The sequence below is a fragment of the Thioalkalivibrio sp. ALD1 genome, from assembly GCF_000381245.1.
Classification (GTDB): Bacteria; Pseudomonadota; Gammaproteobacteria; order Ectothiorhodospirales; family Ectothiorhodospiraceae; genus Thioalkalivibrio.
This window is the reverse complement of record NZ_KB906242.1, coordinates 1-230,686: the sequence shown is the minus strand read 5'-3', so window position 1 is coordinate 230,686 and position 230,686 is coordinate 1. Positions and strand designations below refer to the sequence as shown.

Annotated in this window: 200 protein-coding genes, 7 tRNA genes, 3 other RNA genes, 3 pseudogenes and 2 riboswitches (1 of these 215 cut by a window edge); of the genes and pseudogenes, 70 read left to right on the top strand and 143 right to left on the bottom strand. The window is 65.0% G+C overall.

Annotated elements, in window-relative coordinates:
- The 9 genes from F623_RS0105720 to F623_RS0105680 form a co-directional block, all read right to left on the bottom strand.
- Positions 1 to 433: the 5' end (the start) of a DnaB-like helicase C-terminal domain-containing protein gene (locus F623_RS0105720; RefSeq protein WP_018868296.1), read on the bottom strand. Its footprint begins 1,181 nt before the window's first position; only the first 433 of its 1,614 coding nucleotides appear in the window; it begins with the start codon at positions 431 to 433; its stop codon lies beyond the left edge, outside the window.
- A gap of 1 nt (position 434) precedes the next feature.
- Positions 435 to 881 carry a helix-turn-helix domain-containing protein gene (locus F623_RS0105715; RefSeq protein WP_018868297.1) on the bottom strand — a complete coding sequence of 149 codons (447 nt, stop codon included), beginning with the start codon at positions 879 to 881 and terminating at the stop codon, positions 435 to 437.
- 94 nt (positions 882 to 975) lie between these two features.
- Positions 976 to 1,491, bottom strand: coding sequence for an N-acetylmuramoyl-L-alanine amidase (locus F623_RS0105710; protein WP_018868298.1), 516 nt, complete (start codon positions 1,489 to 1,491; stop codon positions 976 to 978).
- Entirely contained in the window at positions 1,488 to 1,937 is a 450-nt protein-coding gene (locus tag F623_RS0105705; RefSeq protein WP_018868299.1) for an endodeoxyribonuclease, read from the bottom strand. The genes F623_RS0105710 and F623_RS0105705 overlap by 4 nt, the downstream gene beginning before the upstream one ends.
- 2 nt (positions 1,938 to 1,939) lie before the next feature.
- A complete protein-coding gene (locus F623_RS0105700) occupies positions 1,940 to 2,623 on the bottom strand; it encodes a hypothetical protein (RefSeq protein ID WP_018868300.1) in 684 nt (227 codons plus the stop codon).
- A gap of 24 nt (positions 2,624 to 2,647) precedes the next feature.
- On the bottom strand, positions 2,648 to 2,773 hold the full coding sequence (locus F623_RS13585; protein ID WP_018868301.1) for a hypothetical protein: 126 nt from the start codon (positions 2,771 to 2,773) through the stop codon (positions 2,648 to 2,650).
- A 69-nt stretch (positions 2,774 to 2,842) separates the two neighbouring features.
- Positions 2,843 to 5,389 carry a DNA-directed RNA polymerase gene (locus F623_RS0105690; protein ID WP_018868302.1) on the bottom strand — a complete coding sequence of 849 codons (2,547 nt, stop codon included), beginning with the start codon at positions 5,387 to 5,389 and terminating at the stop codon, positions 2,843 to 2,845.
- A gap of 384 nt (positions 5,390 to 5,773) precedes the next feature.
- Positions 5,774 to 7,747: a M48 family metallopeptidase gene (locus tag F623_RS0105685; protein ID WP_018861265.1), complete on the bottom strand. Its 1,974-nt coding sequence runs from the start codon at positions 7,745 to 7,747 to the stop codon at positions 5,774 to 5,776.
- A gap of 9 nt (positions 7,748 to 7,756) precedes the next feature.
- Positions 7,757 to 8,341, bottom strand: coding sequence for a LemA family protein (locus F623_RS0105680; protein ID WP_018139689.1), 585 nt, complete (start codon positions 8,339 to 8,341; stop codon positions 7,757 to 7,759).
- Between the two features lie 189 nt (positions 8,342 to 8,530).
- Between F623_RS0105680 and F623_RS0105675 the strand changes: the two genes are divergently transcribed.
- The 5 genes from F623_RS0105675 (at position 8,531) to F623_RS0105655 (ending at position 14,188) form a co-directional block, all read left to right on the top strand.
- The gene (locus tag F623_RS0105675; RefSeq protein WP_018862375.1) at positions 8,531 to 9,448 is read left to right on the top strand and encodes an HPP family protein; all 918 of its coding nucleotides are present in this window, start codon (positions 8,531 to 8,533) and stop codon (positions 9,446 to 9,448) included.
- A gap of 63 nt (positions 9,449 to 9,511) precedes the next feature.
- A tRNA-Arg gene (locus tag F623_RS0105670) sits at positions 9,512 to 9,588 on the top strand.
- 181 nt (positions 9,589 to 9,769) lie between these two features.
- A riboswitch (cobalamin riboswitch) is annotated at positions 9,770 to 10,007 on the top strand.
- A gap of 186 nt (positions 10,008 to 10,193) precedes the next feature.
- Positions 10,194 to 12,323: a TonB-dependent siderophore receptor gene (locus F623_RS0105665; RefSeq protein WP_081618321.1), complete on the top strand. Its 2,130-nt coding sequence runs from the start codon at positions 10,194 to 10,196 to the stop codon at positions 12,321 to 12,323.
- Positions 12,323 to 13,798 (top strand): PepSY domain-containing protein, encoded by a 1,476-nt coding sequence (locus F623_RS0105660; protein WP_018868303.1) that lies wholly within the window; start codon positions 12,323 to 12,325, stop codon positions 13,796 to 13,798. Before F623_RS0105665 ends, F623_RS0105660 begins: the two co-directional genes overlap by 1 nt.
- Positions 13,799 to 13,858: 60 nt before the next feature.
- Positions 13,859 to 14,188, top strand: coding sequence for a hypothetical protein (locus F623_RS0105655; RefSeq protein ID WP_018862372.1), 330 nt, complete (start codon positions 13,859 to 13,861; stop codon positions 14,186 to 14,188).
- An 11-nt stretch (positions 14,189 to 14,199) separates the two neighbouring features.
- Here F623_RS0105655 and F623_RS0105650 read toward each other — a convergent pair whose 3' ends face one another.
- Positions 14,200 to 14,886 carry an arylesterase gene (locus tag F623_RS0105650; protein ID WP_026279358.1) on the bottom strand — a complete coding sequence of 229 codons (687 nt, stop codon included), beginning with the start codon at positions 14,884 to 14,886 and terminating at the stop codon, positions 14,200 to 14,202.
- Here F623_RS0105650 and F623_RS0105645 point away from each other — a divergent pair.
- Together F623_RS0105645 and F623_RS0105640 are read left to right on the top strand one after the other, a co-directional pair.
- Positions 14,885 to 15,595, top strand: coding sequence for an ABC transporter ATP-binding protein (locus tag F623_RS0105645; protein WP_026279359.1), 711 nt, complete (start codon positions 14,885 to 14,887; stop codon positions 15,593 to 15,595). The two genes, F623_RS0105650 and F623_RS0105645, sit on opposite strands and share 2 nt — an antisense overlap.
- Positions 15,592 to 18,114 carry an ABC transporter permease gene (locus F623_RS0105640; protein ID WP_018868305.1) on the top strand — a complete coding sequence of 841 codons (2,523 nt, stop codon included), beginning with the start codon at positions 15,592 to 15,594 and terminating at the stop codon, positions 18,112 to 18,114. Before F623_RS0105645 ends, F623_RS0105640 begins: the two co-directional genes overlap by 4 nt.
- Before the next feature lie 32 nt (positions 18,115 to 18,146).
- Here the strand turns inward: F623_RS0105640 and F623_RS0105635 are convergent, their stop codons facing one another.
- Positions 18,147 to 19,028, bottom strand: coding sequence for an undecaprenyl-diphosphate phosphatase (locus tag F623_RS0105635; protein ID WP_018862368.1), 882 nt, complete (start codon positions 19,026 to 19,028; stop codon positions 18,147 to 18,149).
- A gap of 258 nt (positions 19,029 to 19,286) precedes the next feature.
- Between F623_RS0105635 and F623_RS0105630 the strand changes: the two genes are divergently transcribed.
- Together F623_RS0105630 and F623_RS0105625 are read left to right on the top strand one after the other, a co-directional pair.
- Complete coding sequence (locus F623_RS0105630; RefSeq protein WP_018862367.1) at positions 19,287 to 19,718, top strand: Rrf2 family transcriptional regulator; 432 nt, start codon at positions 19,287 to 19,289, stop codon at positions 19,716 to 19,718.
- A gap of 24 nt (positions 19,719 to 19,742) precedes the next feature.
- Positions 19,743 to 21,410 carry an ExeM/NucH family extracellular endonuclease gene (locus tag F623_RS0105625; RefSeq protein ID WP_018868306.1) on the top strand — a complete coding sequence of 556 codons (1,668 nt, stop codon included), beginning with the start codon at positions 19,743 to 19,745 and terminating at the stop codon, positions 21,408 to 21,410.
- Here the strand turns inward: F623_RS0105625 and F623_RS0105620 are convergent.
- The 10 genes from F623_RS0105620 to F623_RS0105575 form a co-directional block, all read right to left on the bottom strand.
- Positions 21,407 to 22,345, bottom strand: coding sequence for a mechanosensitive ion channel family protein (locus tag F623_RS0105620; protein ID WP_018862365.1), 939 nt, complete (start codon positions 22,343 to 22,345; stop codon positions 21,407 to 21,409). The two genes, F623_RS0105625 and F623_RS0105620, sit on opposite strands and share 4 nt — an antisense overlap.
- Positions 22,346 to 22,354: 9 nt before the next feature.
- The gene (locus F623_RS0105615) at positions 22,355 to 23,161 is read right to left on the bottom strand and encodes a hypothetical protein (protein ID WP_018868307.1); all 807 of its coding nucleotides are present in this window, start codon (positions 23,159 to 23,161) and stop codon (positions 22,355 to 22,357) included.
- 67 nt (positions 23,162 to 23,228) lie between these two features.
- The gene (locus F623_RS0105610; RefSeq protein ID WP_018862363.1) at positions 23,229 to 24,314 is read right to left on the bottom strand and encodes a PA0069 family radical SAM protein; all 1,086 of its coding nucleotides are present in this window, start codon (positions 24,312 to 24,314) and stop codon (positions 23,229 to 23,231) included.
- 98 nt (positions 24,315 to 24,412) lie between these two features.
- A complete protein-coding gene (locus F623_RS0105605; RefSeq protein WP_018862362.1) occupies positions 24,413 to 24,904 on the bottom strand; it encodes an O-acetyl-ADP-ribose deacetylase in 492 nt (163 codons plus the stop codon).
- 7 nt (positions 24,905 to 24,911) lie between these two features.
- Complete coding sequence (locus F623_RS0105600) at positions 24,912 to 25,376, bottom strand: hypothetical protein (RefSeq protein ID WP_018862361.1); 465 nt, start codon at positions 25,374 to 25,376, stop codon at positions 24,912 to 24,914.
- 123 nt (positions 25,377 to 25,499) lie between these two features.
- Complete coding sequence (gene pyrC / locus F623_RS0105595; protein WP_018868308.1) at positions 25,500 to 26,537, bottom strand: dihydroorotase; 1,038 nt, start codon at positions 26,535 to 26,537, stop codon at positions 25,500 to 25,502.
- Between the two features lie 52 nt (positions 26,538 to 26,589).
- Positions 26,590 to 26,799 carry a DUF167 domain-containing protein gene (locus F623_RS0105590; RefSeq protein ID WP_018862359.1) on the bottom strand — a complete coding sequence of 70 codons (210 nt, stop codon included), beginning with the start codon at positions 26,797 to 26,799 and terminating at the stop codon, positions 26,590 to 26,592.
- 183 nt (positions 26,800 to 26,982) lie between these two features.
- On the bottom strand, positions 26,983 to 27,729 hold the full coding sequence (locus F623_RS0105585; protein ID WP_018868309.1) for a class I SAM-dependent methyltransferase: 747 nt from the start codon (positions 27,727 to 27,729) through the stop codon (positions 26,983 to 26,985).
- Between the two features lie 73 nt (positions 27,730 to 27,802).
- The gene (locus F623_RS0105580) at positions 27,803 to 28,696 is read right to left on the bottom strand and encodes a hypothetical protein (RefSeq protein ID WP_018862357.1); all 894 of its coding nucleotides are present in this window, start codon (positions 28,694 to 28,696) and stop codon (positions 27,803 to 27,805) included.
- Between the two features lie 164 nt (positions 28,697 to 28,860).
- Complete coding sequence (locus tag F623_RS0105575) at positions 28,861 to 29,721, bottom strand: alpha/beta hydrolase (RefSeq protein WP_018862356.1); 861 nt, start codon at positions 29,719 to 29,721, stop codon at positions 28,861 to 28,863.
- Positions 29,722 to 29,839: 118 nt separating this feature from the next.
- Here F623_RS0105575 and F623_RS0105570 point away from each other — a divergent pair, with 118 nt between their 5' ends.
- Positions 29,840 to 32,053: a bifunctional (p)ppGpp synthetase/guanosine-3',5'-bis(diphosphate) 3'-pyrophosphohydrolase gene (locus tag F623_RS0105570; protein WP_018862355.1), complete on the top strand. Its 2,214-nt coding sequence runs from the start codon at positions 29,840 to 29,842 to the stop codon at positions 32,051 to 32,053.
- 79 nt (positions 32,054 to 32,132) lie between these two features.
- Here the strand turns inward: F623_RS0105570 and F623_RS13605 are convergent, their stop codons facing one another.
- The 10 genes from F623_RS13605 to bluB all read right to left on the bottom strand — a co-directional run bounded on the left by F623_RS13605 (position 32,133) and on the right by bluB (position 42,151).
- A complete protein-coding gene (locus F623_RS13605) occupies positions 32,133 to 33,896 on the bottom strand; it encodes a flagellin (RefSeq protein ID WP_018868310.1) in 1,764 nt (587 codons plus the stop codon).
- Between the two features lie 312 nt (positions 33,897 to 34,208).
- The gene (locus F623_RS0105560; protein WP_018868311.1) at positions 34,209 to 34,838 is read right to left on the bottom strand and encodes a YIP1 family protein; all 630 of its coding nucleotides are present in this window, start codon (positions 34,836 to 34,838) and stop codon (positions 34,209 to 34,211) included.
- Positions 34,839 to 34,913: 75 nt separating this feature from the next.
- Positions 34,914 to 35,684, bottom strand: coding sequence for an adenosylcobinamide-GDP ribazoletransferase (cobS, locus tag F623_RS0105555; RefSeq protein ID WP_018868312.1), 771 nt, complete (start codon positions 35,682 to 35,684; stop codon positions 34,914 to 34,916).
- 109 nt (positions 35,685 to 35,793) lie between these two features.
- Positions 35,794 to 36,366: a histidine phosphatase family protein gene (locus tag F623_RS0105550; protein WP_018862351.1), complete on the bottom strand. Its 573-nt coding sequence runs from the start codon at positions 36,364 to 36,366 to the stop codon at positions 35,794 to 35,796.
- Entirely contained in the window at positions 36,363 to 37,424 is a 1,062-nt protein-coding gene (gene cobT, locus F623_RS0105545; RefSeq protein ID WP_018862350.1) for a nicotinate-nucleotide--dimethylbenzimidazole phosphoribosyltransferase, read from the bottom strand. The genes F623_RS0105550 and cobT overlap by 4 nt, the downstream gene beginning before the upstream one ends.
- 91 nt (positions 37,425 to 37,515) lie before the next feature.
- A complete protein-coding gene (gene cobU, locus F623_RS0105540) occupies positions 37,516 to 38,040 on the bottom strand; it encodes a bifunctional adenosylcobinamide kinase/adenosylcobinamide-phosphate guanylyltransferase (protein WP_018862349.1) in 525 nt (174 codons plus the stop codon).
- The gene (locus F623_RS0105535) at positions 38,037 to 39,524 is read right to left on the bottom strand and encodes a cobyric acid synthase (RefSeq protein ID WP_019572157.1); all 1,488 of its coding nucleotides are present in this window, start codon (positions 39,522 to 39,524) and stop codon (positions 38,037 to 38,039) included. The genes cobU and F623_RS0105535 overlap by 4 nt, the downstream gene beginning before the upstream one ends.
- On the bottom strand, positions 39,521 to 40,516 hold the full coding sequence (gene cobD / locus F623_RS0105530) for a threonine-phosphate decarboxylase CobD (protein ID WP_018868314.1): 996 nt from the start codon (positions 40,514 to 40,516) through the stop codon (positions 39,521 to 39,523). The genes F623_RS0105535 and cobD overlap by 4 nt, the downstream gene beginning before the upstream one ends.
- Before the next feature lie 16 nt (positions 40,517 to 40,532).
- Positions 40,533 to 41,435, bottom strand: a complete 903-nt coding sequence (gene cbiB, locus F623_RS0105525; protein WP_018868315.1) for an adenosylcobinamide-phosphate synthase CbiB — start codon at positions 41,433 to 41,435, stop codon at positions 40,533 to 40,535.
- Entirely contained in the window at positions 41,432 to 42,151 is a 720-nt protein-coding gene (bluB, locus tag F623_RS0105520; RefSeq protein ID WP_018862345.1) for a 5,6-dimethylbenzimidazole synthase, read from the bottom strand. The genes cbiB and bluB overlap by 4 nt, the downstream gene beginning before the upstream one ends.
- Before the next feature lie 94 nt (positions 42,152 to 42,245).
- Positions 42,246 to 42,448: riboswitch (cobalamin riboswitch) on the bottom strand.
- 146 nt (positions 42,449 to 42,594) lie between these two features.
- Between bluB and F623_RS0105515 the strand changes: the two genes are divergently transcribed.
- The 4 genes from F623_RS0105515 to F623_RS0105500 all read left to right on the top strand — a co-directional run bounded on the left by F623_RS0105515 (position 42,595) and on the right by F623_RS0105500 (position 46,449).
- The gene (locus tag F623_RS0105515) at positions 42,595 to 43,497 is read left to right on the top strand and encodes a cobalamin-binding protein (protein ID WP_018868316.1); all 903 of its coding nucleotides are present in this window, start codon (positions 42,595 to 42,597) and stop codon (positions 43,495 to 43,497) included.
- Positions 43,498 to 43,503: 6 nt separating this feature from the next.
- Positions 43,504 to 44,475, top strand: a complete 972-nt coding sequence (locus F623_RS0105510; RefSeq protein ID WP_018862343.1) for an iron ABC transporter permease — start codon at positions 43,504 to 43,506, stop codon at positions 44,473 to 44,475.
- Positions 44,475 to 45,329, top strand: coding sequence for an ABC transporter ATP-binding protein (locus F623_RS0105505; protein WP_018862342.1), 855 nt, complete (start codon positions 44,475 to 44,477; stop codon positions 45,327 to 45,329). The genes F623_RS0105510 and F623_RS0105505 overlap by 1 nt, the downstream gene beginning before the upstream one ends.
- Before the next feature lie 271 nt (positions 45,330 to 45,600).
- Positions 45,601 to 46,449, top strand: coding sequence for a pirin family protein (locus F623_RS0105500; protein ID WP_018862341.1), 849 nt, complete (start codon positions 45,601 to 45,603; stop codon positions 46,447 to 46,449).
- Positions 46,450 to 46,604: 155 nt separating this feature from the next.
- On the opposite strand, the gene glpK is transcribed toward F623_RS0105500, so the two are convergent.
- From glpK to rnhB, 17 genes are all read right to left on the bottom strand, one after another.
- A complete protein-coding gene (gene glpK / locus F623_RS0105495) occupies positions 46,605 to 48,122 on the bottom strand; it encodes a glycerol kinase GlpK (RefSeq protein WP_018862340.1) in 1,518 nt (505 codons plus the stop codon).
- A 49-nt stretch (positions 48,123 to 48,171) separates the two neighbouring features.
- Positions 48,172 to 48,558 carry a VOC family protein gene (locus F623_RS0105490; RefSeq protein ID WP_018862339.1) on the bottom strand — a complete coding sequence of 129 codons (387 nt, stop codon included), beginning with the start codon at positions 48,556 to 48,558 and terminating at the stop codon, positions 48,172 to 48,174.
- Positions 48,555 to 49,055, bottom strand: a complete 501-nt coding sequence (gene ispF / locus F623_RS0105485; protein WP_018862338.1) for a 2-C-methyl-D-erythritol 2,4-cyclodiphosphate synthase — start codon at positions 49,053 to 49,055, stop codon at positions 48,555 to 48,557. The genes F623_RS0105490 and ispF overlap by 4 nt, the downstream gene beginning before the upstream one ends.
- Positions 49,052 to 49,801: a 2-C-methyl-D-erythritol 4-phosphate cytidylyltransferase gene (ispD, locus tag F623_RS0105480; RefSeq protein ID WP_018862337.1), complete on the bottom strand. Its 750-nt coding sequence runs from the start codon at positions 49,799 to 49,801 to the stop codon at positions 49,052 to 49,054. Before ispD ends, ispF begins: the two co-directional genes overlap by 4 nt.
- Entirely contained in the window at positions 49,794 to 50,201 is a 408-nt protein-coding gene (gene ftsB, locus F623_RS0105475) for a cell division protein FtsB (RefSeq protein WP_018862336.1), read from the bottom strand. Before ftsB ends, ispD begins: the two co-directional genes overlap by 8 nt.
- 156 nt (positions 50,202 to 50,357) lie before the next feature.
- The gene (gene eno, locus F623_RS0105470) at positions 50,358 to 51,635 is read right to left on the bottom strand and encodes a phosphopyruvate hydratase (RefSeq protein WP_018862335.1); all 1,278 of its coding nucleotides are present in this window, start codon (positions 51,633 to 51,635) and stop codon (positions 50,358 to 50,360) included.
- Between the two features lie 83 nt (positions 51,636 to 51,718).
- Complete coding sequence (gene kdsA, locus F623_RS0105465) at positions 51,719 to 52,561, bottom strand: 3-deoxy-8-phosphooctulonate synthase (RefSeq protein ID WP_018862334.1); 843 nt, start codon at positions 52,559 to 52,561, stop codon at positions 51,719 to 51,721.
- Between the two features lie 51 nt (positions 52,562 to 52,612).
- Positions 52,613 to 54,280, bottom strand: coding sequence for a CTP synthase (locus F623_RS0105460; RefSeq protein WP_018862333.1), 1,668 nt, complete (start codon positions 54,278 to 54,280; stop codon positions 52,613 to 52,615).
- Positions 54,281 to 54,376: 96 nt separating this feature from the next.
- On the bottom strand, positions 54,377 to 56,053 hold the full coding sequence (locus F623_RS0105455) for a PP2C family protein-serine/threonine phosphatase (protein WP_018862332.1): 1,677 nt from the start codon (positions 56,051 to 56,053) through the stop codon (positions 54,377 to 54,379).
- On the bottom strand, positions 56,050 to 56,886 hold the full coding sequence (locus tag F623_RS0105450) for a GGDEF domain-containing protein (protein WP_018862331.1): 837 nt from the start codon (positions 56,884 to 56,886) through the stop codon (positions 56,050 to 56,052). The genes F623_RS0105455 and F623_RS0105450 overlap by 4 nt, the downstream gene beginning before the upstream one ends.
- 32 nt (positions 56,887 to 56,918) lie before the next feature.
- A complete protein-coding gene (locus F623_RS0105445; protein ID WP_018862330.1) occupies positions 56,919 to 57,311 on the bottom strand; it encodes a DUF1987 domain-containing protein in 393 nt (130 codons plus the stop codon).
- Positions 57,311 to 57,904, bottom strand: a complete 594-nt coding sequence (locus F623_RS0105440) for a SiaB family protein kinase (protein ID WP_018862329.1) — start codon at positions 57,902 to 57,904, stop codon at positions 57,311 to 57,313. The genes F623_RS0105445 and F623_RS0105440 overlap by 1 nt, the downstream gene beginning before the upstream one ends.
- Positions 57,897 to 58,592 (bottom strand): ABC transporter substrate-binding protein, encoded by a 696-nt coding sequence (locus F623_RS0105435; protein WP_026278755.1) that lies wholly within the window; start codon positions 58,590 to 58,592, stop codon positions 57,897 to 57,899. The genes F623_RS0105440 and F623_RS0105435 overlap by 8 nt, the downstream gene beginning before the upstream one ends.
- Positions 58,593 to 58,775: 183 nt before the next feature.
- Positions 58,776 to 60,005, bottom strand: coding sequence for a tRNA lysidine(34) synthetase TilS (gene tilS, locus F623_RS0105430; RefSeq protein WP_026278754.1), 1,230 nt, complete (start codon positions 60,003 to 60,005; stop codon positions 58,776 to 58,778).
- Between the two features lie 37 nt (positions 60,006 to 60,042).
- Positions 60,043 to 61,008: an acetyl-CoA carboxylase carboxyltransferase subunit alpha gene (locus F623_RS0105425; RefSeq protein WP_018862326.1), complete on the bottom strand. Its 966-nt coding sequence runs from the start codon at positions 61,006 to 61,008 to the stop codon at positions 60,043 to 60,045.
- A 158-nt stretch (positions 61,009 to 61,166) separates the two neighbouring features.
- Positions 61,167 to 64,646 carry a DNA polymerase III subunit alpha gene (gene dnaE, locus F623_RS0105420; RefSeq protein ID WP_018862325.1) on the bottom strand — a complete coding sequence of 1,160 codons (3,480 nt, stop codon included), beginning with the start codon at positions 64,644 to 64,646 and terminating at the stop codon, positions 61,167 to 61,169.
- Positions 64,643 to 65,248, bottom strand: coding sequence for a ribonuclease HII (gene rnhB, locus F623_RS0105415; protein ID WP_018862324.1), 606 nt, complete (start codon positions 65,246 to 65,248; stop codon positions 64,643 to 64,645). The genes dnaE and rnhB overlap by 4 nt, the downstream gene beginning before the upstream one ends.
- Before the next feature lie 155 nt (positions 65,249 to 65,403).
- Between rnhB and F623_RS0105410 the strand changes: the two genes are divergently transcribed.
- The 3 genes from F623_RS0105410 to lpxB are packed head-to-tail and all read left to right on the top strand — an operon-like array spanning position 65,404 to position 68,686.
- Positions 65,404 to 66,417: a Gfo/Idh/MocA family protein gene (locus F623_RS0105410; protein ID WP_018862323.1), complete on the top strand. Its 1,014-nt coding sequence runs from the start codon at positions 65,404 to 65,406 to the stop codon at positions 66,415 to 66,417.
- Positions 66,414 to 67,511: a DegT/DnrJ/EryC1/StrS aminotransferase family protein gene (locus F623_RS0105405; RefSeq protein ID WP_018862322.1), complete on the top strand. Its 1,098-nt coding sequence runs from the start codon at positions 66,414 to 66,416 to the stop codon at positions 67,509 to 67,511. The genes F623_RS0105410 and F623_RS0105405 overlap by 4 nt, the downstream gene beginning before the upstream one ends.
- Positions 67,512 to 67,531: 20 nt before the next feature.
- Complete coding sequence (gene lpxB, locus F623_RS0105400) at positions 67,532 to 68,686, top strand: lipid-A-disaccharide synthase (protein ID WP_018862321.1); 1,155 nt, start codon at positions 67,532 to 67,534, stop codon at positions 68,684 to 68,686.
- A gap of 20 nt (positions 68,687 to 68,706) precedes the next feature.
- Here the strand turns inward: lpxB and lpxA are convergent, their stop codons facing one another.
- From lpxA to rpsB, 13 genes are all read right to left on the bottom strand, one after another.
- Positions 68,707 to 69,489: an acyl-ACP--UDP-N-acetylglucosamine O-acyltransferase gene (lpxA, locus tag F623_RS0105395; protein WP_018862320.1), complete on the bottom strand. Its 783-nt coding sequence runs from the start codon at positions 69,487 to 69,489 to the stop codon at positions 68,707 to 68,709.
- Positions 69,486 to 69,944, bottom strand: a complete 459-nt coding sequence (gene fabZ, locus F623_RS0105390; RefSeq protein ID WP_018862319.1) for a 3-hydroxyacyl-ACP dehydratase FabZ — start codon at positions 69,942 to 69,944, stop codon at positions 69,486 to 69,488. Before fabZ ends, lpxA begins: the two co-directional genes overlap by 4 nt.
- A 66-nt stretch (positions 69,945 to 70,010) precedes the next feature.
- On the bottom strand, positions 70,011 to 71,012 hold the full coding sequence (lpxD, locus tag F623_RS0105385; RefSeq protein WP_018862318.1) for a UDP-3-O-(3-hydroxymyristoyl)glucosamine N-acyltransferase: 1,002 nt from the start codon (positions 71,010 to 71,012) through the stop codon (positions 70,011 to 70,013).
- Positions 71,013 to 71,016: 4 nt separating this feature from the next.
- The gene (locus F623_RS0105380; RefSeq protein ID WP_018862317.1) at positions 71,017 to 71,553 is read right to left on the bottom strand and encodes an OmpH family outer membrane protein; all 537 of its coding nucleotides are present in this window, start codon (positions 71,551 to 71,553) and stop codon (positions 71,017 to 71,019) included.
- Positions 71,554 to 71,572: 19 nt separating this feature from the next.
- The gene (gene bamA / locus F623_RS0105375) at positions 71,573 to 73,915 is read right to left on the bottom strand and encodes an outer membrane protein assembly factor BamA (protein WP_369771394.1); all 2,343 of its coding nucleotides are present in this window, start codon (positions 73,913 to 73,915) and stop codon (positions 71,573 to 71,575) included.
- A gap of 32 nt (positions 73,916 to 73,947) precedes the next feature.
- A complete protein-coding gene (gene rseP / locus F623_RS0105370; RefSeq protein WP_018862315.1) occupies positions 73,948 to 75,309 on the bottom strand; it encodes an RIP metalloprotease RseP in 1,362 nt (453 codons plus the stop codon).
- Positions 75,306 to 76,511 (bottom strand): 1-deoxy-D-xylulose-5-phosphate reductoisomerase, encoded by a 1,206-nt coding sequence (gene ispC / locus F623_RS0105365; RefSeq protein WP_018862314.1) that lies wholly within the window; start codon positions 76,509 to 76,511, stop codon positions 75,306 to 75,308. Before ispC ends, rseP begins: the two co-directional genes overlap by 4 nt.
- A 22-nt stretch (positions 76,512 to 76,533) precedes the next feature.
- Complete coding sequence (locus F623_RS0105360; RefSeq protein WP_018862313.1) at positions 76,534 to 77,367, bottom strand: phosphatidate cytidylyltransferase; 834 nt, start codon at positions 77,365 to 77,367, stop codon at positions 76,534 to 76,536.
- A complete protein-coding gene (gene uppS, locus F623_RS0105355) occupies positions 77,360 to 78,112 on the bottom strand; it encodes a polyprenyl diphosphate synthase (protein ID WP_018862312.1) in 753 nt (250 codons plus the stop codon). The genes F623_RS0105360 and uppS overlap by 8 nt, the downstream gene beginning before the upstream one ends.
- Positions 78,113 to 78,126: 14 nt before the next feature.
- Positions 78,127 to 78,684 (bottom strand): ribosome recycling factor, encoded by a 558-nt coding sequence (frr, locus tag F623_RS0105350; RefSeq protein WP_018862311.1) that lies wholly within the window; start codon positions 78,682 to 78,684, stop codon positions 78,127 to 78,129.
- Positions 78,677 to 79,414 (bottom strand): UMP kinase, encoded by a 738-nt coding sequence (gene pyrH / locus F623_RS0105345; RefSeq protein WP_018862310.1) that lies wholly within the window; start codon positions 79,412 to 79,414, stop codon positions 78,677 to 78,679. Before pyrH ends, frr begins: the two co-directional genes overlap by 8 nt.
- A 121-nt stretch (positions 79,415 to 79,535) precedes the next feature.
- Entirely contained in the window at positions 79,536 to 80,408 is an 873-nt protein-coding gene (tsf, locus tag F623_RS0105340) for a translation elongation factor Ts (protein ID WP_018862309.1), read from the bottom strand.
- A gap of 113 nt (positions 80,409 to 80,521) precedes the next feature.
- The gene (gene rpsB, locus F623_RS0105335; protein ID WP_018862308.1) at positions 80,522 to 81,304 is read right to left on the bottom strand and encodes a 30S ribosomal protein S2; all 783 of its coding nucleotides are present in this window, start codon (positions 81,302 to 81,304) and stop codon (positions 80,522 to 80,524) included.
- 292 nt (positions 81,305 to 81,596) lie between these two features.
- Here rpsB and map point away from each other — a divergent pair, with 292 nt between their 5' ends.
- On the top strand, positions 81,597 to 82,382 hold the full coding sequence (map, locus tag F623_RS0105330) for a type I methionyl aminopeptidase (protein WP_018862307.1): 786 nt from the start codon (positions 81,597 to 81,599) through the stop codon (positions 82,380 to 82,382).
- A 1-nt stretch (position 82,383) separates the two neighbouring features.
- Positions 82,384 to 85,065, top strand: coding sequence for a [protein-PII] uridylyltransferase (glnD, locus tag F623_RS0105325; protein ID WP_018862306.1), 2,682 nt, complete (start codon positions 82,384 to 82,386; stop codon positions 85,063 to 85,065).
- Positions 85,066 to 85,071: 6 nt separating this feature from the next.
- On the opposite strand, the gene F623_RS0105320 is transcribed toward glnD, so the two are convergent.
- Both F623_RS0105320 and F623_RS0105315 read right to left on the bottom strand, forming a co-directional pair.
- Entirely contained in the window at positions 85,072 to 85,824 is a 753-nt protein-coding gene (locus F623_RS0105320) for an OmpA family protein (RefSeq protein ID WP_018862305.1), read from the bottom strand.
- Entirely contained in the window at positions 85,821 to 86,924 is a 1,104-nt protein-coding gene (locus F623_RS0105315) for a hypothetical protein (RefSeq protein ID WP_026278753.1), read from the bottom strand. Before F623_RS0105315 ends, F623_RS0105320 begins: the two co-directional genes overlap by 4 nt.
- A gap of 292 nt (positions 86,925 to 87,216) precedes the next feature.
- On the opposite strand from F623_RS0105315, the gene F623_RS0105310 reads away from it, so the two are divergent.
- From F623_RS0105310 to hpnC, 9 genes are all read left to right on the top strand, one after another.
- Positions 87,217 to 87,888, top strand: a complete 672-nt coding sequence (locus F623_RS0105310) for a PhnD/SsuA/transferrin family substrate-binding protein (RefSeq protein ID WP_018862303.1) — start codon at positions 87,217 to 87,219, stop codon at positions 87,886 to 87,888.
- 468 nt (positions 87,889 to 88,356) lie between these two features.
- Positions 88,357 to 88,749: a DoxX family protein gene (locus F623_RS0105305; protein WP_018862302.1), complete on the top strand. Its 393-nt coding sequence runs from the start codon at positions 88,357 to 88,359 to the stop codon at positions 88,747 to 88,749.
- Positions 88,750 to 89,024: 275 nt separating this feature from the next.
- Positions 89,025 to 91,847: an EAL domain-containing protein gene (locus F623_RS0105300; protein ID WP_018862301.1), complete on the top strand. Its 2,823-nt coding sequence runs from the start codon at positions 89,025 to 89,027 to the stop codon at positions 91,845 to 91,847.
- Positions 91,848 to 91,923: 76 nt separating this feature from the next.
- Positions 91,924 to 92,544, top strand: a complete 621-nt coding sequence (gene wrbA / locus F623_RS0105295) for an NAD(P)H:quinone oxidoreductase (RefSeq protein ID WP_018862300.1) — start codon at positions 91,924 to 91,926, stop codon at positions 92,542 to 92,544.
- A 71-nt stretch (positions 92,545 to 92,615) separates the two neighbouring features.
- Positions 92,616 to 93,953, top strand: a complete 1,338-nt coding sequence (locus tag F623_RS0105290; protein WP_018868317.1) for a TRZ/ATZ family hydrolase — start codon at positions 92,616 to 92,618, stop codon at positions 93,951 to 93,953.
- Between the two features lie 11 nt (positions 93,954 to 93,964).
- The gene (ubiG, locus tag F623_RS0105285) at positions 93,965 to 94,708 is read left to right on the top strand and encodes a bifunctional 2-polyprenyl-6-hydroxyphenol methylase/3-demethylubiquinol 3-O-methyltransferase UbiG (RefSeq protein WP_026279360.1); all 744 of its coding nucleotides are present in this window, start codon (positions 93,965 to 93,967) and stop codon (positions 94,706 to 94,708) included.
- The gene (gene gph / locus F623_RS0105280; protein WP_018862297.1) at positions 94,705 to 95,391 is read left to right on the top strand and encodes a phosphoglycolate phosphatase; all 687 of its coding nucleotides are present in this window, start codon (positions 94,705 to 94,707) and stop codon (positions 95,389 to 95,391) included. The genes ubiG and gph overlap by 4 nt, the downstream gene beginning before the upstream one ends.
- Complete coding sequence (rmuC, locus tag F623_RS0105275; protein ID WP_018862296.1) at positions 95,376 to 96,725, top strand: DNA recombination protein RmuC; 1,350 nt, start codon at positions 95,376 to 95,378, stop codon at positions 96,723 to 96,725. Before gph ends, rmuC begins: the two co-directional genes overlap by 16 nt.
- Before the next feature lie 5 nt (positions 96,726 to 96,730).
- A complete protein-coding gene (gene hpnC / locus F623_RS0105270) occupies positions 96,731 to 97,600 on the top strand; it encodes a squalene synthase HpnC (RefSeq protein ID WP_018862295.1) in 870 nt (289 codons plus the stop codon).
- A 20-nt stretch (positions 97,601 to 97,620) separates the two neighbouring features.
- On the opposite strand, the gene F623_RS0105265 is transcribed toward hpnC, so the two are convergent.
- From F623_RS0105265 to hemN, 3 genes are all read right to left on the bottom strand, one after another.
- Positions 97,621 to 97,818 (bottom strand): DUF2283 domain-containing protein, encoded by a 198-nt coding sequence (locus F623_RS0105265; RefSeq protein ID WP_018862294.1) that lies wholly within the window; start codon positions 97,816 to 97,818, stop codon positions 97,621 to 97,623.
- A gap of 280 nt (positions 97,819 to 98,098) precedes the next feature.
- A complete protein-coding gene (locus tag F623_RS0105260) occupies positions 98,099 to 98,320 on the bottom strand; it encodes a hypothetical protein (protein ID WP_018862293.1) in 222 nt (73 codons plus the stop codon).
- Between the two features lie 69 nt (positions 98,321 to 98,389).
- Positions 98,390 to 99,775, bottom strand: coding sequence for an oxygen-independent coproporphyrinogen III oxidase (gene hemN, locus F623_RS0105255; protein ID WP_018862292.1), 1,386 nt, complete (start codon positions 99,773 to 99,775; stop codon positions 98,390 to 98,392).
- Between the two features lie 182 nt (positions 99,776 to 99,957).
- Between hemN and hpnD the strand changes: the two genes are divergently transcribed.
- The 3 genes from hpnD to F623_RS0105240 are packed head-to-tail and all read left to right on the top strand — an operon-like array spanning position 99,958 to position 102,969.
- A complete protein-coding gene (hpnD, locus tag F623_RS0105250) occupies positions 99,958 to 100,815 on the top strand; it encodes a presqualene diphosphate synthase HpnD (protein ID WP_018862291.1) in 858 nt (285 codons plus the stop codon).
- A gap of 13 nt (positions 100,816 to 100,828) precedes the next feature.
- Positions 100,829 to 102,163: a hydroxysqualene dehydroxylase HpnE gene (gene hpnE / locus F623_RS0105245; RefSeq protein WP_018862290.1), complete on the top strand. Its 1,335-nt coding sequence runs from the start codon at positions 100,829 to 100,831 to the stop codon at positions 102,161 to 102,163.
- Positions 102,160 to 102,969, top strand: a complete 810-nt coding sequence (locus tag F623_RS0105240; protein ID WP_018862289.1) for an SDR family NAD(P)-dependent oxidoreductase — start codon at positions 102,160 to 102,162, stop codon at positions 102,967 to 102,969. Before hpnE ends, F623_RS0105240 begins: the two co-directional genes overlap by 4 nt.
- A gap of 312 nt (positions 102,970 to 103,281) precedes the next feature.
- On the opposite strand, the gene F623_RS0105235 is transcribed toward F623_RS0105240, so the two are convergent.
- The 3 genes from F623_RS0105235 to F623_RS0105225 form a co-directional block, all read right to left on the bottom strand.
- Positions 103,282 to 105,558: a YgiQ family radical SAM protein gene (locus F623_RS0105235; RefSeq protein WP_018868319.1), complete on the bottom strand. Its 2,277-nt coding sequence runs from the start codon at positions 105,556 to 105,558 to the stop codon at positions 103,282 to 103,284.
- A 142-nt stretch (positions 105,559 to 105,700) separates the two neighbouring features.
- On the bottom strand, positions 105,701 to 106,129 hold the full coding sequence (locus tag F623_RS0105230; RefSeq protein ID WP_018868320.1) for a hypothetical protein: 429 nt from the start codon (positions 106,127 to 106,129) through the stop codon (positions 105,701 to 105,703).
- Between the two features lie 92 nt (positions 106,130 to 106,221).
- On the bottom strand, positions 106,222 to 107,778 hold the full coding sequence (locus tag F623_RS0105225; protein WP_018868321.1) for a glutamate synthase-related protein: 1,557 nt from the start codon (positions 107,776 to 107,778) through the stop codon (positions 106,222 to 106,224).
- 130 nt (positions 107,779 to 107,908) lie between these two features.
- On the opposite strand from F623_RS0105225, the gene pdxH reads away from it, so the two are divergent.
- The 10 genes from pdxH (at position 107,909) to F623_RS0105180 (ending at position 113,654) form a co-directional block, all read left to right on the top strand.
- Positions 107,909 to 108,553, top strand: coding sequence for a pyridoxamine 5'-phosphate oxidase (pdxH, locus tag F623_RS0105220; RefSeq protein WP_018868322.1), 645 nt, complete (start codon positions 107,909 to 107,911; stop codon positions 108,551 to 108,553).
- Between the two features lie 78 nt (positions 108,554 to 108,631).
- Positions 108,632 to 108,721, top strand: a tRNA-Ser gene (locus F623_RS0105215).
- A gap of 53 nt (positions 108,722 to 108,774) precedes the next feature.
- Positions 108,775 to 108,905, top strand: a non-coding RNA gene (locus F623_RS13130) — RtT sRNA.
- A gap of 221 nt (positions 108,906 to 109,126) precedes the next feature.
- A complete protein-coding gene (locus F623_RS0105210; protein ID WP_018862284.1) occupies positions 109,127 to 109,510 on the top strand; it encodes a VOC family protein in 384 nt (127 codons plus the stop codon).
- Positions 109,511 to 109,522: 12 nt separating this feature from the next.
- Positions 109,523 to 109,879, top strand: coding sequence for a YciI family protein (locus F623_RS0105205; protein ID WP_018862283.1), 357 nt, complete (start codon positions 109,523 to 109,525; stop codon positions 109,877 to 109,879).
- A 42-nt stretch (positions 109,880 to 109,921) separates the two neighbouring features.
- On the top strand, positions 109,922 to 110,377 hold the full coding sequence (locus tag F623_RS0105200; protein WP_018862282.1) for an SRPBCC family protein: 456 nt from the start codon (positions 109,922 to 109,924) through the stop codon (positions 110,375 to 110,377).
- On the top strand, positions 110,367 to 110,966 hold the full coding sequence (locus tag F623_RS0105195) for an AAC(3)-I family aminoglycoside N-acetyltransferase (protein WP_026278751.1): 600 nt from the start codon (positions 110,367 to 110,369) through the stop codon (positions 110,964 to 110,966). The genes F623_RS0105200 and F623_RS0105195 overlap by 11 nt, the downstream gene beginning before the upstream one ends.
- Complete coding sequence (locus F623_RS0105190) at positions 110,963 to 111,880, top strand: VOC family protein (protein ID WP_026278750.1); 918 nt, start codon at positions 110,963 to 110,965, stop codon at positions 111,878 to 111,880. Before F623_RS0105195 ends, F623_RS0105190 begins: the two co-directional genes overlap by 4 nt.
- Before the next feature lie 95 nt (positions 111,881 to 111,975).
- Complete coding sequence (locus F623_RS0105185; protein ID WP_012982914.1) at positions 111,976 to 112,341, top strand: DUF1428 domain-containing protein; 366 nt, start codon at positions 111,976 to 111,978, stop codon at positions 112,339 to 112,341.
- On the top strand, positions 112,338 to 113,654 hold the full coding sequence (locus F623_RS0105180) for an RNA polymerase sigma factor (RefSeq protein WP_018868323.1): 1,317 nt from the start codon (positions 112,338 to 112,340) through the stop codon (positions 113,652 to 113,654). Before F623_RS0105185 ends, F623_RS0105180 begins: the two co-directional genes overlap by 4 nt.
- A gap of 30 nt (positions 113,655 to 113,684) precedes the next feature.
- On the opposite strand, the gene F623_RS0105175 is transcribed toward F623_RS0105180, so the two are convergent.
- The 5 genes from F623_RS0105175 to glgC form a co-directional block, all read right to left on the bottom strand.
- Positions 113,685 to 113,759: transfer RNA gene (locus tag F623_RS0105175), tRNA-Val, on the bottom strand.
- Positions 113,760 to 113,980: 221 nt separating this feature from the next.
- Positions 113,981 to 114,070: transfer RNA gene (locus tag F623_RS0105170), tRNA-Ser, on the bottom strand.
- A gap of 56 nt (positions 114,071 to 114,126) precedes the next feature.
- A complete protein-coding gene (gene malQ / locus F623_RS0105165; RefSeq protein ID WP_018862262.1) occupies positions 114,127 to 115,596 on the bottom strand; it encodes a 4-alpha-glucanotransferase in 1,470 nt (489 codons plus the stop codon).
- Complete coding sequence (locus F623_RS0105160; protein WP_018868324.1) at positions 115,596 to 117,275, bottom strand: glycoside hydrolase family 57 protein; 1,680 nt, start codon at positions 117,273 to 117,275, stop codon at positions 115,596 to 115,598. The genes malQ and F623_RS0105160 overlap by 1 nt, the downstream gene beginning before the upstream one ends.
- A gap of 52 nt (positions 117,276 to 117,327) precedes the next feature.
- The gene (gene glgC / locus F623_RS0105155) at positions 117,328 to 118,593 is read right to left on the bottom strand and encodes a glucose-1-phosphate adenylyltransferase (RefSeq protein ID WP_019572156.1); all 1,266 of its coding nucleotides are present in this window, start codon (positions 118,591 to 118,593) and stop codon (positions 117,328 to 117,330) included.
- Positions 118,594 to 118,661: 68 nt separating this feature from the next.
- On the opposite strand from glgC, the gene glgB reads away from it, so the two are divergent.
- The 3 genes from glgB (at position 118,662) to F623_RS0105135 (ending at position 122,102) form a co-directional block, all read left to right on the top strand.
- Complete coding sequence (gene glgB / locus F623_RS0105150; protein WP_018868326.1) at positions 118,662 to 120,872, top strand: 1,4-alpha-glucan branching protein GlgB; 2,211 nt, start codon at positions 118,662 to 118,664, stop codon at positions 120,870 to 120,872.
- Positions 120,873 to 121,518: 646 nt separating this feature from the next.
- Positions 121,519 to 121,740 (top strand): CopG family transcriptional regulator, encoded by a 222-nt coding sequence (locus tag F623_RS0105140; protein WP_018862257.1) that lies wholly within the window; start codon positions 121,519 to 121,521, stop codon positions 121,738 to 121,740.
- Entirely contained in the window at positions 121,728 to 122,102 is a 375-nt protein-coding gene (locus tag F623_RS0105135) for a type II toxin-antitoxin system VapC family toxin (protein WP_018862256.1), read from the top strand. Before F623_RS0105140 ends, F623_RS0105135 begins: the two co-directional genes overlap by 13 nt.
- 76 nt (positions 122,103 to 122,178) lie before the next feature.
- On the opposite strand, the gene F623_RS0105130 is transcribed toward F623_RS0105135, so the two are convergent.
- From F623_RS0105130 to F623_RS0105025, 25 genes and pseudogenes are all read right to left on the bottom strand, one after another.
- Positions 122,179 to 122,610 (bottom strand): restriction endonuclease, encoded by a 432-nt coding sequence (locus tag F623_RS0105130; RefSeq protein ID WP_018862255.1) that lies wholly within the window; start codon positions 122,608 to 122,610, stop codon positions 122,179 to 122,181.
- Between the two features lie 261 nt (positions 122,611 to 122,871).
- Positions 122,872 to 123,140: pseudogene (locus tag F623_RS12830) on the bottom strand (type II toxin-antitoxin system RelE/ParE family toxin).
- A complete protein-coding gene (locus F623_RS0105120; RefSeq protein ID WP_018140871.1) occupies positions 123,124 to 123,348 on the bottom strand; it encodes a DUF6290 family protein in 225 nt (74 codons plus the stop codon). Before F623_RS0105120 ends, F623_RS12830 begins: the two are co-directional and overlap by 17 nt.
- Positions 123,349 to 123,589: 241 nt before the next feature.
- The gene (locus F623_RS0105115) at positions 123,590 to 123,997 is read right to left on the bottom strand and encodes a type II toxin-antitoxin system VapC family toxin (RefSeq protein ID WP_018862253.1); all 408 of its coding nucleotides are present in this window, start codon (positions 123,995 to 123,997) and stop codon (positions 123,590 to 123,592) included.
- 3 nt (positions 123,998 to 124,000) lie between these two features.
- Positions 124,001 to 124,237: an AbrB/MazE/SpoVT family DNA-binding domain-containing protein gene (locus tag F623_RS0105110; RefSeq protein ID WP_018862252.1), complete on the bottom strand. Its 237-nt coding sequence runs from the start codon at positions 124,235 to 124,237 to the stop codon at positions 124,001 to 124,003.
- 221 nt (positions 124,238 to 124,458) lie between these two features.
- Positions 124,459 to 124,584, bottom strand: a pseudogene (locus tag F623_RS13390) (NAD-dependent dehydratase); the annotation flags it as partial.
- Between the two features lie 279 nt (positions 124,585 to 124,863).
- Positions 124,864 to 126,273 carry a DUF234 domain-containing protein gene (locus F623_RS0105100; RefSeq protein WP_019572155.1) on the bottom strand — a complete coding sequence of 470 codons (1,410 nt, stop codon included), beginning with the start codon at positions 126,271 to 126,273 and terminating at the stop codon, positions 124,864 to 124,866.
- A 365-nt stretch (positions 126,274 to 126,638) separates the two neighbouring features.
- Positions 126,639 to 127,538 (bottom strand): DUF3800 domain-containing protein, encoded by a 900-nt coding sequence (locus F623_RS0105095; RefSeq protein ID WP_231367697.1) that lies wholly within the window; start codon positions 127,536 to 127,538, stop codon positions 126,639 to 126,641.
- Positions 127,539 to 127,989: 451 nt separating this feature from the next.
- Entirely contained in the window at positions 127,990 to 128,943 is a 954-nt protein-coding gene (locus F623_RS0105090; protein WP_155984193.1) for an NAD-dependent epimerase/dehydratase family protein, read from the bottom strand.
- A gap of 18 nt (positions 128,944 to 128,961) precedes the next feature.
- Positions 128,962 to 129,789: a glycosyltransferase gene (locus F623_RS0105085; RefSeq protein ID WP_231367691.1), complete on the bottom strand. Its 828-nt coding sequence runs from the start codon at positions 129,787 to 129,789 to the stop codon at positions 128,962 to 128,964.
- Positions 129,786 to 131,048 carry a glycosyl transferase gene (locus F623_RS0105080; protein ID WP_231367692.1) on the bottom strand — a complete coding sequence of 421 codons (1,263 nt, stop codon included), beginning with the start codon at positions 131,046 to 131,048 and terminating at the stop codon, positions 129,786 to 129,788. The genes F623_RS0105085 and F623_RS0105080 overlap by 4 nt, the downstream gene beginning before the upstream one ends.
- Positions 131,038 to 132,165: a glycosyltransferase gene (locus tag F623_RS0105075; RefSeq protein ID WP_231367693.1), complete on the bottom strand. Its 1,128-nt coding sequence runs from the start codon at positions 132,163 to 132,165 to the stop codon at positions 131,038 to 131,040. Before F623_RS0105075 ends, F623_RS0105080 begins: the two co-directional genes overlap by 11 nt.
- A 31-nt stretch (positions 132,166 to 132,196) precedes the next feature.
- Complete coding sequence (locus tag F623_RS13385; protein ID WP_155984192.1) at positions 132,197 to 132,880, bottom strand: hypothetical protein; 684 nt, start codon at positions 132,878 to 132,880, stop codon at positions 132,197 to 132,199.
- Complete coding sequence (locus F623_RS13120) at positions 132,877 to 133,938, bottom strand: O-antigen ligase (protein WP_196799763.1); 1,062 nt, start codon at positions 133,936 to 133,938, stop codon at positions 132,877 to 132,879. The genes F623_RS13385 and F623_RS13120 overlap by 4 nt, the downstream gene beginning before the upstream one ends.
- Before the next feature lie 229 nt (positions 133,939 to 134,167).
- Positions 134,168 to 135,307, bottom strand: coding sequence for a glycosyltransferase (locus F623_RS13620; RefSeq protein ID WP_081621885.1), 1,140 nt, complete (start codon positions 135,305 to 135,307; stop codon positions 134,168 to 134,170).
- Between the two features lie 186 nt (positions 135,308 to 135,493).
- Entirely contained in the window at positions 135,494 to 136,360 is an 867-nt protein-coding gene (locus F623_RS0105070; RefSeq protein WP_231367694.1) for an FkbM family methyltransferase, read from the bottom strand.
- Between the two features lie 749 nt (positions 136,361 to 137,109).
- Positions 137,110 to 138,909 (bottom strand): ABC transporter ATP-binding protein, encoded by a 1,800-nt coding sequence (locus F623_RS0105065; RefSeq protein WP_018868335.1) that lies wholly within the window; start codon positions 138,907 to 138,909, stop codon positions 137,110 to 137,112.
- A gap of 769 nt (positions 138,910 to 139,678) precedes the next feature.
- Positions 139,679 to 140,092: a PIN domain-containing protein gene (locus tag F623_RS0105060; protein WP_018868336.1), complete on the bottom strand. Its 414-nt coding sequence runs from the start codon at positions 140,090 to 140,092 to the stop codon at positions 139,679 to 139,681.
- On the bottom strand, positions 140,092 to 140,367 hold the full coding sequence (locus tag F623_RS0105055; RefSeq protein WP_018862229.1) for a type II toxin-antitoxin system Phd/YefM family antitoxin: 276 nt from the start codon (positions 140,365 to 140,367) through the stop codon (positions 140,092 to 140,094). The genes F623_RS0105060 and F623_RS0105055 overlap by 1 nt, the downstream gene beginning before the upstream one ends.
- 133 nt (positions 140,368 to 140,500) lie before the next feature.
- A complete protein-coding gene (locus F623_RS0105050; RefSeq protein ID WP_018862228.1) occupies positions 140,501 to 140,887 on the bottom strand; it encodes a type II toxin-antitoxin system VapC family toxin in 387 nt (128 codons plus the stop codon).
- Positions 140,871 to 141,131 (bottom strand): type II toxin-antitoxin system Phd/YefM family antitoxin, encoded by a 261-nt coding sequence (locus F623_RS0105045; RefSeq protein ID WP_018868337.1) that lies wholly within the window; start codon positions 141,129 to 141,131, stop codon positions 140,871 to 140,873. Before F623_RS0105045 ends, F623_RS0105050 begins: the two co-directional genes overlap by 17 nt.
- A gap of 387 nt (positions 141,132 to 141,518) precedes the next feature.
- A pseudogene (locus F623_RS0105040) lies at positions 141,519 to 141,951 on the bottom strand (transposase).
- Between the two features lie 227 nt (positions 141,952 to 142,178).
- Entirely contained in the window at positions 142,179 to 142,559 is a 381-nt protein-coding gene (locus F623_RS0105035) for a type II toxin-antitoxin system VapC family toxin (RefSeq protein ID WP_018862225.1), read from the bottom strand.
- Positions 142,556 to 142,762, bottom strand: coding sequence for an AbrB/MazE/SpoVT family DNA-binding domain-containing protein (locus F623_RS0105030; RefSeq protein ID WP_018862224.1), 207 nt, complete (start codon positions 142,760 to 142,762; stop codon positions 142,556 to 142,558). Before F623_RS0105030 ends, F623_RS0105035 begins: the two co-directional genes overlap by 4 nt.
- Before the next feature lie 113 nt (positions 142,763 to 142,875).
- On the bottom strand, positions 142,876 to 144,591 hold the full coding sequence (locus F623_RS0105025) for a bifunctional sulfate adenylyltransferase/adenylylsulfate kinase (protein WP_018868339.1): 1,716 nt from the start codon (positions 144,589 to 144,591) through the stop codon (positions 142,876 to 142,878).
- Between the two features lie 436 nt (positions 144,592 to 145,027).
- Between F623_RS0105025 and F623_RS0105020 the strand changes: the two genes are divergently transcribed.
- Entirely contained in the window at positions 145,028 to 146,125 is a 1,098-nt protein-coding gene (locus tag F623_RS0105020) for a Wzz/FepE/Etk N-terminal domain-containing protein (RefSeq protein WP_018868340.1), read from the top strand.
- A 211-nt stretch (positions 146,126 to 146,336) separates the two neighbouring features.
- Here the strand turns inward: F623_RS0105020 and F623_RS0105015 are convergent, their stop codons facing one another.
- From F623_RS0105015 to smc, 6 genes are all read right to left on the bottom strand, one after another.
- A complete protein-coding gene (locus F623_RS0105015; RefSeq protein WP_018868341.1) occupies positions 146,337 to 147,503 on the bottom strand; it encodes a nucleotide sugar dehydrogenase in 1,167 nt (388 codons plus the stop codon).
- Positions 147,504 to 147,899: 396 nt separating this feature from the next.
- Complete coding sequence (locus tag F623_RS0105010) at positions 147,900 to 148,232, bottom strand: MarR family EPS-associated transcriptional regulator (RefSeq protein ID WP_018862220.1); 333 nt, start codon at positions 148,230 to 148,232, stop codon at positions 147,900 to 147,902.
- A 120-nt stretch (positions 148,233 to 148,352) separates the two neighbouring features.
- Positions 148,353 to 150,269, bottom strand: a complete 1,917-nt coding sequence (locus F623_RS0105005) for a nucleoside-diphosphate sugar epimerase/dehydratase (RefSeq protein ID WP_018862219.1) — start codon at positions 150,267 to 150,269, stop codon at positions 148,353 to 148,355.
- A gap of 500 nt (positions 150,270 to 150,769) precedes the next feature.
- Positions 150,770 to 152,866 carry an NAD-dependent DNA ligase LigA gene (gene ligA / locus F623_RS0104995; protein WP_026279363.1) on the bottom strand — a complete coding sequence of 699 codons (2,097 nt, stop codon included), beginning with the start codon at positions 152,864 to 152,866 and terminating at the stop codon, positions 150,770 to 150,772.
- The gene (locus tag F623_RS0104990; protein WP_018862217.1) at positions 152,863 to 154,056 is read right to left on the bottom strand and encodes a cell division protein ZipA C-terminal FtsZ-binding domain-containing protein; all 1,194 of its coding nucleotides are present in this window, start codon (positions 154,054 to 154,056) and stop codon (positions 152,863 to 152,865) included. The genes ligA and F623_RS0104990 overlap by 4 nt, the downstream gene beginning before the upstream one ends.
- Positions 154,057 to 154,118: 62 nt before the next feature.
- Positions 154,119 to 157,613 (bottom strand): chromosome segregation protein SMC, encoded by a 3,495-nt coding sequence (gene smc, locus F623_RS0104985; protein ID WP_018868344.1) that lies wholly within the window; start codon positions 157,611 to 157,613, stop codon positions 154,119 to 154,121.
- 164 nt (positions 157,614 to 157,777) lie between these two features.
- On the opposite strand from smc, the gene queF reads away from it, so the two are divergent.
- From queF to cysZ, 4 genes are all read left to right on the top strand, one after another.
- Positions 157,778 to 158,200: a preQ(1) synthase gene (queF, locus tag F623_RS0104980; protein WP_018174047.1), complete on the top strand. Its 423-nt coding sequence runs from the start codon at positions 157,778 to 157,780 to the stop codon at positions 158,198 to 158,200.
- 9 nt (positions 158,201 to 158,209) lie between these two features.
- Entirely contained in the window at positions 158,210 to 159,508 is a 1,299-nt protein-coding gene (locus F623_RS0104975; RefSeq protein WP_018868345.1) for an FGGY-family carbohydrate kinase, read from the top strand.
- A 245-nt stretch (positions 159,509 to 159,753) separates the two neighbouring features.
- Entirely contained in the window at positions 159,754 to 159,963 is a 210-nt protein-coding gene (locus F623_RS0104970; protein ID WP_018862214.1) for a DUF3185 family protein, read from the top strand.
- A 56-nt stretch (positions 159,964 to 160,019) separates the two neighbouring features.
- Entirely contained in the window at positions 160,020 to 160,694 is a 675-nt protein-coding gene (cysZ, locus tag F623_RS0104965; RefSeq protein ID WP_081616595.1) for a sulfate transporter CysZ, read from the top strand.
- A gap of 18 nt (positions 160,695 to 160,712) precedes the next feature.
- Here cysZ and F623_RS0104960 read toward each other — a convergent pair whose 3' ends face one another.
- The gene (locus tag F623_RS0104960; RefSeq protein WP_018868346.1) at positions 160,713 to 162,938 is read right to left on the bottom strand and encodes a TRIC cation channel family protein; all 2,226 of its coding nucleotides are present in this window, start codon (positions 162,936 to 162,938) and stop codon (positions 160,713 to 160,715) included.
- Between the two features lie 130 nt (positions 162,939 to 163,068).
- Between F623_RS0104960 and F623_RS0104955 the strand changes: the two genes are divergently transcribed.
- Together F623_RS0104955 and F623_RS0104950 are read left to right on the top strand one after the other, a co-directional pair.
- Complete coding sequence (locus F623_RS0104955) at positions 163,069 to 164,136, top strand: ABC transporter substrate-binding protein (protein WP_018868347.1); 1,068 nt, start codon at positions 163,069 to 163,071, stop codon at positions 164,134 to 164,136.
- The gene (locus F623_RS0104950) at positions 164,123 to 166,096 is read left to right on the top strand and encodes a SpoIIE family protein phosphatase (protein WP_018862210.1); all 1,974 of its coding nucleotides are present in this window, start codon (positions 164,123 to 164,125) and stop codon (positions 166,094 to 166,096) included. Before F623_RS0104955 ends, F623_RS0104950 begins: the two co-directional genes overlap by 14 nt.
- Here F623_RS0104950 and F623_RS0104945 read toward each other — a convergent pair.
- From F623_RS0104945 to F623_RS0104935, 3 genes are all read right to left on the bottom strand, one after another.
- Entirely contained in the window at positions 166,093 to 168,195 is a 2,103-nt protein-coding gene (locus tag F623_RS0104945; RefSeq protein WP_018868348.1) for a DUF1631 family protein, read from the bottom strand. The two genes, F623_RS0104950 and F623_RS0104945, sit on opposite strands and share 4 nt — an antisense overlap.
- Before the next feature lie 446 nt (positions 168,196 to 168,641).
- A complete protein-coding gene (locus F623_RS0104940; RefSeq protein ID WP_018862208.1) occupies positions 168,642 to 168,968 on the bottom strand; it encodes a non-heme iron oxygenase ferredoxin subunit in 327 nt (108 codons plus the stop codon).
- Between the two features lie 57 nt (positions 168,969 to 169,025).
- Entirely contained in the window at positions 169,026 to 169,391 is a 366-nt protein-coding gene (locus F623_RS0104935; protein ID WP_018862207.1) for a hypothetical protein, read from the bottom strand.
- A gap of 97 nt (positions 169,392 to 169,488) precedes the next feature.
- On the opposite strand from F623_RS0104935, the gene F623_RS0104930 reads away from it, so the two are divergent.
- Complete coding sequence (locus F623_RS0104930) at positions 169,489 to 170,037, top strand: pyridoxamine 5'-phosphate oxidase family protein (RefSeq protein WP_018862206.1); 549 nt, start codon at positions 169,489 to 169,491, stop codon at positions 170,035 to 170,037.
- An 8-nt stretch (positions 170,038 to 170,045) separates the two neighbouring features.
- Here the strand turns inward: F623_RS0104930 and F623_RS0104925 are convergent, their stop codons facing one another.
- Positions 170,046 to 170,501: a YaiI/YqxD family protein gene (locus F623_RS0104925; RefSeq protein ID WP_018868349.1), complete on the bottom strand. Its 456-nt coding sequence runs from the start codon at positions 170,499 to 170,501 to the stop codon at positions 170,046 to 170,048.
- Between the two features lie 160 nt (positions 170,502 to 170,661).
- Here F623_RS0104925 and F623_RS13095 point away from each other — a divergent pair, with 160 nt between their 5' ends.
- Positions 170,662 to 170,838: a PLDc N-terminal domain-containing protein gene (locus F623_RS13095; protein ID WP_018862204.1), complete on the top strand. Its 177-nt coding sequence runs from the start codon at positions 170,662 to 170,664 to the stop codon at positions 170,836 to 170,838.
- Between the two features lie 30 nt (positions 170,839 to 170,868).
- On the opposite strand, the gene F623_RS0104915 is transcribed toward F623_RS13095, so the two are convergent.
- Positions 170,869 to 172,311 carry a P-loop NTPase gene (locus F623_RS0104915; RefSeq protein WP_018868350.1) on the bottom strand — a complete coding sequence of 481 codons (1,443 nt, stop codon included), beginning with the start codon at positions 172,309 to 172,311 and terminating at the stop codon, positions 170,869 to 170,871.
- Positions 172,312 to 172,506: 195 nt separating this feature from the next.
- Between F623_RS0104915 and F623_RS0104910 the strand changes: the two genes are divergently transcribed.
- A complete protein-coding gene (locus tag F623_RS0104910) occupies positions 172,507 to 174,633 on the top strand; it encodes an HDOD domain-containing protein (protein WP_018868351.1) in 2,127 nt (708 codons plus the stop codon).
- Positions 174,634 to 174,672: 39 nt separating this feature from the next.
- Positions 174,673 to 176,790: an EAL domain-containing protein gene (locus tag F623_RS0104905; RefSeq protein WP_019572154.1), complete on the top strand. Its 2,118-nt coding sequence runs from the start codon at positions 174,673 to 174,675 to the stop codon at positions 176,788 to 176,790.
- A gap of 35 nt (positions 176,791 to 176,825) precedes the next feature.
- Here the strand turns inward: F623_RS0104905 and F623_RS0104900 are convergent, their stop codons facing one another.
- The 13 genes from F623_RS0104900 to F623_RS0104840 all read right to left on the bottom strand — a co-directional run bounded on the left by F623_RS0104900 (position 176,826) and on the right by F623_RS0104840 (position 189,134).
- Positions 176,826 to 179,354 carry an EAL domain-containing protein gene (locus tag F623_RS0104900; RefSeq protein WP_018868353.1) on the bottom strand — a complete coding sequence of 843 codons (2,529 nt, stop codon included), beginning with the start codon at positions 179,352 to 179,354 and terminating at the stop codon, positions 176,826 to 176,828.
- 133 nt (positions 179,355 to 179,487) lie between these two features.
- The gene (locus tag F623_RS0104895; RefSeq protein ID WP_018868354.1) at positions 179,488 to 180,609 is read right to left on the bottom strand and encodes a glycerate kinase; all 1,122 of its coding nucleotides are present in this window, start codon (positions 180,607 to 180,609) and stop codon (positions 179,488 to 179,490) included.
- 13 nt (positions 180,610 to 180,622) lie between these two features.
- Positions 180,623 to 181,984: a GntP family permease gene (locus tag F623_RS0104890; RefSeq protein WP_018862199.1), complete on the bottom strand. Its 1,362-nt coding sequence runs from the start codon at positions 181,982 to 181,984 to the stop codon at positions 180,623 to 180,625.
- Positions 181,985 to 182,153: 169 nt separating this feature from the next.
- Positions 182,154 to 182,227: transfer RNA gene (locus F623_RS0104885), tRNA-Cys, on the bottom strand.
- 87 nt (positions 182,228 to 182,314) lie between these two features.
- A tRNA-Gly gene (locus F623_RS0104880) sits at positions 182,315 to 182,390 on the bottom strand.
- 73 nt (positions 182,391 to 182,463) lie between these two features.
- A complete protein-coding gene (pgsA, locus tag F623_RS0104875) occupies positions 182,464 to 183,015 on the bottom strand; it encodes a CDP-diacylglycerol--glycerol-3-phosphate 3-phosphatidyltransferase (RefSeq protein WP_018862198.1) in 552 nt (183 codons plus the stop codon).
- Between the two features lie 7 nt (positions 183,016 to 183,022).
- Positions 183,023 to 184,852 (bottom strand): excinuclease ABC subunit UvrC, encoded by a 1,830-nt coding sequence (gene uvrC, locus F623_RS0104870; protein ID WP_018868355.1) that lies wholly within the window; start codon positions 184,850 to 184,852, stop codon positions 183,023 to 183,025.
- A gap of 162 nt (positions 184,853 to 185,014) precedes the next feature.
- A complete protein-coding gene (locus tag F623_RS0104865) occupies positions 185,015 to 185,653 on the bottom strand; it encodes a uracil-DNA glycosylase (protein WP_018862196.1) in 639 nt (212 codons plus the stop codon).
- Complete coding sequence (locus F623_RS0104860; protein WP_018862195.1) at positions 185,643 to 186,119, bottom strand: CYTH domain-containing protein; 477 nt, start codon at positions 186,117 to 186,119, stop codon at positions 185,643 to 185,645. The genes F623_RS0104865 and F623_RS0104860 overlap by 11 nt, the downstream gene beginning before the upstream one ends.
- Positions 186,120 to 186,222: 103 nt before the next feature.
- Positions 186,223 to 187,185 carry a beta-ketoacyl-ACP synthase III gene (locus tag F623_RS0104855; RefSeq protein WP_018862194.1) on the bottom strand — a complete coding sequence of 321 codons (963 nt, stop codon included), beginning with the start codon at positions 187,183 to 187,185 and terminating at the stop codon, positions 186,223 to 186,225.
- Positions 187,182 to 188,210: a phosphate acyltransferase PlsX gene (gene plsX, locus F623_RS0104850; protein WP_018862193.1), complete on the bottom strand. Its 1,029-nt coding sequence runs from the start codon at positions 188,208 to 188,210 to the stop codon at positions 187,182 to 187,184. The genes F623_RS0104855 and plsX overlap by 4 nt, the downstream gene beginning before the upstream one ends.
- Positions 188,211 to 188,309: 99 nt before the next feature.
- Complete coding sequence (rpmF, locus tag F623_RS0104845; protein WP_012982981.1) at positions 188,310 to 188,507, bottom strand: 50S ribosomal protein L32; 198 nt, start codon at positions 188,505 to 188,507, stop codon at positions 188,310 to 188,312.
- 105 nt (positions 188,508 to 188,612) lie between these two features.
- On the bottom strand, positions 188,613 to 189,134 hold the full coding sequence (locus F623_RS0104840; protein ID WP_018862192.1) for a DUF177 domain-containing protein: 522 nt from the start codon (positions 189,132 to 189,134) through the stop codon (positions 188,613 to 188,615).
- A 131-nt stretch (positions 189,135 to 189,265) separates the two neighbouring features.
- Between F623_RS0104840 and F623_RS0104835 the strand changes: the two genes are divergently transcribed.
- From F623_RS0104835 to F623_RS0104825, 3 genes are read left to right on the top strand one after another with little or no spacing between them, the layout of a single operon-like run.
- Entirely contained in the window at positions 189,266 to 190,684 is a 1,419-nt protein-coding gene (locus F623_RS0104835) for an acetyl-CoA carboxylase biotin carboxylase subunit (protein ID WP_018862191.1), read from the top strand.
- A 33-nt stretch (positions 190,685 to 190,717) separates the two neighbouring features.
- Entirely contained in the window at positions 190,718 to 192,544 is a 1,827-nt protein-coding gene (gene oadA, locus F623_RS0104830) for a sodium-extruding oxaloacetate decarboxylase subunit alpha (protein ID WP_018868356.1), read from the top strand.
- Positions 192,545 to 192,548: 4 nt separating this feature from the next.
- Complete coding sequence (locus F623_RS0104825) at positions 192,549 to 193,142, top strand: nucleoside triphosphate pyrophosphatase (protein WP_018862189.1); 594 nt, start codon at positions 192,549 to 192,551, stop codon at positions 193,140 to 193,142.
- On the opposite strand, the gene F623_RS0104820 is transcribed toward F623_RS0104825, so the two are convergent.
- The 12 genes from F623_RS0104820 to F623_RS0104775 all read right to left on the bottom strand — a co-directional run bounded on the left by F623_RS0104820 (position 193,143) and on the right by F623_RS0104775 (position 201,810).
- Complete coding sequence (locus F623_RS0104820; RefSeq protein ID WP_018862188.1) at positions 193,143 to 193,517, bottom strand: metalloregulator ArsR/SmtB family transcription factor; 375 nt, start codon at positions 193,515 to 193,517, stop codon at positions 193,143 to 193,145.
- Positions 193,518 to 193,627: 110 nt separating this feature from the next.
- A complete protein-coding gene (locus F623_RS0104815) occupies positions 193,628 to 193,879 on the bottom strand; it encodes a twin-arginine translocation signal domain-containing protein (protein ID WP_018862187.1) in 252 nt (83 codons plus the stop codon).
- Between the two features lie 310 nt (positions 193,880 to 194,189).
- Positions 194,190 to 194,320, bottom strand: a non-coding RNA gene (locus tag F623_RS13090) — RtT sRNA.
- Positions 194,321 to 194,372: 52 nt separating this feature from the next.
- Positions 194,373 to 194,489: non-coding RNA, RtT sRNA (locus F623_RS13085), on the bottom strand.
- Between the two features lie 66 nt (positions 194,490 to 194,555).
- Positions 194,556 to 194,646: transfer RNA gene (locus tag F623_RS0104810), tRNA-Ser, on the bottom strand.
- Positions 194,647 to 194,730: 84 nt separating this feature from the next.
- Positions 194,731 to 194,979, bottom strand: a complete 249-nt coding sequence (gene csrA, locus F623_RS0104805) for a carbon storage regulator CsrA (RefSeq protein WP_018862186.1) — start codon at positions 194,977 to 194,979, stop codon at positions 194,731 to 194,733.
- A gap of 68 nt (positions 194,980 to 195,047) precedes the next feature.
- Entirely contained in the window at positions 195,048 to 196,292 is a 1,245-nt protein-coding gene (locus F623_RS0104800) for an aspartate kinase (RefSeq protein WP_018862185.1), read from the bottom strand.
- 155 nt (positions 196,293 to 196,447) lie between these two features.
- Positions 196,448 to 199,057, bottom strand: a complete 2,610-nt coding sequence (gene alaS, locus F623_RS0104795) for an alanine--tRNA ligase (protein ID WP_018862184.1) — start codon at positions 199,055 to 199,057, stop codon at positions 196,448 to 196,450.
- A gap of 259 nt (positions 199,058 to 199,316) precedes the next feature.
- Entirely contained in the window at positions 199,317 to 199,799 is a 483-nt protein-coding gene (locus tag F623_RS0104790; protein ID WP_026278739.1) for a regulatory protein RecX, read from the bottom strand.
- Complete coding sequence (gene recA, locus F623_RS0104785; RefSeq protein ID WP_018862182.1) at positions 199,774 to 200,820, bottom strand: recombinase RecA; 1,047 nt, start codon at positions 200,818 to 200,820, stop codon at positions 199,774 to 199,776. The genes F623_RS0104790 and recA overlap by 26 nt, the downstream gene beginning before the upstream one ends.
- Positions 200,821 to 200,972: 152 nt before the next feature.
- A complete protein-coding gene (locus F623_RS0104780; protein WP_018862181.1) occupies positions 200,973 to 201,503 on the bottom strand; it encodes a CinA family protein in 531 nt (176 codons plus the stop codon).
- A 7-nt stretch (positions 201,504 to 201,510) separates the two neighbouring features.
- A complete protein-coding gene (locus F623_RS0104775; RefSeq protein WP_018862180.1) occupies positions 201,511 to 201,810 on the bottom strand; it encodes a PilZ domain-containing protein in 300 nt (99 codons plus the stop codon).
- Between the two features lie 419 nt (positions 201,811 to 202,229).
- On the opposite strand from F623_RS0104775, the gene mutS reads away from it, so the two are divergent.
- Positions 202,230 to 204,875 carry a DNA mismatch repair protein MutS gene (gene mutS / locus F623_RS0104770; protein WP_018862179.1) on the top strand — a complete coding sequence of 882 codons (2,646 nt, stop codon included), beginning with the start codon at positions 202,230 to 202,232 and terminating at the stop codon, positions 204,873 to 204,875.
- Here the strand turns inward: mutS and recD are convergent.
- From recD to recC, 3 genes are read right to left on the bottom strand one after another with little or no spacing between them, the layout of a single operon-like run.
- A complete protein-coding gene (gene recD, locus F623_RS0104765) occupies positions 204,872 to 206,917 on the bottom strand; it encodes an exodeoxyribonuclease V subunit alpha (protein WP_018862178.1) in 2,046 nt (681 codons plus the stop codon). The genes mutS and recD overlap by 4 nt on opposite strands.
- Positions 206,914 to 210,621, bottom strand: coding sequence for an exodeoxyribonuclease V subunit beta (recB, locus tag F623_RS0104760; protein ID WP_018868357.1), 3,708 nt, complete (start codon positions 210,619 to 210,621; stop codon positions 206,914 to 206,916). Before recB ends, recD begins: the two co-directional genes overlap by 4 nt.
- The gene (gene recC / locus F623_RS0104755) at positions 210,618 to 214,109 is read right to left on the bottom strand and encodes an exodeoxyribonuclease V subunit gamma (protein ID WP_081618328.1); all 3,492 of its coding nucleotides are present in this window, start codon (positions 214,107 to 214,109) and stop codon (positions 210,618 to 210,620) included. Before recC ends, recB begins: the two co-directional genes overlap by 4 nt.
- Positions 214,110 to 214,285: 176 nt before the next feature.
- On the opposite strand from recC, the gene F623_RS0104750 reads away from it, so the two are divergent.
- The 7 genes from F623_RS0104750 (at position 214,286) to F623_RS0104710 (ending at position 222,686) form a co-directional block, all read left to right on the top strand.
- Entirely contained in the window at positions 214,286 to 215,539 is a 1,254-nt protein-coding gene (locus tag F623_RS0104750; RefSeq protein ID WP_018868359.1) for a NupC/NupG family nucleoside CNT transporter, read from the top strand.
- 164 nt (positions 215,540 to 215,703) lie between these two features.
- A complete protein-coding gene (gene modA / locus F623_RS0104745) occupies positions 215,704 to 216,462 on the top strand; it encodes a molybdate ABC transporter substrate-binding protein (RefSeq protein ID WP_018868360.1) in 759 nt (252 codons plus the stop codon).
- Positions 216,463 to 216,466: 4 nt separating this feature from the next.
- Positions 216,467 to 217,159, top strand: coding sequence for a molybdate ABC transporter permease subunit (gene modB / locus F623_RS0104740; RefSeq protein ID WP_018868361.1), 693 nt, complete (start codon positions 216,467 to 216,469; stop codon positions 217,157 to 217,159).
- The gene (gene modC / locus F623_RS0104735; protein ID WP_018868362.1) at positions 217,156 to 218,262 is read left to right on the top strand and encodes a molybdenum ABC transporter ATP-binding protein; all 1,107 of its coding nucleotides are present in this window, start codon (positions 217,156 to 217,158) and stop codon (positions 218,260 to 218,262) included. The genes modB and modC overlap by 4 nt, the downstream gene beginning before the upstream one ends.
- A 318-nt stretch (positions 218,263 to 218,580) precedes the next feature.
- The gene (locus tag F623_RS13075) at positions 218,581 to 219,471 is read left to right on the top strand and encodes a hypothetical protein (RefSeq protein ID WP_081618325.1); all 891 of its coding nucleotides are present in this window, start codon (positions 218,581 to 218,583) and stop codon (positions 219,469 to 219,471) included.
- Positions 219,471 to 219,947, top strand: coding sequence for a hypothetical protein (locus tag F623_RS0104730; RefSeq protein ID WP_018868363.1), 477 nt, complete (start codon positions 219,471 to 219,473; stop codon positions 219,945 to 219,947). The genes F623_RS13075 and F623_RS0104730 overlap by 1 nt, the downstream gene beginning before the upstream one ends.
- A 1,842-nt stretch (positions 219,948 to 221,789) precedes the next feature.
- Positions 221,790 to 222,686 (top strand): DUF2971 domain-containing protein, encoded by an 897-nt coding sequence (locus F623_RS0104710; RefSeq protein WP_018868365.1) that lies wholly within the window; start codon positions 221,790 to 221,792, stop codon positions 222,684 to 222,686.
- Positions 222,687 to 223,185: 499 nt separating this feature from the next.
- Here the strand turns inward: F623_RS0104710 and F623_RS0104705 are convergent, their stop codons facing one another.
- Both F623_RS0104705 and F623_RS0104700 read right to left on the bottom strand, forming a co-directional pair.
- Positions 223,186 to 223,695 (bottom strand): DsbC family protein, encoded by a 510-nt coding sequence (locus F623_RS0104705; protein ID WP_018868366.1) that lies wholly within the window; start codon positions 223,693 to 223,695, stop codon positions 223,186 to 223,188.
- A 368-nt stretch (positions 223,696 to 224,063) separates the two neighbouring features.
- Positions 224,064 to 224,531 (bottom strand): hypothetical protein, encoded by a 468-nt coding sequence (locus tag F623_RS0104700; RefSeq protein WP_018868367.1) that lies wholly within the window; start codon positions 224,529 to 224,531, stop codon positions 224,064 to 224,066.
- A 150-nt stretch (positions 224,532 to 224,681) separates the two neighbouring features.
- Here F623_RS0104700 and pyk point away from each other — a divergent pair, with 150 nt between their 5' ends.
- Positions 224,682 to 226,127 carry a pyruvate kinase gene (pyk, locus tag F623_RS0104695; protein WP_018868368.1) on the top strand — a complete coding sequence of 482 codons (1,446 nt, stop codon included), beginning with the start codon at positions 224,682 to 224,684 and terminating at the stop codon, positions 226,125 to 226,127.
- Positions 226,128 to 226,436: 309 nt separating this feature from the next.
- On the opposite strand, the gene F623_RS0104690 is transcribed toward pyk, so the two are convergent.
- Both F623_RS0104690 and F623_RS0104685 read right to left on the bottom strand, forming a co-directional pair.
- Positions 226,437 to 228,554 carry a S9 family peptidase gene (locus F623_RS0104690; RefSeq protein ID WP_026279365.1) on the bottom strand — a complete coding sequence of 706 codons (2,118 nt, stop codon included), beginning with the start codon at positions 228,552 to 228,554 and terminating at the stop codon, positions 226,437 to 226,439.
- 93 nt (positions 228,555 to 228,647) lie between these two features.
- A complete protein-coding gene (locus F623_RS0104685; RefSeq protein ID WP_018862164.1) occupies positions 228,648 to 229,055 on the bottom strand; it encodes a rhodanese-like domain-containing protein in 408 nt (135 codons plus the stop codon).
- A 237-nt stretch (positions 229,056 to 229,292) separates the two neighbouring features.
- Between F623_RS0104685 and F623_RS0104680 the strand changes: the two genes are divergently transcribed.
- The 3 genes from F623_RS0104680 (at position 229,293) to F623_RS0104670 (ending at position 230,536) form a co-directional block, all read left to right on the top strand.
- Entirely contained in the window at positions 229,293 to 229,706 is a 414-nt protein-coding gene (locus F623_RS0104680; RefSeq protein WP_018868370.1) for a GreA/GreB family elongation factor, read from the top strand.
- Positions 229,707 to 229,866: 160 nt separating this feature from the next.
- Positions 229,867 to 230,139: a hypothetical protein gene (locus F623_RS0104675; RefSeq protein ID WP_019572151.1), complete on the top strand. Its 273-nt coding sequence runs from the start codon at positions 229,867 to 229,869 to the stop codon at positions 230,137 to 230,139.
- A gap of 94 nt (positions 230,140 to 230,233) precedes the next feature.
- Positions 230,234 to 230,536 carry a DUF3817 domain-containing protein gene (locus F623_RS0104670; protein ID WP_018862161.1) on the top strand — a complete coding sequence of 101 codons (303 nt, stop codon included), beginning with the start codon at positions 230,234 to 230,236 and terminating at the stop codon, positions 230,534 to 230,536.
- The last annotated feature ends 150 nt before the right edge of the window (positions 230,537 to 230,686 follow it).

The window sequence follows — 230,686 nt, the reverse complement described above, 5'->3', positions numbered from 1 at the left end:
CCTCGGTAATCACGAGGATCTTCCCCGAGGTAGGCCACAAGTGCTGGCCGAAGAGAGCGACACCCTTGAAGTCTCCCGTGGTACGGAAGGACTTGTCCGGGTAGCGCACCTTCTGACCAACGATGATCCCCTCCTTGTTGCGGTAGGGAGCCACCTGCACGGACTTCTCGCGGTGCTGACCAATGAAGTAGCCGAACTTCTTGCAGGTCTCCTCGGTGATGCCTCGCTTGGTCAACGACCGGTACTCCCCAAAGGGGATCAGCGTCTTGTCCTTGGGTTTCTTCTGAGCCGTCTCGGGATCAGGGGCGTCCTCTCCATCCTTGAAGTTCTTGCCACAGGAGAAGCATTTGCCCCATCCCTCGTCGTTGATCGAGTAGGCATCAGACGAGATTCCACAGGGGCAAGGCAGATGAGTCTGTGCCCACTCGCTCATATCAAGCAGCCAGACCGTAGCGGGCGTAACGCTGGCCCGTCAGCTTGTTCTTCTCCATGACCGACGAGATGTTGAAGCCATGCTCCTTCAGGTCAGCGATGCGACGCGGCAGCGCGGCGATCCCGAAGTCCATCAGGGCGGAACGCTGGGTCAGGGTATTGCCCTTCTGCAGATGCTTGATGATGATCTTGCACTGCGGGGACAGACCCGCGATGGATGGTTGAGCCACTCCCATTTCCTCCAGATCAAAGAAGTCACCAACGTCCTGAGGGAACGCGTAGAAGTAACCAGTGAATTCACCTTCCTCATTCACCGTGCGAAACATCAGATCGCCATCAACATCGAAGCCCATGTACTTCACGGCGTAGCTGCGGGGAGCGAAGTGGTTATTGCCACGGGTGTGCAGCACGCGGTAGGTCTTGCCGGATACCAGATGGGAGTAATGCATGGTGTGAACCTCACAGTTGTCGTGGGTAGAAACGAAAAGACCCCCAGCAGCCGAAGCCACTGAGGGTCGTGGGTAGTCCATTAAGTCGTGGTAATCACTTCCCGATGAACTGAACTGCCTGTGCTACCTCGTGATCCGGGTAGCCATCGACGATCCCCTTGTACCAATCAGAGACCTCAAAGCAGGGGCAGTCCTTGGGAGGCGCACCCGTTACCTTGATGAGATCCCGGTGACCACCGATGTGGGTGATCGTCGGGTGCTGGTGAAGGATGAACATCACCAGTGCTTCCAGGGAGTCGTACTGCTCGGGCGTGAAGTTGTCCTCCGCCCTCTTCTTGTCATCGATACCACCAGCCATACATACAGCGATGGTGCGTCCGTTCCACCCAGGGCCACAGTCACCCACATGGGCACCTGCACGTTCCAGCGGACGACAGCGGTGACCTTCAGCGGCGGACTCAATGGTTCCATCACGGCGAATGACGTAGTGGTAACCACAGCCCCACCAACCGAGGGCACGATGCCAGCGATCGATGTCTTCAGCGCCGATGTCTTGAGAAGGACGGGTAGCCGAGCAATGGATGATCAGATGATCGACCATGCGATTCATTTTGCTTTCACTCTTGCAGACTCAAGAGCAGCGAGACGCTTCTGACAGACAGGCGCGTTGATCCACTCTTGAGGAATGCTCTTGTCTGCGTAGATGAAGCCGTGCTTCTCACACCACATGGCGTAAGAGGTCTTGCTGTTCTTTGAGATTTTGGTGTTGGAGTTCGAGAACACGAAACGGATATCGAGATCCGGGTGTTGCTCTTTGATGAGGATGTGCTTCTGCCTGTCCTCGACTACAAACCGACCTTTCGTTTCAACGATGATCCCGTTTGGGAGAGGAAAGTCGGGTGTGTACTTCGAGTTCCGGGCTGGCTTGGTGTAGGAGATTGTCTCGGATTCGTAGTGGATGGTTACCCCTAACGCCGCGAGTTCCTTAGCGACCTTCTCTTCAAGGCCAGACCGGAACCCATGGGCGTACCCAGGATTCCGTCTGAACTTGTTCACCTTTAGAAGTCACCACCGTTGTCGTCGTAGGCAGTCTCACCCTCGGACGAGAAGCCAGCACCTTCAGCTTCATCTTCCTCGGCCTCGAAGCCTTCTTCCTCACCGAATCCGTAGGCACTGGAGTCAGCACCCGCACCACCGGCTCGCAGTTCAATCACCTGCACAGCCTTCATGCGCAGCGAGACACCCGCAGCCTTGGTGGATTCCATGAAGTACTCGACCAGCTCGAAGCTGACCTTGATGAGGCTCCCGCCCCACAGCTTCTCCAGTTCAACCGGCTTGCCCTTGGCGTCGAACACTGCGGGCTTCTGGGTGAACGGACCATCCGGCCCCTTGCCGGTGGCATTCAGCTTGAACTTCGGGATGAACTTACCGTCGTCGTCGATGCGATACGGGGCGTCAGCCTCCTGCACCACGACAGCCTTACCCTTCTTGTCCTTCTTGCCCTTGTTGGCTTCGACAGCCTTCTTGTAGGCCTCTTCGTTGGCGGCGTTCAGCCAGTCCTCGAAGGAACCCAGGTTCTCACCCTTCGCGGTGGATACCGTGGTGTCGCCCGGCAGGATCAGTTCGGTCTGGTAGACACCCTCAGCGTTGTACTTGGTGTCGGGTTCGAGGATGTAGGGGAAGTAGGCAACCCCCACAGGGGTGACGAAGCGAGGCTTCGCCGGTCGTTTCTTTTCGGCCATTCAGTTTCTCTCTCGGTTGTCGAGTTAGTTGGTGTGTTCCGCTTCAAGGGCTTCAACGTCGTAGCCCTCTGCCATCAGGCGCATGGCGATATCGAGGGGAAGCGGTTCGCCCTCGCTCCAGTAGGTCTCAGCGATCTCCAGCAGGGTCATGTCGTCTCTCCGTGTGGTGTTCCATTAAGTCGTGGTAATCGACCCCGGTATCGTTCCGATGTCGGATAGTTATGCGAAGAAGAAAGCACTGTCGAGGACAAGAGACAGATCCAGGGTGCCCTTCGGGGGCACATCAGGGATTGCCTCTACGTCACCCAACTGCAGTGCCATCTGTCGGCGGAACTCTTCGAGAACATCCTCGGAGTACAGACCAACGAACTCCTCCCGCAGATACTTCGCGAGTGCCCAGGCATTCCCGGCATGGGTGCCATAGCTGTCATGCACCAGCCCGAACGAACGGACACCCTCACTCCAGCAGCGACGGACAGTGGCACGCATGTGGGCTGCATCCATGGAGTGGACCCAGTTCGGTGCGATGCCATTGGCCTGACGCTGCTTGTCCAGCTTCTTGGTGGGTGTCGTCGCGACACTCAGGGTGATGCGGCTGCTGCCGAAGGTCAGTTGGATCTGCTTCGAGTTCATCTTCGGGTAGGCCTGAAGCACCACCATCCCGTCACTGGTCTCCCAGCGCACGGGCAGTCCTTCCTTCGAGGCAGTCCTCGCGATCTCCTGCAGCCAGTCCATGGCGCTGCGAGCAGCCACCACCACCTGACCCACCGACTCCCAGATCAGACCGCCCATGTACGAGGCGGCATCCCAAGCGGAAGACCACGGGAACTCCTCGCCAGTGGTCGAGCAGTGGAACTTGTAAGGCTGCACCGTATCTTCGAGCACCTGCTGGCGGAACCCGAAGAGCTTGGCCCCATAGGTCAGGGTCATCACCGGACGCTTGCAGACCTTCCGAGTGATCCCGTGCTTCAACCAGCCACGAGCCAGGGGAGACACCTCGGGGTCACCCTTCTCAGCGTCCTCCTGCACACGCTGCAGCACCACGTCAGCCACCTGCTGGTAGATGTCCTGCGGCATGTCAGTCGGGGTCAGGTTCACGGCACGGCCACCAGTCTCATCCCGCAGCATCGCGGAGAAGTTCTGCAGACCGTTGCAGCTACCGTCCATCTGCACGGGCAGCGTGGAGAGATACCCAAAACCTTCACGCTTGAAGCCAGCCCACTCGAAGCAGAACGCGAGGAACTGGAACGGTTTGTCGGCATCGACCCAGAAGCGGTTGTCGTAGGGATCCTCAGCAGACGCCAGGATCTCCCGCTCGTGCTGCATGACCCAGGCCACGCGTCCTTCGAGGGAGTCCTTGTCGTAGCCGTAGACGTTGGCACCATGGATCGCCAGCCAGTCAGCACCCTCCTGATCGTCGATGGTCACACCGTTGGCAAAGGTCAGCAGACCCTTCGCAACGTCGGAACCCTGCGGGGTCAGGAACATCGGCACCGGGTAGGCACGACCACGGAAGTCGAACTGGTGCGGGAAGTAGATCTCCTCCTCCTCTTCGAGCATCTCCGCGACCATCAGGGTCTTCGCGAACTGCAGACGCAGAGACTTCAGCTTGGCGTTGGCCGTGTGGGTGTCCGTGGTCTGACGCTTCCAAGTCCTGAAGGCGGACAGTTGATCGTCGTTCCACTCCTCCTTCGGGAGTTCATCGATGAGGAACTGCGGCTTGACCGGCAGCGGGTAGTCCTCACCCGAGGGGATACCACCGAGTACCGACTGAGAGTTCCAGAGGGTACGCACCACGTCCAGCACCTCAAGGTTGATCGCCCACGCGGTGTGCTGCATCACGTTGATGGCGTCATAGACACCCGGCATGTGGTGTTCAGCCAGTTCGGTCAGATACTCCTTGGAGTGCGTCTTCACGAGGCTCAGACGGCGGACACGAGGGGTCCAGTAGCCACCATCAGTAGGACTGGTCCACGGACGGGGCGGGATGATGGTCGGCAGGTAGCTCGGGGACATGGCCTCGCTGCGGTGCATCTCTTCGTTCAACCAGTCCATGGCCTCCTTGGTTGCAACGATGTAGGTCTCCTTCTTGTTGACCTCTGGGGCACGGACCACCTTCTCCACCAGTCCGGTTGCCACGGCCATGATCTCGATCAGCTTGGTGCCGACGATCACCTGATCCCGATGGTTCCACTCCTCCCAATGGATGTCCCGGCCCTTGGCGTTGGCGTACAGGCTCTTGCGCTGGCGGCGGTAGCTGGCACCGTTGACTCGCTTCTCCCGACGCACCAGCCAGTTGAAAGCCTGGGGATCCTCCGCCATGAAGTGACGGAAGGCCAACTCGTCTTCGATCATCCCGGCGACAGTCCGAGCCAGGGGCACCAGTCGTTCACCCCGGATCACCCCGTCCAGCACCGAGCGGACAGTGATGAGGGCTGCAGCTTCGGATTCAATCTGCTGGATGAACTTCACGGCACCGTGCTTGCGGCCAGCCTTGCCGGACGAAGCCTCAGCGATGAAGGCATCGATAGCCTCCACCATCTGAGCCACGGCATGGTTCATCAGGCGGCGCACCGGAGCGATCTGAGTCTCCTGACCACGCTCGATGGATCGGGAGGTCTGCGACCAGAAGCGGTCCACTCCCATGCAACGCATCTTCTCTTCGAGTTCAGCCTGTCGAGGCATCTTCTCGTTCCACTCTGGATTGCTGTCGATCTCCTCGATGATCTGGTCTGTGATGGACGGAGCATGATTATTAATAAACATCCAGAGAACCTCTCTAGTTGGTCTTGGAGAGCAACTAGAGATGGACTGAAGACTTCATCTCCAAGACATCTAGAGATTCATCTCTGGTTTCATCCTTAGCTGCTCCATTAAGTCGTGGTAATTGGTCAGCACCCTCATCCGAGGGCGTCTGAAGGGGTGTGTCTGGGGGTGTGGCGTGCCACAAGAGGCCATCATGTGGATACGCGTCCGATACCTACTCGAGGTCGGATAGTGTCTGACAAAAGAAAAGCCCTAGCTCATAGGCCAGGGCTTCTCTATGTCGTATAGTTGAAATACTTGTCTTTTAAGTGCCTTGCGTCTACCCGTTCCGCCACGCCCCCGGAGACTCGCATCATACCGGCTAAGCCGGCCGGCTGTGGAGTGTCAGTCGGACGGCCCGTTCCCCTGTGAGACATCCGCCATCTCCGCGATGGGGAGCGGGATGTGCAGTGCAGCGGCCATGGCGCGCAGCAATTCGATCTCGGCCACCTGGACACCACCGCCACGCTGAACGGTCGCCAACATGGCCTCCACCAGCGTGCGCTTGTCCTTGACCCGCAGTTGATCGAGTCGTTCCAGGGCCTTGTCCAGCACCGTCGCCCAGGCACTGCCGGCGGTGGCCTGCTCCAGCTCGGGGGGAGTTTCGGACTCCAGAGGCATGATCCCCGTCAGCGCCGCCACGCCGGCATTGAACGCCGTAACCGCCGCTTCGGGATCTTCCGGGTGGCCGTGATGGGCCAGAACCGCGAGCACGTAGCGTGCCTGACCACTGTTGTCGGCCAGCCGACGGCGGCCGCCAGAACGGGCCTGCGAGGGACGTTCGATATCCCGTAGCTGACGCCGTACAAGCCGCCCGAGCGCATATTCGAAAGCCGACACCCGGCCATCGGCCTGGATCAGTTCGTCCACAAGCCCCGACAGGACCTCCCGTTCCTGTGGTGGGTGCCGGCGCAGCACGGGGAAGGCCATCTCGAGGAGTGGAATGCGCAGGTCCGGGCTGAGCTCCGGCACCTCCTGCAGCAGTTCGCGTACGCGCTTCTCGCTGTCTTCGCCGCGCGCCTCGAGGATGCGCATCAGCTGGGTATCCCGCACCTCGGTATCAGGGGAGATCAGCAGGTACAGAACCGCCTCGGCAGCCCAGCGGTCGGAGTGCACCGAGCGTTCCAGGACGCTCGGCACCGCGGCGACCAGGAACCCGGCCCCGAGGATATGCGCCAGTCCGGGATCGCCGATCGCGTCGAGCAGGGCCTCGGGGTGCAGCCCCAGCCCACCCCCGGCCTTCGGCTCGGCCTGTTCGCGGGCAGCTTCCGCCTCCTGCTCCTCGCGGCGGCGCCGCGCATCGTCCTGCATGCGCTTGTGCAGCGCCTTGAGTTCCGATGGATCGAAACCCGGCTCGATCTTGCGGATGCGATCCTCCAGCGGCGGATGGGTCGCGAACATCCGGCCCAGGCCGCCATTGACGAACAGCATGTGCCCGACCTCTTCGCTGTCCGCGTTGAGCCCGGAGTAGCTGGCCCCGATCTTCTTCAGCGCCCCGGCAATGCCTTCCGGCTGGCGCGTGAATTGCACCGCCGAGGCATCCGCCAGGTATTCACGCTGGCGCGAAACCGACGCCCGGATCCAGCGGCCGAAGAACAGACCGATGTAGCCGACGATCATCAGTACCAGGCCCGCGACCACGATTCCACCCGCGTTGCGGTTGTTACGGGACAAGCGCATCGCCAGCAGCACGCGCTGCCCGATCAGGGCCATTACCAGGATCCCGAACAGCATCCCGACCAGACGAATGTTCATGCGCATATCGCCATTGAGGATATGCCCGAACTCGTGGGCGACCACGCCCTGCAACTCGTCCCGGTTCAGGTGTTCCAGCGCGCCGCGCGTCACCGCGACCGCGGCATCGGACGGCGAATACCCGGCGGCAAAGGCGTTGATACCCGGTTCCTGCTCCAGCACGTAGACCTCGGGCACCGGCACACCCGAGGCAATCGCGACCTCTTCCACCACGTTCATCAGGCGTCGACGCAACGGGTCCCGGGTATCCCCTTCGACCCGCGTCCCCCCGAGCTCGCGCGCAACCGCCCCGCCGCCATCGCGCAGGCTCAGCATGCGATAGAGACTCCCCAGACCGATCAGGCCCACGGTGAACGCGCTGGTCCAGCCGACCACGTCCAGGTTGTCGCGGAGAAACTCCCGGGTCAGCCAGGGCTCGCCCGGTTCGGTTGCCTGGGCCTGGCCGAACAGCACCAGCGCGATCAGGTTCATCACCACCACAATCGCCAGCACGGCCAGCATGAACAGGCCCAGCAGCAAGCGCGTGCGCCGCTGGGCACGGTCCTGATGTTCAAAGAAATTCATGCCCTGTCCCTAGGAAAAGTTGACCTCGACCGGCTCGCGCTTCTGCGGGTCCTCGATCTCCAGCAATTGCGCCGGGCGGAAGGCGAAGTTGTTGGCGATCAGGGTATTCGGGAACATCTCGCGCAGGATGTTGTACTGCATCACGGCGTCGTTGTAGCCCTGACGCGCGAAGGCCACCCGGTTCTCGGTACTCGTCAGCTCCTCGGAGAGCTGCATCATGTTCTCGTTCGCCTTCAGGTCCGGGTAGTTCTCGGACAGGGCGAACAGCCGCCCCAACGCGCCGGACAGGCCCTGCTCGGCCCCGGAAAGCTGGCGCACGGCCTCGGTGTTCGTGGGGTCCCCGCCCACCTGCTTCAGGCGGTCCATCGCCTGATTGCGCGCCTGGATCACCGCCTCCAGCGTGTCGCGTTCATGGCTCATGTAGCGTTCCGCGACCTTCACCAGGTTGGGAATCAGGTCGTAGCGCCGCGTCAGCTGGACGTCGATCTGGGCAAACGCGTTCTTGTAGCGGTTGCGCGCTGTCACCAGCCGGTTGTACGTCCAGACCGCCCAGACCACGAGCAGCACCACAATCGCGATCAGCACCCATTCCATGCCGGCTTCTCCCTTGACAGGCAAACTGCTGAGTTTACGCACGATCAGCCCTGTCGGCGAACATCCCTACCGGCAAGGGCACGCGGAAGCAGGGAGCCAAATCCCTGACATTCGAACGTCCGCTTGACCGAAACGCCACACACAAAAAAAGCTACACGCAAAATTCAGCTTACAAGGCCCACCCTAGACATGCGCATCGGACGCGACCTCTTTCTCGGCGACTTTCTCGACACCACCAACCACAAGGACAAGCTGATCGCTCTGGTGGGCGCGGTGATCGGGCTGTACCTTTCACTGGAAGTCGCGGCTTCCGTTACCGAGAGCGGGATCAATGGCCTCATCCTGGCCTCTCTGGGGGCGACCGCGGTCCTGCTCTTCGCCGCACCTCGGGCCGCGCTTTCGCAACCCTGGAATGTGCTCGGTGGCCACGCGATTGCTGCCATGGTCGGGGTCGCCGTTCGACACGCGGTGGATCACCCGCTAGTGGCGGCCGCGCTCGCGGTCGGTCTCACTGTCTATGCGATGTACTACCTGCGCTGCCTGCACCCTCCCGGGGGTGCAACGGCGTTGTATGCCGTGATCGGCGGCGCCTCGGTCGAAGAACTGGGCCTACTGTTCATCCTGCACCCGGTCCTCTCCAGTGTGGCCGTCATGTTGCTGGTCGCGGTCGCGATCAACTACCCGTTTCCCTGGCGCCGCTATCCGGCCGCCCTGGCGCGACTGAGCGAGCCCTCGCCTACAGACCCATCCGGCGCACTGGAGCGCTCGGGCATGAGCCAGGCCGATCTGGAGCACGCGATGCGCGATCTCAATCTGTACCTCGACCTGACCGAAGACGACCTTGCGCGTCTGTATCTCCTGGCGCGGCGTCATCACGAGCACCCGGATGCCATCGAGCTCGACGACATTCAGTCCGGGCAGTGCTACAGCAATGGTGCGCAGGACGGCGCCTGGAGTGTACGCAAGGTCCTCGCACGGGACGATGGTCAGGTCACGTATCGCGTGATCAGCGGCGCAGGCGTACCCGAGGAAGGCCACTGCCCCGTCGCGGACTTTGTCGCCTGGGCACACCACCGCGTGGATGCACGCGAATGGCCGTCGCAGTAGCCACTTCGAGGCCCCGCCCCTTTGGCGCGAATCCTGCCGCGCGCTTATACTCGCGACGCGATTGTCTCCGTAGCTCAGCTGGATAGAGCAGCCCCCTCCTAAGGGGCAGGTCGCAGGTTCGAATCCTGCCGGGGACACCATTTTCTTGACCTTCCCCCCAACGTCGCATCTCGATCCCCCACTGCGTCGAGTCTTTTTTGTCATTCGACAAAACCCGATCGCAATGCCTGACGTCACGGCAAAATTACATGAACACAGCTCGCTCATTGTGTTTGGGGCTGCTCACGCCATTCTTTGAACCCGACACTGTATTGCACTAACATCCAAGCCTCGCTCTCGGGTGCCCCTTGGCCATTCAGGTCAAGGTGTTAAACGGGAACCCGGTGAGGTGGTTGTGTTTACAGCAAGCGCCAAACCCGGGACTGCCCCCGCAACGGTGAGCGTGTAGAGACAGGCCAATTAGTGCCACTGCGGTCCCAGCCCGTGGGAAGGCGGCCTGCCTGGGTGAACCTGCGCCCGCACGCGAGTCCGGATACCGGCCCGACGAGTAAGGCCTCGCCACACCTGTGGCTCGGCCGGCCGTCTGGTGGTGCGTGGGGCACAACCGACGAGGAACAGATGGACTCGGTCCAGGCCTTGTCACGTCCGCACGGTTCCGATTTATCGAGAACCCTGTGCTGTTTTGCGCTTCCTCGTATTGCTCCCGCTCAACTGGTCAATGAACCCGTGAAGGAGCACATGCAACATGAGCACGACGCATCTCGGCACTATCAAGCCGTGTCACCGCCTGAAATACATCACTTTCGCGATGACGGTGGGACTAGCTGGCGCCCCGCAGATGGCTCCCGCTGACGAAACTCGTTTGTCGACTGTGTTGGTCGAGGCGGCCCGATACAGTAGCGAACTGAACCTGGATGATTCTGCACCCACGGCAAGCCGTCTGGGTATCACGCTCGACGAACTCCCGGCCAGTGCAACGATCATAGACGCGGAAGAGCAACTTGCTCGTGGCGTCCGCAACACTCGAGAGGCTGTAGAAGCTGCAGGAGGTTTCTCTGGAGGAAACCCACCAGGTGCGCCGGCCTCATTCTCGAGCCGGGGATTCACCGGAAACGACATCACCATTCTGTACGACGGAGTGCGCGTCGCCGAACCAAGCATGTTCGCCCGCCCTGGTAGCAACTGGATGTACGACCGCGTCGAGGTCCTGCGCGGGCCGGCATCGGTCCTCCATGGTGAGGGGGCAATTGCCGGAGCCATAAACTACGTGCCGCGCCGGCCGGATCCGGACCGGACCTCCGGGGATCTGCTGCTGGGTGCCGGCTCGTTTGGCGAGAATCGGATTGGCGCTGGCATCGGTGGCCCGACCGATATCGACGGTCTCTCGTATCGTATCGATGGCAGCATCCTGACTCGCGATGGCGAGACCGACCGCACAGGGGAGCACTACGAGAACCTGAGTGCATCCCTGCGGTATGACGCGTCCGACCGACTGCAATTCACGCTTTCCGGTGAATGGATGCGCGATGACATTGAGGCTAATTTTGGTTTGCCTGTCATCGATGGCGGTATCGACGATCGAACAATCGGCAACAACTACAACGTCTCCGACGCCGAGATGGACATGGAAGGCTACTGGGTCCGCTTCGATACCGACTTTGCCGCTACCGACCGGCTTACTTTCCGCAATCAAGTCTACGTCCACGAGGCTAAACGCAACTGGAAGAACATCGAGGCCTATAGCTACGACCCCGAGAACGACGCCATTGAACGTTCAGTTCCGATCCAGATTGCTCATGATCAGGCCCTTGTGGGAAACCGCTTGGAAGCGATTCATGAACACACCCTCTTCGGTCTTCCTCACCGCGTCAGCGTAGGCGCCGAGGTGAGTCGAAATCGCTTCGAACACCACAACAACTCGCCCTACGCTGGACAGGACCGTGTAGACGTACACAATCCCGATCCGGGGCTGTATTTTTCGGACTCCCCGTTCGAACCTGGCATCCGTACGGTCAACCAGCGCTACGCAATCTTCGGCGAAAACCGGCTTGTGTTGGGCGGCGGCGTCAGCGTGATTGGGGGGCTGCGCCATGAACTGATCCGGCTGGATGGCGAGAACCTTCGCGAGAGCGAACGTACAGTTGAACATTACCGCCCGACCACCGGGCGTGTGGGGATTGTCTGGGACTTGCCAGCGGGTTTTACGGCATACGGCCAGTATGCAACCGGCGCCAAGCCCGTCGGCAGCACCGTGACCTTTTCCCCGGGGGCCGAAGGTAACCGCCTGGAGCGATCACGCTCTGTCGAAGCCGGACTTCGACAGAGGACCTGGGACGATCGTCTGGAGTGGAGCCTGGCTTTCTACGACATCGCCAAGCGCAATCTCACTACCGAAGTCGCTGGAAATCCGGACGAGCAACGCCAGATCGGGCGTCAAGAATCGCGAGGCGCAGAGCTAACGCTCGCCATCCGTCCGTCGCGGCACTGGCGTTTACAAGCTGACGGGACCGTGCTAAACGCCGAGTTTGCCGACTATCGAGCAGGTGGAGAAAGCTTCGACGGCAACACACCGCCCAACGTGCCGGAACGCCTGGCAAACCTGCGTGCAGAATGGTTCGCAACTGACCGCCTTACTCTGGAGACCAATGCCCGTTATGTCGGTCCGCGAACAGGTGATGACGCGAACACCATCGAAATACCCTCCTACACACTATTAGGAGCTGCTGCCACATGGCATTTTCGAGAGTTTGACCTGACTCTAAGAGGTCGCAATCTAACCAATGAGCAACATGTAACGTGGAGTTCTTTTGGTGGCTCTCAATGGATTCTCGGCGAATCTCGCAGTCTTGAGTTAACCCTTAGCATGCAGTTCTGATGTTCGCCCGGCGCAGTATCTACCTGGCGCATCGCTATCTGGGGATCGCTCTTGGTTTGCTTATGGCCATGTGGTTTGCCTCGGGCATGGTGCTCATGTACGTGGGCTACCCTTCACTTTCGCAGGACGAACGACTCTCCGGCTTGCCAAAACTAACGAAGCTTGATGATCTGCTCTCACCCGGTGAGGTGGTGGCCGGCCATGCTCCTATCGACGAGCTTCGCCTCAACAATGCGGGGGGGCGTCCCGTTTACCACATTCGCGACGGGAATGGACGGCATAGCATCGACGCGCGGACTGGCGACCCGGTGTTGATGTCTGAAGAAATCCTTAATAGAACGGTGCGGCACCATTTGGGCGACAGCGTTGTGGCTGCCACCCTAATATCCGTGGACCAATGGACTGTCCCCAACCGGTTCGACACGCACCGGCCATTGATCCGAGCAAAAACGGACGACGATGCAGGGACATGGATTTATGTCTCCTCTCGTACCGGGGAAGTAGTACAGTCCGCGACGCGCGCGGAGCGTCGATGGAACTGGGTGGGATCGGTGGTGCACTGGATCTACCCCTGGCAACTTCGTCAGCACCCCGAGATGTGGCGCCAGACTGTCATTTGGCTTTCCGTCCCCGCTTTGCTCCTGGTGGTCACGGGTGTTGTGGTCGGCATCTGGCGGCTTCGGCTGCGACGGCGCTACAAGAACAACTGGATAACACCCTATCAGGGCTGGCAACGCTGGCATCACCTGCTGGGCATTACCTGCGCATTGTTCGTCTTTACCTTTATGTTGAGTGGCTTGCTATCGATGAATCCGGGGCAGATTTTTTCCTCGGCCAACCCGACCAAGGAGCTGGAAAAGGCCTGGCAGGGCGGGAAAATCCTCGGCACCACCAAGCTGGCGGGCATGCCACCTGGCGAATTTCTGGACCGTGACGATGATGTTCGCGAAATCGAGTGGCGGCGTCATGCCGACACTCCCCTCATCTTGCTGCACACCACTAGCGAAACGCGAGCCTTGCGCGCCAATGGGAAACCGGCCACATTCACCGACGTAGGTCTGGAAGAACACGCCAACCAGGTTCTTCCCGGGGCATCTGTCCTAGAGGTTAAACGCCTTTCGGAACGCGACGCCTACTACTACGCCCGACGTAACGAACGGCCGTTTCCGGTGCTGCGCATTACCTTGGACGACGCCGATCGAACGGCGCTGTACGTCGATCCAGAAACTGGATCAATCGAATCCATTATCGATGACAAAGGACGATGGCGCCGGTGGTCATACAATGCCCTGCACAGCCTGGATATTCCTGTGTTGTGGGAAAACCGTCCTCTATGGGACATAACCATGCTGTCTCTTTCCCTGGCAGGTCTCGGCTTTAGTCTGACCGGCGTCGTGATTGGCTGGAGAAGACTCAACGGAGAGGAACGCACCAAGCGTCGGCCCAGAGGCAAGGACATCCGGGCCAAAAGTTAGAGAGACCGTTGTTTGCCCTACGGGCTGGCATCGTTCTGAAAAGCGCCGTAAGGTAAGCCAATGGCGACGCTCAGCACGGAACAGGCCGAACGACTGGTCGAGCTCCTGGCACCGTTGATCGGGGTGCAGGGGGAGGTGGACGGCCGCATGGTGGAACTGGTCGAGGTCCTCGACGAAGGCCCCCGCGGCGAGCCGGGTGTCGCGTTGATGGAGACCGGCCTGGACCGCCCAATTCAGGCCAATCAGTACGGCGACCCGCTGTCACGACATTCGCTCATCCGCACCCTGCCGCTGCTGTCCGAGGTCGAATCCGATGTCCATCCGGTGCTGCGCCAACTCCTCCCCGAGGATGTACTGGCGGATCTGCGCCGGGCGCTAGGGAAGCACTGATCGGTGTTTCCCTAGGAGACTGAAGCTGCGTCGTCCAGACAGGCCTCGATCCCGCGTATCATGGGCTCCAGGTGGGGCCACACGGCATCCAGCATGTAGGGCTGTGCCTCGGGCGTCGGATGGATTCCGTCATCCATGATCATGCCGTCGCGAAAGGCGACCTCGTGCAGAAAGAACGGCTCGAACACCAGTCCGCGTTCCCGTGCCAGATCCGCGAACACCGCCTCGAAGCGCTGGCTGTACTGGGGGCCATAATTCGGCGGGATACGGATCCCGAGCAACAGCGTCTGAGCACCCGTCGCGTCGATCGCCTCCAGCATCGCCTCCAGGTTCTCGCGCATGGCCCGTGGCGATAGCCCGCGCAGGCCGTCATTGCCGCCCAGGGCCAAAATCACGAGATCGGGACTCTCGCGCTCCAGGACCTCCGGCAGGCGCTCACGTCCCCCGGCCGTGGTCTCGCCACTAATCGAGGCATTCGCGATGCGCCAGGGGTGGTTGCGGTTGCCCAGACGCTCTTCCAGCAGCCCCACCCAGCCTTCGGCGTCGCTCATTCCATAGGCCGAACTCAGGGAGTCGCCGAACACCAGCATTTTCGCGTGCTCTTTCCCTGAATTTTCCGCGCTGATGGAATTCACAAGACCAAGCGGACTCCATAGCAACGCGAGCCACGCAAACACCATCAGGGAATAACGCCACATGGATGCATCCTCATCATCGGTTCTGGAAGCCCGAGACCTGCAACAGCGGATCGCCGGTCCCAGCGGTGTACTGGATATTCTGCAAGGAGTAACACTTGCGGTTCACGCCGGCGAGACGGTCGCCATACTCGGCGCATCGGGCTCGGGAAAATCGACGTTGCTTGGGCTTCTTGCAGGTCTGGACGCTCCAACGGCCGGAGAAGTTCGCCTGCTGGGGCAAACCATCAGCGAACTGGACGAGGACGACCGAGCGGCCCTGCGCGCCGGGCGCGTTGGCTTCGTGTTCCAGTCATTTCAGCTACTCCCGGCACTAACTGCGTTCGAGAACGTACTGTTGCCGCTGGAACTGAACCCCGAACATGAGAGGCGCTCGCAGGCCGATATCTCCGCCTGGGCCCGCGACGCCCTGCAACGCGTGGGACTGAGCGAACGCGAAGCCCACTACCCGTACCAGCTCTCGGGAGGTGAACAACAACGCGTCGCCATCGCCCGCGCGATCGTGGATCGTCCGGCGGTATTGTTCGCGGACGAGCCCACCGGCAACCTCGACGGACAGACCGGCGGTCGCATCATCGAGCTGCTGTTCAGCCTGGCCCGACAACCGGATGACCATGACCAGCGCACCGCACTGATCCTGGTGACACACGACGCCGATCTGGCGCAGCAATGCGACCGCATCCTCCATATCCAGGACGGCGTGCTGGCATGACGTGGCTTGCTGGACGCGGGAGTCCGCGCGAATGGATTCGCGGTACCTGGCGCGAGTGGCGCAGCGCCGAACTGCGCGTGCTGGCTGCGGCGCTGGTCGTCGCGGTGGCAGCGGTCGCGGCGGTCGGATTCTTTACCGACCGCGTGGATCGCGGCATGGCGCAGCAGGCGACGCTGTTGCTGGGTGGGGACATGGCCGTCGTCGGCGACCAGCCGATCCCGGAGGACTGGATCGCAGAGGCCCAACGCCGAGACCTGCAGACCGCACGCACGGCCGCCCTGCCCAGCGTGCTGTTTACCCCCGAGGACGACTCCCGCCTATCCGCGCTGCGGGCGGTGGATCGTGACTGGCCGCTTCTCGGAGAAGCCCTCGTCCGGAGCAACCCGGACGCAGAACCCCAGCCACGCACGCAGGGTCCTGAATCTGGTACGGCCTGGCTGGAAGGCGCCCTGCTGCAAGCCCTGGAGTTGGAGATCGGCGATACGGTCGAGGTCGGCGAACTGGAACTGGAAGTGGCCGGCGAGATCACCCGCGAGCCGGACCGCGGCAGCGCCCTGCTGGATATAGCGCCCCGGCTAATGCTTGCCTATGAAGACCTGGGGGTCAGTGGGCTGATTGGGCCCGGCAGCCGCGTGCGCTACGAACTCTTCGTGACCGGCCCGGCGGCCCAGATCGAAAACTACCGCGACTGGATCGAGGAACGCCTGGAGCCAGGCCAGCGCCTGCGCGGTCTCGATGACGCCAACCCGGAGCTGCAGGTCGCCATCGAGCGCGCCGAGCGCTTCCTCGGGCTGGCCTCTCTGATGGCGGTCCTGCTAGCCGGTGCGGCAATTGCGGTCGCCGCTCATCATTTCGCCCAGCGTCGCGCCGATTCCGCCGCCATAATGCGCGCGCTGGGGGCCAGCGGGCGCCGGGTGCTCAAACTGTATTTTGGCCATGTCCTGATGATTGCCCTGTTGGCAAGCGGCCTGGGCTTGGTCATCGGCTTTGCCGCGCAGTTCGTACTCTCCGCACTGCTCGGCGAGTGGCTGGCGGGCGACCTGCCTCCGCCGGGGTTGCGCCCGGTGGCCGCCGGGCTCGGCGTGGGTCTGATCACCGCGATCGGCTTCGCCCTGCCCGCGTTGCTACGCATCGGCCAGGTGTCGCCCCTGCGCGTACTGCGGCGTGATCTGGGGCTCCCGCCCGCGTCCGTCTGGCTGTCGGGGCTGCTGGCCCTGCTGGCCTTCGGTGCGCTGTTGTACTGGCAGGCGGCCGACCCACGCCTGGCCGCCTGGGTCCTGCTGGGGACTGCGGGCGCGCTGATCGTGCTCGGGGCACTGGGCCTGCTGTTGGTGCTCGCGTTGCGACCACTGCGCAACCACGGGGGCATGGCCATGCGCTTTGGTCTCGCCAACCTCTCCCGCCGCGGCGGCCTGAGCGCCGTGCAGCTGGTCGCCTTCAGCATCGGCATCCTCGCGCTTCTGCTGCTGGCGATCGTGCGCGTGGACCTGCTCTCGGCCTGGGATGCAAGCATCCCCGAAGATGCCCCGAACCAGTTCTTCGTCAATATCCAGCCCGGGCAGGAAGAGGCGTTCGCTGACCGGATCGAGGCCTCCGGGCTCGAACGCCCGCAAATGGATCCGATGATTCGCGGCCGCCTGATCGCGATCAACGACCAGCCGGTCCAGCCCGATGACTTTGAGGACGACCAGACCCGGCGCCTGGTGGACCGAGAGTTTAACCTCTCCTACGCGGAAGAACCGCCGGAGCATAACCGCGTGGTGGAAGGCCACTGGTTCCACCACGGCCCGACCGGCGAGGCCGCGGACGGTGCCTGGTCGGTCGAGGCCGGACTGATGGAGCGTTTTGGTCTGGAGATCGGCGACAGCCTGACCTTTCGGGTCGGCGGGCAGCCCGTGCGCGGTGTCATCGCCAACGTACGCGAGGTCGACTGGGACAGCTTCCGGGTCAACTTCTTTGTCATCGGCCCACCCGCCCTGCTGGGCGAGCAGCCGCGCACCTACATCACTGCACTGCATGTGCCCGAAGGTATGGGCGCAGAGCAGAACCGCTGGCTGCGGGAGTTTCCGGCCATCTCCGCGATTGATGTCGGCGCGATCCTCGAACAGGTCCGGGACGTGATGGATCAGGCCACGCGGGCTGTGGAGTATGTGTTCCTGTTTACGCTGCTCGCAGGCCTGACCGTGCTGTTCGCCGCCGTGCAAGCCACGCGCGACGTGAGGCGACGCGAAACCGCCCTGTTGCGCACGCTGGGGGCACGACGCCACCACATCCGTCGCGCGCTGCTGGCCGAGTTCGGGAGCCTGGGCTTTCTGGCCGGCCTGCTCGCGGCCATCATCGCCACCGCCGTGGGGGCCCTGCTGGCCTGGCAGGTGTTCGAATTCGACTACCGCATCAACCCGATGACATTCGTCTTCGGGATCGCCGGGGGCACCCTGGGAATCGCGCTTGCCGGCTGGCTGGGCACTCGCAGCGTTCTGCGACAGGCGCCACTCGAGGTCCTGCGTGGCCCCGAGTGATGCGCCAGACGGCCCAATTCAGGAAACCCCGATCAGTGACCGTACATGATGTCGACGTCGAGGAAGCCGAACAGCACCAGGGCCGCCAGCGCCCAGACATAGAAGGAAAAGACCTTCAGTCGCGCGCGATAGAGGAAGAACAGCACCATCTTCAGGGAGACCACCCCGACCACCGCGGAGACCACGAACCCCACGATCAGTGGCGTCCATCCGAGTTCACCCAATCCGTTTCCATTGGTCCAGACGTCCAGCGACTGGACGGCGGTTGCCGCCAGGATGGTCGGGATCGCGAGAAAGAAACTGTATTCCGCCGCCCAGCGCCGCTTGAGGCCCGAGAACAGGGCAAAGGTGATGGTCATGCCGCTGCGGCTCAGCCCGGGGACCAGTGCGAAGCCCTGGGCCACACCAATGACCGTGGCAATCTTCGGCCCCAGCTTGCGCAGACCCAACGGGCGGCGACTGAGACGGTCCGTCCACCACAACAGGATGCCCGTCAGCGTGAGTGTGCCGGCGATCAGCGTCGGGTTGGCGAACACGTGCTCGAAGCTCGCCTTCAGCGTAAAGCCGATCACGGCCGTCGCGAAAACCGACAGCCCGCAAAGCAATGCGAGGCGCAGGAACAGCATCTCGCGGCCCGCGCTTCCGCCCGCCGAGGCCCATTGCCAGCTCTCGCGGGCGATCCCGCCGCTCAGGCGCCAGAGACTCTGGCGGAATACATAGACAATCGACACCAGCGTGCCGACATGCACCACCAGGTCGAACAGAATCATCTCCGGGCTTTCCGGCGGCGGCAGCGGTTCGCCACTAAGGATCAGCCAGTGCTGGGTGAGCACCAGGTGCGCGGTCGAGCTGACCGGCAAGAACATGAAGATTCCCTGCACAACACCGAGCAGGGTGGCAACCCAAACTGTCATTCCGATTCCGGTTTTGTCCCAAAGGCGCGCGCAGTATACGGAAACGGCCCGGAAAACGTTGCTACGAGGTTCGCGGAGCGGGGCTCGGTTTCATGCACCCAGCCTGCTTGTTTTTCCACCAGCACGGCTTTATCGTGCCATTAGACATTCACATAGCCGTATATTTGGCAGCCGGCCAACCGAACCTGTTTGCGCGCACGCGCCCGCGGGACCTGGCGAGCGCCGATGAGGCCTGCAATCCGCCAACGAGCCACCTCAATGCAACTAACCCGCTTCACGGACTTCTCCCTGCGCGTCCTGATGTACCTGACAGTCAAACCCAACGACCAGCGTGTCACGGTAACCGAGATCTCCGAACGCTTTGGCATCCCGCGCAACCACCTCGTCAAGATCGTCCACCAGCTGGGCCAGAAAGGCTATCTGGTTACCCGCCGCGGCAAGGGTGGCGGCATCTCGCTCGCACGCGACCCCGAAGCAATCAACATCGGGGCGGTCATCCGTGACATGGAACCCAACCTCAACGTCGTCGATTGCGAAAACCCGATGTGCCCTATTCTGCCTGGCTGCCAGTTGCGCGGGGTACTGGACGACGCACGCGACGCCTTCCTCGCCGTGCTCGACCAGTACAGCATCCGCGACGTGACGCAGTCACCCGATCACTTGCGATCCCTGCTACGCTTTAGCGCCTGAGTCAGCCATCCCGAGGACGCCGCCATGGATCGGCACGTTCCGTCCCATCGCCGCGCACCGCTCTCCGCCGTGCCGGTGCTCTTCGCAACTCTTCTGGCCGCGCCCGTCGCTCAAGCGCTAGCCCCGACGTGTCCGTTCGATGCGGCCAGCCTGACGACCGAGGACTTGCTCGACGATCCACCATCAGACGGTACATCCGTCGTGCTGGAGGGTATCGTCACTGGCGTCTTCATGGACGCTGACGAGCTGGGCGGCTTTTATCTCCAGGATGACGAACCCGACACGCCGACCGGGCTGTTCGTCTACGCCCCGCACCACGACCCGGTAACGCCGGGCGATCGCCTGCGCGTCCAGGGCCGTTTTGGCCATCACCACGGTCGCCCCCAGCTGGCCCGTATCGACGGCATCGAGGCTTGCGGCAGCGGTCGGCTGCCCGAGGCGGTGACGCTCGAGCTCCCACGCGACGCCCAGCGACTTTCGGACTTCGAAGACGTACGCGTGCGCTTTGATCAGACGTTGACCGTAACCGGGCACCATGAGCTTGAGCGTTATGGCAGCCTGAAGCTCTCCGCCGACGGGCGCCTGTGGCACCCGGGGCAGACGGGCGCATTCGACGACCACGACCATGTCGAACGCCGCATCGTGCTGGACGATGGCAGCTACCGCGCCCGCCCGGACCCCATCCCCTATCTGGACGATGAGGGGACACGTCGCGTCGGGAGCCAGGTCACAGGCCTGACCGGCATCCTGACGCATGCCTTCGATGCCCACCGCCTGCACCCGACCGAACCGCCTCAGTGGGAGGGGGGCACTCGCCCAGACGTGCCCGAGCCGGTCACAGGCGGCGCACTGCGCATCGTTACTGCCAACATGGAGAACGACTTTGTCACGTTGGGCGAACGCGGCGCGGCCAGTCGTGCCGAGCGCGAGCGGCAGGAGGCCAAGCTGAATGCCGCCCTGCTTCCCCTGAAAGCAGACCTGATTACGACAATCGAACTGGAAAACCGACCCGCCGCCCGCGAACGCCTGATCGAGCGCCTGAATCAGCACGGCGACATCCCCTACGAGGCCATCCGGCATCCGGCGCCCGGTACCGACGCCATCAAGGTGGGCATTACCTACCGCCCCGATCGGCTGGAACTGCTGGATGTCGTCGCCGACGAAGACCGGGTCCACCACCGTCCGCCGCTACTCGCGTGGTTCGGCACACCGGACGGCGCCCCCCTGTTCGGGGTGGTAGCGGTACATTTCAAGGCCAAGGTCGGCTGTCCGTCCAGCGGCGACGTGGATCGTGGACAGGGCTGCTGGAACGAGCGGCGCACGGCCCAGGCCGAACGCCTGGCGCAGTGGATCGAGCGGGAGCGTCGTGACGGACTGCCCGTGATCATTGCCGGCGATCTGAACGCCTATGCCGCCGAGGATCCATTACGTGTATTGCGCGAGGCGGGCAAGCGCGATCTGGTTTATGCCGAGCCCGACCAGGCCTACAGCTATGTCTTTCGCGGACAGTCCGGCCAACTGGACTACCTGCTCGGCCCAGCGGGAATCGCCGAACGTATCAGGGACGCCGGCTCATGGGGGATCAACGCCGACGAGCCGGCCTTTCTGGGATTCGATGGGAGCCAACCCGCCGAGGGACCATGGCGCGCCTCCGACCACGACCCGGTCTGGCTAAACCTGTGGGTCGACTAGTCGCGCGTCGGGAGTTGCTCTGACGCTCCTGCGTCGGCCTCCGGCTCCGTGGCCTCCTCGTCGATCTTCTCGGCGGCCTCCGTCTCCTCGTCGCTCAGGTTGTCCTGGATCAGGCGCACGGGGATCGGCCCGCCATCGATATGGCTCAGGGTGCGCTGCGGGAACGGGATCTCGATACCGGCCTCGTCCAGTGCGGCCTTCACCTGCATGTGCATGCTGTTGCGCAGATCCAGGAATTTCTCCCGCCGTGCCCATACGGACAGTTGAATCTTCAGCGCGGAATCCCCGTATTCCAGGAAAATGAACAGCGGCTTGGGCTCCTCCAGGCAGACCGGGTTGCGGTCCGCCACGCCCATCAGGATGTCGCGCAGCGCCTTCAGGTCGGTGCGATAGGCGACCCCGATCTGCATGTCCAGGCGACGGATCGGGAAGCGCGTCATGTTGGTGATCTGCGACTTCACCAGGCTCTCGTTCGGCACCCGCACCAGCAGGTTGTCGAAGGTGCGCAGCTTCACCGACAGCAGATCGATGGACAGCACCTCGCCCGTCGCGTCCCCCACCTTGATGATGTCGCCGACCGAGAAGGGCCGCTCCCCGATCAGGAACAGCCCCGAGATCAGGTTGGACGCCGAGGTCTGCGAGGCAAAGCCCAAGGCCACCGTCAGGATACCCGCGGCCCCCAGCAACACGGTGAGATCGAAACCCAGCTCGCGCAGCCCGGATACAACTGCCAGGACGATGATGATGTAGAAGCTGATACGGCGCATCAGCATGATCTGCTGGGCATCCATGTGCCGCCCAAAGGCCCGCGTCAGATTGCGCGAAACCAGCCGCGCCAGAATCAAACCGACAATGATGTACAGCGAGGCCCGCAGCGCGGCGAGAAAACCGTCGCTGGTCAGGAAATCCATGGTGCCTTGCATCCAGCCGTCCATCCTGTGTTCCTATTGAAACAGGGCGCTGAACGCCCGCACCATCACATGCCGCCCGCCAACCTCGCGCGGCTCGGCGATCCGCTCCGCTCCCTCGGCCTCGGGGGGCGGGCCGGCGTCGACCTTCATCGCCGCCATGTCCTTGTCTTCCTCGCGCTCCATGCGTACCGCCGGGGTCCACAAGCGGTTGTGGCGATCGGCATATACCGGGAGGCGCGGCACAGGAAGATTCACACGCTCAAGGAACAGCGCATCCACCGCCTTGTTGTGAATCGTCAGTGGCGTGACCACGCGATGCGGGCGCTCGGGGACATCCTCCAGGGCCAGCCGCGCCTGGGTGCGCGTGGCATAGCACAGCTCCCCCTCGACCGTGTTGGGCCCAAACCAGGTGTCCGAGGGTGCGTAAACAGGGAATTCGTGGGCTCGCGCATCGCCCAGATAGAACTGGACCCAGGCGGGCGAACTGAGAAACAGCGTGACCCGGCCCTGGGCAGGCACGTAGAAGGGATTTTCGGGCCGGCTGACCATCGGTCGATCGGCCAGCGCAATGCGCAGCTCCGGCTGTGTGTCGCCGGTGGCACCGGCAAAGCGCAGACGCTCGGAGAGCGATTCGGGCCATTCGGCGTCGGTCGGTACCTCGATATCCAGCGTCGCATCGGCAGCATCTCGCGGCCGATCCAGGCCCAGGCGCCATTCCGCCGGTGTATGTTCAAGCCAGATATCCAGTGGCCCGACGGACCAGCGCCCGATACGTCCCTGTGGCAACGACCAGCTCCCCCACCAGGTCGGTCGCTTCCCTGTCTTGTCCTTGTCGGTCATCCCTGCGGGTGTCCTGTGTCCGGTACCGATGTGCTCCGTGCCCACTGTAGCGCACTCAAGCGTATTCCTAGAATAGGTCCAGCTGCGGACCGCGCTCGGTCTGTGGCGCGGCGGGCGGACGAAAGCGCGTGGTATCCAGATCCGCAAGGCGCCCGGCCAGACCCGCCCGGCGCCGGGCCATCCGAAAGCGCTGACGCAGCAATGCGGCATAGGGTCCGGCGCCCACCATGCGGTGCCCGAAAGTCGAGTCATACAGTCGGCCCCCATGCGCCTCGCGCAGGCGCTGCAGCACATGATCCGCTTTCAGCGGGTGGTGCGTGCGCAGCCAGTCCTCGAACAGCGGCGCCACCTCCCGCGGCAGACGCAGCAACACGTATCCGGCACTGGTTGCCCCGGCCTCGCGCGCCGCATCCAGCAACGACTCCACCTCCCCGTCGGTCAGCACCGGGATCAGGGGTGCGACCAGCACCGCCACCGGTATTCCGGCCTCGCTCAGCCGCCGAATGGTCTCCAGACGACGCTGAGGAGCGGCGGCACGCGGTTCCAGGTGGCGCGACAGTGCCCGGTCCAGCGTGGTCACGGAGATCGCCACCTGCACCAGCCCCTGCTCCGCCATGGGTCCCAGCAGATCCAGGTCCCGCTCCACCAGCGCGGACTTCGTCACGATGGAGACCGGATGACGCGCCTCTGCCAGCACCTCCAGGATCTCGCGGGTGATCCGCCACTCGCGCTCCACCGGCTGGTAGGCATCCGTATTAATACCCAGCGCCAGCGGCGTCACGCGATGCGCGGGTCGTGCCAGTTCGCGGCGCAGGCAGTCCGCCGCGCCGACCTTGGCGAACAGCCGGCTCTCGAAGTCCAGCCCCGGAGAGAGCCCGACATAGGCATGCGCCGGCCGCGCGAAACAGTACGCGCAGCCGTGCTCACAGCCGCGGTAGGGGTTCAGGGACAATTCGAACGGGACATCCGGCGACTGGTTCCAGGACAGCACCTTGCGTGGGTGCTCCGGTGTCACCTCGGTGCGCAGCGGCCGAGGCTCCTCGTCGTCGCCCACCCAGCCATCATCAAACGCTTCGCGGTGGGTGGTCTCGAAGCGCGCCAGGGGCTGGATCGTCGCGCCGCGGCCACGAACCGGTCCATCGCGCTGGTTCATCGGCGCAGGTCGTCAAGGGAAGCACTGATCCATGTACACGCTCGCGCCCGAGCGCGCCCGTGTACATCAATCGGTGCATCCCTGGAAGACAGCATGCGTCAATGTCCCAGCCGTTCGCGGTAGACATCCGCATCGGCCGCACTGAATGCGCAGACCAGCAGACGGCGAAACTGGTCCTCCTGCGCGCGCAGCTGTTCCAGCGCGATGCCCGCCGCGCGGTCCTTCGGAAAGCGGTAGACACCCGTGCTGATCAGGGGAAAGGCCACCTCGCGCAGGCCATATTCGATCGCCAGTTCCAGGCTTGCGCGGTAGCAGGCGGCCAGCAGCGTGTCCTCGCCCGCCTGGCCGCCCTGCCACACGGGGCCGACGGTGTGGATCACGTATTCGGCCGGGAGGCGAAACCCGGGGGTGATGCGCGCCTCGCCCGTAGGACAGCCCCCAATGGCTCGGGTTACCTCCAGGAGCTCGGGGCCGGCGGCGCGATGAATGGCCCCGTCGACACCGCCACCGCCCAGAAGGCTCTCGTTGGCGGCGTTAACGATCGCATCCACCTCCAGGGTGGTGATGTCGTCCTGTACGACCGAGATCATCGCGGGCCTACGCCGGCACCATCCAGAGGGTGAGCGACAACAGGATGGCGGTCATGCTCAGGCCGATCACCGGCAGCATCATGATCCCCGCCAGCGGCTCGCGCCGAAACAGCCGGAACGCCATCCCGATGAGCGTCAGGGCCCAGCCGAAGGCAACGAAAAACGCAAGCGCAAAGATCTCGTTGCTCCACAGCACGATCAGGGCCACCGGAAGCGCCAGGTTCAGAAACACCACCCCCAGCTCCTGCGAGCCGGCGGCGCGCCCTGCTGTCAGCGCGTAGCCATAGGCGGCCCAGACCATGACCATGCCAAACGCCAGTGCGCCCGCGGCCGGTGACTCCAGCGGGGCACGCAGGATCGCCGCGCCATGCGGCTCCAGGCCGACGCCCAGCGCAATGATCAGCAGGGCCACACCCACACTGATCAGTAGCCAGAACCACAGGGTTCCGCGTTGTACATCCGGTTCGGTCATGTGCCCTCCCTGGGGTAGGAAATGGAAACGCCATACAAACATTGTCTGTACTACCGGGGACCACCGGGACGGCTTGAGGTTCGACCCGGCCACGATCGGTGCCGGGTCAGTCACGTCGAAGGATCAGTACCGAGCCAACTGCCAGGCAACCGTCTCGCCCGCGCGCAGGGGCACACCCGGGTCATGGCCAAACAGCACGGCCTCCGGCACGGTCCAGTCGACCCGTTCCAGCGTGATGCTGTCGGTATTGCGCGGCAGGCGGTAGAAATCCGGGCCGTGGAAGCTGGCGAAGGCCTCCAGCTTGTCCAGCGCGTCCACCGAGGCGAAGGCCTCGGCATAGAACTCGATCGCGGCGTGGGCCGAGTAGATGCCCGCGCAGCCACAGGCGGACTCCTTCGCATGCCGCGGGTGCGGTGCGCTGTCCGTCCCGAGGAAGAAGCGTGGGTGTCCGCTGGTGGCCGCACGCAGCAGTGTCTGGCGATGGCGTTCGCGCTTCAGGATCGGCAGGCAGTAGTGATGCGGCCGGATGCCGCCGGCGAACAGCGCATTGCGGTTGTACAGAAGGTGCTGCGGGGTGATGGTCGCCGCGATGTTCTCGGGGCCCGACTCGACAAACTCCACCCCCGATTCGGTCGTGGTGTGCTCCAGCACCACGCGCAGCTCCGGGAACTCTCGGATCAACGGCTGCAGGTGGCGCTCGATAAACACCGCCTCGCGGTCGAAAATGTCGACCTCCGGATCGGTCACCTCGCCGTGCACCAGGAGCGGCAGATCGACCCGCTGCATGGCCTCGAATACGGGATAGCAACGCCGGATATCGGCGACCCCGCTGGCCGCATTGGTCGTAGCCCCCGCCGGATACAGTTTCACCCCGTGGATGAACCCGCTGGCCTTGGCAGCCTCGATCATCCCGGGCGTCGTTGCCTCGGTCAGATAAAGCGTCATCAGCGGCTCGAAGTCCGCCTCCTCCGGCAAGGCGGCGAGGATGCGCTCGCGATACTCGGCCGCCGCCTCCACCGTCGTCACCGGCGGCTTGAGGTTCGGCATGATGATCGCGCGGCGAAAACGCCGGGCGGTATCCGGCAGCACGCTGCCCAGCACGTCGCCATCACGCAGGTGCAGGTGCCAGTCGTCGGGTCGGGTAATGGTTAGTCGATGCATCGGGTCGGACTCGTCTCGAGGCGCTACCGCCCACTACCGGCGAGAGCGCTTGTTACGGTGAGTTGGATGGTAACGCGCGGCGCAGATCCGCCTCGCTGTAACCCTCGATCGCCACGGTCTTGTCTCGCCCGGTCACGCCCGCCACCACGCTCACGTCCCGGGGCGGGCAACCCAGCGTCTTTGCCAGCAAAGCACAAACGGCCTCGTTCGCGCGGCCCTTTTCTGGCGGGGCCTGAACCTGCAGTTTGAGGATATCGCCCATCCACGGGCCGAGCCCCTGCTTTCAATGGCTTGTGGGGTTGGTGCCCCCTGTTCCCCGATCCTGCGTTGCGCCGCTTGCGGGTAGAACCACTACCCGCTACACGACGCGCCTTGTCTCGGAAAACAGGGGGCACCAACGCGGACGTGCGATTAAATCAGCGTCTCCTTAACCGGGCCACAAGTCCTATTCCGCCGGCCGGGTCGCCCGATAGGCGCTGAAAACGCCGAGTTGCACTTCACGCTCGACGTCGCGAAAGCCGACATCCTCCAGCACGCCCATGATTCTCTCCGGCGGCACGCACTCGTTGATCGTGTCCCAGAAATAGCGCATCAGGAGGTGGCCATCCGGGTCGCGCGTCAGCAGACGGCTGAGAAACGGGATGAAGTCGCGGAAGTAGAACCGCGCCATCTTGAACTGGCGTTCGGTGCTGGGACGCGAGACCTCGAGGATCATGCAGCGACCGCCCGGCTTGAGTACACGGAAGTACTCGCCAAACAGCTCGTGCAGGTCGCGCACATGGCGCAGGCCGTACCCCATGTAAACGCGGTCGAACTGTTTGTCCGGCAGCGGCAATTGCTCGCCCAGACCCTCGATGAAGCGCGCCTTGATCGAGCGCCGGGCCACGTCAATCATGCCGCGGCTGGGATCGACACAGGTGATGTTCTCGTCACCGACCACCTTGCGCACTTCGCGCGCCACCGGGCCCGTGCCCGTCGCGACATCCAGGACATCCATACCGGGCTTCAGGCCAGACTGCTTCAGCGCGTAGCGGCGATACGCCTGGCCGGTGCCCAGAAAGCCCCAGCGCAGGATGCGGTCGTAATGTGGCGCCGTCCGGTCGAACAGGTCGTCGACAAACGCCCGCTTTTCCGACTCGTCGCCGTAATAGTCCTTCAGCACCGGATGCGGTTCATAGCCCGTATCACTCATCAAAGCCCCCCATTTTTTCGTGTGCTGCGTGCCGACCCCCGCGTGACTGTACACAGCGAGCGACCCCAAACGGCTACCCCTCGCGGTACAGCCCTTCGATCTCCACCAAAAGCTCGCTGCGGCAGATGTCGCCATGCAGGATCAGTACGTCTACGTCGTCGCCCAGACACTGGCGCAGATGACGCCACGCTCGCGCGCCGTCCGCGCGATGGCGCAGATAGACCTTCAGCATCGAGAGCTCGCCTGGATCGCGCAGGGCCACGGAGCCCTCCTCGGAGGCCGCCTCCAGCAGCACGCCAATGTTGCGCAGACTCTCGTCAATCTGTGCCTCGAGATCACCGGCATGCCGACTCTCGTGACCCACAATGCTTGCCGTGCCGGAGATGAACAGCTCCGCAGCCCCGCCCGCTTCCTGACTCATCCGTGCGCGCGCGAACGACGGGCTGCGCGGGCCGTACTGCCGCGGATAGCGAAATGCACTGACCTGACGCGGATTCTCGATGCGCAGCGTGGTCTCGCGCATGGCGATGAAATAGATCAGCATGCCGTCGACATGCGTGCCGATAGCCGTCGCTGCCGGCAAGTGCCGCTCGAAATCCGGCAGCGCCTCGAACACCCGAGCGCGCCCGGCACAAAAGCTGCGATAACGCTCTTGGCCGTGCAACTCCTGGTTGATCTCGGGGAAGTAGTTCCAGGCGCGCACCAGATGCCCAAAGCCTCGCTGCTGGCAGGCCTCGAGAATGGCGTGATAGGCGTGCTCGGTGATCGCCTCGGGATCCTCGTCGGCACCATGCGCCCTATACCAGCAGCCCACGAGCCGGTCGCCCGCTTGCGCCAGCATCAGGTCAGCAATCTGTTCGGTGCGTACGGCCCCCGCCGCATACCAGAGCTCGGGCGCCACCTCACTGCCTTCCGGGATCTCCAGCGGCTCGAGACCCAGGGCGATGTCGATACCATCGGGACGCAAAGTAGCGCCGGTAGCGCCCCCAAAACGCAGCGTCAGGATTGGCGCGGCATCCCGGCCTTCCTGTCGTCCGATCGCGAGCCCCGGAGGGCCAAGTTCAAGTTGAGGCATTCATGCGTCCATGCGGTTCGAGGCAGGCACAAAAGCAGGAGATTTTATCACCACGCCTATCCCTCGTCCCCTTCTTCCGACCGCTCCGGCGGACGCAGCTCCAGACCCGCGTCTTCCAGAAACTCGCGCAGACCTTCGGTATAGCGGGGCCCCGTGGCGCGGAACGCGTCGTTATGGCCACCGTCCATTTTCATCAAGCGCGCGCCGTCGCCACTCGCCTCCAGCAGGCGCTCGGAGTGCGCAAACGGCACGATCTCGTCATCGCGCGCATGCGCCAGTAGCAGTGGCGCCTCGATCGCCCCAACCCGCCCCAGCACGTCATATTCATGCCGGATCAGGGCGCGCACGGGCAGCCAGGGATAGATCTCCGCTCCCAGGTCGGCCGCCGAGGTGAATGCCGCCTCCAGGATCACCGCCGCAGGATTCTTCGTTTCCGCCAGCCGCGCCGCCACGGCGGCGCCCAGAGAGCGACCGAACAGCACGATTTCGTCGGGTTCGTACTCCAGGTGTTCGCGCAGCCAGTTCCAGGCCGCGCGGGCGTCCTGATGGGTCCCCTCCTCGTCCGGGCGACCCTGGCTCTGGCCGTACCCACGGTAGTCGATGATCAGCACGGCCAGCCCCAGATGGTGGAACTGCTCGAGTGACTCCAGGCGGTGCCCGATGTTGCCCGCATTGCCATGCAGGAACAGCAGGACGGGCGCATCGTCCGCCGGCCCCGGCAGATACCACCCGTGCAACTGGACACCGTCCTCGGTCTCCAGCGCCACATCCTCGTACTCCAGACCGATGTTCGAGGGATTACCGATTACATTGCTGCTCGGCATGTAGATCAGCCGGTCCTGTGTCAGATAGACCAGACCCACAATCAGGGCATATCCGACCAACAGAACGAGGACCAGCTTGATAAGGTTCAGCATGCCCTGATCGTGACCGGGCATCGGTGCGAAGGCAAGCCAAACCCGACACCCGTCACACAAGTTGCCGTCAATCGCGGCCTTGGCCCCAGGTAAGCCTGACGTACAATACGCATTCACCATGCGCCACTCGCTACTCACCAACACCGACCTGCAGGGCCTGGACCGCGACCAGCTGGTGGCGCACTTTGCAGGGCCCAACGGCGATTCGACGTCATCCGACGCACTGACAGACGCGCTGGCCATGGCGCTGGCTTCGGTGGACACCTCGAGTCTCGAAGCGCACCCCCTGGACGTTGCCGAGATCCTGCGCCAACTGAACGTGGATCGGCAGACGATCACCGCCGTCCTTCTGGTCAGCGCGTATCTCGCCCGACAGGTCAACGAACACTCCCTCAAGGAACGCTTTGGCGACTCCATCGCACGTTTGACGGTCAACGTGGCCACGCTGGTGAGCCGTCGTTTCGAGGCCCCGGCAGGGCGTCCGGAACAGGCCGAACGCCTGCGCCGCATGCTGATGGCGATGGTCGACGACGTGCGCGCGGTGCTGATCAAACTCGCCTATCGGGTGCAGCACCTGCGCCTGGCCGTCAAGGAGCCGGACGACGGCGCTCGCGTACTCGCACAGGAAACCCTTGACGTGATCGCCCCGCTGGCGAACCGTCTGGGCGTAGGTCAGCTGAAATGGGAGATGGAAGACCTCGCTCTGCGCATCCTCGAACCCGAGACCTACCGCGAGATCGCCAAGGGGCTGGAGGAAAACCGCACCGAGCGCGAGACCTATATCGAGCGCTTCGCCCATAGCCTGCGCGACCGGCTGGCCGAAGCCGGTATCCGGGCGCGGGTATTCGGACGGCCGAAGCACATCTACAGCATCTGGAAAAAGCTGCAGCGCAAGCAGACCTCGCTGGACGAGCTCTACGACCTGCGCGCCACCCGCGTAATCGTCGACGAGCTCGCCACCTGCTACACCGTACTCGGCATCGTGCACAACGACTGGCGCCACCTGCCCAGCGAGTTCGACGACTACATCGCCAACCCCAAGGACAACGGCTACCAGTCACTGCACACCGCCGTGGTCGGTCCCGAGGGCAAGGTCGTCGAGGTGCAGATCCGCACCCGCGAGATGGACGACTTCGCCGAGCTCGGGGTCGCCGCGCACTGGCGCTACAAGGAGGGCGGGCGCGAGGACCAGGCACTCAACCGGGCGATCAGCAGTCTACGGCAACTGCTGGAGGCCACCGACAACTCGGATCAGAACCTGCTCGACGAGATCCAGAGCGAGCCACTGCACCAGCGCGTATTCGTGCTCACGCCCCAGGGCGAGGTGATGGACCTGACCCAGGGCGCCACGCCACTGGATTTCGCCTACGCCGTGCACACCGAGGTCGGCCACCGCTGCCGGGGGGCCAAGGTGGACGGGCATATCGTACCGCTCACCTACAAGCTTAAGTCCGGCGAACGCGTCGAGGTGCTGACCACCCGTGAGGGCGCCCCCAGTCGCGACTGGCTCAATCCCAATCTCGGCTATCTGAACACCGCCCGCGCCCGCTCCAAGGTGCGCACCTGGTTCCGCCAGCAGCACCAGGACGAACACCTGGCCACCGGCAAGCACCTGCTCGACCGCGAATGCCAGCGCCTGGGCTGCGGCACCGACCTGGACCGCAGCGCCCTCGCCGAAGCCATGAAGTTTCAGACCTTCGACGAACTGCTGATCGCGCTGGGCGCTGGCGATATCACCACGAACCAGATTGCCGGGCGCATCTCCCAACAGCTGCGCGAGCAGCGCCAGGCAGAGAAAAGCCGTACCGAAGAAGCCGCCCCACCCCGGCCGGCCGAACCCCGCCGGGAAGGCCGCATCCAGGACGACGAGATCCGCATCCGCGGCGTCGGCGGACTGCTGACCACCCGCGCGCGCTGCTGCAACCCGCAAACGGGCGACTCGATCGTCGGCTTCATCACCCGCGGCGCCGGCGTCTCCGTCCACCGCAGCGACTGCGTCAACATCCTGCGCATGCCGGAGGAAAAGCGCGGCCGCCTGATTCCCGTATCCTGGGGCGACGAACCCGAACGCGAACCCATCACCCTCGAGCTCGAGGCCCACGACCGCGCCGGCCTGCTGGGCGAAGTCGGCAACGCCTTCTCCGCCAGCGGCATCAACCTGCTGCGCGTAAGCACCCGCACCGACCCCAACGACCGCAGCGTGCACATGGAACTCGAAGCCGAAATCACGGACCTCGGCGAACTCAGCACCCTGTTCGACCGCCTGCAATCCCTCGGCAGCGTCCAGTCCGTCCGCCGCATCCCCAGCCCTGGGGACGCTGCGAAGCCGTAGCCACCCCGGCTGTTTCGCGGCATCGGGCAGCGCGCTGCGCGATTACCACGCCAGCCTGTGCCTGCCTTGATTTCCCCACTTACTGCAGCAGGGCCAGGGCGTTCTGCGGGACCGCATTCGCCTGCGACAGCACCGAGGTACCGGCCTGCTGCAGGATCTGTGCCCGGGTCAGCTCGGCCGTCTCGGTCGCGAAGTCCGCATCGCGGATACGGGACCGGGATTCCTCCAGGTTCTCCGAGGTCTGCGTCAGGTTGGAGATCGTCGACTCGAAGCGGTTCTGGATCGCCCCGAAGTCACTACGGATGTCACTCACCGCGGTCAGCGCCGAGTCCACTCGCTCGATCACGTTGTTGGCGTTGGCGACCGTCAGCACATCCACGCCCGCCAGGCTGCCACCAGGCTCATTCTCCTCGCTGAAATTGAGCACGTTCAGCCCGACTGTCCCCCCAATGGTGATCTCCGAAGAGGAACGCACGTTCAACTGACCATCCTCGCCCACAAACGCTCGGGCCTCGCCGACCAGCGCGGCATTCATCGCGTCGATTAAATCCTGCTGGCTCGAATAGGTGCCGGCCGCCACCTCGACAGACTCGTTATCACCCGTCCGGATTGTAAAATCACCTTCGCCAACTTCGATGGTCTGGGCAGGGGTCAACGTCCCAGCGGCCTGGACCGTATTTGACTCAGTGCCCGTGTTATCGCTCATTTCAAAATCGGTGATTACGAAGTCGGTCGTATCGTTATTTTCGACGAGAAGGTTCGTACCGTCGTAAATAACCGTGATGTTGTTTTCGTCTATCGCGTTTGTGATTGCTGTCGCCACATCCCCGCCAGAGTCGCCCTCATTCCAGCTGAAGGTCACGTCAACGTCACCACTGCCAAAATCATAGGTGAACGAGCCACTGCCGCCGGTCGACAAATCCAGATTGTTAATCGGGCCGAGAGATGTCGTCGAATTGGAACCTGCAATCACTGACCTAGGCCCCACCGTGTTGGCATCTTCACCCGTGTCATCGGACAGGTTGACGTCAATGGCCAGGTCGCCGCCCGCATACGCCTCGGTCAGGCCGATCACCAGCTCGCCATCGACCACGGAGGCCTGGACGCCGTCCGGCAGACCGCCCCAGCCGTTGATCTCAGTTGCCAGACCCTCAAGATCGTCGACATCCCCGGCCGAGATCGTCAGCGTCTCGCCACCCATCTCGATGGTCCCGGTGACCCCGTCCCCCTCATCGAAGTCCAGATCCCCGAATCCACCAATCGTCAGTTCGGGGGTGCCTGCGGACAGCACCTCGCCAAAATCCGCGTCGCTGGTCGCCGTCGCCATCTTGCCGATATCGCCGAGACGGGTACTCGATTCGAGGTTCAGATCGATGGTCTCGCCCACATTGGCGCCCACCTGGAACTTGGCATCCCCAAAGCTGCCATCCAGGATCTTCTGGCCGTTGAACGAGGTCTGGTCCGCAATCCGGTCGATCTCCTGCAGACGCTGCTGCACCTCGCGGTTGATCGCCTCGCGGTCGGAGTCGGAGTTGGTCGCGTTCGCCGACTGCACGGCCAGCTCGCGAATACGCTGCAGGTTGTTCTGCACCTCCTGCAGGGCCCCTTCACCGGTCTGCGCCAGCGAAATGCCGTCGTTCGCGTTACGCACGGCCTGGTTCAGACCGCGAATCTGCGTGGTAAAGCGCTCGGAGATCGCCAGCCCGGCGGCGTCATCCTTGGCGCTGTTGATGCGCAGGCCCGAGGACAGTCGCTCAAGGCTCTGGGCAAGCGCGCCCTGCGAATTGCTCAGATTGCGCTGAGCATTCAGGGACATGATGTTGGTGTTGATGATCTGAGACATGGTCGCTCTCCTGTAAGAGTCTTGCGTCACCGCCTCGGCGGTTCTGGCGAACGGGCCAATCCCCGCTCTCAGGAGCCTTAACGACCTCCCCCTGAGAACCTTTAGCTCAGAACCACAATTTTTTTCATCCCCCCGGCAAATGCTTGCCACCCCCACCGCAGCGCCATCCCGATCCCGACTGCCGCACCCGAGTCGTCAACAAAGCGGACCCCAGTTCTTTGGTTGCCCCCTGTAGGAGGCCAGCCCTCTGGCCGATCGATGTTCAGCAGTGCCCCATCGGCCAGAGGGCTGGCCTCCTACAGGGCGGGCGCATCAGATCAGCCAGGTGGTGCCGATGCGGGTCTCGGGGGTGGCGCCGGGGATCAGGTCCATCAGCAGCCAGCCGAAGATGAGGGTGATGAAGGCGCCGCAGAAGACGGTGGCCACGAACAGACCGATGCGATTGCCGCGCTTCAGGCCGAGGATGCCGCACAGTGACCAATACAGCAGCCACAGGCTGTAGAAGATCAGCAGCAGGCCGATGGTGTTGCCCCAGGGCCAGGGAAAGGCGGCGGCCACCTTCCCCACCCAGGCGGGCAGCAAGCCGATGGTCACGGCCAGCATCGCCTGATCCGGATGGGAGTAGCCCTGGAATAGCTCGGTCAGGTAGTGCGCGGACCAGGCCAGGCCCAGCACCCCGATGCTCATCGCCAACACACTGTAGACGCCAAAGCCCCATGCGCCCGGCATTGCCCCCGGCGGCAACCCCGTCGGGATGATCTGGTACAGCCACTGGCTGACGATCACGCTGACCAGCAGCACCGGGAACGCCAGATGGAGAAAGGTCTGCCACCAGGGCGGGGCCGTTTCCAGTTCGGCCGCCTCGCGTACCGCGCGCAGTGGATTCGTCAGCGTACGCAGGACTAACCGGCCCGGGTTCAGGCGGGAGGGAAATGAGCTCATCCCGTCAGTATGTGGCAATCCCGTGACGCTTTTGTGACAACACCGGCCTCGCACCTCGCCTTGGCCGACCAGCGCCTAGCCCGCGAGTGCCAGCACCAGAATCACGAGCGTCAGGGTTTCCACCAGCTCCAGCGTCGCCCCGGCCGTATCGCCGGTGAACCCTCCCAGCCAGCGCCTCAGCACGCGCGTCGCGGCCCACAGCAGCAGGCCAAGGGCGAGCAAAGCCGGTATCACGCCCCAAAGGCCGGACAGCAGGCCCAGCACCAGCACCACGGTGGCCGAGGCGGCGACAACGCCGATGGCGGCGCCCCGTGGAAGGTGCTGCGCCATGTCCGCACCCAATCCCACGGGGTTCACGTAGGGGGTGGTTAGAAACAGAACCGGCGGAACCACGCGCCCCAGCAGCACCGCGAGCAGCAGCGCAATCCAGGCACCGGCCTCGACCACTGCCACCAGCGCCGTACCTTTCAGCAACAGGATCAGGACCAGCGCCGCGACCGCCATCGGGCCACAGGCCGGGTCTTTCATGATGGCCTGGGCCCGCTCCGGATGCCGCTGGCCGCCGACCCAGGCATCTACCGTGTCCGCCAGCCCGTCCAGGTGCAGCGCGCCGGTCAGCGCCACCCAGAACGTCAGCACCAGCGCCGCGACCAGCAACACCGGCGCTCCGGGAATCGCGGACAGCCCGATGCCCACCAGTACCAGCAGCAGCCCCAGGATCAGCCCCACCAGTGGATAGGCGAGAACCGAGCGACCGAGGTCCTCGGGTCGGGGATCCAGCGCAGGTGTCGGCACGCGCGTCAGGAACTGCAGAGCCAGCCAGAAGGGGGCAAACACGGAGTTCATTGCGCCTCTCCTTCCAATCTTACTGTAGGAGGCCAGCCCTCTGGCCGATTGGGAATATGCCAACGCCCCATCGGCCAGGGGGCTGGCCTCCTACATAGGTTCTGCCGGATCACGAGGGCATCCCTGCGCGCTGGCTTGGTTCGACTACGTGCAGCGAGGCCAACGGGACTTCGATCGACAATAGCTTCTCCAGCGGCCAGCCCTCCTGGTGGGCACGCAGCAGGCGGATCACTCCGGCGTGTGTGACGACGAGGACGCGATCGGCCGTCGCGACCACGCTTTGCTCCCAGCCGGCCAGCACCCGGTCGCGGAAGCTGCCGAGGTCTTCGCCGTTCGGTGGCGGGTAGCCGAACGGGTCCTCCCAGAACCGACCCAGCGCTTCGGCGTCCGTCTGCATTAGGGCCTCGGCCGTTTTCCCCTCCCAGTCACCGAAATGTAGTTCCTGCAGGCGGGGATCGCATTGAACCGGAATCCCGGCCGCGCGGGCAAAGCCTTCGGCCGGGAGTCGGCAGCGCTGCAGTGGCGAGCACACAACGCGATCCCACTCGCCGGAGGATTCGAACGCCGCGCGCATCGCCCGCTCACCTTCCGGGGTCAGCGGATCGTCGCAGCCGCGCCCGCGAAAGCCGGTGCCGGTCGTCTCGCCGTGGCGCAGCAGGCCGACCCGGGCTGCCGCATTCACGGGGTATCGCCCGATACGCCAGCCTCGGCGAAGGTGGCCATGCCGGAGTGCAGCTCACAGGCCAGGCGCAGCAGGGGCACGGCAGTGGCTGCCCCGCTGCCCTCGCCGAGGCGCATGCCCAGATCGAGCAGCGGCTCGGCCGCCAGTGCTTCCAGCAGCCGCTGGTGCCCCGGCTCCGCCGAACTGTGGGCATAGAAAAACCAGTCCGCTGTGCCCGGGCACAGCCGCTCGGCCACCAGCGCCGCCGAGGTGCTGATGAAACCATCGACCAGCACCGGCAGCCCGATCTGCGCCGCGGCGATGTAGGCACCGGCCAGCCCCGCGATCTCGAAGCCCCCAAGACAGCGCAGGCTGCCCAGTGCCTCGCCACGCACCCCTGCGTGGGTGCGCAGGGCCTGCTCGATCACTTCGGCCTTGTGGCGTACGCCATTCGCGTCCAGACCCGTGCCGGGCCCGGCCAGATCGACCGGCGGCAGATCCAGCAGTGAGCAGGCGAGTGCAGCGGCCGCCGTCGTGTTCCCGATGCCCATCTCGCCACCGATGAACAGTTGTGCCCCACCCCGTCGCGCACGCTCGGCACACTGGCGGCCGGCGTTCAGCGCGCGTTCCAGTTGCGCCGGTGTCATCGCGGGTTCCCGGGCCAGGTTGGCGGTGCCGGGGCCCAGGTTCAGCTGCTGTACACCGCTGACGGCCGGTGGCTGTGCCACGGTACCTAGATTGATCACCTCGATGGACGCGCCCAGGTGCCGCGCCAGCACCGAGATCGCCGCGCCGCCATTCGCGAAGTTCGCGACCATCTGCGCGGTCACCGCCTGCGGGAAACGCGAAATGCCCTCCGCCACCACACCGTGATCGCCCGCAAAAACCGCAACATGGACACGCTCGAGCGTAGGCTGGGCCGCACCCTGCATAGCGGCCAGGCGCTCGGCGATCGCCTCCAGCCGCCCGAGCGATCCCGGCGGCTTGGTCAGCTGGGCCTGCCGCTCGGCCGCCGCCTGGCGCGCATCGGCGCTCAGGGGTGCCGGCGGCACCTGCAGCCAGTCACAGTCTTCGGTCACTTGTTCCTCCGATATCGAAACCAACGCCCTACATCCATGCGTAGCATCCACAAGCCCCGTCATTGCTTCGTCGTTGCGCGCGTTGGTGCATTCATTCCAGCCGTTCGCCCTTGAGCACGTGCGGGAGGCCAGCAACGGTCAGCACGACACGGTCCATCGCCGGGGCCAGGCGCTGGTGCAGCCAGCCCGCCTCGTCGGCGAAGCGGCGGGACAGCGCGTCCATCGGGGTAATGCCCATGCCGGTCTCGTTAGACACAAACACCAGTGTGCCCGGCAGGCGGGGCACGGTGGCGATCAGGGCCTCCCGCTCGCGCTCGATCAGGGCCTCGTTCTCGGTGCACAGGAGCTGGGTCAGCCACAGGGTCAGGCAATCCACCAGCAGGCATTCATCTGGCCTTGCGGCCTCTTCCAGCGCGGCGGCCAGACCGGTATCCGCCTCGATCAGCCCCCAGTCCCCGGGACGGTCGGCACGGTGGCGCTCGATGCGGCGTGCCATCTCGGCGTCGTCGGCACGCGCGGTAGCGACATAGGTCACGTGCAAGCCGCTGGCATCGGCCAGCTGCTCCGCCAGCCGACTCTTGCCGGAACGCACACCCCCCAGTACCAGGGCCTTCATGTCACAGGCTCCGTGTTCCCTGCCCGCAGCAGGGCAAGGATGCGCCCCAGGTCCAGATGCGCCTCCAGGGTATCGGCCAGGCGTTCCAGGCCGCGCTCGCGTGCGGTCGTCAGGTCTTCGCCGTGCTCCGTCTCCGTGCGCATGCCGGCCCAGCGCAGAAGGGCCTCGGCTGCGGCGGAGGTATCGAATACCCCGTGGACATAGGTCCCCGCCACGGCCTCGTCCTCGCTGCGTGCGCCATCCGGGCCATGCTGCAGCTCCAGCAACGGGCGATCCAGCCCGGGCCCGGTCGTCACACCGGCATGAATCTCGTAGCCCTCCACGTGGGCTTCCTGGCCCAGCACACGATCCCCGTGAACACGTTCCAGGCGCTTTTCCGGTGCTAGACGCGTCTCGATGTCCAGCCAGCCCAGTCCCGGCGTGGAGCCGGGCCGCCCCTCGACACCGTCGGGGTCGTGCACGGTACGGCCCAGCATCTGGAAACCGCCACAGATCCCGAGCACCTTGCCGCCATAACGCACATGGCGCTGCAGCTCTTCTTCCCAGCCCTGTTCGCGCAACCAGGCGAGGTCGTCGCGCACGGCCTTGGACCCCGGCAGGATGACCACGTCCGCCGGCTGCAGCGACTCGCCCGGCCCGGCGAAGCGAAGGTCCACACCCGGGTGCAGGCGCAGCGGATCGAAATCGGTATGGTTGGAGATGCGCGGTAGGGCGGGCACGACGACCTTCAGGGCATCCGCCGCCTTTTCCGGCACCGCCTCGCGCGGCAGGGCATCCTCGGCATCCAGGTACAGCCCGTGCAGGTACGGGATCACGCCCAGCACGGGCTTGCCGGTCTCCTGCTCCAGCCAGTCCAGCCCCGGCTGCAGGAGCGCGATATCGCCGCGAAACCGGTTGATCACAAAACCCTGCACCCGTGTGCGTTCGGTCTCGCTCAGCAACGCCAGCGTGCCCACCAGATGCGCGAACACGCCGCCGCGGTCGATATCCGCGACCAGGATCACCGGACAGTCCACCGCCTCGGCAAACCCCATGTTGGCGATATCGCCTGCGCGCAGGTTGATCTCCGCCGGGGAGCCCGCGCCTTCCACCAGTACATGCGCGTACTGCACCGTCAGCCGTCGATGGGAGGCCAGCACGGCCTCGCGGGCGACGGGCTTGTAGTCGTGGTAGGCACGGGCATCCAGCTCGGCCGCCGGGCGGCCGTGGATGATCACCTGCGCCCCCTGATCGGAACTGGGCTTGAGCAGCACCGGATTCATGTCGGTATGCGGCTCCAGGCCGCAGGCGGCGGCCTGCAGGGCCTGGGCACGCCCGATCTCGCCGCCGTCCAGGGTGACCGCGCTGTTCAGCGCCATGTTCTGCGGCTTGAACGGCACCACCGACAGCCCACGCCGATGCAGCACCCGCGCCAGCCCGGCCACCAGCACGCTCTTGCCGGCATCCGAGGTGGTGCCCTGCACCATGAGCGTTGTACCAGTCATGTCTGTCGCAGCCCCGCTTCCAGCCGCTCCCATTCGGCCTCGCTCCCTGGCAGACCGAAGCGCAGGCTGGCCGGACGGTCGAAACGACGCACGAGGATGCCCTGACGCGCCAGCGCATCCTGAATCACCTGGGCGCGCTCGGTCCGGCACCACTGGAACAGCGGCGTCCTGCCCGCCGGCGGCAAACCGGCATCCCGCAGCAGCGTCTCGAGCCGGCGCCCCGCCTCCTGTAGTCGCCAGCGTGTTTGGGCCTGCCACTCCCGGTCTTCCAGCGCCTGAGTCGCCACCCAACGCGCGGGACCCGGCACGCTCCACGGCCCCAGCAGCTCGGCGATACGCCGCAGCCAGTCATCCGGGGCCAGTACGAAGCCGACCCGCGCCCCGGCCAGGCCAAAGAACTTGCCCAGCGAGCGCAGCACGAACAGTCCCTCGCGCGGCGTATATCCGGCCAGGCTCCGTTCGGGCGTGGTGTCCATGAAGGCCTCGTCCACCACCAGCCAGCCACCGCGCGCGGCAAGCGTGCGGTGCCAGTCGAGCAGCGTCTCGAGGTCGAAATACACGGCGGTGGGGTTGTTCGGATTGACCAGCACCAGTACGTCCAGCGTGGCCGCCGCCCCCGCGAGCTCGTCTTCGCTCACCGCGACCACTTCGTGTCCGGCCGCGCGCCAGGCTCGGGCGTGCTCGTTGTAGCTCGGCTCCAGTACCCCGACCCGCGCACGCCCCGCGCGCAGCCTTGGCAGCGCCTGGATCGCCGCTTGGGAACCGGCGACCGGCAGCAGCGATTCAGCGCTGTAGTACGCACGGGCCGCCGCCTCCAGCCCGTCCTCGTCCTCCGGCAGGCGTTGCCAGACCTCGGCGGGGACTGGCCCTACTGGATAACCCTGCGGGTTGATGCCCGTGGACAGGTCCAGCCACTGCGCCACGGGGATTCCGTAATGCACGGCCGCCGCACGCACACCGCCCCCGTGGACCTGCTCCAGCGGCCCGTTCACGGATTCGGTTGTGGCGTTAGACGAATACAAGAATCAGCACTCCTGTTGCGATGGCCACCAGCCAGATCGCCAGCGCGCGATCGACCAGCTGCAGTGCGCCGTCGATCGTGCTCGGGCCCGGGGCGGCGCCGGCACCGAGAACCGGCCGGTCCTCGGTACCCCCGGCATAGCGTGCCGGGCCACCCAGCGTCACCCCCAGCGCCCCCGCCCCGGCGGCCATCACCGGCCCCGCGTTCGGGCTCTTCCAGCGCGTGCCCTGATCGCGCCAGCAGCGCAGCGCCGTACGTGTCTGCCCGGCCAGCGCATAGGCCAGGCTGGTCAGGCGTGCCGGAACCCAGTTCAGGATATCGTCCAGCCGCGCCGCGACCCGCCCGAAGCGTGCATGGCGCGGTGTGCGGTAGCCCCACATCGCATCCAGCGTGTTCACCAGCCGGTAGACCACGACACCCGCCGCACCCGCGACCAGGAACCAGAATACCGTCGCGAACACCGCATCGTTGCCGTTCTCCAGCACCGACTCCGCCGTGGCCGCACGAACACCCGACGCGTCCAGCTCGGAGGTATCGCGGCTGACCAGCATGCCGACCGCCAGTCGGGCGCCAGGAAGGTCCCCGGCCTGAAGGGCATCAGCCACGCGACGGGCATGCTGCTCCAGCCCGCGCCCACCGAGCGCCAGCCACAGCACGGCCAGCTCCACCAGCCAGCCGCCCGGGAGGCGGCTCAGCCACCAGGCCGCGAGCCCGAAGGGCAAGACCAGTACCAGTACCCAGAAGCCGCCGCGCCAGACCGAATCCGCGTGGCCGCGCCGCTCCGCCCCGGCCGCCAGCATCCCGAAGCCAGCCAGTGGATGGCCGCGCCGAGGGTCCCCCAGCAGCCGATCCAGCACCAGCGCGGCGACCAGCAGGGCGAAGGTGGTCATGCGCGGCGTCGAGCCGTGCGCGGCGCATCCGCACTTGAGTCCCGTTGTTCCCAGCGATTCTCGAACACCAGTTCGTCCAGCGACCGCCGTTGATCCCAGCCCTCGGTTTCCAGCATCGGCCGCTCATAGAACGCATCCACATGACCCAGACACAGGATCGCGATCGGCCAGGCCCCTTCCGGCATTCCCAGCTCCCCGGCCAGCCAGTCCGGGTCGAACAGGGAGACCCAGCCCATGCCCAGCCCCTCGGCCCGGGCCGCCAGCCACAGGTTCTGGATCGCACAGGCGGCGGAGCACAGGTCCATCTCCGGGATCGTGCGCCGGCCCAGCACGTAGCGTTCACGCCCGTCGGTCAGGGCGACCACCAGCAGCTCGCCGGCATCGCGGATGCCTTCGAGCTTCAGCCGGTGCACCTCGGCGGCGCGCTCGCCGCAGGCCTCGGCCGTACGCGCCTGCTCCGCCGCTACATGGCCGTGCAGCGCATCGCGCAGCCGCGCGTCTGTCACCCGCAGAAAGCGCCAGGGCTGCATGTACCCCACGCTGGGCGCCTGGTGCGCGGCCTCCAGTAGCCGCCGCAGCGTATCGACGTCCACCGGGTCGGGGCGAAAATGGCGCATGTCCCGGCGCTCGCCGATCACGCGATAGACTGCCGCACGTTCGGCCGAGGCGAACGCGTTCGGATTCTCTTCTGCCTGGTTGGGAACTGGGGCCGTCATGAGGTTCCGTCGAGACGACGGCACGGCGAAACACCGAAGGAGCAGGTGCCTGAGATGGCGCCTGCGCCCCCGACCGTTGCCCGCCGCACGGTCGCAGGATGAATCACAGCCAGGCCGGTCTCCGGGCTCGCGAGCGTCGGGCGATGCCGATCGGCAGACGCCTTCCCAGGCACAGGCCCCAGTGGCCAGTCTGCCGAGCATTGGGTCGCTCGCTTACCGTTGCGGGGGCAGCGCCGGACTTGCACCGGCTTCCCGTTTCACCTGCGCACTGCAGGCACCTGACTAAAGCGAACAATGATACGCGGTCAGGCCACCCGCGGCCAATTTGGGCACCAAACCATCTTGCCCTTGCTGCTATGATGAGACGCTTTCGCTGACCGCAGGCCGCTCCAAAAGCTCCATATTTTTAACGTTATGTTCTTTCGACAACCAACGGATATTAAATGACTTTCAAAGTCTTCCACCGCCACCTGACCTTCCTCGTAGCCACGCTCCTGTGCACGGCGCCGGCACTGGCCGAACCGATCACAGTGACCGACGATGACGATCGGGAGGTCACACTCGACCGACCCGCCGAACGCATCGTCAGCCTGGCCCCGCACATCACGGAAGTCCTGTTCGCCGTCGGTGCCGGAGACAAGCTGGTAGGCGTCACCCAGCACAGCGATTTCCCGCCGGAGGCGGAGATGATCCCGCGGGTCGGCGGCTACAGCCGCATCGACCTGGAACGCGTGGTTGAAATGGACCCGGACCTGGTGGTGGCCTGGCGCAGTGGCAATTCCAGCTCGCAGATCGAGCGCCTGCGCGACCTGGGGATGAACGTCTATGTCTCGGAACCACGCAGCTTCGAGGGCGTCGCCTCCAGCATGCGGCGTATGGCCCAGCTCGCCGGTACCGAGGAACGCGGCGAAGCGGCGATACAGGCCTTTCTCGACGAGATCGAAACGCTGCGGCTCGACTATGCCGACCGCGACCCGGTCCCGCTGTTCTACCAGGTGTGGGAACAGCCCCTGATGACGGTCAACGACGATCACCTGATCGGCGAGGCCATCCGCCTGTGCGGGGGCAAGAATGTGTTCGGCCACCTGGATCGTCTGGTGCCGCGCATGGACCGCGAGGCCGTGATCGAGGCCGACCCGGAGGTGATCATCGGCGGGGGCATGGGCGAAGACCGGCCGGACTGGGTGATTGCCTGGGAACAATGGGAGGACATGACCGCGGTGCAGCGCGACAACCTGTTCTTCATCCCGCCGTCGCTGCTCCAGCGTCACACCCCGCGGATTGCCGAAGGGACCCGCCTGATGTGCGAGGAACTCGAACGCGCCCGCCAGCGCCGGGCGGACTGACCCTTCGTGACCCGCTCCTTCCTCCTCGCCACGGGGGTCCTGCTCCCGGCGTCGCTGCTCGCGATCCTGATCGCACTGGCCTATGGCAGTGTCGCCATTCCTGCCGGGGACCTGATCGCCGTGATTCAGGGCGAAGGGAGTCGCCTGCACAGCACCCTGGTGCTGGAACTGCGCCTGCCACGCGCCCTGGCCGCGTTCGCCGCCGGCGGGCTGCTGGGCGTCGCTGGCGCCCTGATGCAGGTGTTGCTGCGCAACCCGCTTGCCGACCCCTATGTGCTGGGTCTGTCCGGGGGTGCTTCCGTCGGTGCGCTGCTGGCCATGCTCGCTGGCCTGTCGATGTTCTCGGTCTCGGTCGCCGCCTTCACCGGTGCCTTGCTGTCCACGGTGATCGTATTCGGCCTCGCGCACGGCACCGGCAGCTGGACCCCAACACGGTTGCTGCTGACCGGCGTGGTCGTGGCGGCCGGCTGGGGGGCGGTGATCAGCTTCCTGCTCGCCGTGAGCCCGACCGCGGAGCTGCCCGGGATGCTCTACTGGCTAATGGGCGATGTCTCCCACGCCCGCAACCCCTACCCCGCCTGGGGTGTGCTGGTGCTGGTCGTGCTGCTGGCCCTGCCCCTGGGGCGGACGCTGAACGTCCTGGCGCGCGGCCCGATGCAGGCGGCGGCGCTGGGCGTGGCCGTACGGCCAGTGGAGTGGACGATCTACGTCGCGGCGGCACTGATCACGGCCACCGCGGTCATGCAGGTCGGCGCGGTCGGCTTTGTCGGGCTGATCGTGCCGCACATGCTCCGGCTGGTCTTCGGCAACGACCAGCGCGTGATCCTGCCCGCCTCGGCACTCGGGGGCGGCATTCTGCTGACGCTGGCCGACACCCTCGCCCGCACGATGATCGCCCCGGAGCAGTTGCCCGTCGGCGTGATCACCGCGATGCTGGGCGTCCCCGTGTTCCTGTTCTTGCTGTACCGGAGCCGCTGATGCCTCCGCACACTGCCGATCCCCAACGTCACGGCGATCCCCACGCGTCCAGCACCGAGAGCGTGCACGAGGCGCCGGGGCCTGACACCCTGCTGGCCACCCACGATCTGGTTATCGACATCCCGGAACGCGCCAGCGGCTCGCCCATCGAACTGACCATCAATCCGGGACAGTGCTGGGGCATCCTCGGCCCGAATGGGGCTGGCAAAAGCACCCTGCTTCATACCCTGGCCGGGCTGCGCGCGGCCCGCACGGGAGAGATCCATGTGCAAGGCCGTTCGCTCCCCGAATACTCCCGCGCCCGGCTGGCGCGCGAACTGGGCCTGGTCTTCCAGAAGCACCACGACGGATTCCCCGCGACCGTGCTGGAGACGGCCCTGATCGGCCGCCACCCCTACCTGCGGCCCTGGGACATCGAGACCGCCGAGGACTACGCCCAGGCCCGTGCCGCCCTGGCCCGGATGGACCTAGCCGAGCTGGAGCACCGCCTGGTGGACACCCTGTCCGGCGGCGAGCGCCAGCGCCTGGCCATCGCCACCGTGCTCACCCAGAACCCGCGCCTCCTGCTGCTGGACGAGCCCACCAGCCAGCTCGACCTGCATCATCAAATCGCGGTGCTGGATCACATACGCCGTATCGCCCGGGGCGACCGCGCCGCAATCCTGGTGCTGCACGACGTGAACCTGGCGGTACGCTACTGCGATCACCTGCTTCTGATGTTCCCCGACGGCAAGGCCTGCTGGGGTCCCACCCGAACCATGCTGGTGCCGTCCGCGCTGGAACGGCTGTACAACCAGCCCCTGGGGGTCGGCGAGATCGACGGATACCCGGTTTTCATGCCACGCCCCGATTAGGGGGACGCTGATTGCATCACACGTCCGCGTTGGTACCCCCAATTCCCCGATCCTGCGTTGCGGCTCCCTTATGCAGAATGCTGCACGGCGGTCACCGCGCCCTGTTCGCACGCAAAAGCGACTCGAGCGCGGACGTGTGATGCAATCAGCGTCTCCCTAGCGCTCAGCGGATACCCCTCCGGTCGCAAACCGCCCCATGAAAGGGCGCAGTGCAATTTTCTTTTGTTTTCATGGTCGGTATGGTGCAGGCCTTGTTGCGAAGGAGACCGCCATGAACCCGACCCCCCCGGACACCGTACGCACCGCTCAACCGACCCAGGATGGCGCCGGGGTAAAGATTCGCCGTATTCACGACTTTAACGGGGGACTCGATCCGTTCCTGATGCTGGACGAGCTGAAGGCCAGCGCCAGGGAGGACTACATCGGCGGTTTTCCCTCCCACCCGCACCGCGGCTTCGAGACGCTGACCTACCTCGTCCACGGCGGTCTGACCCACGAGGATTCGATGGGCAACCAGGGCCGTGTGGAGGCCGGCGAGGCCCAGTGGATGAGCGCCGGGCGCGGGGTTATCCACTCCGAGATGCCCCTGCTGGACTCGGACGGGCTGCACGGCTTCCAGCTCTGGGTGAACCTGCCGGCACGGCGCAAGATGGACCCGCCGCGCTACCGCGACGTGCGCGCCGATGAGATGCGTCACTTGCCGGAAGACGACGGCCCGCTGCACTTCAAGGCGATCGCCGGTTCGTGGCAGACCAGCGCCGGGGATACCGAAGGCCCGCTGGAACAGATCGGCGAAAGCGCGGCCATGGCAGATCTCAGCCTGCCGGCCGGGTACCGCCTGTCACTGGCCGTCCAGCTGGACGATCGGGTGCTCGCCTACGTCTACGACGGGGAACTGACCGGGCTGAAGACCGGCCAGCTGGGCACCTGGAGCGGACAGACGCAGATCCACCTGATCGCACAGCAGGATGCGCGGGTGCTACTGTTCAAGGGCCGCCCGCTGGGCGAACCGATCGCCCACTACGGCCCGTTCGTGATGAACACCTCCGACGAGATCGAGCAGGCGATCAGCGACTACCAGTCCGGCCAGCTCGCGGCCGAGCCAGCCAGCATCAACTAGTCAGGCAGAGGGGCTGACTCTGGGAGGGACTTCGCCGCCAGGGCGGCTCCCACAGGGGGCAGAGCGCTGGTTTCGACATCCGGCGCCACCCAGATCACTCTGGGAGCGGGCCTGCCCGCGAAGCCCCTGCCCACACCGGCCAGGCCACCCGCCCGCTAGTCGGTCGCCTCGTTGTCGTCCTCGCGTGCCCAGCCCATCGTGCGCTGTACAGCCTTCTTCCACCCCCGGTAGTAGCGATCGCGGGTGGCCGCATCCATCTGCGGCTCGAATACCCGGTCCAGCTGGCTTTTTTGCTCCAGTTCGTCGCGCGACCAGAAACCCACGGCCAGCCCCGCCAGATAAGCAGCTCCCAGCGCGGTTGACTCCGTAACCGTCGGCCGCTCGACATTGACCCCGAGCATGTCGGCCTGGAACTGCATCATCACGTTGTTGGCAACCGCGCCGCCGTCGACGCGCAGGCCTTTCAGTGCGATGCCGGAGTCCTGCTCCATCGCGTCGATCACGTCCTTAGTCTGGTAGGCCAGAGAGTCCAGCGTGGCGCGGGTGATGTGTTCCTTGCGCGTACCCCGCGTCAGCCCGAAGATCGCGCCGCGGGCATACATGTCCCAGTACGGCGCCCCGAGCCCCGCGAATGCCGGGACGACATACACGCCGTCGGAGTCCTCCACCTTGCTCGCGTAGTATTCCGAGTCCTCGGCCGAGTCGATCAGCTTGAGTTCGTCGCGCAGCCACTGGATCGCGGCGCCGGCGATGAAGATGGAGCCCTCCAGGGCGTACTCGACCTGGCCATCGATGCTCCAGGCGACAGTCGTGAGCAGACCCGAGTGCGACGTGACCGGCTCGGTGCCGGTATTCATCAGGAGAAAGCAGCCAGTGCCATAGGTGTTCTTGGCCATGCCGCGTTCGAAACAGGTCTGCCCGAAGAGCGCGGCATGCTGGTCGCCGGCCACGCCGGCGATGGGGATCTCGTTGCCCCCGAACATCTCGGTGCCTGTATGGCCCAGCACCTCGCTCGAGGCGCGGACCTCCGGGAGCATGGCCCTAGGGATCTCAAGCTCGCCCAGCAGCGTGTCATCCCATTCGAGTTCGTGGATGTTGAACAGCTGCGTGCGCGAGGCATTGGAGACATCCGTCACATGCCGTTCGCCACGGGTGAGGTTCCAGATCAGCCAGGTGTCCATGGTGCCGAACAGCAGCTCGCCGCGCTCCGCGCGCTCGCGCGCACCGTCCACCTGCTCCAGCAGCCAGCGAAGCTTGGTGCCGGAGAAATAGGCATCCACCACCAGACCGGTGCGGCTGCGGATCGTCTCCTCCAGCCCGCGTGCCTTCAGCTCGTCGCAGAAACTCGCGGTGCGTCGGTCCTGCCAGACGATCGCCGGGTGGATGGGCTTGCCGGTTTCACGGTCCCAGACCACGGTGGTTTCGCGCTGGTTGGTGATGCCGATGGCTGCGAGCTGGGCCGGCTTGATGCCGCGGGTCTCCAGCACCTCGCGTGCCGCCCCGATCTGGGTGCCCCAGATTTCCATCGCGTCGTGCTCGACCCAGCCGGGCTGCGGGTAGTGCTGGGTGAACTCGCGCTGGGCGACACCGATAATCGCCGCATCACGATCGAACAGGATCGCCCGGCAACTGGTCGTGCCCTGATCCAGGGCCAGGATGTACTCGCCGTCCATGTTCCCTCCTCGTGCAGCGGGGGTTTCGGCGCGGCGCACCCGCGCGGTGTCAGCCCGCCTCGATCAGTTCGACGGTGTTGCCGTCCGGGTCGCGGACGAACGCGGCCGGTCGCCCCGACTGGCTGCGCTCGGCCGTGTGACCAGCGTCTTCCAGGCGCTGCAGCAAGGAGTCCAGACCACGTACGCGCAAGGCCAGATGCCGATCGCGTCCCCCGCGAACATCGCGTTCGGTGGCGTCCGGGTTGGGCACACCCAGCAGGTGCAGGGTCTGCCCGCCACCCAGGTCATACCACAACCCCGGAAAGCCGAGATCCGGACGTTCCACGGAGCGCAGTCCCAGGATCTCGCCATAGAACCGCGCAGACTCCTCCAGGTCGGTGATCACGACACTGACGTGATCCAGACCCAGCACACTTGGGGATTGAACCGCCGTCATACGTGCATCAGCCCCGAATAAGGCTCCAGCAGCACCACTGCCTGGGCCGCCACGCCTTCTCCGCGTCCGGTAAAGCCCAGGCGCTCGGTGGTCGTCGCCTTGACGTTCACGCAATCAGCCGCAAGCCCCAGGTCCGCGGCAATGTGGTCCTCCATCGCCGCCACATGCGGGGCCATCTTCGGTGCCTGTGCGATCACGGTCGCATCGACGTTCACCGGACGCCAGCCGGCCTCCTGGACCCGACGCAGGGTCTCGCGCAGCAGATCGCGGCTGTTCGCCCCACGAAAGCGCTCGTCGGTATCGGGAAAGTGGCGACCGATATCTCCCAGCCCCGCGGCCCCGAACAAGGCATCGCAGATCGCGTGCAGCAGAACGTCGCCATCGGAATGCGCGACAAAGCCGTGATCGAAGGGGATGCGCACACCGCCCAGGACCAGATGCTCGCCAGGCCCGAAGGCATGCACGTCGAAGCCCTGTCCCACGCGCATGCGGCTCATGGCCGGAATCTCCCGTCCAGACGCCGCTGTTGCATCAGGTACAGCTGGGCCAGCTCCAGATCCTCGGCCCGGGTGATCTTGATGTTCATCATCGAGCCCTCGATCAGGCGCGGACGGGCACCATGCCACTCGATCGCGCTGGCCTCGTCGGTAACCGGGTGACCAGCCTCGCGTGCGGCCCGATTGGCCTCCCGCAACATGCCCAGGCGAAACATCTGCGGGGTCAGTGCACGCCAGACGCGCTCGCGTTCCAGCGTGCGCTCGACCCGCCCATACTCGTCGCTCCACTTGACCGTGTCGGTGCTGGGCGTGGCCAGCAAACCGCCTACCGGATCATCCCGGAGCGATTGCAGCAAATGGTCCAGGTCCGCGCGTGGCAGGCAGGGTCGCGCCGCATCGTGCACCAGCACCCAGTCGTCGGGAGAAGCCCGCTCCTGCAGGAAATCGAGGCCGTTCTGGACCGAATCGGCCCGCTCGGCACCACCGGCTACCCGGAACAGGCGGCCGCCCGCCGTCGGAAGATCCAGCGCGTCCGGGTCCACATCCGGCCCTAGTACCAGGACAACACCGCGAATGCGCGGGTGCTCCAAAAAGATCGACAGGGTATGCGAGAGGATGGTGCGCGAACCCAGCGTCAGGAACTGCTTGGGTCGGTCCGAGCCCATGCGCCGGCCCACACCAGCGGCCGGAATCAGAGCCCAGTAGGCGGGTTCCGTGGAGGAACTGGTTGCGTCGGGATCAGCCATCAAACGGATCCTCGGGTGGCAGCGTATCGGTTGCCGGCTCGCGCTCGCGGTCCGGGATCTCGGCAGGCCCCGGGGACACGTCCCGCGCCGGATCCGGCAGCGGCTCTGGCACCGGGCGCCGGTCGTCGTCCTCGCCAACCACGAAGAAGAAGATTTCGTCTTCGCGGATCATGCCCAGGTCGCGACGCGCGCGTTCTTCCACTGCATCGGTGCCGGTACGCAGGTCCTGTACCTCGGCCTCCAGCGCCTGATTGCGCTGTTCCAGCTCGGCATTGGCCGCGCGCTGCTCCTCTACCTGCTTGCGCAGGTCGCGCACATCGCGCCAGCTGCCCTCGCCCAGCCACAGCGGCCACTGCAACAGCAGCAGCACCACGGCCAGACCGATCAGCAACCCGCGCATCAGCGATTCCCGCGACCGCGACCGGCCGCCTCGGCCAGCCGCAAGGGAGAGAGTCGAGCTTCCATGCCCGGCATTCTACGGCCCATTCGTCGTGGGGCACAGGAACCGCCCCGCAGGCTGTGAACCCCGGACGTGGCAAACGACGCAACCGCCGCCCTATCGCCGGATGTTGAACGCATCCATGCCGGGATACCGCGCCCGGGACCCCAGATGCTCCTCGATCCGGATCAGCTGGTTGTACTTGGCTACGCGATCCGAGCGCGAGAGCGAGCCGGTCTTGATCTGGCCTACCCCAGTGGCCACGGCCAGATCGGCGATGGTCACGTCTTCGGTCTCGCCGGAACGATGGGAGATGACCGCCGTGTACATCGCCTTGCGCGCCAGCTCGATGGCCTCCAGGGTCTCGGTCACGGTGCCGATCTGGTTCAGCTTGATCAGGATCGAGTTGGCCACGCCCTTGTCGATCCCTTCCTGCAGGATCTGCGTGTTGGTCACGAACAGGTCGTCGCCGACCAGCTGCACGCGATCACCCAGGCGCTCGGTCAGGACCTTCCAGCCATCCCAATCGTCCTCGCCCATACCGTCCTCGATGGTCAGGATCGGGTACTGGTCGACCCAGTGTGCAAGGTAGTCGCAGAACTCGTCGGCAGAGAAGGCTTTGCCTTCGGAATCGAGGTGGTAACGGCCGTCGCGGTAGAACTCGGAGCTGGCGCAGTCCAGCCCCAGCCAGATGTCCTGCCCGGCCTTGAATCCAGCCTTGTGGATGGCCTCGAGGATGACCTCGATCGCGGCCGAGTTGGACGGCAGGTCCGGGGCAAAACCACCCTCGTCCCCCACTCCTGTCGCCAGATTGCGCTGGCCCAGCACCTTCTTCAGGGCATGGAACACCTCGGCACCGTAACGCACGGCCTCGCGCACGGAATCCGCGCCCACCGGCAGGATCATGAACTCCTGCATGTCGACGCTGTTGTCGGCGTGAGCCCCGCCGTTGATGATGTTCATCATCGGCACGGGCAGCAGGTTCGCCTGCTCCCCGCCCATGACTTCGAACAGCGGCTGTTCGCGATCGGCCGCCTGCGCGTGCGCCGCCGCCATCGACACAGCCAGCAGCGCGTTCGCGCCCAAGCGCGACTTGTTCTCGGTACCGTCCAGCTCGAGCATGCGGCGGTCGACCGCCGTCTGGTCCAGTTCCATGCCGCGCAGGGCGTTACGGATCTCGCCATTCACATGGCCCACGGCCTTTTGCACACCCTTGCCGCCATAGCGCGCCTCGTCGTCGCGCAGTTCCAGCGCCTCGCGGGCCCCGGTGGAGGCCCCCGACGGCACCGCGGCGCGACCCATCGCGCCGGAATCCAGGACAACGTCGGCCTCGACCGTCGGGTTGCCCCGCGAGTCGATGATCTCGCGGGCATGAATCTCCGCAATCTGGGACATGCTTTCTCCTTGAAAAATAAACCCATCCGCCTCGACAGTTGGAAGCGGAAGTTAAACGAAACTCTTGAATCTGTAATCGTGCCTCAACCCAGCCCGTACTCGGCCTCGGCAAACGGCTGGGCCTTGGTGGCCGCATCCAGCGCCTTGAGCGTGGTCAGCAGCTCCGCCATGCGCTGCAGCGGCCAGGCATTGGGCCCATCGGAGAGTGCGTGCTCCGGGTCCGGGTGGGTCTCCATGAACAGACCCGACACCCCGGAGGCGACGGCGGCCCGCGCCAGCACGGGCACGTATTCGCGCTGGCCCCCGGAGCTCGCGCCCTGCCCGCCCGGCTGCTGGACCGAATGCGTGGCGTCGAACACCACCGGGCAGCCGGTCTGGCGCATCTGGGCCAGACCCCGCATGTCCGAGATCAGTGTGTTGTAGCCGAAGGAGACGCCGCGTTCGCAGACCATGATCTGGTCATTGCCCGCCTCGCGCGCCTTGTCTACAACATTGCCCATATCCCAGGGCGCCAGGAACTGGCCCTTCTTGATGTTCACCGGGCGCCCCTGGCGCGCGACGTTCTGGATGAAGTTCGTCTGCCGGCAAAGGAACGCGGGTGTTTGCAGCACGTCCACCACGGCCGCAACCTCCTCCAGCGGCGTGTCCTCGTGGACATCGGTCAGCACCGGGACGCCCAGTTGCTGCTTCACCTGTTCCAGGATGCGCAGGCCCTCATCCATCCCCAGACCACGGAAGCTCTTCGTCGAGGAGCGATTCGCCTTGTCGAACGAGGACTTGTAGATAAACGGGATACCCAGCTCGTCGGTGATCGCCTTGAGCGCACCCGCGGTGTCCAGGGCCATCGCCTCGGATTCGATAACGCACGGGCCGGCAATCAGAAAAAAGGGCCGATCGAGGCCGATTTCAAAACCACAAAGCTGCATGCTCTGTCCTGTCCGGCGACCGACCCTCACGGGACCAGCCGCGAAGCGTAGTTAGTCCGTCAGCGCCGTCGTGGTCTCCGGCTCGCGCGTGTCCTGATACGTACGCGCGGCACGAATGAACCCGGTGAACAGCGGATGCCCGTCGCGCGGGGTGGAGGTGAATTCCGGGTGGAACTGGCAACCGATGAACCACGGGTGGTCCGCCAGTTCGACCGCTTCGACCAGCTCGCCGGATTCGGAGACGCCGGAGATGTTCAGACCGGCTGCCTCCAGCCGCTCGCGATAGGCATTGTTGAACTCGAACCGGTGGCGATGGCGTTCGCTGACATCCTCGCGACCATAGGCCTCCGCAATTCGCGAACCCTGAGCCAGTCGCGCGGACTGCGCCCCAAGGCGCATCGTACCGCCGAGATCGCTCTCGGCATCGCGCCGCTCGATACGACCCTCGCGGTCCTGCCACTCGGTGATCAGGGCGATGACCGGATGCGGGGTATCCGGGGCGAACTCCGTACTGTGCGCGTCTTCGAGCCCGGCCCGGTCACGCGCGAATTCGATCACCGCCACCTGCATGCCGAGGCAGATGCCCAGATACGGCACCCCGTGCTCGCGCGCATAGCGGACGGCCGCGATCTTGCCCTCGACACCGCGCTCGCCAAAGCCACCGGGTACGAGGATCGCATCCAGGCCCTCCATCTCGCCCTGGATCTCGGCTTCCGCCCCTTCGAGCTTTTCCGAATCGAGATAGCGAATCCGCACTCGGGTCCCGACCTGCACACCCGCATGGGTCAGCGCCTCGTTCACGGACTTGTAGGACTCGGTCAGATCGACGTACTTGCCGATCATGCCGACGGTCACCTCGGATTCCGGAAATTCCATGGCATTGACCACGTGCTTCCAGTCCGACAGGTCGGCCTGCGGGGCCTCAATGTGCAGCTTGCGCAGCACGATCTCGTCCAGCTTCTGCGAATGCAGCCACAACGGGATCTTGTAGATGTTGTCCACGTCCACCGCGGAGATGACAGCCTTCTCCTCGACGTTGGTGAACAGCGCAATCTTGCGCCGCTCCCCCTCGGGTATCGCCTGGGTCGAGCGGCACAGCAGGATATCCGGCTGGATCCCGATCGAGCGCAGTTCCTTGACCGAGTGCTGGGTCGGCTTGGTCTTGATCTCGCCGGCGGCGGCAATGAAGGGCACCAGGGTCAGGTGCATGAACAGGGCATTCTCGTGCCCCAGCTCCACCCCCATCTGGCGGATGGCCTCAAGGAACGGCAGAGACTCGATATCGCCCACCGTACCGCCGATCTCGATCAGCGCGATGTCGGCATCGCCCGCGCCCTCGCGGATCGAGCGCTTGATCTCGTCGGTGATATGCGGGATCACCTGCACCGTACCACCCAGGTAGTCGCCGCGGCGCTCCTTGCGGATCACGTTCTCGTAGATCTGCCCGGTGGTGAAGTTGTTGCGCCGCGAGGTGCGGATACGCACGAAGCGCTCGTAATGCCCCAGGTCCAGGTCCGTCTCCGCGCCGTCGTCGGTCACGAAGACCTCGCCGTGCTGGAACGGGCTCATGGTGCCCGGATCGACGTTGATATAGGGGTCGAGCTTGAGCAGCGTCACCTTGAGACCGCGCGCCTCGAGGATGGCCCCCAGCGAGGCGGATGCAATGCCTTTGCCCAGAGACGAAACCACGCCTCCGGTAATGAATACATAACGCGTCATGCGGGAAACCTGGCTAGGTGACGACGGACCCCCGCCACAAAAGGGCTCACGGGCGGCTCAAATCGGCCGAAATGCTACCAGAGAGCCCCTGTCGGCTCAATCGGCGGTGGCCTCGCGAAGCACACTTTGCGCATTGGGTGGAAGCGGCCGAAAGGCCACCAGCGTCATGTCGTCACGCCGCGGTTCGCCGCCGCGATAATCCTCCAGCACCCGGACCACGGAGTCGATCTTGGCGCTCAGGTCACGCGGGGACTTTTCCGCCAACACCTGGCGCAGACGCCGGCGCCCGAACAGTCGCGGCGGCTCGCCACCCACATGGTCGTGGGCTCCGTCGGTAATCAGGAAGAATTCCATGCCGGGTTCCACCGACACCACGTGATCCACCGGCTGCGCAGGCTCGAGGCTGCGATACCCCAGACCGCCACGAACGCCGCGAATCTCCTCAACCTCTCCCCCGCGATCAATGATGAGCGGAAGCCCCACACCGGCAAAGTTCAATGTCCGGCCATCCGGATCATAGACGCAGACTGCCGCCTCCAGCCCGTCATCGGAATCGGAGTCCTGGCCGTCCTGGCGCAGGCGCGAGCGCACCAGGCGATCCATCTCGCGCAGGATTGCCGACGGCTCCAGCAGCCGGTGTTCATGCAGGATGCGATCCAGCGCGGAAGCCAGCACCAGGGTAATAAACGCACCCGGGACGCCATGCCCGGTGCAGTCCGCCGCGACCAGTACGCTGCGCCCGTCGATGGCTTCCAGCCAGAAGTAGTCGCCCCCGACCAGATGCAGCGGCTCCCAGTAGACCTGTACTTCGTCCAGGTGCCCGTCCAGGGCGTGCTTGTCCGGAAGCATCGCCGTCTGGATGCGCCGTGCGTAGCGAATACTCTCCACGACGAGCCGATTGCTGCGCTCGAGCTCGCGGTTGGCCTCGTCCACCCGTGCCAGCGCACGTTCCGTTTCCTGCTTCTCCGCCTCCAGTTCGCGGGTTCGTTCGACCACTCGACGTTCCAGGTCCTCGTTCAGGGCCTTCAGTTCGCCCCGCGCGCCGTCGCGGGCATCGAGACCCTGCTGAAAGGCATGCAGGAGCCGATCCAGCGACCGGTCCAGGGCCCCCAGTTCGTCGTTGGCGTGATGCCCCATTTCGGGCCGCGGCCACTGGGCCGGGCGGTCGGGGTCGGTACCCGCCACGGCCCGGGAGATGCGCAGCATCGGACGCAGCATCAGGCCGTAGAACAGCAGCACGACCACGAGCGAGACGATCAGCGCCTGTACCACGCTGGTGATTACGCTGTTGCGCAGGCGCTCGACCAGGGCAGCCGCCAGGACATCGGGGGCAAGCTCCACGCGCAACGTGCCGACCGCGCCATTGGTCTCGCGCAGATCCGGGTGGAGCAATTCGCGCTCGTGCTGACGATCGGCGCCGAACAGACGCTCTCCCAGCCAGGAGGCGCCACCCCCCTCGCGTTCCACCTCGGCCAGGGTGCGCCCAAAGTCGTCGAGGATCTCGGCGCGATGGATCTCGTCAAAGGCCTGCAGCCCCGCCACCAGCGATTCGGCCTGATCCGCATTCAACTGGTAGGCCGCCTCGGCCGCCGGAGGCGCAACCAGCCGTTGCAGCCGGTCAATCTGTTCCAGGGTTTCGGCGTGAAAGGCTCGCGAGTCGGCCGCGATCACATAGGCGCTCGCCAGCAGGCTGAGCGCGAGCGCAACCAGCAGGGTCGCAAGCGCCAGTTTGGCGACCAGGCTGCGGCTGCGCGCCGGTCCGGACTCCGTCATGCAGGCTCGCCGTGGAACTGGACCTCGACGCGGTTACGGCCTTTGTTCTTCGCGCGGTAGAGCAGATCATCCGCCGCGGCGACCAGTGCCCCGGCGTCCGGCCAGCGCTCGGTCGTGACCACCAGCCCAATGGAAACCTCGAGGTGAAGCGGCTGGTCGTTCCAGCGCGGGATTGTCTCCTCGACACTGGTACGAATGCGCTCTGCCAGAGTCACGGCCCCATCGAAATCGAGATCCGCGGCCACCACCAGAAACTCCTCGCCCCCCATGCGCCCGGCGTACTGATCGGCGCCGAGCTCCCCGCGCAGGATATCGGCGAAGCTCTGCAGGGCGTAATCTCCGGCCGCATGGCCGTGTGTGTCATTCAGGGCCTTGAAGTCGTCGAGGTCGAGCATCATCACGGTGATGGAACGGGTCTGGTCGCCCACGGTCTCGGCCAGACCTTCCACGCAGTCGATCACCCGGCGGCGAGAGAACAGCCCGGTTAGGGCATCTTCCAGCGCCAGGCGCTCAAGCTCCACCGTCAGGCGTTCGCGCTCGCGCACCTCGTCCGACAGCGCGCAGTTGAGCTGCTCCAGATGGGTGGCCTGCTCGCGCAGCTGGCGGTTCGCGGCCTGCAGATCCAGCTGCATGCGGTCGCTCATACGCATCATGCGGCGCTGAATGCGGTATCCCTCGGAGTAGGCCTTGGCCAGCATACGCACGCCTTCGGCCACGTCATCCAGCGCCTCCAGCATCTGCTCGGAGCGCTGCATAATCTGTTTTTCCTGCTCGAACAGCGAAAAGTCGGCAAGGGATTCCGGATCGTCGCCGTCGCCTGAGGTGGGCGGCATCGTCACTGGCTGTTTGGAGTCGCGAGAGGCGTTCATGATGTCGGGCACATACGGTAGTCAGCGTGGGCAAAGTCCTCGGAAAAGTCCTCGCCGAACTCTTCCATCGTCTCGTCATCCTCGTGGTAGCACCAATTGATCCGTACACTCATGCCGGCCTCCGCGGCGTCCTCAAGGATCTGGAAAAGGTTCATCAGGGCCTTCGCGGTCGAGCTGTTGAAGTAGATCATCTCGACGCTGAACTCCAGCGACTCGCTGGCCCGCTCCTCGACCGCCTGACGCAACCCCTGGGTTAGGGGCCCATAGAAGCTCGCGGCGTCCTCCGGATAGGACTCGCCGGCGATGCGATATTGCCCCGCCGCGAAATCGAACAGGACCTCCGGGGTGCGGTCCGTTGCCTCGTGTCGAATGGGGTCCAATGCTGCCATCAGATATAGGCCTTCAGTACAAAATAGGAATACGCGTCGGAGAGGTGCTCGAAATCGAACTGGATCGGCTCGCTCGCACGGCGCGCGATCTCGATCAGCCCGATGCTGGCGCCTTTACTGCCCTCGTCCGGCGGCTCGCGGAGCTTTTCCTTGTAGAACCGCCTCAGGGCTTCCGGGTCCATCCCCTGCAACTCGCGGAGCCGCCCGCCCAGAGTATCGGCGTCTTCGCGGGCGATGATATTGCCGCAAATCACGAAAAACCGGCCTTTTTCGGAACCAACGGTAATCATTCCCGAGCTCAGTTCCACCGGCGGTTCTGCATCATGCTCGATGCGTTCGGCCGAGTAGCGGATGATGTTCTGCACCTGCTCGACGAACACCGAGAACACCCTATTCACGGTCTTGTTGTCCGTCGACTCCAGCCGGATCTTCTGGCGCAGCGCGTCGCCGAGCGCCTTCAGGATGCCTTCCGAGATATAGCCGGTGAACGAAAAGATGATGCCGCGCCGGGTCATGTTGCGCTGAAAGTCCAGCACCTCTTCGGCGATCAGGCCACCCCGATCGGCTTCGCGCTGCGTGGCGAACTCAGTCATCCGCGCCTCCGTTACTGTCGAGTACATCACTGACGATCGCTGCGTAGCGGCCATCCTCGCGCATGGCATCCAGCGCGACCTGGAGGCGGTCCAGCCGATCGCGATCGGTATCCCGGTGGCAGGCGAGCGACATCACCGTGTCGTTGAAGGCAAACAGCGAGCGCAGTTCGCCGATCTCTTCCAGACGCGCGTACCAGGGTGCGAGATGCTCGCCACTGACCCAGACATCAATCCGGTCGGCCGCGAGCTTACGCGCATTCAGTCGGTCATTGGGGGCGGTATCGACCTCAATCCCCCGTGCCTCGACATATAACGCGACGGCATCATCCCGGTAACCGCCCACTCGATAGTCGTGCAGGTCTTCGAGCGAGTACGCTGCGACGTCGGAGCCCTCAAGGGCATAGGCATGCCACTGATTCTCCACCAGAGGGCCGACCCACTCGAACAGCTCTTCGCGCTCCGGCGTGCGGGTCGTGGAAAACACGCAGGTGTCGGGGCTCGACTGCGCTTCGGCGTAGGCGCGACTCCAGGGCAGCAAGCGGATCTCCGCCTCGATCCCGGTCTCCTTGAGCAGCTGGTTCATCACGCGCACGGAGATACCGTCGAGCTCGCCATCCGGCGTCTCGAAGTTGAATGGCGGATAACTCTCGGTGGCCAGGTTGAGGCTTCCGGCCTGCGCCGATGCGATACCCAGCACCGCGACCACAAGCGCAAGCCCCTGGGCACATTCTCCGACCCGACGACTGATCGATCTCACACTTGGGGCCCCTAAAAAGCGTGACGAAGCTCAAGCATTGGCTTTTACGATCGCCCCGTCAACTGCGCCGAAACCACAGTGTCGGGCGCCGCGCCATCCTGGGGCGCTCAACCGTCAGAGTCCCAATGCCCCATCCCGCCAGACAATGGCCACGACGTGCCTGTCCGATCGCCGCATCACCAGCGGCAGACGTTCGCGCTCCCATGGTGGAACACCCCTCTCCTGCAGCAGCTTTTTCAAGGGTCGACGCCCCGCCGGAGTCACGACCGTTTCGCCTCCTGCGCGATAACCAATCTCCAACTCTTCCAGAGGGTCCACACCCAAAGCGCTCAGCGCCGCGCGCTCCAGCACGCGGCCGTCCGCGAGTGTCAGGCGCGCTTGCCCCGGTGGCCAGGGGGTTACGTCACCCGGCCCGGGTGGATTCGCACCAGGGGCTTGGGTGTGGATCATGCCCCGATAGACACCCATCCAGCCGCCCGCCCAGCGCAGCTCGGGACTGCGATCCGGCGCATGGGTTTCCAGTTGTCGGCAGTACTCTTCCAGCCGGGCGTGCCCCGGGGGACTTAGGCCCTGTGCGCGCAACCATGCTCGCATCCGTGCCCGCCGCTCTGCCGCATCCAGACCCGCCAACGCAGCAACAGGCAACGGGGCGTCATCGGGGAGTTGCTCATCCAGACTCGCCAGTCGGTCGACAGCCTCCTGCTGCCAGCGGGCACAGCGCGCCAGGGATTGATGAACCGGGAAGCGTTCCGCCAGCCGCGGGAGGATCTCGCGGCGCAGGAAATTGCGATCGAAGCGGGTGTCCTCATTGCTCGGATCGTCGTACCAGCCGAGCCCCGAAGTCCGTGCGTAGTCCGCGATGGCCTCGCCCGGGACCTCCAGCAGCGGCCGCCCCAGCCAGGTATCTCCTTCGCGACGCATTGCCCGCATGCCCTGAAGGCCCTCCGGCCCGCTCCCGCGCAGCGCGGCGAGCAAGAAGGTCTCAGCCTGGTCGTCGGCATGCTGGGCGGTCAGGATCAGGTCCCGTCCCCCGAGGCCCTCGCGCAGGGCCGTGTAGCGTGCACGGCGCGCGGCAGCCTCCGGCCCCTCGGAGGCGTCATCAAGAACGGTCACCTTGCGTACGGTCAGCGGTACATCCAGCACCTCGGCAACGCGCACACAGAACGCCGCCTGCGCATCGGCATCCGGTCGCAGACCGTGATTCACATGCCAGGCCTCAAGCCCTTGAGGGCGCAATCGCGCGAGCGCATGCAGCAAAACAGAGGAGTCGCGGCCGCCGCTAAAGGCAACCCGCAGGGAAGTAGAACCGGGGTGATCCTGCAAAAAGGCCCGAACGGCGACCATCACCGGGTGGGCGCGATCCGGCCCCCGGCCCGATGTCTCAGGAGGCGGCTTCCTGGAAGGCACCGTAGTCCATCAGGCGGCGGTAACGCCGATCCAACCGCTTGGCCGGGTCCAGCGCCTCCAGGCCATCGAGGGTTTCCAGCAGTGCCGAGCGCAACTGCGCCGACATCGTCTCGGGATCGCGATGGGCGCCGCCCAGCGGCTCGGGGACGATGCGATCGACCAGCCCCAGATCGTGCAGGCGCTGCGAGGTAATACCCAGCGCCTCCGCCGCCTCGGACGCGCGTTCGGCACTCTTCCAGAGAATGGAGGCACAACCCTCCGGTGAGATGACCGAGTAGGTCGAGTACTGCAGCATCAGCGTGGCATCCCCGACCCCGATCGCCAGCGCGCCGCCCGAGCCGCCCTCGCCAATCACGGTCGCGATGATCGGCGTATCCAGCCGCGCCATCACCATCAGATTGCGGGCAATCGCCTCGCTCTGGCCGCGCTCCTCGGCACCCACGCCCGGATAGGCGCCCGGGGTGTCGATAAACGTGAGGACCGGAAGCCGGAAGCGCTCGGCCGTCTCCATCAGTCGCAGGGCCTTGCGATAGCCCTCCGGGCGCGGCATCCCGAAGTTGCGGTAGACCTTCTCGCGCGTCTGGCGGCCCTTCTGGTGGCCAATGATCATCACCGGGCGCCCGTCGAGGCGCGCCACGCCACCGACAATCGCTGGGTCATCCGCATAGGTCCGGTCACCGTGGAGCTCCTCGAACTCGTCGAACAGCTGAGGGATATAGTCCAACGTGTACGGGCGCTTCGGATGGCGCGACATCTGCGCGACCTGCCAGGGGCTCAGCTTGGCGAAGATGCTCTCCGTCAGCGAACGGCACTTCTCCTCCAGGCGCTGGATCTCTTCCTGGATGTTGACCTCGGCATCGTCACCCACATAGCGCAGATCCCGAATCTTGGCTTCCAGTTCGGCAATGGGTTGTTCGAAGTCGAGAAAATCCGGATTCATGCAGGGTCCCGCGTCGGAAAGATGGGCGTCAGGCGCGGAATTGTAACCAATTACCCCGCACTTCGCTGCCGATTCGAGACCGACCGAGACCTGTCCCCGAAGATGCGGCCGGACCATGCGTCCCTCCTGGCCGCCCGATTCCGCGGGACTCGGCGCCTTCAGCGACCGTACAGGATCTGGGCCTCGCAGTCGGGGCCCAGGGTCTGCTGCAGATTGCGCAGCAGCCGCTCGTCCGGACGAATGGCCCAGGCCTCGGGCAGGCTCAGATCGGCCTCGACGCCATCCCGGCGATAGCACAGGTGGACCCGGCACTGGCCATCGCGATGCTCTTCCATCAGGCCGCGCAGGTTTTGCACCTGTTCCGCGCGCACCCCCTCCAGGCACAAGTGCAGGGCGCGTGCCCACTGCGCCCGTGCCTCGTCCAGGGTGTACACGGCCCGGGCGCGCATGCGGATGCCGCCGGCATAGTCATCCAGCGTCACCGTTCCCTCGGCCACCAGAAGGGTGTCCGGCTCCAGCCGATCGCGGTAGGTATTGAAGTCGTCGTTGAACAGCACGATCTCGGCACGCCCGCTGCGGTCATCCAGGGTCGCGATCCCCATGCGCCCGTTCTGCGTATTGCGTACCCGTACTCCTACCACCAGCCCGGCGATGCGCACGGTCTCGGGGCGTCCACGTCGCCCCTGCTGGCCGCTGTCATCGGGCCGCTGCTCCAGCTTCGCCTCCAGTTCGGCGAACGTGCTGCCCGTCAGCCGCTTGAGCTCGGCACGATAGCGTTCGACCGGATGCCCGGTCAGATACAGGCCCAGTGTTTCTTTCTCCCCGCGCAGGCGGTCGTCGTCCTCCATCTCCGGCAGGGTCTCGCTCTCCGGGACGACGGCGGCGGCCGGATCGCCAAACAGATCCACCACGCCCAGGCTCGCGTTTCGCTCCGTCTGTTCCGCCGCGGCGACGGCCGTGGGGATGTCGTTCAGCAGCGTCGCGCGGTTCGCGCCAATCGCATCCAGCGCACCCGCGCGCACCAGTGTGTCCAGCACCCGCTTGTTGAGCTTGGACAGGTCCACCCGCTGGCACAGGTCGATCAGCCCGTGGAAGGACCCGTCCGCGGCACGTGCCTTCAGCAGCGTGTCGATCGCGGACTCGCCCACGCCCTTGATCGCGCCCAGGCCATAGACCACGGTCCCGGCATCGCGACAGGTAAAGCGGTAGTCCGACTGGTTCACGTCGGGAGGCAGGACGTCCAGCCCCATATTCCGGCATTCGTCGATCAGGCCCACGACCTTGTCGGTGTTGTCCATATCCGCGGACAGCACCGCCGCCATGAACGGCGCCGGGTAGTGCGCCTTGAGCCAGGCGGTCTGATAGGCGACCAGGGCGTAGGCCGCCGAGTGCGACTTGTTGAAGCCGTAGCCGGCGAATTTCTCCATCAGATCGAAGATGTAGGTCGCGGTCCCCTCCTCGACCCCGCGCCCCAGTGCACCCTCCATGAAGATCTGGCGTTGCTTGGCCATCTCCTCGGGCTTTTTCTTGCCCATCGCGCGCCGCAGAAGGTCGGCTCCGCCCAGGGTGTAGTTCGCCAGCACCTGGGCGATCTGCATCACCTGCTCCTGGTACAGGATGACCCCGTAGGTCGGCTGCAGGATCGGCTCCAGGTCCGGATGCGGGTATTCCACCTGCGCGCGGCCATGCTTGCGGTCGATGAAGTCGTCCACCATCCCCGACTGCAGCGGGCCCGGTCGGTACAGCGCCACCAGCGCAATGATCTCCTCGAAGCTGTCCGGCTGCAGGCGCCGGATCAGGTCCTTCATCCCGCCCGATTCCAGCTGGAACACGGCAGTGGTCTGGTAGGCCTTGAGCAACTTGAAGGTTTCGGGGTCATCCAGCGGGACCGCGTCCAGGTCGATACGGGCCTCCGGGTCCATCTTGCGCACGTTCTCGACCGCCCAGTCGATGATCGTCAGCGTGCGCAGTCCGAGAAAGTCGAACTTCACCAGCCCCACGGCCTCGACATCGTCCTTGTCGAAGTGAGTGACCAGCGAGCCGCCGTCGTCTTCGCAGTACAACGGCGAGAAGTCGGTCAGCGCCGACGGTGCGATCACCACGCCGCCGGCGTGCTTGCCCGCGTTGCGCGTAAGCCCCTCGAGCTTGAGCGCCAGATCGATGATCCCGCGCACCTCCTCGTCCTGGTCGTACTGCGCCTTCAGATCCTCGCTCTCGGCCAGGGCCTTCTCCAAGGTCATGCCCAGCTCGAACGGAATCAGCTTGGCGATGCGGTCGACAAATCCATAGCCATAGCCCAGTACGCGGCCACAGTCGCGCACAACCGCCTTCGCGGCCATGGTGCCGTGGGTGATGATCTGCGAAACCTTGTCGCGCCCGTAGCGCTCGGCCACGTAGTCGATCACGTCATCGCGTTTCTCCATGCAGAAATCGACATCGAAGTCGGGCATGGAAACGCGCTCAGGATTAAGAAATCGCTCAAAGAGAAGCTCGTAACGCAATGGATCCAGGTCGGTAATACCCAGCACATAGGCGACCAGCGAGCCTGCACCGGAGCCGCGCCCTGGCCCCACCGGGATGCCGTTGTCCTTGGCCCACTGGATGAAGTCGGCCACGATCAGGAAGTAGCCGGGAAAACCCATCTGGCAGATCACGTCCAGTTCGAGCTTCAGGCGTTCTTCATACTCCGAACGCTCGGCGAACTGAAAACGTTCCAGCCGGGCGTCGAGCCCCTGCGCGGAAATCTCGCGCAGGTGGTCCTCGACCGTGTAGCCTTCCGGCACCGGGAAATCGGGCAACACAGACTCCCCAAGCGTCAGGCTGACACTGCAGCGACGCGCGATCGCCACCGAGTTCGCCAGGGCCTCGGGGATATCCGAGAAGCGTTCCGCCATCTCCTCCGGGCTGCACAGGTACTGATGCTCGGAGTAGCGCCGCGGGCGCGAGGGGTCATCCAGCGTGGTGCCGTCATGGATGCAGACGCGCGCCTCGTGGGCCTCGAAGTCCTCGGCCTTTAGAAAGCGCACGTCGTTGGTTGCCACAACGGGCAGATCGAACTGCTCCGACGCCGCCAGAGCCTGCTCGATCCAGGCCTCCTCGCCCGGGCGCTCGGTGCGTGTCAACTCCAGGTAGAAGCGTCCGGGAAAGCGCCGTTGCCAGGGCTCGAGATCATCGGGGGTCAGTGCGCGCGCAACTCCCGACCCATTCACGAACAGGCCATCGATGCCGCCCGACAGTGCGATCAGGCCCTCGGCCGCGCTGTCCAGCCATTCGGCGTCGATCCGCGGGATGCCCTTTTCCTGACCTTCCTGCCAGGCACGCGAAATCAGTCGGGTGAGGTTGCGGTAGCCGGGGTCGTTCTGCGCGAGCAGGGTCATGCGCGCCACGCTCCCGTCTGCGCGGGCGTCCCGCACCAGCAGATCGGCCCCGATAATCGGCTGCACACCCTGAGCGATGGCCGCCCGGTAGAACTTGACCAGCCCGAACAGGTTGCAGTGATCGGTCACCGCAACGGCGGGCATGCCCTTTTCCGCCACCGCCGCGACCAGCGGTTTCAGGCGCACCAGCCCGTCGATCAGCGAGTACTCGGAGTGCACCCGCAGGTGCACAAAGCCGGGATCATGCAATTCGCCGCTCACGCCTCTTCCCCCGCGACATCGGCCAGCGCCCGCGCCACCGGCCCAAAGCTGCGGCGATGCTCCGTACACGGCCCAAGGCGCGCCAGCGCGTCGCGGTGGTAGGCCGTCGGGTAGCCTGCATGGCGATCGAAGCCGTAGTCGGGATAGCGCTCGTGCAGGGCGGACATCTCCGCGTCACGCGCCACCTTGGCGATGATTGACGCCGCACTGATCGCCGCCACGGAGCCATCCCCCCCGACGATCGCCTCGGCGCTCCAGGGACCCTCTGGTGTGAAGCGGCCGTCAACCAGCAGGTGATCAGGCGGCTGCGACAATGCGGCCACCGCGCGCTGCATCGCCAGCAGGGTCGCGCAATGGATGTTCAATGCGTCAATCTCGGCCGCCTCGGCCCGCCCCAGCGCCCAGGCCACTGCCCGTTCGCGAATCTCGACATCCAGCGCCTGCCGGCGCCGTGCCGAAAGCTTCTTGGAATCGGTCAGTCCCGGTGCTTCGAAACCCTCCGGCAGGATTACCGCGGCCGCCACCACCGGCCCGGCCAGCGGGCCACGCCCCACTTCGTCGACGCCCGCGACCCAAGCGTTTGCCACCCTGTTTGCGGACATCGAACCCCCGATCGGGCCTGGACACCAAGGGAACACTGACACCCGTGTTTCCCTGGACAATAGCGGGAATGGATCGCGGACATGCGCGGTCCGGGCGATCCGTTACAATAGCGCCGGAAATCCTAGCACACGCCCCACGAACCTCGAGCCCGCCCATGTCTCAGAATCCCCTGCGCTGCGCCGCGATCGGCGTCGGTCACCTTGGCAAGTGGCATGCCGCCAAGTACGCCGCCCTGCCCGACACCGATCTGGTCGCCGTAGCCGATGCCGACGCCGCCACCGCCGAGCGTGTCGCCGCCGAACATGGCTGCGCCGCGGTCACCGATCACCGCGAACTACTTGGCCGCGTCGATGCGGTTTCCATCGCCGCACCGACCACCCTGCACTACGACATCGCGCGGGACTTTCTCGACGCCGGGTGCCATGTTCTGGTCGAAAAACCGATCACCGCTACCCTGGAACAAGCCGAAGAACTGAATCGGCTGGCCGAGGCCAAGGGTGTCGTCTTGCAGGTCGGTCATCTGGAGCGCTTCAATGCCGCTCTGCGCCGGCTGACTGACGATCCGCTGCATCCGCGCTTTATCGAATCGCACCGCCTGGCGCCCTACAAGCCCCGCGCGACCGACGTCTCGGTAGTGCTGGATTTGATGATCCACGACATCGACATCATCCTGTCCCTGACGGATTCGCCGCTGACCGAGGTCCGTGCCTCTGGCGCCCGCGTGCTCACGCAGGACATTGACATCGCCAACGCCCGCCTGGAGTTCGCCAACGGCTGCGTGGCGAACGTGACCTCCTCGCGCGTGAGCAACAAGTCCGAGCGCCGCATGCGCATCTTCCAGTCGCACGCCTACGCCTCGGTAGACTTTCAGAACCGCATCCTGTCGCTGAACCGCATTGGCGAGCTCGACCCGGAGACCGGCGCCCCCGAGATCCACCGGGACGAAAGCGTGTTCGACGAGGCTGATGCCCTGCTGGCGGAAATCCGCGCCTTCGTGGCCGCCGTGCGTGGCGAAGGGCCGGTTGTAGTCAGTGGCCGCGACGGACAGCGGGCACTGGCCACCGCGGACCAGATCACCGCGCTCGTCTACCAGAACCTCAATGTGATGGGCCATGCCGATGGCCCCCACAGCCACCTCGACAACCCCCGCACAGGAGTCAAGCCGTGATCCCGATGGTCGACCTGCAGCGCCAGTACCAGAGCCTGCGCCCTGAAATCGATGCCGCGCTGCAGGAGGTCCTGGCCGGGGCCCGCTATATCCTGGGCCCGAATGTCCAGACGCTGGAAGATGAACTGGCACGCTATCTGGGGGTGGACCACGCAATCACCTGTGCCTCGGGGACGGATGCACTGCACCTGGCCCTTGCCGCCGGGGGTATAGGCCCGGGTGATGAGGTCATCACCACGCCGTTCACCTTTATCGCCACCGCCGAGGCGATTCGCTATGTCGGGGCCGACCCCGTGTTCGTGGACATCGATCCCGACACCTTCAACATCGACCCGGAACAGGTGGAAGCCGCGATCACCGAGCGCACCAAGGCCATCATCCCCGTGCATCTGTTCGGACAGCCAGCGGACCTGCCGCGCCTGCAAGCCATCGCCGAACGCCACAAGCTGCTCATCGTCGAGGATTGCGCCCAGTCCTTTGGTGCCGCCATCGACGGTGCACAGACCGGGTCCGCCAGTGCCTTTGGCTGCTTCTCGTTTTTCCCGTCGAAGAACCTTGGGGCCTTCGGCGACGGTGGCTTGGTCACGACCAGCTGCCCGACCTCCGCCGAGGCCCTGAAGCGGCTGCGCAACCATGGCTCCAGCGAGCGGTACTACCACGACGAGGTGGGCTACAACAGCCGCCTGGACGAGATGCAGGCGGCGATCCTGCGCGTAAAACTGCCGCACATCGACGAATACAACGCCCAGCGCCGCCGCGTCGCCGCCAGTTACCGCAAGGGGCTGGAGGGCCTGCCGGTGCAGACTCCGCACGAGGACGGGATCGGCACACATGTCTACCACCAGTACACGCTGCTGACCGATCATCGCGACGCGATCATGCAGGCCCTGAAGGAGGCCGAGATTGCGCACGCGATCTACTACCCGGTCCCGCTGCACCAGCAAAAAGCCTTCGTGGACCTGCCGAACCTGCCGGAAAGTCTCCCGGTCACGGAGTCGGTCGCAGCGCGCTGCCTCTCCCTGCCGGTCTTCCCCGAGCTCGAGGACGAACAGATCGAGACGATCTGCGCCACGATCCGGCGTTCCCTGGCCTAGTCGGGGCAAGGCCCGGCCCCATGGAACGCCACGTGGTCATCTGCGCCGGAGAGAGCTCCGGCGATGCCCTCGGTGCCGGACTGGTTCGCGAACTGGCGTCCCTGGAGCCCGAAGTGCGCTACTCCGGCATGGGGGGCGCGCAGATGCGCGCCGCGGGCGTCGAGACGCTGATCGATGTCGAGGATCTGGCCGTGGTCGGACTCGTCGACGTGCTGGTGAACTACCCGCGCCTGCTGCGGCTGTTCCGGCGCATGTGTACCCACCTGGAGAATAACCGTCCGGACCTGCTGGTCCTGGTCGACTACGTCGAATTCAACCTGCGCCTGGCGGCCCATGCGCGGCGCCTGGGTATCCGCGTCCTGTTCTACGTGAGCCCCCAGTTGTGGGCCTGGCGATCCGGCCGTATCCGCCGAATTCAGCGGTGCGTGGACGCAATGGCGGTACTGTTTCCTTTCGAAACCGACATCTACGAACGCGCCGGCGTCCCGGTGCGCTACGTCGGCAATCCGCTGGTGGACCGGGTGCAGCCACCCTCGGTGCGCCTGGCCGAACGGATCTCCGTTGCCGAGGACGCGCGCGTGATCGGGCTCCTGCCCGGCAGCCGGAGCGGGGAACTCAAACGCCACTGGCCACTACTGGTCGAAACCGTGCAACGCATGCACCAGGAAGACCCCTCGCTGCACTTCGTCGTCGCGCTGGCACCCGGTGTCGACGATACACGCCTGGATGCGCTGGCCCCGCGCGACGGCCTGCCGATCTCATTCATTTCCGGAGAGGATGGAACACATGCGCTGATGGCGGACGCCGATCTGTTGCTGATCGCCTCGGGCACGGCCACGCTGGAGGCCGGTCTGCTCCAGGCACCCATGCTGGTGTTCTACCGGATGGGCGGCCTCAGTCATGCGGTCTTTTCGCGGCTGGTCAGCCTGGAAAATATCGCCCTGGTTAATATCGTCGCGGGGGAACGACTGGTACCGGAATACCTTCAACGCCAGGCCAACCCCGAACGCCTCGCGTCGGATGCGCTCGACCTGCTCCGGCACCCGGAGCGGCTCGGTGCGATGCGGGAATCCCTGGCCTCGATTCGCGAGCGCCTGGGGGACGGTGGGGCCGATCACCGCATCGCGGAAATGGCCCGGGAGCTGCTCAGCCAGGGGCACCTCTCCGCAGGCTGAACTCGCACGCAGTGTTCTCCCTAGTGCGGCCGCCCGCCACGGAGAATGCCCCGCTGGCTATTGCGCACGAAGCCGATCAGGTTGCGCACCTCCGGAACGTCCGTTTCGTCGAACATCGTCTCGAGATGTCGCTCGCGACCGGCCCGGCCGCGCATACCCAGAATAAACACACGATGCAGCGCCTGGATCGCCTCGTTGGAGAAGCCATTGCGGCGCAGCCCAACCTTGTTGATTCCGATTAGCCGCGCATAGTTGCCGCTGGCCAGACAGTACGGAGGCAGGTCGCGGTTCAGCGCCGCCCCCATGCTGGTGAAGGCAAAGGTTCCCACGCGACAGAACTGGTGCACCAGGGTAAAGCCGCCCAGTGTCACGTTGTCCTGAATCTCGACATGGCCGGCCAGCGAGGTCGCGTTGGAAAAGATGATCTTGTTGCCGATGGTGCAGTCGTGCGCGATATGCACATAGGCCATGATCAGATTGTCGTGCCCGATCACGGTCTCGCCCAGCCCTTTCTCGGTGCCCCGATGCAGCGTGACGGATTCGCGGATCACGTTGCGATCTCCGATCACCAGCCGCGTCGGCTCGCCCTTGTAGCTCGTGTCCTGGGGTTCCTCACCGATCGAGGAGAACTGGAAAATGCGGTTCTCGCGACCGATCTCGGTGGGGCCCCGAATCACTACATGAGGCCCCACACGGGTACCGGCCCCGATACGCACATTCGGGCCAATCACGCTGAAAGGCCCGACCTCGACCGAGGAGTCCAGCTCCGCGCTCGGATGTACGTCGGCCCGCGGGTCGATCACGAGGGGATTTCCTGCCCGGAACACATCAGCTGGGCCGTGGCACAAACGTCGTCACCCACACGGGCGACCGCATCAAAGCGCCAGATACCGCGCATGGTGCGCTTGAGATCAACACGCAGGTGGAGTTGATCGCCGGGCACCACCTGGCGCCGGAAACGTGCCTCGTCGATGCCCACGAACAGATACAGCTGTTGCTTGTCCTGATTCTCGTTGCGCGCCTCTTCGGTCTTGAACGCCAGGAGGCCGGTGGCCTGCGCCAGCGCCTCAAGAATCAGGACCCCGGGCATCACCGGCTTGATCGGGAAGTGACCCTGAAAATAGGGCTCGTTGATACTGACGTTCTTGATACCGGTCAGGTAGGCGCCGGCCTCCCACTCCAGTACCCGGTCGACCATGAGAAACGGATATCGATGCGGCAGATAGCGCATGATCTCCTGGACATTGAAGTCATCCACGCGGCATTCCTTTTTTGTTGATTCTGATGAGCCGAGACCAAAGGACGACTCCAACGCAAGCAGGACTCATGCATCCCGTGTCCGGGCAAGCCGACGCAGCCGCGCCAGCATTCGGTTCCACAACCGAGCTTCCTGGTGAGGCACACCGGATGCATACTCACCAGGCTGATCGATAGAGCGCGTGACGAGTGTCATCGCGTGCAGTGTCACCCGATCGGCGATGGTGAGGTGGCCGAGAATCCCGACCCCGCCCCCAATGGCGCAATGCGCCCCGATGCGGGCGCTACCAGCAATCCCCACGCACCCGGCTATGGCCGTATGGTCGCCAATCTGAACGTTATGGGCAACATGAACCAGGTTGTCGATCTTGACTCCGTTGCCGATCCGCGTGGACTCCAGCGACCCGCGGTCGATGGTGGAATTCGCCCCGATCTCCACGTCGTCCCCCACGCGGACATCACCCAGCTGCTCGATTTTCTCCCAGGTGGAGTCCGCCCCCGCCGCGAATCCAAAGCCGTCCGCACCCAGCACCGCGCCGCTGTGGATGATGGCTCGTCGGCCGACCTTCACCTCATCCAGCAGGCTGACCCGAGGATGCAGATAGCTCCCCTCCCCCAACTCGACCCGCTCGCCCAGCACGCTGTGTGCGCCAATCACCACACCCGCGCCGATCCGACAACCGGCGCCAATCACCACGCCGGGCCCCAACTCCGCATCGGCAGCGACGCGCGCGTCCGGATGCACGCGCGCGCTCGGATCGATACCCGGAACAACCGTCCGGCGCCCGGCACCAAACCAGCGGGAGACCAGCCCGTAGGCACGGTAGGGGTCATCGACGGCAATCCATGCTCGTGGCTGCCTACCGATCCACGCGACGCCTGATCGGGGCACCAGGACACAGCCGGCTTCGGTCCGCTCCAGGGCATCCCGATAGCGTTCGGGATCCGTGACAAAGGCCACGTCCGCCGGCCCGGCCTGAGCCAGGGTCGAAAGGCCCCGCAACGGGATATCGGGCGGCCCGGCGAGCTCGCCGGTCACGTACTCGGCCAGCTCCCCGGCGGTGATCACCCGATCAGTCGTCACGCTGCATTGCGGCAAGGATATCGTCCGTGATGTCGACCCGGTCGCTGGCGTAGAGCACGTTGCGTTCGGTCAGGATGACGTCGATCTCGCGTTCGCGCGCAAGTTCCACGATCGCATCGTTGATGCGCCGCTGCAGGCGGGAAAGTTCTTCGTTGCGTCGAACGTTCAGGTCCTCGCTGAAGCTCTCCTGTGCGCGGCGGAACTCACGGGAACGCTGGGAGAACTCGCGCTCGAGATCGGCCCGTTCGGAGGGGTTCATCATGTCGCCGTCCCGCTCGAGCCGGTCACGCATGCGCTGCAGTTCTTCGCGCTCGGCCACCAACTCGGCGTCCCGCGGCGAGAACTCCCGCTCCAGTTCGCGCATGGCCTGCTCGGCCTGCGGCGAATCCTCCAGGATCCGGTTCATCGTCACGAACGCCACGTTCTGGGCCCCGGCCTGTGCGGGGATAGCCAGCCAGCCAGCCAACAAGAGTACGGCGGACAGCACCAGGGCGCCGCCCTTCATGGTCCCACTGCGCTGACTCATCGTTTCTTGCTCCTCACGCTCAGAAGGACGCCCCCAGCAGGAACTGGAAGCGCTGAATATCGTCTTCCGGCTGGTCGTTCAGCGGCTCCGCAACACTGAAACTGAGTGGTCCCACCGGCGAGAACCATGTGATCGCAAACCCTGCGGAGGCCCGCAGTTCACCGGCATCCCAGTCGCCCGGATCGTTGAATACATTACCCGCGTCGACAAAGGTACTCATGCGTACCGCATCGTTGTCGGCCGCAAACGGCATCGGGTAGAACAACTCGCCCGAGATCGTGGTACGGAACCGGCCGCCGTACGGGTCGTCGTTGGAGTCCCGCGTGGCGGGCCTCAATTCACCGTCGAATTCGCGCAACTCGCGCTGATCGCCCAAACGGTTGTCTTCGTAGCCACGCACCGATCGGATACCACCGGCGAACAGGCGTTCATAGAACGGCAGCTCCGACCCGCCGTACCCGTCCGCGTAGGCGATGCCACCCGAAAGACTGAACGAGTAACGGTCCGATAAACGGAAGATCTCCTCACCCGAGTAAGTGAGCTTGTAGAACTCCCGATCACTACCGGGCACCGCCACTTCCAGGCCAATACGGTGTCGCCGACCCTGGGTCGCAAACGTAGTGCGATCCCGCGTGTCGTGGATGTAACTTGTCTCGATCTTGTAGAAGTTGGCGGAACTCCCGAATTCGTCGACTTCCGCGAAGATCTCGTCCGGGCTTCCCCGCCGCCCATCGCGGTCAACCGTATCGATATCGATGTGTTCGAATCCAGGTGCAATCCGGATCCGGTCGAATTCCGACAGCGGGATCCCATAGCTCACGTCAAACCCGTAGCGGTTCGAGGAGTAGCGCGAGATGTTCGCCCGCTCTGCATCAATCTTGCGATAGAAGACGGAGAACCCGCGACTGGCCCCGGCCGGGGTGAAATGCGGATTGGTCACGCTCATGCGGAAGATCTGGTTGACCCGACTGGTGCTGACCTCCGCATTAAAGCGATTCCCGGTTCCCAGGAAGTTGTCCTGCTGCAGCCCCGCCGTCAGCAGAACGCCCTGGTTCTGCGAGAAACCTGCCCCCAGTGTCAGGGCGCCGGATTGCTGCTCGGTAATCGTAATGTTCAGATCCACCTCGTCATCGGTACCTGGCACACGCTGCGTCTCCACGTTCACGCTCTGCACGAATGGCAGGCGCTGGAGCCGCACACGCGAGCGCTCGATCAGCGCCCCGTTGTACCAGGAGCTTTCCATCTGCCGCAGCTCGCGACGATAGACCCGCTCTTCGGTGTTCTTGTTACCAGTGATCTGGATACGGCGCACATACACGCGCGGACCCGGATCGATGAAGAAGGTGATATCGACCTCGCGGCTGTCCTCGTCAACATCCGGCACGGGATTGACATTGGCAAACGCATACCCGTCCTGCATCAACCGATTGGTGATCCGTTCGGCCGACTCCGTCACCTGGCTGCGGGAGAAGGGTTCGCCGACATCGATATCGACCAGTTCCTCCAGTTCGTCGCGCGAGACCACGAAATCCCCGGCCAGGTCGAAGCCGGTGACCGTATAGCGCTCCCCCTCGTCGACGTTAATGGTGATGAACAGGTCGCGGCGATCGGGCGTAAGCGTCACCTGGGTAGAATCGATATCGAACTCGAGAAAGCCCTCGTCGAGATAGTGCGAACGCAGCTTCTCGAGATCGCCCGACAGCTTCTCGCGGGAATAGTGATCGCGGCGGCTGAAGAACGCCCACCAGCGGGGTACGCCCGAATCAAAGCGGCGGGTCAGCTGGCGGTCAGTGAAGGTCTCGTTGCCCACCACATTGACCTGCTGGATACGGGCCACAGGGCCCTCGGCGATATCGATTTCGATATCCACGCGGTTGCGCGGCAGGTCAATGACCTCAACATCGACATCGACGTTGTAGCGACCGCGTGCGAAATACTGCTGACGCAGCTCGCTCTCTATTCGGTCCAACATCGTCCGGTTGAACACCCGGCCACTGCGCAGCCCGGCCGCCTCCAGCGCCTCGCGCAGGCCGTCGTCCGGGATGTCGCGGTTCCCGGAAAAGTTGATCTGGTTGATCGCCGGACGTTCCGAGACAATCACCACCAGCACGTTTCCGCGCCGCGCGATCTCCACGTCATCGAAGAACCCTGTCTGGAACATCTCGCGGATGATCTCCGGGCTCTGACTTTCGTCGAAGGTATCGCCCACTTCGACTGGCAGATAGCTGAGTGCCGTCCCTGCGGTAATCCGTTCCAGCCCCTCGATCTCGATGTCCTCGATCTGGTAGGTCTGGGCCCAGGCCGTACCCGCCAGACCCATAAGGCCGACCAGGGCCATTGCTCTCAAGCTGTTTCGCGACATGCTTTCCGCCAATCAGAAGGGCTGTTTCGGGGTCACCCGAACAGACGTGTCAAATCGTTGTAGAGGGCCAGCAACATCAACCCGGCAATCGCGAGGATTCCGAACTGCTGCCCGATAATCTGGGCGCGCTCGGAGACCGGACTCCCCTTTACCGCCTCCACCGCGTAATACAGCAGGTGGCCACCATCCAGTAGCGGGATCGGCAACAAGTTAATGATCCCGAGCGAGACACTTACCAGCGCCAGAAAACCCAGAAAGGCCGAAATCCCGATCACCGCGGTCGTACCCGCAAACTCGGCTATGGTAACCGGTCCGCTAATATTTTTGACCGACGCCTCCCCGGTCACCATGCGCCAGAGAATGCCGACCGTCAGTATCGAGACATCCCAGGTGCGGGCCACACCCGATACCATGGCCTCCATGGGGCCCTGGCGCACCAGTACAGCCATCTCGCGTGCTGCCGGCTGATCGGGATCGACCCCAGCGCCGATACGTCCTATCGTCTCGCCATTGGTTGCAACCGCATCGGGTGTCACCCGCAACTCGAGCGTCTGGCCGGCACGGTCAACCTGTACCACCTGTTCACGCTCCGGGCTGGCCTGAATACGACGCACCCACTCGTTCCAGTCGTCGATCGCGTCCCCATCAACCGCAAGAATGCGATCACCGGGCTCGAGTCCCGCCGACGCGGCCGGGCTGCCCGACTCGATCTGTCCAATCCTGGGCTCCAGTGCGGGACGGTAGGGCGCCAACCCAACCTGTTCCAGGAACTGGCCCTGGCCCAGAATCGCCTGGCGATCCCGCAGATCCAGCGTTCGTTCCACCTCACGACCATCGCGATCACGCACGAGAACCGGCACCGTATCACCCCGCACGGCGTGGTCAAGCAGACGCAGGTTCGTCTGCTCCCAGTCGCGTACCGAGCGGCCACCCACCGCGAGAATCTCCTCGCCGCGCTCCAGACCGGCGACCGCTGCCGGACTCTCCGGAGCAATCTCCCCGACCACCGGGCGTACACCCCCGACGCCGATCATGAACATCGCGGCGTAGGCGACAATCGCGAACAGGAAATTCGCCAGCGGACCGGCGGACACAATAAACGTACGTGCCTTCAGCCCCTTGTTGTTGAAAGCCCGATCCAGCTCCTCGGGCGCTACATCGCCCTCGCGCTCGTCGAGCATCTTCACATACCCGCCCAGGGGCAGCGCGGCCACGACGAACTCCGTGCGGTCCCGCCCAATCCGGCGACTCAACAGGGGGCGACCGAAACCGACCGAAAAACGCAGCACCTTGACGCCCATTGCGCGGGCCGCAAGGTAATGACCATACTCGTGCACCGTCACCAGAACGCCGATGGCCACGGCGAACGCCAGCAGACTGGTCAGCAGCGTCATGACACTGCCTGGCGCTGCAGACGCCCGATCTCGCTGCCGGCATGGGCCCGCGCCTCCGTATCCGCTGCGAGCACACGCTCGAGGGAATCAGCAACCTCGGCCGACAGCGCTTCCAGTGTTCGCTCGATCACCACCGCGATGTCACTGAATGCTAGACGGCCTGACAAAAAGGCCTCCACCGCGACCTCGTTCGCCGCATTCAGCACCGCAGTGGCGGTTCCCCCTCGCTCCATGGCTCGATAAGCGAGCCCCAACGCCGGGAACCGTTCCGGTTCGGGGTGGCGGAACTCCAGGGGCCCGACGCTCAGCAAATCCAGCGCAGACACCCCCGACGCCACCCGGTCGGGCCATGCCAGCGCATGCGCAATCGGGGTGCGCATGTCGGGGTTGCCCATTTGCGCGAGCACCGACCCGTCGTTGTACGCGACCATGGAGTGCACGATGCTTTGCGGGTGCAGCACCACCTGAATCGCCGAAGGCTCGACCGCGAACAGCCAGCAGGCCTCGATCACCTCCAGCCCCTTGTTCATCATGGTCGCGGAATCCACCGAGATCTTGCGCCCCATTTCCCAGTTCGGGTGGGCGCAGGCTTCTTCCGGCGTAATGTGATCGAACGTATCGAGAGGGCGATCACGGAATGGGCCGCCCGAGGCCGTCAGCCAGATCCGTTCGGCCCCATGGGGCGTCACGGCGTCGGCGCAAACGTAACCGGTCGGCAAGCACTGAAAAATGGCGTTGTGCTCACTGTCGATCGGCAGCAGGCAGGCCCCCGAACGGCGCACGGCGTCGATCAGCAGCGCGCCGGACATCACCAGTGCTTCCTTGTTGGCCAGCAGCACGCGCTTTCCAGCCTCGGCCGCTGCCAGAGTCGGCAGCAGCCCGGCCGCTCCGACAATGGCGGCCATCACCGCATCGACCTCCGGGGCCGCCGCCACCTCGGCCAGGGCCTCGGGCCCCGCTCGCACTTCAGTGGCACATCCAGCCGCCTCCAGTTCGCGCTGAAGCTCGCTCGCGGCCGTCTCCTCGGCCACCACGGCCACACGAGGCCGTACCTCCAGGCACTGTTCCTTCAACCGTTCGACATTGCGATGGGCGGTCAGGGCATGGACATGAAAGCGATCCGGCTGACGCGACACCACATCCAGCGTGCTGACGCCAATGCTGCCGGTGGAACCGAGTATGGTGATCCGCGTGGGGGTCATAACGTGCTACACCTGCGAGTTTTCAAGCCTCGGGCCCGAGGGCGGGCAACAAGGCCAGCCACAGCAAACCGGCCAGGAAGATCGGAGCCGCCGCGATCAGGCTGTCGATTCGATCCAGAATACCCCCGTGGCCGGGCAGCAAGGAACCGCTGTCCTTCGCCCCTGCCTGGCGCTTGAGGATACTCTCGAACAGGTCACCCACCACCGACACCAGGGCAATCAGCACCGACAGCAGCACGAACACCAGTGCATCCATGGGCACAAGGCCCCAGATACCGGCCACCACGACGGACCATGCGAACGCGGCGGCCAGTCCGCCAAGAAGGCCCTCGCGCGTCTTCCCCGGGCTGATATGCGGAGCCAGTGCGTTACGCCCGAAGGCCCTGCCAGCGAAATAGGCGCCGGTATCGGCCAGCCCCACCAAAACGATCAGGTACACCACCAGCAAGGGCGCCAGCGCGTGCAGCCACACCATGGCCATTCCCGCCGGCACCAGCGTAAGAACTGCCGCAACGGTGAGCAGTTTGGGCCGCGGCCCACGGCCATCGACCCCCGAGCGGTAGAACGGCAGCGCCAACACGATCAGAAGCCACCACAGTACCGCGAACAGGAGCACCACCAGATGCATCGGCTGCGCCAGCGTAATGCCCAGCGCAACCAGCGGAGCGACGACCAGAGTCACCAGCACCCCGCGTTCCCAGGCCGCGTGCAATCCGGTCAACTCACCCCATTCCCAGGTGGCCAGCCCAATCGCGGCCGCGATCAGCGCCAGCACCGCCCAGTTGGGCCCGAACGCAATCAGCGCCAGCGCGGGCAACCCGATCGCGGCAGCCGTCACCACGCGGGTCTTAAGCACCGGGAACCTCACTGGCCGAGGGCTTCCCGGCGGGTACACAACCAAAGCGTCGCTGCCGTCGCGCATACCAGGCGAGACTGCGCTCGAAATCTTTCTCGCCCACATCCGGCCAGTAGGTCTCGAGAAACAGGACTTCGGCATAGGCTGCCTGCCACAAGAGAAAATTGCTGATGCGCTGCTCTCCCCCGGTGCGGATCAGCAGGTCCACGTCGCTCAGACCGGCGGTACTCAGCTCGGCCGCGAAGGCCGCCTCGGCATTGCCATCGTGCTCCGATCCACCCTTGGCCGCCCAGCGCCGTGCCGCCTGGAGGATATCCCACCGGCCGCCATAACCCAGCGCCACCACCAGACACATGCCGTCATTGCCGGCCGTGGCCACCTCGGCCTCGTCCATGCGCCCCTGCAGGGTTGGGGGAAAGGTGGCGCGGTCGCCAATAAACCGCAGGCGAATGCCACGCTCCACTAGCTCGGGCAGTTCCGCCTCGATGGCCGAAACGAACAGTTCAAAGAGGGCCTCGACCTCGGCACGGGGCCGGCCCCAGTTCTCACTGCTGAAGGCAAACAGCGTCAGGGTATGGACACCGTGTTCGGCGTAATAGCGCACGGCCCGACGCGTCGCCTCCAGCCCCTCGCGGTGCCCTGCGGAGCGGTCCAGTCCACGGGCCTGGGCCCAGCGCCCGTTGCCATCCATGATGACGGCAACGTGGCCGGGCAGTGCGGGATCGGTAGCGGAGGTAACCGGCATGGCTGGATGGCCGGTCAGACTTCCATCAACTCGGCTTCCTTGTCCTCGAGCAATGCGTCGATCTTGGCGATGTGATCGTCGGTGAGCTTCTGCACCTGTTCCTGGGCCTTGTGCTCGTCGTCTTCCGAGATCTCCTTGTCCTTCACCGCCTGCTTGAAGGTGTTGTTCGCGTCGCGCCGGATGTTGCGCACTGCAACGCGCGCATTCTCGGCCTCGGCCCTGACCACCTTGACCAGGTCACGGCGGCGTTCTTCCGTCAGCGCCGGCAGCGGAACGCGGATCACCGTGCCCATGCTGGCCGGATTCAACCCCAGGTCGGAGGTCATGATCGCCTTTTCCACCTTGGCGACCATGTCCTTCTCGTAGGGGACCACGGCCAGCGTGCGCGAGTCTTCGGCGTTGATGTTCGCCACCTGATTGATCGGAACTTCCATGCCGTAGTAGTCGACATGCACATGTTCGAGCAGACTGGGGTGCGCGCGCCCCGTGCGAATCTTGGCCAATTCGTTGCGCAGCGCCTCGATGCTCTTGTCCATCCGCTGGCGTGCGTCCTTGATCGTGGCGTCAGTCATCTCGGGATCCCTCGACCAGGGTCCCCACCGGCTCGCCCATCACCAGCCGACGGAGATCCCCTTTAGCAAACATGTTCATCACGCGGATCGGCAGGCCGTTGTCGCGGCACATGACCAGCGCGGTCGTATCCATTACGCCCAGCCGCCGCTCCAGCGCATCGTCGAACGTCAGGCGTTCGAACCTGCGCGCATCCTTTCGCGTCATCGGGTCCGAATCATAGACCCCATCCACCTTGGTGGCCTTGATCATCAACTCGGCATTGATTTCGATGGCGCGCAGTGCAGCGGCGGAGTCCGTCGTAAAGAACGGGTTGCCAGTCCCCGCGGCAAAAACCACGATACGGCCCTTTTCCAGGTGACGCACGGCGCGGCGTCGGATGTAGTCTTCACAGACCTGGTTGATGCGGATGGCCGACATCACGCGGGAAAAACGGCCCGCGCGCTCGATCGCATCCTGAATGGCCAGGGCATTGATCACCGTGGCCAGCATGCCCATGTGGTCACCCGTGACACGGTCCATGCCGCCCTGGGCGAGACCGGCGCCACGAAAGATGTTGCCCCCTCCGATCACGATGCCGACCTCGACACCCATGCTCGAAAGCTCCGACACCTCTTCGGCGACTTGCGCCAGGACATCCGGGTCCACCCCGTAGGAGTGCTGGCCCATCAGGGCCTCCCCGCTCAACTTCAGAAGGATGCGCCTGTACGCGGGCTGCCTGTCCTGACTCATTGGGCTCCTTTATCGGGCTCGGGTCCTGCGCCTGCCATGTGGATGGCCGGATTCCGGCCGGGGCCGGTGCGAGCGCGTCCCGCGCCCGCACCGGGAGTCTACGCGAAAGCGATCTGGCGAATCAGGCCCCGCGGGCCTGAGCCATCACTTCTTCGGCGAAGTTCTCTTTTTTCTTCTCAATGCCTTCGCCCACCTCGTAGCGCAGGAAACCGGCCACCGAGGCGCCCTTCGATTCCAGCAGCTGGCCAACGGTCTGATCGGGGTCCTTCACAAACGGCTGACCGACCAGGGTGATCTCGGCGAGGTACTTGCGAATGCGGCCTTCGATCATCTTCTCGATGATGTTCTCCGGCTTGCCCGACTCCTCGGCCTGGGCCTTGAAGATCGCGCGCTCCTTGTCGAGCAGATCCTGCGGCACGCCGGTCTCATCCACGCATACCGGCTTCGAAGCCGCGATGTGCATGGCGACATCCTTCGCGAGGGCCTCGTCGCCCCCCTTCAGGCTGACCACGACGCCAATCCGGGCGCCGTGCTGGTAAAAGCCCAGCGCGTCTTCGGCCTGCAGCCGATCAAAGCGGCGCACCTGGACGTTCTCGCCAACCTTCGCGATCAGCTGGGTCCGGTGCTCCTCGAGGTTCTGGCCATCGACGGTTTCGGCCATCAGGGCCTCAACGTCATCCGCGCCCGAATTCAGCGCGACCTGGGCACAGCGAGCGGCAAAGGCGCGGAAGTTGTCGTCGTTACCGACAAAGTCGGTCTCGCAGTTGATCTCCACCAGCACGGCCTTCTTGTTGCCCTCGGTGACGATCTCGACCCGGCCTTCGGCGGCCACACGACCGGCCTTCTTGTCGGCCTTGGCCATACCGGACTTGCGCATGGCCTCCACGGCGGCCTCGAGGTCACCGCCGGTCTCGGTCAGTGCCTTCTTGCACTCCATCATGCCGGCGCCGGTGCGCTCGCGCAGTTCTTTAACTTGGGCAGCAGTAATCTGCATCGGGATGTACTCCTGAAAAATTCGTCAATCGGACCGGCTGCGTGGCAATCTGCAGCCGGCCCTTGCGTTCAACCAGCCCGAGCGCGATCACACGCATCGAGCCTGAGGCCGACTCAGGCCGGGTTGGCCGGAGCCGCCTCGCTGGATTCGGCGCCACCGTCGGTTGCGGCATCCGAGCCCGCGAACTCGTCCTCGGACACGCCGCCCGTGGTCACCGCGCCCTTGGCCTCGATGATCGTGTCGGCGATCGCAGCCACGTACAGCTGGATCGCCCGCATCGCGTCATCGTTGCCCGGGATCACGTAGTCCACGCCTTCCGGCGAGTGGTTGGAATCGACCACCGCCACGACCGGGATACCGCGCTTCTTCGCCTCGGCAACCGCGATCTTCTCGTAGCCGACATCGATCACGAACATCGCATCCGGCATGCGGTTCATGTCCTTGATGCCGCCCAGGCTGCGCTCGAGCTTGTCCTTTTCCCGGCGGCGGGTCAGTGCTTCGCGCTTGTTCAGCACCTCGAAGCTGCCATCGGCGTCCATGGTCTCCAGGTCCTTCAGGCGCTTGATCGACTGCTTGACCGTACTGAAGTTGGTCAGCATGCCGCCCAGCCAGCGATGGGACACATGGGGCATGCCGCAACGACGGGCCTCTTCGGCGACCACGTCACGCGCGGAGCGCTTGGTACCGACGAACATGATCTTGCCGCCGTCCGCGGCGATCTTGCCAAGGAAGTTCAACGCGTCGTTGAACATCGGCAGGGACTTCTCGAGGTTGATGATATGAATCTTGTTGCGTTCCCCGAAGATGTACGGGGCCATCTTGGGATGCCAGTAGCGCGTCTGGTGGCCGAAATGGACACCGGCTTCCAGCATCTGTCGCATAGTCACGAGGGACATGAGGTTTCTCCTGTAACGGGTTGAGCCTCCACGCATCCCGATCTGAAACCCGGCACGAGACCGAAGCCTCCTGGCAGGCACCCGACAGACCGTGTCGATGCGTGTGTGGATTAAGGTTCGCGAGAACGCCGCCTGTTGGCCGCCTCACGGCCCCGCCGAATTGCCAGCGAGGCGCGCGCTTTATAGCATAGGACGCTGACTCGAACCAACTGTCCGGGCCCTGTTTGGCGCCGTGTCGCCGGCTCCCGAAGACACCGCGCGACGCCGCTCACAGGTCTCGACCGGAGCCCTCATGCCCGTATCCATCAAGACCCCTGAAGAGATCGAACACATGCGCGTCGCCGGCCGTCTGGCCGCCGAGGTCCTGGAGATGATCGAGCCACACGTCCAGGCCGGGGTCACCACCGGCGAGTTGGACCGCATCTGCCACGACTACATCGTGAACACCCAGGATGCGATCCCCGCCCCGCTCAATTACCGCGGCTTCCCCAAGTCGATCTGCACCTCGGTCAACCATCAGGTGTGTCACGGCATCCCGGGCGATCGCAAACTGAAAAACGGCGACATCCTCAATATCGACATCACGGTGATCAAGAACGGTTTTCACGGCGACACATCGCGAATGTTCGTGATCGGCAAACCCAGCATCCAGGCCCAGCGCGTGATCGACGTCGCCCGCACCAGCATGTATCTCGGCATCCAGCAGGTGCGCCCCGGCGCCACCCTCGGCGATATCGGGCATGCGATCCAGCAGTATGCCGAAGGCCAGCGCTGCTCGGTGGTGCGCGAGTTCTGCGGCCATGGCATCGGTCGCGGTTTCCACGAAGACCCGCAGGTGCTGCACTACGGCAAGCCGGGGACCGGCCTCAAGCTCGAGGAAGGCATGTGCTTCACCATCGAGCCGATGGTCAACGCGGGGCGCCGGCATACCCGCATCCTCGCCGATGGCTGGACTGCGGTGACCAAGGATCACAGCCCGTCCGCGCAGTGGGAACACACCATCCTGGTGACCGCCGACGGCTATGAAATACTGACCATGCGCAAGGACGAAACGCCCCCGCAGGAACTCGCGGCCTGAGATGACCACCCTGCCCGCCGGTGACACGCCCAGCGAGGCGGACAGCCCTGCGTTCTCCCCGGACTGGGGCGAGGACTACCAGCATCTGAGCCGTAACCCCGGGAACATCTCCTTGTTCCGGGATCGCCGCCGCGCCATCCTCGAACAGCAGTACCAGGGCTTTCGCGACGGGATGCCGATCGAGGAACTGATCCTCGGCCATGCCCGACGCATTGACGAAATGCTCAAGCTCATCTGGGCCCAACAGGGGCTGGCCGACGACGACCGCCTTTGTCTGGTTGCGGTCGGCGGTTACGGACGCGGCGAGCTGCACCCCGCCTCCGACATCGACCTGCAGATCGTCATTGATGACACCACAGACCGCGAGGTGTTCGACCGCATCAGCGCGTTCGTCACCTTCCTCTGGGATATCGGAATCGAAGTCGGCCACAGCGTACGCAGCATCAAGGACTGCACCCGCGAGGCCCACGACGACATCACGGTCGCAACCAACCTGATCGAATCACGCTACTTAAGCGGAAATTTGAGCCTGTTCAACGATTTTCGCGCCGCAATCGACTCCGATCACATCTGGGATTCGCGCAGTTTCTACGCCGCCAAGCTCGCGGAACAACAGGCCCGGCATCGCCGCTTCGGGGAAACCGGCTACCGCCTGGAACCCAATGTGAAGGAAGGTCCCGGCGGGCTGCGCGACATCCAGATGATCGGCTGGGTGACCAAGCGCCACTACGGCGCCGAACGCATCGAAGAGCTGGTGTCGCTGGGCTTCCTGCGCGAGGGCGAGCTTCACGAGATGCTGGAGGGCCAGAGCTTTCTCTGGAGGGTGCGCTTCGCCCTGCACATGCTGGCCGGGCGCCGCGAGGATCGGTTGCTGTTCGACCTGCAGCGCCAGCTGGCCAACACATTCGGCTTCGTGGACCAGAACCACAACCGTGCGGTCGAGCAGTTCATGCAGCGCTACTTCCGCACGATCAACGATCTGGAACGACTCAACGAACTGCTGCTGCAGCACTTCAACGAAGCCATCCTCGATGATCCACAGGCCCTGCAGGACCCGGCCCGCATCCATCAGCGCTTCCAGGTGCGCGGCGGCTATCTGGAAGCGGCACATGACCAGGTCTTCATGATCTACCCACCGGCTCTGCTGGAGGTCTTTCGCCTGCTGCAGGAGCACCCGGAGATCCAGGGTATCCGCGCCTCGACCATCCGCCTGATCCGCGCCCACCGACATCTGATCGACGGGCACTTCCGCCGCAACCCCGTCTGCCGTGCGCTGTTTATGGACATCCTGCGCGCACCCCGCGGAATTACCAGCCAGCTGCGCCGCATGAACCGTTATGGTGTGCTGGGCAACTACCTCCCCGCCTTCGGGCGCATCATCGGGCGTATGCAGTACGACCTGTTCCACGCCTACACGGTCGACGAACACACCCTCAACGTGGTGCGCAACGCCCGCCGGCTGGCTTTGCCAGAGTTTGCCCACGAGCAGCCGCTGGCCCACCGCATCCATACGGAACTGGAGCGCCCCGAACGGCTGGTGCTGGCAGCCCTGTTTCATGACATCGCCAAGGGCCGCGGCGGCGACCACTCGGAGCTGGGCGCCCACGATGCCCTGCACTTCTGCCAGCAGCACGGCCTGTCGGACGAAGACGCCGGGCTGGTGGCCTGGCTGGTGCGCTCCCACCTCCTGATGTCCCTCACCGCCCAGCGCAAGGACATCTCCGATCCCGATGTCGTACTGGCCTTCGCCCGCGAGGTCCACACCCGAGAACGCCTCGACTTCCTGTACCTGCTGACCATCGCCGATATCCGTGGCACCAATCCGGAACTGTGGAACAGCTGGAAGGACTCGCTGCTGCAGACCCTCTACCACGCGACAGGCAACGTCCTGGAACGCGGGCTCGACGAGGCGCCGAACATGGACGCACAGATCCGCGAAACCCGCGGCGAGGCACTGCAACTGCTCGAGGATCGCGGCTTCGGCACAGGCGAGGCGGAGGCCCTGTGGGACGAACTCGACGACGAGTACTTCCTCCGCCACTCCGCCGACGAGGTCGCCTGGCACGGACAGGCACTGCTGCCACTGAAAGCCGACGACCTGCCATTGATCCTGGTACGCCCCAAGACCTCGCGCGGCAGCACCGAGATCTTCGTCTATGCCGAAGACCACCCCTACCTGTTTGCCCGGATCACCAGTGCGCTGACCCAGCTGGGCCTCGACATCGTCGACGCCCGCATCATCACCACAGCCGGGGGGCGTACGCTGGACACCTTCCTGGTACTCGAGAGTGGTGGCGGGCAGACCGTGGACGCTGGCTACCGCAGTGACGAAATCCGCCAATACCTGGCCAACGAGCTCACCCGCACCGATGGCGAGAACACCCCCGTCAGCCGCCAGCTACCGCGTCGCCTGAAACATTTCGATGTGGATACCCGAATCGAATTCGAACCTGCCTCCAGCGGGCAGGCCACGCGCATGCGCCTGCGCGCGCTCGACCGTCCTGGACTGCTGTCGACCATCGGCCATGTCCTGGCCGCACACGCGATCGACGTACGCACGGCCCGAATCGCCACCGCCGGCGAGCAGGTGGAAGACAGCTTCCTGCTGGCGCGTAACGACCAGGGGCCACTCGAGCCCACGCAGCAAGAGCAACTCCGCCGCGCCCTGCTCGAGGCCATCTGAACCAGGCTACCGTGCCCGCGCCTCCACCGGCGCAGGCGCGTCCGGCGCTCCGAGCAGACGCGCCTCGAAGTCCGTCAGGACGCTGAACTCCACCCGCCGCGAGGCCTCGCGGTCTTCCCGTCCATCCGCATCCAGCACCCGCCGCGAGGACGACAAGCCTACCGCCGCCACCCGCGAACGGAACCAGTCATCTTCCTGCAGTGGCTCGAGCCGATAGGCATGCTCGAGCACCGCCCGGGTACGCCGCTGGCTCAGGTCCATATTGCCGAAATAGGCATCGATCGCATCGTCGCTACCCGCCCATTCGCTGGAGGTATGCCCCTCGATGCGCACCTCGCGGATCACGTCGGCAAACGGGCGCAACTGCTCCGCGTAGCGCGGCATGAAGTCGTCCAGGATCGCCTCGAAGCGCGGCCGGATACTCGCGGAACTACGCTCGAACAAGACCTCCGGCTCGCGGAAACGCAGCGTCAGTGTGTCGCGGTCGAGTTCCGCATTCCAGCGCGGCAGGTCATCGCGGAACTCCTCCTCCAGCACCGAATAGATCGCCGCGCGCAAAGCGGAGGCCTCGTTGCGTACCTCGGCATGGGCCGCACTGGAGCGCTCGACCTGCACCATGTGCAACAGCGCCAGGAACAGGAAGATCATCATCAACGCGGCCATCAGGTCCGCCACCGCCAGCCAGTGCGAGCCCTGATCCGCCTCGTGCGATGTGCCGCGGGCACGTGCGCGGCGCTGCAACAGCCAGCGCAGGATCACGACCGCGCCCCCAAGGTGTCGGCCGGGGTGGCCACACCCACTGCGAATGCCTCGCCCCGCCAGCGCGACTCGGCCGCACGCCCGGACTGCACGGCGCTCTCGATGCTCTCCAGCATCGCCTCCAACCGTGCATCCATTGCGGGGAAAGCCTCGGTGGCTCGATCACGCAGCGCGGCGATGGCACTCAACAGGGCCTCCAGCTCCACCGTCTCCCGCCGCAGACTGGACAGCGTCGCATCCTGCTCTTCGACATGCCGGGTAATCTTCAGCGCCTGTCCAGTCAGACGCTCCAGCGCACCTTCGCTCTGTTCGACGCCCTCCCGCGCCTGGTCGAACGCCCGGTGCAGGGTATCCATCTGCTCGCGGTAGCGATCCTGCCAGTCCACCAGCCGCGCCACGGAGTCGTCCAGTCGGCGGAAGTTCTCGCCGAACTGCTCGCCCAGACGGTCGTTGAAATCGCGAATCACCTGCTCCAGCGCGGCCACCAGATGCCCGCTGCTGAGCTCGCTCATGCGATCCGCCAGCCCCTCCAGGCTCTGCTTCAGCTCGTGGTGTTGATCTTTCAACCGATCATCCAGACGGCGATCCATGCGCTGCACCGCCTGTAGCAGGGCCCGTGTGGCGTCGCGCTGCTCGGCCAGCACACGTTCGGGGTCATCGCTGGCTTGAGGGTCCACCCCACCACCCGGGACCGCGTCCGGGGCCGGCATCATCACCTGCAGAACGCGCAATACCGCCGCCAGCAGGAGACCCACGATGCTGGTCACGAAGGCGAGCTTCAGGCCCTCCAGCAATGCCGGGATGCTCGCTTCCACCCGAGCGGCGTCGAAATCGATCAGCCCGATGGCAACACCAAGGAACGTACCGAGGATCCCCAATGTGGTCAGCAACGCGGGCGCGGCGCCCTGCAGGGCGGGCGCTCGACGCAGGGCCAGGGCCATCAACGCCACGAGAAACAGCCCGAACAGCAACAGCGAAAAAGCGCCGATGACCGTCAGGGGTGTCAAATCCTGCAGCATGGCGAGAAGGGCCTCCGCCACGCGATCGAATACGTTCATGTCCATTCCTCCGGCCGTGTCCGTCGACACGGTGATCTGCATGCCGGAGGCCTCATGCAAGATTAGCGCCAGCTCCCCGCCACCCACGGGAGAAGACCATTCAACGTTCTCGTTAACGAAATCCCGTCAGGCCACGCGGGGAGCCCGCGGCCACTCCGCCAAGTTGTTGACACATGATGGACAGGCCCCTCGATACGCGCTATGGATAGCAAGACGAGCAGCCGCAGGGAGGAGGCGCATGCGAGCCCCCGGGCCACGCGTTTGGTCGTCATGCCGATTTGCCGTGCGTTCGCGGCGGGTGGGGGCTTGCCTCACAATCCTGCTCACACTCCTGATGGCATCCCCGGTCACCGCCGACACATGGACCCTGGGTGTGCAGCCCTTCGCCAGCCCGCCCGTACTGTTCGAACGCTATGCGCCCTTGCGCGACTGGATCGCCGAAGAGCGCGGCGACCCCGTGTTTCTGGAGTCATCCCGGGATTTGTCACAGTTCATTGAGCGCCTCCACGACGAACGCTACGAAATCGCCATCGTCGCCCCCCATGTGGTGCCCCTGCTCGACGCGGCCGGGCCCTATGCGCCCGTCGCACGCTCAAGAGATATCTTCGCCATTGTGATCGTCGCCCCCGCTGACAGCGCGATCAGGAGTCTGACTGACCTTGAAGGCACCACACTGGCCACACCCTTCCGCCACAGCATAGGCGCCACCCTGGCGCGCACCCTCCTGGAGATCGAATTTGCGCCCAATGAGCCAGCAGTCGAATACCTGGAGTTCCCGCACCACCAGGGAGCCACATCGGCCATGCTGCTGGGCCTGGCCGACGCAAGTGTGGTGGTGATCGACGGGGTCGCCCTGCAACCGCGTGAAGAGACGGTCGACACCGCACGACTGATCGCCCTCGCCGACGGCACTCTGGCCCGCATCATCGCTCAGTCGGAGAGTTTCCCCGGCTTCACGGTTGTGCTCCACCAACGTGCGCGCAGCGATGATCTAGGGAGACGCTGATTTAATCGCACGTCCGCGTTGGTGCCCCCTGTTTTCCGAGACAAGGCGCGTCGTGCAGCGGGTAGTGGTTCTACCCGCAAGCGGCGCAACGCAGGATCGGGGAACAGGGGGCGCCAACCCCACAAGCCATTGAAAGCAGGGGCTCGGCCGCTTTTGCGTGGGAACGGCGTTGCGGTTCCCTTGTGCAGAATGACTGCACGGCAGTCACCGCGCCTTGTTCGCACGCAAAAGCGACTCGAGCGCGGACGTGTGATTAAATCAGCGTCTCCCTAGACTTGCAGGGGAAATTCGAGCGGCTGTCGGATACTCCAGACGGACGCGCGCTTCTGCAGGCGATTCGACACGAACGGGGCTTCGATGCCGCCGGCCCGGACGATTTTTCGCGGCTCGCGGGCCTGCTCGAGGACAAAGAACAGCCCGTTTCCTCACCGGATACCCACCCACCATCCACTTACAAGGAGACCACGGATGGACAACATACTGGACGATAGTGGCAAGCTCATTCTGCGCCTGGCCCTGGGCGTAATGATCCTGCTCCACGGGATCGACAAGATCTCTGGCGGTGTCGGGCACATCGAAGGCATGCTGGCCGGCGCTGGCCTGCCGGGGATACTTGCCTACGGTGCCTATATTGGCGAGGTGCTGGCACCGGTCCTGTTGATCATTGGTCTGTATGCGCGCATCGGTGCCGTGCTGATCGCAGTGAACATGCTGTTCGCCATCGGTCTCGCCCATGCGGACGAGGTTGTTCAGTTGACCCAGCACGGCGGCTGGGCCATCGAACTGCAGGCCATGTTCCTGTTCTCGGCAATCGCCCTGGCCCTGACCGGCCCCGGCCGCCTCGCCATCAACCGCTACTAGGGAGACGACACCCCGCGATCAGACGACACCCGCCGTCCAGGGCCATCCCCAGCACGGATCCCTGGACGGCGAATCGGGGAGCGCCAACGGTCGGGCATCATGCCTCCGTGTGAGGAAAGTCATCCTCCATTCAGGTAGCATAATGGACCTTGCAGGCGCTGAAGCCCGGTCAACACGGGCGCCTACGGACGGACCATGTTCCATCTCCCACTCGAATCCAAGCTGCACTGCGTCATGCCGCGCCGTGCCCGTTCTGACGGGTCTACGGGGCCTGCATGCGCCTGAACGTCGCCTGGCAGATCATCATCGGGACCGTCGCGATCCAGGTCGTGATGGTCGGGGCTTTGCTCTTTAGCGGCATCACCCAAGTCCAGCAGAATCAGCAGGAAGTACTGGAACGCACCGCGGAACAGCAAAGCCGGCTGCTGGGGTCGGCCCTCACTCCCGGCCTGGCCTATGCGGACCCCGCGATGCTGCAGGATCTGCTCGGCCTGCTGGCCGACGACTCGAACGTGCTGTACGCAGTGGTACTCGACGCCAGCGATCGCCCCCTGGCCTCGGTCGGCGTCGCACCGGACCACCTTCCCGCGGTCGAGCAAGGCGTACGCAGAGAGGCCGGCCAGGTCGAAATCGCCCGCAGTATCGAGCTTTCCGATCAACCCCTTGGCTCAGTGGCCGTCGGCTACTCCACCGAGGCAATCGAGCAGCTCTCGGCGAACCTCCTGGAACGCAATGTTCTGCTGGCCCTGGGCGTGCTGGGGCTGTCGATCCTCGCGGCCATCCTGTTCGCCCTGATGATGACCCGGCGCCTGCGTCTGCTGTTGCAAGGGAGCAAGGCACTGGAGGCCGGACACCTGGACCATCGAGTGCGTATCGACTCGCGCGACGAATTCGGCGATCTGGCCCTGACGTTCAACGACATGGCAGCCCATCTGGGTACCACTCAATCGACCCTGCAACAGCAAAACCAGCAGCTGAACCGGTCCGTGGCCCGACTGGAATCGATGCTGGGCGGGGCCAACGCCATCCTGTGGGAAGCCAACCCTGACAGCCATGAATGGGAGTTCGTTGCGGGGGATACACGCAAGCTGCTGGGCTTTCCCTCGCGCAACCTGGGCCGCGGCGAGCTCCGCGCGCGGCATATCCACCCGGCCGATCTGCCCCGTGTTCGCGAGGCGGCGCGCGAACCCGGTGCCGGTCCCAAGGTGGTGGACTACCGTTTCGCCCACCGCAACGGGCAATGGATCTGGCTGCGCGACATCCTCTCCTGGGCCGATGATTCAGGGAACCGCCGCAGTCTCCGCGGCCTCACGCTGGACATCACTGCCCACCGGCGCGCCACCGCGGCCCTGAAGGAAAGCGAGAACCGCTACAAGGACGTCGTCAACCACATCTCCGAGGTGATCTTCCGCACCGATGCCGATGGCCGATGGACGCTCCTGAACCCGGCATGGGAAGCCATGACCGGCTTTCCAGTGGAAGAGACCTTGGGCGAACCGCTATGCAACTACGTGGTCCCACACGACCGCGACGACGCGCAAAGCTTCTGCGCCACCCTGCTCGAAGGGGGCACCCACGCGCAGTCCGAAGAGATCCGGCTGCGCACCCACGACGGCGGCCATCGCTGGGTCAGCGTCTACGCCAGTGCCCGCTTCGATGACGATGGCCAGGTCATGGCCATGTTCGGCACCATGATGGATATTTCCGACCGCAAGGAGGCCGAGGAGGAGATTCGCCGCCTTGCCTTCTTCGATGGATTGACCGGACTTCCCAACCGTACACTGCTGCATGACCGGCTGGGCCAGGCACTCGCGAACACGGCTCGCACAGGCCAGCATGGTGCTGTTCTGTTCATCGACCTGGACAACTTCAAGGACATCAACGATACCCTGGGCCATGCGGTTGGCGATGACCTGCTGCGGCAGGTCGCACGTCGCATGGCAAATTCCGTGCGCGAAGCCGACACGCTGGCGCGCCTGGGTGGCGACGAGTTCGTGATCATTCTCAACGACCTCCACCCGGATCCGGCCAGGGCCGCCACCGAAGCGGAGGCGGTCGGACGCAAGCTGATCAACCTCCTGCGCGAACCTTTCGAGCTCGCAGGTCAGAACCGGCATGTCACCCCCAGCATTGGCGCCACGCTCTTCAGTGGCCGCAGCCTCGGCGTGGAGGAGGTCCTCAAGCAGGCGGACCTGGCCATGTATCGCGCGAAGAACGCCGGGCGCAACACGGTACGTTTCTACGACCCCGAGCTGCATCGAGCCGTGGAGGCCCGCTTCGAACTGGAGAGCGAACTGCGCCAGGCACTCGACCACGACGGATTCACCGTGGCCTACCAACCTCAAGTGGAAGCCGATGGACATGTGATCGGCGCCGAGTTGCTACTGCGCTGGCCGCATCCGCAGCGGGGCGAAATCGCCCCTACCGTGTTTATCCCCGTCGCGGAGCAAACGGGTCTGATCGTTCCCATCGGGCGCCAGGTACTGCGTACCGCCTGTGAGCGGCTTGCCGCATGGCAGCATTCTGCTGCGTTCCGCAAACTCACCCTTTCCGTCAATGTCAGCGCTCGGCAGTTTCGCCACAAGCAGTTCGTCCAGGATCTGCACACGATGCTGCAGGAGACTGGCGCCCCGGCCAGCCGCCTGAAGCTCGAACTGACCGAGAGCATGCTGCTTGAGGATGTCGACACGGTCGTCTCCCATATCGACGATCTGCGGCTGCTGGGGGTCGAATTCGCCCTCGACGACTTCGGCACCGGTTATTCCTCCCTTGCCTACCTCAAGCGACTTCCGCTGTCGCAGCTCAAGATCGACCAGTCATTCGTACGGGACGTACTGGACGACCCGAACGACGCCGCGATCGCCCAGATGGTCGTCAATCTCGCCCACACGCTGGATCTGGACGTCATTGCCGAAGGTGTCGAAACCGACGAGCAGCGCGCCTTCCTGTTCGGTCTGGGCTGCCGCCACTTCCAGGGGTTCCTGTACGGTTACCCAGGAGACCTCGAAGGGTTGGAAACTGCCGTGCTCGCCGCATCCCCCGTGAGCCTGGAGCCCACTTTACGGCCCCAAATCGATTCGATTAAATCGAATCGATAAGCCGTATAAAAGGCATTTTCGTTCGCTTTGACAGGAATTACTCTGGGACAGTCAATGCACCCACGAGGTTGATTCCATGAGCACCAAAGTCCTGATTCTGTATTACTCCACCTGGGGTCACATCGAACAGATGGCCGAGGCCGTCGCCCGCGGCGCCCGCGAGGTCTCCGGCACCGAGGTGACGATCAAGCGCGTCCCGGAGCTGATGCCCGAGGAAGTCGCCAAACAGGCCGGGGCCAAACTTGACCAGGCCGCCCCCATCGCCAAGCCAGAAGAACTGGCGGAGTATGATGCAGTCATCATCGGCACCCCGACCCGTTACGGCCGCATGTGCGCGCAGATGGCCAACTTCCTCGATCAAACCGGCGCGCTGTGGTTTGGCGACAAGCTGGTCGGCAAGATCGGCTCGGCATTCAGCTCGACCGCCTCGCAACACGGCGGCCAGGAGACCACACTGGTCTCGACCATCGTCAACCTGATGCACTACGGCATGACCATTGTGGGGCTGCCTTACAGCGAGAAACGCCTGCTCGACATGAGCGAGATCAGCGGCGGCACCCCCTACGGCGCCACCACCCTGGCCGATGGCGATGGCTCGCGTCAGCCAAGCGAGAACGAACTCGCGATGGCCGCCTCCCAGGGCCGGCACGTCGCCGAAATCGCCCGCGCGCAGGCCCTGGGGCGCCAGGCGGCATAGAAACACGGGGGCGCCCCGGGGCGCCCCTTTGGGGTACCATGCGCGGCCGAACCCCCTCGGTCTGGCCTCTCATGTCGACACCCCAAACACTGGTCCTCAGTGCCTCGCAGATTCTTCCGGTGATCCCGCGCGACACGGTGCTCGCCAATCACGCGCTGGTCATTCGCGACGGACTCATCGAGGCCCTGCTGCCGCGTGAGGAAGCCCTCGCGCAACACCCCGATGCCGAACACCTGCACCGCGAAGGCCATGCCCTGATTCCGGGCCTGGTCAACGTGCATACGCATTCGGGCATGAGCCTGTTGCGCGGGTTGGGCAGCGACCGTCCGCTCATGGAGTGGCTCAAGCGTTACATCTGGCCCGCCGAAGGCCGTCTGCTCTCACCCGAGTTCGTGCGGGCGGGCACGCGCCTCTCCATCGCCGAGATGCTGCGCGGCGGGACCACCTGCTTCAGCGATATGTACCTGTTCGTCGACGACGCCGCGCGCGTGGTCGACGAATCCGGCATCCGTGCTGCACTGGGCCTGACGGTGTTTGACTTCCCCACACCCTGGGCCCAGACGACGGACGAGTACTTCCAGCGGGGCGCCGAAGTCGTCGATAACTGGCAGCACCACGACCGCATTCACTACACCGTCGCGCCACATGCCCCCTACACCGTGGGGGACGAGAGCCTGCAGCGCGTGGCGCAGCGCGCCCGCGAGCTGGCCGTCCCTATCCACATGCATGTACACGAGACTGCCGGCGAAACCGCCGATGCCGAACGCGACCACGGCGAGCGGCCGCTGGCCCGCCTGGCGCGCCTGGGTCTGCTGGACCAGCCGTTCATCGCCGTACACATGACCCAGGTCAGTGCACAGGACCGCGAGTTGCTTCAAGGGCGTCCGGTGTCCGTCGCGCACTGCCCGGAATCCAACCTGAAACTCGCCTCCGGCTTCTGTCCGGTCGCCGAACTGCTGGGCGCCAACATCACCGTGGGGCTGGGGACCGATGGCACCGCCTCGAACAACGATCTCGACATGCTCGGGGAGATGCGCACAGCGGCGCTGCTGGCCAAGGGCGTCAGTGGCGATGCCTCGGCCCTCCCCGCCACCGCCGCACTGGAGATGGCCACGCTGGGCAGCGCCCGTGCGCTGGGCCTGGCCGACCGCATCGGGAGCCTGGAGCCCGGCAAGCAGGCCGACGTGGTCAGCATTGATCTCCGCGCCATCGAGCTGCAGCCCATGCACGAACCCGCCGCCCAGATCGTCTACGCCGCCACCCGCGATGCCGTAACCGATGTCCACGTCGCCGGGCGGCCATTGCTCAGGGACCGGGAACTGCTTACGCTGGACCTGGACGAGCTCCAGGCCGAGGCCCGCGAATGGGGCGCGCGCGTGCTGGAAATCCAGCGCGAACTGGCCGCGTAATCGAGATGACCATGACCCGCGAATCCCACGCCAGCACTGGCGACAACGTCGATCACGCCGAACTGCACAAGTTCACGCATCGGGCCCACGAGTGGTGGGACCCGAACGGCGCCTTTGCCACCCTCCACGCGATCAACCCCCTGCGCCTGGAATGGATCGACCAGCACGCCGAGCTGCCCGGCAAGAAGGTGCTGGATGTCGGCTGTGGCGCGGGCATCCTGTCCGAGGCGATGGCGGTGCGCGGCGCACAGGTGACCGCCCTCGATGCCGGGGCCGAGCATCTGGAAGTCGCGCGCGAGCACGCACACGACTCCGGGCTGGAAATCCACTACCTGCACACGACCGCCGAGGCCCATGCCGAGCATCACGCGGGCGACTACGACGTGGTCACCTGCCTGGAGATGCTGGAGCACGTGCCCGATCCCGAGGCGGTCATCGATGCCCTGGTCCAGCTAGTACGCCCGGGTGGCTGGCTGTTCCTCTCGACGATCAACCGCACCCCCCGCGCGTTCGCCGAGGCGATCGTCGGCGCCGAATACGTACTGCGCCTGCTACCCACCGGCACGCACGAGTTCAGCCGCTTTATCCGGCCCTCGGAACTGGGCGCGGTCCTGCGCAAGCACCACTTCGAGGTCGTTGACATGACGGGCCTCACCTACTCGCCGCTGTCCGGGCGCTATCGGCTGGTCCCGCGCACGGACGTCAACTACCTGATGGCCGCGCGCCGCCCGGACAGCGACAGCGAGACCCCATGAGCCGCGAACTCCGCGGAGTCCTGTTCGACCTGGACGGGACCCTGCTCGACACGGCCCCGGACATGCATGCCGCGCTGACCGTGCTGCTGGCCGAGAACGATCGCCCGCCGCTGCCCTTCGAGGCCGTGCGCAATCACGTCTCGCACGGCTCTCAGGCCCTCGTGCAGCTGGGCTTTCCGGATGTCGAGGGTGCGCGCCGCGAGACCCTCAAGCAGCGCTACCTCGAGATCTACGCTCGCGATCTGTGCGTCGACACCAGCCTCTTTCCCGGGCTGGACCAGGTGCTGGACGCCTGCGCACAGCGCGGCTGGCCGCTTGGTGTGGTGACCAACAAGCCCGCCTGGCTGACCGAGCCGCTCCTGGACGCCCTGGGCCTGACGCCCAGACTGGCCGCGATCGTCAGCGGCGACACCCTCCCGCAACGCAAGCCGGACCCCGAGCCCATGTGGCTGGCCGCACGGCAGACGGGGCTCGCGCCCGAACAGCACTGCTACTGGGGCGACGCCGAACGCGATATCGCGGCCGGTCGCGCCGCCGGCATGGCCACCCTGATCGCGCGCTGGGGCTACATCGACGCCACCCAGGACCCGGACAGCTGGGGGGCTGACGGTGCCCTCGATCAACCGGACGACTTCTGGCACTGGCACCAGGCCAAGGCAGGCCCGCAATGGCTGGCGAGCTGACCGCACTCCCCCTCACCGCCTGGACCGCCCTCGGTGCCGCCCTGCTGGTCGGGCTGGTGCTCGGCTATGCCCTGGCCGGCCTGCGCCTCAATCGCCGCGTGGGCGATCTGCAGACGCGCAATGCCCGCCTGGAGGCCGAACTCGAAGCTGCCGAACAGCGCCGTGAGGACCTGCGCCAGAGCTTCGAGACCGCGCGCCAGGAACTCGACCGCTCCTTCTCGGCGCTCGCCAACGAGGCGCTGGAGGCCAACTCCAACCAGTTCCTGCGTCTGGCCCAGTCGATCCTGTCGCAGAAGCTCAGCGAGGGCCAGAACGAGATCGAGCGCTCGGAGAACAAGGTCGAGGCAATGCTCAAGCCCATCCGCGAGACGCTGGGCAAGACCGAGGCCGAGATCAACGCGATGGAGCGCTCGCGGGCACAGGCCTTCGCCGCACTGAATGAACAGATCCAGCGCCTTAGCTCGGACAACGCCACGCTCCAGCGCGAGGCCCACAACCTGGTGCAGGCCCTGTCGCGTCCCGGGGTGCGCGGGCGCTGGGGCGAGCTGACCCTCAAGCGCGCGGTGGAACTGGCCGGGCTCTCGGCGCACTGCGACTTCACCGAACAACCGGCGCTGGACGGCGACGGCGGCCGCCAGCGCCCGGACCTGCTGGTCCACATGCCCGGCAATCGCGCCCTGGTCGTGGACGCCAAGACCCCCCTGGATGCCTATCTCGACGCCGTCGCCGCGGCTGACCCGGAGCCGCGCGCAGCGGCCTTCAAGCGTCATGCCCAACACCTGCGCTCGCGTGTTACCGAGCTCTCCAGCAAGCAATACTGGGCCAGCGTCGAGCAGTCCCCCGAGTTCGCCGTGCTGTTCCTGCCTGGCGACCCGTTCCTTGCCGCCGCGCTGGAACACGAACCCGGTCTGCTGGAATACGCGCTGGAGCGCCAGGTGCTGCTCGCCACCCCGAGCACGCTGATCGCCCTGCTGCGCACGGTCGAGTACGGCTGGCAGCAGGCGCAGCTGACCGAGCACGCGCTGGAGATTCGGGACCTCGGGGCGGAGCTCTCTCACCGCCTGGGCACCATGACCGAACACCTGGCGCGCCTCGGCAAAGCACTGGATCAAAGCACTGACGCCTACAACAAGACCGTGGGCAGCCTGGAGCGCCAGGTCATGCCGAGCGCCCGCCGCTTCCAGGAACTGGGCATCCGCGCGCGCAAGAGCCCCGAAACACCGGACACCCTGAATAATCGCGCGCGCCAGCCCGTCGATCAGGGCCATGACACGGATCGTCCGGACGACGAGTCGAACGACGATAACGGCCCGGACACGGGTTCGCGGGACTAAGCCGCATGGCGGGCCACCCCGACATCCGCGCCGCCTACCGCCACTGCCGGCGCCGTGCGGCGGCGCACTACGAGAACTTCCCGGTCGCCTCCTGGCTGTTGCCCGCGCGCCTGCGCGGGCCGGTCGCCGCGATCTACTGCTTCGCCCGCGATGCCGACGATCTCGCCGACGAGGACCAACGACCGGTCGACGAGCGGCGGGCCGACCTGATCGCAATGCAGGAGCGCGTGCAGATCCTCGAAAGCCCCGCCGCGGAATCCGAACCGGAATGGATCGCGCTGGCCGATGCACGGCAGCGCTTCAGCCTGCCCGCCGCCCCGTTCGTCGATCTGGTCGACGCCTTCATCCAGGATCTGGAACAGACACGCTACGCCACCTTTGGCGAGGTCATGGAGTACTGCCGCCGCTCCGCCAACCCGGTCGGGCGGCTGATGCTGTACCTCGATGGCAACCCGACCGAGGAGATGATCGGCTACTCCGACGCGGTCTGCTCCGCGCTGCAGCTGATCAACTTCTATCAGGACCTGCACCAGGACATCACCGAGAACAACCGGATCTACCTGCCAAAGGACGAGATGGCGCAGTACGGCGTCAGCGAGGAGATGATCGCGGCCGGCCAGACAACCTTTCCGTTACGCAACCTGATGCAGTTCCAGTACGCCCGCGCCGACCGCCTGCTGCGCGCCGGGGCACCGCTCGGCGGCATGCTGCGCGGACGCATGGGCCTGGAGATCCGCGCGATCATCAACGGCGGCGCCCGCGTACTCTGGCGCCTGCGCCAGCAGGACGACGTCTTCGCCCGCCCGCGCCTGCGCGCCCGCGACGCCTGGATCATCCTCGCCCACAGCCTGCGCCCCCGCCGCCGCAAGCGCTGAAAGCGGCCTAAACGCCCCGTTCAGGCCGCTATACCCTCAACGGTCAAGTGCTGCAGGTCGGTACGCTCACTGGCATGTTCGAAGGTGATCGCGCAGACCTCGCCCTGGGCGTCCACATCCAGTGTCGTATTCTCGTCCAGGGAACGGGTCTCGGCCACGTTCTCGCCCCGGAATTCGATGTACAGCGTGTCGGTATCCGCGAAGTACTGGAGCTTCATGGCTTGAACCCTAGGGAAACACTGATCAATGTACACGCTCGCGCTCGAGTCGCTTTTGCGTGCGAACAAGGCGCGGTGACCGCCGTGCAGTCATTCTGCACAAGGGAACCGCAACGCCGTGCGCGCGCAAAAGCGGCCGAGCCCCTTCGGGGTTGGCACCCCAGGTTCCCCGATCCTGCGTTGCGGTCCTTGCCGGTAGAACCACTACCGGCTGCGCACCGCGCCTGGTCTCGGAAAACCTGGGGTACCAACGCGAGTGTGTACATTAATCAGTGTTTCCCTAGATCAAAAAGGCGTTGTGGACCGTCACACCGTCAGGAAGCAACACCACGCGAAGATAGCGGCCATCCGCTTCATCGATCCGGGCCCATCGGCGGATACGACCATCGCCTTGCACTTCTTCCCGGATGGGGTGATCGATCGCGGCCTCGATCCATGTGTCCTTGATGTTGCGGCGATCGGGCCGCACACGTACGGTCTCGAAGTAACGTGTTGTCTTCACCGGAACGTCCCTGTTGCCGGTTCATGAACCTCAAGCTTTCGCCAACGCTGTCGAAACGTCAACCACTGGTCAAACCACCTTGGAGTAACGCCGCTCTTCACGGTGCAAATAGGCGTCGAAGGCCATGGCGATGTTGCGCAGCAGGAGCCGGCCGCGTGGCTGGACCTCCAGGCAATCGCTGCCGATGGTGACCAGGCCGTCGGCCTCCATCTCGGCCAGGCGGTTCAGGGCATCGCCGAAGGTCTCCCGGAAGTCGATGCCGAATGCGTCCTCAATGCCGCCGAAATCGACTCTGGAGTGGCACATCAGCTCGCTGATCACAGAGCGCCGCAGACGGTCGTCCTCGCCCAGCTCCAGGCCGCGGAACACGGGCAGTTGGCCGGCTGCCAGCCGTTCCTGATAGGCATCGGCCTCGCGCAGGTTCTGGCTGTAGCTGTCCCCGATCTTGCCGATGGCGGTGGGCCCCAGCGCGACGAGGTCGTATTCGGCGCGCGTCGAGTAGCCCTGGAAGTTTCGCTGCAGCGTGCCCGCGCGCTGGGCGATCGCGAGTTCGTCATCGGGCAGCGCAAAGTGATCCATGCCGATGTACACGTACCCTGCGTCGGTCAGGCGCTGGATGGTCATCTCGAGGATCGCGAGCCGCTCCGTGGCCGGCGGAAGGTCGCCGTCGCGGATCTGGCGCTGCGTCTTGAACAGCTCCGGCAGGTGCGCGTAGTTGTAAACGGCCAGCCGCTCAGGGCGCAGTTCCAACACGCGGTCCAGTGTCGCCGAGAACGTGTCCACCGTCTGCAGGGGCAGTCCGTAGATCAGATCCAGGTTGGTGGAGACAAACCCGTGCTCGCGCGCCTGGCGTACCACCTGCTCGGTGACCTCGAACGGCTGGATGCGGTTGACGGCCTTCTGCACGGCAGGATCGACATCCTGCACCCCGACACTGATGCGGTTAAAGCCCAGCGACGCGAGAAGCGGCAGGGTACCGGGCCGCACGGCACGCGGATCGATCTCGATCGAGAATTCCCGCTCCGGACCGGTCTCCAGCGTGAAATGCCGGCCCAGGGTCTTCATGACGCGGGTCAGGTCTTCGTCGGACAGGTAGGTCGGTGTCCCGCCCCCGAAGTGCAACTGCCGCACCGGCCGGTCCCGATCGAACAACTCGCCCTGCAGGGTGATCTCCTGTTCCAGCGAGTCCAGATAGTTCGTCGCCCGCCGATAATTGCCGGTAATCACCTTGTTGCAGGCACAGTAGAAACACACCGTGTCGCAGAAGGGCACGTGGACATAGAGCGACAGCGGACGCCCCGCCCCTTCGGCATTCGTCTCTTGAGCCACCCGCACATAGGCCTGCGCGTCGAACCCCTCGTGGAACTGCGGCGCCGTGGGGTAGGACGTGTAGCGAGGGCCGCTCACGTCATAGCGACGCAACACCTCGGGATCGAATACCAGACGCTGTTCCATACGGCTCTCCGCATCGGGAGGGCGGGCCCCTTGCGCCACCCTGACACCCTCACCCTACGCGCCCTCCAGCTGGGCACGGTTGATGTATGTCAAACGTGGCTTCGATCACCGCCGCCATCCGCATCCCGGGCCCGCTGTGCTAGCCTTGCCATCCCAAGACGGTACCCCGATCCCGAGCGCGTATGTCCCCCGACGAATATTGCGAGGAGAAGGCCGCGAAGAGCGGCTCCAGCTTCTACTACGCATTCCGGTTCCTGGAGCCCGACCGGCGCCGTGCGATCACCGCGCTGTACGCCTTCTGCCGCGAGGTGGACGACATCGTCGACGAGGTCAGCGAGGAAAGCGTGGCGCGCACCAAGCTCCAGTGGTGGCGCGAGGAGATCGAGCGCCTGTTCGACCACCAGCCACGCCACCCGATCACCCAGGCCCTGCAGCCGCATCTGGCGCCGTTCGATCTCAGCCGCGAGTATTTCGACGAGATCATCGACGGCATGCAGATGGACCTCGACTACGACAGCTACCCGGATTTCACCACGCTGTCGCTGTACTGCTACCGCGCGGCCAGCGTGGTCGGGATCCTGTCCGCCCATATCTTCGGCTTCTCGGATCGGCGCACGCTGAAATACGCGCATGACCTGGGGATGGCCCTGCAGCTGACCAACATCCTGCGTGATGTCCATGAAGACGCGATGCGCGGCCGGGTCTACATCCCGATGGACGAACTGAAAAAGCACGGCGTAAAGCCCGAGGAATTTCAGGTCAATGTCACGGACGACCGCCATCGTGCCCTGTTCACCGAGCAGGCCGAACGGGCCCGCCGCTACTACCAGCGCGCGGAGGAGCACCTGCCCGCCGAGGACCGCTACGCCCAGCGCCCGGGCCTGATCATGGCCGCGATCTACCGCACCCTGCTCGACGAGATCCAGGACGACGGCTATCGCGTGCTGGAGCACCGCGTGCGGCTGACCCCGATCCGCAAGCTGTGGATCGCCTGGCGCACCGCGCGCCGCCTGAAGCGCGAATACCGCCGCGCGGGCTGACCCCGCCCGCCCCATGGCCGCCGTTCCCGCATCGCATCCGGTCGTCGTGCTCGGCGCCGGCTGGGCCGGCCTGACCGCCGCGCTGACCCTCGCCCGGGCCGGCATCGCGGTCCACCTGATCGAGGCCGCCGCAAACGCAGGCGGGCGCGCCCGCAGCCTGGACCGCGACGGTGCGGAACTGGACAACGGCCAGCACGTGCTGGTCGGCGCCTGTCACGCCACCCTGGAACAGCTGCGCTCGGTCGGCACCGACCCGGAGCGCACCTTCGTGGCCCTGCCGTTCGGTCTGCGCATGCATGCACCGGGCCGCCCTCACCCGGCCTTTGCCCTGGAGCCCCACTCGCCACGCCTGCCGACCCTCGCCAGTGCCCTGTGGCAAAGCCTTGCGGGCATCCCGCTGCACAGACGCCTCCCGGCCCTGCTGGGGGCGGCCTCGATCCTGCATCGGCCGCTGGAGGAGGACGTTGACGTACTCGAATGGCTGCAGGCGCGCCATCAGCCGGACACGCTGATCCGTCAGCTCTGGGAACCGCTGTGCCTCGCGGTCATGAACACGCCAATCCGCAGCGCCTCGGCGCAGATCTTCCAGAACGTGCTGCGCCTGGCCCTGAACCACGGGCCGGACGACGCCCGGCTACTTATCCCGACCCAACCGCTGGGATCGCTGTACCCGGAACCCGCCCTGCGCGAACTGCGCGAGCGCGGTGCCACGGTCGAGACCGGACGGCGCATTGCCGCCATCGAATCCGGGGGCGCCGAGGCCCGCTACCAGCTCCGTGACCGCAACCACCGCGTCACCCATGCCAACGCGGTGATCATCGCCACGTCGCCCAGCGCAGCCGCTCGACTCCTGCCCAAAGCCCCCGAGCTACAACCCCACCATCGGGCCCTGATGGCCATGGGCGAGCGCAGCATCTGCACGGTATACCTGCGCTACCCGGCCCCCCTCCTGGAACGCCCACCGCTACAGGGACTCCTCGACCAGCACGGACAATGGCTTATTCCCCGCCAGGTGGCCGGCGAGCCGAACTGGCTGGCCGTCGTAATCTCCACAGCGGACGACCTGCCGGCGATGACGGCAGAGGAGCGTTGGCGTCGGATCGCGGAAGAACTGGAACGAACCTTCCCCGAACTGGGAATGGCCCAGGCCGGTCGTGTGGTGTGCGAGAAACGCGCCACCATCGATGCCCGCGTCGATCTGGACGCATTGCGCCCGGTAGCCGGCACCCCCTGGCCCGGACTGTTCCTGGCTGGCGACTATGTGACGCCGGGCCTGCCTTCGACCCTCGAAGCCGCCGTGCGGTCTGGATTAGAATCAGCCCACAAGCTACTGGAGACCCTGCCTTGACCGATATCGACATCCCCGCCCTGCTGGACTATCGCCCGGAGCCGGGTGCCTTCAACGACCGCGTGATCCTGGTAACCGGCGCGGCCGCGGGCATCGGGCGTGCGATCGCGCAGGCCTGCGCGGCGGCGGGCGCGATCGTCGTGCTGCTGGACAAGGACATCAAGGGGCTGGAGAAGACCTACGACCTGATCGAGCAGGAAGGCCACCCGCAGCCGGCCATCTATCCGCTCAACCTGGAGGGTGCCACGGTCAAGGACTACGGCGACCTGGCCGAGAACATCCGCGACTCCCTCGGGCGCCTGGACGGGCTGGTGCTGCACGCCGGCTGGGCCGGGACGCTGACGCCACTGAAGGGATACGACCCCGAGCTGTGGTTCAAGGTCATCAACACAAACCTGCACGGCCCGTTCTTCCTCGCCCAGGCGGTACTGCCACTGCTGGAGGCCAGCCCGCACGGCAGCCTGGTCGTCTCCACCCAGGACTGCCGCAAGGCCTTCTGGGGCGCCTTCGGCATGGCCAAGGCCGCGCAGGACGCGCTGATCGACATCCTCGCGCGCGAGCACCGCAACGAAAAGCACTTCATCCATGTGAACGGCATCGACACCGGCCCCGTGCGCTCGCGCTTCCGCGCCAGCCACTACCCCGCCGAAAACGCCGAGAAGCTGCCACGCCCGGAAGACGTCGTCGGCCCCTACCTCTACCTGCTCGACACCACCGATCCGGAACACACCGGCCTGCACCTGTCCCTGGAGGGCCATGTGCCCGAACCGGCACCCCGCCCGCACCGCCAGCCCCAGGAGGGCTAACCGCCGCCCCCTGGCCAATGGGGCCTGTCCGGCATCCGATCGGCCAGAGGGCTGGCCTCCTACAAGACATTGCCTCCGCCCGATACCACAGCAGCAGTTATCCGGGATGTCGGGAGGCAGAGGCAACCGATGATCGGGACCAAAGGTCATGGCGGCTGGGATCGCGAGGGTGGGTACCCCCAATAAAGCCTCGCCCCCAAAACGGCCCTCGAACCCCCGTAGGAGGCCAGCCCTCTGGCCGATGGGGCATGTCCGACACCCGATCGGCCAGAGGGCTGGCCTCCTACGCAATTCAGGCAGCGGAGGTGGAGTCTACGGACGCTGCGGTCGGCGCTTGCCGGGGCGCGATTTGGCCCGGGACGGGCCCTTCTTCGGGCCGGGCGCGACCGGGCGGGCGGCGGTCTCCACACCCTTGTGCTGGGTCTGAAAGGTCTGGCCACGTTTTTTCAGGGCCTTGCCGCCACGGGTCACACGGCCGCCGGTGGCGGGCCGGGCCCCGCCCGTACCCTGTCCTGTGCCAGCGGGCTGCCAGGTGGGGATCAGGTGATGCTTGCCATTGCCGATCAGATCCGCGCGACCCATGCGCTTGAGCGCATCGCGCAACAGGGGCCAGTTGTTCGGATCATGATAGCGCAGGAACGCCTTGTGCAGGCGCCGCGCCCGTGCGCCGCGCGCGACCGGCACCCGGTCCCCCGCTTTGCGCTTGATGCCCCGTAGCGGATCACGCCCGGAGTGCCACATCGCGGTCGCGAGCGCCATCGGGCTTGGCAGAAAGGCCTGCACCTGATCGGCGCGGAAGTTGTGCCGCTTGAGCCACAGCGCAAGGTTCAGCATGTCCTCGTCGGACGTACCCGGGTGCGCGGCGATGAAATACGGGATCAGGTACTGCTCCTTGCCCGCCTGCTTCGAGTATTTCTCGAACATCGCCTTGAAGCGGTCGTAGGCACCCATGCCCGGCTTCATCATGCGAGAAAGCGGTCCAGATTCCGTATGTTCCGGCGCAATCTTCAGGTAGCCTCCCACATGGTGGGTAACCAGCTCCTTCACATACTCCGGTGACTCCACGGCCAGGTCGTAGCGCAGGCCCGACGCGATCAGGATCTTCTTGATCCCGGGCAGCGCCCGCGCCTTGCGGTAGAGGTTCACCAGCGGCGTGTGATCGGTATCGAGGTTCTTGCAGATGCCGGGATAGACACAGGACAGCCGGCGGCAGCTGCGCTCGATCTCCGGGTCCTTGCAGGCCAGACGGTACATGTTCGCGGTCGGCCCGCCGAGATCGGAGACCACGCCGGTAAAGCCGTCGACCTTGTCGCGGATTTCCTCGATCTCCTTGAGCACGCTCTCCTCGGAGCGGCTCTGGATGATGCGGCCCTCGTGCTCGGTGATCGAGCAGAACGTGCAGCCGCCGAAGCAGCCGCGCATGATGTTCACCGAGAAGCGAATCATCTCCCAGGCCGGGATGCGCGCATCGCCATAGGAGGGATGCGGCGCCCGCGCATACGGCAGGTCGAATACCGCATCCATCTCCGCGGTGGTCAGGGGGATCGGCGGCGGGTTCAGCCAGACCTCCTTGTCGCCATGGCGCTGCACGATCGCGCGGGCATTGCCCGGGTTGGTCTCCAGATGCAGCACGCGGGAAGCATGGGCGTACAGCACGGAATCGCCCTTGACCTGTTCAAAGGCCGGGATGCGGATGACCGTCTGGTCTCGCGGCGTACCGCGCGGGATGTCGCGGTGGAAGCGAACGACCCGGGCGCCGCCTTCCTCGGCGGCACTCTTGGGTTCCTGCTTCGTTTCGGCGTCGGCACAGGTCGACGGCGAGACCATCGCGTAGGGGTCGGGGTTGGCATCCACCGGCCCCGGGGTATCGACTTCGCTGGAGTCCAGCTCCACATAACCGCCCGGCACCGCATCGCGCAGGAACGCGGTACCCCGCAAGTCGGTGATCTCCCGCGGGTGCTCGCCGGCGGCCACGCGATGGGCCAGCTCGACCAGGGCGCGCTCGGCATTACCAAACAGCAGGATGTCGGCACGCGCATCCAGCAGCACCGAACGGCGAACCTTGTCCTGCCAGTAGTCGTAGTGGGCGATGCGGCGCAGGCTCGCCTCGATGCCGCCGGCGACCACCGGCACGTCCTTGTACGCCTCGCGGGCGCGCTGGGCGTAGACGATCACCGCACGGTCCGGCCGGTGGCCGTGTACATCCCCGGGAGTGTAGGCGTCGTTGGAGCGGATCTTCCGGTCAGCCGTGTAGTGGTTGACCATCGAGTCCATATTGCCGGCGGTGACGCCGAAGAACAGATTGGGGCGACCCAGCGCGCGGAACGGCTCGGCAGAGGTCCAGTCTGGCTGCGTGATGATGCCGACGCGAAAGCCCTGTGCCTCGAGCAGCCGCCCGATGATCGCCATGCCGAAGCTCGGGTGGTCGACATAGGCGTCCCCCGTGACCAGCACGATATCGCAGCTGTCCCAGCCGAGGTCGTCCATCTCCTCGCGGGTGGTCGGCAGGAACGGGGCGGTGCCGAAGCGCTTGGCCCAGTAGGGCTTGTGCGCAAACAGCGAAGGCGGGAAATCGGGGACAGCGGACATGGACTCGGGCTCCCGGCGCGGGGCCGGTGGATTCAAACCCGCGCATTACACGCCGGAAACGCCGCCAGATCAAACGGCCCCGGCGCATTCGGGGCCGAATTTCGCTTGGCACGGCTGGCTTCAGTACCGCTTTACGAACAGATCAACGTTCCTGACTGGCTGTGGCACCGGCCCAGTGCAACTGGGAGAACAGATCCACCGTCGGAGCGGTCGCCGCGCGCCAGCGCATCTCCAGCTCATCGCGCCACTCGGGGTCGGTATCCCGAGCCGCCTCGATCAGGGAATTCACCCAGCAGTCATTCAGTGCAGGCTCCACCGGCACACGGCCATTGGCACCATGAACCATGGCCATCGTATGTACCGGGGCCCGTCCGTCGCTGCGACGCTCGGCAAAGTCCAGTGCCGCCAACACTGATTCGTTGAGGATGTGCTCCTGGCGCGCGGGTTCGCTGTCGCCAAATACTTCGGGGATCCGCGGGTCCGCCGCCATCAACAACAGCCGGAAGTGACGCAGGAAGGCATCGGTTCGTATGCAGCGATCATGGCTCGCGCGAACATCGGGGAAAAACATGCGGGACTCCGTTCCAAAGCCTGCGATGCTACGCAGCCCCCCGACACCCCGCGATAACCCATGCTAACGCGGCCGCGGCCCACCAGCCGCCGTTAGGACTTCGGATACACCCCGGCGTACTGAATGCCCGCCAGTTCTGCCAGCTCGCGGTCGAACGTTGTCAGATCGTTCGGGCCGAAGTCCTCCAGGCGGTTGTGGCCGCAGGCCCGCGCCAGCACGCACATCAACTCGGTCGAGGCCCGCAGGAAGCGGCCCAGCCGCTCCCCGCCGTCCTGGGCATCCAGCCGCGCACGCAGCTTCGGGTCCTGTGTCGCCACACCGGACGGGCAGCGATTCGTGTGGCAGATCCGCGCACCCACACAGCCCACCGCCTGGATCGCGGCATTCGCCAGCGCGATACCGTCCGCCCCCAGCGCCAGGGCCTTCACGAAATCCGCGGGTGTGCGCAGCCCGCCCGTCACCAGCAGCGTGACCCGGCCACTGGCGCCATTGGCATCCAGAAAACGCCGCGCACGGCCCAGCGCCGGGATCGTGGGTACACTGATGTGATCGCGTAGCAGCGCGGGCGAGGCTCCGGTCCCGCCACCGCGACCATCCAGGATCACGTAGTCCGCCCCCGCCTCCAGGGCAAAGGCCAGATCCGCCTCGATGTGGTTGGCCGACAGCTTGAAGCCGACGGGAATGCCCCCGGTCTTCTCCCTCACCTCGGCCGCAAATCGACGATAATCCGAGGGCGTCTCGAACCCGTCCAGGCTTGGCGGAGAGAGCGCATCCTGTCCCGCGTCGATCCCGCGCACCCGAGCGATCTCGTCACTCACCTTCGCCCCCGGCAGCACTCCGCCGACGCCCGTTTTGGCCGCCTGACCGGCCTTGAAGTGGAACGCCTGCACCTGTTCCAGAACCTCTTCGGAATAGCCAAACCGGGCCGGCCCCAGCTCGAACAAATAGCGCGAGTTCTCCGCCTGTTCGGCATCGAGCATCCCGCCCTCGCCGGAACAGATCCCCGTGCCTGCCTGCTCCGCGCCGCGCGCCAGCGCAATCTTCGCCTCGCGCGACAGCGCGCCAAAGCTCATGTCCGATACCAGCATAGGGATGTCCAGCTGCAACGGCCGCTTGGCCTCGGGCCCGATCACCAGCCCCGTCTCGATCGGGGCGCCATCCGGCAACGGCCGGCTCGCCAGTTGCGCCGCCAGCAGCTGCAGGTCGTCCCAGATCGGAAGCCGGCTGCGCGGAACGCCCATGGCCACCGTCGGCCCGTAGTGGCCCACCTCCTCCAGCCCCGAACGGGCCATGCGATGGATCAGCTCGACATGTGGTTCCGTGTCGGTATTACGTGGATCCGGCGCCTCGTTACCTTCATTCTGGTCCGATTCGTCCCTGGACTCCGGCTCGGTCCCGATATCGTCCTCGTCGAACTGCTGGTGCGTGCCGTCGCAGTACGGAAGATCGCCCGACTGCTTGCACTGGCAAAGAAACGCCTCGCCGTCTTCCTCGGGAGTAAATGCGATAGGCTCGAGCCCCGTCCCCTCGTGCGAGCCGTCGCAAAATGGCTGGTCCTTGGATCGCCCACAGCGGCAGAAGTAGTATTCCTCCCCCTTCTTGAGCTCGACACCCTTGGGCTCCACTGCCGCGATCTTCGCTCCAGCCATCTTCCGCTCCTTGCTGTTGGGTACACACGGGAATGTGCAATGACCCTGTGACAACAAAGGCACTGCAAATTTCCCGTGCCGTCCGAGACAGCTGCCATTATCATGGTTGCAAACGCCCCCGGGAGACCCGATGAGCACCGCCGACCACCGCCACACCCGCCGCGACTACACCCAGGGCGAACTCCACCGCCGCGACCTGCTCGACAATCCGCTGACCCTGCTCGACCGCTGGCTGAAAGACGCGCACGAAGCCGGAAACCCGGACCCCACCGCGATGATCCTCGCCACCGCCGACGCCGACGGCCAGCCGTCCGCGCGAACCGTTCTGCTCAAACACGTGGAAGGCGATGACCTCTGCTGGTACACCGACTCCCGCAGCCGCAAGGGCCAGGACCTCACCGAGAACCCGCGCGCCGCACTCCTGTTCTACTGGCCCGAGACCGAGCGCCAGATTCGCGTCGAAGGCAGCGTAACCGCCCTGCCCGCCGAGGCCGCGGATGACTACTTCGCCCAGCGCCCGCGCGCCAGCCAGCTGGCCGCAGCCGCGTCGATCCAGAGCCAGCCCATCGGCACGCGCGCCGAACTCGAGGCCCGCGTTCACGCACTGGAGAAGCAATACCCGGAAGGCGCGATCCCGCGGGACCCCGCCTGGATCGGCTACCGCCTGCAACCCGAACTGTTCGAATTCTGGCAGGGCCGGGCCGGCCGCCTGCACGACCGCTTCCAGTACCACCGGGCAGACAATGGCTGGAAGGTCACCCGCCTGATGCCCTGACGCGCTACCGCTGCGGCCTCCGAATCTGCTAGGATTCGCTCCGCCGTCGCGGCTCGACCCCGCGCGGTGATCCAATTCGGAGAGGTGCCGGAGTGGTCGAACGGGGCGGTCTCGAAAACCGTTGTACTCTCGCGAGTACCGAGGGTTCGAATCCCTCCCTCTCCGCCAGATTTTCGCAAAGGGGCCCGTTTGGCCCCTTTCGCACGTCTGGCCCCTGAGGTATCGGGATTCGAACCCGAGGAATAGAGAATGGTGGTTCGACGAGTGACGCGCAGCGGCACCCGAACGTCGCCGCAGGCGACGGCCCGCAGGGCGAGGCGCGCCGCGCCGAGTAATCCCTCCCTCTCCGCCAGATTCAAGCAAAGGGGCCCAAGTGGCCCCTTTCGCACGTCTGGCCCCTCGTAATCCGTCCGCCGTACAGCCGCTCGCAGTCCCGATCGATCGCAGCCCCCTCCAGACCCTTTCGACTAGTTTCACCAACCATGTCGATTTTCCCGATTGCCGTTCGTCTACAGTTCAAAGGGCCCGCTGAACCGCGCCCGTTTGTTGGATCCCGCCAGAGGAGATACCACCATGGCCGCCAATCCCGTCGTCTGGTTCGAGATTCCCACCGAGGATATCGGCCGTGCCCGTGCGTTCTACGAAGCCGTCCTGGACATGTCGCTCACACAAGCCGATACCAGCGCATTCGCCCCCAGCACGGAGATCTGGATGTTTCCGATGGAGGAGGACCGGCCGGGGTGTGCTGGCGCGCTGGTACAGGGTCCCGACAACCCGGTCGGTTCCGGCGGCTGCATGGTCTATTTCGGCTGCGACGACTGCGGGATCGAGGCGGAACGCGTCGCGACCGCCGGTGGTTCGATCGAAAGCCCCAAGGAGTCGATTGGCGACTACGGATTCTGCGTCATCGCACGCGATCCGGACGGCAATCGATTCGGTCTCCACTCAATGCGTTAGGGGATACCCACGATGAACTTTCTGTTGCTCATCCTCGAAGATCACGGCGACCGCGATGCCCGCAGCGATGCCGAGGGGCAGGCGCTTTACGCGGAAATGCTCGCTTTTGGCGCCGAACTCGACGCGCGTGGCCAGTTGCTTGCCAGCGAATCCCTGCGACCCGACCGCCACGGCGTCCGCATCCGATCCGACGAAGGAAAAACCCGTTTCATCGACGGCCCGTTCATCGAGTCACGCGAGATGATCGGCGGATTCTTCCTGATCGACTGCGCCGACCGCGAAGAAGCGGTGGAATGGGCCACACGCTGCCCCGCCGCGCGATTTGCAACGGTCGAGGTACGCGAATGCGCCCCCTGCCACCAACGCTGACGGCATCACGCCCCTTCTCCCACCTATCGGAGGCCATCAGCCATGTCCATTGACCGCAATGTTCACCTGCACCGCGTCCTGCGCGCGCCGCCGGAGCGCGTCTATCGCGCATTCCTGGAACCCGACGCTATTACCAAATGGAATGCACCGTACGGCTTTACCGCACGCGTCCACGAGATGGATGCTCGCGTAGGCGGCGGCTACCGGATGAGTTTCGTCAACTTTGCTACGGGGACTCATCACGAGTTTAGTGGCGAGTACCGCGAACTGGAGCCGGGCCGTCGAATTGTCGTCAGCGACCGCTTCGACGATCCCTCGCTCGGCGGCGAGATGACGCTCACCGTAACGCTGGATCCAGTCTCCTGCGGCACCGCACTGGATATGCTTCAGGAAGGTCTGCCGGAGGCAATACCACCGGAGCTCTGTGTCCTCGGCTGGCAGGAATCGCTGACCCTGCTCGCCTACCTGGTCGAACCCGAGATCCCCGATGGCGGCTGACCCAGCACCCCCGCAGAAGGAGCGGTCCTTGCTCAAGATCCGGCGCCTTGGTCCGGCGGATCGGACAGCCGCGCATGCCCTGCTCGACCTGTTTACAGCCGTGTTTGGGGAGCCGGGCACCTACTCGGGTGCGCGTCCCTCCGACGACTACCTCAAGCGCCTGCTGGCAAGAGAAACGTTCATCGCCCTGATCGCCGAAACGGAAGGCCACGTCGTCGGCGGGCTGGTCGCTTATGTCCTGGACAAACTCGAACAGGCCCGCAGCGAGGTCTACATCTATGATCTCGCCGTGGCCGACGACTTCCGCCGACGCGGCATTGCCACAGCCCTGATCCGCCACACCCAGGCCATCGCCGCCGAGCTGGGTGCCTGGGTGGTATTTGTCCAGGCCGACCGAACCGACAATGCCGCCATAGCGCTCTACAGCGGCCTGGGCCAGCGCGAGGACGTGCTCCACTTCGACTTGCCCCTGAACAATCCGCGCAATGCACCCCCATCGCACTCCGGCACCGACTTGGGGAACACCGAGGTTCCCCACACCGGGGCCTTCGCGATCAAGCGCTCCGAAACAGGAGACGAGACGCCATGAGCCATTTATCCCAAATCATTGTTCCCCACCTCATGTTCGACAACGAGGCCCGGGAGGCGGCGGACTCTTATTGCTCGATCTTTCCCGACTCGAGCATCACACACCTGACCACGCTACATGATACACCGGGGGGCGACTGCGACGTCGTGTCGTTCGCTCTATGGGGTCATGCGTTCATGGCGATCAACGCGGGCTCGATGTCCCGATTCAACCCGTCGATCTCGTTCATGGTCAATTTCGACCCCTCGCGTGATCCCGACGCCAGAGCACGGATCGACGAGATCTGGGCGAAGCTTGCCGACGGCGGCCAGGTACTCATGCCACTGGACCGCTATCCATTCAGCGAGCGCTACGGCTGGATTCAGGACCGGTTCGGGCTGTCATGGCAGCTGATCCTGACCGATCCGCGAGGGGAAGAACGCCCGCCGATCATTCCGTCGCTACTGTTTGTCGGAAATGTCTGCGGCAAGGCGGAAGAGGCATCCGATTTCTACCTGTCGAAGTTTCGCCATTCGCAGCGCGGGCAGCTCGTCCGCTACCCCAGCGACATGGAACCCGACCGCGAAGGAACGGTGATGTTCACCGACTTCATGTTGGAAGGCCAATGGTTCGCCGCTATGGACAGCGCGCAGGAGCACGATTTCGCCTTCAACGATGCCATATCATTCGTCGTGAACTGCGCCGACCAGCAGGAGATCGACCAGCGCTGGGAATCCCTGTCGGCCTTCCCGGAGGCCGAGCAATGCGGCTGGCTCAAGGACCCATACGGGATCTCCTGGCATATCGTCCCCGAACAGCTGTCCCACATGCTGAAAGATCCCGATCCGGACAAGCTCAGCCGGGTCACCCAGTGCATCCTCAAGATGAAGAAAGTCGATCTCGCTGCCCTGCAAGGTGCATACGATGATCGCTAACCCAGACCAGAAAACGGCCCCCTACCGCACGACCGGGGCCCGGCTCGCTCGGGTACCCGCCCTTATCCCGTCCGATTCTCCAAAGGAGCCAGACCATGAACTACGTTGACGGCTATGTAATACCGATTCCACGAGACCGGATCGAGGACTACCGCCAGCAGGCGGACCTCGCCGCACAAATCTGGCGCGAGCACGGCGCACTGGAAGTCATCGAGTGCGTGGCTGATGACGTCGCGCCGGGCGAGGTGACGTCGTTCCCGCGCAGCGTCCAGGCCCGCGATAACGAAACGGTGGTGTTTTCGTGGATCCGCTTCGAATCGCGCGAGCATCGGGATCGCGTCAATGCCGACGTCATGGCGGACCCTCGCCTGCCTTGTCCGGACAAAACACCGGACCAAGACCCACCGTTCGACCTGCAGCGCATGTTCTGGGGCGGCTTCGAGGTACTGGTGGAACGGTGAGCGGCCGCAACCAATCCGGTGCACAACCGGCACCTGGGGCGCAGGATACCCAGCGCCGCATCGAGTCCATCTGGCGTCTGGATGCGAGCCGTATCGTCGCATCCCTGGCGCGCTGGAGCGGCAACTACGCCCTCGCCGAGGACGTGGCACAGGATGCCCTGATCGCCGCCCTCAGACACTGGCCCACCCAGGGAATCCCGGAAAACCCGACCGCGTGGCTGCTTCATACGGCGCGCAACCGCGCGGTCGACCACCTGCGACGCGAACATCGGGGCGATGCCCTGGTCGCCGATTACGGCCGTGAAATCGCATGCAGCCACCTGGGGGCATCGACGCCCCAATGGAGCGACGATGTCCGTCACGACACGCTCGCCCTGCTGTTCATCGCCTGCCACCCAATCCTCTCCCCCGACACTCGCTGCGCACTTGCCCTGCGCACCCTCGCCGGGCTCGACAACACCGCCCTCGCCCGTGCCTTCCTGGTCTCCGAGACCACCATCGCGCAGCGCATCGTCCGCGGCAAACGCAAACTCGCCCAAGCCAACGTCCGGTTCGAAACGCCATCGGCGACCGAATGCCGGGAACGCCTGGGATCCGTGCACGAAGTGATCTACCGGCTGTTCACCGAGGGGCATGTAGCCAGCCAGGGCGATGCCTGGACGCACGGCGAGTTCTGTCATGAGGCACTGCGTATGGCCCGCGTGCTCGCACAGGCCATCCCCGAGGACATCGAGACCCAGGCACTGCTCGGCCTGATCGAACTGCATGGTGCGCGCCTGGCCGCGCGCATGGATGCGCAAGGCAACCCAGTTCTGCTCAAGAACCAGGATCGCGGCGCGTGGGATCGCGGCGGCATCCGCCGCGGCCTGATCGCCCTGTCCCGCGCCAACAGGCTCGCCCGAGATCAGAACGCCGGGCCGAGCCCATTTCGCCTTCAAGCCGCCATCGCCGCCTGCCATGCGACAGCGCCCAGCTTTTCCGACACCGACTGGCCACAGATCGCGGGTCACTACGCAACGTTGTTCGCGACCACGGGATCGCCAGCCGCACGCATCCATCAGGCCCAGGCCGCCGCCCAGTTCGACGACCCTGCGCAGGTACTGGCTGCGCTCGACGCCGACATTGATGCCCAGGCGCTATTCAGCTACGTGCCTCTGCACGCCGTACGCGGGGATCTGTTGGAGCGCTGCGGCGAACGCGAGGCCGCGGCAGCGGCGTTCCGGCGGGCTGCCGCGCATTCCGGAAATGAAGCGGAGAAACGCCTGCTGCTTGACCGCGCGCACGCAGCCGCACCCCCAACAAAAAAGGGTTAGGCCCGCATGGACCTAACCCTTTGATAATGCTGGTGGGCGGTACTAGGTTCGAACTAGTGACCCCTGCCGTGTGAAGGCAGTGCTCTACCGCTGAGCTAACCGCCCAGAACGGCGGCAAGATTACGTCCAGCGGGAATCGGCGTCAAGGGAGACCCGATCCGCCACAAGGGTCAATTCGTCGCACCACCGCAGGATGTGATGAGCAAAGCGAATCGCATCGGGCTTTCGCTCGACGCAGGGCATGGTGCGTTTCGCGGCGCTCAACCGCACCCTACGAGTGTCTTGCACGATCCCGCGACGGGCTAAACCGTGCAAACCCTGGGAAATGGCGGAGGGGGTGGGATTTGAACCCACGAGGGACGTGAATCCCTGCCGGTTTTCAAGACCGGTGCATTCAACCGCTCTGCCACCCCTCCGGTGGCCGGCATTCTCCGGGATGCGGGACAGGCTGGCAATGGCGGGCGGGAAGTCCCTACAACCGATTCGTTTCGCGCGCCAGGGCCTGCAGTTCGGCGGCGCGGCCCTCGGGCACCTGCTTCCAGGAGAAGCGCCAGCGCCAGTTGCCATCGTCCATCGTGCCGGGACGATTCATGCGGGCTCGTGCGTCGAGGGCGAGCGCGTCCTGCATGGGGACAATGGCCAGCTGCGCCACGGAACGATAGGCGGCACGGATCAGCGGCCACGGCATCTCCTCGGCACCGCCCTCGTTCAGCGTATTGATCACATGCGCCTGCATCTCGGCAGAGAGCGAGTAAAACCAGCCCAGCGTGGTGTCGTTGTCGTGCGTCCCGGTATAAACGGCGCTGGCCTCGTCGTGGTTGTCCGGCAGATACGGGTTGTCCCAGCCGCCCTCGAAGGCGAACTGCAGGATGCGCATGCCCGGCAGGTCGAAATGCTGGCGCAGCGCCGTCACCTCGGCGGTGATCACGCCGAGGTCCTCCGCCAGCAACGGCAGCGTACCCAGCTCGTCCTGCAACCGGCGGAAAAACGGCTCGCCCGGGCCCGGCACCCAGCGCCCGTTGGTCGCATCGGACTCTTCGGCCGGAATCCCCCAACTCGCCTCGAAGCCTCGAAAATGGTCGATGCGCACCGCATCCACCGTCTGAAGCACCCAGCGCATGCGCTCGACCCACCAGCGGTAGCCGGTCTCCTCCAGGCGGTCCCAGCGATAATGGGGATTGCCCCAGCGCTGCCCGGTCTCGGAGAAGTAGTCGGGGGGAACCCCCGCCACGGTGACCGGGTGCCCCGTCTCGTCCAGGTCGAACAGGTCGCGATGGGCCCAGACATCGGCCGAATCATGCGCGACGAAGATCGGCATATCGCCCAGGATCAGAATGCCCAAATCGGCCGCCTGACGGCGCAGGTCGTGCCACTGGTCGAAAAACACGAACTGGGAAAAGCGCACGCGCTCCAGCTCTTCGCGCGCCTCCTCCTCGACCCGTTCCAGGGCATCCGGATCGCGATCGCGCAACTCCGGCGACCATTCCCACCAGGGCCGATCCTGCTCGCGTGCGCGGATCGCCACGAAGCGCGCATAGTCGTCCAGCCAGACCGGCCCCTGCTCCTGGCAGAATCGCTCATAGGCCTCCCGCCAGACCGCCGGCGTATCGTTCAACCGGGCATGCGCCCGGGCCAGCATCGCTTCCCCGGTGCCGGTGTCCGCGGACAACCCGACCCGCTCGGCCAGCAGCCGGGGATCGATCAGGCGAGTATCGCCGGCAAACGCGGAGATACTCGCGTAGGGCGAGCCGTCCTCGTGTGGAGGATGAAGCGGCAGGATCTGCCATAGCGAAAACCCTGCCCGGCGAGCCCATTCGAGAAAGGCGTAGGCCTCGCCGCCGAGTGTACCGACCGGTTCGCTTCCTGGCAGGGAGGTAGGATGCAGCAGAACTCCCGCCCGCCGTCTCCGCATCAGGGGGTTACAGTGGGCCTCGCCCACCATCAGCCCGTCTGTCCCATGCGCATCGTGCCGCCGGCGGCCGGATCCCCGCCGCCTACCGACAGCACCTCGCCCAGGGACTCGGGAACGTTGAGATTGGCGAGCTGATAAAGCCGTGCCAGATGCCGGCGATAAAGCTGCTCGAAGTCACTAACCGAGCCGGCAGGGTTGTACGCGCCGAACCACCAGCACCAGTCAGATCCTTCGCAGATCGCCAGTTGTTCGCGCAATGCCGGGGTATCCAGCGAGGGATCCTCGGCCACTGCCCGGTCCACCGCCTCGCGGGCCTCGATCAGGCTGTCCCAGCCCCGGTTCTTGTCCGGGTCGCCAATCCAGGTAGAGAACGTCCCGTATACCCAGCTTCCGGCGACCAGCCCCGACAGTTCGCCGCGGTCACGGCTCTTCCCGCTGCGGCGGCACACATCGAAGAAGGTGCAGAGGTTCAGCCCGGTGTGCTTACCCAGCCGTTCGTACAACGCATTGAGGAAGTGGTACCCGTTCTCCGGGTAGTACTCCCAGGCGTTCTCGCCATCCAGAATCACCGAAACCACCCCGCCCTGGGGCGAGACGGCAGCGATGTTTTCCAAGTGGTGGATGAAATCCCCCACCGCGTCGTCCGCATGCCAGTCCGCATACCGAAAACCAATGGCATCGGACAGTCCGTCATCGCGGAAGAACAGCTCGATCTTGCTTCCCTGTAGCTGGTAAGGCCTGTGCAGCCAGCCCTCCTCCTCGGCCGAGCCGGTATTGGACTCGGCCGTCTCGCCCGCCGCCGCAAGGCTGTTGGCGAGCACCGTCTGGCCACTGGCTGTCCAGCACAGTTTGTATTCGTCCAGCAGACGGACAGTGGCCTCGCTCAGGCTCCCTTCGGACGGCCAGCACCCATGAGGCCGAAAGCCAAAATGCTTCTCGAAGATCTCCAGCCCGCGCTCGATATGCCAGCGCACCCGCGCTTCCCCGTCGGGATAGGCGGGGGCCTTGGGCAGTTCGATCTCCGGCATGGCCTCGCGGGCCGAGGCCAGATCGATCATAAGCGGCATGATCGGATGGGCGTACGGGGTAAACGAGAGCTCGACCCGGCCACTGTCCGCCAGCTCGCGATAGCGCGGCAGGATGCCCTTCACCTCGTCGCGGATCAGCGTCAGCAGACGCCGGCGCATGCCGGGCTCGAAGTTGGTATCGGTCTTCAGCCAGCCGCGTACCTCGGGATACGCCCAACGGATGGTCTCGCCCAGCCAGGCCAGGTGGTAGCAGGTGGCCAGGTCCTGGAAAAAGCGGGCGTCCAGATGCCCCAAGAGCAGCGGTTCATCCAGCGCGTTACGGGCGATATCGGCGAGCCGCTGGAACAGCGGGAACGGCTCGATCATCCGCGGGGCATGGGCCCGCAGGCACACGCGCAGGATCTCCTGGCGCTGTGCGAGATCCGTCGGCACCACATCCATGTGCAGCAAATCCAGTACCGGATCGCCCACCGGCCGGTGCTCGCGCACACAGACATCGAGGCGCTCACCATAATCCGCCAGCTGCTCCAGCAGGATCGGCGCGAAATTGACTACCGCGCGCGCCTTCGGGCAGGCCTCCAGGTGGGCGGCCATGTCCGTGTAGTCCTTCAGCGCGTGGAGGTACGTCCAGGGCAGCGCGTACTCGCCGGCGCCGCTTTCGAAGTACTGTGGCTGGTGCATATGCCAGCACAGCACCACATCGAGTTTGGGTGGAGTCGGCACCAGCGTGGTACTAGCGGACATGGTGCGTGGCCTGCCCGAGCATCTCGGGTGTCACCACCCGCACGCCTTCGGGCGATATGTAGTAGTCGCGGGCATCCGCCTCGTCGTCCACACCGATCTGGGTTCCGTCGGGCACCCTGCAGCCCTTGTCGATCACCGCCTTCTGGATCACGCAGTCCTCGCCGACCGTCACGCTGGGCAGGACTACCGCGTCTTCCACCGTGGAACCGGCGTTCACCTGCACGTTGGAGAACAGCAGCGAGTGGCGGATCGTGCTGCCCGAGATGATGCATCCACCCGACACCATGGAGTCGATCGCCATGCCCCGGCGATCGTCGTCGTCGAACACGAACTTGGCCGGCGGCAGCTGCTCCTGATAGGTCCAAATGGGCCAGTCGGAGTCGTACAGGTTCAGCTCCGGCGTCACGCCGATCAGCTCCAGGTTCGCTTGCCAGTAGGAGTCGATCGTCCCCACATCACGCCAGTAGCCCTGGCGCGCGCCCTGCTCGTCGCGGAACGGGTAGGCCATCACTTGAAAGCGCTCGATGATGCTGGGGATGATGTCCTTGCCGAAGTCGTGCGTGGAGAAGGTGTCGTCCGCATCGGTGATCAGTTGATCGAACAGGAACTCGGTGTTGATCACGTAGATCCCCATCGAGGCCAGCGAGTGGGTGCTCTTGCCCGGAATGCTCGCCGGGTCGTCCGGCTTTTCGGCAAACGACGTAATACGGCTGGAGGCATCCACACCCATCACGCCAAAGGCCTTGGCACGCTCGCGCTCCACCTCCAGGCAGCCCACCGTCATGTCCGCCCCGCTCTCCACGTGGAAGGCGATCATCTGGCCGTAGTCCATCTTGTAGATGTGGTCGCCGGCCAGGATCAGCACGTACCGCGGGGCATGCTGCCGGATGATGTCGATGTTCTGGTAGACCGCGTCCGCCGTGCCCTGGTACCAGGACGTCTCGATGCGCTGTTGCGCCGGCAACAGCTCGATAAACTCGCCGAACTCCCCGCGCAGGAAGCTCCAGCCACGCTGGATATGCTGGATCAGCGAATGCGCCTTGTACTGCGTCAGCACCGCGACCTGGCGAATGCCCGAGTTGATACAGTTGGAGAGGGGAAAGTCGATGATGCGGAACTTGCCGCCAAACGGTACGGCCGGCTTGGCCCGCCAGAGCGTCAGTTGCTTCAGCCGCGAACCGCGCCCACCGGCGAGGATCAGGGCCAGAGTCTCGCGGGTCAGACGACTAACAAAACGTTGCGGTTGCGGATTCATGCACCCATCCTTGCCAATAAACCTCTTCGGGGTTGTGACCCCGGCTAAACACGGAGCGTGATTCGAGTATGACAACAGCCTCCAGCAAATGCATCACACCCGTTGCCGATACCCTGGCGCGTTTGCCGGAGGCGCGCCTCCATGATCCACACAGCGTCCTGGGGCTTCATGCGCTGGATCAAGAGACTGCCTGCTACCGGGCATGGCTGCCGCACGCCAGCGAGGCCTCGATCACACTTTCGGGCGGATCCGACGAACCGCTCACACCCAGTACCAGAATCCCCGGACTCTTCACCTGGCAGGGCAAACGCAATGCCCTCCCCGCACACCCGGAACTCCACTGGAGGCCCGAGGGTGGCACGGATACGTTACGGACCGTTGACCCGTGGAGCTTCGGCCCGGACATCCCGGAGTTCGACCGCCATCTGTTCGCCGAAGGTCGCCACTGGCACGCCCACCGCATGCTTGGCGCCCACCCGCAGAGCCGCGACGGCATCGACGGCGTGCGCTTCGCCGTCTGGGCCCCGAACGCCGAGCGCGTCTCCGTCGTCGGCGACTTCAACCGCTGGGACGGCCGCTGCCACCCCATGACCGTGCACCCGGGCAGCGGCATCTGGGAACTGTTTGTACCCGGTCTGGACCGCGAGACGTTGTACAAGTTCGAGGTCCGCAACCGTGACCACGGCACCATCCATGTCCGCACCGACCCCTACGCCCGCGCCTACCAGCTGCGCCCGGAAACGGCCGCCCGAATCCAGCCGCAAAGCGACTACACCTGGGGCGACCAGAACTGGCTGGACAACCGCGACCCCGAGGGCTGGAAGCACCGCCCCATGAGCATCTACGAGGTGCATCTCGGCTCATGGCAGCGCAGCCCCGAGGGCCAGTGGCCCAACTACCGCGAGCTGGCCGAACGGCTGGTGCCCTATGCCCGCGACATGGGCTTCACCCATCTCGAGCTGCTGCCGATCACCGAGCACCCATTCGACGGTTCCTGGGGCTATCAGAGCACCGGCTTCTTCGCTCCCACCTCGCGCTTTGGCGACCCGGACGATTTCCGCTACTTCGTCGACCAGGCCCACCAGGCCGGACTCGGCGTACTGCTCGACTGGGTGCCCGGCCACTTCCCGCGCGACGAATTCGCCCTCGCCCGCTTCGACGGCACCGCACTGTACGAACACGAAGACCCGCGCATCGGCGAACACCGCGGCTGGGGCACGCTGATCTTCAACTACTCCCGCCCCGAGGTACGCAACTTCCTGCTCTCCAGCGCGCTGTGCTGGGTCGAGGACTTCCACATCGACGGCCTGCGCGTCGATGCCGTCGCCTCCATGCTCTACCGCGACTACGACCGCGAACCGCACGACTGGCTGCCCAACATCCACGGCGGCAACGAAAACCTGGAGGCGATCGACTTCCTGCGCCACCTGAACGAGACCGTACAGACCGCGCACCCGGGCGTGGTCATGATCGCCGAGGAATCCACCGCCTGGCCCGGCGTCAGCCGCCCGCCGTCCATGGGCGGACTCGGCTTCACCATGAAATGGAACATGGGCTGGATGCACGACACCCTGACCTACTTCGGCATGGACCCGATCTACCGCCACTACCACCACAACCAGCTCACCTTCGGCCAGATCTACGCCTACAGCGAGAACTTCGTCCTGCCCTTCTCCCACGACGAAGTCGTACACGGCAAACGCAGCCTGCGCGGCCGCATGCCCGGCAACGAATGGGAACAGTTCGCCAACCTGCGCCTGTTTTATGCCTGGCAGTGGCTCTACCCCGGCAAGAAGCTCCTCTTCATGGGCCAGGAATTTGGCCAGGGTCCCGAATGGTCCGAGGACAGCGAACTGGACTGGTACGTCCTGCAATATCCGCTGCACCAGGGCCTGCAACAGCTCGTGCGCGACCTCAACTGGATCTACCGCGACCACGCGGCCCTGCACGGCCGCGAATTCGAGCCCGACGGCTTCTCCTGGCTGGACTGCGACGACGCCTCGCACTCCACCCTCAGCTTCCTGCGCCGCGACATCCACGGCCAGGAACGCATCGTCGTGCTCAACCTCACCCCCATCGAACGCGGCGCCCACCCCGTCCCCGCGCCGCACCCCGGCCCCTGGCGAGTCGTCCTCAACACCGACGCCCAGGCCTACGGCGGCGACTCCCGCGGCCCCGCCCACGCCCACGCCGAGCCCATCGAGCGCAACGGCCACCCCGCCACGCTCTACCTCCACCTGCCCCCGCTGACCGCGCTCCTCCTGGAGCCTGCCGGCTGACGGCGCACTACTACCGGACAGGCCCAAATCGGCCAGAGGGCTGGCCTCCTACATCCAACCCCAACCGCCCCCTGTAGGAGCGCAGCCCCCTGCGCGATTACCCACGCCAACCCAACCCCATCGGCCAGAGGGCTGGCCTCCTACGCCAACCCCAACCACCCCTGTAGGAGCGCAGCCCCCTGCGCGATCACCCACGCCAACCCAACCCCATCGGCCAGAGGGCTGGCCTCCTACATCCAACCCCAACCGCCCCTGTAGGAGCGCAGCCCCCTGCGCGATCACCCACGCCAGCCCAAACCCCATCGGCCAGAGGGCTGGCCTCCTACGCCAACCCCAACCGCCCCCTGTAGGAGCGCAGCCCCCTGCGCGATAAACCACGCCAACCCAACCCCATCGGCCAGAGGGCTGGCCTCCTACGCCAACCCCAACCACTCCTGTAGGAGCGCAGCCCCCTGCGCGATCACCCACGCCAGCCCAACCCCATCGGCCAGAGGGCTGGCCTCCTGCGAATCTAGGCCCATCTGCAGAAACCCATCCCCCTGGGTGATGATCACGCACCACCACGCCGCCAACACTCAGCATTGAAATCCATCCGCGGGCGCCCCAATATGGCTGATATCACTTTCTGATATCGGATTCCGAAGCCATGCGCACCATCGTCGACATCCCCGAACAGGAACTGCGCGCCATCAAGGCACTGGCACGCCGGGAGAAGATCTCCCAGACCGAAGCCATCCGCCGCGCGGTCAGGTCCTACCTGAAGGACCACCCGCCCCCGGGGCAGGACGCCCCGGCATTCGGCATCTGGGGACAACGCCAGGACGGGGTGGAGTATCAAGAGGCGCGACGCGATGAGTGGTCGCGGTGAAGGCCGTCTTTGACACCAACATCCTGGTGGACTACCTCAATGGCCAGCCTCAAGCCGCCGAGGAGTTTGCCCTCTATCCGGTGCGCCTCATCAGTCAGATCACCTGGATGGAAATCCTCGTCGGCTGCAAAGAAAAACAAGAAGAACAGGAAGTCCGGCAGTTTCTCGAGACCTTCGAAATCACGCCAATCGACCAGCCGATCGCCGAAGCAGCCGTACAACTACGCAAGACACATCGGCTACGCCTGCCCGATGCGATCATCCTCGCAACAGCCGATACCCAGGGGGCCCTTCTCGTCACACGGGATACCAAGGCCTTCTCGCCCGAACTCCCGGGCATCCGCGTTCCGTACAGGCTTTAGATACCCGCCAAACGAGAGAGGCCCTTCCGATGGGGAAGGGCCTCTCTTGAAGAAACATCACGCCTTGATCAAACCGCTAGCCACGCCCCTCGACCAGCGCCTGCGTCTCGCCATCCAGCGCACCCCAGTGGCTGCGCAGCCGCTCCGCCACATCCGCCGGCTCCAGCAAAATCACCGGCATCGCCAGCTCCGCCGCCTGCTCACGCGCCTCCGGCGCAAACCCGGCCAGGCTCACATACATCCCTCGATCAACCCCCTCGCGACCCGCGGCAAAGGCCTCCAGCTCCGGCGGCTCCACCTCGCTGTCACGATCACGCGCCACGCCCACAATCAAGCGCGGCGCGTCGTCGCCACCGCGCGCCGGAGCCACCACATACTCCTGCCACACATTGCGATCATCCGGCGGCGCATCCACCAGCACATACCCCATCCCGCGCAGCATCCCTTCGATGACACGCCCAATCTCCGAAGTCCCCAACCCCGCCAAACGCTCGGCCCACTCGTCCATCACAACCTCTCCAACTCACGACACCCCGCACGCTAATCCAAACCCCATCACAAAACCACCCACCCCACCATCCCCGTACCCGTACCCGTACCCGTAGGAGGCCAGCCCCCTGGCCGATTGGGGTTGGTCTGGCGTGGGTGATCGGCCAGGGGGCTGGCCTCCTACTCCGAATACCCGTTGTAGAGGTGCGGCCCGTGCGCGATACGCCTTTCATACGGAAGGAAACGACAGAAACCCAAATTCGCACCAAAGGCGAATGCGCTACTGTCGGTAAACATGGTTCCGATGCGCCACCCGAACGACGAGTATCCGCAGCGCTTCGTCCTCATGGTGGCCAGCACGCGGTAGGGCCCCACTCGATACCGCCAATACTCGCCCAACTCCCCAGAAAGCGGTTTACCGAACCGGCGAGGATCATCCGCAGCCGCGACCCGCTCGGCCAGATACTTCAGAATGCGGTTTACTGCTTGCTTATCGAGCGCTCGCAGGTCCTTCTCTACGCGCTTGTCGAACTCAATCGTCCAGCTCAAGTCGGCGCCTCATCTCATCCATGGAGACCGTTTCTCCGCTTCCCTTGCGGTGGTCAATCAGGCGCTGCTCAGCCAAATAAATGTCTTCGAGATCCTCAAGGTGCTGCACGATCGCTTCGCGCGCATAAAAGCTCTTGCTGCGCCCCGTCGCTTTCGCCAGAGCGGCCAAACGCTTCTCGACATCTTCAGGCAGACGCAAAGCCAACATGTTTCTTCCTCCAGACTGCTGCTATACAAGTATAGCAAACCCCTCTCTATGTAGGAGGCCAGCCCCCTGGCCGATCACCCACACCAACCCAACCCCATCCCTGTAGGAGGCCAGCCCCCTGGCCGATTGGATGTTGGACAGGCCCCCATCGGCCAGAGGCTGGCCTCCTACACCGACTGCCACCCCCTGTGGGAGCGGGCCCGCCCGCGAAGCCCCCCGCCGCCGCGATACCGACACGCGGTCAATGCGCCGCCACCCAATTCTCCACCTGCAGCCCGGATACACGCTCGAATTCACGTCCGTTATTCGTTACCAGCACGGCCCCAATGGCCCGAGCATGCGCTGCGATCAACAGGTCGTTTGCACCAATCGGAGTACCCACGCGTTCCAGCTCGGCGCGGATGTCGCCGTAATGTTCGGCCGCTTCTTCCGGCCAGTCGCACACCCTCGCAAAAGCCAGAAAGCGCTCCAGTGCAGCCTCGCTACGTTCCCTCTGACTTGACCGGCGAACCCCATACCGCAATTCCGCCAGAACGACAGCAGAAAGGCCCACCTCCCCAACTGGGACACCACGCAGCCGGGCGTGCACCTCCGGCGGTCGGCGTTTCATGATGTAGATACAGATGTTCGTATCCAGCATGTAACGCATAGATCACAACGCCTCGCGATCCTGCGCCACGCGATCCTCGATCGAATCGGGAAAGTCATCCGGCAGGGTCTCTCCAGCCCCCTGGAAATAATCATCCCAGGACCTCGGTTTGGCGCGGAGGATCAATGCATCGCCACGCTTTTCAATCACCACCTCATCCGCATCGAACGCAAAACCCTTGGGCAGCCGAACTGCCTGGCTGCGCCCATTCCGGAACAAACTCGCCGTGCGCCGCTTCATCGCCAAACCCCACATCCTTTGCATATGCCTCAAGCATATCCCCCACGCAACCACATTCCAAGGCCCCCGCTGCCACCCCCCTGTAGGAGGCCAGCCCCCTGGCCGATGGGGTCTGTCCAACATCCAATCGGCCAGAGGGCTGGCCTCCTACGCCGACTGCCACCCCCTGTGGGAGCGGGCTCGCCCGCGAAGCCCCCGCCAAACTCGCAAAACCACCAACCCTACCCAACCAACGACACCACCGCCCGCCGCAACCCCTCATCCACACTCACCGGCGGTTCCCAGCCGAGCGTCTCGCGCGTATGCGAAATATCCACCTGCAACGAATCCAGCAACCGCCGCCCCATCGTGGCCTCGGATGATCCCGAGCTGCCAGGGCGCCTCCGTGCGGCCATAACCCTGGGCCTCCACCATCGCAATCGCGTTGGCTTTGAACTCCTGGAGGTATCACGCTCGTCTCGGCGTGTTCACATTCACCTCCTGTTGCCCATCAGTGTTTCCTTGACTGGGATGCCCCTCGTCAGTAGGCCACTACAACCCGATACGCCGCTTTGTGCAGCGGCATCCCCACAGAAACCCGCGGCGTGCACGAACCCCCAGGAGTCACAAGCCCCCCTTCGCTCGGATCACAATCCATCACAGAGCGCCCCAAGGCACTGCGGAACCGCCCCCTGGCCCCGGATCTCCGCGGCCTCCGCTTGGGTGATCCGGGGCGCAATCGCCACGTACTCGACATTCCAGCCCTGATAGGCCTTGTGGGCGCTCAGGAACCGGCCCGCCGCAGCCACCAAAGCCGGAATGGACCTGGCCAGCTTCTCGCCCTGGCGTTTGCAGGAGCCGAACCGAATAGCGCTCTGATCCTCCGAGACCGCCACCAAATCAATCTCCACGTCCGAGCGATCCCAGTACCCCCGAATCCGTTCGGACAACGCAAAGTCGCCCAGTCCCAGGCGACTGCGCTCCTCATAAAGCTGCGCCACCAGATCCTCCAGGGCATAACCTTCAACCTCGCGCAAACGCTCATCGGCCTGCGACACGAGCATGTCCATCGGCCGAAAGGCCGAGGCCGAAACCGGCTTCTGCAGCGCAGACAGCCACGCGCGCAGGAAATTGTCACGAATGTAGTAGCGCCCGCTGCGAGCCTTCGGTCGCGCAAAGATCGGCAGTCGTCGCTCGATCATCCGATATCGCTCGCTGAGGATCTTCAGATGCCCGCCCACCTGTCGTGCCTCTCCCGGGCCGGAGACCTCCGCCAGATGGGCCTCGATCGCCGCGTTGTTGCAACCGGGATGCGATGCCAGAAACTGCAGCACCATGTCGTAGCGCCCCCGCAGCTCGCGCAGGAACCAGTTGTCCGCTTCATTGCGCAGCGGCGACGAGCTGGAGAAAAACAGCTTGCGCAGCAGCGTCTCGCGATCCGCATCCAGCACACCCTGCTCATAGGCATCCCGGTAGAACTTCGGCACCCCCTCAAACAGGTTCCAGAGAAAGAGCAGGCGTTCGGGATCCTCGTCCGCATGTGCGCGCAGAATCTCCAGCACCGACCCGATATCCAGATGCCCCAGCTCGAGCGTGTCCGTGGCCCGGTTGAACAGCGGCGCCTGCCGGTCATCCAGCAGCGCCGTCATCTCCGCATGCAACGACCCCAGCACAATCAATCCGCCGGGCACCTGCCCCGCCCGGGCGCTCAGCCGGTCCACCTCCGCCTGCAGGAGTGAGCAGAAGTCGAACAGCGGCTTGCGATGGAAGTACTGGAACTCATCCAGCGCTACCACATACCCCGACTCCGCCAGACTCGCGATCAAGCGGGCCAGCTCGCCCAGGCTATGGACACGCTCCTCCAGCCCGAACGTCTCCAGGTAGCCGTTGCAAGCCGCCACCACCCCCGCCGGGTCCGAATCCGGAATCTGGATGTACAGCGTCTTCGAAACACCCGCCGCCTGCAGCGCCTGCTGAATCAAGGTCGTCTTGCCAATCCGGCGCCGCCCCGAAATCTGCAGAAAGAACCAGCGCCTCCGGGACAGGATCTCCTGCAACTGGCCCAGCTCCGTCTGCCGGCCGTAAAACGCCCACCCCCCGGATTCCACCACTCAGACACCTTAAGGTAAAAGTTATTACCTTAACCTACGCCGATCCTTTCGCCTCATCAACACAGTCACTTACGAGCCACCCCACCGCACAGCCTGCTCCCCCTGTAGGAGGCCAGCCCCCTGGCCGATTGGATGTTGGACAGACCCCATCGGCCAGAGGGCTGGCCTCCTACACCGACTGCTACCCCCTGTGGGAGCGGGCTCGCCCGCGAAGCCCCCGCCACAGCCCCGACCAGACTTGTCATCGCCACCAGACTCATCCAAAATAATCAGCGGAGGCTTTGTTGGCGGCGACGCTGACATTGCCTTTTTTATTGCCCGCTTATTGAATCGCGTTCTTCTCGCGGCCGCAGATCGTCGATGACCGCGAAACTCCACAGCGGGTAGCGCTGATCACCGTCTTCGCGCAGGGTTCTGAACCGCAAGTCACAAACCCTCTCCGCCAGCCCCGACAATTCGCTCCGTGCCGAACGCGTCATGGTACCGACGCGAACACCCCAGGCCACCAGGTACGCCACAATGTCCGCCAACTGAACCGCTGTCGTCAGATGGCTGTGAACAAAAAACGGCTCTGGTATCACTCGGGCCGCACGCATCCGCCCCTTGGCAGTCTCCCGGAAATACTGAGCCATTTGCCCTAGCAGGATATGGGCCTGCACCTTCTCGAGCTCATCGAACACCACCACACCCATCGCGGTCTCAGCCTGCTCTTCAAGAAAGTGGTAGTAACGCTCGAACAGGTAAGCGTAATCTTTGCGCAGAAGCTGCCCATCCGGCCGTGGCGCCTCACAATCCACGATACTGGCGAAGGTACGCACGCGGTAACGCGCACAAATCTCCAGCAAGTGCCCCACGAAGGCGATCTTCGCCTGAGCCAAGGCCGTAAGCTCTTCCTTGGTGGGACCGGTTGCACCGGCATCCTCACGACGCTGCCTCGCCCCCTTTTCAAGACACGCACGCGCCAATGCGGCCCTTCGCTCCGGCGGGATCGATTCCATCTGTCCCGCCAAGCGGAACGTCTTTCGCTTCAGCAGTTTCTTGCCCTTGAGCTCCAGCTCATCCGGCGAGATCCGCTGCCCGAAGAAAGTCCTTTCCGCATCCTGTACTTCACAGACCAGGTTCCAGAGATCCCGATCCTCCACACACACGCCGGCCAACACTTCATAGGGAGAATGCCTGCGGTCCTGGCCGCTTTCATCCATGAACAGCATAAAGCTCACGCCGCGTACCTCCTCTGTAACGGGGTCAGGTATCCATTCCTGCCCGCCTTGAGACCAACAATCCCCCGTGAATCTCCAGGTGAGCATCCATCACTTTGTCGATCGCGAACTCCCGCCCCGCCAGCGCCCGCCCGGCACGCCCCACGGCCTGTCACCATTCCGGGTCTTCCACAAGCGCCTGCACCGCCGCGGCCACAAACTCCTCCACACTCTTGTGCCTCAACGAACGCACTGCGACCACCACGATCGCCCCCCAATCTGCAACGACACACAAGGAGCGCAGCCCCCTGCGCGATCAACCTGTAGGAGGCCAGCCCCCTGGCCGATTGGATGGTGGACAGGCCCCATCGGCCAGAGGGCTGGCCTCCTACACCGACTGCCACCCCCTGTGGGAGCGGCCTCGGCCGCGAAGCCCCCGCCAAACCCCGAAAAACCACCAAACCTACCCAACCAACGGAACAACCGCCCGCCTTAACCCCTCATCCACACTCACCGGAGGCTCCCACCCCAACGTCTCCCGCGTATGCGAAATATCCACCTGCAACGAATCCAGCAACCGCCGCGCCATCTCCCCACGCCCCACCGCACGCGCCCCGGCACGCAAGAGCACAGGCGGCACCGGCACCAACCGCGCCCGCCGCCCCATCGCCGCCGCCACCCGGCGCAACAGATCGGTAGTGGAAAGGTCCTCCCCATCCCCCGCCAGAAACACCCGATTCGCCGCCGCCGGATGCTCCAGGCAGGTCACCAGCAGATCCACCAGGTTATCCAACCCCACCAGCGAACGCCGATTCCGCGTCACCGCCCCCAGCGGCAGCGGCACACCCCGAGCCATCCATTCCATCAACTTGCCAAAGTTGCCCGGTGCATTTGGGCCGTAGACCAGCGGCGGCCGAACAACGACCACCTCCATCCCTGTCTCTCGGCTCAACTCCACAAGCCCCTGCTCCGCCTCCCACTTGGATACGGCATAGTCATCCTCCGGGGCCGGCGAATCATCAAAACGCAAAGGGCGCTCACTCGAGCGCCCCAGCACACCAATCGAACTCAGAAAGACGAACCGCCGCACACCTGCTTCCGCCGCCTGCCGCGCCAACTCCAGCGTGCCCTCCACATTGCAACGCCGAAATTCAGCCATCGGGTCAACAGCCGATTCCTTCATCACATGCGCGCGGGCCGCCGCATGCACGACCGCGAAGACCCCGCCCAATGCTTCGGTCCAATTCGAGTCTGCCCCCAATGCTGGCGTGGCCACCATCTCGACCCCGGTACCAACCGACACACCCGGCCATCGACTACCTGCCACCGGCATCCAATCGTCCTGCGCGGCCAGGCAAGCGCAAACGTGCCTGCCAACAAAACCGGTCGCCCCGGTAACCAACACCCGATTACGCAAAATGCCTCCTGAGCATCGCTACCGACGAGGATCCATCGGTTGTAACAAACGGTACAGCCAATGTTGCACCCAACGGGGCAGCAACGACCGAAAAAAGGGTATGAAGCAGGCAAGCCCCTTCCACCAGCCCAAGCCCACCCGCCGACAACCACGGAAGCCAACCACCGCCTGCTCCCACGCCCGTCGGGGCGACTGCTTCTGGTGAGTGGCCTGGTGAAACCGATACCAGAGGAGCGGCTCGGGCAGATTGGCGAATACCAACCCATGTTCCGCCGCGCGAAACCAGAGGTCGTAGTCCTGTCGCCTTCTTAGCGAGGCATCATAGCCCCCCAATTCCATGACCTTCTCACGGCAGAACATAACGGAAGGGTGAATAAACGGCGATGCCCACAGGCTCCGCACAATCGAGTTGTGGTCACAGGACCTGCCGCGCACGGCCCCCTCCACGCCTTGCTCATCGATTTCCACCGCACCGGTGCCTAGCACATCCACATCGGGGTGCGCTTCCAGGTAGGCGAGTTGGCGTTCGAACCGCTCAGGAAACGCGACATCGTCCGCGTCCATTCGGGCAACCCATTTCCCTCGGCACTTCTGCAAGCCGGCATTCAAGGCCCCGCCAAGGCCCACGTTGGTCTCCAGCTCTACCACCTGCAACCGCTCGCCAAGCCGGTCATGCCACACGTCCACCACGGTTCGCAGCGAAACGGGGATCGGACCGTCCACCACCAACACCACCTCACCAGGCTGCCGGATCTGATCGGTCCAGATACTATGCAATGCGCGATCCAACTGATCTGGCAAATCCGCCCGGAAAACCGACATGAGAACCGAGATTTCCGTACTCACAGTTCCAACCGATAAAGCCGTCGTTTCCCCGAAAACACGGAGTCAAAAAACACCTGCTTGCCATCGCCACTCAGCCGCGGGTGCAGGTCGCACCGCGTTTGCCCGTCATATTCAAAGCCATGAAAGAATTCGCCAAGCTTTCGGGCTTCGCCGCTGCGCCAGTTAACCAGCATCAAGTGCTGCATCCTCGCCTTGTCCGGGTACGTGTCGGTAACGAACCAGTCCCCAACTACGTGCGGGTGCCCATCGCCGAGCGCCTCCCGCCCCGGGAAGTCCAACTCCTCCATCTGCCCGGCGTTCACATGGAGCAACCGATACCCGTCCGACCCATCGGCCCCTCTGAGATACCCGAGCACTCGGTTCGGTGACACCCAGAAACAGTGACTGACCATGCCGTAATCTGCGAGCACTCTGGCCCTATTGCCATCCACATCCGCGACCACCAAGCGGTCGAAACGCCGACCAGCTTGGTACCAACGGTGGATGACCATGAACCTTTCGCCATCCGGCGCTATCATAATGTGATTCACCGAATGGCTCGCGCCCACCATACTCTCCAAAGGTTCTAACGCCACCAACTGAGCCAAGGAGAGGATGAGCCTTTTCTCACCTGTCTTTAAATCGAGCCACCAAACTCCGTCTGCATCCAAAGCTTCGAGATCGCACGGCCTGCCCATCCGGCGAAAGTAGCCGTAATCGGGCGCGAGCCGTGCCAACCGGTCGAAGTTTAGGGTGAGAGCGAACCGATCCCCGAAACAATCGTAGACGGGCGCCGGGAGGGTGCAGACGATCTCACCAGATGTCGCATCGCACACCCGCGCCACGTATGAATCCTCCGCCGCATCGTAATCATTAAAAACAAAGCGATCCTCCGAGATCCATTGGAGCTTTGTACCTTGCTGCCAGTTGAAAGCCTCCGACGGGAACCGACTGACCACCTCACCGTCAACCGCATCCGCTAACACCACATTCAACGCCTGTCCACCACGAGGCTCCTCAGTAGTCGGCCCGTGCGCTTCCTGGAATATGATATGCGAACCAGAGGGGCTAAGCGGCGACTTGTCGTAGTAACCAAAAAACGACTCAAGCGCAGTGCTGCCCACCGTTTGCAATTTATGCCGAGTTTCGCAGACGTTCGGCTTTTTGTGTCGCAAATAGACTACCCGCTGGTAGCTTTTCTTCGCCCACGCCTTTAGACCTGGCGACACACTAAGGCCACGCGCTACCATTCTTTCCAGACGGGAGAAGTTATTGCCCACCCTGCGCCCCCAGGACCTTGCGATAAATCTCCTGATACTCTGCGGCCATCCTTTCCGCGCTAAGCCGTTGCTCCACGAGCATCCGGGCCTCACGACCTAACGCCGTCAGATCCTTATCCGCAATCGCAGAAAATCTCAAAGAAAGCGCATTTACATCCCCACACGGAAAGAATGCATCGTCATCGTCCTGCAACTCACGATGTGGAGGTATATCAGACAAAATGCATGGTAGCCCACTGGCCATCGCTTCCAAAACAGTGTTCGGAAGCCCCTCTGCAAGCGAGCTGGAAACGAATACATCCGCTGCGTTAAGGTAATCCTTAACGTTATCAACTTGCCCTCTTAGCAACACGGTTTCGTCCGCCACACTACGCAAGTTTCTCTCGAGCGGCCCATCACCCAAGACCACCAGACGAGCATTCGGCCCCAACCGTGCAGCTTGATACGCCTCTACCGCCGTGAGCATATCCTTCCGTGGAATCAGGCTCCCGACCAAAAGGAAGATCAGGGCGTCCTGCGGCATTCCAAGCCGGCTGCGTAACGCCGCCTTCTTCGCGCTATCCACTGGATAGAAGGTTTCGCCGTCTACTCCATTCTGCACCACATCCGGAGCAATACCGTGTGTCTCGAGTTCTGTGGCGATCGCATGCGAACAAGCCACCACATGGAGCCTGCGAAGTGCCTGAACGTGTCGTCGTGCCATCACACTTCCGCGTACCTTTCCAAACTTTGACGGATAATCCGCAAACGGGTAGTTACGCGCTGTACACAGGGAAGGCAGTCCAACCATGGCCGCTGCATTCAGCACATCCGCCCGAATCCCCTGCGTATGAACAACATCAGGCTTGATGTCCTCAATAAGGTCACGCAGCCGCGACCGCGCCAAGAGCAGCCCCTGAATTCTCGAGAGCCCCAAACTGCGCATCTCGAGCCGTAAACCCTCAAACCTGCTCCACGCACTGTTAGCCTCAGGCTCCGGCGAAAGTGTCACCAAGCTTGGAGAGAAAACCTCCGGGTTCAGATTTCTGACAAGACTGTAGAGCTGATTTGTTGGCCCCGAATTCTCGAGCGTGGACACAATAAAAAGCACCTTCCTTTGGACGTTCATATGTTTCATCAATCGCTCATCATCAGTTCTACTCGCCATCTCAGCCCCGCTCTTCACAACCCAGGTCCTGCAGATCCGGATGGGTAACGCCCGGAGCCCCAGACAGCGATCGAGCGACCTGCTGCCGATACATCACCCATGATTCGTGCCGCACACAAACGAGTGCCGGAGCGCTTGGAAGCCCCATGAGCTGCGCCATAACCAATCGATGATTACCTTCGTGGCTCCCGTAGATTTCACCATCCCTACCCACGTGCACCAATAAGCCGCCCCTACTAGCCTCGATGCCTGTTTTCTTCAGGCTTTGCCAGAGACGTTCGTTCTTCCGTTGCCAGGCTTTCAATCTGTCGTCATCTGAGACCAATTGAACCAGGCCCGTGGCCGACTGGCCCTCTTCCAAAGCTCTTCTTACTGCTTGCCCCCAAGAAAGCGATAAGAGAAACCGCTTGTACAAAACCTTATATTTCCATGATTCCTTCACGGGAACCGATGCTTTGTCCCACCCCCCCCCAATCACGCTTCCACGAGGCGGCCGCTTGCCAAACGTTTGTGTCAGAATTTTATTTGAAATACGTGAGGGATCGACAACAATCGCGCGCTCTTGCCGCGGAAAGCCTTCGCCATACGTTGCTCGGTTATGTATGTGCCGCACACGAACAAAGAGCCCTGAATTGAAAACCCTGTTGGAGATCCCAGTCAAAATTCTATCTCGGGAATAATTCATAATTCTTTCCGCATTCGATCTTTGGACCGCGCTTGGCAGTCCGCAGTGCCATACATGCCAGCGCCGCAACCTCCCATCGGCGCCGGGTCGCGCCTCGAGCCGGAAAATGCCATAAAAATAATGAACCCGAACAGCGCCATTGGTCCTAGCCGGTGGTATGCCGTATAGGTCAAAAAGAACAACGCGACGGAGGCAATGCCTACCAATGTTGCACCTCGCAAAGGCACACTACCTTTCATCACAACAACCACTGCGAGAAGGATTACGCCACCAAACACGAGAAGCGCCAATAGTCCGGCCCCGGCCCAGATCTCCAGATAAGTATTATGCAAACTGTATTGACTATAATGCGCAAAAGTCTCCGCTTCATACTGCGGGGACCCATAACCTAATCCGACAAATGGATTTTCCTTGGCTAAGCGCAAGCCCTCCGATGCCTGGTGTAATCGCCGCGCAAAGCTACCCGTTTCGGGCGCCTCGCCGTCAATCAGAAACGTCACAATAGGGTCGGCCCGCTCTATGGCTGGCGAATACACAAGCGCCCCTGCAACCATCACCAGTCCAAGCGAAAATACACAAAAACACCCTAGAACATTCCGGCGACACCCTTCACCCCCCTTGACCCAGACAAGCCAGGCGATATACGCCAGTAGCATTAGAAATCCACCAACCGAACCCGTAAGCACCACTAACAAGCCCAGCAAACCCCTTACTAGCAGCAACAATACACCCGAAGCCCTCAAATAATGACTGAGCCAGAGCAGGAACACCGAATAGAGCGCAAAGTAGTTTCGGTCCCTCAAAATCCCGCTGAACTCAGACGTGCCGGGCGTTTGCGTCCAAACAAAGGCTGCATTGACCGATAGGAAGGCCGTCGCCGCGACCGCGTAAAAGGCACGCCGACTTGATGTATTCGCATTACAAAACCAATATGCAAATGAAAGCCCAGCCGCCAAGCCCACTACGCCAAAGAGTAAGTTTCCCAAGTGACGGGAAGGCTCGTTGGAAACCAAGCCAGCTGGCAAAGAGACAAGTACAAATATAAAAATGAACGCCACGACCGACACAAAGGGGCGAGACAGTAAGAAGTACCTCTGACTTAAAGCGAATAGTACTAACCCCGCGATTGCTGCGACAGCTACCGCAAACGAAAGCCGGATTGTTAGTTCGCCGGGAACCGAATAACTCGTGAGCAGGAATAGCGCAAAAACGCATCCTACAATCGCAGCGCTAGCTAAACCTGCCGAAAACCGGATCGCTGGTGAGACGTCTAGTCGAGATGTTGGTCTAGCCATTAGACCGACCTTTAGTGGCGATCAAACTGACCAACTTCGTAGCGGCTTGTTCTCTGGAAAACAAGCGGGCTCTGCTAACCCGTTGCGTGGAGTTCCCGCTAGGGTACTCTAAGATAGCTGCATCCAGCATTGCACTGGCAAGCGCGTCAACGTCCCCAGGCGGCACGAGTATACATCCTGGCACATCCCCAAGCACCTCGGCTGGTCCACTCGGACAATCGAACGCGGCTATAGGCGTACCGCAAGCGAGCGCTTCTACTAAGACATTACCGAACCCTTCCCACCGTGAGCTGAGCACCAATGCCCTCGCCTTCGCGAACACCGAATATGGGTTATCTAAAAAGCCCGTAAGGTGCACACATGACGATAGGCCACCCTCAGCGATCTGCCGGGAAAGCGCTTCGCGCTCGCTGCCTTCACCTAGAACGACAAGGTGGACTCCACGCTGTTCCAGTCCTGACCTTTTGTAGGCCTCGACAAGCAGATCAAAACCCTTTGGGCGCTCTAAACGACCCGCCGCGACTATGTATACATGTTGAGGACCAAGCACTAGCCTAATTGACTCTGGAAGGTCTGCTTTGGCGAGTTCTTCAATCTCATCATGATAGACTGGATTGTAAACTACGGAAATCCCTTCTTTAGACGCGTACCCTGCTTCCTCCAAGAACTCCGCCACGCCTTCTGAAACAGCAATCACCCGCGTGGAAAGCACACAAGCTACCTTTATTGCGGATGCCTCCAGCTTTGTTCGTGAACCCCCTTCCGAAGGCATTGCAGGCCGCAGGTCACTGTGCACCGACACCCAACTCTCCGGCACCCCCGCCAACCGGCCCACAATTGAACTGACCAAATTTGCGCCTGTCAGCCCGGACAACAGAACGTCGGGGCGAATGTGCCGAACAACGCGGAAAAGCGGCAACGCAGCCTTGCGCATTCGGGTGCCGAACTTGTGTACCTGAACCCCTGGCACCAGGTTTGCCTCGTAGCCGCCCCCTTCCAGACACGCAAGGTGCACCTCGGCACCCGCTTCTGCCAAGCCGTTGGCATACTCGACAAAGACACGCTCAGCCCCACCACCTCCTAGGCGGCCAATAAAAAGCAAAAAGACCTTACGCCGCCGCGCATATGGCATGGTTATGAACCTCGCAACCACTCAGAGCTGTACCGCTATGGGGCCACCCGCCCCTCACTTGATCGAATCCACACTGAGAGAACCCGATGGCTTACCAAGCAAAACGGTAGAATCCGGCCAACCCGCACTCACCGATCCAAATCAGATTCTCCAATACTAGCCTGAGGACGGCATTGAACATGCCCATCAAGTGGGAACACACAAGACATTCTGAAACCTGCCGATGTGATTAGGACTCAAAGGCTTCAGTTTCGCTTTCCTACCGATTATGAAGAACGAATACCCCAAGTCCTCCAGATACCCCAGGATATCCTCCCCCGCGATGCCGCTCGCCTCTGCCGATTTATTCTGGATCTCTATAATCAATTTGGGCTTGAATGCTTTAAGCGCAGTTTTCGACCCCTTTAACACATCGAATTCCGCGCCCTCAACGTCTATTTTTATAAGATCAATACTCCGGATATCGTTCTCTTCGCAAAACATATCCAGGGTGGTTAGAGCAATCTCACCCTCAAGAACCGCCCGATCTCTCGAAGGGTAGAGCGTACCCAGTCCGTCATTAACGGTCGAATCGCCACCACGCACCGCACTAGAATAGATCTTCGCGAACCCAGCTCTATTAGAAAGCCCCTTGGGTACCGCCAACGCATGCCCCAGCCCATTACGCGATAGGTTATACTGCAGCGTGTCGTAAAGCGCAGGGATTGGCTCAAAACTATATACACGCCCACCGCGGCCCACCCGAATCGCGGCGCTAAGCGCAATCTCCCCAATATTACCGCCAACGTCAACGACGACCATGTTTGGCGACAGAATCTTATCCATCAGCATAACGATGTCGCGATTATAGTAGCCATACCAGAATATCTGGCTTTGCATGTGCTCACCTAGTCGCAGCTCCATCGTCAGGTGGCGATCGAAGTCATCAATCGTGAGCCTCCTATCGTCATCCGTATAATGCCTTTTCAAGTATTCAAGGGCCAGCACTGTGCCGGGAACTCTTCTGAGCAATTTAGTAACCTTTCTTAACCTAAGGAGAACAGCGGGATTCATAATATTCGCCCATAGATAAACTCAACGATTATCACTATAGCTTCCACCACCGCATGAAAGACCTCCCAATAGCTTCCAACCAGGGGTCGACACGACGCTCAACACAGACTGTCGGACGGTAAAACGTAAGATCAATTGGATCTCGCTCCGACACAAAAATATGCAGGACAGACTTATTGAGAGAAACAGCTAGGTCAATCCGACTCTTTTGAAGTTCTAGATTTTTCTCTAGAAACTCATATGAGGATGAGAATCCGCGCTTTTTAGCCGTTTGCTCCAAGAGACCACCACCTCCGCGCTCGACGATTCGCGAAAGCGAAAGCTCTGGAGGCATAGATATTATCACGACACCGTCACCGATCCAGGTGGCCTTCTGATATAATGCAACTTCTTGAGTAGGGTTACGCCATGCGGATTGGGAAAACCTGGAGCCGAACTGCAACGCCCCTTGGTCCAAGAGCCATATCTTCCTATCGTTAGACGCGGCTTTATAGGTGCAGTATTCGAGCGCCATTTGAAAGGATGCCCGCATGCTTGCCTTATCATTGTCGCAGGTCGCTCGGTACCATTTATGCGCGTTGATGAAGGCAGATGGGAAATGGTGAAGCTGCATTGTAGCAGTCCAAAGTTGCCTCATGGGTCGCTTTCCGGATGGGCTCGCGCTTCGTAACACGGGTCGAGCATCGGGTATTTCGCAAAGCAGATTTCGTACAAAGGTCGTTTTCCCACTTGCCGCCGGACCACTGAACTCAATCAACATCAGATCGGCCTCGGAAAGCCTGGAACGCTGATCGGCCGCCGCCGGCTTCTTGTTGCGCCCGCCCACTCCGTAATTGTACGAGCTGCCCGCAATGCTCCACAGTATTTAAACGATGTGCAATTATAATTACCGTCTTTGTGCCGGAGAGCCCGTTTATAGCTTTCATTACGGCAGTTTCAGTTTCCTGATCTAGTGCGCTTGTTGCCTCATCGAATACCAGCAATGGCGGTTCTTGATAAAGCGCACGGGCTATTCCGAGCCGCTGTCGCTGCCCGCCTGAAAGCCGCACACCGCGCTCTCCGACCACCGTGCCGTAGCCCTGCGGCATGTCGCTGACGATAAATTCGTGCACCTGGGCCACGCGGGCGCAGCGCTCCACCTGCTCGTGGTCGATCTGGTCGGGTGGCACGCCCAGGGCGATGTTTTCGGCCACGGTGGAGTCGGTCAGGAAGATGTCCTGCGGCACGTAACCCAGCGCCTGCTGCCAGGCGCGCAGGTTGTGGTCGGTGATGGGCTGGCCATCTACCTCAATGGCGCCTTCGGTGGGGCGCAGCAGGCCCAGGAGCACGTCCACCAGCGTGGTCTTTCCAGCGCCGGAGGTGCCGATGATGCCAACGGAGCTGCCCACGGGAATTTCCAGGTTTATCCCCTGCAGGGCCGGGCGTTCGGCGTTCGGGTAGGTGTAGTGGATGTTCTGCAGAGCGATAGTCTGCTTGGGCTCCAGGGGCTGCGGGGCGCGCTTGTACAACTCGGCCAGAGCGGAGCGCTGGTGCAGGTCGTTGTACGCGTTATCCACGGCCGCGGCCCCGAAGCGGAGCTTGGCAAGGCCCTTGTATATGTTCTGAGCGGCCGGAAGCAGGCGATAGCCGGCAAAGGCATAGAGGCCCAGGATCGGCAGGATGTCGCCCAGGGCATTGCTGTCGGTGCCACCCTGCGTAGCCAGGAGCACCAGGGTAAGGGCTATTACTCCACCAAAGCCGACCGCCTCGATGATGAACTTTGGGACCTCGCTAAGCGTCTGGTTAGTGGCCTGGTGTCGGGCCTGTCGTTTGGAGGGGCCGTCGAACCGGGACAGATAGGCATGTTCACGGCCGAGGAGCTTGATGTCCTTGATGCCGCCCAAGGCCTCGCTGGCGGCGGTAAAGCGCTCCTGGTTGGCGCGGGCGCGGTCGCGGCCCACCCGGCCCAGGATGCCGCGCACGGCACCGAAGATGAGCGCATACAGGCCACCGATCACCACGGCCACGCCCAGAGCGAGCCAGGGGTCCACCACTATCAGGAGGATGACCAGCGCGAGGATGACCACGCTGTAGGCCACCATCTGCATGCCGGGGCGGAAGACCTGCTGCACGAGCTGGTCCACCTCGGACAGGATGTTCTTGGCCATGTCGCCGCTGTGGCGGTCGAGGAAGAAGGCGTAGGGCTGGCGCAGGTAGGTCTCCAGCAGCCGCTTGCCGATGCTGTGGCGGCGCATCTCGACGAAGCGGTTCATCGCGTAGTGCGTGAGCGAGCGGAAGAAGGCGGAGAACAGGATCAGCCCGAAGGCGGCCGCGCCCAGCGCGAGGATGAAGGCATCCACCGAGGTGAAGCCGAGGCCGTCGTACACGCTGTTGAGCACCGGGTTGGTTTCTACTACGTCGGGGTTGCCCAGCACGCTCAGAAAAGGCATGACCGAGGCGACGCCGGCGGTCTCCAGCACGGCCATGACGATGACCATGCCGAGCACGAGGCCGCCGCGGCGTTTTTCCTTGGGGGTTAGGAGGGCCAGGGCTTTGCGGTAGGTGTTCATCGGGTGAGGCTCCGTTGGGGGGCCTTTGCGTGTAGGAGGCCAGCCTTCTGGCCGATGGGGGCCTGGATGCGCCGTATCGCGCAGGGGGCTGCGCTCCTACAGGGGGAGTGGGCCTGAGATGCGTAGGAGGCCAGCCTTCTGGCCGAGAGGGCCTTGGCCGCGTCGTATCGCGCAGGGGGCTGCGCTCCTACAGGGGGCGGCTTGCGTGGGAGGCCAGCCCCCTGGCCGATTGGGCCCTGGACACACCGTATCGCGCAGGGGGCTGCGCTCCTACAGGGTGAGTGGGCCCGAGATGCGTAGGAGGCTAACCTTCTGGCCGAGAGGGCCTTGGCCGCGTCGTATCGCGCAGGGGGCTGCGCTCCTACAGGGGGCGGCTTGCGTAGGAGGCCAGCCCCCTGGCCGATTGGGCCCTGGACACACCGTATCGCGCAGGGGGCTGCGCTCCTACGGGGGGATTGTTGCTGGGCGCGGGGGGTGGTGGGGCCGGGGGTCACTGGGGTTGGGTTCCGTTGGGGTGTTGCTCTGCAGGAGGTTGGCTGCCTGGCTCACGGGTGATCGGCCAGGGGGCTGGCCTCCTACAGGGTGGTGCGTTCAGTGGTTGAACGCGGATTGGAGCATGGTTGGGGGGTTGGGCTCAAGGTTTGGGGGGTGGCGCGGCATTGGTAGTGGCTGGCGCTCTGGGTGGTGGGGCCTGTCTAACGCCCAAATCGGCCAGGGGGCTGGCCTCCTACATTTTCGGTCGGGATGCGGCCGTAGGGGCGTTTACGGGTCAACGTGGAATCCGGTGGACGTGCAGGCCGGGTACCTTTTCAAAGTCGCCATCGCCCGTCACGAAGGCGCCTTGCGGGTTGACCGCGAGCAGGGATGCTGCCTGGATGGCGTCGGGTGTGCGCAGCCCATGGTGAGCACGCAGTTCCGTCGCTTTGTCCAGAACGGCCGTATCCAGCGCGACGACCGACAACCCCGGGTCGTCGAAAAATGCATCCAGTTGTTCAAGAACCGGGGTGTTCGATTCGCGCAGCGGGCGCACGCGGCATTCCAGGCGGCTCAAGGCGGAGACCACCAGCGCCGGAGGGCCGTCGCTCTGCTCCAGATTTCTGAGCACCTGGCGAACCGCCTCTCGGGTACGAGTATCGCCCTCCAGGAGATAGATGATGGCACTGGCATCCAGGAATGCCAGCATCAATCGGACCAGCCTTCGCGCTCCGATTGCAATTCACGGTCCAGATCCTCCCGGCTTCGGGGTGCGGCGGGCGTTGCATCGTCTTCCAGCAACCGGTGCCACAGGTGCCCCCGGGCCTCTACGCCCGCCGCCAAACGCTGGTAGGACTCCTCGCTCAGGATCACGTAACGCGGACGATTGCGCTGGATCACGTGCACCGGCCCCTTCTCCAGCGCCCGATCCACCGCGCTAATGCCGCGCCGCTTGATCTCCTGCGCCGAAATCACATTCTCCATACACCCTCCAGTACCGATTTGAGTACCGATTATAGCACCTGTAGGAGGCCAGCCCTCTGGCCGATTGGGGCATCACCACCGCCCCATCGCGCAGAGGGCTGCGCTCCTACAGCAGAGGGTGACGGGTTGTCGCTTACACCAGGCGGATGGGGCCTGGGTACTGGGCCAGGCGGGTGTCGCTGGTGAGCAGGAGGTAGCCTTCGGACTCGGCCTGGGCAATCAGGATCCGGTCGAACGGGTCCTTGTGGATCTCCGGCAAGTGGCCCACCGCCAGCGCATGGGTCCCGTCGATGGGTAGTTCCGTATAGCCGTGCTCGCGAAGCTCCCGTCGCAGGACAGCTGGCTCGACGACGAAGTCGCTACGCCCGAGGCCCCTCTTGATGGTGACTTCCCACAGGCTGGCGGCACTGTACGCGAGGTCATACTCAGGGTTGAGGATTAGCTCGCGCGCCTCGGAAGGCAGCCGTGGGGAATCGGCAGCCGCCCACAGGAGGATGTGCGTATCAAGAAGGAGATGCATCGTCGCCCTCGAACGCCTCGACAATGGCCTCCTCGCCCATCCGGTCGAAGTCGTCCGGCACACTCACCTGCCCTTTGAGGAAACCGACGCGGCTGGCCGCGGCCGGTACCGGGGCCTCGACACGCGTAAGGCGGGCAATCGGCTTGCCGGCCCGAGCGATCACCACCGGCTCGCCCCGGCTGACCTTGTCCAGCAGGCGGGACAAATGCGTCTTGGCCTCATGGATGTTTACCGTCTCGTTCATGTCTGCCCTCGCACCGGTATCCGACTTAGCTTAATTGACTAGACTAGATTATACCCAGGATAAGCACCACGATGCAGGGGGCGGCCTCGGGCCGATTGGGGGTATACCCGGCGCCGCATCGCGCAGAGGGCTGCGCTCCTACAACAATCGAACACCCCCTGTAGGAGGCCAGCCCCCTGGCCGATCGGGGCATCACCACCACCCCATCGCGCAGAGGGCTGCGCTCCTACAACAATCGAACACCCCCCTGTAGGAGGCCAGCCCCCTGGCCGATCGGGGGCATCACCACCACCCCATCGCGCAGAGGGCTGCGCTCCTACAGCAACCCGACCCCCGTGTAGGAGGCCAGCCCTCTGGCCGATTGGGCGTTCGGCGCAACCCCACCGATCAAAGCCAGATCGCGTCCCAGTGAGGATAGTCACCCAGGTTGCGCACCAAAGGGATTGGCGGCGATATAGCGGGCCAGCGCCGTCAGGTCTTCTTCGCGGCGTACCGCGTGATCGTGGAACCCGGGCTGCCAGAGCGCTCGCCCGAGCCTGCGGGCGGTGACTGCCTTGACCGACCGCACGACGGTGGACAGGGACATGTTGTCGCCGAGCGTCATCAGCCAGTGCAGATGATCGGGCATCACCACATAGGCCAGCGTATCCGCATGCCCGAGCGATTGCGCGTGGCGCAGCGTAGCGACCAGTGCACGGGCAGCAGCGAAGTCGCGGAACACCGGTGTGCGATCCCGCGTGACGGTGGTGATGAGGTAGATGCGCCCGGGCTCGGAATAGCGGCCACGGCGCAGGGCCTGAGCGTGAGGTTTGCCGTCCATGGCATCGCTCCCGTTGTCGGATTGGTGTGTTCGCCGAGGGGCGGGTGGGGGTTGTCTGGTGTTCTCTTCGGCTGGCCATGAACCAGGTTCTGGTCGTTGGGGCTTTGTCTGGCTTCCCATCGCGCAGGGGGCTGCGCTCCTACAGGATGCCCGGGACCCATCGTAGGAGGCCAGCCCTCTGGCCGATGGGGTGTTGGACATATCCAATCGGCCAGAGGGCTGGCCTCCTACAGGGGATGCCTCGGGATGTAGTGAACGGCCGGAAGCCCGTCGAAATCCGCGTCCTGGGTCCAGAGATCGGCCTGATGGGCGCGCGCGGTGGCGTAGATAATGCTGTCGGCGAGCGGGAGACGGTGCTGGTTGCCAAGGCTGGCGGCGGACAGCGCCAAAGGCCCCGTGAGTTCGACGAGTTCGCCCTGCTGCATCAGTGCGGCGGCCTGCAGGGCCGCCGCCTCGCCTCGTTGCTGGAGTACCCGTTTGAAGACTTCGTAGAGGCTGATTGTGGGCACGATCAGTTCTGCCGTGGTCTCGATTGCATCTGCAAACACATCGGCATTGGGGCCGTCGGCAAAGTATTCCAGCCACGCGGACGAATCGACCACGTTCACACGCGGTCTCCGTCGCGCGGGATGTCTGGGGCAATGCCCTTGAGGAACCCCCGCATCTCGCTCATACGCCGTTCGGGAATCAGTTCGATGCGGTCGTCGTACGCGACAATCTGGACCTTCTGGCCCGCACGAAGATGCAGCGCCTCGCGTACCGCCTTGGGGATGACGACCTGATATTTCGGAGAGATGGTGAGGGCTTCCATTACAGCACCTTGATCGATCGATAGTTCGTTTTACGAATTTAGCATCGATGCGGCAGATTGGCGAACGCTCCTTGTGCCCCCTGTAGGAGGCCAGCCCCCTGGCCGATCGTGCGCTAAGGGTTTCGGATGAACCCCATGGCCTCCAGCTTGAGCAGAATGCGGTGGGCGGCTTCGTCCGGAGTCATCTCGCGGGTGTCGAGGCGCAGCTCGGGGTTTTGCGGCTCCTGGTAGGGGTCATCGATGCCGGTGAATTCCTTGATGATGCCGGCGCGGGCCTTGGCGTAGAGGCCCTTGCGGTCGCGGGCCTCGCAGGTTTCCAGGGGCGTGGCGACGTGGACTTCGATAAAGCCCCCTACCCGCTCGATGCGTTCGCGCACGCGGCGGCGCATGTCGGTGTACGGCGCGATGGGTGCGCAGATGGCGCAGCCGCCATTCTTGGTGATCTCGCTGGCAACAAAGCCGATGCGCTGGACGTTGATGTCGCGGTGCTCCCTGGAGAAGCCGAGCTCGCTGGAGAGCTCCTTGCGCACGATATCGCCATCCAGCAGCGTGACGGCGCGCCCGCCCAGTTCCATCAGCTTGACCCGCAGGGCGTTGGCCATGGTGGACTTGCCTGAACCGGACAGGCCGGTGAAGAACACGGTGAAGCCCTGGCGGTCGCGCGGCGGGAAGCTGCGGCGAAGCTCCTGCACTACCTCCGGGTAGGAGAACCATTCCGGGATCTCCAGACCTTCGCGCAGGCGGCGGCGGAATTCCGAGCTGGGGAGGCTGAGGGTGTGTTCGCCCTCGCGCACCTCGTCGGCCGGCACGAAGTCCGCCCGATCCTGCACGTAGGTCATGGCCTGGAAAGGGACCATTTCGATGCCGATCTCGTCGGCATGGTGCTGAATCAGTTCCTGTGCCTCATAGGGGCCGTAGAAGGCCTGCTCGTCCGGGCCTGCATCGGGGCTGGCATGGTCGCGGCCGACGATCATGTGCGTGCAGCCGTAGTTGCGGCGGATGATCGCGTGCCACAGGGCCTCACGCGGGCCGCCCATGCGCATCGCCAGCGGCAAGAGGCTCAGCTGGGTGGTCTGCTCCGGGGCCTGACGCAGCACATGCTCGTAACAGCGCACGCGGGCGTAATGATCCACGTCGCCCGGGGCGGTCACGCCCACTACCGGATGAATCAGCAGGTTGGCCTCGGTCTGGCGCACGGCGCGCCGGGTGAGCTCCACCTGGGCGCGGTGCATGGGGTTACGCGTCTGGAAGGCGACTACGCGGCTCCAGCCGAGCTTCTGGAAGTATTCCCTCAGCTCTCTCGGGCTGTAGCGGTAGTTGCGAAAGTCGTGGTGGACCGGGGCCTCGAGACCATGCAGCGTGCCGCCCAGATAGACGGGGCCCGTGCGATGCAACAGCTCGTTGACGCCCGGGTGCACGGTATCGCGAGTGCCAAATACCTGTTCCGCCTCGCGAGTGCGATCGGGCGTCCAGCGATGCTCCACGTCCATCACCGCGACGAGCATACCCTCGTCATCGCGCAGGGCGATGCGGCTGCCCTCCTCCACCTGCGCGGCGAAGGCTTCGGTCACATCCAGCGCGATCGGCATCGGCCACAGCGTGCCGTCGGCCAGGCGCATGTTCTCGAGCACGCCGTCGTAGTCCGCCGGGCCCATGAAGCCCGTCAGCGGGGAGAAACCCCCATTCAGCAGCAGCTCTGCGTCACACTGCTGGCGCAGGGTCAGGTCCCAGGAGGGCATATCCCGCGCCGCTTCCCTCAATTCGCGGGCCGTCGCCTCGTCCACATAGCGCTCGCAGAGCACATCGCCATAAGGCGTAATCAATTCCATTCCGTCATCCGTTCTCGTTTCGCGTTCTGTAGGAGGCCAGCCTTCTGGCCGATTGGGGCATCACCAACACCCCATCGCGCAGAGGGCTGCGCTCCTACAGGTACGTACATGCCACCGCGGTGCGCGTCGCCCGCCCGCGTGCCGCCGTACGGCGTGATCCATTCCACTCCGTCATCCGTCGTCGCCTCGCCTTCTGTAGGAGGCCAGCCCCCTGGCCGATTGGGGCATCACCAACGCCCCATCGCTCAGGGGGCTGGCCTCCTACAGGGGGATGCTCGGGGGTGGATGCGAATTTGACCACGCACACGCAGGATGGGCAAATGCCAAGCTCGGGCGTTTTCTGAGACGGAACTAACGTCCGTCCATTGGCCGGATTCCCTTTATTCGACTAAATCCGGACAATGCGTGCGCTTGAACAATGACCCGAGACCGCTCGATGGCTGCGAACGACCACAAGACCAGCACACCCTCGTCGCCGCCAGAGCGCGACCAGATGCTCTCCCGTCCCTACGACGACGAGATCAGTCTGATCGACTTGTGGAAGGTGCTGGAGCAGCGCAAATGGTGGTTGATCGGGATTGCGCTCGCCGTACTGCTGGCAGGCGTGATGTATGCCTTGATGCAGACGCCGCGCTATGCGTTCGACACGTGGATTACCCTGCCAGCGGATATCGAGGGCAAGGCCCTGGTGGACGTGGCGGCCCTGCGCGAAGAAACGGAACTTCAGTTGGTTGACGCGGCCATCGCAGAGTTGGCCAGCGAACACGACGTACGCGGGCTCTCGGCCTCCCTGGAGAGACTGGGAGAAATGCCGTTGGTGACGCTGTCGACTCTGGCTCCCAAAGAACGTGCCTCGTCGGTGGAGGCATTGCACGCCCGAGTTGCGGACAACCTGCAGGCTCGGGCAGCGCAACGTATTGCCGTGGCACGCCAGGAACTCGAGGGTAAATGGATGGCGCTGCAGCGGCAGCACGAATTCCGCCAGGCATCCCTCGACCGAGAGGAGCAGGAGCTTGGCCTGGCGCTGGACTCCGCAGAGCGCCAACTGGAGCGCCTCGCAGCACGAGAGGAGTTGCTGGGCGAACAACGGTCGGAGGTTCAGTTGCTACTCGACGACCTTGCTGGTCTCGGTGGTGACCTGCCGGCCAACGTGCGTGTCGAACGACAGACCACCCGTGCAGCACTGATGGAGCGCTCTCAGCACCTGCAAGAAGAAATTGAGGTCACTATTCCGGCCTCGCGCGAAGAACTGCAGCAAAAGGTGGAACGCAAGACCATGGCGCTGCAGGAGATTCCCTTCGCTCGCGCGCTGGACCGAGACTGGTTCGAATCTGCGCGCCTGCAACATGAACCAGCCATCGAGCGTTACTCCAACCTGGAAATCGGCGAGATCGCCGTGATGTCGGCCTCTCCGGCTGAAGACCGCCGGGGTCTGATCATTGCGCTTTCTGTGGTACTGGGACTGATGTTGGGCGTGTTTGGCGCCTTTTTCCGAGAGTTTCTGGCGAACGTCAGGGCTACGGAAAACAATTAAATCGCCCTCCAGCCAACGGCCCATCACCGTAGGAGGCCAGCCCCCTGGCCGATCGGGCCCGAGATACACCCCATCGCGCAGGGGGCTGCGCTCCTACAGGCGGGAAGGCGCAAGATCCGTAGGAGGCCAGCCTCTGGCCGATTAGGCCTGTCCGGCACCCCCGATCGGCCAGGGGGCTGGCCTCCTACAGGGGTGTTGGTGTGTAGAAGGGTTAGTCGCTGCCGAAGAGGTCGCGGGTGTAGATCTTGTCGGTCTGGTCGCGGATGTCGTCGGTGATGCGGTTGGCGACGATCACGTCGCTCATGCGCTTGAACTCTTCGAGGTCGCGGACGACGCGGGAGCGATAGAACTCCTCGTCCGGCAGCTCCGGCTCGTAGACGACCACCTCGATGCCCTTGGCCTTGATGCGTTTCATCACGCCCTGGATGGCGGAGGCGCGGAAGTTGTCGGAGCCGCTCTTCATCACCAGCCGATAGACACCGACGATCTTGGGATTGCGGCGAATGATCGCGTCGGCGACGAAGTCTTTGCGGGTACGATTGGCGTCCACGATGGCCCCGATGATGTTGTTGGGGACTTCGTCGTAGTTGGCCAGGAGCTGCTTGGTGTCCTTCGGCAGGCAGTAGCCCCCGTAGCCGAACGACGGGTTGTTGTAGTGGCTGCCGATGCGCGGGTCCAGACATACGCCGTCAATGATCTGGCGGGTGTCCAGGCCATGGGTCTCGGCATAGGTGTCCAGCTCGTTGAAGTACGCCACCCGCATGGCCAGATAGGTGTTGGCGAACAGCTTGATCGCCTCGGCCTCGGTGGAGTTGGTGAACAGCATCGGGATGTCGTCGTCGATCGCACCCTCGGCCAGGAGGTTGGCGAAGGTCTCGGCCCGCTCGGATTGTTCACCGACGATAATGCGGGAGGGGTGCAGGTTGTCGTACAGCGCCCGGCCCTCGCGCAGGAACTCCGGCGAGAACAGGATGTTGTCGGTCTCCATCTGCGCCCTGATCTCGCGCGTGTAGCCGACCGGCACGGTGGACTTGATCACCATGGTGGCGTGCGGGTTGATCGCCAGCACGTCGCGGATCACGGATTCGACCGTGTTGGTGTTGAAGTAGTTGGTCTGCGGGTCGTAGTCCGTGGGCGTGGCGACAACGATGAAGTCCGCCCCCTCGTAGGCCTGCTGCTTGTCGAGCGTGGCGGTCAGGTTGAGGGATCGGTTCTGCAGGAAATCCTGGATCTCGGCGTCGATGATCGGCGATTCCTTGCGGTTGATCTGTTCGACCTTCTCGGGCACCACATCCAGCGCCACCACCTCGTGGTGCTGTGCCAGCAACACCGCATTGGAAAGGCCTACATAGCCGGTACCGGCAACTGCGATCTTCATCCCGAATTCCTTGTCATTCCTGTTTGTTGATGTGCGCATTGGTTGAGGTTAGCCACCGTTTGCGGCTGGCCGGTACCGTATCGGCGAGGATCCGCCCTCTGGCCCCGAAACCGTAGGAGGCCAGCCCCCTGGCCGATAGGGCCTGTCCAGCACCCCATCGCGCAGGGGGCTGCGCTCCTACATCCGCAGAGGCATCCCCCCTGTAGGAGGCCAGCCCTCTGGCCGATGGGGCCTGTCCAGCACCCCATCGCGCAGAGGGCTGCGCTCCTACAGTGACAGCCCGCGGGGCGGTCGGGCTTCTCCTAACCGACTCGCTGGGTTAGCGCGCGCAGAATACCGGTGCCTGGCGATGGCGTGTCGTGCACGGTGCGCGTTCCCCGCTGAACGACCGTGGCTTCAGTCACGTTCCTGGCGCCCCACCTCGGCCCGCAGCTGTTCGATCTCGGCCATCAAGGCCTCGTGTTCCGCGCGTTTGCGCTGCAGGAAGTAGTACGCCAGCCGAGCCTTCTCGCTCACGCCGCTCGGGGTGAGCTTATACAGATATCCGCGTTTGTTACCGCTGCGCGTGAAATTCTGCGCCTTGACCCAGCCACGCGCGAGCAGCGCCCGGAGGGCGTGATTGGTCCCCCCGACGGAAATACCCAGCTCGCGCGCCAGAGCGCGCTGCGATCGCGTGGGGTCTTCCTCCAGCAAGCGCAGGAGTTTGAAATGAAGTTCGTCGGAAGGCATGGAGTCGCAATTTCGGCTGCGCGGGGGGCAGCACGGGGTTGGCTGTTCATTCAATGAACGGCGATTCCAGCACGGCACCCGGCACGCTGCAAGCCCGCATGCGAAAGTTGGCCCCGTTGCTCACCCCGATGGCAAGCCCATACGTTCGAGCGTCTGCGGGGAATGCTCCGCTGGTGAGTACTCGTGTACGACGCCACGGAGCGTTGTGCAGGCTTGTTCGGTATCCATTTCGCGGTCCGCTTGGTCGAGTTGTGCGAGCGCGGCGCGAACATCGGCAGGGGCAACACAGTCCTCGCGAGCACGCATGATCCGCGGGTGCACGGTAGCTTCCACATTGTCGCCGATCAGCAGCTCCTCGTAGAGCTTCTCGCCGGGACGCAATCCGGTAAACACGATCTCGATGCCGTCTTCGGGGTAGCCGTCTTCCTTCACCTGACGTCCGTGCAGCCGGATCATTCGACGTGCCAGGTCGACAATACGTACGGGTTCGCCCATATCCAGCACGTAGACCTCGCCCCCCTGGGCCATCGCCCCGGCCTGAATCACCAGCTCGGCCGCTTCCGGGATCGACATGAAATAGCGAGTGATTTCGGGATGGGTAACGGTGACCGGACCGCCATCGCGGATCTGCTGATGGAACAACGGCACCACCGAGCCCGAGGAGCCCAGAACGTTGCCAAAGCGCACCATACTGAAGATGGTGTCGCGCTTCTCGCGGGCGCGGTCCTGCAGGACCATTTCGGCCATGCGCTTGGTCGCGCCCATTACGTTCGTAGGCCTGACGGCCTTGTCGGTGGAGATCAGGATGAAGCGCTCGACCCCGGCTTCGATGGCAGCATCCGCGAGGATGGCCGTGCCGAACACATTGTTCCGCACGCCTTCGATCAGATTGGCTTCCACGATCGGCACGTGCTTGTAGGCGGCGGCGTGATAAAGCGTTTGCACCCCGTATTCGCTCAATACGGCGGAAACCCTGCGTGGATTGGCAACGGACCCGAGAATGGCGTGAATCGCGGGCATCCGGCCAGACGGCACCGATCGCTCCAGCAGCTCGCGTTCAATGCTGTAGAGCGCGAACTCGTTGCGTTCATAGAGCACCAGTGCGGCGGGTTCCTCCAGCACGATGCGGCGGCACAGCTCGGAGCCAATGGAGCCGCCGGCGCCCGTGACCATGACGACACGGCCCCGAATACTGCGCTGCAGCAACTCGGGCTCGGGCGGGACCGGATCTCGACCGAGCAGATCCGCCACATCGATATCTTCCAGCTGTTCCAGGCTGGCCTGTCCAGAGACGACCGCCTCCATCGACGGCACGGACTGAACATACAGGGGCAGGTGTTCCAGCCTTTCCAGGATGTGCCGACGCTCGTTGCGGGTGGCCGAGGGAAGCGCGAGCAACAAACGCCCCACACCGAACCGATCCACCACGCCGGACAGTTGCTCCGGAGAATGAACCGGTACCCCGTCGATCGAACTACCCTGCAGCGCTCGATCTTCATCCACGAACGCCACAATGCGGAAGCGGCCGCCCGCCTTGAGCGCCGACAGGAGCTGGACCCCTGCCTCGCCGGCGCCATAGACCACAACTGGCTCGGCCCCTTGTGCAACATCCACGACCGAGCGATACCAGGCTCGCACCAGGAAGCGGCTGCCACCGACATAGAGAAAGGCCACAATGGCGAAGTTGATCGGTACCGAGCGCGGGAACCCCTCCAGCTGGGCAATCGCGACGGACGCCCATATGACCATCGCCAGCACCACGACCCCGGACCCTACCGCCCAGATAGCGCGTGACCCCATGAAACGCACGACGGCACGGTACAGGCCCAGACGGGCAAACAACGGGATCCCCACGATCACGATCAAGGGGAAAAGCCACCAGGCCTGCTGCATGACCGGAGGGAACGGCTCGGCCAGGCGGATCATGAAACCCGACCACAGCGCGAGTGGCAGCATGACTGCATCGGCCGCAATCATCAGCCAGCGCTTCTTGCCGCGCGGCAGCCTCAGCAGACGTTCCAGCCCACGGTTCAACATAGTGTGATGTGCCCGTCCGGCATCCTGATCGTGGCCTCAAGCCCTGTCGACAAAACCCAGCCCGACCACACTACATCAAGTGCCGGACCCTGGCGCCCGCCGCACTCCATCGCGGCGCGCGAAGCATAAGCAACCCCTGATGAAAATGCATCCATCCAGCGCCCCATGACGCCGCTACCCCCCTGTAGGAGGCGAGCCTCTCGCCGATAGGGCGCTGGATACGCCCCATCGGCCAGAGGGCTGGCCTCCTACGCAAGACACCCCCCGGTAGGAGCGCAGCCCCCTGCGCGATGCGATGCCGGACACGCCCCATCGGCCAGAGGGCTGGCCTCCTACGCAAGACACACCCCTGTAGGAGCGCAGCCCCCTGCGCGATGCGATGCCGGACATGCCCCATCGGCCAGAGGGCTGGCCTCCTACGCAAGACACCCCCCTGTAGGAGCGCAGCCCCCTGCGCGATGCGATGCCGGACACGCCCCATCGGCCAGAGGGCTGGCCTCCTACAGGGGGGGTTCGTTGAGGAGCTGGGCGAGGTCGTCGGGGCCGAGGATGGGGATGCCGAGGGATTCGGCCTTGGTGACCTTGGAGCCGGGGTCGGCGCCGGCGATGACGGCGGTGGTCTTTTTGGAGACGGAGCCGGTGACCTTGGCGCCGCGGGCCTCGAGGGCGGCTTTGGCTTCTTCGCGGGTCATGGTGTCGAAGCTGCCGGTCAGGACATAGGTGTTGCCGGCCAGTGGGGTCGCGTCGCTCGATTCTGCCGCTTGCGGCCGCGGCGGGTCGGGCCAGTGGACGCCGGCGTCGCGCAGGGCCTGGATCACGTCGCGGTTGTGGGGCTCGGCGAAGAAGTTGGCGATGTGTTCGGCGACGATGGGGCCGACGTCCGGAACCTCCTGCAGGGCCTCGGCATCGGCCTGCATCAGTGCGTCCAGGTCACCGTAGTACGTGGCCAGGTTGCGGGCGGTGACCTCGCCCACCTCGCGGATGCCGAGGGCGAAGATGAACCGCGCAAGCGTGGTCTCGCGCGCCTGTTCCAGGGCATTCACGAGGTTCTCGGCGAGCTTGGGGCCGACCCGCTCCAGGGCCTCCAGGCGTTCGGCGTCCAGCGCGAACAGGTCGGCCGGGCTTTGCACGATGCCGCCATCGGCGAGCTGTTCGATCAGCTTTTCACCGAAGCCTTCGATGTCCATGGCCCGGCGCGAGACGAAGTGCTTGAGGGCCTCGCGGCGCTGCGCGGGGCAGACGAGCCCGCCGGTGCAGCGGGCGACGGCCTCGCCCTCCGGGCGTTCGATATGCGAATCGCACTCCGGGCAGCGCGACGGCATCTCGATCGCGCGGGTGTCCTGCGGGCGCTCCCCGCCGGCGCGGCCGACCACCTCGGGGATCACGTCACCGGCGCGGCGCACAATCACGCGATCGCCGATGCGGATGTCCTTGCGCGCGACCTCGTCCATGTTGTGCAGCGTGGCGTTGCTGACCGTGACCCCGCCGACCAGTACCGGCTCCAGCCGCGCGACCGGGGTCAGCGCCCCGGTGCGGCCGACGCGGAAGTCGACGGCGCGCAGCGTGGTCGTCTGCTCCTCGGCCGGGAACTTGTGGGCGATGGCCCAGCGCGGCGCGCGCGAGACGAAGCCCAGTTGCTGCTGGTCCTCCAGCGAGTCGACCTTGTAGACGATGCCGTCGATCTCGTAGTCCAGCTCGTGACGGCGCTCGGCCAGGCGCTCGTAGTAGGCAAGGCAGCCCTCCGCACCCTCCAGCACTGCCCGCTCGGGGCAGACCGGGAAGCCCAGGTGATGCAGCCAGTCCAGCGTTCCGGACTGGGTGTCCGGCAGCGTGCCGCCCGCGACATGGCCGATGGAGTAGGCAAAAAAGCTCAAGGGGCGCCGCGCCGTCACCTTCGGGTCCAACTGACGCAGACTGCCGGCAGCGGCGTTGCGCGGGTTCATGAAGCCGCGCTGGCCATCGGCCTCCAGGCCCTGGTTAAGACGCACGAAATCCGAGCGGCGCATGAACACCTCGCCGCGCACCTCCAGCACGCCCGGCGCATCGTCGGTATAGCGATCGCCGAGATGCAGCGGGATCGGGCGCACGGTTCGGACGTTGCCGGTCACGTCCTCGCCGGTCTCGCCGTCGCCGCGCGTGGCGGCCTGCACCAGGCGGCCGTTCTCGTAGATCAGGCTGATCGCCAGGCCATCCAGCTTGGGCTCGGCCATGTAGGCGACGGCATGCTCGACACGGTCGGGCTCGCCGGTCTGCTTCGCCAGGCGCTCGCGCACGCGGCGATCGAAGTCGCGGATCTCGTCGGGTTCGAAGCCGTTAGCCAGCGAAAGCATCGGCAGGCGATGCCGCACCGTGTCGAAACCGGCGGCGGGGGTGCCGCCGACACGCTGGGTGGGGGAATCCGCGGTGACCAGGTCGGGGTGTTCGGCCTCAAGCTGTTCGAGTTCGCGCATCAGCGTGTCGAACTCGGCGTCGGAAACCTCCGGGTCGTCGAGGACGTAGTAGCGGTAGTTGTGGTGCTCGATCTGGCGCCGCAGCTGCTCGACCCGTTCGCCCGCCTCCCCCACCGCGCCCCCCCGGGACGCGGAGGGGGAACTCACCGCGCCCTCCGCCGCCGCAGCAGATCCGGGCGGTGGCGCATCAGCCACTCGTTCAGGTCCTCGCGCATGTAGGCAAGCGTCTGGTTGGTGGCAGTGGACTGCTGGGCATCGAGGATGGAGCCGCCCAGATCCCGCGCCAGGCCGTGCGCATTCTCCAGCAGCGCCTCGAACGCGCGTTGTGGATCGGCGCTGTTATGCACCTGCACGAACAACGTGATGCCAGGGGTCATCGTGTCCGTCAGATCCTGTTCGCGCAGCGTGCCCGGCGGCACCATGTTCGCGGCGGAGAACAGCGCCTGTCGGCTGTCAATTTCGGCATCGTGATAATGGTAGATGTCCATCGCGCCCGACTTGAGCCCCGCGCGCTGCAGTGCAGCCCCCAGGGCCACGCCGGTAAACGGCCGGTTGCGCGGCGCGACCACATGCAACAACAGGATCTTCTCGTCGGAGCTCGGTCCACCCCGTAGCGGATTGCGGCCGACCACGCGCGGTTCGGACACATGTTCGCCCAGTGTTTCCATGTCGGGGGACGGTTCTTCGATCAGCTCGGGGTCCACCTCGTGATCCGGGTGCAGTTGCTCGCCGAGCGTCTCTTCCGCACGCGGGCGACGCAGACGAACACTGCGCAGCGCGGCGATGCCCGAGCGCATGCGACCACCCAGCTCGTCCATCATGCTCTTCGCGGTTTCCGCGGCACGGGATTTGGGGCGACGGCGTGGCGCGTCCTCCGGGTCCGGTTCGAACGCGCCATGCGGCGGTGGCGGAACCGGCTCTTCGTCGTTGTCCAGGACGCCGTAAATATCCTGTGCTCGATCGGCATGCCGCTCGCCCGTGGCCAGGAGTTCGTCGTCCTCCGCCGAGGTCACACCCAGATGCGGCTCCGCGCGCTCGCGCTGGGGAATGCGCACATCGTCGAAGCCCTCATCGGAATCCACTTCCTCGGCATCCCGCGTGTACTCGCGCGAGGTTTCCAGTGGATCGGCCCAGCCTGCTTCTGCCCCCAGACTGTCGGTTTCCCCCTCCCGGCGTCGCGGACGGGCATCGTCCTGGGCGCGAATGTGTACGGCATCGTCGCTCCAGTCCGTGGCGTCATCATCCAGATCCGGCGCGCGATCGCGCGTGCGCAGGCGATGGGCCATCCAGATACCGGCGACCAATACGATGCCCAGGATCACCAGACTGATGCGCATCCAATCCACTCAATACCTCGTCATTACGTGTTGTACGGTCGCGCGAATTCGGACGGAACCGCTCAGGCCTCGGCCAGTTCCACGGCCTCGTCGATGTCCACGCTCACCAGACGCGAGACCCCCGGTTCGTGCATGGTAACGCCGATCAGCTGTTCCGCCATCGCCATCGTGGCCTTGTTATGGGTGATGAAGATGAACTGGATCTGCTCGGACATGTCCTGAAGCAGCTCGCAGAAGCGCCCGACGTTGGCCTCGTCGAGCGGCGCATCCACCTCGTCCAGCATGCAGAAGGGTGCCGGATTCAACTCAAAGATAGCGAACACCAGCGCCGATGCTGTGAGCGCCTTCTCGCCTCCGGACATTAGATGGATGGTGGAGAGTCGTTTGCCCGGCGGGCGGGCCATGATATTCACGCCGGTATCCAGCAGATCGTCACCGGTCATCTCCAGGCGCGCCTCGCCGCCGCCGAACAGGCGCTGGAATTTCTGCCCCAGCCCGGCGTTCACCTGATCGAAGGTCTGCTTGAACAGCTGGCGCGTCTCGCGGTCGATGCGGTGCATCGCCGCCTCCAGCGTCTCCAGCGCCTCGATCAGATCGGCATGCTGCTCTTCGAGATAGCGTGAACGTTCCTCCAGGCTGCGCGCCTCGTCGATCGCCGCCAGGTTGATCGGTCCCAGGCGTTCGATCTTGCGGTCGAGCTCCGCAATCGCCTGCTCCCAGGCCGGGACGGTCGCATCCTCCGCGAGCCCCTCCGCCAGCGGCCCGGCCTCGAACCCCGACTCCTGAAATTGACTCTTCAACTGTTCGATCTGCACCGAGCGTTCGCGCTGGTCCAGGCGCAGCTCCTCGCAGGTGGAACGCTGTGCCTCGACACGGCTGTCCAGCTCGCCGGCCTGCGTGGCCAGCTCGCGCAGCCGCGCATCGCAGGCCTCGAGATCCGCGCGCGCCCGGGTCAGCCGTTCTTCTGCCTGCTGGCGCTGCTCCGCGGCAGCCTGCAGATCTCCGCGCCATTGCTCCAGCGGCCCCTCGCGCCCGGCCAGGCCCTGCTGCAGCTTCTCCAGGCGCTCGCGATCCTCCGCGCGCTGGCGTTCCAGACGTTCGCGTTCGCTTTGCTCGCGCTCCAGCCGATGGCGCGCCTCCTGCTCCGCCATCCGTGCCCGGCCGGAGACATCGCGCGCCTCACGCACCGCATCGCGGGCCTGACTATGGGCGTCACGCGCGGCCTCCAGCCGACTCTCCAGTGTGCCGCGATCCGCCTCCAGTGTTTCCAGCGTGGCGAGGGCCTGGTTGCGCTCCTGCTGGGCGGTCTCGAACTGCTCCCGTGCGCGAACCGTTTCTTCTTCCAGTTCGCCCGCCTCGCGATCGATCCGCGCCTGCTGCTGTTCCAGCTGCCGGGCCTGATCGCGCAGACGCTGGATGCGCCGGTCGCGTTCGTCGATCTCGCCCTGCTGCTCACGCAGCTGGGCATCCAGCCGATCGCGCTCAGCCTGTGCGGCATCGATGGCCTCGCCCCGTTCCGCCAGGGTGGCCTGGTGCTGCTCGACCTGCCCCTGCAGCTGCTCTTCCTGTTCGCGCAGCTCGCGCGCCAGGCGCACCCGCGCGACCGCGCCGGAGGCACCGCCTTCCAGCGTGCGGTGGGCGACCCACCCCGGCCCCATCCAGGTACCGTCGGGCGTGATCACGCTCTCGTCCGGTGCGAGGCTCGCAACGCGGCGCCGGGCCTCGTCCAGATCCTGCGCACAGTGAATGCGTGACAGCCACTGCGTCACGGCCGCGGAGCCGCGCACGCGGACGGCGAGCGAGTCGTCCGAGATCGCCACGGCGGCATCCGTCTGCGTACTCACCAGACGCAGCGCGGCATCTGGCCAGTCTTGCGTGGCCTCGGGTGCGTCCAGCACGGCGGCCTCCAGCCAGGCCCCCAGCACCAGCTCCACGGCCGTATCCCAGCCGTCGTCGACCTCCAGCTGCTGCACCAGGGGCCGCGAGAGGTCCAGCCCCTGTTCGCGCGCCCAGGCCTCGCGGCGCTCGCGCGTCTGGGCGGGGTCGTCCTCGCCGGCGAAGTGCTCCAGCCCCGCCAGACGCCCCGCGACCTCGCGCGCCTCGCGCTCGGCCTGGTGCAGGGCGTCGCGGGCTTCGCGGCGGGCCTCGGTGAGCTGGTTCAGTTGTTCCTGTTGCTGCTCGCGCTGCTGACGCAGCTGCTCCAGGCGCTCGGCCAGGGCATCGCGCTCGCCCTGCAGCCGTTCGGCCTCCTCGCCCGGATGGGTCTGCGGCAGGGCCGCGCGCTCGGCGTCGAGGCGTTCGCGGCGCTGCTCAAGGCGCGCGAGCTGGTGCTCGGCGTGATCCATGCGCGAACGCGCGAGCTGCGCATTCTGGCGCGGCTCGGCCAGGGCGCGCTCCCACTCGGACTGGGCCTCGCGCGCGGCCTGAAATTCCGTTTCGGCCTGCTCCGCCGCAGCCTCCAGCCGTTCGCGCTCGGCCTCCGCGGTCTCTGCCTCGTGCTGGCGCTGGTCGCGCTCGTGTTCGGCCTGGGCAATGCGCTGCTCCAGTGCCGCAAACGCCTCGCCGGCCGTCTGCAGACGCTGTTCCAGCTGCTGCAGTTCGGCACGCTCGCGGGCCAGTTCGTCCTCCGCATGGCGGATCGACTGTTCCAGGCGCGAGACTTCGGCCGCGCGGTCGTAGTAGGCGGACTGCGCCTCGGTGGTGGCCGCCTCCAGGTCTACGCGCGTCTGGCGTTGTTGTTCGGTTTCGGTGCGCACCTTTTGCGCCTCCGACTGCATGCCGGCCAACTGGGTCTCGGCCTCCTGCAATCGACGCCGGCTCGCCTCCAGTTCCTGTTCCTGCGCACGCAGACGCAGCAGGATCGCCTCGGCGCGTTTCTGCCGCCGCTCGGCGGCGAGGGTCTGGTACTGCTCGGCCGTGGCGGCCTGGCGATTGAGGCGTTCGGCCTGCTTGGCGACTTCGTCGCGCACGTCGTCCAGGCGCTCAAGGTTCTCGCGGGTGTGACGCACGCGGTTCTCGGTTTCGCGTCGGCGCTCCTTGTACTTGGAGATGCCGGCGGCCTCCTCGAGATAGACCCGCAGTTCCTCGGGGCGCGCGTCGATCAGGCGCGCGATCATGCCCTGCTCGATGATCGCGTAGCTGCGCGGGCCGAGGCCAGTGCCCAGGAACAGGTCCACCACGTCGCGTTTGCGGGCACGCTGGCCGTTGAGGAAGTACTTGGACTGGCCGTCACGCGTCAGCGCCCGGCGCACGGCGATCTCGCCGTAGGCGCTGTACTCGCCGCCCAGGCGGCCATCGGAGTTGTCGAAAATCAGCTCGATCGAGGCCTGCCCGACCGGCTTGCGGCTGGAGGAGCCGTTGAAGATCACGTCCTCGCTGGAGTCGCCGCGCAGGTGCTTGGCCGAGGACTCGCCCATCACCCAGCGCACGGCGTCGATGGTGTTCGACTTGCCGCAGCCGTTCGGCCCGACGATGCCCACCCGGTTTCCGGGCAGCACCAGCGTCGTCGGGTCGACGAAGGACTTGAAGCCGGCCAGCTTGATTCGGGCGAGTCGCACGTTCGGCGTAATCCGCGGTCAGGACACTCGGGGGTAGAATGGTACACGCTTGTGCCGGTAACGTGACCGTCCCGTTCACCATCACAACATAACGCCTGTGAAAGCCTGCTTGCAGGTGTGCCCGTCCGCAGGCGGGACCATTCATTCGGAAACGAGAAACGTAGATGCCCAGCCAGCCGAGCAAGACTCTGGAGACCTTCGACAACCCGGCGCCGGAGAACGATTTCGCGATCTATATCCGCATCCCGGAGTTCACCTGCCTGTGTCCGGCCACCGGCCAGCCCGACTTCGCGGAACTGCACCTGGAGTACGTGGCCGACCACAAGTGCGTGGAGCTGAAGTCGCTGAAGAACTATATGTGGTCGTTCCGTGACGAGGGGGCCTTTCACGAGGCCGTGACCAACCAGATCCTGGCGGATCTGGTCGCGGCAACCGAGCCGCGCTTCATGCGCCTGACCTCGTACTTCAACGTGCGCGGCGGTATCTACACCTCGGTCGTGGCCGAACACCGCCAGCCCGGCTGGACCCCACCGGAGCGGGTCACGCTTCCGCCTCCGGGACGCAGCCCGCTGCATTCGGGTCTCTAGCCGAGTTCCATGCACGCGATTGGCCTCGACCTGGGGACTTCCGGCATCCGCCTGGCGCTGGTGGACCCGGACGGCGCACGGGTGTACTCCGCCTCACGGGATCTCCCGGAACCGGAAGCCGACGGCGACAGCATCGCGGAACAGGACCCTGCCCAGTGGTGGACCCTGGTGCGCGACCTGCTGCGCGAGGCCGCGGAACACCTGAAGGGCGAGCCCGTGGCGATCGCAGTGGACGGCACCTCTGCCACGCTGTTGTTCCTGGATGCCGACGGCCGGCCGGTACGCCCGGCGATGATGTACAACGACGCCCGCGCCATCGACATGACTGCGATCCTCGCCGGGGTCGCGCCCAGCGGGTCGGCCGTGCACAGCCCCAGCTCCTCGGCGGCGAAGCTGCTGTGGGTGCGCCGCCACGAGAGCCTCTCCGGCGTGCGCCGCGTGCTGCATCAGGCCGACTGGATCGCCGGGCGCCTGCGCGGACGCTTCGACGTGATGGATGAGAACAACGCCCTGAAGCTCGGCTATGACGCCCTCTGGCACGGTTGGCCCGACTGGCTGGAGGACATCCTGACCACCGATGCCAATCTGCTGCCGGAGGTTGTACCGGCGGGAACGAACCTGGGGCCGGTCGCCCCGGAAATGGCGCAGCACCTGGGCCTGAACCCGGCCTCGCGGGTGATTGCCGGGACCACCGACAGCATCGCCGGCTTTCTCGCCTCCGGCGTGGAGGACGACCGCACCGGCGTCACCAGCCTGGGTTCGACCATGGTGATCAAGCAGCTCTCGTCGGAGCCCGTGTTTGCCCCCGAGCTGGGCATTTACAGCCATCACCTGTTCGGCCAGTGGCTGATCGGCGGTGCCTCCAACAGCGGCGGCGCGGTACTGCGCCAGCACTTTGACGACGACACGCTACAGCGACTCAGTGAGCAAATGGATCCGGATACGGACACGGGTCTCGATTACCTGCCTCTGCCCCGACGGGGCGAGCGCTTTCCGGTCAGTGATCCGGAACTGGAACCCCGCCTTACGCCACGCCCGGATGAAGACGCGCGCTTTCTCCAGGGGCTGTTCGAGGGGATCGCGCGCATCGAGCGCGACGGCTACCGGCGTCTGACGGAGCTCGGGGCTCCACGCGTGGAGCGCATCATCACGCTCGGTGGCGGGGCCGCGAACCCCACATGGACGCGCATCCGCGAGCGCATCCTGGAGATCCCGGTGATGGCCGCAGACAACGACGACGCCGCACACGGCGCCGCACGCCTGGCGCGCATCGGCATGGATCTGGAGGCTTTCTCGCCTTCTCGCTGAGGGCCAACGGCGATCGGCCAGAGGGCGGGCCTCCTACGCAAGACACCCCCTGTAGGAGCGCAGCCCCCTGCGCGATACAACGCCGGACAAGCCCATCGGCCAGAGGGCTGGCCTCCTACGCGGGACACCCCTGCGCGACAGGGCGCCGGACAGGGAAACTGGCGTTTCTCGGGATACGTCACCGCCAGCGCCGGATATCAGTGCTACATTCAGGCAAAGAACCACAACAACAAAAGGACGCAAACATGCACTGGAGTCGTATTCTCGGAATCGCCCTGCTGGTGGGTGGCGTCATCCTGCTGGTGATGGGGTACAACGCAACGGACAGCCTGGGTGAGGAGTTGCACGAAACCTTCACTGGGCGCTACACCGACGAGACCCGCATGTATCTGATTGGCGGCGGGATCATGGCGGTGGTCGGCCTGGTCCTGACGCTGTTCGGGGCCCGCCGCTGAATCAGCGGGCAAGGCCTCTCTCGCCGCTTTACGCGTTCCTCGCCCCGTTCCGGGGCCTGACGCGCGTGCACGAACCCGCCCTGCGCGGGCTCGTGATCATTCCGCTGATCATCAACATTGTGCTGGTGGGCGCCCTGGTCGCGGCCGCCGCCGTGGGCTTTGACGCCCTGCTGGCCGCCTGGCTGCCGCAGGCCTGGGACTGGCTGGCCTGGCTGCTGTGGCCGCTGTTCGCCCTGTTCCTGCTGCTGGTGATCGGGATTTCCGCCGTGGCCCTGGCCGCGATCGTGGCCAGCCCCTTCTCCGGGCCGCTTGCTTACCGCACGGCAGAAGGACTGGGCCACCCGCCCCAGGCGGAGCCCCGCTCGCTGACCGGGGAGTTCGTACATGCGCTTGCCACCGCTGCGCGCAAGCTCGGGTATTACGCCCTGCTGCTGATCCCGGTGCTGATTATCACCTTTGTGCCCGGGCTCAACCTGCTCGCGCCCGCAGCCTGGTTCCTCTATGGCAGCTGGGTCCTGGCGGTGGAGTTCATGGAGGTTCCGCTGGCCAACGACGGCCTGGCGTTCCATGCAGTGCGCCAGCGCCTGCGGGCGCGCCGGCTGCAAACCCTCGCGTTCGGCGCCGGGACGACCCTGCTGGCGATGGTGCCCCTGGTGAACCTGCTACTGGTGCCAGCTGCGGTGGTCGGGGCCACGCATCTGCGCACCCGCCAGTTGGTCGCAACTCCGTAAATCGCGGGCAGACGACGGTCAGTCGGCGCGCAAAAAGCGTTTCTGGAGTGCGCGCCGATCACGCTGTACCGGGCTCGGCGTCGGTTCGAGTCTTCGCTCCGCGTACTCCGCCAGCATCCAGAGCATGCGTTCGACGCGGTGCGTTCGCTGCAGCACGCGATCCAGTGCACTCCCGGGCTGGAAATGATCGGGGTCGAGGTAGCGGGCACGCAGGGCATCGAAGCGGCTGCGCTGATTGGCCGTCATGTCGCGCAGCCATGCCAAATCGTCGTGGTCCGTGGAACTCACGGCCATGGTCGCGGTATCCAGCAGACCGCGCAGGGCCTCGAGAACGCGCCCTTCCAGGGCCCGCGCCACCTCGTCGGCCGCGGTTTCGGCGTCGGTCGCGGTCTCACGCAGGTGGTCATACATCTGCTGCTCCAGACGCGCGACCAGCCGAAAGCGGTCACGCAGGGCCTCGTGCCGGCGCGCGGTGGCCTCCAGCAGGGGCTCGCCCGCCAGCCGGTCCAACTCGGCCAACACCGGCTGCAGCAGGTATTCGAAATCCTTGTGCAGGCGTTCCAGCTCCCCGGGCTCGGCCGGGCGAGCTCGCCCCTCGGCATCCTCGGTGAGGTAGGAAGTCAGGCTGGACCAGGCCTCGGTTTCGCGGGGTGCCAGTGCATCCAGACGCCGTTCGGGCAGGGTATGCGGGTCACCCATCTGCAACGGGTTGGGACGGCCCCAGTAGAGAACCCCAAGACGCGCCAGGAACAGCAGCACGATCACCGCATGCGTCGCGATCAGGATAAACCCGAGGCTCAGCTCCACCGGGGGCCAGAGCAGGATCAGCGAATAGAGAATGCCGCCCAGGACCGAGATCTCGGCAAAGGAGTCGCGCTTGAGCATGTCGATATTGAAGTCCGAGCGCACCACATCACGCATGATCACGCCGAACGAGGCGGTCACCACCGCCATTACCGGGCCCCAGAGCCACAACGGGCTGGCCTGCGACTCGACCGCCACACCGACGCCGATCACGGTGAACGAGGCCACTGCCCAGGCATCCAGACCCCGCTGCAGATTCCCCACGACGCGCCCCCCGAGACCCGTCTGCTGGCGCGCAAGGAGTTCCTGGACGACATGCCAGCGCACCAGCACATGGTCATGCAGCTTGTACAGCACAAAGCCGACTCCCACGACCACAATCGGGACCAGCAGGAACTCCGGCGTCTCGAAGATGAAGATCGGGTCGCGGCCCAACAGCAGATCGCGCAGCACGCCGCCACCGATGGCCGGCAACGAGGCCAGGACCAGCGCACCGAACAGGTTGTAGCGTTCGCGCCGGGCGAGGATCAGCCCGGAGGCGGAAAACGCGAGGATCCCCAGCAGGGTGAGCGTATTGAACCAGGTCTCGCTGGTGGCCATTGAGAGAAACGCGGGCAGCACATGCTCGACTTCCAGCGCGACAATCCGGCGGCTGTCCTCCAGTGCCTGCAACTGCGAGTTGAACTGCTCGACGAAGGACTCGGGGACCGTGGCGCGGGAGAACATCACGCGCACGCCAACGGCGCCCAAGTCCAGGGGATGCACCTGAATCAGACGGGCGCGGTCCGTTCGTGCCAGCAGCAGATCCACAATCACGGGATCCGCGACAAAGCCGTCAATCCGGCCCTCAACCAGCGCCTGGATGTGGGCCTCGTCACCGGCGGCGGGGTACAGGCGCGCGTCCTCCCCCGGATCCGCGACCAGATCGGCCAGCTCGCTCGAGGCGTAGGCATAGCCCGTGGTCACGCCCAGCCGGAAGTCTCCGTCCCGTACCGCACGGACCAGGGCCGTGCGGTCCTCGAACACGTAATCACCGCGCTCGCCGGCGCGCACATAGAGGGCGTTCCGTTCCTGGCGGTAAGGCCGCGAATAATGCGCATAGTCGAGGCGCCCGGGCTCGAGATAGGTACCGACGACAAAGTCGATCTCACCGTGGCGCAATGCGGTGAGCTGCTCGCTCCAGGCAAGCGGTACGAACTCGGCGCCGTGCCCGACACCGGCCAGCGCCTCCTGCGCGACCAGCACGTCGAGCCCGGTCGGGGATCCCCGGGACGCGCTGTCGGAATCGGCCTGATACGGGGGACGTTCGAACCAGCCAGAGCGCAGCACGTCCGGTGCCGATTGTTGCGTGATCGGGATCGGGGTGCCGATATCGGCTGCGGACGGGGACGAGGATGCAACGGCGGTTAACGGCGCGAGGACTGCCAGTGCCAAGGCCATCCACATGACCCCTAACCCACACGCGACACGCGAACGCCACTCTCCCAACATTCCCTGATACCACCACTCCCGGACAACGCCCGTCTGACGCCCGGAGCGCGCCTGGGTGCGCCCACCGGGACACCCCGGTATGCTGTCGCCGTCTAAGACCGTCACGGCCTGCCCCTTCTCCATGGACGCTGCATACGCACGATTCCCCAATCCGGCGGCCAATGGCTTCCGCCTCCCCCGGTGCCGCGCCGTTGCCCTGGTGGCGGCCCTGCTCCTTTTCACCAGCACCGCAATGGCCGGCACGCAGACCCTGCGCTTTCAACCCCACTGGGTACCCCAGGCGCAGTTCGCCGGCTTTTACCTTGCCAAGGACATGGGGTGGTACCAGGACGCCGGGGTGGAGCTGGAAATCCTCCCGCACGGCGCGGAGCACCCCGCCCCCGCCACACTGGCCAACGAAGAGGCCGATGTGGCTCTGCTGTACCTCACGCAGGCACTGGAACTCCGCGAACAGGGCGTGGACGTGGTCAACGTAGCACAACTGATCCAGGACTCCTCGCTGGTGCTGGTGTCCCTGGCGGAATCCGGGATCATGGTACCGGAGGATCTCGACGGACAGCGCGTCTCGCGCTGGGCCAGCTTCAGCCTCCAGCCGGAGGCCTTGTTCCGCACCTACGGGGTAGCGCCCGATACGGTCGACCAGGGAGCAACGATGGCTGCATTGCGCACCGGTGCCGTCACGGCGGCAATGGCAACGCGGTACAACGAGTTGGTGGACCTGTATCTATCCGGTCTGGACCCGGACGAAATCGACATCATGCCGCTGGAAGATCACGGCGTAGGCCTGGCCGAAGACGGCATCTACGTCCTGGAATCGACGCTGCGCGAACATCCCGACGCCATCCGCTCGTTTGTCGAGGTTTCCCTGCGCGGTTGGGAGCACGCATTTGCCCATCCGGATGCTGCGCTGGACGCGGTGATGGATCGCATCATCCGCGCCGGGGAGCCGACCAACCGCGCCCACCAGCGTCTGATGCTGGAGGCGTTACGGCCGCTGTACCTGAAAGACGAGACCCTGCGGGGGCCGCGCCTGAACCGGCAGGACTACCAGCTGGCCGTCAGTCTGATGCGCAACCTGGGGCACCTGGAATGGGAGCCCGTGCCGTACGAACAGTTTCACCGGGACGTGATGCATGAACGGCCGTAAGAGCCTCGCGGTCCGCCTGGCGCTGGTCACCCTGCTGACGACCGGCTCGATTTTTTTCGTTTCCTCCGGCGCGCTGTATTTTCTGGTGCGTGACATCATGCTGGAGCACGCCGAGGACCAGGCACGCGAGCTGACTCACGCGACGGCCAACCGCATCCGTTCGTCGCTGAACGAGGTGGCCGGGTCGGCCCAGGGCCTCGCCAGCGCCCTGAACTCGGGACAGATCCGGCCCGATGGCCTGTTCCCGGTGCTGGATGACGTGACCCTCCAGTCCGATGCCGTACAGGGCGCCGCCGTCACCTACGAGCCCTATGCCGCCGACCCCGACGAGCGCTACTACGGCCCGTTTTCCTACGAGACGCCGGATGGCGTCGCGCGGATGAAACTGGGCGGCGACGACTTCGACTACTTCACTCGGGACTGGTACCAGATCTCGGCACTCACGCGTAGCGGCTTCTGGACCGAACCGTTCCCCTCGGCCGCCGACCCGAACCGGCTGATCACCACCCACTCGCGCCCTTTCTTCGACCCCGACGACACGGACAAACTGCGCGGCATCGTCACCATGGACATCGAACTGCCGGCTTTGACCGAGCGGGTCGACGAAGTGGAGATTTTTGACACCGGCTTCGCCTTTCTGGTCAGCCCGCGCACCCGGTTTATCACCTACCCGCAGCGCGACTGGATCATGCGCGAGAGCCTGTTCAGTCTGGCCGAGACACTCGGTGAACCGGATTTGCGCGAGCTGGGCCGACACATCCAGCGTACCGACGAAGGATTCACGCGCGTTCCGAAAGCACTCCTGGATGAGCCGGCACGGCTCTACCATGTGCGCCTGCCCGAGACGAACTGGGCAGTGGGCGTGATCATCCCCGAACGCGAGCTGTTTGGGGACATCCTGCGGGTGATGCACTGGGTGCTGATCATCGCCGCAATCGGCTTTTTCATTCTGCTCGGCACCATCATCGGCATATCGCGCGGGATTACACGGCCATTGAAGGGCCTGGCAACCAGCGCCGGCGAGATCGCCCGCGGAAACCTGGAGCGCCCGCTGCCAGCGATCCGCACCGGCGACGAGGTGGGCCAGCTCGCCCATTCACTGGACGAAATGCGCCTGTCGCTGAAGGACTACATCAATGACTTGACCGCGACCACCGCCGCCAAGGAGCGCATGGAAAGCGAGCTGAAGATCGCACGCAACATCCAGATGAGCTTCCTGCCCAAGCGGCTCGACCTGTCCGACCTGGACGTGGGCATCGATCTCGCGGCGCGCCTGATACCGGCCAAGGAGGTCGGCGGTGACCTGTACGACTTCTTCCCCCTGCGCGAGCACAACGCCCTGTTCTTTGCCGTCGGCGATGTCTCCGACAAGGGCGTGCCGGCCGCGCTGTTCATGGCTGTGACCAAGACTCTGGTCAAGGGCATCGCCGAGCAGGACCCGCGCGATCCCGGCGAGATCCTGACCCGAGTCAATAACGAGCTGTGTCTGAACAACGAAAACGGCATGTTCGTAACCTATCTGTGCGGGGTGCTGGATCTGGGCACTGGCGAGGTCCACTTTGCCAACGCGGGCCACAACCCGCCGCTGATCCGCCGCGCTGATGGCGCGTACGACTGGCTGAGGCTGCCGCCGGGGCTGGTCCTGGGAGCGATGGAAGACATGGAGTACCCGGTGCACACCGTCCAGCTGGCACCCGGCGATTCCTTGCTGCTGTACACCGACGGGGTCACAGAGGCGGCGGATGCGGCGCAGAGTCTCTACGACGAACAGCGGCTGTTCACACTGTTTGGTGAAATTGCCGCGCGCCCGGCGCGACAGCAGGTCGATGCGATACTGGAATCCGTCGCGAATTTCGCCGGCGGCGCCACACAGGCGGATGACATTACCGTGCTGGCGCTACGTTACTGCCCAGGGGACAGGGAGGCCTGCCAGGGAGATGCCCCGGCCGATCGGCGCTAGCGGATCATGGCGTCCAGTGGGTTATCGCGCGGTAGCGCGCGCATCCGGCCTTCGCGCATTTCGTGCGCCACACCCTGCAGGCTGTGGCGACGGCTGGTCACGCCGTCCAGCGACAGGAACAGAAAGCGCCGCGTCGCTTCGCCACGCCAGACCAGCGCCATACGCTGTGCCTCGCCCGTGGCCTTGTCGGCAAACTCGAACCAGTCACCGATACGAATACGCGTCGCCTCGAACACATAGGTATCGTCCTGGTCCGCCAGCAGGTCTGGGTCGTCGTCCTCGAAGCGCACGGAACGGCGCGCCCGGATACGTTCCTGCGGATCGAAGCGGGGCTCGTCCCCGGAGGCCCGGATCCGTTGCAGGTGCGCCTGCCCAAGGTGCTGCACCACGGCCTTCACGCGTTCTTCGGTAACACCGGCGTCGCGCGCGGTCGCGACGATGCGTTGCACCATCGGGTTGACCTCCTGCGGGGTCGCCCGATTACAGATCGCCTTGGCCACGTCCTTCACCGTCTGGTCCAGTTGCTCGGCCGCGTCACCATCGGCGGCCAGCAGATCTTCCCAGGCCTCGGCGATCTGCTCGGCCGAGCGCTCCGGAAGCTCCGCACCCGTCTCCAGTACGCAGATCGTCAGGCTGCGCCGGGCGCGCGCGGAGCGCTCTTCCTGACGCAACGGATCGATGTGGAGGTCCTGCTGATCCTGCCAGCGCGCATCCTCCTCCTCGATCGCCGCCAGCCAGTCGTCCAGCAGGGCCTGCGCGGCGTCGCGATCCATGCTGTCGGCCTCGTGGCGCAGCCGATTCACCGAGTCCTGGATGTGCTGCAGATAGGCCTCGATCGCTTCGTTGCCCTCGGCCTGGTCATCGGGGCTGACGCGCACACCGGTATTGATCAGGCTGCCGATCCACAACCGGAGCGGGTGCGAGCGATCGCGGAAGAAGGCGAGATCCCGGATCACCACGCGCGCCAGCGAAAACTGCATGTCCGCGATGGCCGCCCGCACGCGCGAGTTGAACCCGACCTGCCGAAAGATGTGATCGAACATCCCCTGCAGCAGATCGAGGATGAACGGCGTCAGCGATTCGCGCGAAAAGTCCGCGGACTCCGGATCGGTGCGTGCACCACCGGCACCCGGAACAGCCCCGCCCCCTTCCGGCACGCCGACCGCATGGGGCGAACTGGCAGGCATGCCCTGCGCCTGGACCACCCCCCGCGCCCATTGGGCCCAGGCGGCAGGATCGGCATCCGGCGTCGGCATTTCGCGCGACCCGGCAGTAGCCGCGGCTCCCAGGCCCAGCGCCGCCATATCGCCATCGTCGGAAGAGTGCGCCGGGCTTTTCGGTTTACTGGTCGCGGTGTACTGGGCCCAGCTCGCACGTTGCTGGGGCACGCTCTCCGCTGTCTGTGTCTCCGGGTTTCGCGGCGGCTCCTTGACCAGACCGCACTCGTCAATGGTTTCCACCACGAATGCCAGCATCGGGGCCCCGGTACGGCCCATGCACTGCACATAGGCACGCATCAGGTCCAGGGTCATCGCCGTACGGCCAAACTGGCGCTCCGCCGCCTCGATCAGGCGTTCGTACCAGTGCAGCGGTGACCACGGCGCCCAGCCCGGATGCTCGAAACGATGTTCCTCACGCGCGGCCTGCTGGAACATGTAGTACGAATAGCGATTGTGCTCGCGGATCACGCCTTCGAGCTTGTGACGCAAGGAACGCCGAGTACTCTGGTAGTCGTCGAGGATTTGCAGACCGGAGTCATTCCCCGCATAGCGCGTCCCGGAGAAATCGTACTGGGGCGGATAGGTGGTAGTACGCAGATCGCGCTCAAGGGCCTCTTCGAACTCCCGTCGCAGCACGTACTGGTACGCCTGAAGCTGGTTGGCCCACTCGACCGCATCGCCCGCGTGTTCCCCCCAGGCCCGGCCGGCATCCCACTCGGACGCGACCCAACCCATGCATTGGTCCAGGTGATCGACCACGCGCGGGGAGATGCCCCCCGCCAGTTCTGCGCGCTGAACCTCGGACAGCCCCGACAGACCACTCCAGATCGCCGTATCGTCGTGGTACTGACCTCGTTCCTTCGAGTCCGATCCCGCCATGTGTTCCGCCTTCGCGACCGGCCGCGACGCGGCCGTTAGCCCGGTGTTAGGCAGCTAGTGTACAGATCGGGAAGCGGTATAACAGCTACAATTTCCGTTTTTCGCCGCGAACGGGTGTGGAAATGGGTCACCTAGGGAGACGCTGATTGAATCGCACGTCCGCGTTGGTGCCCCCTGTTTTCCGAGACAAGGCGCGTCGTGCAGCGGGTAGAGGTTCTACCCGCCCGTTGCTGATTGATTCGGGGCGCAACGCAGGATCGGGGAACAGGGGGCGCCAACCCCACAAGCCATCGAAAGCAGGGGCTCGGCCGCCCGTTGTTGATCAAAAACGGGCGCGGGAACGGCGTTGCGGTTCCCTTGTGCAGAATGACTGCACGGCCGTCACCGCGCCTTGTTCCCACGCAAAAGCGACTCGAGCGCGGACGCGCGATTAAATCAGCGTCTCCCTAGTCGTCCAGCGGCTCGGAACCCACCTGCACCATGCCGTCATGCACACGGGTGGGGAAGCGGGTCAGGGGGTCTTCCGCCGGAGGCTCCATGACCTCGCCGGTGCGCAGGCAGAACTGGGCCTCGTGTAACGGACAGGTGATGCAGTCGTCATCATCCAGTTCGCCATCGGCGATGGGCACCTCCTCATGCGTACAGAGGTTTTCCACCGCGTAGAACTCGCCAGCCAGGTTGAAGATCGCGACCTCGGTCCCCGCCGTCTCCACCAGGCGGTGGTCGCCGTCCTCGATACTGTCCGCCGGTGCCACGTCGATCCAGTCGCTCATCGTTCCCCCGAAGATTTCCGAGTCGGTTGTGTCATTTCCGGGCCCACGCTCCCCATGTCAGTGATTGGCGTCCAGCGCCGCCGTTGCGGCCGGATCGATCTCGATCAGTCGCCCTTCCTCCGGGTGGTAACTGAAGCGTCCAACCACGCGGATGTGTTCACCCAGCCGGTCCGATACCTCTTCGTGCGGCTCGACCGCCACGCGGTTTACATCCTCGTCCTCCAGCCAGTAGTGGTAGCGCTCGGGATCCTCGTCGAAACGCTTGACCACACCTTCGGTCTGCACCAGTTCGCCGTTGAACTCGGCAGCCGCCCCTGCGAGCTGGGCCAGAGTCACCTCCGAGACGCGCTCCCCGCCCCCACAGGCGGAAAGACCGAGTACCAGCAAAGGAACCAGGGACAGGGGGCGTAGCAGAGTCGTCATGAGCATCTCCGGACAGAACTAACCTTGTAGTAATCTACCGAGGGTATCGAAACACGCTTTCGACGTCCCGATTCACCCTGCCGCAAGCGGTAATGCGATGGCCAAGACCTTTCCCGAGCTGGATGAACGGCTCACCACCTTTATCCATGAACAGCCGGTGTACTTCGTGGGGTCGGCACCCCTCGCAGCCGACGGGCACGTAAACCTGTCCCCCAAGGGACTGGACACCCTGCGCGTTCTCGGTCCTCATCGGGTGGCCTATCTGGACCTGACAGGCTCGGGCAACGAAACCTCCGCTCATCTGGCCGAAAACGGCCGCATCACGCTGATGTTCTGCGCCTTTTCCGGAAAACCGAAGATTTTGCGGCTGTACGGCCAGGGCAGGAGCGTGCTCCCGTCCGACGCTGACTGGGACGCACTGAACAGTGCCTTTCCGGAACATCCGGGGACGCGTCAGATCGTCGATGTCGAGATCCACCGCATCCAGACCTCCTGTGGGTTTGGCGTCCCCGAGGGCGAGCTCCGGCCACGCGCCACATTGACCGAGTGGAGCGAACGCAAGGGCCCGGAAGGCCTGAAACGCTACTGGGAGGAGAAGAACGCGGTCAGTATCGATGGACTGGACACGCCGCTAGGGAAACACTGATTGATCAGCTAACGAGTTTTCGCCTGACGCGTCAGCAGGCGGTCGAGCTGGTTGGCAAAGGCCTGGCGATCGGCCTGGCTGAACGCCGCCGGGCCGCCCGTATCCACACCACTGGAACGCAGGGTCTCCATGAAATCGCGCATGCTCAGGCGCTCGCGTATCGTGCCCTCGGTATACAGTTCGCCGCGCGGATTCAGCGCCTGGGCGCCCTTGGCGATGGCCTCGGCGGCCAGCGGTATATCGGCGGTGATCACCAGGTCACCCGCCTCCAGCCGCCGCACGATCTCGTTGTCCGCCACGTCAAAGCCGGCGCCGACCTGAAGGGAGTCGATCCACTTCGAGGGCGGCGTCCGCAGGGGCTGGTTGGCCACCAGCGTCAGCGGTACCTGGGTGCGATTGGCCGCCCGGAACAGGATCTCCTTGATCACCGCGGGACAGGCGTCCGCGTCTACCCATATCTTCATGCTCATCGATCGCTGGCCCGAGAAAGTTCCGCAGCATAGTGGGTTCGGCGATCGGGGGCACACTCCACCACTTGCGGGTTGGCCGTGACCCCATCCCTCGTGCCACGGTGATACGCTCAACGGAAACGACGCACCCGCGTACGTCGACAAGGAGCGCCCCATGGGTATCGAAGTCACCGGAATTCTCGGTCTGATCTGGCTGATCATCGTGATCTGGGCCATCGTCCGTACCGCACAGAGTCCGGCGGGGCCTGTGGTCAAGCTACTGTGGATTCTGATCCTGCTGTTCCTGCCGGTGTTGGGCCTGATCGCCTGGCTGCTCCTCGGGCCGAAGTAGTCCAGGGCCCCCGCCGGGGGAGACGCTGGGCTAGTCGCCGTCCCCGCGTCGCTCCAGCTGCTCGATCAGTAGCTGGCCTTCGGCCCGCGAATCGCGCAACCACTCCAGCAAAGCCTGCTGAGACCCGAAGACGGCCACGTCCACGCGGTGTACGGCATCGGGTTTCGTAATCGGCGTTTTTCGTTCACTGACCGCCAGCGGGCCATATCGGCCAAAATCCGGCGTTACGACGTTATCGGTTGCAGGCCCCTCCTGGACAACACCCCCGTCTCCCGATTCGTCGCTTCCCTGGCGATCCAGACGCTCGTGGATACGGGCCAGCACGCTTTCACAGGTGCCGGGATGCTGAATGATCCACTCGATCAGGGCCTCGGGATCCACCGCGGGGATGCCAAAACGATCACGGTAGTCGGCTTCCAGTGCCTGGATCCATTCGGCCATTGCACACGGCTCGTCGAGCTCGCTTGCCAGACTGCGAAACTCCTTACGCAAGGCCTCGAATCGTTCCTTCACGCTATTGCGGGATCCCGATACCGGCGCGTCCACAGGCGGAGTGGAGTCCGGTTCCGCGGGTAACTGCTCCGATGCCGTTGCAGCGGCCCCGGAATCCGCATCCGCGGGCTCTTCCGGCCTGGGCGCACGCAACAGCTGACGAAACCAGAAGCGGCTGAACGACGAGCGGTTCGAGGAATCCCAGGGCAGCTCGTTCAGGGCCTGTGCAAGCCGCTGAAACGGGCGCACCGACGGATCATGCTCCGAGAACATCGCCACGGGGTGCTGCAAGGTCACGGCCGCCCGCAGGCTTTCATCGCGCTGGATAAAGCCGAGAAAGCCCACCGAGATCCCCAGGTACTTTTCCACCGCGCCGCTGAAGCGCTGATAAACGGCACGCGCCTCGCTGATATCGGCCACCATGTTCACGACCACCTGGCAATCCACCGGATGCCGGCGCAGCGCGACTTTCAGCAACGAGAAGGCGTCGGTGAGCGACGTCGGCTCCGGCGTGATCACCAGCAGCGCCTGATGCCCGGCCGCGACGAAGTCCAGCGTGGTGTCGCCAATCCCCGCGGCGGTATCCAGGATCAGATCATCGAAATGCTGCTCGATCCGCGCCAGCTCGGTCACCAGCCGCCGCTGCCGCGCAGCCGACAGCTCCACGCAATCGCGGATACCCGAAGCCCCGGGGATGATCTTCATCCCATATGGCCCATCGAGCAGGATGTCCTCGATCGGGCATTCCCCGGCCAGGACGTCCGCCAACCCCTTTTGTGGGTGCAGCCCCAGCAGGATATTGACGTTTGCCAGCCCAGTATCCGCATCCAGGACACATACCCTGCGTCCGGCCCGGGCCAGCGTGATCCCCAGGTTGACCGCGATACTGGACTTGCCCACCCCTCCCTTGCCACTGGTGACCGCGAGCACGCGGGGTATCGATATCGGCGTACGGTTACTGTCGGACTCCGGGTGATTCATGGGCTTCAAAGCCTCCTGCCTCTCGAACGGCCTCACGGACACCTCACACTTGATCTAACGGAATCGCTGGCACAAGGCAAGTCCGAGCAGTATAGTCAGGAACCAGAAGGCCTTTGCGGCGCGGTGGACCACGCGGCGGACCGGCCACGGATCGGGGAAATTGAAGGGCACCGTCTCAGGTCCCCGGGGAGGAGCATGGCCACGGCGTATACGGCAACGGAAACGGAGACGATTCCCAGCCTCCCCCAGGCTCTGATTTCCGTTCTGGATGCCAGCCAGGCAGGCGAGGCCGATTTCGAGGCCCTGAGCCGGGCCATTCTTCGCGACACGGGCATGACCAGCCGACTCCTGGCCGCAGCCAACTCCCCCTTCTATTACCGCGGCTCGCCGTGCCGCACCATTGACCGCGCCCTGTTCAGCCTCGGGCTGGACACCGTGCGCAGCCTGGCGCTGACCGCTGCGATTCAGCAACTTTTCGGACACTACCAGCCCCGGCATCGCAGTGCACTGCGGATCATCTGGCGCCAGGCCCTGACCACTGCGATGCTCGGCCAGGTCCTCGCCTCGCTCACACGCTACCCACGGCCCGAAGACGCCTACCTGGCGGGATTACTGGTCGACCTCGGCAAGCTGATGCGCCTGGCCACCGACGAGGCCAGTTACTGGCCCGTGCTCGAGGGCAGTGCCAATGATCGCGAGCTGGTGGACCGTGAACGCGAAACCTACGGTCAGCACCATGCGGAGCTTGCTGCCCAGCGCCTGGGCCAGTGGGGTCTGAATGGCTTTGTCGCCGATGCCGTACGCTTCCATCTGGAGCCCACCGACCAGGTACGCGATGCACACCATCTGGTCAAGGTCACTCATCTCGCCCACCGTCTTGGCTGCGAAGACCCCGATGACTTGAGCGACCCGGCGCTCGCTGCAGCACATGATCTGTTTGGCCTCAACGAGGGCTTGACGCGAGAGCTGCGCAAGCGGATCGAAGACGACGTCGAGCGGGTGGCGGGGTCGCTCGGGATCGAGCTGGATTCGAGGCCGGACCCGGCACAAGGCGACGAGACCGATCCCGATCAGGCCGCGCGCGAGGCATTGGGGATGCGCGTACGCGACCTGACCGAGCTGGAACGGCTAACGGGCGAGATGCTCCGCACCGAGGGCCCACACGAGCGGGCCCGGGCCGCCCAACGAACCCTGTTCCTCACGCTGGGCATCGAGCGTAGCCTGATTTTCCTGACGGACACCGATGGCATGTCGGTTTCCGCATGGCTCGACGAAGAAGACGAACCCGACTTCACACTGCCCCTGCTCCCCGGACGGAGCCTCGTGACCGACACCCTGCTGGAACGCGAGATGCGCCGCCACGAACTCGCCACCGAAACGGCGGCTCCGGTAATCGATCAGCAACTGTTTCGGTTATGCGAGGCCGAGATCCTCTGGGCCTTTCCCCTGCTGGCCGATCGCCAGGCACCTCCGGCAGGCGTACTGATACTCGGGCTGGACACGGCGCGGGCACAGGCGCTCGAAGAGCGCAGCGAGTTCATTCGGGCGCTGGCGCGCGAGATTGCGCGTGCGCTTGTGGCGCCCGACACCCCACACGTGGAACCGCTTGAGCGAAGGCGCAGCGACCAAGCGACTCAGCAGCGAATCCGCGAGACGCTGCACGAAGCGGGCAACCCGCTCAGCATCATTCAGAACTATCTGAGCGTACTGAACGCGAAGCTGGGCGAGGAACACGAAGCCAACCACGAGCTGGCCCTGATCAAGGAAGAGATCGATCGCGTCGGACGCATCCTGCTGCGGCTGCAAGACCCCAACCGGGACATCACGGGGCCGACGGCAACGTTGAATCGCCTGGTCCAGGACGTGGCCGAGATCGTGGATCATTCGCTTTGCCGCACGCGCGGGATCCGCATGGAGCTCGACCTGGCACCCGGCGACCCGCCCCTGTCCGTCCCCAGCGACCATGTACGCCAGATACTGACCAACTTGCTCAAGAACGCCGCCGAGGCACTCGAGTCCGGAGGCTGCATTCGCTTGCAGACCCGGGACCCCGAGGACCTTCACGGACAACGCGTGGTAACCCTGGTTGTCGCAGATGATGGCCCGGGGCTTCCCGAGGAGGTTCGCGCGGCGCACTATCGCCCGGTCAAGTCACAAAAAGGCGCAAGTCATGCAGGACTGGGCCTGAGCATTGTCCGCCGCCTGGCGGACGAGATCGGCGCCCACATCCACTGCGACAGTGACCGCGAAGGAACGCGGTTCGAAATTCGTCTTCCGCATCGCGAAACCGAAGCGGGAGAGGTCGGAACGGGACAGGGATAGTCCGCAAACGATGATGCGAGCCTACGGCGGGAGCCACCCATGACCGAATCCGGCCAGACCAAATCGCCGCGCATTCTCGTCGTCGACGACGACGCCCGCCTCCTCGACAGCGTGCGCCAGCTGCTGGAGCTACAAACGTTCACGGTGGAAACCGCCCCGGGCGGAGGGGCCGCCATCGAGATCCTCCGACGCGACCCGCCCGATCTCCTGCTGCTCGACCTTTGCATGCCGGAACTGGGAGGACGGGATGTCCTGCGTTTCATACAGGCCGCCGGCCTCGCGGTCCCGGTCGTTGTGATCAGCGGCAACACCTCGGTTGACGATGTCGCCGGGGCCCTGCGTGAAGGCGCCTCCGATTATCTGAAAAAGCCGTACCAGCCGGACGAGCTGCTGGCGACCGTGCGCAATGCCCTGCACAAGAAAGAACTCGAAGACGCCAACCGCAACATGCGCACGCGCCTGGAGCGTTCCGAGCGCCTGCACCGGCTGATCGTGAACAACTCCCCGGACATCGTGTTCATCCTGGACCGCGAAGGGCGTTTTCGTTTCGTGAATTCGCGCGTACACGAACTGCTTGGCTACTCCCGCCAGGACCTTCTGGACACCCGTGTGCTGGACCTCGTGGAGCCGGATGACCACGAAAAGGCGGAGTATTTCTTCGAACAGGCCGGACGCAGCCATGCCCATATCCGCTCCGTGGAACTGGCGCTGAAACCCCGTGAAATGGCCCGTACCCGGCGCTATTTCGAGGTCGCGGTCTGGCCCACGGCGGCCAGCGACGACACGGGCGAGACCCTGATCTACGGGACCGCTCGCGACATCACCGACCGCAAGGAATCCGAGGCCTTTATCAATTTTCAGGCCTACCATGACCTGCTCACCCGCCTGCCGAACCGTGCCCTGTTCCGCGACCGCGTCGACGTGGCCATCGCCCAGGCCCAACGGCACAGTCACCCGCTGGCAGTGATGTTCATCGACCTCAACCGCTTCAAGGTAATCAACGATTCACTGGGCCACACCATCGGCGACCGCCTGCTGCAGGCGGTCGCCCAGCGCCTGCTCGGCTGCATCCGCAAGGGGGACACACTGTCGCGATTCGGCGGTGACGAATTCACCCTGCTGCTACCGGAGATCAGCGACAAGAATGCGGCCGTCGAGGTCGCCGAAAAGATCCTGCAGAGCCTGAGCACTCCGTTTCACCTGGGCGGGGACCACGAGCTGTATGTCGGGGCAAGCATCGGGATCGCCATCTACCCCGAGGGGGGCGATACGCTCGAAGCGCTGATCCGCCACGCTGACATCGCGATGTACCGCGAAAAGAACACGGGCAAGAACGGCATCCGCCTGTTCGCCCCGGAGATGCACGGCAACACACCCCACCGTCTGCAACTTGAGCAGGACCTGCGCAAGGCGCTTGAGCGTGAAGAGTTCCACATCCTCTACCAGCCGCAGGTCGACGGCGAGACGGGACAGCTCCTGGGGGTCGAGGCGCTGATTCGCTGGGATCACCCCGATCGCGGCGTGCTCGGGCCGGCCGAGTTCATCCCGGTAGCCGAGGACACACGCCTGATTGTCGACCTGGATCGCGCCACCCTGCGCAACGTCTGCGACATCCGCGATGCCCATCGACGGGTAAAGGATCTGCGCCTGGCGGTAAATCTGTCGCCGGTTCTGATCGAGCGTGATGACTTTGTCGACGGCGTCCTGGGCCTGTTGGTGGAGACCGGCTTCCCTCCCGAGTTGCTGGAGATCGAGATCACCGAAAGCCTGTTGATGAGCGACACCCACGACACCGTGGCCAAGCTGAACCGCCTGTGCGAGGCCGGGGTCCAGGTCGCTGTGGACGACTTTGGTACCGGCTATTCGTCTCTCAGCTATCTACAGAAGCTCCCGGTCCACACGCTGAAGATCGACCGTAGCTTTACCCACACCATCTGCACCGAGGGCGAGGCCTGCATTGTCAACGCGATTGTTTCCATGGCGCGCGGCCTGCAGATGAACATCATCGCGGAGGGCGTGGAAACCTCGTCCCAACAGAACTATCTGCGCCGCCTCGGCTGCCCGATGATGCAGGGCTTCCTGTTCGGCCATCCCTCCCCGCTCGCGGACCTGTTGCAACAGGAATCGGACTTCGGGCGTCACACCGTCCGATCCTGAGTCCGGTTACAGCCACATCCCGCCCTCGCGGCAGGCTATGCGTCAATACCTTGCAGAGCCTTGTCAGCCGGTGCCGGACGACCCAGCAGATAACCCTGCCCGAAACGACAGCCCTCGCCCAGCAGGAAGGCCTGCTGTCCGGCCTCTTCCACACCCTCGGCGATCAGATCCAGCCCCAGCGCCTCGGCCAGGGCAATGATCGCGCATATGATCGATTCGTTATTGCGGGAGTAGCCGATATCGCGGACCAGTGACTGGTCGATCTTCAACCGCCGCAGCGGCAGCCGGCGCAGATGCGCCAGGTTGGAGTAGCCCGAACCGAAGTCATCCATGGCCAGTGTCACACCCAGGGTGTCCAGGCGGTGCAGAACGGCCAGGGCCCGCTCCGGCTGCTCCATCATCATGGTCTCGGTCAATTCCAGCTCGAGCCGGCCGGGCTCCAGAGCATGACGCGCCAGGATCTCCTGAATCGCCGCCACCAGAGTCTCGTCATGCAGTTCCCGGGCCGAGAGATTCACCGCCACCGTCGGTATCTTGCGGCCTTCCTGGTCCCAGTGCGCCAGTTGGGCACAGGCCGCGTTCAGCACCCAACGGTCGATGGCCTGAATCATCCCGGTCTCCTCCGCCAGTGGTATGAATTCCGCCGGCGAAACCATTCCCCTTTGCGGGTGGCGCCAGCGCACCAGCGCCTCCATACCCACCAGTCGGCCCGTCCGCATGTCCCGCTGCGGCTGGAAGTAGAGCAGCAGTTCATTGTTGGCGACCGCGCTACGCAAATCGTTTTCCAGGAACAGGCGATGTTCGGTCTGAGCTCCCATTCCCGGCTCGTAGACATGCCACGTATCGCCACCAACGCTGCGTGACACGGCCATCGCAATCTCCGCCGCTGTCAGCAGTTCGTCGCGCGTAGTGCCATGTTCGGGGAACGTCGCCATCCCCACACTTGCGGTCGTCACCAGCGAGCGTCCGCCAACGGCACTGGGCTCGCGCAGGGCCTCCAGCAAGCGCTCGAAGAAGGGGACAGCACCCGTGTCCAGCGGTGGCGACTCGACGATCAGGCAGAACTCGTCGGCACCCACACGCGAAATGGTATCCTGCGGCCCCAGCAGGCGCCCGAGCCGCTCGCCCATGGCCTCCAGCACCCGGTCTCCCGCGGATGTTCCAAGGGTTTCGTTGACATTCCGAAAGCGGTCAAGGTCAATCAGCACGACCCAGCGAACCTGGCCATCGGCCAGCGCCCGATCCAGCGTGTGTCCCAGACGATCATGCAGCAATACGCGATTGGGCAACCCCGTGCACGAGTCATAGTGCGCCATCTGCCGCAACGCTTCCTTTTGTTCCATGCTGGCGGTCAGGTCCGTCCAGCTGCCAACCACCTCGGCTCCGCCCTGCCCCTGGATTCTGCCAGGCACGATCCGCAGCTCGTCGCGGATATGGCGCAGCTTGCCCCAGCCATCGAACAGCCGTAGCTCACGGACCATATGACGTTCCTGGAGCAGACGCCGATTCTCGCGCAGGGCGGTCGGCCGGTCCTCCGGGTGCACTTGTTGTTCCCACCAGCCCGGTTGCAGGGCGGTCTCGGGATCGAACCCGAACAGGCGCTGGAAATTGCCACTTACCCAAAGGAGTTTGAAATCCTGCGCATTGAGTTGATAGAGCACCACGGGCCCACTCTCCAGCAGATGCTCGAGCCGCTGGTTGGCTTCGCGCAAATCATGCGTCCTTGCGCGCACCGTGCGCCTCAGCCAAAGCGCCATCAGCGCCAGAACAAGCGCGCTCCCCCCAGCGGCGGCCAGGGCCGGCCACGCCCACGCCGGAATCTCGCTCCCGAGGGTCGTCGGCTCCAGAGCCTGCTCCATCGCCTGGTGATAGGGCGAACCGGCCTCACCCTTCCAACGCTGCAGATAGGCGTCAAGGACGTCCAGTCGCTCAGCCTGCCTCCCGGGCGCGGCCGCAAAATAGAGACCGACCTGGTCAAAGGTGATGGGCGTTTCCACCAGCATGTGCTGACGAGCGTGACGGCGTCCATAAAAGTTGTTGCTGATCGCAACGTCGGCCTCGCCCGCGGTGACTGCACCCAGCACGGATTGCATGTCGGGACGAAGTACGAGTGTCCAGTCCAGACCCTCGCTCCGCGCATACTCGCGCAGATAATCGCTTTGAACCGAACCATCGAGCACCGCCAGCCGGAGGCCTTCCAGTGACTCCATGCGGTCCAGGCCCGAGTTGACGGGAGCCAGCACCTGACTCCACGCCTGAACCACCGGAATCGAATGGAACGCAAGGCTTTCACGACGTTCCGGAGTCAGGGCGACATCCGGCATCAGGTCGATCTCGCCCGCTTCCAGTGCATCCAGACAGGCCGACCACTCGCACGAGACGTACTCCACCTGCCAGTGCTCGCGGCGGGCAATGGCCTCCAGAAGCTCCACGAACACGCCACCGGCCGCCCCGTCGTCGCCGGTGCCGACCTTGGGCACATTCTCGTAAAGCCCGACGCGCACGTTCTCGTCCGCGCTGACCCCAACCGACAGGCACATTGTGGCGGCGAGCAGAAGGCCCATGGCCGACGCTCGCCATGCTCTCCACACACAGCTGCTGATGTCGTTGAAGAAAATCAATGCACGCCCCTGTGCGACAGGCCCCGCATAGTGCCATGAATGGCCACAGCGTGAACCCCTGTCAGTCGTCCGTCCTTTAGCTCAACCGCGCCTCCACGAGTTCACGCGTGCGTTCCATGATCCAGCGCCCGGGTTCGTCCATGGCCTGTTCCAGCGTGATCGTGCCATCACAAAGAGCGCGTGCGTCGGCGAGTCCCACCGCTTCGAGTTCCTCTGGCGTGGCGTCGATGGACCCGGCAACGGCGACGGCCGGCACACAGCAGCGCCGTGCCCGCCGGACCACCTCGGCCACGACCTTGCCATGCACGGTCTGCCCATCGACCTGTCCCTCGCCCGTGATGACCAGATCACTGCCGGCAATCGCCGCATCGAGATCGATCATGTCCGCCAGATACACCGCCCCCATACGCGACTGTCCACGCAGGACACAGGCCAGGGCGAAACCCAGACCTCCAGCGGCACCCGCCCCGGGCATAGCGCCCGGGCGGCGCAGCTCCCCCGCCGCGTCAATGGCGCGTTCCAGGCGCTCCATGCAGGCATCCATGCGCCGGACGTCGGACTCCGCCAGCCCTTTTTGCGGACCGAACACCGCCGCCGCACCCCGGTTGCCCGTCAACGGATTGTCGACATCGTTCAGCACCGTGATGCGAAGCCCCGACAAACGGGGCTCCAGACCGGAAAAATCGGCACTTTTCACATCCTCCAGCCGCTCCGGAACGGGATCCAGGTCGCGCCCTTCGCGGTCACGGAAGCGAACCCCCAGCGCGTGCAGCATCCCGGCACCACCATCCACCGTGCCGCTACCGCCGAGTCCGATCAGCACATGCCGGGCACCCGCATCCAGTGCTGCCAGGATCAGGTGCCCCACGCCACGGGTATCGAGCTTCCATGGATCTCGCTCGGCCTCGGGTATCAGGCCCAGCCCACACGCAGAGGCCACATCGATCACCGCACGCCGCGTGACGTCGTCGCAGCCCCAGCCCGCCGATACATGCTGCCCGCGCGGGTCACGGACATCGGACAGATGCCAGGCCCATCCCAGCGTGTGGCTGACCAGCTCCGCCGTCCCTTCTCCACCATCGGCCATCGGCAGGGCCCGGATACGGGTCGATGGACTCGCGGCATGCACGCCACGAGCCATCGCCTGGGCCACATCCTCCGCATCCAGACTGCCCTTGAAGCTGTCCGGACACAACACGACCCGCCTCAGCTCAGACAAAGACGAGCCCCAGCAGGTAGATCACGATCATCGCGCTCACACCCTGCAACAGCGTGGCGGTCGTATAGGCCTTGTAGGCGGTCGACACCTTCATGCGGCTGAACTGGCTGACCACCCAGAAGAAGCTGTCGTTGGCGTGAGAGACGGTCATCGCCCCGGCGCCCACCGCCATCACCGCCAGCACCATGCCCATGTCCGAATCCAGTCCCAGCGCGGGCAGCAGCGGCGCCACCATGCTGGAGGCCGCGACCAGTGCCACCGTCGACGAGCCCTGGGCAGACTTGAGCGCAGCCGCCAGCAGGAACGGCACCAGAAGCCCCAGTCCAAGACCCGTCAGCATGTCGCCGAGCTGATCACCAATCGGGGTCTCCTGCAGGACCGAACCAAACGCGCCGCCCGCCCCGGTAATCAGCAGGATCGGCGCCGCGAGCAGGACCGCATCGACCGTCATCTGGTGGAAACGGCCTCGCTTGTCGTCACCCTTGACCAACAGCAGGGCGAACACCACGCCAATCGCCAGCGCGACCACCGGCTGACCCAGGAAGATCAGCGCCGCCGCGAGCATGCCGGGGTCGACATCGCGTGTGGCCAGCGACGCGATCGAGCCGATCGAGATCAGCACGATCGGTGCCAGGATCGGCATGAATGCCGCCAGGGTCGTCGGACGGTGGGTCAGATCGGGCTCCGGCTTCTTCACCTCCTGGCCGGTGGCCTCCTCGATCGGATCCGGCTCCAGCAGTTCATCATCATTCGCATGGGTATAGCGACTCGCCCAGAGCCAGCCCACCGCAGCCGCCACCGCGGCCACCACGAGGCCGAACAGGATCACCAGTCCCAGCGCATCGGCGATCCCGATGTTGCTCGCCGCGGCGATCGGGCCCGGGGTCGGCGGGACGAAGTTGTGCGTGGCGAACAGACCCGTCGCCAGCGCGACACTCATCGCCACCAGGGACACGCCGGCCTTCTTCGCCAGCGCATTCTTCAGGGAGTTCAGGATTACGTAGCCGGAGTCACAGAACACCGGGATCGACACGATGTAGCCGATGATCGTAGCCGTCAGGTTGGGGAAACGGTCCGACAGCGCGCGGATGATCGCCTCCGCCATCACGATCGCCGCCCCGGTGCGATCCAGGATCACCCCGATGATCGTGCCCAGCGCGATCACGATCCCGATATAGCCGAGCGTCCCACCGAAGCCGTCGTTGATGACGCTAATCGCCTCTTTCGGGGCAATACCCCCGATCAACGCCATCACAAAGGCCGCCAACAACAGGGCGAGGAACGGGTGGACCCGCAGCTTCACGGTAGCAAACACCAGTGCCGCCACGACGATAATCAGGCCAATAATCAGCATCTCGCGTCCCCCATCTTGTTTTGGTTATTGAAGGAAACGAACGTTTCCCCAGAAGAGCATAGACCCTGTAACCCTTCCTGGGACGAGAATTTTCATACCGGTTTCAGCACAGTGGGGGAACCAAAAAGAAAAGACCGCCCGAAGGCGGCCCTGGCACGAAGCGCAATGATGGAGGCTGGGGTCGGAATCGAACCGGCGTACACGGATTTGCAGTCCGCTGCATAACCACTCTGCCACCCAGCCTGTATCGGGTGGGTCCCGGCCCGCAAGAAGCAGCATGCGGAGGCCGAAACAGAAAACCCCGGCCGAACCGGGGTTTCAGGAATCTGTTGGAGCGGGAAACGAGATTCGAACTCGCGACCCCAACCTTGGCAAGGTTGTGCTCTACCAGCTGAGCTATTCCCGCTCTTCGTTAACGGCGCGTATTCTACCGTACCAGAGGCGGACGTCAATAGTCTGCCCGGGTCCGGCACGCCACATCAGCGTCCGCGCGCGGCCGCCAGCATGTACTGCACCATCGACACCAGCGTGAGGATGGCCGCCAGATACAGCAGCCATACACCGATCGCGAAAGTCGGCAGCCCAGCGACCGGCTCCGCCCACAGGAGCAGGAAGATCGCCACCATCTGGGCGGTGGTCTTGACCTTGCCGACCCAGGACACCGCCACCTTCGCACTGGCGCCGACCTCGGCCATCCACTCGCGCAGGGCCGAGATTGCGATCTCGCGCCCGATGATTACGACCGCCGCCAGCGCCAGACCCACACCCGGGTTGTGATCGACCACCAGAACCAGCGCGGCCGCGACGATCAGCTTGTCCGCCACCGGATCGAGGAACGCACCGAAGCGGCTGGTCACCTCCCAGCGCCGTGCCAGATAACCGTCCGCCCAGTCCGTGATCGCGGCGAGGGCGAAGATGATCGCCGCGACGATGCCGGCCGTGGGCATCGGCAACGCATAGAACACAACGATCAGCAGCGGGATCATCACGATCCGCGACCAGGTCAGCCAGTTGGGGAGTTCACGGATCATCTGCTGGTTAGTCCTCGTGAAACTGGTCGTAGATCGCCTGCGCGAGCCGCCGGTGGATGCCCGGCACCTTGGACAGCTCGTCGACGCCGGCGCGTGCCACCCCGCGCAGCCCCCCGAAGTGGCGCAGCAACGCGCTACGGCGCTTCGGCCCCAGCCCCGGAATCGACTCCAGTGTCGATTCCTTGCGCGCCTTGGCCCGGCGCGCACGGTGCCCGGTGATCGCGAACCGGTGCGCCTCGTCGCGAATCTGCTGGATCAGGTGTAGCGCACCCGAGTGCGCGGGGAGTATAGAGGGGGCCTCCACCCCGCTCAATATCAGCGTTTCCATACCCGGCCGGCGTTCCTCGCCCTTGGCGACGCCGATCACACGGATGTGATCCAGCCCGAGGTCCGCCAGCACATTGAGCGCCTGCGTAACCTGGCCCTTGCCGCCATCGATGAACAGGATGTCCGGCTCCTGCCCTTCCCCCTTCTTCAGGCGGGCGAAGCGCCGGCTCAGGGCCTGATGCATCGCGGCGTAATCGTCACCGGGCTCGATCCCGTCGATGTTGAACCGCCGGTAGTCGGACTTGATCGGCCCCTCTGGCCCGAACACCACGCAAGAAGCGACCGTGCGCTCGCCGCCGGTGTGCGAGATGTCGAAGCACTCCATGCGCTTCGGGGGATTCTCCAGATTCAGTTCGGCGGTGAGCGCGTCCAGGCGCGCAGCCTGTCCGGCCTGACTGGCGATGCGGGTCTTCAGGGCCAGTTCGGCATTGCGCCGTGCCATATCCAGCCAGCGCGCCCGATCCCCGCGCAACGACCAGGCGAGCTGGACCTTGCGGCCGTCGCGGCGCTCCATCAGGAAGGCCTCCAGCGCCGGCGCGCCTTCCGGCTCATGCGACAGCAGCACGCGCGCCGGCGGTTCGCGTTCGGCGTAGTACTGCGCCAGCACCGCCGCCATAATCTCGGACGTGTCGGTGGCCTCCGGCACGTTCGGGAACAGCTCGCGGTTGCCCAGGTTCTGCCCCCCGCGCACGAAGAAGATCTCCACGGCCACCGCGCCCGCCTCCTGCGCCAGGGCAATCACGTCGGCGTCACCCTCGCCGCCGGAGACAAACTGCTGCTCGGAGATCTGACGCAGCCGCGCGATCTGGTCCCGCAGTCGCGCCGCATGCTCGAAATCGAGGCGTTCGGAGGCCGCCTCCATGCGCTGCATCAGGTCGGCGATCACCACCTCGCTCTTGCCCTGCAGGAACTGCACGGAGGACTCGACGTCGCGGGCATACTCCTCGGGCGTGATATAGCCCACGCAGGGCGCCGTACAACGCCCGATCTGATACTGCAGACAAGGCCGGGAACGGTGCGCGAACACGCTGTCCTCGCACTGGCGCACCTGAAACAGCTTCTGCAGCAGCGCCAGGCTCTCGCGCACGGCCCCGGCTGAAGGGTACGGGCCGAAATAGCGCACCCCTTTCTTTTTCGCGCCCCGGTGAAAACCCAGGCGCGGGTACTCCTGGCTGGACACGAAGATGTAGGGGTAGCTCTTGTCGTCGCGCAGCAGCACGTTGTAGCGCGGCCGGTGGCGCTTGATCAGGTTGGCCTCGAGCAGCAGGGCTTCGGCCTCGGTATGCGTGACCGCAACACGGATGTCCGCGATCTGGCGCACCATCGACCGGATCCGCGGCCCGCGATCGTCCGAACCGCGAAAGTAGCTGGCCACACGACTCCTGAGATTGCGCGCTTTGCCGACATACAGCACGCCGCCGCTGGCATCCAGCATCTGATAGACACCGGGCGACTGCGTCAGCGTCTTCAGGAAGGCCTTGGAATCGAAACCGGTTTCGGGCGCGCTCATGACAGCTTCAGGATACCGGAACGGCCAAAGGAGTCAGCCAAACCTGTACGGCAACTGGGCGTGGGAAACATCAGCAGTGGGCGTTCAACGCCCTTGGCACTTTGGCACCCCGCAACATTGGGCGCCACGCCCTCACGGGCAGCCGGGCCGCCACAGGCTTTTCTACTTGAGATGAGTACGGATGCGGGCGAACAGTTCGCCGAACATGGCCGGGGTGAGGCGGCGGGTCTGGGTGTTGTAGCGCGAGCAGTGGTAGGAATCGACCAGACGCAGGCCATCCAGGTCATGCTCGGCGCCGTGGGCAAAGCGCCGGCTCGATAACGGCAAGCCACGCGCCCGAAGGACCGCGTCATGGGCGATCTTGCCCAGTGCGAGGATCACTTGGGGCTGCATCGTATCCATCTCGGAGGCCAGGAAACCGTTGCAGGTGCGGATTTCCTCGGTGGTGGGCTTGTTCTGCGGCGGCAGGCACTTGACGGCATTGGTGATGCGGCAGTCCAGCAGTTGCAGCCCGTCGTCCGCGTTCACGCTCTCGGGGGCCGTCGCAAAGCCGTAGTGGTGCAGGGTCTCGTAGAGCAGCACCCCGGCGTAATCCCCGGTGAAGGGGCGCCCCGTGGCGTTGGCCCCGTGCATTCCCGGGGCGAGTCCGACGATCAGCAGGCGGGCATCCAGCGGGCCGAACGAAGGGACCGGCGCCGCATGGTAGTCCGGGTGCTTCGCTCGCACGTCTTCCAGAAAACCGGCCAGGCGCGGGCAGCGCCGGCAGTCCGGATCGAACACGGGAAAGGAATCAGCTTGCATCGGGCCAGTCGCGGTAGGGGTTCCGGGCCAGCTCGGTGTTGTAGTAGCGCGGGTCGTGCGAGACCTCCGCACCCAGCCACTCGGGGCGCGGGAAGTCGGCATCGCTCGCGGGCAATTCCAGCTCGGCCACGATCAGGCCGGCATTGGCGCCCTCGAACACGTCGATCTCGTATTCCCAGCCGTCGACATCCACCCAGTAGCGTGTCTTCTCGACCTGCGGGCCGGCGAGGGTATCGAGCAGACGGTGGGCCTCGACGACCGGGATCGCGTACTGGTACTCGTCGCGTTCGACACCCAGGGTCGCGCTCTTGATATTCAGGTTCGCGCCCTCCTCGTCCACGCGCACGCGGATCGAGGCGCGGTCGTTGCCGCACAGGTAGCCCTGGCGCATGCGCTGGGAGCGGACCACGGCCTCGCGCCAGGCATCACTGGCCAGCAGAAACTTGCGTTCGATCTCGCGACCCATGTCGTCGACTCCCGTCTTTCGGCGAACCACTTCGTATCAGGCTTTGGCAGGGGCTTCGCCTGCAAGCAGGCTCCCACAGGAGGGGAATCGCGAGCGGCGCGTGCTACATCCGGATCAGCGCGGAGCCCCAGGTAAAGCCGCCGCCAAAGGCCTCGGTCAGGATCAGGTCGCCCTTCTTGATACGCCCGTCGCGCACGGCGGTATCCAGCGCCAGCGGGATCGACGCGGCGGAAGTGTTGCCGTGCTGGTCGACCGTGACCACGACGTGATCCATGGACATGTTCAGCTTCTTGGCCGTGGCCTGGATGATGCGGATGTTGGCCTGATGCGGGACCAGCCAGTCCAGCTCGGACTTCTCGATCCCGTTGTATTCGAGCGTCTCGTCAACGATCTGGTCGAGCGTGTTGACCGCAACACGGAAGACCGCGCGGCCTTCCATGCGGATAAACTCGAGATCCGGGTTGTCGCCAGGCTGCGAGACCCCGCCCGGGACCTCCAGCAGGCCCTTGTGGTGGCCATCCGCGTGCAGGTGGGTGGAGATGATGCCCGGATCCGGCGAACGCGAAAGCACCACCGCGCCCGCACCATCGCCCCACAGGATACAGTTGCCGCGGTCGGTGTAGTCGGTGATACGCGAGAGCGTCTCGGCCCCGACGACCAGCACATGCCGGATTTCGTCGCTCTGCATGAAGCGGTCGGCCGTGGCCAGGGCATAGACAAACCCGGAGCACACCGCCTGTATGTCGAAGGCCGGGCAGCCGCCGATCCCGAGCTTGGCCTGCAGGATGCAAGCGGTGCTGGGGAAGATCTGGTCCGGGGTCGTGGTGGCGACGATGATCAGGTCCAGGTCGGCGGGGCGGATGCCCGCGGCGTCCAGCGCGCGCTCGGCGGCCTTCAGCGCCAGGTCGGAGGTCACCTGGTTCTCGGCCACGATGTGCCGCTCGCGAATCCCGGTACGCTCCTGGATCCAGGCGTCCGAGGTATCCACCATGGCCTCGAGATCGGCGTTGGTCAGGATCCGCTCGGGCAGGTAGCTCCCGGTCCCGCTGATGCGTGCATGCTTCACTGCGCGTGCTCCTGCCCCAGTAGCTGCTCCAGCTGCTTGTCGATGCGGCTGGAGATGTTTGCCTCGGCCTCGATCCGGGCAATGCGAATCGCGTATTCGAATGCTAGGGCATCGGCACTGCCATGGCTCTTGATCACCACGCCCTGCAACCCCAGCAGCGAGGCCCCGTTGTAGCGCCGGTGGTCAAAGCGGTGGCGCAACCGGCGCAGCACGGGCAGTGCGAACAGACCGGCCAGTCGCGAATACAGCGAGGCGCGGAACTCGGCCTTCATGTTGGTGGAAATCATCTTGGCCACGCCCTCGCTGACCTTCAGCGCGACGTTGCCAACAAAGCCGTCGCAGACGACCACGTCGACATCACTGCAGTAGACGTCGTTGCCCTCCACGAACCCGACATAGTTCAGGCTGGATTCCTCCAGCATGCGACCCGCCTCGCGTACCCGATCGTTACCCTTGATGGCCTCCGACCCGATATTGAGCAACCCCACCTTGGGGGCCTCGAGCCCGTCTACTGCATTCGCCAGCACCGAGCCCATCACCGCGAACTGGTACAGGTGCTCCGCCTCGACATCCACATTGGCGCCGAGATCCAGCATGTGGGTATGGCCATACAGGGAAGGCAGCGCGGTCGCGATGGCCGGACGATCGATCCCCGGCAGGGTCTTCAGCACATAGCGCGCGGTGGCCATCAGCCCGCCGGTGTTACCGGCCGACACGCAGGCCTGCGCGGTACCTTTCTTGACCTGGTCGATGGCGACGCGCATCGACGAGTCGCGTTTGGTACGCAGGGCGACGGCCGGCGGTTCCTCCATGCCGACCACCTGGCTGGCATGCACGATCTCCACGCGTTCGCGCTCGGCCGCCGTCCAGCCTGCAAGCCCCGACTCGATGGTCGCTTCGTCTCCCACCAGCAGCAGACGGAAGTCGTCGGCCACCTTCAGCGCCCGACGCGCGGCCGGCAGCACCACGGAGGCCCCGTGATCGCCCCCCATCACATCCAGCGCAATAGTGAATTCGCGGCTCATGCGCGCGCCTGTGACAGGCCCGAGGAACGGGTCCAGTTAAACGCGGAAAGGCCACGGTGCAGCCGCAGCCGTGGCCCCAGCAAGGTCATCACGCCGAACTTAGTCTTCGTCGTCTTCGACTTCGACGTCCTGCTGGATCACCTGGCGACCACGGTAGAACCCGTCCGGGGTCACATGATGCCGGCGATGGACCTCTCCGGTGGTCGGATCGGTGGACAGGGTCGCGCCCTTCAGCCCGTCGTGGGAACGGCGCATGTCGCGCTTGGAACGGGTTTTGCGGCGTTGTTGCACAGCCATGATGAATCTCCAGATTAATCAAATCCCGCCTGGGCGGGGTTAGCCCGAATCAAAAACGGGCGCAAGTATAGCGTTTCGAGCCGGGCGGCGCCCCACTCCACCAATCTATCGGTCGTCGCCGTTGCGCGAACTGCCCTTTAGCTGTTCGAGCACCGCAAACGGATTGTCCTCGCGCTGTCCGGGAACAAATTCGGGTTCCACGGCAGGCTCGCAGTCCGCGTGGCGCGGCACCAGCGGCCTGGCCAGCAGCACCTCGTCCTCGGCCCAGACCGCCGGGTGCAGCCGCCCATCGTCCTCCAGTTCGAGGATATCCTCGTCCGCGCCCAGGCCTTCCACGGAACCGCCCGCCGGCAGGATCACTGCATCGGTCTCGAGCCGGAATTCCCAGGCCAACGGTTGCAGACAACGCTGGCAGGTCTGCCACAGCTCGCCGGTGATCACTCCGGTCAGCCGCATCTCGTCCAGCGCGCCGCGCTCCAACCCGAAACGGACATGAATCCATAGCGTGTGCTCGGCCAGCGCCTCGTCCCGCAGGCGCGGCAGATCCTCCGCAGACAAATCGCCTTCGAATTCCTGGTGCCGGGCCCGTGGCTGCCACGGGTCGAGAGATACGGGAATACGACTCATAGAACACTCTCGTGCAAGGGCGCGGAATATACGCGTGCGAGACCTATTCTGTCAAAGCGAAACAGAAACTTGCAGCCCTTCGACTGCATGTCGATACTCGGGCTGTCACTGACCTTCCCGGGACCTTCCGTTTGATCCGCAAGCTGCTCATAGCCAACCGGGGCGAGATCGCCGTGCGCCTGACCCGGGCCTGCGCGGAGATGGGGATTACCTCGGTCGCGGTGCATACCGACGCCGACCGCCACGCCCTGCACGTAAAAAAAGCGGACGAGGCCTACGCCATCGGTCCTGACAGCATGGGTGGCTACCTGAGCATCCACCGGCTGCTCAGCGTCGCCCGGGCCGCCGGATGCGACGCTGTGCACCCGGGATACGGTTTTCTCTCCGAGAATGCGGATTTCGCGGCCGCCTGCGCCGCGCGCGGGCTCATCTGGGTCGGCCCGGACGCCAGCGTCATTCGCCGCATGGGCGACAAGGTGGCCGCGCGGCAGGCCATGATCGAGGCCGGGGTGCCGATCACACCAGGGTCAGAGGGCAACCTGGAGACGCTGGAGGCCGCTCTGGAGGCCGCCGAGGCAATCGGCTACCCCGTGATGCTCAAGGCGACCAGTGGCGGCGGCGGGCGCGGCATCCGCCTGTGCGAAGATCCGGACGCCCTGAGGCACAACTTCGACCGCGTACGCTCGGAGGCCACACGCGCGTTCGGCAGCACCGAGATCTTCCTGGAAAAAGCCGTGGTCAACCCGCGTCACATCGAGGTACAGATCCTCGCGGATATGCATGGCAATGCCGTTCACCTGTACGAGCGTGACTGCTCCGTGCAGCGGCGCCATCAGAAACTGATCGAGATCGCCCCTTCGCCGCAATTGTGCGAGGCCCAGCGCGAACGCCTGGGCTCGCTGGCCGTCACGGCCGCGCAGACGGTCGGGTACCAGAACGCCGGGACCGTCGAGTTCCTGATGGACGGCGATGACACTTTTTATTTCATGGAGATGAACACACGTCTTCAAGTCGAACATCCAGCTACTGAGATGATCACGGGCGTGGACATCGTGCAGGAGCAGTTGCGCATTGCCAGTGGCGAACCGCTGCGCTATGAGCAATCACAGATCACCCGACGCGGCTTCGCCATGGAGTTTCGCATCAACGCGGAAGATCCGACCAACGACTTCCTGCCGAGCTTTGGTCGCATTACGCGCTACTTTGCCCCCGGCGGCCCGGGTGTTCGCACGGACGGCGCGATCTACACCGGCTACGAGATCCCGCCGCACTACGACTCGATGTGCGCCAAGCTGATCTGCTGGGCGCTGGAGTGGGACGACCTGCTGGCACGCAGCAATCGTGCCCTGCGGGACATGGGCGTGTTCGGGGTGAAGACCACCATCCCCTACCATCTTGCAATCGTGAACCACCCGGATTTTCGGCGCGCGGATTTCAATACCGGCTTCATCGCAGATCACCCTGAACTGACCAATCTGCCGGCCAAGCGCTCCGAGCGCCAGATGGCCGTCGCAATCGCGGCCGCAATCGCCGCCCACCACGGGCTTTAGCAAGACATTGCCCCCCGGACCACCGGACTAGCCATGGACCGAGTTCACATAACGGATGTCACTCTGCGCGACGGCCACCAGAGCCTGATCGCCACGCGCATGCGCACCGAGGACATGCTGCCGATCTGCGAGCAGATGGACGCGATCGGCTTTCACTCCCTCGAGGCCTGGGGTGGAGCCACGTTCGACGCCTGCGTGCGTTTTCTCAAGGAAGACCCATGGGAACGCCTGCACCAGCTCAAGGCCGCACTGCCCAACACGCCGCTGCAAATGCTGCTGCGTGGGCAGAACCTGCTCGGCTATCGCCACTACGCTGATGACGTCGTGCGCGCCTTCGTCGAGCGGTCCGTGGCCGGCGGCATCGACATCATCCGCATCTTCGACGCGATGAACGATGCACGGAACCTGCGCACCGCGATCGAGGCCACTCGCAAGGCCGGTGGCCATGCCCAGGGCACGCTCTGCTACACCACCGGGCCGGTACACTCCGCCGCGCAATTCGTCGTCCTCGCCCGCGAGCTGGTGGACATGGGGGCACAGAGCATCGCGATCAAGGACATGGCCGGGCTGCTGACTCCAGCGGCCACACGCGAGCTGGTTTCCGAGCTGGTGGATGCGCTGGATGTACCCATCCACCTGCATGCGCATGCCACCTCGGGTCTGTCCGAGCTGTGTCACTGGCAGGCGATCGAGGCCGGCTGCCGCCACATCGAGACGGCGATCTCCGCCTTCGCCGGGGGCACCAGCCACCCCCCCACGGAGAGCCTGGTCGCAGCGTTGTCCGGCACCGAGCACGACACGGGCCTGGATCTCGTGGCCCTGCAGAAGATCGGGCTGTATTTCCACGAGGTGCGCAAGAAGTACCGGCGCTTCGAGAGCGAGTACACCGGCGTCGATACCCGAGTACAGGTGAACCAGGTACCGGGTGGCATGATCTCCAACCTCGCCAACCAGCTGCGCGACCAGAACGCGCTGGATCGCTTTGATGCCGTGCTGGAGGAGATCCCGCGCGTGCGCGAGGATCTCGGCTATCCGCCCCTGGTCACGCCGACCTCGCAGATTGTTGGCACCCAGGCGGTGATGAACGTCCTCGCCGGGGAGCGCTACAAAACCATCACCAACGAGGTGAAGCAGTACCTGACCGGACACTACGGCCGCGCGCCGGGATCCATCAATCGCGTGATCCAGCGCAAGGCAATCGGCAACGCCGAGGTCATTGACGTGCGCCCGGCGGACCTGTTGAAGCCGGAGATGGACCATCTGACCCGGGAGATCGGCGACCTGGCCCAAGGGCCCGAGGACGTGCTGACCTTCGCGCTGTTTCCCGAGGTAGGCCGGACGTTCCTCGAACAACGCCGCGACGACACGCTTGAACCGGAACCGTTGAACCCACCAGACAGCACCCAGGCCGGCTGCCCGGCACCGGTGGAATTCAACGTCAGCTTCCATGGGGAGTCGTACCACATCCGGGTCAATGGCAGTGGACACCATCGCGAGGACACGCGCCCGATGTACATCACAGTCGACGGCATGCCGGAAGAGGTTCTGATCGAGACGCTCGATACCATCGACACGGCCGGCGGCGGTGGCGCCGAATCGCCGCGCGCAGGCACAAGATCCCGGCGCGCCACCCGCCCGGGCGATGTCACCACCTCCATGCCCGGCACCATCATCGACGTACTGGTGGCCGAGGGTGACGTTGTGGAGGCCGGACAGCCCGTACTCGTAATCGAGGCGATGAAGATGGAATCGGAAATCGCCGCGCCTATTGCCGGCACAGTGCGCGCAGTAAACGTGGCCAAGGGTGCGGCCGCCAACCCGGACGATGCCCTGATCGAGATCGACGCCCTCGATGGGTAACCCCATGCACGAGATCGTCCTCGCCTCCACCTCGCCCTATCGCGCGCAGCTGTTGCAGCGGCTGCATCTGCCGTTCACGACCGCTGCCCCGCAGGTTGACGAGGCTCGACTCCCGGACGAAGAAGCGGCGGCCCTCGTACAGCGCCTCGCAGAGGCCAAGGCCCGTGCAGTTGCCGATATCCACCCGGACGCATTGATCATTGGATCCGACCAAAGCGCCAGCCATCAGGGCCGCATCCTGGGCAAGCCGGGCAATGCCGAGCGCGCCCGCGAACAGCTTGCCTCGCTGTCCGGCGGCACGGTCACCTTTCACACCGGGCTGTGCCTGCTGGATGCCCCCAGCGGGAAGACACGGGTGGCGGACGTTGAATACATCGTCAGCTTCCGCCCGCTGTCAGATGCCGAGATTCGCGCCTATGTGGCGCTGGACAATCCCGTGGACTGTGCCGGCAGTTTCAAGTCGGAAGGGCTGGGTGTCAGCCTGTTCGAGCGCATGGAGGGCGCGGACCCCACCGCCCTGGTGGGTCTGCCGCTGATCCGCCTGTGTCAGTGGCTGCGGGAAGCAGGCATTGCCATGCCTCCCGCCGAGGAACACTGATCAGGTTTCCGACGAGCGCCGAGAGTCCGGCAGCCCCAGATCGGCATCACGCCACATCGCCTGCAGGCGCGCATGATCCTCGCGGAGTGTGCCATCGATGCGCGAAGCCTCGGCCGTCGACGCCAGGACCTCACGGGCCCAGTCCGGCAGCTTCGGGTGCAACCGATAGTAGATCCAGTTGCCTTCGCGCCGCGTCGTCACCACGCCCTGTTGACGCAATGCGGCCAGATGGCGCGAGACTTTCGGTTGCGAGGCCTCCAGTGCGCTCATCAGCTCGCACACGCAGAGTTCGCGCTCGATGTGAATCAGGAGCAGTGAACGCAGTCGGGTATCGTCCGCCAGTAGGCTGAACAACACGGTAGGGGTCAGGGACATAGGAAATCCACTTCGGCCGATCCGGCCACCATAAGTCGGCCATTAAAGGCAAGATTAGCACGCACGGGAACCCAAGAGCCCCAGTGCGTGCGGGTATTCAGCAAAACCATCTAGTGGTGATGATCGTGACGCAGGAACACGCCAAACCGGGTCGTTTCAGGCTCATGCTGGTGAAGGCTTTGGAGCAATTCTGCGCCGAGCGTAACCGCTGACGCCGCTCCGGGCACCACCAATCCGGCCGACAGGGCCATGCCGGCCTTGAGAAAATTCCTGCGATGCATACGCGTCGTCCTCCGTTCCTTCGGGGGAAGCGAAAACGCGGGGCTGACAACCGCCTTGTTGTTCTTGTAATCCGGAACCATGCCAGGGCGATGGCTCCATGACGATCGCGGGAGAACCGTCGCCCGCCCCCAGTATCGCGGCGTAACGCATCCTCCCGGGGTACCGCGGACCCTTGCCAGGCCCGAGCTTCCCTGTACCCGCTCACAAGTAGGCCACCACCCAAACGGCTGGATGGGGGCCGACCGGCCCATAACATAGACGAAAATGGGAGAATTACCAATCATTCGGGAGACCGACGTCACAAAGTCGCACCGAAAGCCTTGCGCACGAAAGACTGCCAGGGAGGCGCGCCATGCGCCAAAGGGTCCTCTCGGGCCCCTTTGCTGGGTCTGGCGGAGAGTGAGGGATTACTCGGCGCTTAGCGCCTCGCCCTTCGGGCCGTCGCCTGCGGCGACGTTCGGGCGCCGCTACGCGTCACCCGTCGAACCACCATTTTCTATATCTCGGGTTCGAATCCCGATACCTCGGGGGCCATACGTGCGAAAGGGGCCTCTCGGGCCCCTTTGCTGGGTCTGGCGGAGAGTGAGGGATTACTCGGCGCTTTGCGCTTCGCCCTTCGGGCCGTCGCCTGCGGCGACGTTCGGGTGCCGCTGCGCGTCACCCGTCGAACCATCATTCTCTATGTCTCGGGTTCGAATCTCGATACCTCGGGGGCCATACGTGCGAAAGGGGCCTCTCGGGCCCCTTTGCTGGGTCTGGCGGAGAGTGAGGGATTCGAACCCTCGATGGGCTTTTGACCCATACTCCCTTAGCAGGGGAGCGCCTTCGACCACTCGGCCAACTCTCCGGAATGCGCGGCACAGGATACGGACTTGTGCCCATAAAGAAAAGGCCCGGCGGTTGCCGCAACCGCCGGGCCTGACAGGCTTGGTCAGTCGTCGCGCGAGGAAGCCGCCACACTCCCTCCCGGGGCGGACCCACCGCCGGACGAGCCCTGATCATCGCCGGTCGCGCTGGATTCGCGCTGAATACGCTGGAAGATCTCCTCGCGGTGGACCGCCACGTCCTGAGGCGCATTGATCCCGATACGAACCTGATTGCCCTTGACCCCCAGGACGGTGACGGAAACGTCCTCGCCGATCATGAGGGTCTCGCCCACACGTCGAGTCAAAATGAGCATGCTCTTCTCCGCAGTGCCTGTGTCGGACGCAGTCGGTCGTCCGGTAACCGTTTTACGGTTTGTCATCCTTAACCGTCCTCCTGTTGACCGACAGGTTCCTGCTCAAGTTCAAAGGCATCATGCAGGGCGCGTACAGCAAGTTCGAGGTACTTCTCATCCACAACCACCGAGATCTTGATCTCGGAAGTGGAGATCATTCGGATGTTGATCGTCTCGCGCGAGAGTGCCTCGAACATCTGGCTGGCGATCCCGGCATGCGAGCGCATGCCGACACCAACCACGGAGATCTTCACAATGTGCGTATCTCCGGAAACCTCGCGCGCATTCAGTGCCCTGCAGGCATCCTGCAGAATCGCCAACGCCTTGTCGTAGTCGTTGCGATGCACCGTGAAGGTGAAGTCGGTGGTCTGATCCGCGCCCACGTTCTGCACGATCATGTCCACTTCGATGTTGGCGTCCGCGATCGGCCCGAGGATACGATGCGCGACCCCCGGCTGATCGGGGACGCCCTGAACCGTTAGCTGGGCCTCGTTCTGATTGAACGCGATACCCGCAACCAGCGCCTGTTCCACCTGCGCATCCTCCTCCGTGGTAATCAGGGTCCCCGGTCCTTCCTCGAACGAGGACAGCACTCTAAGAGGGACGTTGTACTTGCCCGCAAATTCCACCGCGCGGATCTGCAGCACCTTCGAGCCGAGGCTCGCCATCTCCAGCATCTCCTCGAAGGTAATGCTATGCAGCCGCCGTGCCTGGGGCACCAGGCGGGGATCCGTGGTGTACACACCATCGACGTCGGTGTAAATCCGGCATTCATCGGCCTTGAGTGCCGCGGCCAGCGCGACGGCCGTCGTATCCGACCCGCCGCGGCCCAGCGTGGTGATCGCGCCGTGCTCGTCCACCCCCTGGAATCCGGCCACAACGACGACTCGGCCGGCCTGCAGATCCGCCCGCACGCGGGCATCGTCGATACTGCGGATGCGCGCCTTGTTGTGCGCACTGTCGGTGCGAATCGTGACCTGGGCGCCGGTATAGGAGCGTGCGGGACAACCATGCGCCTCCAGCGACATCGCCAGCAGGGCAATCGTCACCTGCTCGCCGGTGGACAACAGCACGTCCAGCTCGCGGCCATCGGCTCGTGGATTCAGCGCATGGGCGAGACCCAGAAGGCGATCCGTCTCGCCGCTCATCGCAGAGACAACGATCACCACTTGATGACCCTCCTCGCGCAGCTTCAAAGCCCGCTCCGCGACCGCCTGGATGCGCTCGGTGGTGCCCACCGAGGTGCCCCCGAATTTCAGTACCAGCAACGCCATTGCACGATTCCATTCACCGCCACCCGGAAAGGCGGCGCATTAAACATCATTCAGGTCGTTATTGCGAGAACCCCCGGGCCTTCACGAGACGCGCCGAGGGCTGTTCCGGACACGGGTCGCCACCGCGGTGCGCGCCCCGCGATGACGAGGCGTCGTCAGGCGCGTTCGCGTACCCAGTCGGCGACCGAGGCGAGCGCGGCATCCAGCTTGTCCGGGCTCTGGCCGCCGGCCATCGCCATGTCCGGGCGACCGCCACCCTTGCCATCCACCTGCGCGGCAACGTGACCGACCAGGTCGCCAGCCTTGAAGCGGTCGGTCTCGGCCTTGGTCACGCCGGCCACCAGGCTGACCTTGCCCTCGCCGGTCGCGGTGCCCAGCACCACCACACCCTGCCCCAACTTCTGCTTGAGCTGGTCGACCATGTCGCGCAGGGCCTTGGGCTCCACGCCCTCGACCTTCGCGGCCAGCACCTGCACGCCGCCGACCTCCTGCGCCTGCGAGGCCAGATCGCTGCCGGCCTGGCTGGCCAGCTTGCCCTTGAGCTGTTCGATCTGTTTCTCCAGTTCGCGCGAGCGCTCCTGCAACTGGGCGACCTTGTCGGCCGCCTCGCCGCGCCCGGAGCGCAGGCGATCGGCGATCGCATCCAGATAGCCGAGCTGCTGGTCAACCCAGCGCAGCGCCACCTCGCCGGCCACCGCCTCGATACGGCGGATACCAGCGGCCACCCCGCCCTCGGAGGTGATGCGCAACAACCCGATGTCACCGGTGCGGTCCACATGCGTGCCGCCGCACAGCTCCACGGAGGTGCCGATCTTCAGCACCCGGACCTGATCGCCGTACTTCTCGCCGAACAGCGCGACCGCGCCGGACTCCATCGCCGACTCGATGTCCATCACGCGGGTATCGGTGGCCTCGTTGGCCAGAATCTCCGCGTTCACCTGGGCCTCGATGGCGCGCAGTTGCTCGTCGGTCAGCGGCTCCATGTGGGTAAAGTCGAAGCGCAGGCGCTCGGCATCCACCAGCGAGCCCTTCTGTTGCACGTGGTCGCCCAGCTGATCGCGCAGGGCCTTGTGCAGCAGGTGCGTCGCCGAATGGTGACGGCGGATGTTCTCGCGGCGTGGGCCTTCGACCGCGGCCTGCAGCCTCTGGCCGACCTCCAGCGTGCCGGCGCGAACCTGGCCGACATGGATATGCGCCGCGCCCTGCTTGCGGGTGTCGGCGACCTGAAAGCGCACGCCGGAACCGCTCAGCGTGCCGACATCGCCAACCTGGCCACCGGACTCGCCGTAGAACGGCGTGCGGTCCAGTACCACCAGGCCCTCGGCGCCGACCTCGAGTCGCTCGACCGGCTCGCCGTTCTGGTACAGCGCGACCACGCGACCCTCGTCGTCGACGGTCTCGTAGCCGGAGAATTCGGTTTCCTGATCGACCTGCGGCAGGCCGCCGTCGTCCATGGAGAAGTGACTCGCGGCGCGGGCACGGGCGCGCTGATCCGCCATCGCGGACTCGAAGCCCTCCATGTCCAGTTCCAGGCCGCGCTCGCGCGCGATGTCGCCGGTCAGGTCCACCGGGAAGCCGTAGGTGTCATACAGCAGGAAGATGGTCTCGCCCGGGATCACCTTGCCCTCGAGATCGCGCAGGTCGTCCTCGAGGATCTTCATGCCCTTGTCGAGCGTCTCCAGGAACTTGCGTTCCTCCTTCTCCAGCACCTTCTCGACCCGGGCCTGAGCTTCGGCGAGCTCCGGGAAGGCCTCGCCCATCGCGCGCACGAGGTCGCCGACCATCTGGTAGAGGAAGGCATCCTGCGCACCCATCTTGAACCCGTGGCGCGCGGCGCGGCGGATGATGCGGCGCAGCACGTAGCCGCGGCCTTCGTTCGACGGCAGCACGCCGTCGGTAATCAGGAAGGCGATGGAACGGATGTGGTCGGCGATCACGCGCAGCGAGGCGGAGTCCTGCTCCTGCGCCCCGGTCACTCGCGCGGCGGCCGCGATCAGGTCCTGAAACAGGTCGATCTCGTAGTTGGAGTGCACGCCCTGCAGCACCGCGGCCAGGCGCTCCAGGCCCATGCCGGTATCCACCGACGGGCGCGGCAGCGGATTCAGCGTGCCGTCCGCATCGCGGTCGTACTGCATGAACACCAGATTCCAGATCTCGATGTAGCGGTCGCCGTCCTCGTCCGGGGAACCGGGCGGGCCGCCCTCCACCTCCGGACCGTGGTCGTAGAAGACCTCGGTGCAGGGGCCGCAGGGGCCGGTGTCGCCCATCTGCCAGAAGTTGTCGGAACCGCCGCCCGGCTTGTCGCCAATACGCACGATTCGCTCGGCCGGAACCTGAATCTCGTTCGCCCAGACGTTGTAGGCGTCGTCGTCCGTCTCGTAGACGGTGACCCAGAGCTTTTCCGGCGGCAGGCCGATGGTCTCGGTCAGGAACTGCCAGGCGTAGTGGATCGCATCGCGCTTGAAGTAGTCGCCAAAGCTGAAGTTGCCCAGCATCTCAAAGAAGGTGTGATGCCGTGCGGTGTAACCGACGTTCTCGAGGTCGTTGTGCTTGCCGCCCGCCCGCACGCAGCGCTGGCTGGACACCGCACGGTTGTACGAACGCTTCTCGCGACCGAGGAACACATCCTTGAACTGCACCATCCCCGCATTGGTGAACAGCAGCGTGGGATCGTTGCCCGGCACGAGCGGGCTGGAGGGCACGATCGTATGGCCATGCCCTTCAAAGAATTCGAGGAAACTCCGGCGAATGTCGGCGCTTTTCATGCGGTTCCGATTGAATATGGGGTCAAAACCGGAATCCTATCACGCAAGCCCCCAACCCGCGTATTGCCGCCCCCGCCTTCGGGCCATGATGTAGGAGGCCAGCCCCCTGGCCGATGGGGCACCGCCAACGCCCCATCGCGCAAGGGGCTGCGCTCCTACAACGACAAAGCCACCACCCCTGTAGGAGGCCAGCCCTCTGGCCGATGGGGCATTATCAACGTCGCATCGGCCAGGGGGCTGGCCTCCTACGTCCTACGTCCTACCGGGTCCCGTCTTTCCAGGCGGCGAGGGCCTGGTGGGCGACGCCACCGGGGAAGCCGCGGCCGGCCAGGTGGCGGAGCATGCGGGCCTCGTCCTCGCGGGTCTCGGGGGGATGACGGAAGTGGCGTTCGAGCTGGCCACGGGCCTGCTCGGTCCAGTCGACCTCCAGGGATTCAATGGCGGCATTAACGGTATCGCTGCCGATGCCGTTGTGGGCGAGCTCGGCGCGGATGCGCTGTTCGCCGTAGCCCTGATCGGTGCGGTGGCGGGCGATGAAGTCGGCGTAACGGGTGTCGCTCAGGTAGTCGAGTTCGCGCGCACGCTCGAGCGCGGCATCCACTGCGTCGCGCTCGAAACCGCGTTCGGCGAGCTTGCGCGCGAGCTCCAGCGCGGAATGCTCGCGCCGCACCAGAAGCCGAAGCCCAGCCTCCAGTGCGGCGTCCGGGTCGGCCGGATCAGCCTTGCTCCTCGACCGAGGCATCGGCCGGCACGTCCTCTACCGGGGCCTTGTTGCGCTTCGGCAGCAGGCGTTCGCGCAGGGTCTTCTCGACTTCCTCGGCGATCTGCGGGTTGTCCTTCAGGTACTGGCGGGCGTTCTCCTTGCCCTGGCCGATACGCTCGCCGTTGTAGCTGTACCAGGCGCCGGCCTTGTCGATCAGGCCTTCCTTCACGCCCATCTCGATGATCTCGCCCACGCGCGAGATACCCTCGCCATAGAGGATCTCGAAGTACGCCTCCTTGAACGGGGGCGCCATCTTGTTCTTGACGACCTTCACGCGGGTCTCGTTGCCGATCACCTCGTCGCCCTTCTTGATCGCGCCGATGCGGCGGATATCCATGCGCACGGAGGAGTAGAACTTGAGCGCGTTGCCGCCGGTAGTGGTTTCGGGACTGCCAAACATCACGCCGATCTTCATGCGGATCTGGTTGATGAAGATGACCAGCGTGTTCGAACGCTTGATGTTGGCGGTCAGCTTGCGCAGGGCCTGCGACATCAACCGCGCCTGCAGGCCAACGTGGGAGTCACCCATCTCGCCCTCGATCTCCGCCTTGGGCGTCAGCGCGGCCACGGAGTCGACGATCACCACGTCCACCGCACCGGAGCGAACCAGCATGTCGGCGATCTCCAGCGCCTGCTCGCCGGTATCCGGCTGCGAGACCAGCAGATCGTCGACGTTTACGCCCAGCTTCTCGGCGTAGGTCGGGTCCAGGGCGTGCTCGGCATCCACGAACGCGGCGGTGCCGCCCACCTTCTGTGCCTCGGCCACCACCTGCAGGGTCAGGGTCGTCTTGCCCGAGGACTCCGGCCCGTAGATCTCGACCACGCGCCCGCGTGGCACGCCACCGATGCCCAGCGCGATATCCAGCGCTAGGGAACCCGTGGAGATGGCCGGCACGTCCACCGCCTGCTGATCGCCCATGCGCATCACCGCGCCCTTGCCGAATTGGCGTTCGATCTGCCCCAGTGCGGCGGTCAGGGCCTTCTTGCGATTCTCGTCCACGGTATGCCTCCCGATGCTTGCAGCGATGGTTTCCGATCCGTTGCGGGGCGGATACGGGGCCGCAGTATCCCACAGGGCGGGGAGCGACCCAACCCGGGTTCACGGTTCTAAAGGGATCACCGGGGACGGCCGGCCCCGGACTGGTCGACGGGTCAAGCGGCCTCGTGCGCCAGCAACGCACTGAGGGCGTGCAGCATCGCCCGCAGGCGCACCTGGTGGCGTTCGCCGTCAAAATGCAGGGTCTCGACCCGCGCATCCTGCCCGCGCTCCTGCCAGCCGAAGCAGACCGTACCCACCGGCCTGTCCGCGCTGCCGCCACCGGGCCCGGCGATGCCGGTCACCGAGAGCGCCAGGTCGGCATCGCAGTGGGCAAGCCCGCCCTCGACCATCGCGCGCGCCACGGCCTCGCTGACGGCGCCGTGCTGCTCGATCAGCTCGCCCGGCACCCCGACCATCCGCGTCTTGGCCACGTTGGAGTATGCCACCCAGCCGCACTCGAACCAGCCCGAGCTGCCGGGGACATCGGTAATCGCCTGGGCAATCCCGCCGCCGGTGCAGGACTCGATGGTGCACAGCTTGCGTTCACTGGCGAGCAGCCGCTCGCCGAGGTCGTAGACCAGCGCCGAGAGCCCGGCCAGATCGGGCTCGTGCGGGATCACAATCGACGTCGTTTGCGCTTCCATGTCCGAATCATCCCTCGCTGTCAAAGGCAATGGCCACCCGCCAGATCACCTGATCGTCGCCCAGGGGCTCGCAGCGCACTACCTGGCCGGCACGCTCCAGCGCGGCCAGTCGCCCGTCCGGGTTGTTGATCGCAATGCTCACACGCTCGCCCGCCTGTGGCGCATGGGGCCAACGAAAGGCACAGCCGCTGGCCGACAGGTCCTCCAGCCGTACCTCATCCACCGCACCGGTCGCCATCCAGGTCACTTGTGCGGGGGTGTCGACCTGCATGCGCCGGAAGCCCCGGCGGTCATCTTCTCCCAGCATGCGTACCCTCCTTGACTCCACCCGAGTGTGGCACATCACGTCCCGTGATGGTGCACCTGCCACACGGGGCCGCGCATCCGTATACTGCGCGGCAGGGAAACACTGATTAATGTACACGCTCGCGTTGGCACCCCAGGTTTTCCGAGACAAGGCGCGCCGTGCAGCGGGTAGTGGTTCTACCCGCCCGTTGCTGATTGATTCGGGGCGCAACGCCGTATCGGGGAACCTGGGGTGCCAACCCCACAAACCATTGAAAGCAGAGGCTCGGCCGCTTTTGCGTGGGAACGGCGTTGCGGTTCCCTTGTGCAGAATGACTGCACGGCAGTTACCGCGCCTTGTTCGCACGCAAAAGCGACTCGAGCGCGAACGTGTACATTAATCAGTGTTTCCCCAAGCCCGGATCGACCACAGCCGAACCGATGAGCACCGCCGAGCCCCTCTCCGCCCACACTCCGATGATGCAACAGTATCTCGCCATCAAGGCCGAGTACCCGGATACGTTGCTGCTCTACCGCATGGGGGATTTTTACGAGTTGTTCTACGACGACGCCGAGCGCGCCGCCGGGCTGCTCGACATCACCCTGACCCGGCGCGGCGAATCGGCCGGGGCGCCCATCCCGATGGCCGGGATCCCCGTGCACACCCTGGAGAGCTACCTGGCCCGCCTGCTGAAGATGGGCGAGAGCGCCGCGATCTGTGAACAGACCGGCACCGTCGGCGCGCAGAAGGGGCCGGTCAAGCGCGAGGTCGTGCGTATCGTGACCCCGGGCACAGTCACCGAGGAGGCGTTGCTGGATGCCCGCCAGGTGAACCGCCTGGTCGCGGTCTGCCCGGCCGCCTCCGCCGCCGTGAAGGGCCGCAAGACCGGCTACGGCATCGCCAGCCTGGAGTTCGCCAGCGGCCAGTTCCGCGTACTGGAGGTGGGCGACGAAACCGAACTGGCCGCCGAACTGGCGCGGCTCGACCCGGTGGAGCTGCTCGTGCCGGACCAGGCGGGTGCGCTCCCGGGCACCGAGCCCTTCGCCCCCCAGCGCCACGCCGACTGGCATTTCGACGCGGTCTCCGCCCATCGCCTGCTGATCACCCATTTCGGCACCCGCGACCTGTCCGGCTTTGGCTGCGAGGGACTGGACCTGGGCATCGCCGCCGCCGGCGCCCTGCTCGCCTACGTGCAGAACCGCCATCGCGGCGATCTCGCCCACATCACCAGCCTGGCGCACGAGCAGCGCAGCCAGATGCTGGTACTGGACCCGGCCACCCGCCGCAACCTGGAACTCACCCGCACCCTCACAGGCGAGCGCCGTGGCTCCCTGCTCGCCCTGCTGGATACGACGCAATCGGCGATGGGCGCCCGCCGCCTGATGCAGTGGCTGCACCAGCCACTGCGCGACCGCGCGATCATCCGCGACCGTCAGACCGCGATCACCGCCCTGCTGGAACAGGAGGCCGTCACCCCGATCCGCGACGCTCTGGCCGGCAGCGCCGACAGCGAACGCATCCTCTCGCGCATCGTGCTGGGCAGCGCCCGTCCGCGCGACCTGACCGCCCTGCTCGCCAGCCTGGAGCGCCTGCCGGCCCTGTACGCGGCCCTGGCGCCGCTGGCCGATGCCGCCGAACGCCTGTCCGCCCTGCATGCCGCGCTGGCGCCGGAAGATGACCTGACCGCCCGGCTCGGTGCGGCCCTGGTGGAGGAGCCACCGCTGCGCGTGACCGACGGCGGCATGATCCGCGCGGGCTACGACCCTGAGCTGGATCGCCTGCGCACGCTGGAAAGCGACGCCGATACCTTCCTTCGCGAGATCGAGGCCCGCGAGCGCGAGGCCACCGGCATCCCCACGCTGAAGGTCGCGTACAACCGCGTGCACGGCTACTACATCGAGGTCTCGCGCAGCCGCTCGGCCGAGCTCCCCGGCCGCTTCATGCGCCGTCAGACGCTGAAGAACGCCGAGCGCTACACCACCGAGGAACTCAAGCGCTTCGAGGACGAGATCCTGTCCGCCCGCGAGCAGGCCATGCTGCGCGAGCGCGCACTGTTCGACGACCTGATCGCCGACCTGCAGGCGCGTGCGCCGCGCCTGCGCACGATCGCGGACGCGGTGGCCGAGCTGGATGTGCTCGCCTGCCTGGCCGAGCGCGCGGCCCGCCTCGACTGGCATTGCCCGGAACTGGTCCAGGATCCCGGCATCCAGATCGAGCAGGGCCGGCATCCGGTGGTCGAGGCCGGGCTCGACGCCCCGTTCGTCGCCAACGACACCGAACTGGACCCGGAGGCGCGCCGCCTGCTGGTGATCACCGGCCCCAACATGGGCGGCAAGTCCACCTACATGCGCCAGACAGCGCTGATCGTGCTGCTCGCCTGCATGGGCAGCTTCGTACCGGCCGCGCGTGCGCAGATCGGCCCCGTGGACCGCATCTTTACCCGCATCGGCGCCTCCGATGACCTGACCTCCGGACGCTCGACCTTCATGGTCGAGATGACCGAGGCCGCCAACATCCTGCACAACGCCGGCCCCGAGAGCCTGGTGCTGATGGACGAGATCGGCCGCGGCACCAGCACCTTCGACGGGCTGGCCCTCGCCCTGGCCTGCGCCGAACGTCTGACGCGCCACAACCGCGCGCTGACGCTGTTCGCCACGCATTACTTCGAGCTGACCGCGCTGGCCGAGCGCGAACCGGCCGTGGCCAACGTGCACACGGACGCGATGGAGCACGAACACAGCATCGTGTTCCTGCACCAGGTCCGCGAAGGCCCGGCGAACCAGAGTTACGGGTTGCAGGTCGCGCAGCTGGCCGGCGTCCCGGCCGATGTACTGAAGCTCGCCCGCACCCACCTGCGCGAGCTGGAGGACCGGGCCGCGGCGACCGACTCGCCACAGCTGGGCCTGTTCACACCGGAGCCCGCGTCAGCCGCCCACGAGGTCGCCGAGGCGACCCCGGAAACCGAACCGCCCAGCCCCGAAGAACGGGCCCTGAAAGCCCTGTTCGACACGCTCGACCCGGACGAGATGAGCCCGCGCGAGGCCCTGGACGCCCTCTACCGCATGAAGGACGCCCTGCGTAGTTAGGTAGACAACCAGGTACGCAGGCCGCCGCTGCGTCGGGTCGGCTGGCGGCTCGCTTGCTGCAGCACCCCTGCCTCCGGCTCGAACAGGCTCAGCCAGCCGCTCGCGCGCGTGATCGCCGTGTAGGCCAGCTCGCGCGTGAGCAGCGGGCTCTCCGGCGGGGGCAGCAGGAAGGCGACATGCTCGAACTCCGAGCCCTGGGACTTGTGCACCGTCAGCGCGAACGCCGTCTCCACGGACTCCAGGCGCTGCGGGATCATCCAGCGCACATGCCCGTCCGCCGCGACGAAGGCGACCCGCAGGGCCGTTTCCGCCGTGTCACTCTCGTCCGTTCCCACGTCACCCCGGACCAGCCAGGCGGGCACGCTCAGGGTTACGCCGATATCGCCGTTGATCAGTCCCAGCGCGTAGTCGTTGCGCGTCACGATCACCGGGCGTCCCTCGTACCAGGCACTCTCCGCCTGCAACACACCACGCGCCGTCAGCGCCCCGGCGACGCGGCGGTTCATCCGGTCCACACCCCAGGGCCCCTCGCGCACGGCGCACAGCAACTGGAAGCGCCCGTGCTCGCGCAGGGTGCCGCGCGCCCATTCCTCCCACGCGCCGCGCGCATCGCGGTATGCCGGGCGTTCGGCCGTCAAATGCTCCAGATAACGGACCACCCCGAACGGTGCCGCATCGGCATGCCCGGCCCCGTCCAGCACCCGCCGCAGCAGGGCCGGATCGTCCGGGCCCTGCAGCACCGCCGCGTGGACATCCTCGCCCGGGTGGCCCGTCACCTCGGCCGTGCCGTCGTTCACCGCCGCGGCCAGACGACCGATCCCGCTGTCCGCGCCGAAGCGTCGGCTGCGGCGCAGCATCGCCACATGCTGGTCCAGTGCCCGCCCGTCCTCGTCCACGTAGCGCGCGGGCAGCTCCATCCCGGCTGTCTCGCGCAGCCAGGCGGCCGTCTGCGGCGTGTAATGCCCGCCGTCGGCCCGCGCGCACAGCTCGCCCAGCACCGCCCCGGCCTCCACCGAGGCGAGCTGGTCGCGATCCCCCAGCAGCACCAGCCGCGCCTGGGCCGGCACCGCGGCTATCAGGCTGGCCATCAGCTCCAGATCCACCATCGAGGCCTCGTCGACCACCAGTACATCCACCGGCAGGGGGTTGCGCGCATCGTGGCGGAAGCGCCGGGTATCCGGTCGCGCGCCCAGCAGGCGGTGGAGCGTGACGACCTCGCGCGGGATCGCGGCGCGCAGGCGCTCGCCGCCGGGGAAGCGTTCCAGCCCCAGCGCGTCCACCGCCCCCGCGACCGAGGCATTCAGCCGCGCGGCGGCCTTGCCGGTCGGCGCCGCCAGGCGGACGCGCAGCGGCTCGCCCTCCCCCTGCAGGCCCTGCAGCAGCGCGAGCAGCTGCAGCACCGTGTAGGTCTTGCCGGTGCCCGGCCCGCCGGTAATCACGCTGAACGCGGACCCGGCCGCCAGTACACAGGCCAGGCGCTGCCAGTCCGGTTCGCCATCGCCCTCCTCGGCCGGACCGAACAGCCGATCCAGCCAGGTGCGCATCGCATCCACATCCAGCCCCTCGCACCAGGCCGGCTGCTCGCGCAGGCGCCCGGCCACCGCCTCCCCGATCCGGCGCTCGGCCTCGCGGTAGCGGCGCAGATACAGCCGGTCCTGCGCCCGCACCAGCGGAGTCCCCGCGTCCGCGTCGACACCACAGATCCGATGCCCCTCCAGCGCGGTGTCGACTGCCGCACGGTCCAGGCCGCGCAGGATATCCGAGGGCCTAGGAAGCCCCCGCTCCGCGCCCTCCGGCGGAAGCGACAGCATCCGGTCCGGGGCCTCCAGCAGGCCGTCGAGGTCCAGGCAGACATGCCCGCGCCCGGCCTGGTGGCTGGTCAGCGCCGCAAGCAGAAGCGTCAGCGGCGGGGCGGCGGGCACCTGTTCGCGCAGAAAACGCACCAGCACGCGGTCGACGCCGCGCACCCAGCCCGCGTGCTCCCACTCCCCGAGCAGATCCAGCAGCGCCCCGGTGTCCTGCAATGCGCGCTCGGCCGTCATGCCCGCGCCTCCCGCGGCCGGTCCGGCCCCTCGGCGAACCAGCCGTCCAGTTGCTCGATCAGCGCCCGTGGCGGGCAGTCGTGGAACACGCCACGCCCCGGCGCATCGATCCCGCGCAGGAACAGGTACACCCCGCCCCCCATGTGGCGGTCGTAGTCGTACCCCGGCATCCGCGCCTGAAGCTGGCGATGCAGGGCCAGGGTGTAGATCACCAACTGCAGGTCGTAGCGGTGTTCCAGCACCGCGTCGCGCAGGCGCTCGGCCACATAGGCCTCGGGACCGGGCCCCAGCCAGTTGGACTTGTAGTCGGCCACGTAATAGCGGCCCTCGTGCTCGAAGACGAGGTCGACAAAACCCTTGAGCATCCCGTTCAGCAGCCGGTCGCCCGCCGGCGGCCGGGGCTGTCCGGGCAGCAACTGCGCGCGCACGGCGGCATCCAGCCGCCGGCTCTGCAGCCAGCGCGTCTCGAACAGGAACTCGAGCTCCGGCTGATACACGCCCAGCCCGTCCAGGCGGAACGCGCCGCCGGAGGCCAGCGCGTACTCGGCCGTGATCAGCCGGCGCATCCAGTCCTGCACGACCGGTGTCCAGTCGCCCCAGGCGCGCTGTTCGCAGCGCTTTTGCACCTCGTCATCCATCCGAGCGCGATCGGCCATGACGGCCGACCAGCCCTGCTCGGCCGCCCATTCCAGCAGGCCGTGCAGGAAGGTCCCCGGCGCCGGCCCGCGCGGGAAGTCGTGCAACCCGCCGGCCACCGGTACCTCGGGCAACGGGTCATGCCCGGTCCCGGGTTCGGCCGCGCTCTCGCGCAGCATGTCCTCCAGCGCGGAATCCGGGGCCACCGGGTCAGCGACCAGCGGCGCCGGCGCATCCGCCTCGTCCGGGTGCGCAATCGCGCTGTAGCTGGCCACCCACCAGGGCTCGCGTACCGGGCGTGTCGGGGTGCGGGCGCGCCCGGGGGCCGCCGTCTGTTGCGCCAGCCGCATGCCCGAGGCCGTGATCTCGGGCAGGGGTTCGATCGCAATCGCGGCCTCGTCGCCTCGGGCCGCCTGCAGCCGGCCCTCCAGCTCGCCGTTCGGCATCGGTTCCGGGCCACTCAGCAGATAGCCGACCGCGCTGCGGTGCAGCTCGTTTTCCTTGCGCCCGCCCGGCGCGATCGGGGCCAGCCCCATCCAGCAGGCGTGGCGCGCACGGGTCATGCCCACATACAGCAGGCGCAGGTCCTCGGCCAGGCGCTCGCGGTCGGCGCGTTCCTGGGCACGGGTATCCATGTGGAAGATCCAGCGCGGCCTGCCGTCCGGCGGGCGATCGATACACGGCACGTCCTTCTTCGGGTCGACCGCCCGAAACCAGGACACGAACGGCAGGAACACCAGCGGGTACTCCAGCCCCTTGGACTTGTGCAGCGTGACCACCTTGACCAGGTCCTCGTCGCTCTCCAGACGCAGCACCTGCTCGTCAGCCTTCGCGCGATCCCCCTCGCGGTGCTCCACCAGGTGCCGGATCAGGGCCTGCTCGCCATCCAGCTCCGCGGCCGCACGCTGCAGGAGCTCGCTCAGGTGCAGCAGGTTGGTCAGCGCGCGCTCGCCATCGGCACTGGCCAGCAGCCGGCGCGGCACGTCGAAGTCGTGCAGCAGGCGGCGCAGCATCGGCAGCACGCCGCGCGTCTGCCACAGGCGGCGGTACTCGCGGAACTGCTCGACGCGGTGCTCCCAGCGCAGTTCGTCGGTGGTCAGCCGGTGCAGATCGGCCAGCGACTGCCCCAGCGTCGGGGTCGCCAGCGCCGCGCGCAGCAGGCGCTCGCTGGTCGGCTCGGCACAGGCCCGCAGCCAGCGCAGCAGGTCCCCCGCCTCCGGGGTCGCGAACACCGATTCGCCCTCGGACAGGTACACGCTGCGCACCCCCCGCGCGCGCAGCGCGTCCTGCATGATGCGGGCCTCGACCTTGCTGCGCACCAGCACGGCGATATCCCGCGGACGCACCGGCCGCAACGCCTGTGAATCGCGAAAGCCGCAGGTCCCGTCCACCCCGCCATTGAGCAGCCGCACCATCTGCTCGGCTGCGGCCGTGGCCATCTGTTCGCGATAGGCACCGGTGCCGACCGACGTGCCCGGATCCGCGCACCACAGGGTCAGCGCCGGCACCTCGGCCCCGTCCTGTTCCAGGCGTTCGCCGCGATCCTGGGCGTCCACCGCGTGGAACGGCAGCTCGCCGGCATCGCCCTGGCCGAACAGGAACGCACCCTCCGGCCAGCCGTCGGCATGGGCGAACAGGCGGTTCACCGCGCCGACCAGGCGCGCGGTCGAGCGGAAGTTGCGCGGCAGCGTGTAGTGGCGCCCGGCGGTCGCGCGGCGCGCCTTCAGGTAGCTGTGGATGTCCGCGCCGCGAAAGCCGTAGATCGCCTGCTTGGGGTCGCCGATCAGGAGCAGGCCCTGCTCGGTCGGGTTGTCCTCGATGCGGTAGACGCGTTCGAGGATGCGGTACTGCACCGGGTCGGTGTCCTGGAACTCGTCCACCAGGGCGACCGGGAATTGTCGCCGCAGCGTCTCGGCCAGCGCCTCCCCGCCGGGCCCCTCCAGGGCATCGCGCAGGCGCAGCAGCAGGTCGTGGAAACCCATCTGTACCCGCACGCGCTGGGCCTGGCGGAACTGGAGATCGATCTCCACGGCCGCCGCCTGCAGCAGGCGTTCGCTGTCATCCGCGCAGACCTCGGCGGCGGCATTGAGCGCGGTAAACGCCGGGTGCAGGTCGTCCGGCAGGGACTTGTCCTTCTTCAGCCTTTCGGCCATCCCCGCCGCGCACATGCGCTCCAGAACAGGCGTCGAGCCAACGTTTTCCGGCAGCAGTGCGGCCGGGTCTTCGGCCCAGGCGTGCATCACCTCGATCAACTTTTCCGGGTTGCTGTACTTCTGGCCATGGAGCACATTCGCGCGCAACTCGCGGAACTGGCGCTCCACCTCGGCGGCATCGTCGCGCCAGACGGCCTTCAGCTCGGCCAGGCGCGCCAGACGCGTGGCCAGCTCCGCATACAGCCCGTCCGGTGTGCGGTAGGGCTCCAGCCCCGCCGTGTCCGTCAAGTGGCCCAGAAGTGGCCGTACCCGGGCCTGCAGTTCGTCGGGTCCCTCGCCAAAGGCCTGGCGCAGCAGCTTCAGGTGATCCGCCGGCTGCGGGTAGACAAAGCGGCGCCAGTAGTCGCGCGCCGCCTCCGCCTGCAGCTCGCTCTGGTCCGCCTCCAGGCGCTGGTTGAACAGGCTGCCGCTGTCGAACGCATGCTCGCGCAGCATGCGATAGCACCACGAGTGGATGGTCGAGACCGCCGCCTCGTCCATCCACTCGGCGGCCAGCTCCAGCCGCCGCGCGGCCCCGGCGCGTGCGGCCGGATCCGGGTAGGCGTCCAGCAGCGCCGGCCACAACGCCTCGTGGGCCGGGGCCGGTTCGCCGCGCAGGACGCGCGCCCCGCGCGCCAGCACCGCGCGGATGCGCTCGCGCAGTTCACGGGTCGCCGCCTCGGTAAAGGTCATCACCAGAATCTGCGGCGGGGTCAGCTCGACGGTGCCCTCCGGCAGCTCGCCGTGGCCCAGCACCAGCCGCAGATACAGCGCGGCGATGGTGTAGGTCTTGCCGGTGCCGGCACTGGCCTCGATCAGGCGGCTGCCGTGCAGCGGCAGTTCCATCAGCTCCAGCGGCTGCGCACCTGCACTCATTCCATCTCCTCCCCGGCGGCCAGCGCCTCGAACAGCGGCCGGTACAGCCGGTCGCGCCAGTGCCCGAACGCCGGATCCTGCAACAGCGCCTCCGGGTCCGGCCAGGCACGCGCCAGGGCCGGGCTGCGCGCCCATTCACCGGGGCTGAAGTCGTCCCCGACCAGCACCTTGCGCGCCCGCGCCAGCGGGTCGGGGTCGTCCTTCGCCTCGGCCTGCAGCCAGGCGAAGGCGGTGGCGCAGGCCACCGGCAGCGGGCGTTCCAGCCCGGCCACCCAGCCCTCGACCAGGGCCCCGAGGTGCTCGCGGGCCTGCTCCGGCCCCACACCCGGCAGACGCATCCCGGTATCCAGCCCGATCACCTCGGTGGCGACCGAGCCGCCTTCGCCTGTGCCCTGGTTTGCCAGCAGGTGTTCGAGCCAGGGCTTGGCCATCTTGTCCACTCGCCAGTCCTTTTTCTGTTTCAGCCGGCTCACGGTGTAGTCCAGCAGCACGGCCTGCCCGGCCCCGCCGCGCAGGGCCGGGGCGGCACCCTCCAGCGTCCAGCCCCCGTGCCCCAGGCGCACGGCGGGCGACGGCGGCAGCCGTTCCGGCCAGGCGGCCAGACGCAGGCCGATGCGCTCCAGCAGACGTGCGGCCTCGGCGATCATCGACTCGCGTTCCAGCTCGCCGGCCGCACCCAGCGGCAGTGCGCCGGCACGTTGCAACCGCGCGGCCTCGGCCTCCAGCACCGGGCCCCAGGTCTCGGGGTCCTCGCCGTGGTCCAGCGCGGCCGCGACCAGGGCCTCGCGCACCTGCCACTGTTCCAGCCCGGCCAGTGTGAACGGCTCCAGGTCCTCGCTCGGGGCCTCCTCGCGATCGAACACCACGCCCAGCCGGTGGCGGAAGAACGCCTCCGCCGGGTCACGCAGGAAACGCATCAGCGTATCGGGGCCCAGCACGCGTTCGTCGTCGGCTTCGTCCGGCGGCGGCAGTTCGATCGCGTCCGGCGCCGGCGTCTCGTCGGCGTGGTGGACCGCCTCCCACTCGCGCGCGTAGGTGAAGTGCCGGGCGTGTGCCGGGTCGGGCGGGAAATTGGCCGGCGAGAACGGCTGCAGGGTGTGCACGGTAGTCAGGTGGTCCAGTAGTGGCTCCTTCCGGGCCTGCCCGTCGCCCTCCTCTGCACCCTGGAGCCGCCAGCCGGCGGCCAGGTGATCGCGCAGCTGCGCGACCAGCACCGAGGGCGGCTGCGACTCGTTGTCGCGCGCGCTGTGGCCGACCCAGCTGATATGCAGCTGCCGCCGCGCGGACAGCAGCGCCTCCAGGAACAGGTAGCGGTCATCCTCGCGCCGCGAGCGGTCGCCGGGGCGATAGTCGCGGCGCATCAGGTCGAAGTCCACCGGCGTCGGGCTGCGCGGATAGTCGCCGTCGTTCATGCCCAGCAAGCAGACGATGCGAAACGGGATCGCTCTCATCGGCATCAGCGTGCCGAAGTTGACCGAACCGGCCAGGAAGCGCTGGCCCAGCCCGCTGTCTTCCTGGCTGGCCAGCCACTGCTCGCGCACGACGCCCAGCGGCAGGGAGTCGTCCAGCGCCGCCTCTTCACAGTCCGCCTGCCACTGGTCCAGCGCCTCGCGCAGGCGCCCCAGCGTGAACAGCTCGGCATCGGTCTCGCCGGCGAAGAAGGTATCCAGCAACTCGCGCAGCCGGGTGTTCCATTCGCCGGGGGTATGGGCGTGGCGCAGCCAGCCCCAGGCCTCCGCCAGCGCGGTGATCAGGTCATCCATCGGGCCCAGCAGCACGGCATCCAGCCCGCCGATCTCGTCGAACGGCTCCAGCCCCTGCCAGGCCCCGGCGCCCCCGGACGCATAGCCCAGCAGCATCCGCCGCAGGCCGAAGCGCCAGGTGTTCTGCTCCAGCCCCTCCGGCAGGCCGAGCCCCGCGCGCTGCTCGGCATCCAGCCCCCAGCGCACGCCCGACCCCTCGGCCCAGCGGTGCAGCGTGGTCAGGTCTTCTTCCGCGATCCCGAATCGCCGGCGCAGCGCGGGCACGTCCAGCAGGTCCAGCACCTCGGCCACGCCCATCCGGCTCTCCGGCAGCGACAGCAGGCGCTCCAGCGCGATCAGCACCGGGTCGCGCCCGCGCGGCCCCTGGTCGGACAGGGTGTAGGGGATGTAGCGCGGGTCGTCCGGCGGCAGCTGGCCGAATACGGCCTCGATATGGGGGGCGTAGGCGTCGATGTCCGGGACCATCACGATCACGTCGCGCGGGCGCAGGTTGGGGTCGGCGTCGAAGTGCGCGAGCAGGCGGTCGTGCAGGATCTCCACCTCGCGCAGCGGGCCATGGGCGACATGGAACTGGATGGAGTCGTCGTCCGGCGCCACCGCCGGCCAGGCCTCGCGGGTCTCGCCCAGCGGGCGCAGCTCGCGGATGTCCTCCTGCAACTGGTGCAGCAGGCAGTCGCCGCCGTGCGGCTCGAAGTAGTCGACGCGCTTCCAGGCGAGCGTCTGCAGCACGGCGTCGTAGGCGGTGGGGTCGTCGTGTTCGTCCAGCAGACCGATGTAGTCGCGGCCCTGCTTGCCCCAGGCGGCCAGCAGCGGGTGCGCGTGCTGGTGCAGCTCGGCGTCGTCCAGCACGCTGGGCATGCCGGCCTTGCGCGCCTGGCGCTGACGCGTCGCGCGCAGCAGGTCCTTGTCGGCGACGATATCGGCCCAGTAGTGCTCGCAGGGGTTGTGCACGCAGACGAGGATCTGGCACACGCCGGCCAGCCCCTCCAGGGCCTCCAGGATCTGCCCGGGCATGGAGGAGATGCCGAACACGATCAGCCGCCGCGGCAGCCCCGGCGGGCGCTCGCTCAGGCCCTGCACGGCCTCGCGGTAGCGGGCATGGACCGTGGCCCGGCTGGTGTCGGCCGCACCCTCGCCAATGTCCTCGCGCAGCAGGCGCCACAGCGCGGCCTGCCAGCGGTCGTCCGCCCCCAGCGGGGTCTCGCGACCACGCGCGTCGCGCAGGACATCGCGTCCGGCGGCCCAGGAGGTCAGCCAGTCGGCGCGGTAGACCTGGTACTGGTCGAACAGGTCGGCCAGGCGCTCGGCGAGCTGGTGGCGCTTGCGCAGGTCGCCACCGTCGCGCGGGTCGTCATCGGCGAGAAAGCGCGCCAGCGGGGCGAACTCGGGGCGCGTCAGGCACTCCGGCAGCAGGCGCATCAGGCGCCAGATCAGCGGGCGCTTGGCATACGGGGATTCCAGCGGCACGGCCTCAAGCCCGAGCACCGCGCGATAGGCCGACCAGACAAAGCGCGACGGCAGCTGCATGTCCAGCGCGGCGGCGATGCCGCAGCCGGGCGGGTCGGCATCCGGATGCGCGGCCAGGGCGTAGCGCAGCCACTGCGCCATGCCGTTGCTCTGCACCAGCAGGGTCTCGTTCTCCAGCGGGCCGAGCGGTGCGCGCTGCATCCACTCGACCACCAGGGCACGCAGCGACTCCAGATGGTTGCCGTGCAGCACCACCATCCCTGGCTGCAAATCGCCGGACTGCGTCACCCCTGCTCCTTGTGCCCCATGTGAGCGCCGTGTAATGCGCCTACCCTACCAATGTGCACGTCCCTGCGCCCGCCCCCATTGGCATCCGTTCAAAAGCCGGTATCCTGTGCGGTTTTTGAACGCCGTCACAGAATAAAGGAAGGCGCATGCTCGCACTGCAAGCCGGGCTGGGACTGCTCGTATTCGTGGCCATCGCCTGGCTGCTGAGCGAACACAAGACACGCTTCCCCTGGCGCGAGGTGCTCGCCGGGCTGGCGCTGCAGTTCGGGATCGCGGTGCTGCTGTTGAGCGTCCCCGGCGCGCAGCATGCGTTCCTGTGGCTGAACCAGGTCGTGATCGCACTGACCGATGCCACGCAGGCCGGCACCTCGTTCGTGTTCGGCTATATCGGCGGGGACGACCCACCGTTCGCGGTCGACGACCCGGCCAACAACTTCATCCTCGCGTTCCAGGCGCTGCCACTGGTGCTGGTGCTCTCGGCCCTGTCGGCGCTGCTGTTCTACTGGCGCGTGCTGCCGGTGCTGATCCGCGGAGCCTCGCTGGTGCTGCAGCGGGCGTTCGGCATTGGCGGTGCCCTGGGCGTGGGCACGGCGTCGAACGTGTTCCTCTCCATGGTCGAGTCGCCGCTGGTGATCCGCCCGTACCTGCGCCAGATGACCCGCAGCGAGCTGTTCGCGCTGATGAGCGTGGGCATGGCGACGCTGGCCGGCACGATGCTGGTGCTGTACTCGACCATCATCGGCACGGTGCTGGACGACGCGCTGGGCCACCTGATCGTCGCCTCGCTGATCAGCCTGCCGGCCGCGCTGCTGATCGCCACCGTGATGATCCCGCCGACCGCGCCCTCCACCGCCGGCGAGCTGCTCCCCGAGACCGAGGGCGCGACCAGCGCCATGGACGCGATCACCCGCGGCACCCTGCGCGGGCTGGAACTGCTGCTGCAGATCATCGCGCTGCTGATCGTGGTGATCGCCCTGGTCGCGCTGGTCAACGTGATGCTGGGTGCGCTGCCCGAGGTCGCCGGGGCCGCGCTGAGCCTGGAGCGCATCCTGGGCTGGGTCTTCGCCCCGCTGGCCTGGCTGATGGGCATCCCCTGGGCCGAGGCCACCACCGCCGGCTCGCTGCTGGGGGTCAAGACCATCCTCAACGAGATGGTCGCCTTCCTGCAGATGGCCGAGCTGGGCGACGACGCGCTGTCCGCGCGCAGCGAGCTGATCCTGATCTATGCGCTCAGCGGCTTCGCCAACCTGGGCAGCCTCGGCATCCTGATCGGCGGCCTCGGCGCGCTGGTGCCGGAGCGGCGCAGCGAGATCGTGAGCCTGGGCATCCGCGCCATCGTCGCCGGTACGCTGGCCACGCTGATGACCGGCGCCGTGGTCGGGATCGTGCATATCGCCTGACACGCGGCTGGCTCTGCCAAACCGTTGGCAGCCGGAGGCCGTTCCGGTGTAGGCTTCTGCCTGGCGATATGCAAACTGAAATATAACGAACAGCATATCTACTGAAGGCATTCGTCGTCGCCCGACGCCACCACCAGGACCGAGCCCCAGGGAAGACCCCACCCATGCACCTGCGCCTACTGCTCCTGACCCTCGTCCTGCTGCTGCCCGGCCTGGCGCACGCCTCCGGCCCGCTGACCATCGCCGCTGCCTCCGACCTGCGCTTTGCCCTGGACGAGATCGTGGAGGCCTACCGCGAGGAGTATCCGGACGACCGGGTGCGCGTGACCTACGGTTCTTCCGGGCGCATGACCACACAGATCCTGAACGGCGCGCCCTACGACATCTTCTTCTCCGCCGACATCGCCTACCCGAAGCGGCTCTATGCCGAGGGTGCTGCCGTCACCGAGCCGTCCGTCTATGCGATCGGCCGCATCGTGCTGTGGAGCAACCGCATGGATACCTCCGAGCTGACGCTGGGAGACCTGACGCGCGACGACATCCGCCGCGTGGCCATCGCCTCGCCCACGCACGCCCCCTACGGCGTGCGCGCGAAGGAGGCGCTGCAGGCCGCCGGCGTCTGGGACGCGCTACAGCCGAAGATCGTCAACGGCGACAACATCGCCCAGACCGCGCGCATGGTGCAGGCCGGCGGCGCGGACATCGGCATCATCGCGCTGTCGCTCGCGGAGTTTCCCGACCTCGCCGAACACCCGCACCACCTGATCGACGACGCGCTGCACGAACCCCTGACCCAGGGCTTCGTGATCACCCGCCGCGGCGCGGACAAGGACACCGCACACCGCTTCGCCGGGTTCATGGGCCGCGACACCGCCCGCGAGATCATGCGCCGCTACGGCTTCGAGATGCCCGGAGACCAATAACGGAATGTTGGACCTGAGCCCCACGGACTGGATGGCGATCGAGGTCACCCTCAAGCTCGCGCTCTACACCACGCTGATCCTGCTGGTGATCGCCACGCCGATCGCCTGGTGGCTGGCCAACGGGCGCGGCTCGCCCGGCGTGCGCACCGCGGTGCAGGCCCTCGTCGCCCTGCCGCTGGTGCTGCCGCCCACCGTGCTCGGCTTCTACCTGCTGGTGCTGCTCGGCCCGGCCGGGCCGGTCGGCAGCACGCTGGAGAGCTGGGGCCTGAACCACCTGGCCTTTACCTTTCAGGGCATCCTCATAGGCTCGGTAATCTACTCCCTGCCGTTCGCCGTGCAGCCACTGCAGCAGGCCTTCGCCAACCTCGGCCGCCGCCCGGTGGAGATCGCCGGCTCGCTGGGCGCCGGGCGCATCGACCGCTTCGTCACCGTGATCCTGCCGATGACCCGCGGCGGCTTCATCGTCGCCGCCACGCTCGCCTTCGCCCACACCCTCGGCGAGTTCGGCGTGATCCTGATGCTGGGCGGCGCGATCCCCGGCGAGACCCAAGTGCTGTCCATCCTGATCTACGACCACGCCGAGGCGATGGACTTCGACTCCGCCCACCGCCTGTCCTTCGGGCTGCTGGTCTTCGCCTTCGCCGTGCTGTTCATCGTCTACGCGATCAACCGCCGCTTCGACACGGTGCGCCTGTGAGCCGGCCCGAGCCCGACACGCTGCGCATCAAAGCCCGGCTGGAACGCCCCGGCTTCGCGCTGGACGTGGACACCACCTTCCCGCTGGAGGGCGTCACCGCCCTGTTCGGCCGCTCCGGCTGCGGCAAGACCACACTGCTGCGCATCATCGCCGGCCTGGAACACCCACCCGGCGGCGAGGTGCACTTTCGCGATACCGCCTGGCAGTCCGGCAAGACCTTCGTCCCGTTGCACCGCCGCCGCGTCGGCCTCGTGTTCCAGGAATCCACCCTGCTCCCGCACCTGTCCGTGCGCGGCAACCTGCTCTACGGCTACAAGCGCACGCCGGAGCCCCTGCGCCGCCTGCACCTGGACGAGGTCGCCCGCCTGCTCGGCATCGACGACCTGCTCGAGCGCCGCGCCGACCAGCTCTCCGGCGGCCAGCGCCAGCGCGTCGCCCTCGGCCGGGCCCTGCTCACCAGCCCCGACCTGCTGCTGCTCGACGAGCCCCTGAACGCCCTGGACACCCAGACCAAGCGCGAGATCATGCCCTTCCTCGCCCGCCTGTCCGAGGAGACCGGCATCCCCAGCCTGCTCGTCACCCACGCCCCCGACGAGGTCGAACGCCTCGCCACCCGCGTCGCCTTCATGCACGACGGCCAGTTCGAACGCCTGGAACCCCTGCGCGAGGCCCTCGCCCGCGCCGACTCCCCGCTATTCCGCGACGAAGGCGCCGTCTCCGTCCTGCAAGGCGAACTGGGCCCGGCCGACGCCTACGGCCTGCACCCCTTCGGCCCGCCCGAAGCCCGCTACCGCGTACCGTCCACCCCCGGCGCCACCAACGGCGCCGGGAGACAGGCACGCCTGCGCATCGACGCCCGGGACGTGTCCATAGCCTTGTCCCCGCCCCAGGACATTTCCATCCTTAACATCATCCCCGTCACCATCGAGTCGATGGACGAGGCGCCTGGGCACCACGGACCCGCGCGCGTGCTCGCCGTGTGCCGGCAGAACGATGGACAGACGTTGATGGCGGAGCTGACGCAGTTATCTACCGAGCAGCTGGACCTCCAGCGGGGCACGCGTGCCCACGCGCTCGTCAAGGCTGCAGCCTTTCTCGACTGAGCGGCTCCCTCGTACGCCCGAAAACGGACCATCCGCGGGCCGGCTCGCAAACCCACAACGCTCGTGCCAGAATCCAGCTAACTGCCATGCAAGACGGCGCAGACCCGGCCTGCCGCCTCCCGCAACCTATCCACGCCGCAACATATCCAGGATCCCTCGTGGCGCATGCACCATAACCCGCTGAATACACCGCCATTCATGCCGCCGCCTCATCCGGGATATATAGCGCGCACGCTCAACCAATATCCGTGCGCGCTATCTGATCACTTTTAACGAGTTGATCAAACAAAAACATACGAAGTAAACGCTGAGGACACTATGGCGAAAAAAGGGACTTACTACCTGGGGCGTGTCGTAAAAACTGGAGCACTCGACACTGACCATATCAAGGCTTCTCTTCGGTCGCCAAACAGTGTTTCAAAATATGGAAGTTCTTGGACATTCGTGGATATCCAAGAGCTTACAGACGGCCGATCAACATATTTTTTTGGCCGACTGGTCAAATATGATCCCAAAGCGGAGGTGTCTGTAGTCGACCCCGAACAAAGAAAGGAGGTGCGTCAGAGCGAGCCTAACATGACAATTGCTTCCAGCCCTTTTGTCTACGTGCCTGAATATCAGGGTCTGTCATTCCTCCATGTATCCAATCAAATCGAATATTCAGCTTTCATGAACAGATGGGCAGAGGTGGTCAATGCTTCACATCATCAAATACTTGCAGAATGCGCTGTAGACCCCATAGCTGACCTTCGTTCCTTTGTGCGCAAACTGCAATCACTTGATGGCATTTATCGGGTTTCTGCCTCCGTGTCGCCACCTAACCCAATGTTTGGCCCGTTGTGGAAAGAGCTGAAAGAGTACCTTGCTAAACGGCGTACCGAACGAATGAAAGTGGAAGAAGACAGCGGGCAAGGCAGTCCAATTGATACCGATTTAGCAGAACATGCACAAGGCATACTTGATCAAACTGGGAAAAGACCGTACGAGCCCGCGCCCTTACCGATTGGTGATGCGGCAATTTTGATGGCGGCCGATGGTTACGGTAAGGGCTACGTGAGAGGTAGGCAGGGCGAGGATTTCATTATCATTAGAACCTCCGAGACTGTAAGAAACTTTTCGTTTTGGCGAGATCCTGATCCACAAGAGCTTTATCGCAAGACAGTGGAGATACTCGAAAGAATTCGTGAAGAGCGGCACATGGAGCACTGATGCTGGGCTCAAAGATAATCGATCTGAAACGACTGGTGCTTGTTTCACCGGAATTGTTAATGGGGGTTTTGGTTTTCTATATTTTCAGAGAAAGCCCAGAACTTTTTGAAGCAATTACGTTAAGTCTAAAGGGCGGCTCAAACCTTTATGATATCGTTAGCGCACTACCGTTCGCGTTTGTCGCATTAAGTTACAAACTTGGTATGGGGGTCATCAGACCCGGAGATGAAGAAGAAAATAAAATCCTTTATGAGTGGCCGCGCTATTGGATGCTGGAATATCGTTTTTACGGATCATTGATAATCTGCATTTTATGCTCTATCGCGGTGATTGGAGTCTATGTTAACCCCACTGGTCTGAGTGATGCGGCACAGGGTGCAATCTTAGTTGGCGCCATCTCGATTTCGGGGATCACCGTTTTTTTGCTGGCTACTGCAAGGATCATCTTGCGGAAAATATTGACGCTATATCGTTAACAAGGGCAGACACAGCGACGCCCTTCACATTGCGCCTTCGGCTACATGCCAAGGGCGCGCGTGCTGCCAGCGTTAAGTACCGACAAGGAGAGTGCTATGGAGATAAAGGTCAAAATCAGCGACAGCGAAGAACGGGTTTGGGGTCATGACGCAAACACTAGCTGGGTAAACGAGCAAATTAGGGCTCGGTTACATAATGGTGTGCCCGTATGCGTTGTGGTCGCCGTCAATGGCAACGGAGTGCGGAATCTACGATTTTCGGCTGGAGAGTGTGGTGCCTCTGGAGGCGGCTCTGGAACTCCTAAGTTTAATGGAAACGAACAGCGCGTAATCGAGACATGGAAGAGGATTGCCGTACAAGAAACCCCTGTAAACGCAGGCAAGCTAACTGCATTTATGCAACAAGTTAGCCGTTACTGAGTGTACTTAACAAGCCCATCAAGGCGGACGGCCAAAAGCTACACTCCTTCGTCGCTCCGCTTTTGGCTGCCGGTTATTGGGCGAACAATGGGGGCTGGGTGGCCACGGGTGATTGCTCACCCGCGGCTCCCACAGATCCGGACGTGCGCGATTGACGCATCCGGCTCCTCGGTGTAGCAAACGCTACGTGGCGTATACACGGTGAACCACGCGTGCAGGCTGGAGCGGATGACGCTGGAGCAGACGGTTGAACTGGATCCGGTTCAGTTACGCCGCTCGGGATCGGCGGCTGAGCCACTTGCGCCAACGGCCCGGAACCTCGAAGCGCAGACATTACGGGGTCGGACCTCGATAAGCCGCGGAATATACACGTTTAGTTTCATCTCTTGGCGCTCCACAAGCGCTTAAACGGCCAATTTTTGGGTCGAAAAGCCCAAGCGAAATGGACACCCATGGCCGTGCGCAAGAATGCTGGCTGGCCATGCAGCGCCAGCACGATCTCTGGTGTGCACGCAAGCGTGTGAAGCTGGACACCGGTGGGAAAACGGGGACAGATTTATTTCCTCGCGCCCGACGCGACGGCGGCATGCATTACCGGGCCGCGGGGCGTCATGGGGGTTAGACCTTGCCTTTTGGCTCCCAGCCACGACAGTGGCAAAGGCAAGACCTGACCCCTTCGGTGCTATGCTGACCCCACAGTCAGGGGTGATCAGACCGTAGATGGAGTCAAAGGCGTGGGTTTCGTTAATATTCTCTAGCCCTTACCGGGAATGAGAGGTTGTTATGGATTTATGGCTTTATATCGGATTCCTCGTCTTGCTCCTAGTTGGGTTCATCATTTGGGCGACACTTTTCAGCAACCCAACCACCGCCGGAAGGGGCTTCCTAGACAAGCATCTCCAACGCTGCGGAGTGGACACGAAAGCGATACCAGATGAGCTAAAGGATGAAATGGTGGATCGCGCAAAGTCCTCCGCTAGGTTTGCATCGATGAGCTCGCACGGCCAGGTTAATAAACGCATTTTATTCAACGCTGAGTTTGAGAAATTTTTGTCTATAGAGGGAGAGTGGTTGGCGTATTACCTCGAAGGGCCGCAATCTCCCGGCTGGAGGTTCATCTTTGAGGATGCCTTAGACAGTTAAGCACGGCACGGCATCACACCACCAGGTCAACGGAATACGTAGAAAACCGAAGGGGAAGAATAGGGAAAAAGAGCGAGTAGAGGACACCCACTTTCTGCGGAGCCGTCCGTAAACGAGCTCGGCGCCCGAAGACGCCGATCGAAGCGTGTCTGAGGGGGTCAGACCTTGTCTTTTGCCCCGTACCACGACAGGGGCAAAAGGCAAGACCTGCCCCTTCGGTGCTGCACACAAACAGTATCCGTACGCGCGACCCAATCACTGTTATAAAGAGGAGAGAGCGTGTCTCGGACCCACGACAAACATCATTTCTACAAGTACATGTCGGTGGAGACAGCTTTGAAGGTGATAACGAACCAATCCCTACGGTGGAGTAGCCCTCTCAAGTTCAATGACCCCTTCGACCACCAGATCGGCTTCACTTTCGAGTTCGGTGGATCGGAAGTCGGACAGGCTGTGTACCGGGAGATGGAACGGATAGTCTTCGGGGGCAAAAACGGGTTCCAAGAGCCTTCGTCATTGACGCAACTCGCCCTCCGCCTCCAGAGCATCGCCGACAGACTCCCGAAAGACTCGATACTGGAGGACTTCGCGGATGCGGCGCAGGAGATCGCGGACAACTTCCAGCATCACGTTGCGAGGCTCCACGCTGGCATCCAAGAACGACTCACACACTCCCGAGTCCTCTGCATCAGCGAGAGAAACGACAACGTCGTGATGTGGTCGCACTATGCTGAGGAGCACCGAGGCGTTGTCATCAAGCTGCGCTGCATCGATGAATTGGACAACACACTCTTAGCAGCTCGAAAAGTACACTACTCAAGGCAATTTCCAATGTTTCCCTCCCTTGAAGAGTATGTCCGCCACTTAACGGGGGAGGAGCCCCTGAATCTGACTGCTCTGAGCTGGGATATGGCCTTTACCAAACACTCGGACTGGGCATATGAAAAAGAATGGCGTGTTCATATGCCGCTACTGAACGAGCCACCGGGCGATGGCTACACTCTCCTTAAAGAGCATCCCAGCGTATTTGGAGCGGTGTACCTCGGTTGCCGCATGACCGACGAGGACAGAGGTCGCGTTCTGGCGGCCGTCGAGGAACACATCCCGCATGCACGGGCTTTCCAGGCCAAAAGAAGCGACAGTTCGTTCGATATTGCATTCGAGGCTTCAGACTAGAGGACACCCACTTTGCGCGGACCTGCCCGTTAGCGATCTCGGCGCCCGGAGGCGCCGATCAGAGTGGCTGGGAGTAGTAACCAGAACGGGGTCGGGCCTCGATACTCCGCTGAATTCAAAGGGCTAGTCGCTGGAGAACGGCAGGAGAACGGGGTCAGACCTCGATATACCGTTGAATCTAAAGGGCTAGTTTCCTCTCTTAGCGCTGCACAGGCGCTTAAACGGCCCATTTTCGGGTCGAAAAGCTCAAGCGAAGTGGACACCCATGGCCGTTCGCCGGAAAGCTGGCTGGCCATGCAGGGCCGGCACGACCTTTAGTTTGCTCGGAAGGGCGTGAAGCTGGACACCGTGCGCCCGGTGCGGTTCGATGGGCGTGGCGACAGCGGGCAAGCTGACGCTTAGCACCGCAGTGGGAACAAGAGGACACCCATCTTCTCGATGCGGTGACTACTCGTTGTTCAAGGTCAAGATGAGGACACCCACCTTCTTGATACGCTGCTTACCGGGCCGCCTCGGCTTCCAGCATATCCACGAGTTCGGCGGCGGAGACAAGGCCGTACCTGATCCGGCCCTGGGGGGTGATGATGGTGGGGGTGCCCCGGAACCGCTGCTCCCGGGCGATGGCCAGATGGTCGGCCACGGGATGCGGGCAGTCTTCCGCCTTTATGGTCTCGCCCAGCTTGGCCCGGGTGATGGCATCCTGCCGGTCGTCGCTGCACCACACCGCCTCCATCTGCTCGAAGGCGTTGCCGATGACGGGAAACGCCGCATAGCGAATGCGGATGTCCCACAATAGGTAGTCGTCGATTTGCTGGTGGAACTCGCGGCAATAGGGGCAGTTGACGTCGGTAAAGACCGTCACGGTGTACTGGGCGTCGTCCGGCTCAAAGACAATGAGCTCGTCTTCGTCCAGGCCCTCCACCAGTTGCACGATCTCGGCCCCCCGTTCCCCGGCGGCCGCGTTGCCGCTCAGGCCGAACACCAGAAGCGCCCCGGCCACCAGGGCCATGGGCCATGTGCAGATCCCGTTCGTCCGTATCACGTCCACCGTCCTTCCGGCTTGATGCGCTGCCAGCCGGTGTTTGTCGCCTGCCGGTACCCTGCCCCGAGCACAAACCGATGGACCATTGCGAGGAATCCGGGTTCCGCCTCATCGAAAGGCGAAAAAGCATCGGGAAACGGGCTCGGACCCCCATAGCATCATTTTCTGGCCCGTCATGGCGAGGCCCGGGGGTGGTGGCCATCTCCGAACGCAACTCCTGACGTTTGCCTCTGCCAGCACCGAGGTCATCCATTGAGGTCGCCACGGCGCCGCGCGATGGCGATGCCAGGTTATGCCGCGGGAGGAAGAGAACGCCCACCTTCTGGATGCGGTAGCTACTCGTTGTTCAGCGCCAGTTGCCCCCTCACCTGACGGCGGACGAACCAAATCAGCAGAAGCGGAAGGATCATCCACTGAACAAGCGGCAACAGGCCCGTACCCAGTAGCGGCAAGGTGGGCATGGTGTCGGCGTACTGCCAGCGGTCGTCGATTTCCGTTGCGTGCCACTCCAGTCCGATGGTGATCGCCACCCCGATCGCCACGAACAGCAGCACGGTGCGCAGGGTGGGCTGGAGAATCCAGCTGCGGTTCCGGGTGAGCGCCGCCACGCCCCAGAAGGCCGCAAGTGCGATCAGTACATCCCCAAGCGTTGCCCGGGTGCAAAACACCACGGCCTCCCAGTGCGGCATGGTGGGCATGTCGTCGAAGAAGGGTACCTGCAGAAACTCCCATGGGTAGTTCAGCAGGAACGCGAATACGGCCACGTTGAACTCGGGTAGGGCCAGGATGCGCTGCCGCGACATGCGAGCCTCCTGTCGGTCGTGGTGGCGAGCAGTCCGATACCGGCTAAGGTACACGATGATGCCGTAACCTTGCCTTAAGGCCAGCGGCGACAGACTGGCGCGGACGGTTTGGTTTACCCTCAGATGCGTTGATCGAATAAGGGCCTGCCCATGCCGTTTCCCGCGCAGAAGACGAAGATCGTGGCCACGATCGGGCCGGCGTCCGATTCCCCGGAAACGCTGCGGCGGATGATGCAGACCGGGCTCAATGTGGTGCGGCTCAACTTCTCGCATGGTGACCCGGCTTACCACGCGGAGGTGATCGGGCGTATCCGTCAGGCGGCGCAGGATGCTGACACGCGCGTTGCGATTCTCGGCGATCTGCCGGGGCCGAAGATGCGTATCGGCGAGCTGCGTGAGGAGCCGATCGAGCTGGAGCCCGGCGAGAGCCTTACCCTGACCACGGAGGACTGCAACGGCGATGCCTCGCGCGTCAGCGTGTCGTTCGCGGAACTGCCGGAGGCGGTGCAGCCGGGCGACGCGCTGTTTCTGAACGATGGCTACATCGAACTGGAGGTGGTGTCGGTCGAAGGCCGCGATGTCACCTGCCGCGTGCAGACCGGCGGTGAGCTGCGCTCGCGCAAGGGCCTGAACCTGCCGGGCATCGATCTCGGCATCCGCGCGTTTACCCTGGACGACCACGAGTGGCTGCGGTTTGCGGCGGAACACGGCGTGGATGCCGTCAGCCAGAGCTTCGTCGTCGACGGCGACGACATCCTGGCCGTGCGCAAGGCGGCGGAGGCGCTGGGCTACGACCCCTTCATCATCGCCAAGATCGAACGGGCCGCGGCGCTGGAACACCTCGACAGCATCCTGGAGGCGGCGGACGGCATCATGGTGGCGCGCGGCGATCTGGGGGTGGAGATCCCGATCGCGAGCATCGCCCTCGCCCAGCGCCGTATCACGCGGCGCGCCAACCAGTTCCACCGCCCGGTGATCACCGCGACCCAGATGCTGGAGTCCATGGTCACCTCGCGCCGCCCGACCCGTGCCGAGGCCACCGACGTGGCGAATGCCATCCTGGGCGGCACCGACTGCGTGATGCTCTCCGGCGAATCCGCCATGGGGCGGTATCCGGTGGAGTCCGTAGCGATGCTCACGGCCATTGCCCGCTCGATCGAGCCCGAACGCGACCGAGGCATGATGCCTGACGGCCAGAGCGACCACGACGAGGCGGGGAACGACCGCGCGGTCGACCTGATCGTGCGCAGCGTATTCCACACCGCGCAGCGGCGCCTGCCACGCGTGACCCTGGCGCCCACGCTGAGCGGGACCACCGCCCGGCGCATCGCCTGCCTGCGCCTGCCCTGCTGGATCGCCGCGTTCACCCCAATCCCGGAAACCGCCCAGGGCCTGCATTTTTCCTACGGCGTTCAGCCAGTGGAGGTCACCGAGGACCGCAGCGACTGGAACGACTTCGCCCGTGCATGGCTCGCCGAGAACGGCATCAATGACGGCCTCGCCCTCCTCGTCCAGGGCCCCTCGGGCCCCAACCCGGCCGGGAACCACCGCCTGGAACTGCTCGAGCTCGATAGCCAGCACTCGGCCGGGAGCTAGGGAGACGCTGATTTAATCGCACGTCCGCGTTGGTGCCCCCTGTTTTCCGAGGCAAGGCGCGTCGTGTAGCGGGTAGTGGTTCTACCCGCCCGTTGCTGATTGACGGGGCGCAACGCAGGATCGGGGAACAGGGGGCACCAACCCCACAAGCCATTGAAAGCAGGGGCTCGGCCGCCCGTTGCTGATCAAAAACGGGCGCGGGAACGGCGTTGCGGCTCCTTTGTGCAGAATGACTGCACGGCAGTCACCGCGCCTTGTTCGCACGCAAAAGCGACTCGAGCGCGGACGCGCGATTCAATCAGCGTCTCCCTAGAGGGCCTCCACCTCGTCGACGTCCTGGCGCAGAAGGTCCAGGCGCTCCTGCACGGCCTCGGGGTAGTCCGCCTGGTGGCGGCCGCCCAGGTGTTCGGCCAGGAAGGTTTCCAGGCCGGCGAAGAAGGCGAGCCGGTTGGTCTGGTCGACCAGGCCGTGGCCTTCGTCCGGGGCCAGCAGGTACTCGACCGGGTGCCCCGCCTCGCGCAGCGCGGCGACGATCTGGTCCGACTCCTGCTGCTTCACGCGTGGGTCGTTCGCGCCCTGCCCGACCATCAGCGGGGCCTGGATGTTCTCGACGTGGAACAGCGGCGACTGGGCCTTGAGGCGCTCGCGATCCTCCGCATCTTCCGGATCACCGACGCGGCCGTGCATGCGGCGGATGCCAGCCTCCCAGTACGGCGGGATGGATTCCATCAGCGTGATCAGGTTGGACGGCCCGACCATGGAGATGCCGGCGGCGTACAGTTCGGGCGTCCAGGTGAGGCCGGCCAGGGCCGCGTACCCACCGTAGGAAGAACCGAAGATCGCGACCCGGTCGGGATCGGCAATGCCCTGGTCAATCAGGTATTTCACGCCGTCGGTGACGTCGTGCTGCATCACGCCCGTGCCCCACTCCTGGTTGCCGGCGTTGAGGAATTCCTTGCCGAAACCGGAGGAGCCACGGAAGTTGGGCTGAAATACCGCATAGCCGCGGTTGGCGAGGAACTGCACCGTGCCGCTGTAGCCCCAGGTATCGCGAATCCACGGGCCGCCGTGCGGCATTACCACCAGCGGCAGGCCCTCCGGCTCCGCGCCGTGCGGGAACGTGAGGTAGCCGGGGATCTCCTGGCCGTCGCGCGCGGTGTAGCGGATTGGCTCCATCGGCGCCAGGTATTCGCGCGGCAGGTCCGGGCGCCCCTCGTACAGCCGTTCGATCTCGCGCGCCCCGACGTTCGCGAGATACACGCTGCCCGGGTCGGTGTCCCGGATGACCGCGACCGTCCACAGATTCTCGTCGCGGGTGCGCGAGGTGATCTCCAGCTCGCCCTCGCCCAGCTCGTCACGCAGCCACTCGAGGTGCGACTCGAAGTCCTCGTCGTGCGCGTAGATGCGCTGGCGATCCCCGGTGTAGACCGTGGCCAGCAGGCGATGGTCCTGGTCGGAGAACTTCGCGCCGCCGAGGTCGACTTCGCCCTCCGGGTCGCGGTGCACCAGCTCTTCTTTGCCGGTGGCCGGGTCGAACAGGACCAGCTCGACCAAGTCACGCTCGTCCCCCGCGTTGGTGCGCATATAGAGCCGCTCACCGTCGGGGTGGAAGTTGGCGATCGAGCAGGTCTCGCCGAACGCGCAGGTGTAGATGGACTCGAACTCGTCCTGCGACTTCACGCGCAGGATCTCGGTGCCGGCATCGTCCGTGGTGCGCACCGCCTTGCGCAGCTCGCCTTCGTGGAAGCCCCAGCCCTCGATCTCGGCGGTGTTTTTCGCCACGCGGGTCTTCTCACCGGTCTCCAGGGATACGCGGTAGACATCGTGCAGACGCGGGTCGCGTTCATTCAGCCCGACGAAGATGTACTCCGGGGTCGAGCGCGGGACATGCTGCACCCGCGCCTGCACGCCATCGCCGCCAGCGAGCCGGCGCGACTCGGGGATGCCGTCCTGCCCGACCGCGTCCGCCAGCGCGATCACGCGAAGCTCTCGATTCTCGTCGCCGTCGCGATCGCGGACGAAGATCAGGTGCTGCCCGTCGCGGGACCAGAAAAAGCCCATGATCGAACGCGGCTCCTCGGTCAGCGGACGCGCCGACTCCAGGGGCTCGCCCCGCTCCATCAGGTGCAGGTTCATGGCGCCCTCGTGGGCGCTCACCAGCGCCACGTAATCGCCATCCGGCGAGACGCGCCCGGCGGCATGCTGCGGATCACGGAAGAACTGCTCCAGCTCGAGCAACGGGGGCGCCTCGCCCCGTGCCCAAGGGCCTTCGTTACCTTCCACGAATTCGGCCTCGACCTCGGTCTCGGCAGCCCCGACGGCTGGTACAGCGAACAGCGCGAGCGACAAGCTCAACGCGACGGCCGCGGGCGACCTGCGCCGCTTCGTGATCCCTTGACTCGCCAACCGCTGACCCGTGGACTGCATACCTTGTCTCCCGTTACGTGCTGCACCAGCGACAGCCACGCGTGCCCACGGGTTCCCGACGAGGCCGGGAAGCGCCTTCCGGTCAACGAATTGCTAGTCTTTCCAGCCGCGAAAGCCCTCCCGTACCGAGAGACAGCGTGCATAGCCCAGCTCCCGCAGCAGTTCGGCGGCGCGCAGGCTGCGGCGACCGCTGTTGCACAGGCACAGCAGGATCTGATCCTGCGTCACGTGGTAGCGATTGATCAGCGAGAGGAAGTGCTGAAAGTCGCGATCATCCGGTTCGTCCGCGTCCAGCAACTCCTGCTCTTCCTCCGAGATCTGCCGCCCCAGCAACTGTTTCAGCCGGAACAGCGGCACCGACACCGCACCTTCCACCTCGCCCTCCAGCTCCAGCTCGAAGGGCTGGCGGATATCCAGCAACACGGCCAGGCCGATATCCACCAGTTCGCGCGCCGAGCTGACGCTGATTTCCAGTTGCGGGTCGTTCGTCTCGTTCGCCATGAAGGCTCCTTTGCACTCGGGATCGAAAAAATCGGGATTAGGCACACTAAAAATGCCACGATTCACATGGATTTGCCTTTTTTCGGGTGCCTGGGTAGCATCCTTATTTCTTTAATTCTAACAGACACTTATCAAACGATGGAGCACGCGATGACGGGAACCCTCACTTAGGCCGGGCGCCGCATGTTCCGCGCCCGGCCCATGCCTTCTTCTATCACCTGAACAGGAGATGCGACCGTGGCGCGCAAGAATTCGTCTTACCTTCGTCAAGCCTACGATTCCCATGTCAATCGTTGGGTCCGCCAGGACTACTGGGGCGCGATTGGTACACCAGTCGACCTGGCCTCGCTACTCGAGAAGATCGAGAGCGAGACGCCTCATACGGACACCACCCCCCGGTGCGGACAAGTGATCCAGACTGGCTGCTGCGTGCGCCTGCTGGACTTGCAGACCGAAGAAACCTATCGGGTCGAGCTTTGCGAGCCGGAGCATGCCCAGCCCGAGCGCGGCAAGATCTCGATCCTGTCCCCTCTGGGCTCGCAGCTGCTGGGACTGCGCAAGAACTCGCTGGCCGAGATCACGCTGCTCCGCAGCCGACTGCGGTTCCTGGTGGTCGAAATACTGGAACCGGGGCACGATCCCGACCAATGATCCATACATGCCTGCCGGAGGTTCGCGCCCCCGGCGGGCGTTCATCAGGCTGGAATACCGTATCCGTGTGCTGCCTCTTCGTCTTCGCGGAAAGCTTTGGGCACAATCATCTCGTAGCGGTGTCACCACAAATTTCTTGCACCCTGCCCGAGGAGGATGCGTGAGGCTCTGGTCGAAGTGGAAAAAAGGCGGGGCGCTACTGGCCGACGTGCTCAAGCGTAACGGGATTGACCCGACTGCAGCAGCGGCCCAGGAGGTATTCAGCAAGATCCTGAACGAAGCCGAGGCGGCAGCCGATACACGCCTGAAGAACGAGCAGGCGGATGGGACCCTCTCGCCCGACGAGCACAACACGCGCTGGGAGGCGCTGTTTTTCGAGGAGATTCGCGCCCGGGCCAAGGACTACGCCCAATCGGCGCGCAAGCAGCGCTAGGATTAAACCACCCCCATTGCCTTGTCCATTTCGTGGCGTCCGTCGCACTTCGTGCTACCCTCCGCCGCGTTTCCCAATCCACCGGTCCCGCCCCATGAAGTTCTTTCGCCTGATCAGCGTTCTTGAGGGTTTGTCGCTCATTACCCTGCTGTTTATCGCGATGCCGCTGCGCACCTATGCGGATATGCCGCTGGCCGTCACCTACGCCGGCTGGGTGCACGGCATCCTGTTCATCATCTACGGCGCGACTTCGCTGATCGCCAGCCACCTGAGCGGCTGGTCGGTGTGGAAGTGGCTGCTGGTCCTGTTCCTCGGCGTCGTCCCGTTTGGCTTCCTGTACGTGGACCGCATAATCCGCCGGGAGAGCTCCCCCACTGGCGAGGCCGAGACGGCCTGACCCCCGTCCATCACCGACTTCCACCTAGGGAGACGCTGATTTAATCGCGCGTCCGCGCTCGAGTCGCTTTTGCGTGCGCACAAGGCGCGGTGACCGCCGTGCAGTCATTCTGCACAAGGGAGCCGCAACGCCGTGCGCGCGCCCGTTTTT

What these genes read in the sequence shown, in the direction of transcription:
- F623_RS0105715 (WP_018868297.1), bottom strand. Translation starts at nt 881, where the DNA reads ATGCATTACTCCCATCTGGTATCCGGCAAGACCTACCGCGTGCTGCAC.
- F623_RS0105710 (WP_018868298.1), bottom strand. Translation starts at nt 1,491, where the DNA reads ATGAATCGCATGGTCGATCATCTGATCATCCATTGCTCGGCTACCCGT.
- F623_RS0105700 (WP_018868300.1), bottom strand. Translation starts at nt 2,623, where the DNA reads ATGGCCGAAAAGAAACGACCGGCGAAGCCTCGCTTCGTCACCCCTGTG.
- F623_RS13585 (WP_018868301.1), bottom strand. Translation starts at nt 2,773, where the DNA reads ATGACCCTGCTGGAGATCGCTGAGACCTACTGGAGCGAGGGCGAACCG.
- F623_RS0105690 (WP_018868302.1), bottom strand. Translation starts at nt 5,389, where the DNA reads ATGTTTATTAATAATCATGCTCCGTCCATCACAGACCAGATCATCGAG.
- F623_RS0105685 (WP_018861265.1), bottom strand. Translation starts at nt 7,747, where the DNA reads ATGAATTTCTTTGAACATCAGGACCGTGCCCAGCGGCGCACGCGCTTG.
- F623_RS0105680 (WP_018139689.1), bottom strand. Translation starts at nt 8,341, where the DNA reads ATGGAATGGGTGCTGATCGCGATTGTGGTGCTGCTCGTGGTCTGGGCG.
- F623_RS0105675 (WP_018862375.1), top strand. Translation starts at nt 8,531, where the DNA reads ATGCGCATCGGACGCGACCTCTTTCTCGGCGACTTTCTCGACACCACC.
- F623_RS0105665 (WP_081618321.1), top strand. Translation starts at nt 10,194, where the DNA reads ATGAGCACGACGCATCTCGGCACTATCAAGCCGTGTCACCGCCTGAAA.
- F623_RS0105660 (WP_018868303.1), top strand. Translation starts at nt 12,323, where the DNA reads ATGTTCGCCCGGCGCAGTATCTACCTGGCGCATCGCTATCTGGGGATC.
- F623_RS0105655 (WP_018862372.1), top strand. Translation starts at nt 13,859, where the DNA reads ATGGCGACGCTCAGCACGGAACAGGCCGAACGACTGGTCGAGCTCCTG.
- F623_RS0105645 (WP_026279359.1), top strand. Translation starts at nt 14,885, where the DNA reads ATGGATGCATCCTCATCATCGGTTCTGGAAGCCCGAGACCTGCAACAG.
- F623_RS0105650 (WP_026279358.1), bottom strand. Translation starts at nt 14,886, where the DNA reads ATGTGGCGTTATTCCCTGATGGTGTTTGCGTGGCTCGCGTTGCTATGG.
- F623_RS0105640 (WP_018868305.1), top strand. Translation starts at nt 15,592, where the DNA reads ATGACGTGGCTTGCTGGACGCGGGAGTCCGCGCGAATGGATTCGCGGT.
- F623_RS0105635 (WP_018862368.1), bottom strand. Translation starts at nt 19,028, where the DNA reads ATGACAGTTTGGGTTGCCACCCTGCTCGGTGTTGTGCAGGGAATCTTC.
- F623_RS0105630 (WP_018862367.1), top strand. Translation starts at nt 19,287, where the DNA reads ATGCAACTAACCCGCTTCACGGACTTCTCCCTGCGCGTCCTGATGTAC.
- F623_RS0105625 (WP_018868306.1), top strand. Translation starts at nt 19,743, where the DNA reads ATGGATCGGCACGTTCCGTCCCATCGCCGCGCACCGCTCTCCGCCGTG.
- F623_RS0105620 (WP_018862365.1), bottom strand. Translation starts at nt 22,345, where the DNA reads ATGGACGGCTGGATGCAAGGCACCATGGATTTCCTGACCAGCGACGGT.
- F623_RS0105615 (WP_018868307.1), bottom strand. Translation starts at nt 23,161, where the DNA reads ATGACCGACAAGGACAAGACAGGGAAGCGACCGACCTGGTGGGGGAGC.
- F623_RS0105610 (WP_018862363.1), bottom strand. Translation starts at nt 24,314, where the DNA reads ATGAACCAGCGCGATGGACCGGTTCGTGGCCGCGGCGCGACGATCCAG.
- F623_RS0105605 (WP_018862362.1), bottom strand. Translation starts at nt 24,904, where the DNA reads ATGATCTCGGTCGTACAGGACGACATCACCACCCTGGAGGTGGATGCG.
- F623_RS0105600 (WP_018862361.1), bottom strand. Translation starts at nt 25,376, where the DNA reads ATGACCGAACCGGATGTACAACGCGGAACCCTGTGGTTCTGGCTACTG.
- pyrC (WP_018868308.1), bottom strand. Translation starts at nt 26,537, where the DNA reads ATGCATCGACTAACCATTACCCGACCCGACGACTGGCACCTGCACCTG.
- F623_RS0105590 (WP_018862359.1), bottom strand. Translation starts at nt 26,799, where the DNA reads ATGGGCGATATCCTCAAACTGCAGGTTCAGGCCCCGCCAGAAAAGGGC.
- F623_RS0105585 (WP_018868309.1), bottom strand. Translation starts at nt 27,729, where the DNA reads ATGAGTGATACGGGCTATGAACCGCATCCGGTGCTGAAGGACTATTAC.
- F623_RS0105575 (WP_018862356.1), bottom strand. Translation starts at nt 29,721, where the DNA reads ATGCTGAACCTTATCAAGCTGGTCCTCGTTCTGTTGGTCGGATATGCC.
- F623_RS0105570 (WP_018862355.1), top strand. Translation starts at nt 29,840, where the DNA reads ATGCGCCACTCGCTACTCACCAACACCGACCTGCAGGGCCTGGACCGC.
- F623_RS13605 (WP_018868310.1), bottom strand. Translation starts at nt 33,896, where the DNA reads ATGTCTCAGATCATCAACACCAACATCATGTCCCTGAATGCTCAGCGC.
- F623_RS0105560 (WP_018868311.1), bottom strand. Translation starts at nt 34,838, where the DNA reads ATGAGCTCATTTCCCTCCCGCCTGAACCCGGGCCGGTTAGTCCTGCGT.
- cobS (WP_018868312.1), bottom strand. Translation starts at nt 35,684, where the DNA reads ATGAACTCCGTGTTTGCCCCCTTCTGGCTGGCTCTGCAGTTCCTGACG.
- cobU (WP_018862349.1), bottom strand. Translation starts at nt 38,040, where the DNA reads ATGAAGGCCCTGGTACTGGGGGGTGTGCGTTCCGGCAAGAGTCGGCTG.
- F623_RS0105535 (WP_019572157.1), bottom strand. Translation starts at nt 39,524, where the DNA reads ATGACTGGTACAACGCTCATGGTGCAGGGCACCACCTCGGATGCCGGC.
- cbiB (WP_018868315.1), bottom strand. Translation starts at nt 41,435, where the DNA reads ATGACCACCTTCGCCCTGCTGGTCGCCGCGCTGGTGCTGGATCGGCTG.
- bluB (WP_018862345.1), bottom strand. Translation starts at nt 42,151, where the DNA reads ATGACGGCCCCAGTTCCCAACCAGGCAGAAGAGAATCCGAACGCGTTC.
- F623_RS0105515 (WP_018868316.1), top strand. Translation starts at nt 42,595, where the DNA reads ATGACTTTCAAAGTCTTCCACCGCCACCTGACCTTCCTCGTAGCCACG.
- F623_RS0105505 (WP_018862342.1), top strand. Translation starts at nt 44,475, where the DNA reads ATGCCTCCGCACACTGCCGATCCCCAACGTCACGGCGATCCCCACGCG.
- F623_RS0105500 (WP_018862341.1), top strand. Translation starts at nt 45,601, where the DNA reads ATGAACCCGACCCCCCCGGACACCGTACGCACCGCTCAACCGACCCAG.
- glpK (WP_018862340.1), bottom strand. Translation starts at nt 48,122, where the DNA reads ATGGACGGCGAGTACATCCTGGCCCTGGATCAGGGCACGACCAGTTGC.
- F623_RS0105490 (WP_018862339.1), bottom strand. Translation starts at nt 48,558, where the DNA reads ATGACGGCGGTTCAATCCCCAAGTGTGCTGGGTCTGGATCACGTCAGT.
- ispF (WP_018862338.1), bottom strand. Translation starts at nt 49,055, where the DNA reads ATGAGCCGCATGCGCGTGGGACAGGGCTTCGACGTGCATGCCTTCGGG.
- ispD (WP_018862337.1), bottom strand. Translation starts at nt 49,801, where the DNA reads ATGGCTGATCCCGACGCAACCAGTTCCTCCACGGAACCCGCCTACTGG.
- ftsB (WP_018862336.1), bottom strand. Translation starts at nt 50,201, where the DNA reads ATGCGCGGGTTGCTGATCGGTCTGGCCGTGGTGCTGCTGCTGTTGCAG.
- eno (WP_018862335.1), bottom strand. Translation starts at nt 51,635, where the DNA reads ATGTCCCAGATTGCGGAGATTCATGCCCGCGAGATCATCGACTCGCGG.
- kdsA (WP_018862334.1), bottom strand. Translation starts at nt 52,561, where the DNA reads ATGCAGCTTTGTGGTTTTGAAATCGGCCTCGATCGGCCCTTTTTTCTG.
- F623_RS0105460 (WP_018862333.1), bottom strand. Translation starts at nt 54,280, where the DNA reads ATGACGCGTTATGTATTCATTACCGGAGGCGTGGTTTCGTCTCTGGGC.
- F623_RS0105455 (WP_018862332.1), bottom strand. Translation starts at nt 56,053, where the DNA reads ATGACGGAGTCCGGACCGGCGCGCAGCCGCAGCCTGGTCGCCAAACTG.
- F623_RS0105450 (WP_018862331.1), bottom strand. Translation starts at nt 56,886, where the DNA reads ATGCCGCCCACCTCAGGCGACGGCGACGATCCGGAATCCCTTGCCGAC.
- F623_RS0105445 (WP_018862330.1), bottom strand. Translation starts at nt 57,311, where the DNA reads ATGGCAGCATTGGACCCCATTCGACACGAGGCAACGGACCGCACCCCG.
- F623_RS0105440 (WP_018862329.1), bottom strand. Translation starts at nt 57,904, where the DNA reads ATGACTGAGTTCGCCACGCAGCGCGAAGCCGATCGGGGTGGCCTGATC.
- tilS (WP_026278754.1), bottom strand. Translation starts at nt 60,005, where the DNA reads ATGGTCGCCGTTCGGGCCTTTTTGCAGGATCACCCCGGTTCTACTTCC.
- F623_RS0105425 (WP_018862326.1), bottom strand. Translation starts at nt 61,008, where the DNA reads ATGAATCCGGATTTTCTCGACTTCGAACAACCCATTGCCGAACTGGAA.
- rnhB (WP_018862324.1), bottom strand. Translation starts at nt 65,248, where the DNA reads ATGTCCGCAAACAGGGTGGCAAACGCTTGGGTCGCGGGCGTCGACGAA.
- F623_RS0105410 (WP_018862323.1), top strand. Translation starts at nt 65,404, where the DNA reads ATGTCTCAGAATCCCCTGCGCTGCGCCGCGATCGGCGTCGGTCACCTT.
- lpxB (WP_018862321.1), top strand. Translation starts at nt 67,532, where the DNA reads ATGGAACGCCACGTGGTCATCTGCGCCGGAGAGAGCTCCGGCGATGCC.
- F623_RS0105380 (WP_018862317.1), bottom strand. Translation starts at nt 71,553, where the DNA reads ATGAGTCAGCGCAGTGGGACCATGAAGGGCGGCGCCCTGGTGCTGTCC.
- bamA (WP_369771394.1), bottom strand. Translation starts at nt 73,915, where the DNA reads ATGTCGCGAAACAGCTTGAGAGCAATGGCCCTGGTCGGCCTTATGGGT.
- rseP (WP_018862315.1), bottom strand. Translation starts at nt 75,309, where the DNA reads ATGACGCTGCTGACCAGTCTGCTGGCGTTCGCCGTGGCCATCGGCGTT.
- ispC (WP_018862314.1), bottom strand. Translation starts at nt 76,511, where the DNA reads ATGACCCCCACGCGGATCACCATACTCGGTTCCACCGGCAGCATTGGC.
- uppS (WP_018862312.1), bottom strand. Translation starts at nt 78,112, where the DNA reads ATGCCGGTTACCTCCGCTACCGATCCCGCACTGCCCGGCCACGTTGCC.
- frr (WP_018862311.1), bottom strand. Translation starts at nt 78,684, where the DNA reads ATGACTGACGCCACGATCAAGGACGCACGCCAGCGGATGGACAAGAGC.
- pyrH (WP_018862310.1), bottom strand. Translation starts at nt 79,414, where the DNA reads ATGAGTCAGGACAGGCAGCCCGCGTACAGGCGCATCCTTCTGAAGTTG.
- tsf (WP_018862309.1), bottom strand. Translation starts at nt 80,408, where the DNA reads ATGCAGATTACTGCTGCCCAAGTTAAAGAACTGCGCGAGCGCACCGGC.
- rpsB (WP_018862308.1), bottom strand. Translation starts at nt 81,304, where the DNA reads ATGTCCCTCGTGACTATGCGACAGATGCTGGAAGCCGGTGTCCATTTC.
- map (WP_018862307.1), top strand. Translation starts at nt 81,597, where the DNA reads ATGCCCGTATCCATCAAGACCCCTGAAGAGATCGAACACATGCGCGTC.
- glnD (WP_018862306.1), top strand. Translation starts at nt 82,384, where the DNA reads ATGACCACCCTGCCCGCCGGTGACACGCCCAGCGAGGCGGACAGCCCT.
- F623_RS0105315 (WP_026278753.1), bottom strand. Translation starts at nt 86,924, where the DNA reads ATGCAGATCACCGTGTCGACGGACACGGCCGGAGGAATGGACATGAAC.
- F623_RS0105310 (WP_018862303.1), top strand. Translation starts at nt 87,217, where the DNA reads ATGGCATCCCCGGTCACCGCCGACACATGGACCCTGGGTGTGCAGCCC.
- F623_RS0105305 (WP_018862302.1), top strand. Translation starts at nt 88,357, where the DNA reads ATGGACAACATACTGGACGATAGTGGCAAGCTCATTCTGCGCCTGGCC.
- F623_RS0105300 (WP_018862301.1), top strand. Translation starts at nt 89,025, where the DNA reads ATGCGCCTGAACGTCGCCTGGCAGATCATCATCGGGACCGTCGCGATC.
- wrbA (WP_018862300.1), top strand. Translation starts at nt 91,924, where the DNA reads ATGAGCACCAAAGTCCTGATTCTGTATTACTCCACCTGGGGTCACATC.
- F623_RS0105290 (WP_018868317.1), top strand. Translation starts at nt 92,616, where the DNA reads ATGTCGACACCCCAAACACTGGTCCTCAGTGCCTCGCAGATTCTTCCG.
- ubiG (WP_026279360.1), top strand. Translation starts at nt 93,965, where the DNA reads ATGACCCGCGAATCCCACGCCAGCACTGGCGACAACGTCGATCACGCC.
- gph (WP_018862297.1), top strand. Translation starts at nt 94,705, where the DNA reads ATGAGCCGCGAACTCCGCGGAGTCCTGTTCGACCTGGACGGGACCCTG.
- rmuC (WP_018862296.1), top strand. Translation starts at nt 95,376, where the DNA reads ATGGCTGGCGAGCTGACCGCACTCCCCCTCACCGCCTGGACCGCCCTC.
- hpnC (WP_018862295.1), top strand. Translation starts at nt 96,731, where the DNA reads ATGGCGGGCCACCCCGACATCCGCGCCGCCTACCGCCACTGCCGGCGC.
- F623_RS0105265 (WP_018862294.1), bottom strand. Translation starts at nt 97,818, where the DNA reads ATGAAGCTCCAGTACTTCGCGGATACCGACACGCTGTACATCGAATTC.
- hemN (WP_018862292.1), bottom strand. Translation starts at nt 99,775, where the DNA reads ATGGAACAGCGTCTGGTATTCGATCCCGAGGTGTTGCGTCGCTATGAC.
- hpnD (WP_018862291.1), top strand. Translation starts at nt 99,958, where the DNA reads ATGTCCCCCGACGAATATTGCGAGGAGAAGGCCGCGAAGAGCGGCTCC.
- hpnE (WP_018862290.1), top strand. Translation starts at nt 100,829, where the DNA reads ATGGCCGCCGTTCCCGCATCGCATCCGGTCGTCGTGCTCGGCGCCGGC.
- F623_RS0105235 (WP_018868319.1), bottom strand. Translation starts at nt 105,558, where the DNA reads ATGTCCGCTGTCCCCGATTTCCCGCCTTCGCTGTTTGCGCACAAGCCC.
- F623_RS0105230 (WP_018868320.1), bottom strand. Translation starts at nt 106,129, where the DNA reads ATGTTTTTCCCCGATGTTCGCGCGAGCCATGATCGCTGCATACGAACC.
- F623_RS0105225 (WP_018868321.1), bottom strand. Translation starts at nt 107,778, where the DNA reads ATGGCTGGAGCGAAGATCGCGGCAGTGGAGCCCAAGGGTGTCGAGCTC.
- pdxH (WP_018868322.1), top strand. Translation starts at nt 107,909, where the DNA reads ATGAGCACCGCCGACCACCGCCACACCCGCCGCGACTACACCCAGGGC.
- F623_RS0105210 (WP_018862284.1), top strand. Translation starts at nt 109,127, where the DNA reads ATGGCCGCCAATCCCGTCGTCTGGTTCGAGATTCCCACCGAGGATATC.
- F623_RS0105205 (WP_018862283.1), top strand. Translation starts at nt 109,523, where the DNA reads ATGAACTTTCTGTTGCTCATCCTCGAAGATCACGGCGACCGCGATGCC.
- F623_RS0105200 (WP_018862282.1), top strand. Translation starts at nt 109,922, where the DNA reads ATGTCCATTGACCGCAATGTTCACCTGCACCGCGTCCTGCGCGCGCCG.
- F623_RS0105195 (WP_026278751.1), top strand. Translation starts at nt 110,367, where the DNA reads ATGGCGGCTGACCCAGCACCCCCGCAGAAGGAGCGGTCCTTGCTCAAG.
- F623_RS0105190 (WP_026278750.1), top strand. Translation starts at nt 110,963, where the DNA reads ATGAGCCATTTATCCCAAATCATTGTTCCCCACCTCATGTTCGACAAC.
- F623_RS0105185 (WP_012982914.1), top strand. Translation starts at nt 111,976, where the DNA reads ATGAACTACGTTGACGGCTATGTAATACCGATTCCACGAGACCGGATC.
- malQ (WP_018862262.1), bottom strand. Translation starts at nt 115,596, where the DNA reads ATGGTGGGCGAGGCCCACTGTAACCCCCTGATGCGGAGACGGCGGGCG.
- F623_RS0105160 (WP_018868324.1), bottom strand. Translation starts at nt 117,275, where the DNA reads ATGCACCAGCCACAGTACTTCGAAAGCGGCGCCGGCGAGTACGCGCTG.
- glgC (WP_019572156.1), bottom strand. Translation starts at nt 118,593, where the DNA reads ATGAATCCGCAACCGCAACGTTTTGTTAGTCGTCTGACCCGCGAGACT.
- glgB (WP_018868326.1), top strand. Translation starts at nt 118,662, where the DNA reads ATGACAACAGCCTCCAGCAAATGCATCACACCCGTTGCCGATACCCTG.
- F623_RS0105140 (WP_018862257.1), top strand. Translation starts at nt 121,519, where the DNA reads ATGCGCACCATCGTCGACATCCCCGAACAGGAACTGCGCGCCATCAAG.
- F623_RS0105130 (WP_018862255.1), bottom strand. Translation starts at nt 122,610, where the DNA reads ATGGACGAGTGGGCCGAGCGTTTGGCGGGGTTGGGGACTTCGGAGATT.
- F623_RS0105120 (WP_018140871.1), bottom strand. Translation starts at nt 123,348, where the DNA reads ATGTTGGCTTTGCGTCTGCCTGAAGATGTCGAGAAGCGTTTGGCCGCT.
- F623_RS0105115 (WP_018862253.1), bottom strand. Translation starts at nt 123,997, where the DNA reads ATGCGTTACATGCTGGATACGAACATCTGTATCTACATCATGAAACGC.
- F623_RS0105110 (WP_018862252.1), bottom strand. Translation starts at nt 124,237, where the DNA reads ATGAAGCGGCGCACGGCGAGTTTGTTCCGGAATGGGCGCAGCCAGGCA.
- F623_RS0105095 (WP_231367697.1), bottom strand. Translation starts at nt 127,538, where the DNA reads ATGCTGTTCATGGATGAAAGCGGCCAGGACCGCAGGCATTCTCCCTAT.
- F623_RS0105075 (WP_231367693.1), bottom strand. Translation starts at nt 132,165, where the DNA reads ATGAAACATATGAACGTCCAAAGGAAGGTGCTTTTTATTGTGTCCACG.
- F623_RS13385 (WP_155984192.1), bottom strand. Translation starts at nt 132,880, where the DNA reads ATGAATTATTCCCGAGATAGAATTTTGACTGGGATCTCCAACAGGGTT.
- F623_RS13620 (WP_081621885.1), bottom strand. Translation starts at nt 135,307, where the DNA reads ATGCCATATGCGCGGCGGCGTAAGGTCTTTTTGCTTTTTATTGGCCGC.
- F623_RS0105070 (WP_231367694.1), bottom strand. Translation starts at nt 136,360, where the DNA reads ATGAATCCCGCTGTTCTCCTTAGGTTAAGAAAGGTTACTAAATTGCTC.
- F623_RS0105065 (WP_018868335.1), bottom strand. Translation starts at nt 138,909, where the DNA reads ATGAACACCTACCGCAAAGCCCTGGCCCTCCTAACCCCCAAGGAAAAA.
- F623_RS0105060 (WP_018868336.1), bottom strand. Translation starts at nt 140,092, where the DNA reads ATGCTGGCATTCCTGGATGCCAGTGCCATCATCTATCTCCTGGAGGGC.
- F623_RS0105055 (WP_018862229.1), bottom strand. Translation starts at nt 140,367, where the DNA reads ATGGAGAATGTGATTTCGGCGCAGGAGATCAAGCGGCGCGGCATTAGC.
- F623_RS0105050 (WP_018862228.1), bottom strand. Translation starts at nt 140,887, where the DNA reads ATGCATCTCCTTCTTGATACGCACATCCTCCTGTGGGCGGCTGCCGAT.
- F623_RS0105045 (WP_018868337.1), bottom strand. Translation starts at nt 141,131, where the DNA reads ATGAACGAGACGGTAAACATCCATGAGGCCAAGACGCATTTGTCCCGC.
- F623_RS0105030 (WP_018862224.1), bottom strand. Translation starts at nt 142,762, where the DNA reads ATGGAAGCCCTCACCATCTCTCCGAAATATCAGGTCGTCATCCCCAAG.
- F623_RS0105025 (WP_018868339.1), bottom strand. Translation starts at nt 144,591, where the DNA reads ATGGAATTGATTACGCCTTATGGCGATGTGCTCTGCGAGCGCTATGTG.
- F623_RS0105020 (WP_018868340.1), top strand. Translation starts at nt 145,028, where the DNA reads ATGGCTGCGAACGACCACAAGACCAGCACACCCTCGTCGCCGCCAGAG.
- F623_RS0105015 (WP_018868341.1), bottom strand. Translation starts at nt 147,503, where the DNA reads ATGAAGATCGCAGTTGCCGGTACCGGCTATGTAGGCCTTTCCAATGCG.
- F623_RS0105010 (WP_018862220.1), bottom strand. Translation starts at nt 148,232, where the DNA reads ATGCCTTCCGACGAACTTCATTTCAAACTCCTGCGCTTGCTGGAGGAA.
- F623_RS0105005 (WP_018862219.1), bottom strand. Translation starts at nt 150,269, where the DNA reads ATGTTGAACCGTGGGCTGGAACGTCTGCTGAGGCTGCCGCGCGGCAAG.
- F623_RS0104990 (WP_018862217.1), bottom strand. Translation starts at nt 154,056, where the DNA reads ATGCGCATCAGTCTGGTGATCCTGGGCATCGTATTGGTCGCCGGTATC.
- queF (WP_018174047.1), top strand. Translation starts at nt 157,778, where the DNA reads ATGCCCAGCCAGCCGAGCAAGACTCTGGAGACCTTCGACAACCCGGCG.
- F623_RS0104975 (WP_018868345.1), top strand. Translation starts at nt 158,210, where the DNA reads ATGCACGCGATTGGCCTCGACCTGGGGACTTCCGGCATCCGCCTGGCG.
- F623_RS0104970 (WP_018862214.1), top strand. Translation starts at nt 159,754, where the DNA reads ATGCACTGGAGTCGTATTCTCGGAATCGCCCTGCTGGTGGGTGGCGTC.
- F623_RS0104960 (WP_018868346.1), bottom strand. Translation starts at nt 162,938, where the DNA reads ATGGCCTTGGCACTGGCAGTCCTCGCGCCGTTAACCGCCGTTGCATCC.
- F623_RS0104955 (WP_018868347.1), top strand. Translation starts at nt 163,069, where the DNA reads ATGCTGTCGCCGTCTAAGACCGTCACGGCCTGCCCCTTCTCCATGGAC.
- F623_RS0104950 (WP_018862210.1), top strand. Translation starts at nt 164,123, where the DNA reads ATGAACGGCCGTAAGAGCCTCGCGGTCCGCCTGGCGCTGGTCACCCTG.
- F623_RS0104945 (WP_018868348.1), bottom strand. Translation starts at nt 168,195, where the DNA reads ATGGCGGGATCGGACTCGAAGGAACGAGGTCAGTACCACGACGATACG.
- F623_RS0104940 (WP_018862208.1), bottom strand. Translation starts at nt 168,968, where the DNA reads ATGAGCGACTGGATCGACGTGGCACCGGCGGACAGTATCGAGGACGGC.
- F623_RS0104935 (WP_018862207.1), bottom strand. Translation starts at nt 169,391, where the DNA reads ATGACGACTCTGCTACGCCCCCTGTCCCTGGTTCCTTTGCTGGTACTC.
- F623_RS0104930 (WP_018862206.1), top strand. Translation starts at nt 169,489, where the DNA reads ATGGCCAAGACCTTTCCCGAGCTGGATGAACGGCTCACCACCTTTATC.
- F623_RS0104925 (WP_018868349.1), bottom strand. Translation starts at nt 170,501, where the DNA reads ATGAAGATATGGGTAGACGCGGACGCCTGTCCCGCGGTGATCAAGGAG.
- F623_RS13095 (WP_018862204.1), top strand. Translation starts at nt 170,662, where the DNA reads ATGGGTATCGAAGTCACCGGAATTCTCGGTCTGATCTGGCTGATCATC.
- F623_RS0104915 (WP_018868350.1), bottom strand. Translation starts at nt 172,311, where the DNA reads ATGAATCACCCGGAGTCCGACAGTAACCGTACGCCGATATCGATACCC.
- F623_RS0104910 (WP_018868351.1), top strand. Translation starts at nt 172,507, where the DNA reads ATGGCCACGGCGTATACGGCAACGGAAACGGAGACGATTCCCAGCCTC.
- F623_RS0104905 (WP_019572154.1), top strand. Translation starts at nt 174,673, where the DNA reads ATGACCGAATCCGGCCAGACCAAATCGCCGCGCATTCTCGTCGTCGAC.
- F623_RS0104900 (WP_018868353.1), bottom strand. Translation starts at nt 179,354, where the DNA reads ATGGGCCTTCTGCTCGCCGCCACAATGTGCCTGTCGGTTGGGGTCAGC.
- F623_RS0104890 (WP_018862199.1), bottom strand. Translation starts at nt 181,984, where the DNA reads ATGCTGATTATTGGCCTGATTATCGTCGTGGCGGCACTGGTGTTTGCT.
- pgsA (WP_018862198.1), bottom strand. Translation starts at nt 183,015, where the DNA reads ATGATCCGTGAACTCCCCAACTGGCTGACCTGGTCGCGGATCGTGATG.
- uvrC (WP_018868355.1), bottom strand. Translation starts at nt 184,852, where the DNA reads ATGAGCGCGCCCGAAACCGGTTTCGATTCCAAGGCCTTCCTGAAGACG.
- F623_RS0104865 (WP_018862196.1), bottom strand. Translation starts at nt 185,653, where the DNA reads ATGCAAGCTGATTCCTTTCCCGTGTTCGATCCGGACTGCCGGCGCTGC.
- F623_RS0104860 (WP_018862195.1), bottom strand. Translation starts at nt 186,119, where the DNA reads ATGGGTCGCGAGATCGAACGCAAGTTTCTGCTGGCCAGTGATGCCTGG.
- plsX (WP_018862193.1), bottom strand. Translation starts at nt 188,210, where the DNA reads ATGAGCCGCGAATTCACTATTGCGCTGGATGTGATGGGGGGCGATCAC.
- rpmF (WP_012982981.1), bottom strand. Translation starts at nt 188,507, where the DNA reads ATGGCTGTGCAACAACGCCGCAAAACCCGTTCCAAGCGCGACATGCGC.
- F623_RS0104840 (WP_018862192.1), bottom strand. Translation starts at nt 189,134, where the DNA reads ATGAGTCGTATTCCCGTATCTCTCGACCCGTGGCAGCCACGGGCCCGG.
- oadA (WP_018868356.1), top strand. Translation starts at nt 190,718, where the DNA reads ATGGACCGAGTTCACATAACGGATGTCACTCTGCGCGACGGCCACCAG.
- F623_RS0104825 (WP_018862189.1), top strand. Translation starts at nt 192,549, where the DNA reads ATGCACGAGATCGTCCTCGCCTCCACCTCGCCCTATCGCGCGCAGCTG.
- F623_RS0104820 (WP_018862188.1), bottom strand. Translation starts at nt 193,517, where the DNA reads ATGTCCCTGACCCCTACCGTGTTGTTCAGCCTACTGGCGGACGATACC.
- F623_RS0104815 (WP_018862187.1), bottom strand. Translation starts at nt 193,879, where the DNA reads ATGGTTCCGGATTACAAGAACAACAAGGCGGTTGTCAGCCCCGCGTTT.
- csrA (WP_018862186.1), bottom strand. Translation starts at nt 194,979, where the DNA reads ATGCTCATTTTGACTCGACGTGTGGGCGAGACCCTCATGATCGGCGAG.
- F623_RS0104800 (WP_018862185.1), bottom strand. Translation starts at nt 196,292, where the DNA reads ATGGCGTTGCTGGTACTGAAATTCGGGGGCACCTCGGTGGGCACCACC.
- alaS (WP_018862184.1), bottom strand. Translation starts at nt 199,057, where the DNA reads ATGAAAAGCGCCGACATTCGCCGGAGTTTCCTCGAATTCTTTGAAGGG.
- F623_RS0104790 (WP_026278739.1), bottom strand. Translation starts at nt 199,799, where the DNA reads ATGCCTCGGTCGAGGAGCAAGGCTGATCCGGCCGACCCGGACGCCGCA.
- F623_RS0104780 (WP_018862181.1), bottom strand. Translation starts at nt 201,503, where the DNA reads ATGGAAGCGCAAACGACGTCGATTGTGATCCCGCACGAGCCCGATCTG.
- F623_RS0104775 (WP_018862180.1), bottom strand. Translation starts at nt 201,810, where the DNA reads ATGCTGGGAGAAGATGACCGCCGGGGCTTCCGGCGCATGCAGGTCGAC.
- mutS (WP_018862179.1), top strand. Translation starts at nt 202,230, where the DNA reads ATGAGCACCGCCGAGCCCCTCTCCGCCCACACTCCGATGATGCAACAG.
- recD (WP_018862178.1), bottom strand. Translation starts at nt 206,917, where the DNA reads ATGACGGCCGAGCGCGCATTGCAGGACACCGGGGCGCTGCTGGATCTG.
- recB (WP_018868357.1), bottom strand. Translation starts at nt 210,621, where the DNA reads ATGAGTGCAGGTGCGCAGCCGCTGGAGCTGATGGAACTGCCGCTGCAC.
- recC (WP_081618328.1), bottom strand. Translation starts at nt 214,109, where the DNA reads ATGGTGGTGCTGCACGGCAACCATCTGGAGTCGCTGCGTGCCCTGGTG.
- F623_RS0104750 (WP_018868359.1), top strand. Translation starts at nt 214,286, where the DNA reads ATGCTCGCACTGCAAGCCGGGCTGGGACTGCTCGTATTCGTGGCCATC.
- modA (WP_018868360.1), top strand. Translation starts at nt 215,704, where the DNA reads ATGCACCTGCGCCTACTGCTCCTGACCCTCGTCCTGCTGCTGCCCGGC.
- modB (WP_018868361.1), top strand. Translation starts at nt 216,467, where the DNA reads ATGTTGGACCTGAGCCCCACGGACTGGATGGCGATCGAGGTCACCCTC.
- F623_RS13075 (WP_081618325.1), top strand. Translation starts at nt 218,581, where the DNA reads ATGGCGAAAAAAGGGACTTACTACCTGGGGCGTGTCGTAAAAACTGGA.
- F623_RS0104730 (WP_018868363.1), top strand. Translation starts at nt 219,471, where the DNA reads ATGCTGGGCTCAAAGATAATCGATCTGAAACGACTGGTGCTTGTTTCA.
- F623_RS0104705 (WP_018868366.1), bottom strand. Translation starts at nt 223,695, where the DNA reads ATGGCCCTGGTGGCCGGGGCGCTTCTGGTGTTCGGCCTGAGCGGCAAC.
- F623_RS0104700 (WP_018868367.1), bottom strand. Translation starts at nt 224,531, where the DNA reads ATGTCGCGGCAGCGCATCCTGGCCCTACCCGAGTTCAACGTGGCCGTA.
- pyk (WP_018868368.1), top strand. Translation starts at nt 224,682, where the DNA reads ATGCCGTTTCCCGCGCAGAAGACGAAGATCGTGGCCACGATCGGGCCG.
- F623_RS0104690 (WP_026279365.1), bottom strand. Translation starts at nt 228,554, where the DNA reads ATGCAGTCCACGGGTCAGCGGTTGGCGAGTCAAGGGATCACGAAGCGG.
- F623_RS0104685 (WP_018862164.1), bottom strand. Translation starts at nt 229,055, where the DNA reads ATGGCGAACGAGACGAACGACCCGCAACTGGAAATCAGCGTCAGCTCG.
- F623_RS0104670 (WP_018862161.1), top strand. Translation starts at nt 230,234, where the DNA reads ATGAAGTTCTTTCGCCTGATCAGCGTTCTTGAGGGTTTGTCGCTCATT.